This is a genomic window from Hydrogenivirga okinawensis, assembly GCF_055385515.1.
This window is the reverse complement of the sequence record NZ_AP042386.1, coordinates 1,089,712-1,309,245: the sequence shown is the minus strand read 5'-3', so window position 1 is coordinate 1,309,245 and position 219,534 is coordinate 1,089,712. Positions and strand designations below refer to the sequence as shown.

The window sequence follows — 219,534 nt, the reverse complement described above, 5'->3', positions numbered from 1 at the left end:
AGCATCTTTAAAAGTTCATGCTTGCTAACATTCTTATTTTCAATTGATTTGGAAATCTTGCTCAGCGCGTTTTCAATTTCGTCGGAATAAACTACAGGCTTAGGGTTGATTTTATTTTCGTAAACCTCAACTATAACAGGGATTATGTCCTTTACACCTACGCCTGTCCTGCCTATTGTTTTTATAGCCTTAACGTTTAACAGTTCCTCTATCCTTTTCTCATCCACCTCTATGCCAAGTCTGTTAGCCTCATCTATCATGTTAAGGGCGATGACCATGGGCACTCCGAATTCAAGTAGCTCTGTAGTTAGCAGAAATCCTCGCTCTATGTTGGGTGTGTCTATTATGTTAAGGATAACATCGGGTTTTTCTTCCTTTATGAAGTTGACAGCTATCCTTTCATCCTCTGAGACCGGTTCGAGGGTGTATATGCCAGGGAGATCAACGAAGTGAATTTCGTAATCACCGAACTTAACGTAAGCTTCCTTCTTCTCTACCGTAACTCCGGGCCAGTTCCCAACCTTCAAGGACGTTCCGGCTATCTGGTTCAAAATAGTTGTTTTCCCGACGTTGGGGTTTCCTGCTATGGCGACCTTTATAACCTTTTTCATACCCTTACCTCAGAAGGAGTGTTTTACACCGCAGAGCAAACCGTAATCAGCAAAGGAGGGATCTCTGTTAAAACTCTTGTGTATGCCAAGGCTCAGATCGGTGCTTTTAAGATGGTAAACTAAACCTAAAATTAAATGGGTGTCGAGTTTATCAACGTCTCTGTCTTCGGGACTTAAGACGGCAAGCTCGGCACCGTATGTGATCATATGTTTATAGTCCGCAAACATGGCCATAGTCAGCCCATAAGAGTCCCTCAAACTCTCTATGTGGGAAGCTTTAACGTAGAGCAGATTTACATTGTAAGTTATCTCACCCCTTTCATACTCACATATCAGATTGAGGTTTACCGTCGTCTTTCCGTAGCCTATACTTTCCTTCCCTGTATCGAAGTTTACCTGAAGTTTGTAGCCTAATTTTAAATCCCTTTGATAGGGAATGTGCTTGAGGAAAAAACCCATATCCCCCACACCATCGATACTCTCACCATCCCATATCTTTGAGTAGGGAACGAAAAGGGCAAGATCCAGGTTCTTACGCAGGCCCGTCGCTATCTGGAATACGTAATCCTGCTGATAAGAGCCATCGTAATAACGGAAGTAGGCGAGGTCGTTTTCCACTTCAAAACCAAACCTTTCCCCTATCGTTCCTGCATCTTCTCCGGTGAAGGGATAGAAGGAGAAGGAGGCACTACTGCAAAGCAAGAGGACAAGTATTTTGAGACGGGATCTCATTTACAGGACGCTCTCAGGCGACCTCTATGAACTTAGCCAGATCCTTGTCTATTATAAGTCTCGAGTTGTTCAGACGAATCAGGTAAACCCTGCCGTTTTTGAGAAGTAGCTTTGCTTTTTTCCCTTCCTTGAGTCCCATGGCGTATAGCTTTCTAACTATGGGATTCTCCCTGTCTTTTACAGCTTTAACGGTGAACTCCTGACCCAAGGGAACAGTCTCCATATCCATTCCTTCGACCTCCTTCGATTGATATTAAGATACAATCTCAAAATCTGCTTGTCAAGAAGGAACGAGCCTGTCACCTTCGAAGTCTTTAGGGTTATAATACATTCCATGCGGAGTAAACTTTCCGTGCTCCTTTTGCTTGTGTTCCTGTTTTCTGCTTTCTCCCTGAAAGAGTTCGTTCCAAGCACTCTATGCATTCACATGAAGGAGGGTGTAGTTCATCTTGAAAAGGATTATCCTCAATCCCCGGATGATAAAGAGGAAATTCATATAAAGCTCCTCTCAGAAGTAAAGATCTTTAAGATATCTATAGAAGACAAGAGCTTTGCGGTTAACAAGCCGGCCTATGTAGATTTGAACCCCTTGGCATTCAGAAAGATAAACTTCACTCGTGAGAAAGTAAAATCCTTCGATAGTCCTGTAAAGACCGTCCGACTGCTTATCTGATTACATCGTTCATTTCTAAGACCGATTAAATTCGGAGGTGAGAGTATGTTTATTCCTTTACTCCTTCTGATTGCAAGTCTGAGTTTTGGGATAGGGATTGAGGAGGCGATAAATACAGCTCTGGAGAAGAATCCCCAAATCAAGGCTCTTGAGGAGGAGGTCAGGGTCTTCGAGGGAATGGAAAGAGCTGCCACTGCATTCCCCAACCCGGAGGCAAGATTGGAAAGCGGTTTCCTGACCAACGACAAAGATGGAAAGCCCAAAGGCAGGGCGCTCTACCTCTTGGAGTTCAACCAGCCCATACCACTGTGGGGCGTGAGGGGTAAAGCGAGGAACGTGGTTCGGAAGGAGAAGGAAGCCTTTGAGCACCTTGTGGAAGCCCGAAAGAGAGAGATACTTGCTCAGGTCTATAGGAGCTTTTACAACTCCCTCTTTTTGAAAGAGCTCTCGGAGATATGGAAGGAAAATTACAAAACTGCCAAAGATGTGGAGGAGTTCGTCAAAAAAGCCTATGAGTTGGGAGAGGTAACTGAGCTCGAACTCCTGAGAGCGAAGAGGGAGAGGAGCATAGCGGAGGTTCAGTTCAGGGTGGCACGTTCCAAGTATGAGGCGAGCCTTAAGGAACTCTCCCGTCTAATAGGGGAAGAGGTCGGAAAGGTTGAGGGTAAGCTTACCGCCGAGGCAGTTATGAGAGAGGTAGATATAGAGAGCTTACCCGCCGTCGTCTCTATAAAGAAGAAGATAGAGGCTGTTGAGAGACAGATAGAGCTGGAAAAAACCTTGGCAAAGCCGAGGCTCGCCGCAGGATTTGTGGTAGAGGACTCGGAAGGGGAATATTACGGATTCAGAGGTTCTCTCACCTTTGAGCTTCCTGTTTTCTACCGCAGGCAGGGTGAAATACTCCAGAATGTCGCACTTAAGAGAGCGCTGAAGAGACAGCTTGAGGCCGAGCTCCTGCGGGTTAAGAACAGGCTTGAGTCGGTAAAGATAAGGCTCGGAGTCCTACAGAAGGAACTTGAAGAACTTGAAGGGGAGGTCATCCCCCGCGCACGGGAGGAGCTTTCCCTCGCAATAAGGAGCTACAGGTTGAGGGTCATAACTCTCCTTGAGCTTTCGGACGTCAGGAGGAGGTATTACGAGCTTCTCATAAACCGGGCTGAGCTTCTCTCAGCCATGCACGAGACTTACGCAGAGTTCATAGAGATAGGAGGTTGGAAGAGATGAGGAAAACTATCTTTATAGGACTTGCCCTCTCAATAATAGCCTTTGCGGGAGAGGAACACAAACATGAAGGAGAGGAACACGGGAAAGAGGAAATTCACCTGACCGACTCCCAGATAAGGGATCTGGGAATAAAGCTCTACGAGGTGAAGAAGGAGCCTGCGGGAAAGGCTATAAAGATACCCGCCGAGGTGGAGGAGAACCCTCTCCTAAACTACGCGGTTTACAGCCCCGTTGAGGGACTGGTCAGGAAGCTCTACGTGAAGGAAGGGGACTACGTAAAGAAGGGCGCACCGATCGCGGAAATATACTCCCCGGAGCTTGCCAACCTGATAGGTGAAGTTCAGATGGCAAAGGTGAGGATGGAGAGCGCCAAGAAGGTCTTTGAGAGGGACAGAGAACTTTACAACCAGAAGGTCATCCAGTACACGCGCTTTTACAACTCCATGGTGGAGTACGAAAGGGCTAAGGGAGAGTATGAAGCGCTCCTGTCCAAACTCCGGAGCTATGGGGAGATAAAGGGCTACAACCTGCTCTTGAGGTCTCCCGGAAGCGGATACGTGGTTGACCAGAGGGTAGCCCTCGGAGACAGCGTCGGCCTGGACAGCCTACTCTTCAAAATTCACTCCCACGAGGTCGTCTGGGTTTACGGATGGGCGGATGAGAAATCGGCAAGGGAGATAAAAGAAGGTATGAGGGCTTCCATCCTCACCGCCGAAGGCGGTCTTCCGTGCTCAATAGACTACATAGGTCATGAGGTTGACAGAAAGACGAGGAGAGTCAAAGTCAGATGCATCGCCAAGAACAGAGATCACCTGCTTAAACCCGGCATGTTCGTTAACCTTCTCGTCAGAACTAAGGGCAAGCCCGCGATACTCGTTCCCAAGAGCGCGGTTCAGGAGATAGAGGGCAAAAAGGTGGTCTTCGTTAGGATAGACGATGGATTTGAGCCGAGGGACATAACGGTTCTGAGAGAGCTTGACGGATACTACGTGGTTCTTGAGGGACTCAAAGAAGGTGAGAAGGTGGCGGTGAGCGGAACGGTCTTTTTAAAGACGAAGCTCGTCGGAGTGGAGGAAGGCGGACATGCCCACTGAGGTTACGAAACCTCTCCCCTACGCTTCCTTTCGTAGGGGTAAACGAGAGCGTATAGTATCCGTAGGGATAACGTCCCGACGAGAGCCATCAGTATCAGGGTTTTATCCACGGCTTATCTATGGGAGGTCTTTGCTTCCTTCTTATCAAGGAGATAGACTACGCCACCGAGAATTACGTAAGACAGAAAAAGAACGACTCCACCCGCAAGAACTATCCATACAAGGAAATCCCAGTTCTCCTTACTCTCTATACGTATATAGCATAGCTCCCACAATTACGAAGACCACTCTAAGAAAAAACAACTGCGTAAGGGTATCCCGCGGAATTGAGGAAGATATATTGAGGATTAACGAACCTACCATAACACCTACTCCGAAATTCTTGAAAGTTTCTCCGAAGAAACGGTTCAATTTTTTGAAGTTCTTCACACCAACCATTTTATCGGAGGTAAGAGATGTTTAGGACGATACTCAGATTCAGATTGCTTGTCCTTATAGCCCTCGTGGGCACCGTAATATACGGAGTTTATAGTTTCAAGAAGCTACCCATAGACGCCTTCCCTGATCCTACACCTGTTCAAGTAAACATATACACGGAGGCTCCGGGTCTCTCCGCGGAGGAGGTGGAAACTCTAATAACTATCCCCGTTGAATCGGTGATGAACGGACTGAAGGACGTCGTTCTGGTGAGGAGCGTGTCTCTGCCTGCCCTCTCTTACGTCTCCGTTTACTTTAAGGAGGGAACGGACATCTACTTCGCCAGAAGGCTCGTTATGGAGAAGCTCCCGGACGCGAGGGAGAGAGTCCCCGAAGGCTTCAACCCGGTCATGGGACCCAACGCGACTGGTTTAGGCAACGCTCTCCTCTACGTCCTGCACGACACGAGTGGTAAGTACACCAATCAGGAGCTAAAGTCCATCTTCCAGCAGTGGGTTGCCCGTCCCCTCATAATGAGCGTAGGAGGTGTTGAGGAGATAGTCCAGTTCGGTCCCGAGCTCGCCTACGTGATAGTTCCTGACCCAGATAAGTTCATAGCCTACGGGATAACGATGGAAGACCTCTTAGAGGCTCTCGAAAGAAACAACCTCCTCGTGGGCGGAGGCTTCTACCAGTCCGCGGAGGGAGACCTCGTTGTGAGGGGTCTCGGAAGGGTTTACTCGGAGGAGGATCTCCTCAGAATTCCCATAAAGGTGGATGAGGAGAAGGGGGTAAGCGTCTATCTGAGGGACGTGGCGAGAGTCGTAAAAGGTGAGGTTCCCAACAGGAGGGGAGCCTTCACGATGAACGGGAGGGAGGTTCAGGGAAACATAGTCGTAAAGAGGATATACGAGAACACCAAGGAGGTGGTGGATAAGGTAAAGGCGAAGCTAAGGGAGATACAGGAGATACTCCCGGAGGGAGTGAAGATAGAGCACCTCTACGATCAGGCGTATCTTACCGAGAAGGCGGTCTCCACAATCCAGAAGGCACTCTTCAGCGGTATGCTCCTCGTTGCTTTCGTTACCGCTTTCCTGATGGGCAACTTCAGGGCGTCGCTCATCGTCATATCCTCCCTTCCCTTAACTCTCCTTGTCGCCTTCATAGTGATGAAGGAAACGGGCATGAGCGGAAACCTGATGACCTTAGGAGGTCTCGCGATAGGTATAGGCATGTTCGTGGACTCCTCGGTCGTCATAGTTGAGAACATCTACAGACACCTGACGGAGAAGAGGGACGGATTGAAGTTCTCGGTGGTCTTGGACTCGGTCAAGGAGGTCTGGAGACCCGTCCTCTTTGCAGTTCTCATAATAGTTATAGTCTTCTCTCCCATTTTCGTTTTTGAGTCTGTTGAGGGTAAGTACTTCAAGCCTTTGGCTCTGACGCTCATAATCGCTCTCCTCGGCTCTCTACTGATAGCCTTCACCTTCATACCGGTTTTGAGCTACTACTTCCTCACACCGGGCAAGGAGACCTACAGCAGGTTGATGAACTTGATACACAGGGTTTACGACAGAGTTCTTGAGCTAACCTTCAAGGCGCGCGTCCCCCTCTTCGTGGGCGTGTTCATCTCCTTCATTCTGAGCCTCTTTCTCCTGACGAGGGTAGGGACGGAGTTCGCACCGGAGCTTGAGGAGGGAGCGGTGATAGTTAAGGCTTTCCTTGACCCCAACGTGTCTTTGGAGGAAGGAAAGAAGGTAGCTATGGCTATGGAGAAGGAGGCACTTAAGTTCCCCGAGGTTATAAGAACCTACTCCACCATCGGAAGGGCGGAGAAAGGCGAGGCGGCGGACGTGAACTACATAGAGACGTGGATAATCCTGAAGCCTCAGGACCAGTGGGAGAGCTTCAAGACGAGGGAGGAGTTCAACCAGATACTCAGGGAGAGGTTAGAGTGGGTTCCCGCCTCCTTGGGATTCACACAGCCGATAAAGATGAGGATAGATGAGCTCCTGTCGGGAGTGAGGGCGGATATAGCCATAAAGATATTCGGTCAGGATCCTGAGCTCCTGAACGAGCTTGCGGACAGGGTAAAGGAGATAGCGGAGAGCGTTCCCGGTGCGGTGGATGTCCAAAAGGAGATACAGGCGGGAAGGCTCCAGCTAAGGGTCTATCCCAAATGGGAGACCCTTGAGAGATTCGGAATTACCGCCGAAGAGGTTCTCAACGTTATCAAGTACGCCCTCGGCGGTGCGGAGATGGGTGTCCTTCAACAGGATACGCTCCTCTTCCCGATAGTCATGACCCTGCCAGAGGACTTCAGAGGAGACATAAGCAAGCTCAAGAGCATCCCCCTCTTTGAGAGGGACGGGAAACTCCTCACCTTCGGAGACGTGGCGGACATAAGGATAGAGCCAGGACTCTTCGTTATAAGGAGGGAGAACAACATAAGGTTCTCCCTTGTAATGCTTAACGTAGAGGGAAGGGACATAGGAGGTTTCGTTGAGGAACTCCGGAGTAAGATAGAGCAGGAGTTGGATCTTCCTACGGGATACTTCATAACCTACGGAGGTCAGTTTGAGAACCAGCAGAGGGCTATGAAGAGGCTCTCGGTTGCCGTTCCCGTTTCTATCTTCCTCATATTCGTAATGCTCTACCTCAACTTCAACTCCATAAGGGACGCCCTGGTAGTCATGCTTAACGTCCCCTTTGCGGTGATCGGCGGTATAGTCGCTCTATATATATCTGGCTTCAACCTGTCCGTCCCGTCGGCTATAGGCTTCATAGCCATATTCGGCATAGCGACGCTCAACGGAGTGGTGCTCGTAACCTACATACGCCAGCTACTTGAAAACGGACTTGACATAAGAGAAGCGGTCAGGAAAGCAGCTATCCTCAGAATAAGACCCATACTCATAACCGCTATAACCACCTTCATGGGACTTATCCCTCTGCTCGTAATAAGGGACATAGGCTCTGAGGTTCAGAAGCCCCTCGCCACGGTTGTGGTGGGTGGAATATTCACTTCGACCCTTCTTACCCTCGTAATCCTCCCCGCGGTTTACGAGAGCGTTTACAGGAGGTTTCCCCGTGGCTAACTCAGTCCTTCCTGCTCGGCTCACCAAGGGCTTTGTAAAGAAGCTGGCGAAGCTCACGGATGTCCTGTTCTATCCTGTCAAGCCTCCGGTTGACGTTATCAAATCTGTTGTTCACGTCATCGAATCTTCTTTCGAGCGTGTCTATCCGTTTATTTATCAGGAACATGAATATTCCCATAAAACCGGCGACACCGAAGATGATAGTTATCACCTGTCCCCTCTAATATAGCACCCTGGAGGTGAAAGGCTGTGGAGGAGAAGAAGGAGAAACACGAGCTTGAGGAAGAGGAGGAGTTCGGAGAGCTCATAAAGTTTACCTTCGCTGGGTTCGCGGGCGGGCTCGGCTTGGGCTGGCTCTTTGACAGGCTCGGCTTTCAACAGAATCCCGTAGGCGAGTGGCTCGTCAGAACTCTCGCGGGTGAGGGAGAGAGCATCTTGGAAGGGATCTTTGCTATAAAGAAAAAGCTTTCAGGAGCCACCCACTCCCTCGCTCAGGCTTACGGCTGGGGGAAACTCATAGGCATGACCGTCCCCTGGTGGATAGACTTCGGGAGCAGGTTACTGGGAGTCAACGTTTATGGATGGGAGGGCTTTTACATACCCTACTTCTACGCCATGAGCGACCAGATAGGAGCGAATGTCTCTGGATTTATCTACATGTACAGACACGAAGGGAGTTTTAAAAGGGCTTCCTTAAAGTACGTCAAAAACCCCGTGATGCTGACAAGCCTCCTTGTCATTCTCATAGTTCCTCTTGGATTGCTCACCGCGAGGCTCTTGGGCTTTTCTCCAACGACGAACCTCTTCGTAGCTTTGGAGACGATAGCCGCCAACCTCTGCTGGCTCCCTCCGCTGGTGGGTATGATCTTGGAAAAGAGGAGAGATCACTCCAAGAGGTAGCCGAAGGTTCTCACGAGCTCGGGTCTCTTCCTCCAGTCGGGCTTCACCTTCACCCAGAGCTCTAAGTAAACCTTCCTGTTGGTTATGAGTTCAAGCTCTTCTCTTGCAAGCTTCCCTATCTGCTTTAGCCTCTGTCCCTTCTTCCCGATAATTATTGGCTTGAGGTTCTCCCTGTCCACGATTATCTCACCCCTTATCACGAGGACGTTGGGATCTGCATCTCCGGGCTTTATCTCCGTGATCACGACCGCCACCGCTGTGGGAACCTCCTCCCTCGTAAGGAGCATAACCTTTTCCCTAACTATCTCCGCGGCTAAGAGTCTGAGAGGAAGGTCGGTTATCATGTCTTCGGGGAAGAGGGGCTCTCCTTCGGGGAGATATTTGAGTATCGTCTTCTCAAGCTCTTCAAGGTTCGCTCCTTTTAGAGCGCTGATTGGAACTATCTCCTTAAACTCTGGATGCTTCTTGTGGAGCTCATCTATAAGAGGCAGGACGTTCTTCGCGGGTCCTATTTTATCTATCTTGTTTATCACGAGGACAACGGGCTTCTCTTCAGCGAGTGGTTTTACGTAGTTCTGAAAGACCTCCTCGTCCCGCTTTCTCCATCCCTCCTCAGCATCGATCATGAAGAGGATAACGTCCGCGTCCTCGAGGCTCTGCTTAGCCATCTGGAGCATCGCCTTACCAAGGGCATCGGATCCCTTCGGCTGGTATATTCCGGGAGTGTCCAAGAAAACGATCTGGGCAATTTCGGGAATGTTTTTGACGCCAAGAACCCTTATTCTCGTCGTCCCAGGCTTTGGTGTTACTATCGAGACCTTCCTGCCTAACAGGTTGTTCAAAAGAGTGGACTTTCCCACGTTTGGCTTTCCCACTATCGCAACGTAACCAACTTTCATTTACCTTTAGCCTCCTTTATAAACCTCTCAATCTTCATTTTATCCTTAACACCCGGCTCTAACTCTACTCCCGAGGAGACGTCCACACCGAAGGGTCTCACCTTCAGTACAGCCTCCCTTACATTCTCGGGTTTCAAGCCTCCCGAGAGTATGACTTTAAAGCCCTTTTCAACGATCTCCTCAGCTATGTTCCAGTTGAAACTCTTTCCTGTTCCACCGTAGGCTTTCTCCGAATAGGTGTCTAAGAGTATGGCATGGGCTCTTTTCCAGATAACCTTTATCTCAGGCGCTCTGTCTCTAACTCTGAAAGCCTTTATGACTCTGTCAAAGCCTATTTCCTCGGCAAGTTCGGGATCCTCCTCCCCGTGGAGCTGAATAAGGTCAAAGCCCTCCTCAAGGGCTTCAAGAGCTTCCTCCTCGGAGGGATTTACCATTACTGCCACCTTCTTAACACCCTTCAGGTTTTCGAGAATATTCCTCCTCTTCTCTTTCGGAACAAACCTCGGGCTCCTTGGATAGAGTATCAGTCCCACGTAGTCCGCTCCTCTCTCGGTGGCAAAGAGGGCGTCCTCTAAGGTCGTTATCCCGCAGATCTTCACCTTAACCATCGGGAGTAATCTAACACCTATTGAGTGCTCGCTCAAGCATCCTTACCATCCCCTCGTAGTGGGTCCCTTTCCAGAAGAGGGCATCACACTTAGGACATAGGGTAAAGTCGTAGGCGGTATCGTAGGCTTTGGGTGGAACTCTCTCCCTCACCTCTTCCTTCTTGACAGGTATAAGCTCGGTACCGCAGTAGGCGCACTTGTCTAAGGCGAGCTCCGGCTTGAGACTAAAATGCTTTACAACCATGCATAGCTGAAGTTCCCAGTCATGTCTGGGGACTACGAGGTACCTAATGTCCGCCTTCTTGAGCGTTTCTTCCCACCTCGTGGAGGTTGTTATGAAGATTCTGTCCTGATTCTTAGCTATTTCTTCCTTCTTTATCGGACCTTCTATAACCTTCACATCGTGCCCTAAGAATCTTAGCCATTTGGCGAGCTTGGAAAGGTTGCTCTCCAAAAGAAATTTCATTTATCTTTATTAAAATAATGCTGAGGGATCACGGGAAGACTGCTCTGATATACGGTGGGAGGGAAATAAGTTACTCCGAGTTAATAGAGAACATAGGTTCTTTTGGAAGTTTGATAGGAATTCTTCCAGAGGAAAGAGTTCTCATCGTTTCAGAGAACAGGCCCGAGTGGATATATTCCCTTTACGCGACGTGGAGGAGAGGAGGAATAGCGGTCCCCGTGGACTTTATGTCGGGTCCTGAGGATATAGCTTACGTTATTAGAGACTCGGAGCCTAAGATCGCCCTTTGCTCGGATCAGACGGAGGGAAACTTAAGGAAGGCCATCGAGGTCGTTGGAAAAGATATTGAGGTTCTGAATTTTGACAGGATAACGCTACCGAAGCCTCAGGACAAGGTAGTGCACCGGGAACCAGAAGATATAGCTCTTCTCCTCTACACCTCGGGAACTACAGGTGAACCTAAGGGGGTCATGCTCACTTTCAGGAATCTTCTTTCAAACATAGAGGGTGTGGCGGAAGCAGGGATAGCCGCAAAGGAGGATTCCACCCTCGCCATACTACCATTCCACCACTCCTATCCGCTTATGGTAACCGTGTTGCTCCCCTTACATATCGGAGCAACGATCGTATTCCTGGATAAGTTAACTCCCGAAGACATACTCCAAAAGCTCCAGACCTACCGGATAACAATACTCGTTGGCGTTCCCAGACTGTACAACCTCTTCCACAAGAGGATAAAGGAGAGGATAGAGAAGAACCTCATCGCAAAGCTCCTCTTTAAACTTATGGAGAACATAGAGGTTCAGGGCATCAGGAGGAGGGTTTTCTCTAAGGTTCACGAGACCTTTGGAGGAAACATCAAGTACATGGTAAGCGGAGGAGCGAAGCTCGATCCTGAGATCGCCCGAGATCTCGTTACCCTTGGATTCACGGTGCTCGAGGGTTACGGTCTTACCGAAACCTCCCCGATAGTCACCTTCAACCCTCCCGACAGGATAAAGTTAGGATCGGTCGGTCTTCCCATAAAGAACGTTCAGGTGAGGATATCGGATGAGGGAGAGGTTCTCGTTAGAGGTCCCAACGTGATGAAGGGATACTGGAACAAGCCTAAGGAGACCTCAGAGGTTATAAGACAGGGATGGTTCTACACGGGAGACCTCGGATATGTGGACGAGGATGGATACCTTTACATAACGGGAAGAAAAAAAGAGATCATAGTTTTGGGAACGGGGAAGAACGTAAATCCCGAAGAGATAGAGAGCCTCATTCTCAAGGAGAGCGATCTCGTAAAGGAGGTAGGTATCTTAGAGGTAAACGGCAAGCTCCACGCCCTCATATATCCTGACTTTCAGAAGGCTAAGGAGCTCGGAATAGTGAATCTATACGAAACTCTCAAGTGGAACGTGATCGATAAGGTGAACAGAAAACTCCCTGAGTGGAAGAGGATAGCCGGCTTCAAGATAGTGGAGGTGGAGCTTCCCAAGACGAGGTTGGGAAAACTCAGGAGGTTCCTCCTCCCGGACCTCTACAGTAGAGCAGAGAGCGTGAAAAAGGAGAAGGAAGACCTTTCCATCTTTGAGAGCGAGGAGGGGAGGCTCATAAGGGACTACCTGAGAAAGGAGACAGGTAAAGAGGTTCTACCCTCCTCCCACATAGAACTTGATTTAGGTCTCGACTCCCTCGGAAAGGTAGAGCTCCTAAGTTTTGTAGAAAACTCCTTCGGAGTTAGCCTTTCGGAGGAGGATCTTTCCAAAAATCCGACGGTTAGGGAACTGATAGAGCTCGTGAAGGAGAGGAAGGAGAGAGTTGAGATAAAGGGTGTGAGCTGGAAGGAGATCTTGGAGAAGGCTCCCGACTTCAACCTTCCTGACTATCCTCTTGTATTTCGTCTCGGGAGGCTGATCCTTAAGGCGCTCTTCAAGATCTACAACAGAGTAGAGATGGAGGGGATAGAGAACCTCCCTCCCAAGCCCTTCATCCTTGCTCCCAACCACGCGAGCTACTTAGACGCCTTCGTCCTTGCGAGCGTCCTTCCCGAGGAGGTGGGAAAGGATACCTACTTCTTAGGAGAGGAGATTTACTTCAGGAATCCGATAACCTCCCTTTTCGGAAAGCTCGCCCACGTGATAACGGTGAATGTGAACAGGAAGCTAAAGGAATCCCTTCAGAAGGTGGCAACGGTTCTGAAGAAGGGAAAGGTGGTAGTTATATTTCCCGAAGGTGCGAGAACGAGGACAGGAGAGTTGATGGAGTTCAAGAAGGGAGTTGCTATACTCGGGAGGGAGTTAGAAGTTCCTATAGTTCCAGTCGCCCTGATAGGGGCATACGAGGCTATGTCCATATACGACAGGTTCCCTAAGCCTATAAAGATAAAGGTGAAATTAGGAAAGCCTATATATCCGAACGGGAAGAGCTACGAGGAGCTGACCGAAGAACTGAAAAGGAGTGTCGGGGAACTTCTGATGTCTGAAAAGAAGTTGTAATTGATAATGAGACTAATTATATTATTCTGCGATGAGTGTCAATCTCAACGAAATAAAGAGGGAGTTTACCAAGTTTTTGAAACGGAAGAACATGAAGATAACCCAGAGCAGACTGAATCTAATAGATCTGATAGCTAATTACGGGAAGCACTTTGAAGTTGAGGAGCTCGTAAACTGGATAGCGACTCGAGCGGACAGGAGCGTCTCCCGTTCTACCATATACAGAACCATAAAGCTCCTTCAGGAGTTCGGCGTGATAAAGGAGGTCATAAAACAGAACAACAGGACGATCTACGAGTTCGTCGCAGGGAAGGCTCACCACGACCATCTTGTATGCACAGAATGCGGGAAGATAATAGAGTTCGTGAACGAGGACATAGAGAAGCTCCAGGACGAGGTATGCGAGGAGTACGACTTCCAACCTGAGTACCACAGGCTCGAGATCTTCGGTCTATGCTCCGAGTGCAGGAAAAGTAAAGTAACATAATCCTATGATCTACAGAAGACGCGTCCAGTTCTACGAAACAGACGCTCAAGGTGTAGTCCACCACTCCAACTACTTCCGATACTTCGAGGAGGCGAGGGGAGAACTCCTCAGGAGCTTGGAACTTCCCTACAGTGAGATAAGGAAGGAGGGCTACGAGGTGGTCCTCTTGGAAGCCTGCTGTAACTTCAAGAAACCTCTATACTACGACGACCTGGTCGAGGTAGAGATAAGCTTAGAAAACATGGACAGGTTTACCTTCTCCTTCTCCTACGAGGTGAGGGTAGAGGGAGAGGTTAAAGCCCAGGGGAGCACCAAGCATTGCATGGTGAGAGAGGGTAAGATAGTCTCCCTGCCCGAAGACATCAGGAGGAGGCTGAGGGAGGCGGTGGGGGTATGAGGTTTATACTCCTGCTCCTCATAGTTCTGGAGGTGGTTGTTATGAAGGTAGCTATCGCTCAGGAGCTTTACATAAGGGATCTTCCCAACGGAGCCAAGCTGATAATTAAGCCGAGGGAGGACACCGAGGCGGTAGCCCTCCACGTCTGGTTCAGAGTCGGGTCCCTTTACGAGAAGTACGACGAAAAGGGAATGGCACACTTCTTGGAGCACATGCTCTTCAACGGTTCGGAAAAGTACCCTTACGGGGAGATAGACAGGATAGTTGAGAGTCTTGGAGGTAATATAAACGCGGGGACTTCCAAGGACTTTACCTACTACCACATAGAGATAGCCAAGCCCTACTGGAGGGAAGCCCTTGAGGTTCTCTACCAGCTCACCCTTAAGGCTACCCTCGAGGAGGAGATGATAGAGAAGGAAAAACCTATCGTTATAGAGGAGCTTCGCAGAGGCAAGGACAATCCTTCTACGGTCCTGTGGGAGACCTTTGAAAAAACCGCCTACAAGGTCTCTCCCTACCGCTTTCCTGTCATAGGCTTCGAGGAGACCATAAGGAAGTTCACGAGAGAAATGCTCCTCAACTTTTACAGGAGTTTCTACCAGCCGAGGAACATGGCGATCGTTGTCGTAGGCAACGTAGACCCCAAGGAGGTGGAGGAAGAGGTTCTAAGGACCTTTGGTAGGGAGGAGGGTCGTCCCGTCCCGAAAGTTCAGATACCAAGAGAGCCGGAGCTTGAAGTGGTCAGGTTCGAAAAGATCAAGGATCCAAGGATTGAAAAAGCATACTGGATAATAGGATGGAGGGTGCCCGCCATAGGTAAGACCGATTACTACGGCATGGTGGTCTTCGATGAGATCTTGGGGAGCGGTAGAACCTCAATACTTTACAGGGAACTGAAGGAGAAAGGTCTCGTCTACTCCTTCTTTACGGGGGATCTTGGAAGACCGAGGGACAACCTTTACATAGTTAGCGCGACCTTCGATCCCGATAGATATGAGGAGGTTAAAGGGAAGGTTCTTGAACTCATGAGAAAGACTTACGAGGGTCTCACCGACGAGCAGGTGGAGCTCGCAAAGGCGAGGATAGTAAACTCGAGAATATTCGAGGAGGAAAAGGTCGAGGGAGACGCCTACGACATAGGCTACTCCTACACCGTCGTCAAGGATCTCGACTTTTACAGGTTCTTCGAGAAGAACGTGGGGAGGGTGAGGAAGGTCGAGGTGATGAGGTTTTACGAGAGGTACATAGAGGGCAAGCCTTACGTAGAGGTTCTCATGGTTCCCGAAAGAGGAGGTGAGCGATGAGGCTTATCGTTCTATCCCTGTGTTCCTCCCTTCTTCTGAGCGGATGTACCTTAATGGTGGGAGCTGCCGCAGGAGGAGCCGCAGGGTACTACGTGGGAAAGGAAGGTTACAAGGTAAAGGTAGAGAAGGAAAAGGAGTAAAATATAAAGCTATGATGAAGGTAATCGTCCTTTCCCTTCTTGCGGCTGTATTCCTTACCTCCTGTGCAGAGGCGGTTCTCGTGGGAGCCGGTGTCGTGGCCGGGGGAGCGGCCGGATATTACGTCGGCAAGGAGGGCTACAAAGTAAAAATAGAGAAAGAAGAGTAGTAATGATAGGTTTCCTCTTAGTAGTTCTTTCCTTTATCTTCAGCTTCGGAGGAGTTCAGGTGAAGGAGATAGATCTTTCCAACGGGGTTAAGGTTCTCTATAAGGAGACGAAGGGGAAAGGAATAGTTTCGGGTGTGATCTTCTTCAGAGGCGGACAGAACGGGGAGAATATACCTGGGGAAACCCACCTCCTCTTCACCCTTCTTCTAAAGGGTAGCAAGGGATACCCTACCTCTTATGAAATATCCTTCCCCTTCGAGAGGTACGGAGGGTACATATATTCTTCATCGAGCGACGACTTCTCCGAGATAGGCTTCACTACTAAGGTGGAAGGATTTAAAGAGGCTTTGAATGTTCTCTCGGACGTTATAGAGAGTCCACTTCTCAGAAAGGAGGATCTTGAGAGGGAGAGGAAGAACACATTAATTGCTATAAAGTCTAAGAGGGAGAGGGGAATGGAGTTCGCCATGGAGAACCTTAGAAAGCTTACCTACAGAGGTACGCCTTACGAGACCTCACCCTTGGGAACGGAGGAGAGCGTTGGAAAGATTAGAAAGGAAGATCTGATAAGGAGGCTTGAGGAGTTGAGGAGGGGTGAGAATATCGTGATAAGCGTCGTGGGAGACATGCCCGCGGAAGAGGCGATTCCTTTGATCGAGGAAGCCTTTTCGTCTTTGCCTAAAGGAAAGCTGAATGTAAAGGAGATGGAAAACAAGATAGAGAAGGAGGAGATTCTTCGAGTGAAGAGGGAGGGGACACAGGCGACGATCCTGTGTGCCTTTAACGCCCCTTCGAGAAAGTCAAAGGACTACTTCACCTTTAAGGTTCTCTCGAGTGCCCTCGGTGAGGGTATGACCTCGAAGCTGTTCAAAGAGTTAAGAGAAAAGAAGGGTTACGCCTACGCCACCTACGCCTTCTATCCCACGAGGCTATCCTCTCCGAGGTTGTTCGCCTACATAGGAACCTCTCCAGAAAAGAGGGAAGACGCCCTCAAGGATCTAATAAAGGTTGTAAAAAACCCGAAACTGAAGGAGGAGGACGTGGAGATCGCCCGGAGGAAGATAGTGGGGGACTTTTTCTTAGACCATCAGACGAGGCTCAGACAGGCTTGGTACTTAGGCTTCTACGAGGTGATGGGACTCGGCTGGAGGATGGACGAGGAGTTCCCCAAGAGGATAGAGGGTGTTACCTTAGAGGACCTTGAGGAGGCGATAGCGAAATACATAGACAAATACCACTGTGTTGTGGTCGAACCCTGATTAGAATATTTCCATGGAGGCGATAATCGGTGTCCTTACGGTATCGGACAGAGCGAGCAGGGGTGAGTATGAGGACATAAGCGGCAAGGCTATCATCGATTACCTTAAGGAGGTTGTAAAGACCCCCTACGAGGTCGAGTACAGGATAGTACCCGATGAAAAGGAGTTGATAGAGAAAACACTCATAGAGATGGTAGATGAGATAGGGTGCAGTCTAATACTAACAACTGGAGGAACTGGACCGGCTCCGAGGGACGTAACTCCGGAAGCCACCGAAGCCGTTTGCGAGAAGATGCTCCCCGGTTTCGGAGAGCTGATGAGGCAGGTCTCCCTCAAACAGGTTCCCACCGCCATACTCTCAAGGCAGACCGCCGGAATAAGGAGGCACTGTCTGATCGTGAACCTCCCCGGAAAGCCTCAGTCCATAAGGGTATGCCTTGACGCTGTCTTCCCAGCAATTCCCTACTGCATAGACCTCATAGGCGGAGCCTTCATAGACACTTACGATGATAGGATAAAAGCCTTCAGACCCGGAAGGTGATAGAATTTAATTAAGGAGGTGGAGGTCATGCCTGTATTTGTGATGCTAACAACTTTAACTGACGAAGGAGCTAAGACACTCAAGCAGAAGCCCGGAAGGATAAAGGAAGTGGATCAGGAGGTCATGAACAAGTTCGGTGTTAAGATCCTCGCCCAGTACGCCGTCATGGGTCCCTACGACTTCGTGAACATAATCGAGGCTCCCGACAACGACACCGTCGTCAAGATGGCGATAGAGCTGAACTCCAGAGGAACGATAAGGACTCTCACCATGCCCGCAATAGATATAGACACCCTTATAAAGGACTTGGAGGAACTTCCCAAATAGGTTCGGCGGGCTATCTTATCCCTTATGATCGAGAGGAGGAAGACCCGTCAGATAAGTGTGGGCTGGGTTAAGATCGGCGGAGACGCCCCCGTCGTCGTCCAGTCCATGACCTCAACCAAGACCCATGACGTTGAAGCCACCTTAGATCAGATAAATAAACTTTACAACGCTGGTTGCGAGATAGTTCGGGTTGCCGTCCCCCACAAGGAGGATGTAGAAGCCTTAGAGGACATAGTTAGAAACAGCCCAGTTCCAGTAATCGCCGACATTCACTTCGCCCCCTCCTACGCCTTCCTCTCGATGGAGAAGGGGGTTCACTGCATAAGAATAAATCCGGGGAACATAGGTAAGGAGGAGATCGTAAGGGAGATAGTGGAGGAGGCTAAGGTCAAGGGTATAGCGATCAGGATAGGTGTGAACTCGGGCTCTTTGGAGAAGGATCTCCTTGAGAAGTACGGCTACCCATGTGCGGAGGCTCTTGCGGAGAGCGCCTTAAGGTGGTCGGAGAAGTTCGAGAGGTGGGGCTTGACCAACTACAAGGTGTCCATAAAGGGATCGGACGTTCTTGAGAACGTGAAGGCTAACGTGATCTTCGCTGAGAGAACGGACGTTCCCCTCCACATAGGCATAACCGAAGCGGGGATGGGAACCAAGGGGATAATTAAGTCTTCGGTTGGAATAGGGATACTGCTCCACATGGGAATAGGAGACACCGTGAGGGTATCTTTAACCGACGACCCTGTCGTGGAGGTGGAGACCGCCTACGAGATACTTAGATCTCTGGGGCTGAGGAGAAGGGGAGTGGAGATCGTAGCCTGTCCTACCTGTGGCAGAATAGAGGTGGATCTACCCAGGGTGGTTAGGGAGGTAGAAGAGAAGCTCAAGGGGGTGAAAAAACCTCTAAAAGTTGCGATAATGGGATGTGTGGTAAACGCCATAGGTGAGGCGAGGGAGGCGGATGTGGGTCTCGCCTGCGGGAGAGGTTTCGCCTGGGTATTTAAGAACGGGAAGCCTCTAAGGAAGGTGAACGAGAAGGAGATGGCGGAGGAACTCCTCCGTGAGATAGAGAGCATGGACGGTGAGGTGAACTATGGCTGAAGAGGAGAAGAAGGAAGAGGAGCTCTCACAGGAGGAACTCGCTAAGCAGTGGGAAGAGGCTTTAGCCCAACAACAGCAGCAGTCTTCTGAAGGAGAAGAAGAGAAGAAGGAGGAAGAGAAGAAAGAAGAAACCTTCGTAGCGGAAAAGAAGGTAACCCAGGAGGACATAGCCAAGCTTCTCGAACGCTTGATGGACATACCCCTGAACCTCGAAGTGGTCGTAGGTTCGACCCGTATCCAGATAAGGGAGCTCATAAACCTCGGTCCGGGTTCTGTTCTGGAGCTCGACAGGGAGACCACCGAACCGGTCGATATAAAGGTGAACGGAAAGCTCGTGGCTAAGGGGGAGTTGGTGGTAGTTGGCGAAAGGTTCGGAGTGAGGATAACAGAGATATACAGCGAGGAGAGGAAGAGTGTCTTCAAGGACACACTACAGGAGAGTCTTAAGAAGTAGTTATAATCTTTAGTTTATGAAGGAAAGGGTAGAAAGATCAGTAAGGGATGCGGTAAATAAGCTCTTTGACATAGAACCTCCCCAGTTCAAGGTTGAGAAGCCGAGGGACGAGAAGCTCGGAGATCTTGCGACCAACGTATCCTTTCTACTTGCGAGGGATCTGAAAAAGAACCCCAACGAGATAGCCTCCTCCCTTTCCGAGGAGCTCTCCAAAGAAAAGATCTTTGAAGAGGTAAGCGCGGTGAGGGGATTCGTAAACTTCAGATTCTCGAGAGATTTCCTGATAGAAGAGTTCAACAGACTCCTCGAATTGGGTGAGGAGTACTTCAGAGAGAATCTGGGGAAGGGCATTAGGGTTCAGCTCGAGTTCGTAAGCGCAAACCCAACGGGACCCCTCCACCTTGGACACGGCAGGGGTGCGGTCGTAGGGGATACCTTGGCGAGGCTCTTTGAGTTCTACGGTTTTAACGTTACGAGGGAGTATTACATAAACGATGCGGGGAGACAGGTCTATCTCCTTGGTATCTCTGTCTATCACAGGTACTTGGAACTCTTCGGTAAGGAAGATCTTGAGATCAAAGAAGTGTTCGAAAGGGAGGGCTACAAAGGGGACTACGTAATCGAGATAGCCAAGGCTCTCAAGGAGGCGATTGGGGACCTTCTGCTCAAGGGAGAGGTCGAGGAGGTTAAAAGAATCCTCCTCTCCAAAACCTTTGATTTTGAGCTCAAGTACACAAAGGGGGAGTCCAAAGATGTGGTGGAACTGTGTTCCAACTTCGGTCTGGACATGATGATGGACGAAATAAGGAGAGACCTCTCGGACATGGGGATAGAGTTCGACGTGTGGTTCAGCGAGAGGGATCTTTACAAGAGGGGTCTCGTGGAAAAACTGATAAAGGAACTTGAAAAGAAGGGTTACGTTTACGAAGCGGAAGGAGCTTTGTGGCTAAAGACCTCAGAGTTTGGGGACGACAAGGACAGGGTTCTGAGGAAGTCAGACGGGTCTTACACCTACTTTGCCTCCGATATAGCCTACCACTGGGACAAGTTTAAAAGAGGCTTCGAGAAGGTGATAGATCTCTGGGGAGCGGACCATCACGGCTACATACCGAGGGTAAAAGCTTCCCTCAAGATGCTCGGCATACCCGAGGACTGGCTTGAGGTCTATCTGATCCAGATGGTAAAGCTCTTCAGGGGAGGTAAGGAGGTCAAGATGTCCAAGAGGGCGGGGGACTTCGTTCCTCTGAGAGAACTGATGGACGATGTAGGTTCGGATGCAGTCAGGTTCGTCTTCCTGACCAAGAGGAGCGACACACCCCTCGACTTCGACGTGGACAGGGTCAAGGAGAGGAGTTCCGAAAACCCGGTTTTCTATGTCCAATACGCCCACGCGAGGATATCGGGGGTATTCAGGGAAGTAAGGGAGAGGTTCGGGATAGATCCTGAGAAGCAGGATCTGAGAGAGTTCTTAAAAGAGCTAAAGGAGGACGCCGAACTTAAGTTAATGAAAAAGGTTCTCATGATGAAGGACGAACTCGCAGAGGTGACCCTCAGCAGGGATCCCCATCTGATAACCTACAACCTCATAGAACTCGCGGGCGTATTCCACAACTACTACAACCACTACAGGATAATAGGGAGCGATAAGAAGATCATGCTTGGAAGACTTGCACTTCTAAAAGGTATAGGGGAAACAATCAGACTTAGTTTAAAATTGATAGGTGTGTCAGCACCTGAGAGGATGTAAGGGGGAGAAAGATGAAAGAGAAAATTCAGAAGCACAGACTCGTCCTGCTCTTAGGTATACTCGTTGCTCTCATATTCTTCTATTTGGGTGTTAATACGTGGATGGAGAACCAGGGGAGCGGCAAAACTCCTCCACCGGTTGTCAGGGTTAAACCTCCCGTTCAGATAAAACCCCCCTCACCACCTGTGAAGCCTGAGACCCCTAAACCGGAGACTGCACAGGATACAGGGGACTCTGAAAAGGTGGAGAGGGCTAAGCCAGTTAGGGTCGTGAAAGAGCCCACACCCAAACCAGAAATAAAAAAGGTAGAAAGAAAGGCGGTGGCTAAAACAACCGACTCTCAAAAAGCAACTGAAAAGCCTAAATCCGCTTCCAAGAAAGATAGCAAAGCAAAAGCCGAGAAAACTCAGCTCAAGAAGCGGACTAAGGTTGAGGAAAAACCTAAAAAAGTTGTCAAAAAAACTGCCGGGAAGAGATCTACTAAGGAGTTCATAGTTCAGATAGGAGCTTTCAAGAAGAAGGAGAACGCAGACAGAGCTCTTAATGCTGCAAAGTCGAAAGGCTATGACACCTTTGTTATAGAAGAGGAGGGTCTGTACAAGGTAAGGGTAAGGGTAAAGGCAACTTCGCTGATCTCAGCACTAAAAAGCGTAAGAAGGGATTTTAAAAACTCCTTCGTCGTCCGATGAAAGTGTTTTCCTTACTACTTGCCCTGTTTCTGATGTTTTCCTGCGCACCGAAGCAGGATAAGACTAAAGAACAGGAATGGAGATATCTTTACGACCTTGGAATGTCTTCCTTCTACGCTAAGAATTACTCCGAAGCGATAGCGAACCTCTACAGGGCTACAAAGGTGGCTCCAGAAGAACCGCGTGTGTGGAACGCCCTCGGACTTACCTACATGGAGGTTGAGGAGTACAAGAAGGCAGAGGAGGCCTTTAATAAGGCTCTCGAAGCGGATCCAAACTTTTCGGAAGCTAAGATGAACCTCGGAGTTCTCTATTTCAAAATGAAAGATTACAGGAGAGCTATAGAGTTCCTCAAAAAGGCTATTTCCGACGAAACTTTCGACAAGAAACACTTAGCTTTTTATCACCTTGCCAAGGTCTATAAGGAAATCGGTGACAAGAAATCCTACGTGGAGTATCTAAGAAAGGCGACGGCTTATAACCCTTTGTTTTTGGAAGCTCAGCTCGAACTCGGGAGCGCTTACATGGACGAGAAGAGGTATGACGAAGCGGAAAGGCTGTACGGCTCGCTTATATCTAACAACTTTAAGCTACCGGAGATATTCCTGAGCCTTGCCAAGCTTTACTATGAAACAGGCAGGTTCGATAAAGCTAAGGAGATGGTTAAAGTAGTCTTAGAAGACAAACAGACAAACAACCTTCAAAGAACACAGGCTTACGAGCTTCTGAGCAAAATACTTGTTGAGGAGCAGAGGAAAACCCTTAGAAGAGTCTTTATAAAGAGGGAGAAGCCAAAAGGTAAGTTCGGTATACAGATAGCGGCCTTCTCAACCAAGGAAAGGGCGGAGGACCTGGTGAAGAGGTTAAGGAGTAAGGGCTATAAAAACGTAAGGATAGTGGAGGTCTCCGGCATATACAAGGTGGTTTATGGAAAGTTTCAGACGCGGGAGAAGGCACAGCAGGAGCTCGAAAGGTTGAAGAAGGAAGAGATCTACGGATTCATAGTCGAGATAGAGTGAGTTTTCACCCTCCTCTTATAAGACTTGAGGGTGTTGAGGAGTAGACCTGTAACTGTCATGGGACCCACTCCTCCTGGGACTGGTGTTATTGCACTCGCCTTATCCTTTACCCTCTCAAAATCGACATCACCGACTATCTTACCGTCCACCTTCGATATACCCACGTCTATGACGACCGCACCCTCCCTCACCATATCCTCCTTTATCAGGTGAGGAACTCCGGTGGCGGAGATAAGGATATCCGCCTCACGGGTGAACTTGGTTATGTCTCTCGTGTGTATGTGACATACCGTAACGGTAGCGTTCCTCCAGAGCATGAGGAGGCTGAGGGGTCTACCGACTATGAATCCCGCTCCCACGATAACCATGTCCTTCCCCTGAACCTCGATCCCGTAGTGTTTGAGAAGGAGGTCTATACCTAAAGGCGTACAGGGGATGAAGCCGTCCTCCGCCTGAGCCACGAGCATCCCCATGTTCTTCGGGTGGAAGCCGTCCACATCCTTGTCCGGGCTTATGGATAGGATCACCTCCCTCTGGTCTATCTGCTCCGGAAGGGGGAGCTGGACGAGTATTCCGTCCACCTCTTCTTTAGAGTTGAGCTCCGCTATAACGTCTAAGAGCTCTTCTGTTGTGGTGTTCTTCTTGAGGTGGTAGAAAAAAGACTCTATACCAACCTTCTTGCAGGCGTTTATCTTGTTCTTAACGTATATCTGGCTCGCAGGATCGTCTCCTACGAGAATAACGGCAAGCCCCGGTTTCCTCAAACCCGAAGAGGTAAAGGATTCCACCTCCTTCCTAATATTTTCCCTTATCTTTTCCGAGAGAATCTTTCCGTCGAGGATCAAGGGACGGTTCATCTTCTCTTCCACCTTGTTCCGGCGGGTGTGTCCTCAAGTTCTATTCCGAGCTCCTTTAGCCTGTCTCTTATCATGTCCGCTATCTTGAACTGCTTCTCCTGACGGGCTAAGGTTCTCACCTCCACTAAGAGATCGACGAGCTTGGTGTCGAGAACCTCCCCCGCTTCGAGCTCTCTCTCAACAACTCTCTTCACCTCGCACTCAGGATAGAGATCCTCCAAGAGACCGAAAAACTTCTTCATAAGGTTTAGAAGTGTCTTGGAAGCAAACTCGTATGCTGAGAGCTCCGACTCGCTTATCTCTCCCTTGGCGTAGGTTCTGTTCTTTATCTTTCCGAGCTCTCCGACGAGGGAGTAGACGTGGGATAGAGCTTCCGGGGTGTTGAAGTCGTCGCTCAGGGATTCGAAGATAGCCTCCTCCACCTCCTTGACCTTGTCGTAGAGGGGATGGGATCCTCCTTCGGAAGGAGCTACCTTGAGGTTTTTCAGTATTTCGTAATCCTCAATAGCACCCTTGAGCCTCTCGTAAGCCCTCTGGGTTTCCTCCATCTTCTCCCAAGAGAAGTCTAAGGGACTGCGGTAGTGGGTGAGGAGAACGAGGAGTCTAAGGATGTCCGGGTGGTACTTGGTATATATTTCCTTCAGGGTTACATAGTTCCCGAGGGACTTGGACATTTTCTGACCGCCGACGGTAACGAGACCGTTGTGCATCCAGTACCTTGCGAAGGGCCTTCCCGTTATGGCTTCCGCCTGGGCTATCTCGTTCTCGTGGTGGGGAAAGATGAGATCTAACCCTCCTCCGTGAATGTCTATCGTCTCTCCAAGGTGCTTGAAGATCATAGCAACGCACTCGGTGTGCCATCCAGGTCTTCCCTTTCCCCATGGGGAGTCCCAAGAGGGTTCTCCCGCCTTAGCTGCCTTCCAGAGAGCGAAGTCAAGGGGATCCCTCTTCTTCTCCGAAGGCTCGACTCTCGCCCCAGCCTCCATCTCCTCAGGGCTCCTCTTGGAGAGCTTCCCGTAATCCCTGAAAGATCTTACAGAGAAGTAAACGTCACCCTCCGACTCGTAGGCGTAGCCCTTATCTATCAACCTCTGGATAACTTCTATTATCTCCTGCATGTGCTCCGTAACCCTCGGCTCCACGTCCGCCGGTCTTACACCGATAGCCTCCATGTCCCTGTAGTAGCTCGCTATGTATCTGTTGGCTATCGTCATGAAGTCAGTGCACTCTTCCTTCGCTCTGTTTATTATCTTGTCGTCCACGTCGGTAAAGTTCCTCACGAACTTTACATCGTATCCGAGGTGCTCCAAGAACCTCCTGAAGGTGTCGAAGACTATCAAGCTCCTCCCGTGCCCTACGTGGGAATCGTCGTAAACGGTGACGCCGCAGGTGTATATAAGAACCCTCGGAGGCTGAAGGGGAACGAACTCCTCAACCTTGCCGGTGAGGGTATTGTATATCTTCAAACTCATGGAGTTATTATATGATAATTTACGTATGAGAAAAATGATAAAAGAGGTCTTCCTGGGGGTTAGATTCCTTGTCTCCCTTTACTTTCTCCTGATTTCCTTTTCTCTGGGATCTCCTTCGCGGAGCGTGATCGTAGTTTTAACCGCTGTTTACTTCTCCCTTAGTCTCCTTTCCTACCTGAAGTTTGAAAAAATCAGGATTATCAATAAACTTATGGACGTGATGCTCGTCCCTCCGATGATATACCTATCCGGTGAGCCGAAGAGCATATTTGCTCTCCTACCCCTCGTAGTTCTGCACACGAACAGGAGTATGCTCTCCACTGTGCTGCTCGTTCTATCCGGAGTATTCCTCACCACCTACCTCCTTCCTAAGGAACCGCTTGGGCTATTCTCTACACTGATCCTGCTTGTGGCTGCTCCCATCTCGGCCATGATCCCCGATATCCTTGGCATAGTGAAAAAGGAGAGAGACCAGATAAAGAACCTAAGGAGTTCTTACAGAAAGCTACTTCAGGACCTTGCCAAGTGGGAGAAGGACAGGAGGGAGTTGGAGAATATGAAGTTCCTGATAGATACCTCCACCCGGAGTCAGGACGTTAGGGACTTCCTCAGCCGTGTTAAGGAGAGGTTCAGGGTAAAGAGAATTCATTTGGTTCCCAAAGATGAGGTGGAGAGCTACTCTCCCCTGATGGACAGGGAGAAGGGATTACTCTCAGTGCCGGTAAAGCTTGAAGAGGGGAACGCGGTGATTATATTTGAACTGGAAAGCCCCTTCCAACTCAACGACGATCTGGTAGTCTCCTCCTTAGAAAAAGCTGGGAGGATGGTGAGCCTCTTCGTCGCCGGGTTTGAGGATGGATCATCCCTCGGAAGGGCTATAAGCGTGGGTTGAGAGAAGAGATGAAAGCGGTAGAGGAGAAGATAAAGGCGGACAAGGAGCTCGATCTTACCGGACTATCCTGCCCCGTTCCCATAGTTATGACCTCGGAAACCGTAAAGAAGATGAGGGAAGGAGAAGTCCTTAAGGTTATCTCGACCGATCCGGGCTTCGAGAGGGACATCTGGAACTGGAGCAGGCAGACGAAGAACGAGCTTATAAAGATCGAGAAGGATAATGGAAAGACTATTGCTTACATTAGGAAAACTTACGAGGGAAAAGAACCCTCCCTCTGGTACTGGATAAAGTTCCACTCCCTCGGCGTGAAGCTTCACCTGAGACTCTGGCTACTTAAACTAAATCCTTTTATTAAAAAACCCGATCACTTCATAACCTTTGTCGCTATTTCAGAGGGAACCAGGGCGGAAAAGTTCCTGAGAGGTAAATACAGTTCTGTTCTTATCCCAGTTCCCGACGAGATAGATCCGAGGTGCGGGGTTGTCCTCGCGGTCAGGGGGGAGGAGAGGGCTAAGGAGCTCTACGAGCTTCTCAGGAAGGAAGGTTTCGGAGTAGAGGCTATATACAGAAAGAGGCACGGTAAGTACGAGAGGATCTATCCTTAGATCTCTTCCGCTTTCACCTTCTTCTGCTCTCCGGTCCTCATGTCTTTTACAGAAACCACGCCCTCCTTCATCTCATCCTCTCCGATTATCACCGCGTAATCTGCCTTCATCTTGTCCGCAAGTTCAAGCTGCTTCCTCAGCCCTCCCTTCCTGTAGGAGAGCTCAACTACCTTGCCCTTTTTCCTCAGTATATCCCCTACCTTAAGGGCGTAGGCATGAACATCTCCAAAGGGGATGACGAAGTAGAGCTCGTAATCTCTTTCTGGCTCTTCCACAAGTAACATGAGCCTCTCTATCCCCGCGGCAAAGCCCAGAGCTGGTGTGGGAGGACCTCCAAACTCCTCCACAAGGTAGTCGTACCTTCCTCCTGCTATTACTGCAGCACCGAGCCTATCGGAAACGGCTTCAAAGACGGTACGGGTGTAGTAGTCAAGGCCCCTAACGAGATTGTAGTTCTCCCTGTACCTCACCCCGAGCTCATCCAGATAGCTTTTCAATATAGTGTAGTGTTCCCTGCACTCATCGCAGAGGTAATCTATCATCTTGGGAGCCTCTTTCACAGCCTCCTGACAGGTCTCCACCTTGCAGTCGAGAACCCTCAGAGGGTTCCTGTCCTTCCTGTCTATGCAGACGTCGCAGAGGTGTCCGGAAACACTGTGAAGATACTCAACCAGAGCTTCTCTGTAAGCCGGTCTGCACACCCTGCAGCCGAGAGAGTTTATCTCTATAACCGCTTCTATGTTGAGCCCTTCGAGGATGTCCTGAACGAGCTTTAGGAGCTCCGCGTCGGCGTGAGGCTCCGCCACACCGAAGACCTCCACCCCTATCTGGTGGAACTGCCTGTACCTTCCCGCTTGAGGTCTCTCATACCTGAACATGGGACCTTCGTAAAAGAGCTTGTGATAGGGTCTCAGAGCGTATAGCTTGTTCTCTATGTAAGCCCTTACCACTCCGGCGGTCCCTTCAGGCCTGAGAGCCAAGATCCTCCCCTTCCTGTCGGGAAAGACGAACATCTCCTTCTGAACTATATCGGTCGCCTCCCCTATACTTCTCTCAAAGACCTTGGCAAACTCTACGACAGGCGTTATTATCTCCTCGTAGTTGTATCTCTTTAAGAGATCCCTTATAAAACCCGTTATCCTCCTGAACTTTCTGAGATCAGAGCCGAGTATATCGTGGAATCCTCTCGGAGCTTTGAATTCCTCTGCCATGAACCCTTAAAGACCTCTTTCAGCTATGTAGAGGACGAGATCCCTGAGTCTACAGGAATACCCCCACTCGTTGTCGTACCATGCTGCGACGTGGACGAGGTTGTCTATAACCTGAGTTAGGGGAGCGTCGAATATAGCGGAGTGGGGATTTCCCACTATATCCGAGGAAACTATAGGATCCTCGCAGTACTGAAGTATCTCCTTAAGGTACGCCTTACCGGAGTTTACGTACCTCTGAGCTGCTTCCTTAAACCTCTCGTTCACCTCTTCCACCGATGCGGGGGGTTTCTCAACTACCACGGTGAGATCTATAAGAGACCCGTCTGGAACGGGAACCCTCCTCGCGGCTCCGTCGAGCTTACCTTTGAGTTCAGGTATTACCTCTCCTATAGCCTTTGCGGCGCCCGTGGTCGTGGGAACGATGTTTACGGCGGCGGCCCTCGCCCTTCTAAGGTCCTTGTGGGGTAGGTCTAACAGCCTCTGATCGTTGGTATAGGCGTGAACCGTTACCATGTATCCCCTCTGAATGCCGAAGGCTTCCTGAAGAACCTTCACCGTCGGAGCGAGGCAGTTGGTCGTGCAGGAGGCGTTGGATATTATCGAGTGCTCGGAGGGGTCGTATCTGTCTTCGTTCACCCCGAGAACCACGGTTATGTCGGGACCCTTTGCAGGAGCTGATATTATTACCTTCTTGGCACCGCCTTTGAGGTGCAGAGCTGCCTTGTCCCTTTCCCTGAACACTCCCGTGGACTCTATCACAACGTCCACACCGAGGTCTCCCCAGAGGATCTGGGAGGGGTCTTTCTGAGCAAAGACCTTTATCTCTTTCCCATCGACTACGAGAGCGTCCTCCTTTGCCTCGACGCTTCCTTCAAATATTCCGTGAACCGAGTCGTACTTGAGAAGGTGAGCCAAATGGGAACTATCGGTCAGATCGTTGATAGCAACTATCTCTATCTCCTCGTATCCTCTGCAAGCCCTGAAGAAGCTTCTTCCTATTCTTCCGAACCCGTTAATTCCAACGCGTATACCCATGATTCTTTAATTATATTTAGTTTTTATTCTCACGGGCGCTCCACTTTAGGAACTCCTCTATGAAATCGTCTATCTCCCCATCCATAACGGCTTCAACGTTACCGGTCTCGTAGCCGGTCCTGAGATCCTTTATCATCCTGTAAGGGTGGAAGACGTAAGATCTTATCTGATGTCCCCAGCCGATGTCCGTCTTTTCCCCCTCATACTGCTTCTTCTTCTCCATCAGCTTCTGCTGTTCGAGCTGGTAGAGCTTAGCCTTCAAGAGTTCTAAAGCCTTCCTCTTGTTCTGGAACTGGGACCTCTCCTGCTGGCATGAGACCACTATCCCCGTTGGAATGTGGGTGATCCTGACTGCCGTGTCCGTCTTGTTCACGTACTGACCTCCTGCTCCCGAAGCTCTGAAGGTCTCCACCTTGAGATCCTCGTCCCTGATCTCTATATTTATGTCTTCGTCGATCTGGGGCATGACGGAAACAGCTGCGAAGGAGGTATGCCTCCTCGCGTTGGAGTCAAAAGGTGAGATCCTAACGAGTCTGTGGACTCCCTGCTCACCCTTCAGATAACCGTAAGCGTAAGGTCCTTTTATGAGCATAGTCACGCTCTTTATACCGGCAACGTCGTCTGGTGTTATGTCCACCACCTCCACCTCGTATCCCTTCCTCTCAGCCCACCTCCTGTACATTCTGAAGAGCATCTCAGCCCAGTCGCAAGCTTCCGTTCCACCGGCTCCAGCCTGTATGGTCAAGTAGGCGTTTTTGGAGTCCATCTCACCGGAGAGGTAGGTCTTCAGCTCTAAGCTTCTTAGCTTATTCTCGAGCTCTTCCATCTCGTCGGAGATGATAGCCCACGTCTCCGTATCTTCCTCCGGAGCAGAAGAGAGGTCCTCAACGTCTCTGAGAGACTTCTCTATATCCTCTATTCCTTCTACGGTTTCCTCGAGCCACTTTCTCCTCTGGATGATCTTCTTAGCCTTCTCCTGATCCTCCCAGAAGTCCTGAGAGGACATAGTCTCATCTATCTTCTCCAGCTCCTTTTTTAGATCCTCTACCTTTATTATCTTTTTTACGTCCTCGAACCTCTCCTTAAGCTCCTCTATCCTTCCCTTAAGCTCTACCATGCTATTAAATTTATTTCACTTGAGAAGTATTTTCAATTAATCGATAACCCTGTAACCCCACTCCTCGATAACCCTCTTTATCTCCTCAGCTGGTATATCTTTCTCAGACTGAACTCTGACCAGACCCTTGTCTAAGTAAACCTCGACGTGGGATACGCCTTCAACGGAGGATACCGCATTCTTGACTGTTCTCACGCAATGCTCACAGGTCATTCCCTGAACTTTAAACTCTAATTCCTTCATAGATAATATTTTAGCTCAGGCTTCCCCTATGTCTTCCCTCTCTATCTCTATGTCTTCCGTTATGATGGGTTCGAAGCCGTAAGAGGGCATGAAGGTTCCCGACTCCCTCTCTACCTCCTCGGCACACTTCGCGCAGTAACGTGTCCAGGGGATCGCACAGAGCCTTTGGAAGGCTATCTCTTCCCCGCAGTTCTCGCATATACCGTAGGATCCGTTCTCTATCTTTTTAAGGGCATAGTCTATCTCTTTAAGCGTGTTTATCTCTATCTGGGATAGGTTGTCGAGGAGTTCCTCCGTGTAAGTCATCTGACCTATGTCCTCCCAGTCTCTGGGCTCCTTAGACTCCTCTTCGAGTCTCTGCTGAGTTTCCTCCTTCGCGAGGTACCTCTCGAGTATTTTCGTTTTCTCCTCGAGCAGTCTCTTTTTGCACTCCTCTAACTGCTGCTTTTCCATAGCCTCCTCCTTATTCTAATGTTGAAAGTATAATATTATAGTTATCCAGCAACGCTTGTCATGATAAAAAAGTTACTGATAGGTGTATTTATTCTCACAGGGATATCCTTTCTTCTGCTTGCAGTTATTATCTTTGCTCTGTACAGATCCCTGCCGGACGTTAAGCTCCTTGAGAAATGGACTCCACCCCAGGCATCGGTAGTTTACGATTACAGAGATAGGTATTACGGTGACATAGGAGTTCAAAGGAGATACTACGTTAAGATCGATGAGATACCCGAAAAGGTCATATATGCCTTCGTTGCGGCGGAGGACAGGAACTTCTTCAAGCACCCAGGTGTAGATATGGGGGCGATACTGAGGGCTGTGATAGCCAACGTAAAGGCAGGGAGGATAGTTCAGGGGGGAAGCACGATAACCCAGCAGCTTGCCAAGAACCTTTTCCTCACGAGGGAAAGGACCTTAAGGAGAAAGATAAAGGAGGCTCTTCTGGCTATAAAGATTGAGAGAACCTTCGACAAGAGAAAGATCCTCGAGCTCTATCTAAACCAGATATACCTTGGCAACGGAGCTTACGGTGTGGAGGCAGCTTCGAGGGTTTACTTCGGAAAGCATGTTCAGGATCTTACCCTTGAGGAGGCTGCCCTTCTTGCGGGACTTCCCAAGGCTCCGTCCAGGTTTAACCCCTTCATCCACCCCGATCTTGCAAAGACAAGAAGAGACTACGTTCTGAGGAGGATGTTAGAGGACGGGTACATAACCCAGGAGGAGTACGAGACTGCGGCAAGCAAGCCCGTAGTCGTCAGCAGGGACAGCAAGTATCTCACCTCAGATTACGTCCTTGACATGGTAAAGGAGTACCTCGCTGAGAAGTACGGTGACTTAGCCCTGCAGGGCGGACTGAAGATATATACAACTATAGACAGGGATCTCCAGGCTCTTGCTGTTCGCTCCCTCAAGAAAGGACTGAAGAGGCTGGCAAGACTTAACGGCATTCCCTTCCTCCCAGAGAGTGAAAGGGACATGAGGAGCCACTACAACGTTCAGAAAACGAAGCTCGAGGACGGGAAGGTGTACGTAGCGAAGATAGTCGATACTGAAGGGGGCAGGGCGAAGGTAGAGATAGGTTCTCACAGCTTCACGATCGATCTTAAGGGAATGAACACGGAGGGCAGGGAGTACATCTTTGTAAGGGTATTTAACGGGGTAAATGGTTGGAGAGCAGAGCTCGTCCCCGATCTCCAGGGAGCTTTAGTGAGCTTGGACGTTCATACAGGAGCCCTAAGAGCAATCGTGGGTGGTTTCTCATACAGCTACAGCCCCTTTAACAGAGCTGTCAAAGCCAAGAGACAGCCCGGTTCAGCTATAAAGCCTGTAATCTACTTAGCAGCCCTCCTAAAGGGTGAGACTCAGATATCGTCGATAGATGCAAGACCAAAAACCTTCTACGATCCCACCACGGGTCAGGAGTGGACACCCAAGAATTACGAGGATAAGGAGTACACAATTGTAACGCTCAGAGAAGCCCTCGCAAAGAGCATAAACACGGCTACTGTGAACCTCTTGGACAAACTCGGCTTCGAAGTAGTCCTCAGCGTAGGAGACAAGGTGGGGCTCAGGGATCTGAAACCCTACTACTCCCTTGCCCTTGGGACGGTTGAGGTAACGCCTCTTGAACTCACTTCCGCCTACCAGGTCTTTGCAGATCTCGGGACGAGGTGCAGACCCTATCTAATACGTAAGGTGATTGATCAGGATGGGAATATCCTTGAGGAAAACGCCCCGGAATGTGAAGAGGTTCTGCCTCCCCAGGAGACAAGGGTTCTGGTGGATATGCTCAGGGCGGTCATATTGGAGGGAACGGGAAGGGCTGCAAGAAATCTGCCCAGGATAGTTGCAGGCAAGACAGGAACAACCGACGAGTATATGGACGCATGGTTTGTAGGTTTCTCACCTTACATAGTCGCAGGTGTATGGGTAGGATACGATTTGAAAATCTCCCTCGGGGATAGGATGTCCGGAGCACGTGCGGCTTTACCTATATGGAAAGATTTCATGGCTGTGGCTGCGGCTAAGTACCCTAACGACGACTTCCCCCTCCCCGAAGGGACAATAGTGGTCCCTATAAATCCAAAGGATTACGTGATAGCCGACGAAACCTGTCCTGGCGTAAACATGGTTTTCGTTGAGGGAACTCAACCCAGGCTGACTTGTTCGGATCTGAGGAGCATAATTACCCCTTAGGAACTTTCGCAAGGAGTATGGGGATATCGAGGTTGTGTATCACGAAGGAGGTTACACTGCCCAAGAAGAGCTCCCTAAACCTTCCCTTCCCGTAGGCTCCGAGGAAGAGCATATCTGTATCGTTCTCCCTCACGAAGGAGACTATCCTCTCCTCAGGAAGACCAGGAAGCTCGTGGTAGCTGAACTCCTCGCCGAGTATCTCCCTGACTTCTTCCCTTATATCCTCTTCCTCCTCCGAGACGTGAAGAACGTCCACTTTGTATCCGAGGAGGGATTTCATAGAACTGCATATCTTAAGAGCCAGCTTCGCGTTTTCGCTCCCGTCATAGGCGACGAGGACCCTCTTGATCTCCCTTTCCTCTTCGGGCATAAGGATGACTGGACAGTTAGCATGTCTCGCTACCTTCTCAGAGTTCGAACCTATCAGAACTCCCTTTAAAGGCTTCCTTCCCACCTTTCCGACCACTATCAGATCTTCGGGATCTGCCTGGGAGGCTATCTCCCTGTAGGGTACTCCGGAGGTCTGAACTACAGAGACCTTTGCTCCGTACTCCCTTCCCAAAGCTGAGAACTCGGTGAGTATTACGTCTCCTTGCTTTTCCAGAAACTCCTTTACCTTTCCGCTTATACCCTCGTAGTAGGTAAAGCCGAGAACTCCAGCGAGGTCCGCTAAGAAGCTTTCGTCTATCAACCTCTCATCCACGACGTATATGCCTACAACGGGAGTGTCGTAGAAATTCCCGAGTCTGAAGGCTAACTTGGAAGCGGTTATAGAAGCCGGGGATCCGTCGACCCCTACGATTATCCTCTTAAACATCTAAGTTCTTCACCTCTTTTGCGTAGGTCTCTATGAACTCCCTTCTCGGCTCGACCTGCTCTCCCATCAGTATGGTGAATATCCTGTCCGCTTCCACTGCATCCTCCACCTTTACCTTCACGAGCCTCCTCGTCTTAGGATCCATAGTCGTTTCCCAGAGCTGCTCCGGATTCATCTCACCGAGACCCTTGTACCTCTGAACTTCCATACCCTGCTTAACGAGATCCATCAGGGTATCGTAGACCTCGCTGAGGGAGGAGACTTTCCTCTGTTTGGATTCGAATCCCACGATCACAGGCAGATGAAGATGTACACCCTCGAGAACCTGCTTGTAGGAAAGGGAAGAGAGGAAGTCCGCATCTATTATCGTTCTTGTCCCGAGCCTGTCGTCGTTTATAACTATATCGTAAGCACCCTCGAGCTCGTCGTATCTCACGTCCACCCTGTAATCGGGTAGCTCCTTGGACATAATCTCTACAACCTCCTTCACCCTCGCGGCGCTCCTGAGGTCATCTTCCCCTATCCTGTGGCTGAGGAGGAAGTTCACCACCTCCTCCCCTTTGTTCTTAACCAAGGCTTTATAGCTCTCCTCAAATTCCTTCAAGCTCCTTATCAGTTTCAGGAGCTCCTCCCCCCTGTACTCCGTGCCGACCGCATCCTTGACGTAACCGCCTTCCCTGAGAAGTTCGTAGAGGATGTTCTCAAGCTCCCTGTCGTCCTTAACGTAAACCTCCTTTCTACCCTTCTTCACCTTGTAGAGGGGAGGCAGGGCTATATAGACGTATCCCTTTTCTATTAGCTGGGGCATGAACCTGTAGAAGAAGGTTAGGAGCAGTGTCCTTATGTGGGAACCGTCTATGTCGGCGTCGGTCATCAGGATTATCCTGTGGTACCTGAGCTTGGAAAGGTCAAGCTCCTCCCCTATTCCACAACCTAAGGCGCTCACTATCGCCTTTACCTCCTCGTTGGCAAGAACCTTATCAACCCTCGCCTTTTCCACGTTTATGATCTTTCCCCTCAGAGGAAGGATGGCCTGAAACCTTCTGTCCCTTGCCTGCTTGGCGGATCCTCCCGCCGAATCTCCCTCAACTATGAAGATCTCGCACTTCTCCGGATCCCTCTCGGAGCAGTCGGCTAACTTTCCCGGCAGGATCCCGTCCTCTAAGGGGGACTTCCTCCTGACGAGCTCCTTAGCCTTCTTAGCCGCCTCCCTCGCTAAGGCGGCTTCCACCGCCTTTTCAACTATGAGCTTGAGAATGTCCCTGTTTTTGTCAAAGTAATCCGTAAGGTATTCATAGACCATAGAGTCAACTATATTCTTGACGTTCTGGTTGCCGAGTTTCGTCTTAGTCTGACCTTCAAACTGGGGTTCGGGAACCTTGCAGGAGATAACCGCGACGAGACCCTCCCTAATATCCTCTCCTGTAAACATAGCCTTGAGCTCCTTAGAAAGCTTCAGGTTCTCGGCAAGTCTGGTAACCGCCTTCGTGAGACCGCTCCTGAAACCCGTTACGTGAGTGCCGCCTTCTATGGTCTTTACGTTGTTCACAAAGCTGTCAATGAGCTCTTTGTAGTCTTTTACGTACCTGAAGGCTATGTCCACTATGACGCCGTCCTTCTCCCCCTGAATGCGAATTATCTCCTTAAAGAGGGGATCCCTACCCTGAGATAGGAACTCCACGAGCTCCTCTATTCCCCTGTCGAACTTGTAGACGAGCTCCTTTCCGGTTCTTTCATCCTTGAGATAAAACCTTACCTCTGGATTCAGATAGGCGAGCTCCCTTACCCTCTTCTCAACTATATCGAACTTAATCTTTGTGGTCTCAAATATCTCAGGATCGGGCTTGAAGGTTACCCTCGTCCCCCCCTTGGTGGTAGTTCCCACGACCTTCAGGTCGTAAACCGGTTCCCCCCTCCTGTACTCCTGCCTGTATATCTTTCCGTCCCTGTAAACCTCCACGACGAGCCACTCGGAGAGGGCGTTGACAACCGAAGCACCCACACCGTGGAGACCACCTGAATAGGCGTAAGCCTTTTTCTCGAACTTCCCTCCCGCTCCGAGCATAGTAAAGACCATCTCCACGGCGGGCTTACCCGTTTCCGGATGTATATCTACGGGAATTCCCCTTCCGTCGTCCTCTATGGTTACGGAGCCGTCGTCGTGGATTATTACGGATATGTTGCGGGCGTAACCCGCCATAGCCTCGTCAACTGCGTTGTCGAGGATCTCCCAGATGAGATGGTGCAGACCCCTCTCCCCTATATCTCCTATGTACATTGCTGGTCTCAGACGGACGTGTTCAAGACCGGTAACCGCTTTTATATCCTCGGCGCTGTATTGATTCTCTCTCATAGGTATATTATAGCCTGTAGTAAATATACCTGCCACAGTTCGGACATTTCTCAATAGAATTCTCTCTGATTAGTTTTGAAAAGAGGACATCCGGTATTTTCATTCCGCATCCTGTGCAGACGTCATCCTCAACGGGCACTATTATCTTATAATCAAACCTCTCCTTAGCCTCTTCGTAGTACCTGAGAAGGACTTCATTCACTCCTTTTTTAACTTTTCCCCTCTCTTCTTCAAGATTTTTGAGTCTATCTCTCGCCCTATTTTCCTCTATTTCTAAATCCTCCAGTTCCTCCTCAATCTCTTTAATTCTCCTTTCCATTTTGGGAATTCTTTCTTTAACCTCCTTTTCTACCTCTATTATCTTCTCGTTCAGTTCGTCGAGCTCGTAGGACTTCTTGAGTATGTTGTCCTCGTGCTTCGATTTCTCCTTAAGGAGCGCTTTGTACTCCACGTCCTTCCTCACCATCTCCATCTTCTTCTCCGTTTTTTCGAGAAGCTCCTCCTCACGTTCTATCTCCTCTCTAAGCTCCTCCCTTCTTCTCTTAAGTTCCTCGAAGTTAGATCTCATATTCTCGATTTCTTTCCTCAGAGATTGAAGTTCCTTTCTGAGCTCCTCTCTCTCTTCCTCTATCTTCCTGAGCCTCCTATCTATTCTGCTGATTTCCTGATCTATATCCTGCAGTTTCAGGAGTGGTTTGAAGTCCTCTTTTTTCATAATGACTATTTTAAGTCCGAGTACTCCACGAGTTTTATCTCAAAGGAGTTTCCTCCCTCCGTCTTTCTGTAGAGGTATATAGGCATGGAGGCTTTGGAACTTGCACAGAGAGCGAAGACCCTCTCTTCCTTCTTTAATACTTCCAACATCCTACCCTTAAGGTTTCCGTAAGCGCATCTCCTCACTATCCTGACCTTCTCCTTGTCCACCTTAAACTTCCCCAGGGTCCAGTCTATACTCTTCCTGATCAGGAGTTTCACAAGTCCTCTTGACAGGATAGTTCTCCCTAAGGGGATGAGCCAGTGATGATCGAAGTACATTCTCATCAAGACGAAACCCGAAAGTTCCTCGGCATTCTTTACTTCCGTCTTCACCACACCACTCCACTCCCTGTAGCCTCCGATCAACGTAACCTGGAAACTACCTCCTTTCCTCTCTATCACGATTTCGAACCCTCCCGAACCTTTCTTTCCCTTGAATACTTCACTGTAATCATAGATATATCTCTCGTAGGGCTTGAACTTGTAAGGGGTCCATACGAAGTCAGAAGCAGGAGAAATAACAGGATAGAAAGCTAAGGTTCCTACTATGAAAGCTTTCATCTGGTGGGCGCGGGAGGACTCGAACCCCCAACCGGGCGGTTATGAGCCGCCCGCTCTGCCAATTGAGCTACGCGCCCTGCAAGTCTAATATTATAGTTCCCCTATTGATCCCGGTCAAGCAGGGACAGAGGTGGCTTCGAAGATCTCGCGATAGAGTTCAGAATCGATCTTCCTAACCCGGTGTCTTTCCTTTGGAACCTCGTCCACCTCCACGAAGTAGAGACAGTTGGTAACGCATTTGGAAACGCAGGAGGGAAGAAGCCCTTTGTCAACCCTCTTGCAGCAGTAATCGCACTTCTCCACCTTCATGGTAGCGGGATTGAAAGTTATAGCACCGTAAGGGCAAGCTATGATACAGGCCTTGCACCCTATGCAGAGCAGTTCCTCAACGTAAACTATTCCGTCCTTCTCCCTTTTCCTCATCGCCGATGTCGGACAGGCTAAGGCACAGGGAGCAGGATCGCAGTGGAAGCAGTTCATGGGTAGAAAGAAGGCGTCGGGTTTATCGGAGATTCCCTCCATCCTGAATACCTTCATAGGTCTTATACCCATCTTCTCAAGGCCCTTCTCCTGAACGCAGGCGACTTCACAGGAAAGGCAACCTATGCACCTGTCGAGGTCTATGAGCATTATCGGCCTTTTCATCTCCCTATCAACCTGTCGATCAGTATGAGGATGAGTATAAGGATGGCGGGAGATATGTCTATACCCCCCATGTGGGGAAGAACCTGCCTTATAGGTCTTAGCATAGGTTCCACTATTCTGTCCAGTATATCGTAAAACCTGCTCTCCCTTATGGATGGTATCCAGGAGCCGAGCGCGTGGATAAATACCAGAATTATAAGGAGCTGTATAAAAAGGTGAAGGATCTTTACAAGCATTACTCGACCCACTCTAAGAGGGCGAGCTCAGCTCCATCGCCCCTTCTTCTACCGGGAAGCTTTATGATCCTCGTATAACCTCCGTTTCTTCCTTCGAATCTCGGAGCTATATCCTCAAAGAGCTTCTTTACAGCGTGCCTGTCCGGGAGAAGCTCTAAAGCTCTTCTCCTTGCAGCGAGATCTCCTCTCTTTCCAAGAGTTACGAGCCTCTCCACAAAGCTCCTCACCGCCTTAGCTCTCTCTACAGTGGTCTCTATGCTCTCTTCCAAGATTAAAGCCCTTGCCAAACTTCTGTAAAGGGCGAGCCTCTGTTCTTTGGTTCTGTCGAACTTTTTCTTCTTTACCTTATGTCTCATGGCTCATCACCTCTTACTCTCTATGTTTATACCGAGCTGAAGTCCCATCTGCTTAAGAGCTTCCTTTATCTCCGAGAGAGCCTTCCTGCCTATGTTCTTGGTGCTCTTGAGCTCCTCCTCTGTCATCTGGACAAGGTCTCCTATGGTGGTTATACCGAGCCTCTTGAGGGAGTTAAGAGCTCTCTGGGATATGTCGAGCTCCTCTATGGAGAGGGTTAGCTTTTCCGCGAGCTCATCGACGGGTATAGGCTCTTCCAGTGTAGGAACCTCGTAGGATATGTGCTCGAGCAGGGCGAGGTGCCTCTTGAGTATATCAACCGCCTCCTTGACTACATCCTCCGGGGTTCTTGTCCCGTCGGTAACTATCTCCACCGAGAGCTTTTCGTAATCTGTCTTCTCCCCGACCCTGGTGGGTTCTATTTTGTAGGTTACAAGTCTCACAGGCGAGAAGTCGGCGTCCAATAGTATCCAACCGGTCTCTCCGATAGCCTCCATCTCTTCGGCAAGGACGTAACCCTTACCCCTTTCTATCTTTATCTCGGCGTTCAGCTCCACATCGTCTCTCGTAAGGGTAGCTATAACCTTATCCGGGTTCGCTATCTCCACGTTGGGAGGGAGGCTTATATCGGAAGCTCTTACCTCACCTTCTCCCTTCTTCTTGAGATATAGAACTTCAACGTCCGAGTCCTTAAGGTTGAACCTGATGCCCTTTATGTTGGCTATTATCTCTACCACGTCTTCAGCTACACCCTCTATAGAGGAGAATTCGTGGTATACTCCGTAAATCTTTACGGCAGTTGCAGCAGTTCCCGATATGGAGGACAGAAGTACCCTTCTCAGGGCGTTTCCAAGGGTAGTGCCAAAGCCCCTCTCTAAGGGCTCTACAACGAAAACACCCCTCTCCTTACCCTTTTCCTCCCAGTAGATCTTGTTGGGATAAACAAACTCATTCAGCATAGGACAACCTCCAGATTAAACCTTAGAGTAGAACTCAATTATGTACTGAACGTTCACAGGTATCTCCAAGTACTCCGCAACGTTCTCAGGCAACTTAAGAACCTTACCCCTGAAGTTGTCTTTGTCGAGCTCAAGCCACTCCGGGACGCTTCTGGGATCTATGTTCTCCAAGTTCTCCTTGAGGAAGGGGATGTCCCTCGAGGAGGGCTTTACCTCTATGATGTCTCCCGGCTCCACCTCGTAGTGGGGTATGTCCACCTTCCTTCCGTTCACGAGTATGTGTCCGTGGGCTACAAGCTGACGTGCCTGTCTCCTCGTGGTTGCAAAGCCGAGCCTGTAAACGACGTTGTCGAGCCTTCTCTCTAAGAGCTGTAGAAGGACGTCTCCCGTGTTCTCCTTGGACTTGGCAGCGAGGTCGAAATACCTTCTGAACTGCTTCTCCCTGAGACCTCCGTAAAGGTACTTGAGCTTCTGTTTCTCCATGAGACGTAATCCGTACTCACTGAGCTTCCTTCTCCTTCCCTTTATCCTCCCGTGCTGTCCCGGGGGGAAGTTCCTTCTCTGGAGTATCCTCGGAGCGGATTTCTTACCGGAGACCACTACCCCGAACCTTCTATCGAGCTTTACCCAAGGACCTATGTACCTTCCCATCAGACTCTCCTCCTCGCCGGCGGTCTACAGCCGTTGTGGGGTATGGGTGTCACGTCTCTTATAGCCGTGACCTTTATGCCGGAGGCGAAAACCGCCCTCAGAGCGGACTCCCTTCCAGCGCCGGGACCCTTGACCCAGATTTCAGCCTCCTGGAGACCGAACTCGTTCACCGCCCTCCTCATAGCCTTCTGGGCTGCCAGCTGAGCGGCGTAGGGTGTGCTTTTTCTCGTTCCCTTGAATCCAACGGTTCCACCGCTCTCCCAAACTATCGTGTTACCCTGAGGGTCTGTAACGTTTATTATCGTGTTGTTGAAGGTAGTATGGATGTGGACGATACCCTTGGTAACCGTCCTCTTCTGCTTCTTCTTCTTAGCCATAGACCTCCTCCTTACTTACCCTTCTTCTTAGTTCCACCCACTGTTCTCCTCTTTCCCTTTCTCGTTCTCGCGTTGGTTCTCGTCTGCTGACCCCTTACGGGCAGTCCCCTCGCATGCCTCTGCCCTCTGTAACATCCCATGTCCATAAGCCTCTTTATGTTCAGCTGAACCTCTCTACGCAGATCTCCTTCAACCTTGTAGTTCTCGTCTATAAACTTCCTGAGGGTATTGAGCTCCTCGGGGGTCAGCTCTCCTACCCTCTTCCTGCAGTCTATTCCCGTGGACTCGCATATCTCCTTCACTCTCGACTTGCCTATACCGTAGATGTAGGTGAGAGCTATCTCCAGCCTCTTGTGATCCGGAAGATCTACTCCAGCTATTCTCGCCATATCAAACCTCCGTCATCCCTGCTTCTGCCTGTGCTTTGGATTCTCGCATATAACGTAAACCCTTCCCTTTCTCCTGATTATCTTGCACTTGGCACACCTCTTCTTAACAGAAGCCCTTACCTTCATAACCACCTCCGGAGAAACCTAAATTATAACACATTAAAGCCTGTAAATGATCCTTCCTCTCGTAAGGTCGTAAGGAGAGAGCTCTACCCTAACCCTGTCTCCCGGTAGGATACGGATGAAGTTTATTCTCATCTTGCCCGATATGTGGGCTAAGATCTCGTGCCCGCTCTCGAGCTTAACCCTGAACATACCGTTGGGGAGGGCTTCCACCACCTCGCCCTCCATAATTATTCCCTTCTCCTTTTCGTGCTGCTGTTTCTTCTTTTTACCCATCTTTTATCTCCGTTAGAACTAATGGTCCTTCCTTAGTTATGGCTACGGTGTGCTCGAAGTGAGCTGAGGGGCTTCCGTCCTTAGTCTTCACAGTCCAGCCGTCTCCGTCATAGACCGTTTCTTCGGTCCCGAGGGAGAACATAGGTTCTATGGCTATTACCATACCCTGTCTCAGCTTTATATCCTTCTTCCCGAGATCTTTCCTGTTGTTGGGAACGAAGGGTTCCTCGTGAACCTTCTTCCCTATCCCGTGTCCACCGTACTTGAGAACGGGATACACTCCGAACTCCTCGGCGGTGGAGTGGATAGCCTCCACTATGTCGCTGAGCCAGTTACCGGGAACAGCTTTCTGAACCGCTCTGTCCAAGGCTAACTTCGTAGCCTCCATAAGCCTCCTTTCTTCCTCACCCACATCGCCTACGGCAACGGTGATCGCCGAGTCTCCGGCGTAACCATCTATTATAGCACCGAAATCTACACTCACTAAATCCCCCTCCTTTATGATCCTATCCTTCTTGGGCAGTCCGTGAACTACCTCGTCGTTTATCGATATGCAGGTGGCGGCTGGATACCTGACGTTGCTGAAGGGAGGCTTGTAATTTAAAAAGGCAGGCTTCGCGCCCCTCTTCTTCGCCTCCTCCCTCGCCAGCATCTCTATGTCCCAGGCGGTTATACCCGGCTTGATGTTCTCCGCCACCGCCTGAAGAACCTCGGCAACCACCTGACAGGCTCTCCTTATCTTCTCTATCTCCTTCCTCGAGTAGAGCTCAATTCCTCTCTTCATTGACTACCCTCAAAAGCTCTCTATAAACGTCCTCGATGTCCTTGGAAGCGTCCAGTCTTATTAATATACCCTTGCGCTCGTAGTATTCAATGAGGGGAGCGGTCTGTTTCCTGTATACCTCGAGCCTGTTCCTGACCACCTCCTCCTTATCATCTTCCCTCTGTATGAGCTTACTCCCGCACACGTCGCAGATCTCGTCGTTCTTGGGAGGGTTGTACTTTACGTGATACACCGCCCCGCAGCTCGGACACACCCTCCTCCCCGAGAGCCTCTCCACCACAACGTCGTCGGGGACATCGAAGAGGATTACCCTGTCAACCTTCATGCCTTTCTTTTCAAGCATCCTGTCTAAGGCTTCCGCCTGGGCTATGGTTCTTGGAAAGCCGTCGAATATGACACCCCCTCCAGGAGGCATAACCTCCTCGATCAGGGCTACTATCAGATCGTCGGGGACGAGCTCTCCCCTGTCCATGTACTCCTTGGCTTTCTTGCCCAAGGGAGTTCCTCTCTTCACCGCATCCCTGAGGATATCTCCCGTGGATATGTGCTTTAGCCCGAGCTCCTGAGCGAGCCTTTTGGCCTGAGTTCCCTTTCCCGCACCTGGAGGTCCCAAGAAAACGAGGTTCATGACTACCTCCTCTTCCTAACGTATCCCTTGTACTTCTTCGTGAGCAGGTTAGCCTCGATCTGTTTAAGAGTATCGAGGGCAACACCGACAACTATGAGAGCCGTAGTTCCTCCGAAGTAGAAGGGAACGTTCAGCTGAATGCTTATAAAGAGCGGGATCACCGCCACCACCGATAAGAAAATGGCACCCACGAAGACGAGCCTGTTTATAACCGTCTCTAAGAACTTCTGGGTCTCCAAACCGGGTCTGACCCCGGGAACAAAGGCGCCTCCTTTCCTCAGGTTGTCCGCCACCTCAACGGGATTTATTATCACGGCGGTGTAGAAGTAAGTAAAGAAGACTATGAGCATTATGTAGAGGAAGTTGTAGAAGATCGAGGTGGGGTTGAAGGCATCATGTATAGCCTGAGCTATCGGGTGCTGGATGAAGGCGAGAACGCTCGAAGGTATTATAAGAAGCGACTGAGCAAAGATTATCGGAATGACCCCTGCGGGGTTTATCTTTATGGGAAGATAGGTTGAGCCTCCTCTGTACTCCTGCCTTCCGACCACCCTTCTGGGATACTGGACAGGTATCCTCCTCTCAGCCTCCTGTATGTAAACGATACCGACTATTATCAGGAGGACCATCACCACCGCGCCAGCGACGGCGAAAGGGGTGAGGTCTCCAGTCTTCAATCTCTCCACAAGGCTTATGACTGAGTTGGGGAATCCGGCAACTATACCGGCGAATATCAGGAGAGACATACCGTTACCTATCCCCTTCTCCGTTATCCTCTCCCCCATCCAGACGAGGAACATGGTCCCTGCAACGAGAGTAAGAACGGTAATGAAAATGAAGATCAGTCCAGCGTCAGGAACAACTGGAAAGCCCTTTGGGGAGGTCTGGTTCTGGAGCCAGAAGGCTATGCCTATCGATTGGACGAAGGCGACGAAGAGGGTGAGATACTTGGTGTACTCGTTTATCTTGTATCTACCGTAGTCCCCTTCCTCCTTAGCGAGTCTCTGGAGTTCGGGTATAGCAACTGTGAGGAGCTGCATCATTATGGAGGCGGAGATGTAGGGCATGACCCCGAGGGCGAAAACGGTCATCCTGCTGAGGTTTCCGCCGGAGAATATGTCGTAGAGGCTGAATATAGTCCCCTGAAAGGCTTTAAAGAAGTCTTCAAGAGCCTGAACGTCTATCCCCGGTATGGGGATATGGCTCCCAAGCCTGTAGATAGCAAACATCAGGAGTGTGTAGAGGAACCTTTTCCTGAGGTCCTCGAAGGCAAATATATTTTTGAGATAGTCGATCACTTCCCAATTACCTCGCAGGATCCTCCCGCTTTCTCTATCTTCTCCTTGGCGCTCTTGGAGAAGGCGTGGGCTTTCACGGTGAGCTTCTTGGATATCTCACCGTCTCCAAGGATCTTCACGAGGTCGTTCTTGGAACATAGTCCTTTCTGAGCCAAGAGTTCGGGCGTAACCTCTGCACCCTCTTCGAAGAGCCTGTCTAAGGTTCCAACGTTCACCGGAGTGTATTCCCTCCTGTTGGGATTGACGAATCCCCGCTTGGGGAGACGCATGTGCAGAGGTGTCTGACCACCTTCGAAGTAGGGGGGCATGGTCCTGTCACCAGATCTCGACTTCTGCCCTTTGTGTCCTTTTCCGGCGGTCTTTCCTTTACCCGCCGCTATACCCCTTCCTACCCTGGTCCTTTCCTTAGTGGCTCCCGGATGGGGCTGGAGTTCATGTAGCTTCATCTTCAACTTCCTCCACCTTTATGAGATAACTGACCTTCCTGATGTTTCCCCTTACCATGGGGTTATCTTCCAAGATCCTCGACTGCCCGGGTTTCCTCAACCCGAGGCTCTTCACAGCTTGAACGTGGGACTCTCTCTTCCCAGCGAGACCTCTAACCAGGGTAACCTTCAACATCTTAGCCATGGACGCCCCTCCAGGGATAGTAGAGCTTTACCCTAAGCTTAGGATTAGCGTAGATGTTGAACCTTTTCTGAATCTCTTCGAGAGGAAGTCCCCTCTCTTCAGCGATCTGCTCGGGGGTCTTGAGCTGGAGGAAAGCGTCGAAAACAGCTCTGACGACGTTATCCGGGTTCGTGCTTCCGATTATCCTGGTGAGAACGTCCGTGTATCCGGCGAGTTCGAATATCGGTTTAGCGGCACCACCGGCGACGACACCCGTTCCCCTCCTCGCGGGCATCACGATTATCTTGGTGGGTCCGAAGTGTCCGACCACGTCGTGGGGAACGGTTCCTTCTATTATGGGAACTCTGATGATCTTCTTCTTAGCCTGCTCTATCGCCTTGGCTATGGCGAGGGGGACCTCCTTAGCCTTCCCGTGCCCGAAGCCTACGAAACCTCTCTTGTCTCCCACTACGACGAGCGCTGAGAAGGAGAACCTTCTACCTCCCTTCGTGACCCTCGCAGTTCTGTTGGCGTAGATCAGCCTCTCCTCCAGTTGAAGTTCCTCGATCATGTCCGCCACGCCGTACCTCTTCCTTCTCTCCTCTATCATCGCGTCGATGTCCTTTCCACCCATCAAACTCCTCCTTTAGAACTCAAGGCCGAGCTCCCTGCACTTGTCCGCAAAAGCCTTTATCTTCCCGTGGTAAAGGAAGCCGCCCCTGTCGAAGACGACCTTCTTTATACCTTTCTCTAAAGCCCTCTTCACGAGGATCTCAGCCACCTTCTGAACCGCCTCTATGGACTTCCCGCCCCTCTTCCCGGCGAGCTTCTCATATTCGGGATCGAGGGTGGAAGCGTAAACCAGGGTGTGTCCCTTTGTATCGTCTATTATCTGAGCGTAGAAGTGGTGGAGACTCCTGTAAACCGCGAGCCTCGGTCTCTCCGGCGTCCCGAAGACCTTCTTCCTTATTCTCTTGTGTCTCCTTATCCTCTTCTCTCTCCTGCTCAGCTTAGCCATCTACGAACCTCCTCACTTCTTACCCGCAGCCTTTCCGGGTTTGAGTTTGAGAACCTCTCCCTTGTAGCGAATACCTTTGCCCTTGTAGGGATCGGGCTTCCTAAGAGCCCTGATCTCCGCCGCCACCTGACCGACCCTCTGCTTGTCTATACCATGGATATGGATCTCGTTACCCTTGACCTCTATCTTCACGTCGGGAGGTATGGGGTATATGTCCGGATGGGACTTTCCGAGGTTCAGCTCCAGGTTGTTCCCCTTAACCGCCGCCCTGTATCCGAGTCCGTGGACCTCGAGGACTTCGGTAAAGCCCTCGGTCACACCCTTGACCATGTTCCTTATAAGAGCCGCAGTGGTTCCGTGGATCGCTTTATGAAAGGCTCTATCTGTGGGTCTCTCGACCCTTATTTCCTTCTCGTTCACCACCACTTTCATGTCAGGATGGAAGTTAATAGAGAGCTTCCCCTTGGGACCTTCAACCGTTATCTCGTTTCCCTTAACGCTTACCTTTACCCCGTCAGGAATAGGTATGGGGTTCTTTCCTATCCTTGACATCTAACTCCTCCTACCATACTAAGGCGATAACCTCTCCACCTTTCTTCATACTCCTTGCCTCGTGATCCGTAACTATCCCAGCGTCGGTGGAGACCAAGGCTATCCCGAGACCCCTCTTCACGTAGGGAACCTTCTTCACGGGAGCGTAGACCCTCTTACCGGGTGTAGATACTTTGACTATGTTGGTTATGGCGCTCCTCTCCTTCTTAGGATCGAGGTACTTAAGGTGTATCCTCAGCGTGTACTGGGTCCCCTTCCTGTGCTCCTCATCCTCAAGCCTCTCCCAGTCCTTTATGAAGCCTTCCCTTTTGAGCACTTCCAAGATCCTCTCCTTCATTTTGGAAGAGGGCACGTCCACGTAGTCCTTCTTCCTCATTATCGCGTTCTTGATCGCCGAAAACATATCCGCTATCGGATCCATACCTGACCTCCGCTTACCAGCTTGATTTTCTTACACCGGGGAGTTCACCCCTGAGGGCTCTCTCCCTGAAACAGAGCCTGCACATGTTGAAGTATCTCAGAAATCCCCTCGGTCTTCCGCATATTGGGCACCTGTTCTTCTTCCTTACCCTCCACTTGGGGTAGTACTTCAGATCCTTTGCCACCTTACCCTTTCTCGGCATACCTACCTCCTTAAACCGCTCTTATGGGAAGTCCAAGTAGGGAGAGAAGCCAGAGGGCTTCCTCGTCTGTCTCTGCGGTGGTATGGATACTTATGTCCATACCCCTTATCCTGTCCACCTTGTCGTAGTCTATCTCCGGATAAACTATCTGCTCCGCTATACCGAAGGAGTAGTTACCCCTTCCATCGAAGGACCTGGGATTCAGTCCTTTAAAGTCCTTCACCCTCGGGAGGGCTATAGATATCGTTTTGTCCAAGAAGTCCCACATCCTCTCCTTTCTGAGAGTTACCTTAAGACCTACGGGCATTCCCCTTCTCAGCTTGAAGCCCGCTTCGGACTTCTTAGCTCTTCTGATTGCGGGCTGCTGTCCCGTTATGAGCCTGAGATCCTCGGCAGCCCTCTCCAAATGTTTTATATCCTGAACCGCTTCCCCTACACCCATGTTAACCACTATCTTCACCAGTCTGGGGACTTCCATGGGGTTCTTGTACTCGAACCTCTGCATGAGTCGGGGAACGACCTCATCCTTATACTTCTGATAAAGTCTCGGAACATACTTAGTCGCTACCGCCATAACATCAACCTCTCAACTGTTTTTCCCTGACAAGGTCTATGTTCTCTCCGCACTTCTTGCAAAACCTGTACTTTCTAAGAACTCCTTTCTCTTCCACTACCCTGAAACCTACCCTCGTAGGCTTCTTGCAGTTAGGACATACGAGCATTACGTTGCTTATGTGGATGGGAGCTTCCACCTCAACGATACCCCCTTCCCTGACGTTCGGAATCTCCTTAAGGTGCTTCTTTACGAGATTAACCCCTTCCACGACAACTCTGTTCTTCTCAGTTATCACCCTTATGACCTTTCCTGTCTTACCTTTGTTGGCGGACTTTCCTCTTACCACTATTACCGTATCACCCTTCTTTATCTTTGCAGCCATCAAACCACCTCCGGTGCAAGGGAAGCTATCTTCGTGAAACCTCTGTTCCTAACCTCTCTCGCTATAGGTCCCAGAACCCTCGTTCCGAGAGGCTCCCCGTACTGGTTCAGGAGAACGCAGGCGTTGTCATCAAACTTTATGTAACTCCCGTCGGGACGTCTCACTTCCTTAGCGGTTCTCACCACAACCGCCCTGTAGATCTTCCCTTTCTTGGCATTTCCGTCAGGGAGGGCGTCCTTTACCGTTACAGTTATAACGTCCCCGAGGGTGGCGTACTTCCTCGGAGCGTAAGGTATACCTATAACCTGCACTCTCTTCGCCCCCGAGTTGTCGGCAACGTTCATATAACTCTGCCTCTGGATCATAGCTTCACACTCCCGTCCGTTCTCAAAAGAGCAAAAAGGTATTATAACAATTTTTCACAGACCACGCAAACCGAAGGATAGTTGGGGGAGTCCTCATATTAGATGAGGAGGGATCAAGAATAGACATACCATAAAAGACCTTCCGAAGCGATTATAGGAACTGATAACACCGATCAAAATTCTTACAACTGCGGACGTTATCATTTATTCTGATAACCCCCTGCAATACCATTAGATCCAGCCAGCATGGCAAGAGAGGAAGACCAAGAGTTTACGAAGATCACCTGATAGTAGCAGCACTTCTGATAAAGATCTTAGAAAACCTCTCCCTCAGAGATTTAGAAGAAAGACTAAAAGACCTCTTCCCGAAAGTACCTGACTTTACCACACTCCATTACAGGTTCAAAAGGATTGAACAAGATTATTTCAAAAAGCTAATACACAAGACTGCAGAGGAGATAATGGAAAAACTCCAAGCAAAGGAGTTTCACTGCCTCATAGCAGATGGAACAGGATTTGGATACGCAGAAGCCTACCAGATAGTTTGGAAAAAGGGCAAAGAACTAAGAGAAGTAAGATCGCATGTAAAAGCGGAAGTCTTAGTAGGAGTTGTGAGAGGTAAAGCAGCGGTAGTTGATGTAAATATAGGCAGACCTTATGCGGATGAGAATGCTTTACTCAGACCCATGCTCAAAGAACTCAAGTTCAGAGCGAGGTGTTTTCTTGGGGATGCCTATTATGGAAAGTTTGTAGAGATTCTTAAGAAGATAAAGGATGTGAAGATGGAGGCTATAGTTCCTGTGAGGGATACTACGCATACGAGAGTTAGGAATGCTTATAGGCTATGGGCAAAGGGGAACTATGAAGTAAGGAGGAAGGTCTATAGGGAGAACAGGTTCAGGGTTGAGCAGGTGATAGGGATAGTTAAGAACAGGTTTGGGGATAGGGATAGGCTCTGGGATTTTCATGTAGCGAGTCTGCATGTTCTTGGTAGGTTTGTTCTTTACAACCTGATTCTTCTTCTGAAGCTCCTTTTATTGTGCTTTAACCTTTTGAGGGGTATATGAACTTCCTATCGCTTGATTTTTCAAACTATGAGGGTTTTTTCAACAGGCTCAAAACCCCTTGACACTCAAAATTGGAAAGACTAAATTTTAAGCGATATTAGATGGAGGGTAAAGGTATGGCTATTTTACCTTTTCTTCTTAATCCACTCTTCTTTTTTTTTCCTTTAGTTGTGGGTCGTGTGCTTAGTAGCTTAGAACTGCCGATAATCACTGGTCCGGTGCCGCCAATACCACCAGAAAAGATAAAGATAAAAGACCTTATGGAACTTATGGGAGCTTTGGTGCAAGTAGAAGAAAAAAAAGAAGAAGAGGAAACAAAAAGGGAGGCTATTAGAGCATCTCTAATTAAAGAGCTTCATTTAATTCAGGCTCATGAAAAGATCTTTAGAATGAGATCCGAGGAAAGAAAGCAAATCCTTGCAGTTTTGAGAGAGGCTCTTCAACTGTCTATTAAAACAAAAGATGCCGAACTTCGTGAGTTTGTTCAAAATTTAATAATGGAATTTATAAGGTCTCCTATTTTAACCCCTGAAGATATAGAGGTTTTAATAGGATTTAAGAAAATTTAAAAGGAGGTATTAAAATGTTATTTCAAGCTTCGATTAAAGAATTATTACAATCAAGTGAATTCAGTAGAAGTTTGAATGCTAATCTTGCTTATATTCATAAAATACTTGATTTTCGTATGCAGAAGAGGAAGATGATAGAAATCTTAGGGTGGGAAAAAGATGTAGTTAGCGAAATGGAGGCAAATTATATAAAATTTTTGGCATTAAATAAAACATTGAAGGATTTCGGTCTAGATATAAAGATAATCCCTAACAGGCTTATAGATGAATTTTGGCATATGCACATTTTGGATACACAAAAGTATATAGAAGATTGTTATAAAATCTTTGGAAAATATTTTCATCATTACCCTTATTATGGTATGGTTGATAAAAATGATGAGATTAACTGGTTAGAGAATGCAAGGCTATGTCAATATATATGGGAAACTTTATTTGGTGAAAAATTATATAGTAACTTAGATGAAAATAGTGATAGTTATATGCTAGATAAGGAATTTTACAAGAAACTATCCAAACTTTATAAGAACGATAAAGAAGCGTGGGTTATGAAATGTAGCAGATGCAGAACATGTAGACCTGTGAACTGTCCTTGACAATTTAGGGAGTTATATGGCAAAGTGGAATTACGATACACGAAAAATTTTTAATAACTGTGTAATAGAAGAGGTTTTAATGGATTGTCATTATCTAAACATCTATCCTCAAACTATTTTAGATATTGGATGCGGTGATGGATTTCTTTTGTTTAAAATTAAAGAAAAATATCCAGATGCCCAAGTTTTTTGCATAGAAAGGAACTTTATGAAGAGAGATGGAATAACATATATTGATTACAAAGATATATCTAAGTTAAACCTGGACATAGTATTCTTAATAGATGTAATATATCTAATTCCTCGTAATGAATTATTCAATATATTCCAAGTTATAAAAAGATCATTGAAGAGGGATGGTATAATATATATCCTGTTAGGTATATATAAAGAAAGTAAAGGTATAAAAGTTCTGAATCCTTTTATTAAAGAGCTTGAAGTAACAATATATAATCATTCTATCAAGGATATTTTATATATATTTAATGACCTTGGTTTTGATATACATATTAAAAAATTAGATTTTTCTAAAACATTCGGAATAAAAATACCTGTATTATTGATAGATGATATAGAAGATTTTATAGATTACCTCTATAACGAGAAATTAATCATAAAACTAACTGTTCCATAGTTGCTATAATTCTCTTCCCATGGAAGACACGAGGAAGAAGAAGCTTGAAGAGCTCAGAAAAAGAGGGATAAACCCTTACCCTTACAGGTTTGAGGTAACCGACTTCATAGGCAACGTCAGGGCTAAGTATGAGAAGGAAGTTCCAGAAGGTCTCAAGGCAAAGGTAAGGGGTAAAGCGAAAAGGGTCTCAAGAACGGAAGAGGGCTACATGGTCAGGCTCTCGGACGAAGAGAATGTGGAGATCCTCGTTTACACTCAGGAGGAGGGACTGAAGCCCGGAGAGGAGTACATCTTTGAGGGTATTCTCTCGAGGATTGAAGGAAAGCTGAGCCTGATCGAGGCGAAGCTCTCGGAAGGTGAAACGGAAAGCATAAGGGAGATAAAGGGCAGGTTCGACAGCGATCCGAATAGAGAAAAGGTTTCCCTTGGAGGGAGGCTCGTTTCCCTCAGAACCATGGGAAAGGCTATCTTCGGTCACATACAGGATCTCACGGGGAAGATACAGATATACCTGAAGAAGGACATAGTAGGAGAGGAGAAGTTCTCCTTCTTCAACGAGTTTATAGATCTCGGGGACATAGTCGGTGTTAGTGGGGAACTCTTCAGGACGAACACAGGAGAATTGACCGTAGAGGTTCATAACTTCGAGCTCTTGGCTAAGTGCCTCCATCCCCTTCCCGAGAAGTGGCACGGACTTAGAGACGTGGAGGTAAGGTACAGGCAGAGGTATCTGGATCTGATAGCAAATCCGGAATCAAGGAGAATCTTCCTCTTAAGAAGCAGGCTTGTAAGTGAGATGAGGAGATTCTTCGACGAGAGGGGTTTTATTGAGGTAGAGACTCCCATCCTCCAGACGGTAGCGAGCGGTGCCAACGCCAAACCCTTCATCACCTACCACAATTACCTTGAGATGAACCTTTACCTCAGGATAGCTCCAGAACTCTACCTTAAGAGGCTTATCGTGGGTGGTTTCCCGAGGGTTTATGAGATAGGAAAGAACTTCAGGAACGAAGGGGTGGATAGGACCCACAACCCCGAATTCACGATGGTCGAATTCTACGCCGCTTACTGGGACTACAACGATCTTATGGACTTCACCGAAGAGCTTTTCACCCATCTGCTCAAAAACACCGTCGGGACTCTGAAGCTTGAATACGAGGGAAAAATCTTGGATTTCACCCCACCTTACAGAAGGGTCAGATACTTTGATCTCCTTAAGGAAAAGACGGGGGAGGACAAGGACTTCTTCCTGAGAGATTTGGAGGGTTTGAGGAGCATGGCTAAGGAGCTCGAGATACCCAACTACGAGAAGCTCACCCACGCAAAGCTCTTGGACAAGGTCTTCGAGAGGGTGGCGGAGGAAGATCTAATTCAGCCCACTTTCGTAATAGATTTCCCCAAGCTCCTATCCCCTCTTGCCAAGACCCACAGGGAGGATCCCGACCTCGTGGAGAGGTTCGAGCTCATAGTTGGAACCTACGAGGTGGCGAACGCCTACACCGAGCTCAACGATCCGGAGGATCAGAGGGAGAGGTTTATAGAACAGATAAAGGAGAAGGAGATGGGGGACGAGGAGGCTATGGATATGGACGAGGACTTCGTGAGGGCTTTAGAGTACGGTATGCCCCCAACGGCGGGTGAGGGGATAGGTATAGACAGGCTCGTCATGATCCTCGTGAACACCGACACCATTAGAGACGTCATCCTCTTCCCTCACATGAGACCACAGCACATAGAATAAACGGAGCTGTGAGGGATGACGCTCAGGAGAAAGCTCTTCCTATTCGTGACTTTCTCTTTTTCCTTTGCCGTGGCTGTGGGGGTTCTTCACCAGATAAGCCTTTACAGGAAGATGGCAAAGGAAGAAAAAGAGAGATTCTGCGAAAACAGCTTCGCGAGGTATACCGAGCTCGTCGATCACTACAAGAAGGTGGCTAACTCTATATCTTCTTACGTGGCAAAGGACCCTGAAGTGAAAAGGTTGCTTATACGGGACGACAGGGAAGCCCTATACAGAAGACTCAAACCCCTCTACGACGAGGTGAGCCGGGAGGATCTTGTAAGGGAGATGGTTATCTTCAAACTTCCGGCCATAACATATCTGAACATCAGAAATCCAGAAGCTCCGAGGAGTAACGTTGAGGACGTGAGATTAGATGTGGTAAGGGTTGGGAAAACCTGCACCTCGACCCAGGCGATCCTTATCTGTGCGAACTACGTCGGTATAAGGGCTACCAATCCGATAGCGTAGGGTAGAAAGGTTCTCGGCGTGGTCTCCGTTGGAATAGATATGTCGGACTTCATAAAGAGATACAAAGAGATAACGGGAATAGAATGCGGTATTGCTATAAAGGACGAGGTTCTGAAGAGATCTCTTCTTGAAAGAAGCTACAGAGCTTACCTGAGAGACAAGGTTCGGAGCGGAAATCTGATAATAGACCAGACGGGCAGGTTAAACCCGGTTCTCGTAGGGGAGTCCTCTCTGTCTTTGCCCCTTACAGAAATGGAAGATATCCTTCTGTGTAGCTCACCTATCAGGGATATATCTGGACGGGTGATAGGATACTTCTTTACTTACAAAAACGTGCACGATATGATGGCAAGCATAGCTCTTGAGAGCCTGAAGGGTATGGTTCTCGTATACATACCTTCCTTCTTCTTGCTCTTCGCTGTATGGATCTGGGTAACCGGAAGCCTGAGCCGCCGTATAGAGAACCTCCTCAGGATAACCAACCTGATAAGGAGGAAAAAGTTCGAAGGGCTCGACGAGGAGGAGATAAAGGATCCGAGGGACGAGATAGATCTCGTCAGGAACGCGATAGTGGAAACCGGCATAGAACTTAAGAAGTTCATAGAGGTCCTTTCCAAGGAGGTGGAGGTCTTCTCGGGGAAGGCTTACACGGACGCCCTGACGGGTGTGTTCAACAGGAGAGCTTTGGAGGAGTTCGGTGCGAGGCTTATAGAGAGGACGCTCAGCATAGGAAAGCCAGTGTCCCTCCTCATGATAGATATAGACAACTTCAAGGAGGTAAACGACACCTACGGTCATAAGATAGGCGATGAGGTTCTTAAACAGGTGGCAGAGACCATGAGGGGGACCCTAAGGGATTCGGATCTCGTCTTTAGGTATGGAGGAGAGGAGTTCCTCGTCGTACTTCCCGGAGCTAACTTAGAAGGCGCCTTAAAGGCTGCCGAGAACGTTAGAAAGAGGATAGAAGTAAAGAATTTCAGAGTGGGAGATTTGGAGCTAAGCCTGACAGTGAGCATAGGCGTAGCACAGGTGAGAGAGGATGTGGACGAAGCTATACAAAAGGCGGACAGAGCCATGTACATAGCTAAGAAAACAGGGAAGAACAGGGTAGCTACAGAGGAGTAATCTCCGTCAGGTTTTTGAATCCCTGACCTCCTATATTTCCCGCAGGAGGCGATGGAATGAAGTTTATTCTTGTGACTCAGGAAGTATGTCCGAGATGCGATAGAGCTAAAAAGCTTCTGAGGGAGCTTCAGAATGAGCTGAACTTCGAATGGGAAGAGGTGGATGTGTATGAGATGCTTGATACCTTTACCTATTTAGGCATAGCCACTACCCCCGTTCTCCTCGTGGACAGGGAGGACGGAGAGTTCGAAGAGGAGGATGTAGTCTTCATGGGCGAGCTTCCAAGAAAGTGGAGGCTCAAGGAGATATTGGAGAGCTATCTTTTAAGAGATGGTTCAAAGGAGGCTCTCCGAGAGAGCTAAGCTGCTCGGAATTTCCCTGAGTGAGGAGGAAGAGAAGAAGGTCCTGAGGGATATTAAAAGATGGATCGAACCTAAGTTGAAGGTTGGTTTAGTTTGGACGGAGGACGGGAGCCCAACGCTGATCCATCCATGCGGTGAGCCCTACCACAGCATTACAGCAGGTGCTATCACGGAGTGCAGGGATAAGTTCCTCAAACCTTCTAAGCTCTTAGAGTTGGCTCGAAGGAAAGACTACGTTCGAATTCTCGACGTGGGCTTTGGTCTCGGATATAACGTTGCTGTAGCGGTTTACGAGCTTAGGAAGATCAATCCGCTGGTGGAGATAGAGATAGTTTCCTTGGAAAAAAGTATTCCCGAAGAGGTGCCTCCTCTCCCGGAACCTTATAGGGATGCCCATAGAGATGTGCTTAACATGCTTCCCGGGGATGAGAGGGAAGGTATAAGGCTGAGAGTTCTTTTCGGAGATGCGAGGGAGAAGGTCAGGGAAATAAGAGATTTTCTTGCGGATGCGGTTTTTCACGATCCCTTCTCCCCTTACAGAAATCCGGAGCTTTGGACCCTCGAATTTCTCAGGGAGTTAATGAGCAGGACTGAGAAGGACGGCAGGTGGGTCTCTTACTCTTCGGCGTTGCCCGTCAGGAAAGCTCTCCTGAGTCTTGGTTTCAGGGTGGGAAGTACGGAACCTGTAGGCAGGAAGAGAGGGGGAACGGTTGCAACCTTAAGCGGCTGGGTGGAACCTCTCTCAGAGATCGAGCGTATAAAACTGGAGAGTTCCCCTTTCAGCGTTCCTTTTAGGGATCCGGATCTCAGGAGCGACCCTCTGGACATTCTCATAGACTACAGGCTCAATGTTCTCCTGCGGGAGAGGGAGTTCTCCTCAGCACGAAGAATAGAGCCAAGGAAGACAGTATCATGAGGATAGCCACCACCTGATTCCACGTAAGTCCTAAGCCTTCTATAGGAGGGGTTACACCCCGATAAAATTCAAGGGCGAACCTCTCCGCGCCATAGAGGAGCATATACAGAGAGAAGACCTCCCCATCGAACCTCTTTCTTCTGAAGAGGAACAGAAGTATAAGGAAGATGATGAAGTTCCCCGCAGCTTCCATTATCTGGGTGGGGTAGAGGGGTATACCGTGGGGTGCGACGGCTCCCTTTGGAAAGACAACGTAGAAGAAAGGAAAATCCTTCATGAAATGAATACCCACGCTCACGTCCTCGGCGTTGGGAACCGGTCTTCCATAACAGCATCCGGCAGCGGTGCAACCTAATCTACCTATGGAGTGAGCTAAGGCGAGTGTAGGAGCGGCTATGTCCGCCACCTTCCAGAGGGGAAGAGAATTCTTTTTGACAGCAAAAAGGGCTCCAAGCACACCACCTATGAGACCGCCAAAAAAGGAAACTCCCCCCTTCCAAAGAGCAAACACGTCCAATATGCTCTTTATTTCCTCGGGGTGTTCCAGAATGAAGGCTATCCTCGAACCGATTATTCCAAAGATCGCAGCCCATATAAAAACAGACTCCGCCTTATCTTCAGGTATTCCCTCTCTCTTAGAGAGTTTGAGGGCAAGGAAGTAGGCGAGTATAAGTCCGAGAGCTACGAGGACTCCGTAGGTGGATACCCTTACGCCAAAGATCTCTACCAGATCGGGAAACATTAAAGCTCTACCTCCTCAACTATGAGTTTAGCACTACTGGAATCCGTGATGAACTCTATCTCCTTAAAGAAGCCCTCTTTATCCATGGGTCCGAAGACTATTCTAAGAACCTTTCCGTTCTTTACGTTTCTTATAGATATCTCCTTGGGCCTACCTTCGGAGAAGATTACGAGCTTATCGTAAACCCCAAGCCTCTCCCTAAAGAGAAGAAGCCCGTCCTTACAGAGGTGGTACTCTCTTCCACTCAAAAGTTTTCCGAAAATTATGTCCTCGGGAAGGGAGGGAAGTAGGTAGCATTTATCCCGTGTGCAGAACCTGTTCCTATCTATAGAAAGGTCCTTTGTTCTCGCAACCTTGATTGTGTAAAAGCCGTCGAACTTAGCGAACATCATAGGAAACTTAAGAGGTCCGTACTTGATAGCTCCAAATATTCTGAAGTTCTTGGGAGGCTGTTTGGAGGAAAACTCAGAAAGAACCCTCTCGGCCTCACATCTCTTTTCAGCTTTTGGAGCACAGGAAATCAGAACTATCAGAACTAAGAGAAAAAACCTCATCGATCCCTTCTGATCCTGACCGCGAGGGCGTGAGCCTCTAAGCCTTCAGCCTTAGCTATAGCTTCAGCGAGGTCGCAGATCCTGTTAAAGCCTTCCTTTGAAACGTAGAGGACCGAGCTTCTCTTCACGAAGTCGTAAACTCCCAGTGGAGAGAAGAACCTTGCCGTCCCTCCTGTCGGGAGCGTGTGGTTGGGACCAAGAACATAGTCCCCCAAGGGTTCCGTAGTGTAGCTTCCCATGAATATAGCCCCAGCGTGCTTTATGTAAGGCAGAAGAGCCATAGGTTCTGAGGTCATTATCTCCAGGTGCTCGGGAGCTATGAAGTTAGCCACTTCGCAGGCGTGGTAAAGATCCTCGGTTATAAAGATAGTTCCGAATCTCTCAAGGGACTTGGAGGCTATATCTCTTCTATCCAATGAACCCAACATAGCTCCCACGGCATTTTTAACCTCACCGGCGAGCTTCTCTGACGGAGTAAGAAGAATCGAAGCGGCAAGCTCGTCGTGTTCCGCCTGAGAGAGAAGGTCTGCTGCTATCCACCTCGGATCGGCGCTATCGTCGGCTATTACGAGTATCTCCGAAGGACCGGCGATCATATCTATGTCCACGACACCGAAGAGTAGTTTCTTGGCGAGGGCAACGTATATGTTCCCCGGACCTACGATCTTGTCCACCTTGGGAACCGTGTCTGTTCCGTAGGCAAGCGCGGCAACCGCCTGGGCACCACCTATCTGGAAAACTCTGCTTACCCCGGCTATATAGGCGGCGGCGAGGGTGTATTTGTTCGGCTTCGGAGAAACCATGATTATCTCTTCGACGCCGGCGACAACGGCGGGAACGGTGTTCATCAGGACCGTGGAGGGATACGCCGCCTTACCTCCAGGCACGTAAATACCCACCTTCTCCAAGGGTAAAACCTTCTGACCTAAGACTATTCCCTCCTCCTCCTTGAAGAAGGAGCTTTCCAGTTGCTTCTCGTGGAAGACCCTTATCCTCTCCTCCGCTATCTCGAGAGCTTCCCTTACTTCCTCCTCAAGCTCTTCGTAAGCATTTTCAAGCTCTTCGTAGGGTACCTCAAGGGTGTCCGGAGTCAGAGAAAGCCCGTCGAACTTCTCCGTGTACTCCAATAGGGCTTCGTCCCCCCTCTCTCTTACGTTCTGTATGATCTCCTTAACCGTTCCCTCGTACTCTTCGGTGAGGACCTCACCCCTTCCGGCGAGATATCTCAGCCTGTCGTCGAAGCGCCACGAATCCCTCCTTAGATCAACGACCTTCATAATCTATGAATTCTATCAGAGGAGCCTGTAATGCAGTTGTCTTTTATATACAGCTCCCACAAGACCGAGGGCTATGAAGTTGGACAGGAGGTTGCTTGTCCCGTAGCTCAGGAAGGGCAGGGGGATCCCCTTAGGAGGGAGTATGTTCACGGCCATCATGATGTTCACTAAAGCGGAGACGGATATCATTAGCATTACTCCAACGACTATTAGTCTTCCGAATACATCGGCTGTCTCTAAAGCTATGCGGGAGAGCCTGTAAATGAGAATTCCGTACAGAACGAAGATAAACACTATCCCCGGAAAACCTAACTCCTCCCCTATCGTGGCTAAGACGTAATCCGTATCCGCCTGGGTGAGGGGTCCGAGCTTCTGAAATCCCTTTCCGTATCCCTGACCCAAGAGACCCCCGTTCATAAAGGCTAAGAGGGACTGGATAACCTGATAACCAGACCCGAAGGAGTCCTCTATGGGGTTCTTCCAGGCAAGTATCCTTTTGTGAACGTAGTCTCCACCGAAGAGGAGCATGAAGGCAGCCACTGAGGCGAAAATACCCCCCACGGGTATATATACCCTCGGGGAGGTGTTGCCTATCCAAAGCATTATCCAAGCCACAAAGAGCATAAAGATGGCCATCCCCTTATCTGGTTGGAGAAAGAGGAGAACGGAATGGGCGAGAACGACAAATATAGCCCATCCGAAGAACCTCAATCTGTTTATCAATCCCTTTCGTGCAACGTAGTAGGCTATAAAGACGGTTATAACGACCTTTGAGATCTCGGAGGGCTGGAGGCTCGTTCCTATCAGCCACCTCTCCACCGACTTGCCGAGAACTATCTTCTTCAGGAGCACGATTAGGAGCAGGGACAGGGAGAGAAGCACAAGGGAATAGACCACCTTCTGATTGTTGAGCTTCTTGTAATTGAGAAAGTAAGAGATGGCGGACATCAGGAAGAGACCGAAGATAGAGGATAGGAAAAATACGACGGGTCTCCTGAAATCGGAGATGGTCAGACCTTCGAGTATCTTGGGAGAGACCTTGACCGACAGGATAGTGAGGAAACCCATTAAGAGTAAGAGTATCAGGGTGAACAGGATAACCGGATCGGGATAAAACCTTCTTAACCTTTCAAGGACACCCACGTTCTATCTCTGCTATAAGTTCCACCCTCTTGGCGTGCCTTCCACCCTCGAAGGGTGTCTCTAACCACACCTCCACTATAGATAGGGCGAGTTCCTCACCGAGAACCCTGTCCCCTAAACAGAGAACGTTGGCGTCGTTGTGGAGCCTGCTCATCCTCGCCATGTACTCGTTAAGACATAGAGCCGCCCTAACACCTCTGAACTTGTTGGCGGTTATGGACATACCTATCCCCGTTCCGCAAACCAGTATCCCCCTCTCGGCCTCACCCTTCTGAACGGCGATGGAAACCTCCTTAGCGAAGAGGGGATAGTGTGTTGAGTCCTTGCTCGTTGTCCCGAAGTCTATGACCTCGTGACCTTTCTCTATTAGGAACTCTTTAATCCTCTCCTTTAGGGGAAATCCTGCGTGATCTGAACCAATAGCCACTATCATGGTATATAATTATTATTCTATTCTATAAAGGAAAAAACTTAAGGGAGGTTTTAAAATGAAGCTGAGGTTAGGACTTTTCCTCGTAGGAGTTTTTTATCTTCTTCTGGGTTGTGCTCCAACAGCACAACAGGCAAAGACTACAACCGAAGGCGAGTACGCCAAGGAGATGAGGGTGAGGGAACCCGAACTTCCCAAATGCGATAGACCTCTTGGAACCATTGTTGCCAGGAGCTTTAAGTGTAAAGCTGCTCAGTGTATTGGGAATAGAATAGTCTTTGGACCTAACTATACGGTTCAGCTCTCTCCAAGGGTTCTTGGGGAAGGACTTTCCGACATGCTCGTTACTGCTCTTGTTAATACTGGCTGCTTTAAGGTTCTGGAAAGGGAAACTCTTGCAGAGATAAAGGAAGAACTTGAACTTATGGGTGTGAAGCCCAAGCAAACTCTGAAGGGCGCTGACTTCCTCTTGACGGGTGCAATTACAGCTTTGGAAATGAATGCTTCCGGAGTAGGAGGAGGAGGAGTTGTAGTCCCACTACCCTTCTTAGGAGGTGTTGGTGTAAAAGCTGGTAAGCAGAAAGCTCACATAGCTTTAGACCTCAGGCTGGTGAGAGTTAGGGACGCGGAGATACTACTTGCGAAAGCTGTAGAAGGAAAGTCTGAAAGGTGGAAGTTTGGTATAGGAGGTGGGGGTATATTTGGAACTACGATAGCTGGAGGATGGTTTGAGGTCTTCAAAAACACACCTATGGAGGAGGCTGTAAGAGATCTCATCTACCATACGGTCAAGCTTATAGTGGAGAGAGTTAAGAGCTACGGACCTGCTATTTCTCCTGGAAGCTCCGTTCCAGTAACAGCTTCACCTGCTGCCGCATCCGCTGCTTCTCCTAAGCCTATAACAGCTTCACCTGTTACCACTCCTCCTGCTGCTTCTCCCAAACCTGAAAGATCTGTTGCCGCGGGAGGTATAAGAAGAGCTAAACAGGTTTTCAGACACGGAGACGTGGTTCTCTGGTCCGAAGACTTCTCCACCTGCAGGGTCATACCTAAGGGTATAAAGATAGTGAGGGGAACGGCTGAGTGTATAGAGTTCGGGGGTAAAAAGTGGGTAGCTACCTTAAAGGGTGATCTCGTGTTTGAGAAGAGCGTTCCTAAGTTCAACCCATCGAAGGATTGGGCTATCGAGTTTACAGCTTACCTCAAGGGTGGTAAGGGCTCCTACGCAGAAGGTTTAAGTCTCTTCCTCGGCAGGGAAGGGTCGCCCTTCCCAGTTGAGCTTAATATAGGAGGGAGGTTCAAAGTTTTTGGTAAAGAGCTTCCTGCTGTAAGGGACGCTAACGGAAATCCGGTGACCATAGGACTGATGAAGGAGGGAGACGCTGTATCCGTTTTTGTTAACGGTGAGAGATGGGGAACTGTGCCCGTTGATCCTATAGCCTTGGGTCGACAGAAAAGGAAGGTGGTCTTTCGTCTCTTCGCGGACGATATAGAAACCGGAGACTACGCTTTTGTGACTGACATAAAACTGTCAGTATTCTCTAAATGAGTTTTTACGAAAGGATCTCTCTGAGTATCTGATTGACGAGCCTAGGGTTAGCCTTGCCCTTGGTCTCCCTCATCACCTGGCCGACGAAGAAGCCGATGAGCTTCTCCTCTCCCGCCTTGAACCTCTCCACCTCTTTCGGGAACCTGCTCACCACCTCCTCCACTATCCTCCTTATCTCCGACTCGTCGGTTATCTGCTTCAGTCCCTTCTCCTCCACTATCTTTGAGGCGCTCTTCCCGGTCTCCACCATCTCCTTTATCACTTCCTTGCCTATCTTCGTTGAAATTACGTTCTCCTTTATGAGCTTAACCAACTCCGCCAAGCTCTCCGGAGGAACGGGGGACTCCTCTATCTGCACCTGCTTTTCGTTCAGAAGTCCCAAGAGGTCGTTCAGGAGCCAGTTGGCTATCATCTTGGGTTCGTTGTAAACCTTGACCGCCTCTTCGAAGTAGTCCCCAAGCTCCTTATGCTGGACGAAGATCTTAGCCTCGTACTCACTGATCCCGTACTGGGAAAGCAATCTCTCCAACCTCTGGTGAGGGAGTTCCGGCATGGATCTTTTTATCTCCTCTATCCACTCTTCTTTGAGAACGAGGGGAAGGAGATCGGGATCGGGGAAGTACCTGTAATCCTCCGCCTCCTCCTTCGTTCTCATGGTGTAGGTCTTCCCCGTGGCGGGGTCAAAGGTTCTCGTCTCCTGGACGATCTCTCCCCCTTCGGAGACAACCTTTATCTGCCTCTCTATTTCGTACTCAAGAGCCTTCTGAACGAACCTGAAGGAGTTCACGTTCTTTATCTCCGTCCTCGTTCCGAGCTTATCCGATCCCTTGGGTCTTATGGAGACGTTTATGTCGCACCTCAGTTGCCCTTTCTCCATGTCCGCCTTGGAGACTCCCGTATACCTCATGATGTTCCTCAAGGTCTCCAAGAAGATCCTCGCCTCCTCCGGACTCCTGATGTCGGGTTCGGTAACGATCTCCATCAGGGGAGTTCCCGCTCTGTTTAGGTCTACGTAGGACTTATTCCCTTCGTGTATGTTCTTCCCCGCGTCCTCCTCTATGTGGAGTCTCCTTATCCTGACCTTCCTCTTCTCTCCGTCGGGGAGCTCTATCTCGAGCCAGCCGTTGGTGGCTAAGGGCTTTTCGTACTGGGATATCTGATAACCTTTTGGGAGGTCGGGATAGAAGTAGTTCTTACGGGCGAAGATGGACTCCAAGTGTACCTCGCAGTTGAGAGCTAAGGAAGCTCTTACCGCATACTCGACGGCTTTCCTGTTTATAACCGGCAGGGATCCCGGCATACCGAGGCATACGGGACAGACGTTGGTGTTGGGCTCTGCCCCGAACTCCACTGGACAGGAGCAGAACATCTTGGTCTCTGTGTCCATTTGGACGTGGATCTCGAGACCTATGACCGCTTCGTATTCCATCGTCTATATTATAAGTTGTGATAAGGATACTTTCCCCCTCCAAGGTAAACCTCGGCCTCTGGATCCTGGGGAAAAGACCGGACGGATACCACGAGATCTTCACGATCTATCACGCCATTGACTTCTGCGATGAGATCTACATAAGGGAAGGTATATTCGACGTCCAGACCAACGTAGGTATACTGAAGGAGGAGAACTTGGTTTATAAAGCCCTCTTGGAGTATTCGAGGAAGACGGGGAGGGTGCCTGAGTTCTCCATCTTTATCCAGAAAAATGTCCCTCCCGGCACAGGTTTAGGAGGGGGGAGCGCCAACGTGGCGGTCGTTTTGAGGAAGATAAACGAGCTGATGGGGAACCTCTTGGATGAGGAGGAACTCAGGGAGATAGCGGGAACAGTCTCCTCCGATGCCCCCTTCTTCTTCAAGGGAGGAACGGCTATTGGGAGAGGAAGGGGAGAGATAATCGAGGAGATAGAACCTCTGAATCTGACGGTAACCCTCCTAATCCCTTCCCTTTCCTCTTCCACAGGGCGGGTTTACTCGGCGGTGAGGGATTATCACCTCTCAGAAGTGGAGGAGGAGAAGGTTATCGAAGCCATCAGGGAAGGGAAGTTCGAGCTATTGGAGAATACCCTCGGCGACATAGCCTGCGAACTCTATCCGGAAATAGGTGAGGTCGTAAGGTTCATGAGAGATCTTGGCTTTAAACCCCTTGTCAGCGGGAGCGGTTCTGCTGTATTCTATATAGGTGAACCTACCCCCGAGCTGGAGAGAGGAGCTCGGCTCAGGGGGTGGAAGGTTATAAGGGCTAAAAGCTGGCTTGGGGTGTAGCTCAACTGGCAGAGCACCGGACTTTGGATCCGGGGGTTCCTGGTTCGAGTCCAGGCACCCCAGCCATTTTAAAACCATGAACAGACCGCTGAAGCTGCTCACGGGAACTGCGAACAGGGCTCTCGCGGAGGAGGTTTCCCAATACCTAAACGTTCCGATAGCCGATATGCTCGTGACCAAGTTCAGCGACGGAGAGGTCAGAGTTCAGATAAACGAGTCTATAAGGGGAGCTGACGTTTACGTCTTCCAATCCCTTTCCTACCCCGCTAACCAGCACATTATGGAACTTCTCCTTATCATAGACGCTCTCAAAAGATCTTCCGCGGGCAGGATAACCGCTGTAATTCCTTACTTCGCTTACGCCCGTCAGGACAGGCAGGACAAACCGAGAACCCCGGTCAGCGCGAGATTGCTCGCCGATCTCATAACCGTTGCCGGTGCCAACAGGGTAGTTACCATAGATCTGCACTCCCCTCAGATACAGGGCTTCTTCGACATACCGGTGGACCATCTCTCCGCTCTCCCAGTCCTATACGACTACCTTAAGAAGAACCTCATACTTGAGAATCCGATAGTGGTTTCTCCCGACGCAGGAGGTGTAGAGAGGGCACGTCAGCTTGCCAACAGGCTCGGGTGCGGTATAGCGATTATATACAAGAGGAGACCCGAACCTAACAAAGCCGAGGTCTTGGACGTTGTAGGAAATATAGAGGGTAAGGAGGCAATAATCATCGATGATCTGATAGACACCGCTGGAACGATGGTGGCCGCGGCGAACATGCTCATAAACAAGGGGGCTAAAAGAGTTATAGCCTGTGCCACACACGGTGTTCTCTCGGGTCCTGCGGTGGAAAGGCTTACGAACTCGCCAATAGAGCAGGTGATAATAACCAACACGATACCATCGGACGATAAGATGTTTAACAAGTTAAAGGTAGTTTCCGTGGCGCCTCTCCTTGCAGAAGCCATAAGGAGGATTCACGAAGAAGAGTCCGTAAGCTCCCTATTCATCTGAATTACAGGAATCCATCATCTCTGCCGGTTATAGTGATATAATTTTGAGTTCGTCAAACCTTTAGGAGGAAACTTCCATGAAGAGGGTAAAGGTTAAGCTTTCCGAAAGGGTTCCCGGTAAGAAGAGTGAGACCAAGAGGATGAGAAGGGAAGGTTTCATACCCGTTGAGATTTACGGAAAGGATGTGAACAACGTCCACGCCTGGATGAGCGCGAAGGACTTCCTCTCCCTGCCCCACGGGGAGACTTTCCTTATAGAGGCTGAGGTGAACGGGGAAAAGAGGGTTTGCATACTCAAAGACATCCAGTTTGGATGGCTCGGGGACAACCCGATACACGTTGATCTCTATGACCTTGCCCATGTTACCGAGATAGAGGTGGAGGTGCCGATCGAGTTCGTTGGAACACCCGCCGGTGTTGAGCTGGGAGGAACCTTCGAGGTTCTCATGCACTCCCTATCCATAAAGGCTCGTCCTGCAAACCTACCCGATAAGATCACCGTCGATGTTAGTGGTCTTGGACTGGGAGAGGTTCTCCACGTCAGGGACATAGAGGTGCCCGAGGGCTGTATAGTTCTTGACAACCCGGAGGAGACGGTTGCAGTGGTTGCCGAACCTGAGGTTGAGGAGGTAGAGGAGACAACTGAGGAAGAGGGAGGAGAAGAGACCGCTGAATGATAAGGCTTGTAGTGGGTCTTGGAAACCCGGGGAAGGAGTACGAGAGGACGAGGCACAACGTCGGCTTTATGGTCATAGATGAGCTGGTCAGGAGACTCAAGCTTAAGAACTACTCTGAGGAAGCTCTCTCCCACGTTTACAGGGCAAGGATAGGTGGAAGGGGGGTTATACTCGCCAAACCTCAAACCTACATGAATAACTCGGGCCTTGCGGTGATAAACCTTTTGGAGGAGAACAGGGTAGAGCCCGAGGAGATGCTCGTGGTTTACGACGACATTGATCTTCCCCTCGGAATGACGAGGCTGAGACTGGAGGGTAGCTCGGGGGGACACAGGGGTGTAGAGTCCATAATCAAGAACATAAAGACCGAGAAGTTCCCGAGACTGAAGGTAGGCATAGGAAGACCCAAAAGGAAGGAGGATGTGGTAAGTTACGTACTTTCCCCCTTCTCCAAAGAAGAGGAGGAGATGATCAGGGCGGTCATAAAGAAGGCTGCCGACTGCGTTCTGAGAGCTATTGAGCTGTCGCCTCAGGATGCCATGGAGTTCTGCAACAGGAGGGACGTAATCATATAACTTCTATCTCCTTAACTCCCTCCAGCTTCATTATCTCTCTAAGTTTCCTGTCGAGATCCTCTTCCTCGTAGGGAACTTCCACTACTACCTCCAGTCTACCCCTCGTTCTGACCATCTTCGATACGCTCCCCTCTTCTAAGATCGATCTTACCCTGTCGAGCAATTCTCCTTCCTCAGATAGGCTAAGCTTTACCGCCTTTACCCCCTTCTTCGATATGAACTCCCGCTCCACCTTACTCATCAAGCTGAGAACGAGAAGAAGAACGACGGTAGAGAACAGGGAAAGAACGTACATCCCTGCGCCAACGGCGAGACCTATTCCTGCGGTAGTCCATAGACTCGCCGCGGTTGTGAGCCCTTTGACCGAAACACCCATTCTGAGTATAGCTCCCGCTCCCAAGAAACCTATACCGCTCACCACCTGAGAGGCTATCCTCGAGGGATCAACGTTAACACCGGTTCCGTAAACGGAGGGGACGTAAACGGAAACTATGCTCAGAAGTGCCGAACCCACGGCTAAGACCGAGTGGGTTCTGAAACCCGCGGGCTGTTTCCTCCTCTCCCTCTCGAGACCTATGGCCGATCCGAAGAGCATGGCGAGAACTATCCTCAGTATTCCCTCCCAGAGTGGGAAAGGGTAGTTCTCTACCAGAAGGTCTAACCTCTCCAGCATCTCTCCGAGTAATAAGTTAGATCTAAGAGTCTTTCTAAGGTTTCCCTCAGCTCCCTCCTGTGAACTACCATATCTATCATTCCTTTTTCCAAGAGGAACTCTGATCTCTGGAAACCTTCGGGAAGCTTCTGCTTTATCGTCTGCTCTATAACCCTCGGTCCTGCGAAGCCTATGAGGGCTCCAGGCTCGGCGATAATCACGTCCCCAAGGAAAGCGAAGCTCGCCGCCACACCCCCCGTTGTAGGGTTTGCAAGAACGGTTATGTAAGGAATTCCCCTCTCTTTCAGGAGCCCTACTGCGAGGGAGGTCTTAGCCATCTGCATGAGAGAGAGAATACCCTCCTGCATCCTCGCCCCACCCGAACAGGTGACCGCAATCAACGGTATCCTTTCTTCAGAAGCGATCTGGCAAGCTCTTGCGAACCTCTCTCCAACTACAGAACCCATGCTACCTCCGATAAAGTTAAAGTCCATGGAGGTAACTATCACAGACCTTCCACCCATAAATCCCTTCACGACCACGATCGCCTCTGTCAGCCCTGTCTGTTCCTGAGCCTTCTTCAACCTATCTCTGTAAGACCTCGTGTCCTTGAAGTTAAGTGGATCGGTAGGAAGGACGTTTTCGAACAGCTTTTGAGCGCCCTCCTCATCGAGGAGTTGCTCTACCCTTTCTATTGCTGAAAGAGGGAAGTGGTAGTTGCACTTGGGACAGACCTTGAAGTTCCTCTTCAGGTCCGGGACGTATAGGAGAGTCTTGCATTCTGGACACTTCGTCCATAGGTTCTCTTCTTCCCTCTTCTTCTTAAAGAGCTTCTCGAATATGCCCATGATCCCGAAGTAGAAGAAGTATAAACTAAAATAGAATGCTTCAGATAAGGGTAAAGCCCGGAATAGAGGACAGAATAAGGGGTTTCTTTCCCTGGGTGTACAGAGCGGAGATAGCCTCCTACTCGAGAAAGCCAAAAAAGGGTGAACTCGTCGTAGTCAGGGACTTCGGTGGAAAGTTTCTCGGTTACGGCTACATAAATCCTGATGCCACGATAGCCGTCAGAATACTTTCCTTCGACAAAGAAGAACCTATAACTCCCGAGCTAATAAGGGGAAGGATAGAGCAGGCTTACAACTACAGGAAGAAGCTTTATATAAACAGTAATGCCTTCAGACTTATCCACTCCGAGGGTGACCTCCTCCCCGGTCTAATAGTGGACGTTTACGGCGAGTACGTCGCCTTAGAGTTCACCACATACGGAATGAACCAGTTCAGGGAGACGGTCATAGAGGCTCTGATAGACATACTCAAGCCAAAGGGTATCTACGAAAAGGCTAATCAGACCGCAATTAAGGTCGAGGGTATAGAGGTGGTTGAGGGAACGGTTTACGGAGAGGTTCCGGAGGAGATAGTCATCTGGGAACACGATCTTAAGTACTACATAAACATACCCCAGGGGCAGAAAACGGGCTTTTTCCTCGATCAGAGGAACTCAAGGAAGTTTGTCAGGAGCCTCGTGGAGCCGGGGGACAGGTGTTTAGACGTCTTCTCCCACACGGGGGGATTTGCTCTGAACATGAAGAAGATGGGAGCCGGGGAAGTGATAGCGGTAGACATATCGGAGCTCGCCTTAGAGGTAGGCAAGAGGAACGAGAGGTTGAACGGACTTTATGGTATAAAGTGGGTCTCTGCCAACGCCTTTGACTACCTCAGGGAACTCGACAGGAGAGGGGAGAAGTTCGACGTGGTGATAATAGATCCTCCCTCCTTTGCGAAGAACAGGCACGCCGTTCCTAACGCCCTGAGGGGATACAAAGAACTCTGTTTGAGAGGTCTGAAGCTAACCAAGTCTGAAGGATACCTCGCTATCTTCTCCTGCTCCTTTCACATAACAGAGCAACACCTTTTAGAAGTCCTCACGGAGGCTTCTTACGATGTAAGGAGGCAGGTTAGGGTTGTAGCCAAGACCTTTCAGGACAAAGATCATCCCTGGATTCTCCAGATGCCCAACACGCTGTACCTTAAGGGTGTGTGGGTTGAGGTAATATAAACTTATAAGTCCCATAAGGAGAGCTTATGAAGCTTTAAGCAAAAATGCTATCAGGACTGGGAGATAAAGACTATCCTTTTACTTAAAGTGTGCCCAAGGAGGCATGGATCATGGAGATAGGAGGTAGCTTTTACGAAAAGAAGTATTACAGCACCTGCTATATGTGCGCCTGCAGGTGTGGGATAGAGGTATATGTGAGGAACAACAAGGTCACTTACATAAAGGGAAACGACGATCATCCTTTGAATAAAGGAGTTCTGTGCGCCAAGGGCTCCTCGGGGATAATGAAGGAGTACTCCCCCGCAAGGCTCAGGAAACCCCTTCTAAGAACAGGTCCCAGAGGTTCGGGTCAGTTCAAGGAGATAGAGTGGGACGAGGCTATAGAGATAGCCGCCAAGTGGATAGACGAGGCGAGGAGGAAGAACCCTGCCAAGGTGGCCTTCTTCACCGGAAGGGACCAGATGCAGGCTATAAACGGATGGTTCGCCCAGCAGATAGGGACCATAAACTGGGCTGCCCACGGGGGCTTCTGTTCGGTGAACGTCGCCGCAGCGGGACTGCTCTCTACAGGATACTCCTTCTGGGAGTTTGGGGATCCGGACTTCGAGAACACCAAGTACTTCATGATGATAGGTGTGGCGGAAGACCACGCCTCTAACCCCTTCAAGTTGGGAATTCAGGAGATGAAGAGGAGGGGAGGTAAGCTCGTCTTCGTAAATCCCGTGAGGTGGTCTTACGGTGCCATAGCGGACGAGTGGGTTCCCGTAAAACCCGGAACGGACGGTGCCTTCGTCTTAGGTCTCTGTCATGTCCTCTTCAAGTACAATCTGATCGACTGGACATTCCTTAAAGAGCAGACCAACGCTCCCTGGCTCGTAATACAGGCTCCCGGAACTCCCAAGGACGGGCTCTTTTACAGGAACGAGGAAGGAAAGCCTATGGTCTATGACAAGAAGACGAGGACGCTTCAGCCTGCCGACAGGATAGTTCCCGACGACCTCGATCCCGCCTTCGTAGGTGAGTTTGAGACGCCCGAAGGGTTCAAGGTAAGACCCGCCTTCGATATCTTCGCCGAGAGGCTCATTAGGGATTACAGCCCCGAGAAGGTAGAGAAGATAACCGGCATCCCCGCCAAGGACATAGAGAGGATAGCCAAGGAGATGGGAGTGATAGCCCTCTACGATCCCCTTGAACTTCCCGTCGAGTGGACGGACGTTTGGGGAAGGAAGCACAAGACCATGAAGGGAAGACCCGTCTCCTTCCACATTATGAGGGGCATAGCCTCCCACTCCAACGGCTTCCAGACAGCGAGGGCTGTTTTCGTCCTCAAGATGCTTTTGGGGTGCGTGGACGTACCCGGCGGACACTTGGCAAAGCCCCCCTATCCCAAGCACATAGAGGATCTTCCTAAGCCTGTGAAGATAAGGTCTCTCGATGATCTTAAGTACGGAGAGCCCCTCAAGGGTCCCCACTTGGGACTCCCTCAGAATCCCGACGATCTGCTCGTGGACAAGGACGGAAATCCCTTAAGGATAGACAAGGCTTACAGCTGGGAGTTCCCCATAGCAGCTCACGGATGCATACAGAACGTGATCCCCGCAGCTTACCAGAGGGATCCTTACGACATAGAGGTCCTCATCATATACATGGCTAACATGGCATGGAACTCCTCCCAGAACATACCTTACATAATCGAAGCCCTCACGGCAAAGGATCCGGCTGGCAACTATATAATCCCGAAGATAATCACGATAGACGCCTTCTACAGCGAGCAGGTGGCTTACTCCGATCTCGTCCTTCCGGATGCCACCTACTTGGAGCAGTGGTTTGCCCTCTCCCTTCTCGACAGACCCCCCTCGGTGGCGAGCGGTCCGGTGGACGCACTCAGACAGCCGATAGTTGATCCGAAGAGGGAGGGATTGGACGTCAAGCCTTGGGGAGACGTTATGGTGGAGCTGGGAACCAGGCTCAAGCTTCCCGGTTTCGTGAACGAGGACGGAACTCCCAAGTACAAGGACTTTAAGGACTTTCTCATAAACTGGCAGCCGAGACCAGGAGTAGGAGCGTTAGCTGGGTGGAGAGGTAAAAACGGAGACAAGCACTTCGTAGGAGAGCCTAATCCTAAGCAACTTGAAATGTACACCAAGAACAAGGGCTTCTTCTACTACAGACTGCCGGAGCACATGAGGTATTACAGGCACATCAACAAGGACTACTTGGAGTGGGCTAAGAGCGTGGGATTTGTGAAGAAGACCGATCCCATAATAATGAACTTCTACGTGGAGTCCCTCCAAACCTTCAGGCTCGCCGGTCAGGGACTCTGGGAAGGTGAGAACCAACCGCCCAACGATCCGGTCATTAGGGAGAGGTTGGTCAAGTACTTCGATCCCCTGCCCTTCTGGTATCCTCCCTTCGAGGAGGAGGTGAGCGGTGACGAGTACCCCCTCTACGCCTTCACCGCAAGGCCCCAGTGGATGTACCACTCTTGGGACTCCCAGAACGCATGGCTCAGACAGATATCCACGAGAAACTTCCTTTACATGAACCCCAAGACAGCGGAGAGGTTAGGAATAAAACACCTTGACTGGGTATGGGTTGAGTCGAGGGTAGGTAAGGTCAAGTGTCAGGTATTTTTAACGGAAGCCACGGAACCTAACTCCGTGTGGACTTGGAACGCTATAGGGAAGATGCAGGGGACCTGGGGACTCAAGCCTGAAGCTGAGGAAGGACATCAGGGGTTCCTCCTCAACCACGTCATCCCCCACTCCATAAAGATAGGAGGAAGGGAGATCTTCTACGGAGATCCCATTACAGGGCACCTTGCATGGTTCGATACCAAGGTCAAAGTGTACAGGGCTGAGGATCAAACACCTGAAACCTACCCTGAGTTTAGGGTCGAACCGCTCCCATACATAAAGGATAGGTGGACGGAGGTTCTGAGGTACAAGCCATGAGCCTGAAGGCCGCTGAGAAGAAAACTGTAAAGGATTACGAGGCTCTCCCTGAAGGAAGCCCCTACCGGCTCATAGAGGGGGAGTTTGTGATAAGTCCAGCACCTGCACCTGATCATCAGAGGAGTTCTAGAAGGCTATTCAGCAAACTTTATGAGCGTGTAGAGAAGTTAAAGAAGGGAGAAGTCTTCTACGTTCCCGTAGATGTTTACCTTGACGAAGAGAACGCCTATCAGCCGGATATAGTCGTTATTCTTAAAGGCGGAAGGGCGAAGGTAACCGAAAGAGGTGTGGAGGGACCTCCCGATATTGTTATCGAGATACTTTCTCCCTCCACCGCCTACTACGATCTTACAGAGAAGAAGGAGGTTTACGAGAGAGTAGGCGTCAGGGAGTACTGGATAGTGGATCCAAAGAGAAGGGCGATAGAGGTTTATAAGAACACGGAGAATGGTTTTGAACTTTATTCAAAGGCAAAAGGTACAGGTAAGGTTAAGTCTTCGGTTGTCCCTGAGTTTGAAATTGCCCTTAAGGAAGTTTTCGAGGAGGTGCTGTGATGGCACAGTTTGCTTTAGTTATAGATCTTAACACCTGCGTTGGGTGTCATGCCTGTGCCACCAACTGTAAGGAGTGGAACACTCAGGCGGCTTTCGGTCCCCTTTCGGACTTCGATCCCTACGGGGCTCACCCAGAAGGAGTTTGGTACAACAGGATAATGACCTACGAGACGGGTGAGTTTCCCAACACGCAGGTCTTCCACTTACCCAAATCCTGTCTCCACTGTCAGGATGCGCCCTGCGTTCCCGTCTGTCCTACGGGGGCTTCCTACAAGAGGGAACAGGACGGAATAGTCCTGGTGAACTACGACGACTGCATAGGTTGTAAGCTCTGCTCCTGGAGCTGTCCTTACGGATGCAGGGAGTTCGACGAGGCGGACAAGGTTATGAAGAAGTGCACCCTCTGCATAGACAGGGTATACGACGAGACCTTACCTCCCGAACACAGGAAGCCCGCCTGTGTTCTCACCTGCCCTGCGAGGGCGAGGTTCTTCGGAGACATAGAGGATCCCAACAGCGAGGTTTATAAGGTGATAGAGGAGAGGAACGGTTTCGTCCTATTCCCGGACATGGGGACGAACCCCTCCAACCACTACCTGCCGAGGACGGAGACTAAGGTAAACCTTGAGGAGTTCGAAAAGCACATACTGAGACCGGACAATCCCCTCTTCCTAGAGGTTATGAAGAGACACCACGTTTCCAATAAAGCCGTTCAAGAAAAAGAGGTGGAGGTAGGATAATGCACCCACCGATGTCGTTGATATTCTTCTTCCTGACAGCCGGAACGTCTATAGGTCTGTTCATATTCATGTACGCTATTGAGTTCCTCCAGCTCTTCGGAAAGGGTCAGGGGCTGCCAAAGGAGGTGATCCTCAAGCTCGGTATCTTAGAACTGGTGCTCATCGGAGCGGGAGCGATAGGTGCGTCTTTTCATTTGGGACACAAGCTCAGGGCTTGGAAGGCTATAAAGAGGTTCAGAACCTCATGGCTTTCAAGGGAGGCGGTCTTTAGCGGAGCCTACGGATTTACATTGCTGATCTACCTGGTTTTAAACTACTTCGATGTGAACCCCTTCTTTGAACACTTCTTCGGGATAACCACCCTCGTACTCGGTGTTCTGAGCGGGTTCTCAACGGCGATGATCTACGCCTCCAACCGGTTCGTCCTTGAGTGGAACACCTCCATAACGGTCATCTACTACCTCCTGATGTATCTGATGCTCGGATCCACGCTCATGGCTTACTTCTCCTACATCTATAAACTTCCCTACCTTGGAACCTTCATATTCCTTAGCTTTCTGTTCCTCGTTCTCGCCCTCGACTTCAGGATAGCCTTCAACGTTAGGCAGTTCTATTTGAAGCGTCCTACGATGAACGAGGCTCTCAACCTACCCCACAACAGACCCATAAGGGTTATAGACACGGGTTCAACAACGGACAACTTCTGCACCACAGAGTTCTATTACAGGAAAGGCAAAGAGTTGCTCTCTACCGTTATACCCCTTGCCTACCTGCTCACCTTCGTAGTTCCCCTCTTCCTCGTCCTTTATGCTTGGATAACGGGAACCCATAACCACTGGATATTCGGACTGACCTACCTCTTCGTTCTCTTCGGAAGCGCCTTGGAGAGGTGGAGCTTCTTCGTGGAGGGCAACCACGTCCAGAACCTCTTCTACGGGCTCTATCCCGAAGAGGGCTACAGGCTCAGGAAGGGCTTTATGGAGAGGAAGGAGACGAGGATATCCCTTTACGGATAGAAGGCTTTTACCTTCAGGAGGAGCTCCCTCCACTCCCTTTCGGGATCCGAATCCCAGACTATACCGCATCCGGAAAAGTAACTAATTTCTGAACCACCGCCGAAGGCGGTCCTTATGAGGACACTTAAGGTAAAGTCTCCGTTTCTTTTGACAAATCCCGCGGCTCCGCAGTAGTATCCCCTTGAATGGGGTTCGAGCTCGTTGATTATCTCAACCGCCCTCCTCTTGGGAGCTCCCGTTACCGAAGCGGGCGGGAAGGACTCCCTTACTATCCTTGGAAAGTTCTCCGAGGTCCTTCCCTCGACGGTGGAATGCATCTGACAGAGGGTGCTGTACCTTTCCACTTTGAAAAGCTCGGGGACTCTCACACTCCCTGCCTCTGCAACCCTTCCGATGTCGTTCCTCATCATGTCCGTTATCATCAGGTTCTCCGCCCTCTCCTTCTCGCTCGAAAGGATCTCCTCCGCTCTCTTCCCCGTTCCCTTTATGGGTTTGCTTCTGAGGATCTCACCTCTCTTTTCCAGAAATAGCTCCATGGATCCCGAAAGTATGGTGAGGTTTTCCATATTGAGAAAGAAGGCGTAGGGAACGGGTTGCCTTTTGAAAAACTCTAAAAACAGATCGAGAGGATCCCCCTTGAGATTAAAGTCTATCCTCGAAGAGAGGTTTATCTGATAGACGTCTCCTTTCTCTATGTAAGCCTTTATCTTTTCCACCCTATCTTTGAATTCCCTCTCAGAGAGGGACATCCCCACCGGTTCTAAGCAGTAAGGCTTCAAGTTTCTCTTAAACCTTTCGGGCTCTGATAACCTTAGGGCTATGATCTTCGGAAGCTGACTCTCCTTTATTCTCAGCTCAAGGAATTCCTCGCCGAGCTCGTAGGATAGGACAACAAAACCCTCAAAGTTCTTAAGATCCTCGATCCTTTCAGGATAAAAGACCTCCCTCACGTCGAAGTCGTAAAGACCCTCTCTTCCGAACCAGCCTCCCGATACGATCAGCCTCACGGAGATATAATCTTAGCCTCAGGGAGGTGGATGAAATGAGAGTGTTCAACACAGAGGGTATAAAAGATCTGTCCAAACTTATAGAGGAGAAGATGGAGGATGTTAAGGAGATCGAGGTTGTGAAGCTCAACGAGAGTGAAGACATGAGCCAGTTCCTTGTATTCGTCAGAACCGCCGAGCTCCCTCACTACCATGCACAGCATGATCTTACCTTTGTAGTGATCAGAGGAAGAGGAGAGCTTTACCTCGACGGAAGAAGGGAAGAGCTACGGGAAGGCGACACCGCTTTCATCCCGAGGAAGAAGGTTCACTTCTATACGAACACCTCTGTGGTCTCGGTTCTCTTGGCTACCTTCAGCCCTAAGTACGATGGAAGGGATAGCGTGAAGGTAGATCTTTGAATTTCTTTATAATTATTAGCCTGACAGCTATCAATACCTTAAGGAGGTGTCCGAATGGCTTTCGAACTCGCTCAGAGGCTGAAGGTTCTTCCACCGTACCTGTTCGCCGAACTCGACAGGAGGAAGCAGGAAAAGATAGATCAGGGAGTGGATGTTATAGACCTCGGAGTGGGAGATCCGGACCTTCCCACACCCGATCCCATAGTTGAGGCTCTCTGCCAATCTGCAAAGAAGCCGGAGAATCATAAGTATCCATCTTACGTTGGCATGAGAGCTTACAGGGAAGCGGTCGCCCAGTGGTACAAGAGGAGGTTCGACATAGATCTCGATCCTGACAGAGAGGTCATAGCCCTGATAGGTTCTAAGGAGGGTGTTGCCCACTTTCCCTTGGCTTTTATAGATAGGGGGGATGTGGTTCTTTGCCCCGATCCAGCCTACCCGGTCTACAAAATAGGAACCATATTCGCCGGTGGTGAGCCTTACATGATGCCTCTTAAGGAGGAAAACGACTTCCTGCCGGATATCGGTTCTATTCCTCAGGAGGTGGTGGAGCGAGCGAAGATAATCTGGATAAACTATCCCAACAACCCCACCTCTGCAGACGCAACGGAGGACTTCTACAGGGATCTTATTAAGTGGGCTAAGAAGCACAACGTAATAGTAGCCTCCGACAACGCTTACTCGGAGATATACACCGGGGATCGGAAACCCATATCCATACTCCAGATAGAGGGTGCGAGGGACGTAGCTATCGAGTTTCACTCCCTTTCCAAGACCTACAACATGACTGGATGGAGAATAGGTATGGCGGTCGGGAACGAAGAGCTCGTCAAAGCTCTCGGTAAGGTGAAGACGAACGTGGATTCGGGTCAGTTCAACGCAGTTCAGGAGGCGGCTATAGTCGCTCTGAATCTTCCGGAGGAGGAGCTGGATAAGCTGAGGGCTATATACAGGGATAGAAGAAAGGTCATGACGGAGGCTCTAAGGAAGCTTGGGCTAAAACCTTTGGAGTCGGACGTCACCTTTTATATATGGACGAGGGTTCCAGAAGGATACACCTCTGCCAAGTTTGTGGGAAGGCTCATAGACGAAGCGGGTATAGTCTGCACTCCCGGAAACGGTTTCGGGGATGCGGGAGAAGGATACTTCAGGATATCCCTCACCGTTCCCACGGAAAGGTTGCTCGAGGCGGCTAAGAGGATAGAAAATTTAAAGTTATGAAGGCAGGAGAGGTCAGCCTTACCGATATCAGCATAAGCGTTCCCACAGTACCCTACGATCTGAGCCTGAAGGAGCTCAAGGGCATATTTGAGGAGCTTCATATTTACAAGTACCTCACGGTCCTTAAAGAGAATCTTCCGATAGGCATAGTATATCGAAGCGAGGTGGAAAGGCTCTCAAATGAAAGGCTAATAGCAGGGGACGTTGCCAGGACCTGTCCGAGGGTGAGAGATACTCTCGTAACGCAGGAAAGCCTCTTTGGACTCCTCGACCTTCTCCCCTTAGAAAAGGAGCCGGCTATCCTTGTGGATAAGAGAGGAAAGTACCTGGGTGTGGTGACCTACGATACAGTACTCCACTACATAACCCAGCACAGGGAGTATGTGCTTCCCATAGTTCAGAGACTCCACACGGGCATAGGGAAGGAGGAGTTCCTCTGTGTCTTCGGTCTCAAGAACGTGGACAGGTTCAGGAAGTTCTTTGGTTCGGAGAAGGTGGACAGCCTATACCGAATACTGTCGGAGGACGTCAAGGACTTCTTTGAAGGGGAGATGTCAGGCGTACCGGAAAAGGGAGAGGTCTGGGTTATAGCTCCCAAGGCACCGAGCAAAGAAGAGATAAAGGAACTTTTTAAGGAGTTTCACAGGGAGTACACACTTCTTTTTGGAGAGTTCCAGTACGTTAACGTATACGGCTTCTGTATAGATATGGGAAAGGTGGAGTCTCAGGAGAGGCTGTACAACCTCAAAGAAGAACTGAGGGAGAGAACTAAAAAAATAGAGGGCTCGGTCTTCATAATCCACAAGCTCCAGCCAACCCTCGTCCTTTACGATCCCTCGAAGCAGAAGCTCATAACGAACATTAAGAAGAAGATACTCAAGGACTTCAAGGAGATAGTTGAGACCGTCCGCTCTTCTCCGAAGGATATGTGGGAGCACATACTCTACGACATGTTCGATAGATACCCTTACTTCGAGCTCTTCTACATAATAGGGGAGAAGGGACTCCAGATAACCAACAACATCGTGAACCCGAAGGTGGATTACTTCGTAGCGCAGGGCAAGAAGGGTAGCGATAGGTCGGAGAAACCTTATTTTAAAAAGGCTATTGAGGAGGGTTCCTTTATATCCGACGTATACCTCTCTAAGGCGACCGACGACTTCTGTATAACCGTTTCAGAGAAGTTTATCCACGAGGGCAAGACCTACGTTTTGGCAGGGGACATAAACTTCAAGCAGATCCACAGGCTCGTGAAAAGCTACCGGGAAACGACGGTATGAGAAAAGCAAAACTGGTAGGTAGTCTGAGGTACAGAAATCTGAGATATACAAGGAACCATCCGCTAAGGATACCGAGAGTTTCTCTTCTATTAGAGTTCTTGGAAGCCATGAACTTGGTAGAGGAAAACGAAAAGGTAGAGGGCAGGGATGCGACGTTAGAGGAACTGCTCCTCTTCCACGACAAAGAATATATAGAGACTTTGATAGAGGCGGATAGATGTCAGTGTGTTCCGAAGGGAGCGAGGGAGAGGTTCAACATAGGGAGCTATGAAAACCCTGTATCTCCCGCCATGTACAGAGGTTCCTCCCTCGCCACGGGTTCCTCCGTTCAGGCGGTAGAGCTGTTCTTAGAAGGTTTTGTGCCTTTTAACCCTGCGGGAGGTATGCACCACGCCTTCAAGAGCAGGGCACACGGCTTTTGCTTCATCAACGATCCTGTGATAGCGATAGAGTCTCTTCTGAGAAGAGGGTTTAAGAAAGTTCTGTATATAGACCTCGACGCTCACCACTGCGACGGGGTTCAGGAGGCTTACTACCGGGACGACAGGGTTTACGTTGTATCCCTTCACCAGTCCCCCGATTACGCTTTCCCTTTTAAGAATGGTTTTTTAGAGGAGAGAGGGGAAGGAAAGGGGAAGGGTTTTAACCTGAACCTACCTTTACCGAAAGGGGTGAGCGACAACGAGTATCTCTACGTTCTCGAAAGGATCATCAGATACGTGGGAGACGTATTTAATCCCGAGGTCCACATCCTTCAGTTAGGGACGGACCCGCTTTTAGAGGATCCGCTCTCAAAGTTCGGGCTGTCCAACAGAGGATTCTTGGAAGCCTTCAAACTTGTGAGGGAAGCCTTCGGAGAAGGGATATACTTAGGCGGAGGCGGTTACCACCCTATAGCCTTAGCCAGAGCCTGGACGATCTTATGGTGTGAGATGTCGGGGAGGGAAGTGCCGGAGAAGATAAACGAGAGAGGAAAGGAGATCTTGAAGTCCGTCGAATGGGAAGAGTTCGATGAGGAGGAGAGGGATTACCTTTATGAAAACCTCCTTGATTCTTGGAGAGGCGGGGAGATCAGGGAGGAGATAAAGGACCTTACCGCCAAGGTGAAGGAGTTAGTCTACGGCTAATCCACAAGGATCTATCTCCCTTATCTCAACCTTCCGGACTTTGAAGTTCAGGAGAGGACTCTCGAGGGGATAGTCCTCTTCTTTTACTGGATAGGGGAATCTCTCTATCTTCACCCTAACGGGGATGACTTCCTTCCTCCTCACCAAGCACTTTGGAGGAAGCCTACCGATCATTATGTCGTTATCCAAGGTGAAGGAGTAAGTGTAACCTGCGAAGTTGAGGCTTCCATCGAGGAACCTTACCGACTCTATGCCCTCACCTCCGAGGGTGTAGGCGCCCTTTACCTCAAAGTCGCCGTTCAGATAGAGGAGGAGTCCGTCCGAATCTCCACTTTTGTAGGTATCTCCCATGAGCACGAGACCGTCTCGCGTTTCTCTGAAAACTCTTCCGTAATCGAAATCTCCTCCGTCGTAGGCATAATACCTACCCTCCTCCGGGAGGATTAAAAGGACATCGCTGTCGTCTCTCTCTTCCGTTCTGCCGACGGCAAGGATATGACCTTTGTAAAGACCGACGTAGCGGAAGTAATCCTTCTTTGGACTTCCGTAGAGGGAGGAGGATAAGAGATCCCCTTGCTCGCTGAGAACGAGGAGGAAGCCGTCCCAGTTTCCCCTGAAGTTACTCCTACCAGCGACGTAGTACTTATCTCCTTTCTGAACCACGCCGTAGGCGTACTCGTCCTTCTCAGTTCCTATTCGCTTAGACCAGAGGACCTTAAGGTCTCTACTCAACCTGATAATGAGGATGTCCCAGTTCCTTTCGAACACGCCTCCCACTAGTGCAAAGCCGTTCTTTACCTCCGTCATATACCAGAGCATCTCATCCGCCTTTCTACCGAGGGTACTTCTCACCCTCACCCCGTTAGGTCCGAACTCGACGAGGGCTATGTCCATGTTTCCCCTGCCGAAAGTTACCAGACCCGCGAGGCATGCTCTCCCGAAGCTAACCACAGTGTAGCTGTAGTCGTCCTTCCGAGATCCTACCGAATAGACCTTACACTTATCCGAACACACACCCACGAGAGCATCGTAATTATTCTCTCCTCTGTCTTCCCTACCTACGAAGCAAACCCCATCTTCAAGACTCCCGATCGCGAAACTCCCCTCGTTCCTCTCTGTGGAAAGAACCTTTACCTGGGCGAAGGATAGACTCAGGAGGAGCAGCAGGAGAACCATCGGTTTAATGTTAATATAGATGGCGATGGATATACTCTGGGCACCGTGGAGGAGCCACTACGTAGAAAATGTCGATAATATAGAGGGTTGTTTCCTCTGCCACGCCGTAAGCCAGCCACCAGAGAGATGGAAGGAGGTTCTGGTTCTCCACAAGGGAGAGAGGAGCTTCATAATTCTCAACAAATATCCCTACAACTCTGGACATCTGATGATAGTTCCGATAGAACACGTGGGAGATTACGAACAGCTCGACGAGGAAACGGTCTTGGAGATGGATCGGTTACTGAGGCTATCCCTGAAGGCTCTTAAGAAGGTCTTTAAACCCCACGGTTTTAACGTAGGCTATAACCTTGGAAGACCGGCAGGTGCCGGTTTGGAAAGCCATATCCACATGCACGTCGTCCCCCGCTGGAGCGGAGATACTAACTTTATGCCGGTAATAGCCAATACGAAGGTGATCTCCCAGGATCTCTTCTCCACCTACGACAGGCTGAAGGAAGCGGTAGAAAACCTCTTAGCAGAAGAATAAATATGAACCTTCTTGAAGTCAAGGGTCTTAACCTCTGGTACGGGAACAACAGGGTTCTTTACGATATCTCTTTTGATGTGAAGAAGGGAGAGGTACTCTGCATAGTCGGAGAGTCAGGCTCAGGAAAGTCCTCGATACTCTATTCCATAGCCGGGCTTCTTCCAGAAAACGCAAAGGTTGAGGGCGAGGTTAAGTTCGACGGAATAGACCTGCTAAAAGTTTCGGAAAGTGAGAGGAGAAAAATGAGAGGGAAAGATATAGGTATGATTTTTCAGGAGCCTTCCGCTTACCTCGATCCCCTCTTTACCGTTGGCTCTCAGATAGAGGAAACCTACAAAAGTCACTTTCCCGGGGCTACGGACAGTAGATCTAAAGCGATAGAGGCTTTGAGAAAGGCGGGGATCCCCAAGCCGGAGGAAAAGTTTAACATGTATCCCCACCAGCTTTCGGGAGGGCTCAAGCAGAGGGTCTGTATAGCGATATCTATAGTCTGTGAGCCCAAACTCCTGCTCGCTGACGAGCCGACCACCGCCTTAGACGTTTCAGTTCAGAAGAGGATCCTTAATCTCTTCAGGAGGTTAAGATCGGAGGGAAAGTCCATAATCCTTGTTACCCATGACTTCGGCGTTGTTGCTGAGGTAGGAGACAGGGTCGTGGTTCTGAAGGAAGGCAGGGTTATAGAGGAGGGGGACGTCTACAGAATTTTTGATAGCCCTAAGGAAAGTTATACGAAGATGCTTCTGGAAGCTATTTAAGAGAAAAACTTCTTAAAGCCTTCAATTATCTTGTCTGCGTTAACCTCGTAGGTTCCCCGAGCTATTTCTTCTTTAATTTTCTTTACCTTTTGGGATATGTCCTCGTAATCGGCTTCGAGAGCCTTCCTCGCCACGTCTGATATCTCAACCACATCGCCCGAACCCGTTACTCTCTGAACTTCCGAAGTTTCCTTCTTCTTAACCTTCTTCTCCGTCTCGAGCGCCTGTCCTATAAGCCTGTTCAGGTTTACCTTGTCTATCATCTCACCTAATAGTATCGGATCCTTTTAAGAAATTTTCAATACTCTTATACGCCTTCGGGATAGCCTCTATAAGATCTCTCGCCCTGAGGCATTCCCTGTGTAGTTTCTCCTCCGCTATCTCACCCGCAAGCCCGTGGAGGAAGACGCCTGTCTTGAGAGCTTCCTTTATATCCATACCCCTGCCGATTAGGGAGATTAAAACACCAGACAGGACGTCGCCTACACCTCCCTTTGCCATGGCAGGAGTTCCTCTCATGGAGACAAACGCCTCCCCCTCGGGAGTTGTAATCACGGTTCTCGCTGCCTTCAGAACTACATAACACCTGTTTTTCAGAGAGAACTCCTGAGCCACATCGATCTGGTTCTCTATGATCTCCAAGGAACTTAATCCTGTAAGCCTTGCGAACTCCCCCACATGGGGAGTGAGAACCACTGGAATTTCTCTATCCTTAAGGATATCGAGGTTTCCGAGATCGGCGAGATTGTTAATCCCATCGGCATCAAGGAGAATAGGCTTTCCCCATCCGGTTATCAGATCCCTCACTATGTCCTGTCCTTCCTCGTACCTGTCCATCCCCATACCCATGGCTAAGGCGGAGAACCTCTCCTGCTCCTCGAGGATCTTTTCAACGCAGAAGTAAGATAGCCTCTCCTTACCCGGGAGTGGAAAGCTCATCTCCTCCACAAGGTTCACTTCGAGAATAGGATCGAGTTCCTCCGGAACGCCGACGGTAACCAGACCGCTCCCCGTCCTCGTGGCAGCCATAGCGGACATCATCACTGCCCCCGTCTTTCCCCTGCTCCCACCCACTATCAGGACGTGTCCCTCCCTGTTCTTGTAGGTGTCCCTCTCCCTTTGGGGTATCAGGAGATCTTCCACCTCTATCGTGGATCTCTTTATACCCTTAGCTAAGTCCTCTGGGATAGATATATCTACAACGAGGACCTCACCGCAGAGTTTGGCAGCGGGAAAGAGGACATGGCACACTTTGGGGAACTGAAAGGTAACCGTGACGGAGGCTCTCACGGAGGGTTTGAACACCCTTCCAGTGTTGGCGGAGAGTCCGGAGGGAATATCGATGGAAAGGATAGGGACGCCGCTCTCGTTCATCCTCTTTATGAGCTCTCCCACCTCGCCCCTGATCGGAGGCTCGAATCCGGTTCCGAAGAGGGCATCAACTATCAGGTCGTAATCCTTTAAGTTCGGCTCCTTAGTGAGGGGTTCGAGATTGAGGTTTTTAAGGATATTGAGCTGCAGCAGGGCGTCTCCCTTAGGTTCTCCCAGAGCAAGATAGCAATCGACCTTCCTGCCCTTTAGATAGAGCATCCTCGCCAGGGCGAGCCCGTCGCCTCCATTGTTTCCCTTTCCAGCAACTACGAGGATTCTCTTAGCCTCTGAAAAGTGCTTCTCTACAGCCTTCAGGAGTCCTCTCGCCGCGTTCTCCATGAGAACCACTGAGGGAATACCTATCTCCTCTATCGTCCTCCTGTCGAGAGCGGACATCTCCTTAGCTTTCAGTATCTTCATGGGGATATAATAATCCTATGAGAAGAGATTTTATAGATCTCTGGAACCTCGATCCCGAAGAAGCCTGGTACATAGTGAAGAGGACCGGGAAGGTAAAGTCGGGAGAGGAGGAGATCGAGAGGGCTCTGAAGGGAAAGAACGTAGCCCTTCTCTTCACAAAACCTTCAACGAGGACGAGGGTATCTTTTGAGGTCGCTATAAATCAGCTCGGAGGTAACTCCTTCTTTCTTCAAGAGAGCCAGCTCCAGCTCTCGAGGGGGGAGGACGTGAGAGACACGGCAAGGACCCTATCGAGATACCTCGATGGAATAATCGTGAGGACTTACTCCCACACGTGGCTCGAAGAGTTCGGAAAGTGGTCGGATATCCCCGTGATAAACGCTCTAACCGACAAATCCCATCCGTGTCAATTACTTAGTGACGTCTTTACCCTCTACGAGAAATTCGGAGAGGGAATTAAGGAGATAAAGATAGCCTACGTGGGAGACGGGAACAACGTATGTAATACGTGGCTCGTTGCAGCGGGTCTCTTTGGTCTGAATCTGTTCGTTGCGACTCCCGAAGACTACGGTCCAGACAGCTACTACCTTCAGGCGGGTCTCGACCTTTCCAACTTCACCGGTGGAAATATATACCTAACCACCAACCCGGTGGAGGCGGTTCGCGATGCGGACGTGATTTACACCGACGTGTGGTTCAGCATGGGGGACGATAAGAGTGAGGAGAAGGTAGAAGCTCTGAAACCCTTTCAGGTGAACGAGGAACTCCTCTCCCACGCCAAGGAGAGTGCTCTCGTTATGCACTGCCTCCCGGCCAAAAAAGGTGAGGAAATAACGGAGGAGGTTTTCGAGAGGTTTGCCGATTTCATCTTTACCCAAGCTGAGAACAGACTTCACACTCAGAAAGTTCTCTTAGAATTCCTGTTTACTCAACAGTAACGGTCTTAGCAAGATTTCTCGGCTGATCCACGTCGAGTCCGAGCTTGCTCGCTATGTGGTATGCAAGGAGCTGTAAGGGAACGGCAGTAACGAAGGGGGAGAAGTCCTCTTCAACCGGAGGTACGCTGATAAGATTATGAGACAGCTTCTCGAGCTTCTGATCTCCCCGGAAGCCCACAGCTATAACTATACCTTTCCTCGTCCTGATCTCTTCTATATTCGAAAGCGTTTTTTCGTAAACCCTGTCCTGAGGGGCGACGACCACTACGGGCATGTTTTCATCTATCAGGGCTATGGGTCCATGCTTCATCTCCCCGGCAGGATATCCCTCCGCGTGGATGTAGGAGATCTCCTTGAGCTTAAGGGCACCCTCGAGTGCTATAGGGTAGCTGAGATACCTTCCCAAGTAAAGGAAGTCCTTCTTCTTCATGTACTTTTCGGCGAGCTTCTCCACTTCCTCAGATTCTTCAAGGGTCCTCTCTATGTTAGCTGGAACTTTGAGGAGCTCCCTTATCAGCCTGTCCCTTTCGGGATGGGACTGGGAGGCGAGGTAGTAAAGAGCCGCAAGCTGAGCGGTGAAGGTTTTCGTCGCCGCCACCCCTATCTCAGGTCCCGCGTGGGTGTGCAGTGAGTAATCCGACTCTCTATCTATGGAACTTCCTATTACATTAACAATAGCGAGGGTTTTGGCTCCCTTTTCCTTGGCAAAGTTCACCGCGAACTTCGTGTCTATCGTCTCGCCCGACTGGGATACTCCTATGATCAGATCCTCCTCGGAAACTGGATAGTCAGCGTACCTGAACTCGGAGGCGTAGACGACCTCCGTAGGAACTCCAGAGTACTTCTCTATCCAGAACTTGCCTACAAGACCCGCATGGTAGGAGGTTCCGCAGGCTATTATGAGTATTCTCCTGAAATCTTTTAAAGAGAAGGGAATCTCCTCCTCGGAGATCAGCCCCCTTACAGTGTCCCCGACCGCCTTGGGCTGTTCGTAGATCTCCTTGAGCATGAAGTGCTTAAAGCCCGCTTTCTCTGCCGAGATGATGTCCCACTGAACGAGCATGATCTCTTTGGTAACGGGATTGCCGTTGAAGTCGTAGATGTTCACCCCCTCAGGGGTAAGGTCCGCAATCTCTCCATCGTTCAGGGTGATAACCCGGCGGGTGTAGGGGAGTATGGCAGGTATGTCTGAAGCTAAGAAGTTCTCTCCCTCACCTATGCCGACCACAAGGGGGCTTCCCTGTTTCACCCCGACTATGCGGTTGGGTTCATGAACCGTTATCACCGCAAAGGCGAAAGCTCCCCTCAGCTTACCGACTACCTTTAGAACTGCTTCAAGGAGGTCTCCCTCGTAGTTCCTCGATATCAGGTGAGCTATAACCTCGGTATCAGTGTTGGACCTGAACTTAACCCCCTGAGCCTCGAGGTCCCTCCTCAGCTCCAAGTAGTTCTCTATTATGCCGTTGTGGACTACGGCGAACCTTTCCTTCTCGTCGGTATGGGGGTGGGCGTTCTCCTCGGAGGGCTCCCCGTGGGTAGCCCACCTTGTATGACCTATCCCCGTCTTTCCCTTGTAGGGCTTCCCCCAAAGGCTCCTCACGAGCTCCCTTATCTTCCCCACCTTCTTCTCGACTACGAGCTTCCCGTCCTCCACTATTGCCACGCCGGCGGAATCATATCCTCTGTACTCGAGTCTCTCCAACCCTCCCAGTATCAGGGGGAGTGCCGCCTCCTTACCCGTATAACCCACTATTCCACACATGGCTCTATTCTAACCTCCCTACCGGCATAATGTATAGGGGCTCCTCATCCGTTCTTGCACCGACTATATCCTTTAGATCCTCGTCGTAGAAGGCTCCGATGACAACTGTTCCGAGATCCAGAGCTGTCGCCTGAAGGTAAAGGTTTTGACTTGCGTGTCCGACCTCGTTTAAGACGTACCTTATACCTCTTCTGCCGTACTTCACCGTTGTTCTCTCAAATACGGCGAAAAATAGGACTATGAGAGGCGCCAAGAGTATCTGCTCCTGAGAGAGACCAGCCCTGTAGATGTCTTTGGAGTAGTCACCCAGCCTGACTGCCAAGAGGGCGTGCCTGTGAGGATCGTATCTGTAAACTCCCACTTCGAGATCCAGCACCCTCGTAGCGTGTATGTAAACTTCCAAGGGATAGAGAGCTCCAGCGGAAGGAGCTGTCCTGAAGCCGTAAGGGTGAGTTACTCCCTGAGCAGACCAGAGGAGCTGGGAGACCTCTTCTAAGGTTAGGGGTTGAGGGGAGTACTCCCTCACCGATCTCCTCCTGAGCAGCGCTTCCTCTACGCTCATCTCCCCCTTCGTCCTCGGTTTGGGAAGGGATAGGATCATAGCTTAAAGTTAAAATAATTAGCATGCTTTGGCAAAGATCACTCAAGGATCTCTCAGAGCTCGTAGCTAAGGGAGAGGTGAAGCCCTCCGAGATCGTGGAAGCTTTCGCAGAGAGGTTCTCAGAAACTGAGGATAAGGTGAGGGCTTATATAACACCCCTCTTCGAGAAGGCTATCGATGATGCTAAGGAGAAGGAAAAGGGAAAACCAGAAGGAAAGCTCTTCGGGCTCCCGATAGCGGTAAAAGACAACATACTCATCAAGGGAGAGAGATGTACCTGCGCTTCCAAGATATTGGAGAACTTCATAGCTCCCTACGATGCGACGGTGATAGAAAGGTTAAGGAAAGAGGGGGCGATTTTTGTTGGTAAGACAAACATGGACGAGTTCGCCATGGGGTCCTCCACCGAGTACTCCGCCTTTTTCCCCACGAGAAACCCCTGGGACACGGAGAGGGTCCCCGGAGGGTCCTCCGGAGGTTCGGCGGCGACGGTCTCGGTTCTATCCGCCCCTGTTTCCCTTGGATCGGATACAGGAGGATCCATACGTCAGCCAGCAAGCTTCTGCGGAGTGATAGGGATAAAGCCTACCTACGGTAGGGTCTCGAGGTACGGACTTGTAGCTTTCGCCTCTTCCCTCGATCAGATAGGTGTCTTCGGGAGGAGAACGGAAGACGTCGCCTTAGTTTTGGAGGTCATAAGCGGACACGATCCGAAGGACTCGACCTCTGCCAGTAAGCCCGTTCCCAACTACTCCGAAGAGATCAAAAAGGATGTAAGAGGTCTCAAGGTCGGACTTCCCAAGGAGTTCTTCGAGTTCGGGATCCAGAAAGAGATAAGGGACACCTTCGATAAGTTCATAAGATCTCTCGAAGGACTCGGCTGTGAGGTAGTGGAGGTCTCTCTCCCTCACGTGAAGTACGCTATCCCTGCTTACTACATAGTAGCTCCCTCAGAAGCCTCCTCAAACCTTGCCCGTTACGACGGGGTGAAGTATGGATATAGGGCAAAGGATTACGGCGACCTTTATGAGATGTACGCCAAGACGAGGGACGAGGGTTTCGGAGCTGAGGTAAAGAGGAGGATAATGTTAGGAACCTTTGCCCTCTCGGCAGGATACTACGACGCTTACTATCTTAAGGCTCAGAGAGTCAGGAGGCTTATATACGATGACTTCATGGGAGCCTTCGAGAAGGTAGACTTTATAGCAAGTCCCACGACGCCGACCCTCCCCTTCAAACTGGGTGAGAGGCTTGAGAATCCCATAGAGATGTATCTTTCGGACATACTCACTGTTCCGGTGAACCTTGCCGGTCTTCCGGGAATATCGATACCGATAGGTTGGGTGAACGGTCTCCCCGTCGGAGGACAGCTCATAGGAAGACCCTGGGACGAGGCGACGATCCTGAGAGTTTCCTACGCTTGGGAGCAGATCTTCCCCCACTACGAAAAAGTGCCTCAGTTATGAGGATACTCTCCTTAGACACCTCCTTCTCCTTCTTCAACTTCTCGGTAGTGGAGGAGGGGAGAGTAGAACTGATTCACTACCTCGATACGGATAAAAAGACTCTCCAGAACTTGCCGAAGGTTCTTGACGAGCAGTGTATAAGACCCGAGGAGTTCGATGCCTTCGCTGTATCGGTCGGTGTAGGATACCTCACCTCGCTCAGGATCGGGGTAACCTTCATGAAGACCTTGGCTTACACCCTGAAAAAGCCTATAGTCTCCTTCGAGAACCTATATTTGCTCGGAAGGTTCACCCCTGCACCCCTGCCCAAAGTTCCCTACCTGAAGGTGAGCACGAATGTCTTTTACAGAGTTTTCGAGAAAACCAAGGTTTCCGAAGTCAATCTGTACAGAGAAGAGAAGATAAAAGGGTTCGGGATCAGTCTGTCCGTATTCGAAGAACTCTGCATAACCGGAGAAAGGTTCTTACATCCCTTCTTTCCCTTTTCCGCCTACGGTGGGATATACGCTTACGAGCTTTTAAAGGAAAAGCCCGAAGGGGAGAACGTCTTTAATATAGAACCCCTCTACCTGAAGCCCCCGGTTTAAGTTATCTCCTCTTCCTCTTCTTTCAGTTCCTCTATCTCCTTAGGGGGAGCTGGTTCTGGTATGGGAGGTTTGAGGAAGAGCAGAGTGAAGCAGAAGAGGTCTAGTCCCAGGATAAGAGCCCAAGAGAGGAACATGAAGAGGAAGGCATCCCCGTCCATGAGATCAATTGTATCTTATGACCCTAACCTTTTCCAGAGTTATAAGGCCGCCTTCGATGAGCTCGGATATCTCCGGAAGAACCTCCTCTATCTTCTTCTCACAGTCCACTATCTCTATAACTATGGGCAGGTCGGAGGAGAGCTTTAGAATCTTCTGCTCGTGGATGACCGAGGATTTCCCGTATCCTAATATCCCTCTGAAGACCGTAACCCCCGCAACACCTCTATCTCTGCAGAGTTCCGTTATGAACTTGTATAGGGGCTTCCCCTCGTGTCTGTCGTTCTCACCTATGAAGATCCTGACTAAAACAGCCTCCTCGCACCTCATACAGCCCTCCCGAGGTTGTAGCCTATCAAAGTCATGAGTATCCCTACTATGTTCGTCGTCCCTACGTAGAGGAGGAACTTCGTCAACTCACCGTTGAAGAGTAGGTTGAAGCTCTCGTAGGAGAAGGTGGAAAAGGTGGTAAGACCTCCGAGGAATCCGGTGATTATCATAGCCCTTGCCTCGGGCGATAAGATCAATCTTTCCACAAGGTAGGAGTAAGAGAGACCTATCAAGAAAGCTCCGATCACGTTTACTAAGAGGGTTCCCAAAGGAAAGTCTATCCCCACCTGCGTCTGGACGAACTTTGAAATCAAGAACCTTAACAGGGATCCTGTGGCTCCTCCGATAGCTACCGCGACGAGTACTTCCATACCTCAGCCCTCTCCATAGTTATCAGACCTCTACGGAGATACTCCCCGATCTCCTCGATCACCTCTTTCGCTTTACTTTCCTCTTCAACGAACTCTATAACAACCGGAAGGTCGTAAGACAAGCTCTCTATTCCTTCGTAGTGGAACTCCCCGGTGGTTCCGTAACCCAAGATAGCTTTAAGTGCTGTGGCTCCTCCAATTCCCCTTTCCCTGAGAAGTTCCACAATGAACTTGTAAAGAGGTTTCTCTTCGATCTCTTCACTCTCCCTAAGAAATATCCTCACGAGAACCGCCACCGAAGTATTTTAAAATGAAGTCCATGAAGGAAAAGATAGTTCTCGAGGTGAACGGAAAGAAAGTGAGACTCAAGGACTTCCCCATGAGAGCCCTGAGGGGTACGGTGCTCGGTTTTATAAAAAGTCTGAACCTTGAAGAGGATCCGAAGGAGATAAGGATATACATAAACTTAGATGAAAAGGATAGCGGAGAGTCTTGAGTTTGAGGTTCATGAGGATCAAAGGCTCGATACCTTTCTGAGCAGAGCCTACCCTGATCTCTCGAGGAGCTACATAAAAAAGCTGGTAGAACAGGGCTTCGTCTACGTAAACGGGGAGGAGGTAAGGAAGCCTTCAAAGAAGGTTAAAAGGGGAGACAGGGTGATCCTGAACGTTCCGGAGCCAGAGCCTTTGGAGGTAAAGCCCGAGAACATACCGATAGACATAATCTACGAGGACGAGGACATAGCGGTGGTTTTCAAGCCCTGCGGGCTTGTCGTCCATCCTTCGCCGGGTTACACCTCGGGAACGCTCGTGAACGCCCTCCTCTACCATTTAAGGAACCTCTCCTCCATCGGTGGGTTCGAGAGACCGGGGATAGTCCACAGGCTCGACAGGGAGACAATGGGAATAATGGTGGTCGCCAAGAACGATACGGCCCACAGGAAACTTTCCGAAGAGTTCGCTGAAAGAAGGACGGAGAAGCTCTATAGGGCCATCGTAAAGGGAGTTCCCCAGCAGGATCATGGAGTGATAGAGCTCCCTATAGGCAGGCATCCGGTTCAGAGGAAAAAGTTTTCCGTTTTCTCCCCTTCCTCTAAGCCTGCCAAGACGGAGTTCTGGGTTTTAGAAAGGTTTCGGAAGCTGGATATATCCCTCCTCAAAGTAAAGATCCATACCGGGAGGACGCACCAGATAAGGGTTCACCTCTCCTCCCTCGGCTTTCCTGTTTTAGGAGACAGAACCTACGGATTTAAGAGGAGTTCCGTCCCCGAGGAGATAAACGATCTTATGGGGGAGTGCAATATGCTCCTCGCTTATAGACTTGGCTTTCACCACCCGGGAACAGGAGAGTGGAGGGTCTTCGAGATAGAGAATCCAGAGCCCTTCAAGAGCGTTCTTGAAAAGATAAGGAAGTTAGAGAATCACTGAGGGAACCTCAGGCAGAGGACCTGTTTTATTCCTACTTCCAAACCTGATGAGGAGCCTATACCATGCTAAAAGCTTAGTCTAAACCCCTGCCATAACCTCCTGTCTTAGCTCCTGAGCCATCTCGACCATGTTCTTGAGGGCGGGCTCTACCTCCTCCCACCTCCTCGTCTTGAGTCCGCAGTCGGGGTTTACCCAGAGGAGTTCCTTGGGCAGAACCTTCATAGCCCTCTCCATCACTAACTTCATCTCCTCCTTCGTAGGGATCGCGGGAGAGTGGATGTCATAGACTCCTATGCCTATCTGTCTGTCCCAACCCTTGAACCTCTCAAAGGCTTCTATTATTTCCCCTTTGCTCCTTGATGCCTCTATAGATATGACGTCGAAGTCCATCTGGTAGATGTATTCAATTATCTCGTTGAACTCCGAGTAGCACATGTGGGTGTGTATCTGGGTCTCCGGCTTTGCCCTCGAGCAGAGCCTGAAGGCTTTGACCGCCCAGTCGAAGTAGTCCGCCCAGTCTCTCCTCTTGAGGGGGACTCCCTCTCGGAAGGCAGGTTCGTCTATCTGAATTATCTTTATCCCTGCGCTCTCAAGGTCTCTCACCTCATCTAAGAGGGCTAAGGCTATCTGGTAGGCTATCTCCCTCTTGGGAACGTCCTCTCGGTAGTAGCTCCAGTTGAGGATAGTAACGGGTCCCGTGAGCATCCCTTTGACGGGCTTTTGAGTTAAAGACTGGGCGTAGGTTATCTCCTCAAGGGTCATAGGTTTGGGTCTTGATACGTCTCCGTAGATTATGGGGGGTCTGTAAACCCGTGAGCCGTAGGAGAGAACCCATCCGTGCTTGGTGGTTGCCACACCGTCGAGCTTGAAGGCGAAGAACTCTACCATGTCCGTTCTCTCAAACTCTCCGTGGACGAGGACGTCCAGACCCACCTCCTCCTGGAAGGCTATCACGTGCTCTATCTGCTTTCTTATGAAGTCCTTGTACTCCTGCTCGCTTATCTTTCCGGTCCTGTAGGCGGTTCTCATCTTGCGAACTTCGGGAGTCTGAGGGAAAGAGCCTATGGTGGTGGTAGGGAAGAGGGGGAGGTTGAGCCTTTCCCTCTGTATCTTGTCCCTCTCCTTGTAAGGTAGCTCTCTCCTGAAGTCCTCCTCCTTAAGGGCGGTTATCCTTCTCCTGACCTCCGCATTCTCTCCGAAGCTGACTTCGTGGAGTTCCTTGCTCTCCTTCACCTTCTTAAGAGCCTCTTCATTACCGCCGAAGGCGGTCTTTAAAATCTTAAGTTCTTGGAGCTTCTCCTTCGCGAAGGCGAGTCTCTCTTTGAGACCTTCGGGCAGTTCCTCCTCGGGCTCTACGGTAACAGGAAGATGGTAGAGGGGGCACGAGTTGGAGACCGAGAGGTTTTCGGTGAGCTTGGAAAGTTCCTCAAGGAGACGGAGCTTCTCGCTGAGGTTCGCCCTCCATGGCTGTCTTCCGTTTATGACTCCCGCTATTAGCTCCTTATCCTTCGGAAAGCCGAACTTCTTTATGTTTTCGTAGTTTTCGGAGTTGGAGACGAGGTCAAAGTGTAGCGCCCGAACGGGAAGGGAGACATACCTCTCGTAGTCCGAGACGCTGTCGTAGTAGGTAAAGAGGGCTATATCGATTCCGACCTTTGAGAGTTCGGAGTAAACGCTATGCACCACGTCCCACTGCCAGTCTTCGGTGTCTAAGACCAAAGCGGGCTCCTCTATGTGAACCCTCTGACAACCTGCCTTCTTCAGGGACTCCAATACATTCTTGTAAACGGGGGTAAGTTTCTGGGCGAGCCTCTCGAACTGATTTTTGTCCTCTATCTTCTCTATCTCGTAAATGGGAAGTTCCCCTTCCTTCCTCCTGAGGGCTTTGGACATCCTGAGGAAGGTGAAAGGTCCTATTATCTGGGGTGCTGTCTCGTAACCCTTTTGCCTGTAGAAGGTGTAGTCGTTGAGGGGCTTGTTTATGAACAATTTAAACTCTTCCCTCTCAATTTCGGGGACGAGGTAGTGGTAGTTGGTGTTGAACCACTTGGTCATCTCGAGGGCGTTCTTCCCACGAGCCATCTCGAAGTATGTCTCCATTCCCTTGAACTCTCCGAACCTCTGGGGGACGGCTCCCACCATCAGAGCGGTATCTAACATGAAGTCGTAGTAGGAGAGCTCGTTGGAAGGTATTACGTCTACGTTCTCTTTATAGAGCTCCGCCCTCCAGAGGGCTAAGTCCCTCATTCCCGCGTGGAGCTCCTCCTCGCTTATACTCCCCTTCCAAAAGTCTTCAAGGAGCTTCTTAAACTCCCTCTTCTCTCCGAGCTTTGGGAAACCAAAGGCGATGGCTTTCATCTCTGACCTCCGAGCAGTTCGTGGGAACTCTTAATTATAAGTCAAAAGTGAATTATAATCTTCCCCATGGGTTACAGGGTTGCCATAGTGGGTGCGACGGGTGAGGTAGGAAGAACATTTCTGAAGATTTTAGAGAAGAGAAACTTTCCCGTTGACGATCTAATCCTCTTTGCCTCCGAAAGATCCGAGGGAACCAAACTCACCTTCAGAGGCAAGGAGTACGAAGTTAGGGCTCTCAGCAAGCAGAGGAGCTTTAAAGGGATAGACATAGCCCTCTTCTCCGCCGGTGGGAGCATAAGTAAGGAGTACGCTCCCAAGTTCGCCGCCGACGGAGCGGTCGTTGTAGATAACTCCTCTGCCTGGAGGATGGATCCGGAGGTTCCCCTCATCGTCCCGGAGGTCAACCCTGAAGACATTCACATGTTCAAAAACAAAAGGATAATAGCCAACCCCAACTGCTCAACAATACAGATGGTCGTGGCTCTGAAGCCCATCTACGACTACGCAGGAATAACAAAGGTGGTAGTAGCTACCTATCAGTCGGTCTCCGGTGCGGGAGCCAAGGCTATAAGGGAGCTCGAAGAGCAGACGAGGGCGTGGTGCGAAGGAAGACCCATGCCCGAAGCCAAATACATAGCCAAACAGATAGCCTTCAACGTTGTTCCCCACATAGACGTATTCTTGGAAAACGACTACACGAGGGAAGAGATGAAGATGCTCAACGAAACGAGGAAGATAATGCACGATGAGAACATAAGGGTCTCCGCCACCGCGGTCAGAGTTCCCGTCTTCTACTCCCACTCAGAGGCTATCCACTTGGAGACGAAGAAGGCTATACCTCCGGAAACCGCGAGGGATATTCTCTCCAAAGCTCCCGGAGTCGTGGTCGTGGACGATCCCAAAAACAACGAGTATCCCCTCGCTGTAGACGCGGCTGGAAGGGACGAAGTTTTCGTAGGAAGGATCAGGGAGGATATAGTGTTCACCCCCGGGTTGGCGATGTGGGTGGTGGCGGACAACATAAGGAAGGGTGCGGCGACCAATACGGTTCAGATAGCCGAACTCCTCGTAAAGGAAGGGCTTGTGTAAGCTATAATTTATTCATGCTATCCCGAAGGGTATCCCAGCTCAAGCCCTCCGCGACCCTGACCATAACCGCAAAGGCTAAGGAGCTCAGGGCAAAGGGTGTAGACGTAATAGGTTTCGGCGCGGGAGAACCGGACTTCGATACCCCTGAGTTTATAAAGGAAGCTTGTATAAAAGCTCTTAAGGAGGGAAGAACCAAGTACGCCCCTTCTGCGGGTATTCCCGAACTCAGGGAAGCCCTTGCCAAGAAGCTGTTTGAAGAGAACAGAATAGAGTACAAACCTTCGGAGATAGTGGTTTCTACAGGGGCTAAGATGATTCTCTTCCTGATATTCATGACGATCTTGAACGAGGGCGATGAAGTACTCCTTCCGTCCCCCTACTGGGTGACCTACCCCGAACAGATAAGACTCTTGGGCGGAGTTCCCGTAGAAGTTCCCACTTCTCAGGATAACGGATTTATCCCCACTGTAGAACTGCTTGAAGAGTACATAACCCCCAGAACCAAGGCGGTTGTTATAAACTCACCTAACAATCCCACGGGAGCCGTTTACCCCAAGGAGGAGCTTAAGAGATTAGCCGAGTTCTGTGTGGAGAGGAACATATACCTTATCTCCGACGAGTGTTACGAAACCTTCGTTTACGATGAGGAGTTCGTTAGCCCCGCTTCCCTCTCACCGGAGGTAAGAGAGCTTACCTTTACGGTAAACGCCTTCTCCAAAACCTACTCAATGACGGGATGGAGGGTCGGATACGTAGCCTGCCCGGAAAAGTACTCAAAGGTTATAGCTAACCTGAACAGCCAGACCGTCTCCAACGTTACCACCTTCGCCCAGTACGGTGCCCTCGAGGCACTGAAGAATCCGGAAGCAAAGAAGTTCCCGGAGAAGATGCGGGCGGAGTTCCTGAAGAGGAGAAACAGAGCTTACGAGCTATTGAAGGACATACCTGAGGTGAGCGTCTTCAAACCAAAGGGCTCCTTTTACATATTCCCAGACTTCTCCTATTACGCTAAAAAGCTCGGGAGTGATATAAAGCTCGCCGAATACCTCCTCGAGGAGGTGAAGGTCGCCTGCGTCCCCGGCTCGCCCTTCGGGACGGAGGGTTACCTTCGACTCTCCTACGCCACCAGTATGGAGAACATAGAGGAGGGTATAGGAAGGATAAAGGAGGCGGTGCTCAAGCTGTGACTTATATTTTTATTTGACAGTCGTCGGAGGAACGAGCGATGAGAGCGTTAACGCTTTTTCTAACTCTAATAGTCGCTTTAATAGTTTCCTGTGAAGGTCAGAAGAGGGCGGAGCTTCCTGCTCCTTCGGAGGAAAAGGCTGAAAAGAAGGTCCTAATTCCCCAGAAGGACTATGCCCTGCTTATAGTGGAGAGTAAGAGCTGTATTTACTGCAAACAGCTTGATAAAGACTTGAAAACGGAGAAAGCTCTTCAAGAGGCCCTGAAGGATATAGACCTTTACAAGATACTCTACGAAAGCTACACTCCGGTAAAGGCAAACTTCGGAGGGAAGATAATAGAAACCTCTGAAAACGAACTGGCTAAGACTCTAAATGCTCTTTCCTTCCCTAACCTTATCTTCTACGATAAAGAGGGGAACATCATCCTCCAGATACCGGGCTACCTTTATCCGAATCAGCTCGTCTGCATAATAGACTATGTAAAAACGGGAGCTTATAAAACCGAAGATGTAAACGATTACGTTAAAAAGAATAACTGTGCATGAAAGCTGTTATATTTGATCTCGACGGAACACTCATAGACTCGGCGGAGGATATAGCCCTATCTCTGAAGCTCACCCTTGAAGAGATAGGTATGCTGGAGAAGATGCCGCCCGATGTGAGTAAACTTATAGGTGGTGGTGTAAAAGCTCTCCTGGAGAAGGTTCTTGGAGAAGACTTCAGAGAAGAACACGTTGCTGTTTTTAGAAAACACTATAAGAGCAATCCGGTAGTTCACACAAGACCATACGAAGGTGTCCCCGAGGTTCTTGAAGGACTTAGGAGCCAAAACATAAAGCTTGCGGTGGTTACCAATAAGCTTGAGGAGCTTTCCGTCGAGATCTTAAAACGACTCGACCTGCTCGAGTACTTTGACGTCGTTGTTGGAGGCGATACCTTCGAGGAGAAGAAGCCTTCTCCTATTCCCATTGCGAGAACTATAGACTTCCTTGGTGTAAAGCCAAGCGAAGTTCTTACGGTGGGAGATACTGAGGCGGACATACTGGCGGGCAGGGGTGCTGGGACAAGGACAGCTTTTGCACTCTGGGGTTATGTTCAGATAAATTCAGTCGAACCAGACCTATACCTGAAAACTCCCTCAGATCTACTCAGTTTAACATTCCGAGTATCTGATGCCTGATGACGTGGGCAGGCTTGTAGTCAGGTTCTATCTCGAGGGCTAAGTTCGCCTCCTCGAGAGCATCGTAGAGCCTCCCAATGGCCATGTAGGCTCTGGCCAAGTTCATGTGGGGAAAATGTCTCGCATCGTAATTTTTCGCTGTTAACGCCTGCTTTAGCCAGGGTATAGCCTCTTCATATCTTCCGAGTTCTATCAGGTAAGCTCCTATATCGTTATAAGGGTTGCCGAAGTCAGGATCTATCTCTATCGCCTTCTTACAGTAGTCTATTGCCTTTTCAAGATCTCCCTTCATGCTGTAAGCCCATCCGAGGAAGGTGTAGGCCTTTGCAGTGGGTTGCATCTCGATGGACTGCTTGTAAAGCGCTATCGCCTTATCTATATCGCCCATCATGTGGTAGTTGTAGGCTTCTTCGAAGAGTCTTTCCGCTTCCCTCTCGATGTACTCCATCTTTCTCCTCCGTGTGTAATTAATATATCCCTGCTTAAATAACTTGACAAGAACATACTAAAAGGGTTGTGTGCGCACCTCGGGTGTATAATTAAGCCAGCGATGTATCTGGAGTTTGAAAAGAAGCTGATTGAACTTAAAGAGAAGATAGACAACCTGAGGGCTCTTTACCGTGCTGGGAATAGGGAGGTGGAAGAGGAACTTAGGAAACTTCAAAGAGAGTTCAGGAAGAGGGCAAAGAATGTTTATACAGACCTATCCCCATGGGACAGGGTGAGGATAGCGAGGCATCCCAAGAGACCTCACACCTCGGACTACATAAAGCTGCTGATAAAGGACTTTGTGGAGCTTCACGGAGACAGGAGGTTTGGGGACGATAAGGCTATAATCGCCGGGTTCGGTTACTTCAGGGGAGAGCCCGTTGCGGTGATAGGACATGAGAAGGGAAGAGGAACGCAAGAGAAAATAGAAAGGAACTTTGGAATGCCCCATCCGGAGGGCTACAGGAAGGCGATAAGGATAATGAAGCTTGCCGAGAGGTACAGGATGCCTGTTATAACTTTCATAGATACACCCGGGGCTTACCCGGGTATCGGTGCAGAGGAAAGAGGTCAGTCGGAAGCTATAGCGGAGAGTATGTTCACCATGGGATATCTAAAAGTTCCAACGATTGCGGTAGTTATCGGAGAGGGTGGAAGCGGTGGCGCCCTTGCCCTCGGTGTTGCCGATAGGGTCTGTATTATGGAGAACGCTTACTACTCGGTTATATCGCCGGAGGGTTGTGCGGCGATCCTGTGGAAGGAGCAGGACAGAGTGAAGGACGCTGCCAAGGCTCTCAAGCTCACAGCAAGAGATCTTTACAACCTTAAAATCGTCGATTGTATAATCCCGGAACCTTACGGTGCCGCCCACTGGGATGCGAAAGCCTCGGCAAAAATCCTCGCCTACTTCCTGAGGAGATGTTTAAAGGAGCTTTGCAGGAAGGATTTGGATAGTCTCCTCAGAGAGAGGTTCGAAAAGTTTTCTGGGATGGGAGTTTACGAGGAGTCCTGATCTTTCTTACACTTCGGACAGAGCCCGTAAATATTCACCGAGTACCCAGAGGTTTCAAAGCCTTCGAGCTCCTCGGGGATGTCTATGTTCTTGTCGATGTAGATGTCCCTTATAGCTCCGCACTTTACACATATAAGGTGGTGATGCTCATCCATGTTGGCGTCGTACCTTGCGGAGCTCCCCCAGTAGCAGACCTTCTTAGCAAGACCCATCTGCTCGAGGGTCTCAACCGTTCTGTATACGGTGGCAAGGGAGACGAAGGGATACCTCTTCTTTACCTCTTCGTAAATCTCTTCAACGGTGGGATGGTTGTGGGATTTGAGAAGTATCTCGTAAACCGCCACCCTCTGAGGAGTTATCTTAAGTCCTGCCTGCCTGCACCTCTCTACAAAACTCTCGAGCATATCCTCTTTAAGCTCCATGGCTATAAATATAGCAAAGGTAGATTATTTTTCAATAATATTTTTCACGTAGGAGGATTAAGTATATAGTCGTAATCCTCCCGTTTTCTTATGAGAGTGTACTCACCCTTTTCAACGAGAACCTCTGCAGGTCTTGGTCTCACGTTGTAGTGGGAAGCCATGGAGAAGCCGTAGGCTCCTGCGGAGAGCACCGCTATGTAGTCTCCCCTCTCAAGCCACTCGATCCTCCGATCCTTGGCAAGGAAGTCTCCAGTTTCGCATATGGGACCGACTATATCCGCTATAATGTGTTCCCTTCCCCTGCTCTTTACAGGAACTACGTGGTGATAGGCGCCGTAGATAGCGGGACGGACGAGGTCGTTCATGCCAGCGTCCACGATTATGAAGTGCTTTATCTCCTTGTCCTTCAGGAATTGAACCTGAGATATTAAAAGACCGGCGTTGCCGGTGATCGATCTTCCCGGTTCAAGAATGAGTTGAGCCTCCATCCCATCCAGCAAGGGAAGAACAACCTCCGCAAGCTCCTTCGGTGTAGGCTCCCTATCCTCCGGCTTGTACTTTACCCCCAATCCACCGCCTATATCCACATATCTGATATCGAAGCCCTCATCGAGGAGTTCCCTATAAAGCCCGACTACCTTTTCCACAGCCTCTCTGTAAGGGGACACGTCCAAGAGCTGAGATCCTATATGACAGTGGATTCCTACCACCTCAAGGTTTTCCAACTCCCTCGCCAGCCTGTACTCCTCCTTTGCAGTTTCGAAGTCCACCCCAAATTTGCTCTTCTTCATCCCCGTTGATATGTAGGGATGGGTCTTGGGGTCCACATCCGGGTTTACCCTTATGGCTACCCTTGCCTTCTTCCCGAGCTTCCCAGCTATCTCATTAAGAACATAGAGCTCGTCTCTCGATTCAACGTTGAACATGAGAATTTCCTTATCGACCGCAAATTCGAGCTCCGGGACGGTCTTACCCACACCTGCATAGACTATCTTCGAAGGATCTATCCCTCCCTTAAGGGCAGCTACAAGCTCACCTCCAGAGACTATATCCGCTCCCGCACCTTCCTCCCCTGCAATCCTTATAACCTCGGGATTGAAGTTGGCTTTAACTGCATAGCAAATAAGAGCATCCGGGAAGGCTTCCCTGTATGCCCGTACTCTCTCCCTTATGTAGGATGCACTGTAAACATAAAGAGGTGTACCGTACTCCTCGGCGAGACCTTTCAGAGAAACGCCTTCTAAAAAGAGTTCCCCTTCCTTTAAGTCCAGAAAGGGATTGTAATCCTTCAGCAGCTTTTCCATATCAACCTCCAGAAATTGGGAGAGAATATTTTAATACCTGAAAGAAGCATCCGTGTAAACCCTTTCCTGTGCTACATTCTGGAAGGCTTATCTTGACATGGTCCTTCTGGAGCTCCTTTTATCGTGTCTTAACCTTTTGAGAACTATCCGGTCTTCCGGTTGCTTGATATTCCAAGTTGTGGCGATTTTTTCAACAGGCTCAAAACCCCCTTGACAGGGGGTACCCCCTTGGGTTATATTAATAGACCGCACTGACAAGCGAGTCCTGAGAGGCTCGCCGGCTCCTTGGCAACTGAATAGGGGGAAGGAATCCTCAAGAACTGGGGTCCAGATCCAGAATGTAGTTTTTTATTGCTTGTGCCCGATTTCCTTGAAGAGTTTGATCCTGGCTCAGCGCGAACGCTGGCGGCGCGCCTAACACATGCAAGTCGTGCGCAGGCTCACCCCTTCGGGGGTGGGTGCTGAGCGGCAAACGGGTGAGTAACACGTGGGTAACCTACCCCCAGGAGGGGGATAACCCCGGGAAACCGGGGCTAATACCCCATAATGCCGGGTGCCACTAAGGTATCCCGGCCAAAGGGGGCCTCTGCTCTGCATGCTCCCGCCTGGGGATGGGCCCGCGGCCCATCAGGTAGTTGGTGGGGTAACGGCCCACCAAGCCTATGACGGGTAGCCGGCCTGAGAGGGTGGCCGGCCACAGCGGGACTGAGACACGGCCCGCACCCCTACGGGGGGCAGCAGTGGGGAATCGTGGGCAATGGGCGCAAGCCTGACCCCGCGACGCCGCGTGCGGGAAGAAGCCCTTCGGGGTGTAAACCGCTGTCGGGGGGGACGAAGGGACCGTGGGTTAATAGCTCACGGTCTTGACGGTACCCCCAGAGGAAGGGACGGCTAACTACGTGCCAGCAGCCGCGGTAATACGTAGGTCCCGAGCGTTGCGCGGAGTCACTGGGCGTAAAGCGTCCGCAGCCGGTCGGGTAAGCGGGATGTCAAAGCCCGCCGCTCAACGGCGGAACGGCATCCTGAACTGCCCGACTTGAGGCACGCCCGGGCAGGCGGAATTCCCGGGGTAGCGGTGAAATGCGTAGATCTCGGGAGGAACACCGAAGGGGAAGCCAGCCTGCTGGGGCTGTCCTGACGGTCAGGGACGAAAGCCAGGGGAGCGAACCGGATTAGATACCCGGGTAGTCCTGGCCGTAAACCATGGGCGCTAGGGCTTGTCCCTTCGGGGGCAGGCTCGCAGCTAACGCGTTAAGCGCCCCGCCTGGGGAGTACGGGCGCAAGCCTGAAACTCAAAGGAATTGGCGGGGGCCCGCACAACCGGTGGAGCGTCTGGTTCAATTCGATGCTAACCGAAGAACCTTACCCGGGCTTGACATGCCGGGGTAACCTCTGCGAAAGCGGAGGGTTTTCGTTCCTCTGGAACGAACCCCGGCACAGGTGGTGCATGGCCGTCGTCAGCTCGTGTCGTGAGATGTTGGGTTAAGTCCCGCAACGAGCGCAACCCCTGCCCCTAGTTGCTACCCCGTTTGGGGAGCACTCTAGGGGGACTGCCGGCGATAAGCCGGAGGAAGGTGGGGATGACGTCAGGTCAGTATGCCCTTTATGCCCGGGGCCACACAGGCGCTACAGTGGCCGGGACAATGGGATGCGACCCAGCGATGGGGAGCTAATCCCTAAACCCGGTCATGGTGCGGATTGGAGGCTGAAACTCGCCTCCATGAAGCCGGAATCGGTAGTAACGGGGTATCAGCGATGTCCCCGTGAATACGTTCTCGGGCCTTGCACACACCGCCCGTCACGCCACGGAAGTCGGTCCTGTCGGAAGTCCCCGAGCTAACCGGCTCTTCGGAGCCGGAGGCAGGGGCCGATGACAGGGCTGGCAACTGGGGCGAAGTCGTAACAAGGTAGCCGTAGGGGAACCTGCGGCTGGATCACCTCCTTTATAACGGAGAATTTTCTCAAAACTGTCTAGTCCGTATTTGAAGAGGATTCCTTCCCCCTATTGAGTTGTTTGCAAGGCAGGGCCTCTAGCTCAGCCGGTTAGAGCGTGCCCCTGATAAGGGCAAGGTCCCAGGTTCGAGTCCTGGGAGGCCCATATTGGGGGCACAGGGGATGTAGCTCAGCTGGGAGAGCGCCTGCTTTGCAAGCAGGAGGTCGCGGGTTCAAGTCCCGCCATCTCCATTGGCTCCTTGGCAACTGAATAGGTCTTCCTCTCCGATAAGGTAGGTATGCAAGTTAGTAAGGGCTCGGGGTGGATGCCTCGGCAGCCGGAGGCGACGAAGGGCGTGCTAAGCTGCGATAAGCCGGGTGGAGGCGCAAAGAGCCTTTGAGGCCCGGATGCCCGAATGGGGAAACCCGGCAGGCGCCAAGCCTGTCATCCCGCTTCGGCGGGAGGCCACACGGGACGAAGCAAAACCTTTTAGTAGTCCCAGGAAAGGAAATCAACCGAGACGCCCTTAGTAGCGGCGAGCGAACGGGGCAGAGCCCAAACCCTGTGGGTGCCATGGCGGCGGCCTTAGCCCACAGGGGGTAGCGGGACGCGTCCGGAGGAGTCCGCCGGCTCCTCGGGGAGTTACAAAACTCCCACCTAGCCGAAGTCCCCTGGAATGGGGCGCCGTAGAGGGTGACAGCCCCGTAGGCTAAAGGTGTGGAGTCTCCCTGGGGCGCGATCCCAAGTACCGCGGCCCACGTGAAAGGTTGCGGGAATCAGGGGGGACCACCCTCCAAGGCTAAGTACTACCGGCTGACCGATAGCGCATAGTACCGTGAGGGAAAGGTGAAAAGAACCCCGGAAGGGGAGTGAAATAGAACCTGAAACCCCGAGTCCACAAGCCAGTGGAAGGGTCCTCGTGGCCCGACTGCGTGCCTTTTGCAGAATGAGCCAGGGAGTTGTCCTCAGGGGCGAGGCTAAGCCGTCAGGCGAAGCCGTAGCGAAAGCGAGTCCGAATAGGGCGTTTAAGTCCCTGGGGGCAGACGCGAAGCGGGGCGATCTACCCTTGCCCTGGGTGAAGGACGGGTAAAACCGTCTGGAGGCCCTAAGGGGTCGGTGCTGCAAAACCGTCCCGTGAGGTGAGGGTAGCGGTGAAAAGCCAATCGCGCCCCGTGATAGCTCGTTCTCCCCGAAATGCATCGACGTGCAGCGTCGCCCGTTCCTTCCCGGGGGTAGAGCCACTGGTTGGGCTAGGGCCCCGAGAGGGGTACCGAACCCTGCCAAACTCCGAATACCGGGAAAGGTAGGGCGGCAGTGAGTCCCCGGGGGATAAGCTCCGGTGGACAAGAGGGAAACAGCCCAGACCGCCGGCTAAGGTCCCAAAATCCGGGCTAAGTGGTAAAGGAAGTCCTCCTCCTAAGACAGCCGGGAGGTTGGCTTAGAGGCAGCCATCCTTTAAACAGTGCGTAACAGCTGACCGGTCGAGGAGGAGGGCGCCGAAAATTTAGCGGGGCTCAAGCCCGGTACCGAAGCCGCGGGTCAGCATCTCCTCCGGGAGGTGCTGGCGGTAGGGGAGCGTTCCCTGCGGGTTGAAGTCTCACCGTGAGGTGGGATGGACTGCAGGGAAGTGAGAATCCTGGCATGAGTAGGAGCGAAGGCAGGTGAGAAACCTGCCCGCCGGAAGCCCAAGGTTTCGGTGGCAATGGAAATCAGCCATCGGTTAGCCGGGACCCTAAGGCGAGGCCGATGAGGCGTAGCCGATGGGAAGCGGGTCAACATTCCCGCGCCAGCGGTGTGGAGCCAGAGTCGTGACGCAGGAGGCTAGGCCGGGCCCGCTATGGAATGCGGGTGTAAGGTAGTAGGGGGGAGGCGTAGGCAAATCCGCGCCTCCATAACCCCGAGAGCCGATGCGGTAACTCGGCCGACGCCACACTGCCAAGAAACAACGGCGCTGGCTTTGAAGCACCGCTGCCCGTACCGGAAACCGACACAGGTGGGCTGGGTTAGGAGCCCAAGGCGTCGGGGGAACTCTCCTCAAGGAACTCGGCAAATTGGCCCCGTACCTTCGGAAGAAGGGGTGCCCATGGGGGTGTAGTCCCTTGCGGACGAAGCTCCTGTGGGTCGCAGTGACCGGGCGGTGCCGACTGTTTACCAAAAACACAGGACTACGCAAACCCGAAAGGGGATGTATGTGGTCTGAAGCCTGGCCAGTGCCCGAAGGTTAAAGCCCCCGGTGATGAGCTGGGGGTCGAAGCCCGGGTAAACGCCGGCCGTAACTATGACGGTCCTAAGGTAGCGAAATTCCTTGCCGGGTAAGTTCCGGCCTGCATGAACGGCCCAACGAGTGCCGCACTGTCTCGAGGAGAGTCCCGCCGAAATTGTAATGCCGGTCAAGATGCCGGCTACCCGCGGCTGGACGGAAAGACCCCGTGAAGCTTCACTGCAGCCTGACATTGAATCCTAGCCTGTCCTGCGCAGGATAGGTGGGAGGCTGGGAAGCCCCCGCTCCGGCGGGGGTGGAGCCGCCGGTGAGATACCACCCTGGGCAGGCTGGGGTTCTAACCCAGCCAGGTGAACCCCTGGCGGGGACCGTGTCAGGTGGGCAGTTTAGCTGGGGCGGCTGCCTCCTAAAAGGTAGCGGAGGCGCCCAAAGGTACCCTCAGGCGGGTCGGAAATCCGCCGTAGAGTGCAAGGGCAGAAGGGTGCCTGACTGTGAGGCCGACAGGCCGAGCAGGGGCGAAAGCCGGGCCTAGTGACCCACCGGCTCCACGTGGGAGGGCCGGTGATCAGCGGATAAAAGCTACTCCGGGGATAACAGGCTAATCTCCCCCGAGAGCCCACATCGACGGGGAGGTTTGGTACCTCGATGTCGGCTCCCCCCATCCTGGGGCTGAAGCAGGTCCCAAGGGTTGGGCTGTTCGCCCATTAAAGGGGGACGCGAGCTGGGTTCAGAACGTCGCGAGACAGTTCGGTCCCTATCCGCCGCGGGCGCAGGAGCCTTGAGGGGGTCCGTCCCTAGTACGAGAGGACCGGGACGGGGCAGGCTCTGGTGTACCGGTTGTTCCTCCAGGAGCAGCGCCGGGTAGCCACCCTGCTACGGGATAAGCGCTGAAAGCATCTAAGCGCGAAGCCCACCCCAAGATAAGGGCTCCCTGAAGGGCCCCGGAAGACTACCGGGTTGATAGGCCGCAGGTGGAAGCTCAGCAATGGGTGAAGCCGAGCGGTACTAATCGCCCGTTCGACTTGCATACCTACCTGAGGAGAGGGAGACCTATTAAGTTGCCGATTCCCCGGTGCCCATAGCGGCGGGGAAACACCCGGTTCCATTCCGAACCCGGCAGTTAAGCCCGCCAGCGCCGATGATACTGTGCCGGACCGCGGCACGGGAAAGTAGGTCGGTGCCGGGGGTTTTTATTCAAATTCAATTCAAAATACACTACAGAACTTCCGATAAAGAAAACAATCCCCTTAGGTGAGTTTGTCGTGCTTATCCAGAGACCTTTAGCTCTTATCCGGTCGAATCTCTTTCTAAGGGCAGCCTTCTACATAACTCTGATTTTCTTTATATCTTCCATTGTCTTGCTTGCAGTAGTTGTCCCTCTTGTTGAAGAGAGTATCCAAAAGCTTGAAGAGAGAAACGCTCAAGACATTCTTGGGAAGGTTGTAGCTCTTACGAGAAACTTTCAGAGAGACATAGAGGATTACCGTCAGGATATATTAGAGAAACATAAGGCTGAGCTTAAGAACCTTACGCAGACAGTCTGGAGCATAGTAAAGGCAAAGTATGAGCAGTCTAAACCTGAGAATATAGGGGAAGTTCTAAAGGAAAGGGGTGAGGAGTTTAAAAAACGCCTCTGGGAATTCTACAGCACCAACAAAGACAAGATGAGCGAAGAAGAGTTGAAACAGGCGGTCATCCACTTTGTCCAGATATACAGATACGACAATGGAGCAGGGTACTTCTGGATAAACGACTTCACTCCTAAGATGGTTATGCACCCTATACTTCCTGAGTTTAACGGCAAATATCTGGGTGACTATCACGACCCAGATGGAGTTTACCTCTTCAACGAAATGGTCAAGGTCTGTAAGGAGAAAGGGGCGGGAATAGTCAAATACAAATGGCTCAACCCTCTGAGCGGAAAGGTAGAGGATAAGATAAGCTACGTTTTCAGCTTTGAACCCTTCGGATGGATAATAGGAACCGGTGAGTACTACACAAGGCTAAGGGAGAGGCTCCAGAAAGAGGTTATAGAGCTCGTAAGCAAGCTCAGATACGGCGACAACAACTACTTCTTTATCGTCAACTACGACAACATTATAGTTGCCCACCCGTACTTGACGGGCAAAGACTTCTCCAACGTCAGGGACGTAAAGGGGAACCTCATAATCCCGCCCATGATAAAGGTAGCCCGTGAAAAGGGAGAGGGCTTCGTTCAATACTGGTGGAAGAAGAACAAAGATGACCCCACGCCTTATCCAAAGCTCACCTACGTCAAAGACTTTCCGGCGTGGAGAATGGTGGTTGGAACGGGAGTTTACCTTGATGACGTTCAGAGAGAGGTGGAGAAGAAGAAAAAGGAGCTTATGAAACAACTGAGGAAGATAGTCATGGAAACCAAACTTGGGGAGACTGGATACCTCTACATATTTGATGGAAAGGCTAACATGCTCATACATCCCAATGACAACATAGAAGGAACCAACTTTAGACACCTAAGGAACCCAACCACCGGGAACTCGATATTTGAGGACTTAGTTAACGCCTACAGGTCAGGAGAAAAGAAGCTCGTTTACAAGTGGGACAAGCCCTCGGACAAAGGGAACTACGTTTACGATAAGATAGCCTGGATAGAGTATATCCCGGAGCTGGACTGGTACATAGCTTCCTCTGTTTACTTGGACGACTTCAGGGCTACCGCCGGGAAGGTCAGGAACGTCCTCCTTGGAACCACGGCTGGAAGTTTTGGACTCACACTTATTCTGAGCGTCTTCTTCTTGAGAAACCTCCTCTCTCCTGTGGTTAGGCTCTCAGAACTTTCTAGAGAGGTGGCAAAAGGAAACTACAGCGTCAGGGCTGATATAGAGAGGAGTGATGAGATAGGCGTTCTGGCAGAGTCCTTCAACCACATGGTGGAGACCACCAGAGACCTCATCGAGAACCTTGACAGAAAGGTGAAGGAGAGAACGAAAGAGCTGGAAGAGGCCAAGCAGAAGGCGGAAGAAGCGACACGCATGAAGTCCATCTTCTTAGCCAACATGTCCCACGAGATAAGAACTCCCATGAACGGGATAATCGGAATGATAAAGCTCCTCCAAAGGACAGAGCTTGACGAGAGGCAGAAAAATTACCTCAGAAAGATAGAGATGAGCGCCCGCACGCTCTTAGGGATAATAAACGACATTCTTGACATAAGCAAGATAGAGGCTGGAAAGCTCACCCTCGAGAGGAGGGAGTTTGACCTCTTTGAGGTGGTCGAGAACGTCTTTAACCTCATGGAAGTAAGGGCACAGGAGAAGGGGATAGACCTCGTGGTGGACTACAGACCGGAGGTTGGCAGAAGGTTCTACGGAGACGGCCTCAGGATATCCCAGATACTTACGAACCTACTTGGAAACGCCGTCAAGTTCACCGAGAAGGGGGAGGTAGGGCTTAGAATAAGCAAGGTAAGGGAAGGTAGGTATCTCTTTGAGGTTTGGGACACAGGAATAGGTATGACGAAAGAGCAGGTAGAAAAGATATTCCAGCCCTTTACCCAGGCGGACACCAGTACAACGAGGAAGTTCGGAGGAACGGGCTTGGGGCTCTCCATTACGAAGCACCTTGTTGAGATGATGAACGGGAAGATCTGGGTTGAGAGCGAGCCTGGCAAGGGGAGCAGGTTCTTCTTTGAAATAGACCTTGAGGAGGCTTCCGAAAATGAAAAGCTCTACCGCTTTGATGGCAGGAGGGTTCTTATCGTTGATGATAACGAAAACTGGCGGGAGATTCTGGGTAATGTACTTGAGTCCTTCGGTATGGAAGTGGATTACGCTGAGAACGGGGAGGAGGCTGTAGAGAAAGTATGTAACTCCACCGATGAGTACGACCTCATACTTATGGACTGGAAGATGCCGGGAATAGACGGGATAGAAGCTACAAAGGCTATAAGGGATTGCTGTAACTACTCTCCCAGAATGGTGATAATGGTGAGCGCCTTCAGGGATGAGGATGTGGTAATTAGGGCTAAGGATACCGGTATAAGCGTTTTCTTGGAGAAACCAGTTGATCCAAAAATCCTGAACGAGATAATTTACAAGATATTCGTTGACCTGCCGGTGGAGTTCACCCCTGAGCTTTCCGAAAACGGAGAGGACGAGTTCAGCACCTTCGCCGGGGCAAGGATACTTCTCGTTGAAGACAACAAGATAAATCAGGAAATAATACTCGGGCTCTTGGAGGGAAGCGGGATTGAGATAGACACCGCCGAGAATGGGAGGGAGGCTATAGAAAAAGTCAGAAGTAAAGACTACGATCTAATACTTATGGATGTTCAGATGCCTGTTATGGACGGGCTGACCGCCACCAAGATTCTCAGAGAAGAGGGTGTGAGGACACCGATAGTTGCCCTGACCGCCCACGCCCTTAAGGAAGAGGTAGAGAAGAGCCTTCAGGCTGGTATGAACGAACACCTCACGAAACCAATAGATGTTAGGGAGCTTTACAGAACCTTTAAGAAGTATCTAAGGACGGGAAGATCTCAGAACACAGTTCCTGAATCGCCCAAGCCTAAAGCGGAAACCATCCTCCCGCCGATGAAGCACATAGACACTGCTAAAGGTCTGGAAAGAGTAATGGGCAACGAGGAGCTCTACAGGAAGATTCTCAGGAGGTTCTACGAGGATTACAGGAATTTAAAGTTAGAGGAGCTTGAGGATGAAGAACTCAAGAGGGTAGCCCACACCATAAAGGGGCTTGCTGCTAACATAGGAGCTTACGAGCTCAGCGAGATAGCTAAGGAAATAGAGAAGACCTTAAATAAAAGCCTGTTCAAAAGGTTCTACGAAGAACTTGATAAAGTTACCGCGGATATAGAGAAGGTTGTAGAGGTTGAAAAAGAGAATTCTAAAGGTAAGAGAGTCTTGTCTGAAGAAGAGTTGAATCAGCTCCTCACCAAGTTAAAGGAAGCCCTGAGAAGGAGAAGGGCTAAGGAGTGTAAGAATCTCGTAGAAGAGCTGTCCGATGTGGAATTACCCGATGGTTTTGGGGAAAAGATGAAGAGGGTAAGGGAGCTGGTGGATAGATACAAGTTCAAAGAGGCGCTGGAGGTGCTGGGTGATGAGTGAGGTTGAAGGGAGAAATATCCTCATTGTGGATGACGAAGAGGGGAATATAGACATACTCCTTGAACTCCTCTCGGACAAGTACGAGGTTTACGCCGCCACGGATGGAGAGACCGCCCTCGAGATAGTAAAGGAAGAGCCTATAGACCTTGTGCTTTTAGATGTAATGATGCCGGGAATGAGTGGATACGAAGTGTGCGAGAAGCTAAAGGCAGACCCTGAGACAAAGGATATACCCGTTATATTCATAACAGCACTCACAGATGAGGAGAGTATAGAGAAGGGTTTTGACGTGGGTGGTAGCGACTACATAACCAAGCCCTTCAAACCCAGAGAGGTTCTCGCAAGAGTCAAGACGCAGCTCCAGCTGAGAGCTTACTACGAAGAGCTTCAGAGACTTGCAACAACAGATCCGCTCACAGGGCTTTACAACAGGAGATACTTCGCGCAAGTTGCCCGGCACCTATTTGAGAGTGCAAAGAGGTATTCAAAGCCCCTCTCGGTCATGCTCTTGGATATAGACAGGTTCAAGAGCATAAACGACACCTACGGACATGACACGGGAGACCTCGCCTTGAAGGTTCTTGCTGATATCTTAAAGAATTCCATTAGGGAAAGTGACATAGCTTGTAGGTTTGGGGGTGAGGAGTTCATAATCTTACTTCCCGAGACTACAGCGGAAGATGCGGAGAAGTTAGCGGATAGGATAAGAAGTAAAGTTGAGAACTCGAGCGTACCGTTATCCGATGGCAAAGAACTAAGATATACAGTCAGTATAGGCGTTGCTCAGGTGGATCTTTCGGTCGATGAAAATATAGAACCTGCGATTAAAAGGGCGGACGAGGCTCTATACAGAGCGAAGGAAGAGGGTAGAAACAGAGTTGTTCTATCACGTTGAAGGTTTGAGTATATCTGTTTCCATATAGTCCCTCAACACTTCGGGAACTTCTACGCTCCCATCTTCCCTCTGGTAATTTTCGAGCATAGCTGCAAGAGTTCTTCCGACCGCAAGACCGGAGCCATTTAGGGTATGGACGAACCTGTTTTTGCCTGTTTTCGAATCCTTAAATCTCGTGTTCATCCTTCTCGCTTGAAAGTCTTCACAGTTGGAGCATGAGGAGATCTCCCTGTATTTCCCCTGTGAGGGGAACCATACCTCTATATCGTAAGTTTTGGCTGCCGAGAAACCTAAGTCTCCGGTACAGAGCTCGACTACCCTGTAGGGAAGACCTAAAAGCTTTAAAACCTCCTCGGCGTCTGCGGTAAGTTTCTCCAGTTCATCGTAAGATGTATCCGGGTGGACGATCTTTACAAGCTCCACCTTGTTGAACTGGTGCTGTCTTATGATCCCTCTTATATCCTTTCCGTGGGAGCCCGCTTCCCTTCTGTAGCATGGGGTGTACGCTGTCAGGTATATGGGCAGATCTTCCTCTCTAAGTATCTCTCCCCTGTACAGGTTAGTAAGTGGAACTTCAGCGGTCGGTATCAGGTAAAGTCCGTCTCTTTCGCATTTATACAGATCCTCCTCAAACTTCGGGAGCTGACCGGTTCCTTCGAGAATCTCAGGTCTAACGAGGTGTGGAGGAAGCACCTCTTCGTATCCTTTTTCCCTGTGCAGGTCGAGCATAAAGTTTATCAAGGCTCTCTCCAGCCTTGCCCCGAAGCCCCTTACCACGGTAAAACGACTTCCGGAGAGTCTCGCCCCCCTTTCAAAATCCAGTATTCCCAGTCTCTCACCTATCTCCCAGTGAGGCTTAGGTTCAAAGGAAAACTCCTTAGGTTCTCCCCATCTCCTTACCTCAACGTTGTCCTCTTCGTCCTCTCCTACGGGAACGCTCTCGTGGGGTAGGTTGGGCATCCACAGCATAACTTTCCTAAGCTTTGAATTTACTTCTGAAAGCCTTTCTTCAAGCCTTTCGATGTCTTCCTTGAGCCTTTTTACCTCTTCCTCGAGTGCTCTCGTATCCCTTCCTTCCCTTCTGAGCGTACCTATCTCCCTGCTTTTCTTGTTCCTCTCCGCCCGCAGACTCTCGAGCTCTGTGAGTATTTTTCTCCTCTCCGAATCAAGTTCGAGGACCTCGTCCACGAGGAATGCAAGTTCTCTATCCCTTGTCGCGAGCCTTTTCTTAACGACCTCCGGCTTTTTCCTTATAAGCTCTATGTCTAACATAGGAGATTATTTTATTCCACCAAGGTTATTTCTTTTCCCTTCTGAATCGCTATAGATCCCTTTCTATTCTCCTTGACGTAGTACATCACCTTATCCGCCCTCGCTATCATGCTTTCTGTGTCCTTATCTTCTTCGGAGATCTCTACCACACCTATGGTGGCGGACAGCTTAGAAACGAACGGTATACTCGTTATGCATTCGTGTATCCTCTTAGCAACAACCACGGCGTCCTCACCTCTCGTTTTGGGAAGAACTATAAGGAACTCGTCTCCTCCGTACCTGACCGCAACATCGGCTTTTCTGAGGTAGAGTTTTATACACTGCCCTACCTTTTTAAGAGCTTCGTCCCCTGTAAGGTGTCCGAACTCATCGTTTATCTGTTTTAGATTGTCGAGATCTAAGAAAAGCATGGAAAAGACCTCTCCGTACCTCTTCCAGAGGTAAAAGAGCTTTTCTAAAAGACCACTGAGGAAGCTCCTGCTGTAGAGTCCCGTGAGTGTGTCGAAGACACCTGAGCGTATTATAGATAGGTTGGTTATGTTTATGACCGATTCCCAATAGATTCCTCCCACAGGGAGTTTGCCGTAGGTCCTTAGGTAGACCTCAAAGTCTAAGGTCACGGTATCGACGTTCTCCTCACCGGAAACTATAGGGCAACTTATGTTGTATTCTGGGCAGGGTTTTTCCAAGTTATAGAGTATCTGGAAACACTTCTTCCCCACCACATCCCCGAGCATCATCTTGCCGGTATCATTGAGCGATGTAATCACGTAATTTCTGTTGATCAGTACTACAGGAAGGAACTTCTCTAAATCCTCAATGCCCATAAATAAAAATTCGGAACGGGAAAATTATAAGTTTAAAAAGGAACAAATGCAAATCCGGAGTTCTGGAGTTCGATGAGGGTTATCCAGCTGTTGGGAACCGTATCTATGAAGTCCGGTACTCCGCTTATCTTACCCCTATCCATCGCTATCTTGCAGGCTTTCACCTCGACGTTGTAAAGCTCCTTGAGGGTCTTCAACTGGCTCTGTATAAATTCTATCTTCTTAGCCTTTTTCGGAGGGAACTTCCTTAGGTTTTTCTCCACTACAGGAATGCAGTGGGAGTGTATCGTTATAACGAACCTATAGTCTTTCCCTTCCCTTAACAGACTCTCGGCGGTTTTCTTTATCAAGGATAGTCTGAGGCTGATCCAGTTCAGATCTCCCACGGCGCAGTCGAAGACGGCTTTAAGTTCCTTTGCCTGAGCGAAGGAAAGTAAGATTAAGGTAAAGAAAATGGCTATCGGCTTCATCGTTCACCTCCCTCAAGATCTACAAGTCTGCAAGAGCTCTTCCTGAATGTGTTGCACAGTTCATCGCCGGGCTCTGCCCCTACGGAACATTCCATGTCTTCCAGTATCTTCCATTCTTCCTCGGGATACATATCTTTTGGAAGGTTCTTAACGTAATATACGCACCCCTTACAGATATCTCTATCCATCAGTACTGCATGAACACGGCTGCCGGCTCAGCCTTCTCTTTAAGAAACCAAGAGGCTCCAACTATACCGTCAGCTTCAGGTATAAGGTCTTTCTCTTCCACGCCGAATATCTGAGCCGCGAGACTACAGGCGTAAAGATGAACCTTACCGGTTTCCTTGAGCTTCTTAAATATCTCGTGAAGGTCGGCTGGAAGTCCTGCGGCAGCAACACGCTCCTCTATCATCTCCACAGGTGTTCCCGCATGATCGGCTGACGGCTTTACCGCTTCAACGCCCTGTTTTGAGAGAAGCCTTACAGCCCAGTTTACGAAAAGTATGTTCACCTCATCGTAGTCCGCTACACCGAGATAGGCGAAGGCTAAGGGTGTTAAAACGAGGTCGTAAGCGTCCTGCCTTACAACCATAGCCATACTCTTCATGATCCACCTCCTCTTCTAAATTTATACCGAACGATCGGTATGTAAAGTGGGAATAATTTTTTCTCATGGGGAAAGGGATCTCCATACACACTCCCCAAGGGAATCCACGTAGGATAGCAGAGAGTCTTTAACGGCACCATCCCACTTGAGCTGCATCAGGCGAACCGGAGCCGCGGTAATGCATACGGCGCAGAGCTCAGGATCCATAGATCTTATATTCCCCTTCTCTATTTCCATCTTGCAGAAATCTTTGAGCATTTCCATAGGCTCTGCTGAACAAACGGGAACGTCCAGGATCTCCCTGTGCTTGACGTAGAGGGCGTACTCCATAGTGTACCTGTCCTCCTCTGCGAGCATGAGAAGCTCTCTAACTATGCCGATAATTCTCTCCCTTGTGTTTTTACCTTCGGTAAGCGCTTTTCCCAGCCTTTCCTTTATTTTCTCAACGGTTTCTCTGTAGATCTCTCCCGCTATCTCCTCTTTACTCTCGAAGTGATGGTAAAGGGCTCCCGTGCTTACCCCAGCCTCCCGCGCTATGTCCCTCATACTAGTGTTGAAGTAACCTCTTTCTACGAAGAGCCTCTTAGCAGTTTCGAGTATAAACCTTCTGGTTCTCTCCCCTATCTCTTTCCTTCTCACTTTTCTATTCCAAGCTCTCTGAGAAGATCCTTAGAGAAGCCTTCTATGATCTTGTTTTTGGACGGAATTATGTTGTAGGGCACGCCGTTTACTCCAATCTTTTCCACAACCTTGAGGTGCTCTTCCACAATAGAACACTCTTCCACATCCGGGACCCTGCCGTCGAGCTTACCCATCATCACATCGTCGAGCGCCTTCAGCTTGTCCTTCGAACAGGCGATGTAATATGCCTTTTTGAAGTTTCTTTCGCCCCAGGTCTTGAAGGGAAAGAGAAAGACGTAAATCTTGAGCTCGTCAAGGTGGTTCCTGAGCTCCTTCCACTCCGCTCTGCAGTGAGGGCAGTCTGGATTTATCACCGTTATTAGCTCCTTGTCTCCCTTACCGACCACGATAGCTTTCTCGAGGGGAATGGACTTTATCTGTTCCCTTATGAGTTCCTCGTAAAGACTGCCTCCAAAGATCAGCCCGAAAAGCAAACTTAGGAGAAGGAAGGCTCTCTGCATATCTCTTCTATTCTACCCTTAACCTCCTCTATTATCCAGTCGGGCGTAGAGGCTCCTGCGGTTATACCCACCCTCTTAACTCCCTCGAACCATGCGGGATCCAGCTCGTCCGCCGTCTCTATATGATAGGAGTTGGGGTTTAGACTCTTAGCGATAGCATGGAGCCTCCTCGTGTTCCCGCTGTTCTTGCCGCCTATAATTATCATCACGTCCACTTTTGGAGCGAGGCTGTATACGTCCTCCTGCCTCACCGAGGTAGCGTTGCATATAGTGTTTATAACTTTCAGCTCCTTAACCCACAGAGCGAGTTCTCCCACAACCTCTTTGAAGAACTTCTCGCTCTGAGTTGTTTGGGAAACCACACCGACCCTCTCATGCCTGTATGCTTTCTCAAGATCCTTTAAACTCTCTACAACGATTCCCTTCCCGTCGCACGCCCTGAGATACCCGAGGGTCCCCCTTACCTCCGGATGGTTCTTTTCTCCTACAATAACTATGAAATAGCCTTCCTTCGCGAGAGTACACACAGCTTCGTGGACTGCTTTCACGTAGGGACAGGTGGCATCTATAACCTTTAGACCCCTTTCCCTCAGCTTCTCCTCTTCCTCCGGGGGTATTCCGTGAGATCTTATGATTATGGCATCCCCTTCCTGTAGCTCCTCTCCGTTCAGGGGCTTTACACCCTTGAGTTGGAGCCTCCGAACCTCCTGAGGATTATGGATTATAGGACCCAAGGTGAAGACCCTCTTCCCTTCATTTGTCAGTGAGGAACTCTCCTCGGCGAGTTTCACCGCCCTCTTTACACCGAAGCAAAAGCCTGCGTTGGGAGCTACTATTATCTCGACCATGGGATAAAAATTATATCCCTTTCAGAATTCCTCAAGGTTGGGGTTTACCGGGAGTGTTCCGTACCTCGCCCCCTCCACTACTACCTTTCTCCCCGATACTCTTACCCTCCCCTCCGCAAACCACTGAACCGTCTGGGGTAGTATCCTGTGCTCGTAGGCGAGTATTCTTTCCGACAGACTTTCCTCCGTGTCTTCAGGAAGGACGGGAACGACCGCCTGAACTATAACCGGACCTCCGTCCACACTCTCATCCACTATGTGAACCGTGCAGCCTGAAAGCTTAACACCGAACTCAACAGCCCTCCTCTGGGCGTGTAATCCCTGAAAAGCAGGTATGAGAGAGGGGTGTATGTTTATCACCCTGCCGGGAAAATGCTGGAGAAATGCCCCTGAAAGTATCCTCATGAAACCTGCGAGGACTACGAGCTCAACCTCTCTCTCTTTAAGAATCCCTGCTATCCTCTCCTCGAACTCTTCCTTGGATCCAAAATCCTTACGTCTTACCACCTCGTAGGGAACTCCATGCCTCTTACACCTTTCCAAAGCGTAGGCTTCAGGATTATCCGATACGACCAACTCTATACTTCCCTCAATCTTCCCGCTCTCTATACCGTCTATGATGGCCTGAAGGTTTGACCCCCTCCCAGAGACCAGAACGCCTATCTTAAGCATATCCACCACCTCCCGGCGTTTCTACTCTGATCCTTTCCCCCTTCTTGAGCCTTGTAGAAAACTTCCCAGGCATCTCTCTGATGCTTCCCTCCGATACAACTAAGTTCCTGCCTACCTCCCCGGGACCTCCTCCAAAGAGACCGTAAGGTGGAACTCTCCTCCTTTCGGAGATGACCGTTACCTCGGCGTCGGTTAACACCTCTATCTCCCTGACTATACCGTCCCCTCCCTTCTTTAAACCCTTACCTCCAGATCCTCTTCTTACCGAATAACTCCTAACGAGCAGCGGATAGGAATGTTCGAGCGCTTCCACAGGTGTGTTCATTGTGTTTGTCATATGGGAATGGACCGCACTCTCACCATATCCACCAGCCCATGCCCCCATACCCCCACCTATAGTCTCGTAATAGGTAAAGTTTTCTCCTGTCCGTGGATCCCTTCCTCCTATGGTCAAGTTGTTCATGGTGCCCTGGCTCGCGGCGGGTATGGTCTCCGGCAAAGCCTTAGATAGAGCCCCGAGGAGAACATCCACTATCCTCTGAGAAGTTTCCACGTTGCCTCCGGAGACGGGTGAAGGAAACTCAGCATCCACAATTGTTCCCCTCTCCGTTATAACCTTTATAGGTCTGAAACATCCATCGTTGGTGGGGGCATCTTGAGGCAGGAGACATCTAAAAACATAATAGGTCGCTGCAAGGGTTATAGACCTGACAGCGTTTAGGGGTCCTTCCGTCTGAGGATCGGATTCCGAGAAATCCACGGTTACGCTGTCATTTTCAACCTCCACCTTGACCCTTACGGCTATATCCTTGTTCCCAAAGCCGTCGTCCTCTAAGAGATCTTCGAACTTATAGACTCCGTTCGGAATCTTATCTATCGTGCTTCTCATCAACCTCTCCGAGTAGTTGAGCAGAGCTTCACACTTTTCCCTAACCTCCTTAGATCCAAACTCCCTTATCAACTCTATTATCCTCTCCATGCCTATCCTGTTCGCCATCATTTGAGCTTTAAGGTCTCCCTCCCTCTCTGTAGGAGTCCTCACGTTGGAAAGGATCAGGGAAAGTATATCCCGATCGATCTTCCCCTTACGGACTAACTTGACCGGAGGTATTATTAAACCCTCCTGAAATAGAGAGCGAGCGATGGGCATAGATCCTGCCGAGGAACCACCTATGTCCGCATGGTGTGCCCTCGAAGCGACAAAGAAAGAGGGCTTTCCTTTGTAAAACACGGGAGCTACGAGGGTAAGGTCGGGAAGGTGAGTGCCTCCCCGGTATGGATCGTTCAGCAGGACCATGTCCCCTTCATCCATAGGAACGTCCTCTATAGCTCTCCTTACGGAGAGAGCCATGGAACCAAGGTGAACAGGAATATGCTCCGCCTGAGCAACAAGCTCTCCCTTCTCGTTAAAGATCGCACAGGAGAGATCTTTTCTCTCCTTTATGTTGGGAGAGAAGGCGGTCCTCTGAAGTACTATACCCATCTCCTCGGCGACTGAGGTGAGCTTGTTTTTGAAGACCTCTAAAAGTAGATCGGACATTATCAGGAAACAATTATAGTTAAAGGGAGTTCTTAAATGCCGATTATCTAAATTTGTAGGTATGAACAGGGACGATCACCTCAGACGGGAGCTCAAAAAAAAGCTCAGGATAGCATCTTTGATTGTGGACAACATGAAAGAGGGGGTGCTCATATTCGATAGTATGGGTGTAATAAGATCGGTTAATCGATCCTTCTTGAATATAACCGGGCTTGATCCAGAGCAGCTTTACGGTAGAGATGTTGTTTCTCTCGATCTCAAATGGGAGGGCTTTCCTACCTTTTGGGAAGTGATGGACTTGGTTAAAGAGGAAGGTGTGTGGGAAGGAGAGGTCTGGGGTGTTCACAGGAGCGGTTCTATATTTACGAGTGAGGTAACGCTTCTAAAAGCCGACCAGGATACCTACTTGGCTATTTTCTTAAATACCACCGATAGGAGGAGCTTGGAAGCGAGCTTGAGATCTCTCTCCTACTACGACCCTCTTACTGGACTGCCCAACAGGGCACTCCTTTACGATCATCTATCCTATGCGGTGTTAAAGGCAAAGAGGAAAAATAAGAAGGTTGCTGTTATATTCATGGATATAGACAACTTCAAGCTCATCAACGATACTCTCGGACACGAGGTCGGGGACAAGCTACTAAAAGCCTTTTCCCAGAGAGTGATCTCTCGCTTCCCTTTGAATACTATGGTTTCGAGATTTGGAAGCGATGAGTTTGTGGTGGTAGTGGAAGATATGGATGAAGTGAGACGTGTTGAAGAGCTTGTCTCGGAATTTCTAAACAGCGTAACCGCACCCTTCTTTGTCGAAGGACAGAAGATCTACGTAACGGTCACCGCCGGTATAAGCGTTTATCCTATAGATGGAGGCGATCCCCAAACACTCTTGAGAAACGCCGATATTGCCATGCACCACGCCAAGGAATACGGGAAGAGCTCCTATCAGTTCTTTACGACCGATCTAAACATAAAGGTGAGCGAAAGGTTTTCTTTGGAAGCGGAGCTAAGAGAAGCCTTGCTTAACGAGGAGTTTGTTCTTTATTATCAGCCCCAGTTCGACTTGAACACTAACGAGATATTGGGAGTAGAAGCCCTTCTGCGTTGGCAGCATCCCGACAAGGGACTTATACTCCCCGGCAAATTCATTCATGTTGCCGAGGAGATGGACATAATAGTTGCCCTCGGTGATTGGGTTTTAAAAAGGGCCTGCTCCGACGGGGTGAGATTTCTCAGCGAGGGTTTTCCGCTGAAGGTTGCGGTAAACATATCGGCGAATCAGCTTTCTTACAAGAGGTTTATCGCCACTTTAAGGGATATACTTGACGAAACGGGTTTCGACCCAAACCTCTTAGAGGTGGAGATAACCGAAAGCGCCCTTATGAAAAACAAGAATGAAGCTGCTAAGGTTCTTGCAGAACTCAAGAGCATGGGCATAACCGTAGCCATAGACGATTTTGGAACGAGTTACTCCTCCCTGAACTATCTAAAGTATTTCCCGGTCGATAAGCTCAAGATAGATAGATCCTTTATAGGCGACATAATATCCGATCCAAACGATGTTGCCATAGCCACTACGATAATAGCTATAGCCCATAACCTGGGCTTAAGAGCTACGGCCGAAGGCGTTGAAAACGAGGAACAACTTCTCTTTCTTAAACTTTGGCAGTGTGATGAGGCGCAAGGATTCTATTTCTCCCCTCCTGTAACGTTGGAGAGTCTTCTCGAGATGTTGAGGAACAAAAACTTCAAGGTCAAAGATGTATGATCGTGTCAGCCATAACGGAACTACCCTTCACTATTTCTAACAACTTTGGAGGATCGATTCTCAATCTTAGGGAAACATCTCTTATTAACGGTAAGTTCTCCGGTTTGCCTGCCGAGAGGATCTCTCCTTCCTTTTCTTCTACGAGGGAAGCTAAATTGAGAAGTTGGGCGAGAACGCTCTTTGGATCTGTGAACGCAGAGATCACGCTATTATCTACGTTTACTTCTTTAAGAAAGGCAACCACGTCTACGTCGAGAATGGCGTTGAGAAGGGAGAACAGCCCCACCATGTAAGCTTCGCTTGAGAGCTCCGGTTTCACCAGCTTGGCGAACTCTTCCATCAACTTCGCCCTTACAAGGGCTCTTCTCCAAAGAATAGGATTTTCAACACTCGCATAGTCATTCATCGATAGAACGATGATAAAGTTCTTCAGGTTCTTGAGTCCAAAGTAAACTGCAGCCTGTTCTATACTACCGATTTTTTTTCTCAAAGCGAAGAAGGCGGAGTTTATAAACCTCAAGAGCTTTGCACTCATACCTATATCCGTTTCTATCACCCGGGCAAATTCTGAGGGACTTTGGGCTGTGCTCATGAGGACCAGAAGCCTGAGCAGAGTGCTCTTCAGAAAAGGAGCCAGTTTGAAGCGATCGAGGGTTATCGATGGTTCAACTACTTCACCCTGATAGTAATCCGCCTGTCCCGAAAACTTACTGTAAAGCTTTTCTGTATCTATTCCGCTGACTAAAACCTTTTTCCCGAGCCCTTTGATCTTGTTAATGTCTTTTGGATTGCTCTCAGGTGCTGTAAACTCCACCATATCAGCGAGCTCAAGCATGTCGGTATGCTCTTTGAGTAAATCATGATGCACCACTACGCTTGCCCCTTTCGATCTCAAATTTCCTATGCTGGAGTGGGCTTTCGTATAGACCGCCTTACCCATACCCACGCTGGGTGGATACACTTTATATCCTACTAACTTTGGCTCTAACAGCTCGAACGCGCCCACAAGCAAGCTGTCTAAGGGGAGCTTAACAAAAGCCTTTCCATCTGTAGCGATCTTCTTAAGACCGTATTCTGCCAAGGTCCTAACCGTAACGATGGCTATTTTATTGTTTAAAACTTCTTGATACACAGGCTGATCGTTGTAATAGGTTAAAAAGAACTCGTATCCTATCCTCACCCCTCGATCATCGAGTATCGCCTGCTTCTTTGCCTCAATCTCCATACCTGAACTTATCGGCTATGTATAAATTAAATTTACACCTACCGCAAGCACCTGAGCGCATTCAAATAAATTTGATTTAAATTGGAGACAGAGAAACAGTTAGGGATTTACATATTCGAGTTTGTATGTTCTTGGGAGGTTTGTTCTTTACAACCTGATACTTCTTCTGGAGCTCCTTTTATTGTGCCTTAACCTTTTGAGAGCCATACGGTCTTCCGGCTGCTTGATTCTCAAAGTTGAGGTGATTTTTTCAACAGGCTCCCGGCAGCTTGACGTAGGAGATAGCTTAAATTAAAATTATCCTTTGTGGCTGCTGGCGTAGCTCAGTCGGCAGAGCGCGGGATTTGTAATCCCGTGGTCGCGGGTTCAAGTCCCGCCGCCAGCTATAGGCTGGTAGGAGGGGTGGCCGAGCGGCCAAAGGCAGGGGACTGTAAATCCCCCGGGCTTCGCCCTGCGCAGGTTCGAATCCTGCCCCCTCCACCAGTAGCGGGCGTAGCTCAGTTGGTAGAGCAGCGGCCTTCCAAGCCGCAGGTCGCGGGTTCGAGTCCCGTCGCCCGCTCTTGAGCCCAGGTAGCTCAGTCGGTAGAGCGCACCCTTGGTAAGGGTGAGGTCGCCGGTTCAAGTCCGGTCCTGGGCTTTTGCTTGATTATTTTCCAAATGAGAGTTATTATATTCTGTTAGCTCTAAATCCATAACGGAGGTACGGGAAACTATGGCGAAGGAGAAGTTTGAGAGGACAAAGGAGCACGTTAACGTAGGGACGATAGGGCACGTAGACCACGGTAAGTCCACCCTCACCTCTGCCATCACCTGTGTCTTAGCAGCAGGACTGGTAGAGGGAGGGAAGGCAGAGTGCTACAAGTACGAAGAAATTGACAAAGCACCTGAAGAGAAAGAGAGAGGAATAACCATAAACATAACTCACGTTGAGTACGAGACAGCGAAGAGACACTACGCCCACGTTGACTGTCCGGGGCATGCGGACTACATCAAGAACATGATCACCGGGGCAGCACAGATGGATGGCGCTATCCTTGTAGTTTCGGCAGCGGACGGGCCCATGCCCCAGACGAGGGAGCACGTTCTCCTTGCGAGACAGGTCAACGTTCCCTACATAGTCGTGTACATGAACAAGTGCGACATGGTGGACGACGAGGAACTCTTAGAGCTTGTAGAACTCGAAGTAAGAGAACTTCTTACCAAGTATGAGTTTCCCGGAGACGAAGTGCCGGTGATAAGGGGATCAGCTCTTGGAGCACTACAGGAGCTTGAACAGAACTCTCCCGGGAAGTGGATAGAGTCAATAAAGGAACTACTCAACGCCATGGATGAGTACATACCCACACCCAAGAGGGAGATAGACAAGCCGTTCCTCATGCCCATAGAGGATGTGTTTACGATATCAGGAAGGGGAACGGTTGTAACAGGTAGGGTAGAGAGAGGAGTACTCAAGCCTGGGGAGGAAGTGGAGATAGTGGGGCTAAGAGAGGAGCCGTTGAAGACGGTAGCTACGTCCATAGAGATGTTCAGGAAGATTCTTGACGAGGCTTTACCTGGGGACAACGTAGGAGTATTGCTCAGGGGAGTAGGTAAGGACGATGTAGAGAGGGGGCAGGTGTTGGCGAAGCCTGGGACGGTGACGCCACACAAGAGGTTTAGAGCGCAAGTGTACATACTGTCGAAGGAAGAAGGAGGGAGGCACACACCGTTTTTTGTGAATTACAGGCCGCAGTTTTACTTCAGGACGGCGGATGTGACGGGTACAGTGGTGAAGTTGCCTGAGGGAGTGGAGATGGTGATGCCTGGGGACAATGTGGAGTTGGAGGTGGAGTTGATAGCGCCGGTGGCGATGGAAGAGGGGCTCAGGTTTGCGATAAGGGAAGGAGGGAGGACGGTAGGAGCAGGAGTAGTTACTAAAATCCTTGACTGAGGAGTCTGAAAGATGGCTGCGACGAGAGAGATAATCACCCTTGCGTGCACCGAGTGTAAGAGAAGGAACTATACCACGACCAAGAACAAGCAAAAGCATCCGGAAAGGCTTGAACTTAGGAAGTACTGCAAGTGGTGCAGGAAGCACACCATACACAGGGAGGTAAAGTGAAGGGGCAGTAGCTCAACTGGCAGAGCGCGGGACTCCAAATCCCGCGGTTGGGGGTTCGAGTCCTCCCTGCCCCGTATGGGAAAAGGTCATGAGCAGGCTCAAGGAATTCCTGAAAGGTGTAAGGGCGGAGCTGAGAAGGGTTACCTGGCCCGACAGAAAGCTGGTCACGAAGGCTACTATAAGTGTTATAATTTTTTCTTTAGTCATAGGTGTTTACCTTTGGGTGCTTGACCTTGCCTTTACGAAGGTGCTTTCTCTAATATTCGCTCTCAGAGGTGTGTAATGGAAGATAAACAGTGGTACGCTCTTCAGGTTGAGGCGGGAAAGGAGGTTGCCGCCAAGGAGAACTTTATAAAGGTTCTCGAACTCGAGGGTCTAAAGGACCTCGTGGATGAGGTGGTTGTTCCCGCCGAGGAGAGGGTCGTGATAAGGGCTCAGGGAAAGGAGAAATACAGGCTCTCTCTCAGGGGGAACAACAGAGACATAAGCGTCTTGGGAAAGAAGGGCGTCACCACCTTCAGGATCGAGGACGGAACGGTCAGGGTCGTAGAGAGCGTTGAGGGTGACGATTGCCTTCAGGCGCCCCCCATCTCCAAGCCCGGTCAGAAGCTCGTGTGCAGGGACAACAGAACCGAGGCGAAGATAATTCTTGACAACAAGATGTTCCCCGGATACATACTCATAAAAGCCCACATGAACGATAAGCTCCTCAGAGCGATAGAAAAGACACCCCACATATACAGGCCTGTTCTCGTGGGAGGTAAGGTCGTCCCCCTAAAAGAGGAAGAGGTAAACAGGATACTTGAACAGGTTCAGAAGGGTGTCAGAACGAGGAAGGTGGAGTTCGAGAAGGGCGATCAGGTGAGGGTAATAGAGGGACCCTTCATGAACTTCACTGGAACGGTCGAAGAGGTTCACCCCGAGAGGGAGAAATTGACCGTTCTAATAAGCATTTTTGGAAGGCTTACGCCCGTGGAACTTGACTTCAACCAGGTAGAGAAGATTTAGGAGGACACGGATGGCTAAGAAGGTGGTAGGAACTATAGAGCTCATGCTTCCTGCTCAGCAGGCTTCACCCGCACCACCGGTAGGACCTGCCCTCGGTCAGCACGGTGTGAACATAATGGAGTTTGTAAAGCAGTTCAACGCCGCCAGCAAGGACTTCGAACCGGGCACGATCGTTCCCGTGGTCATAACCGTCTATCAGGACAGGAGCTTCACCTTCATAATGAAGACCCCTCCCGTTTCCTACCTTCTCAAGAAGGCGGCGGGTGTGGAGAAGGGGGCATCCGATCCCAAGAGACAGAAGGTCGGAAAGATAACGGTAAAGCAGCTCGAGGAGATAGCGAAAACTAAGCTCAAGGATATGAACACCGACGATCTTCAGGCAGCTATGAGGACGGTCGCCGGAACGGCGAAAAGCATGGGCATTGAAATAGAAGGTTGGAAGGAGTGATGCCATGGCGAAGAGAGGAAAGAAGTACTTGAAGGCTTTGGAGTTTGTGGACAGGAACAGAACCTACACCGTTGAGGAGGCGGTTGACATTATCAAGAAGATCGCTGAGGTCGCTCAGAGGGGCTTCGATGAGACGGTTGAACTCGCCATGAGGCTGAATGTAGATCCGAAGTACGCCGATCAGATGGTGAGGGGTTCGGTGGTTCTCCCCCACGGTCTTGGAAAACCTATAAAGGTTCTCGTTCTGGCAGAAGGTGAGGATGCTAAGAAGGCTGAGGAGGCAGGGGCTGACTACGTTGGAGGAGAGGATCTGATTAACAAGATCCTAAAGGAGGAGTGGATAGACTACGACGTGGTGATCGCCACCCCGGAGATAATGCCAAAGGTGGCGAAGCTCGGAAGGATACTCGGACCGAGAGGTCTTATGCCCAATCCTAAAACTGGAACGGTTACGAAGAACATAGAGCAGGCGATAAGGGACGCCAAGAAGGGTAGGGTGGAGTTCAAAGTGGACAAAGCCGGTAACGTCCACATGCCGGTAGGTAAGGTATCCTTTGACAAAGAGAAGCTCATAGAGAACATATACACGGCGATAGATGCCGTCGTTAGGGCTAAGCCTCCGGGAGCTAAGGGTCAATACATAAGGTCCATAACCCTATCGACCACTATGGGACCGGGGATTAAAATAGATATCCCCGAAACAATGAAGAGACTGCAGGAGCTTGCAGCCTAAAGGAGAGGTGTCATGGCAGAGGTAAGGAAGAGCCTTCTTAGAAAGCAGGAGCTGGTAGCTTCTTACAAGGAGAGGTTTGAGAGATCTAACGGCTTTGTAGTTTTCTTTAACTTTCAGGGGATAGACGCTCTTCCCCTTTCGGAGCTGAGAGCAAAGATAAGATCCTTAGGTGGTGAGATAGTGGTCGGAAGGAATACGCTCCTTTACAGAGCCTTTGGAGATACGGCTCTTGTGGATCACAGGGAGATATTTGTAGGTCCTACGGCAAGCCTTTTCGCCTACGAGGATCCCGTGGCTGTCACCAAAGCTCTCGTGGAGTTCCTGAAGGAGACTTTCGATAAGGAGTACAAGGATAGACTCAAGGGAGGACTCATAAGCGGTAAGTATATGACTCCCGATGATGTAGTGGCTCTTGCTGAGCTCCCGAGCAGGGAGGAGCTGGTCGCTAAGCTCCTGGGAGTCTTGATGGCTCCTGTAACCCAGCTCGCTATGACTCTCAAAGCAGTGCCTCAGAAGCTTGTTCTTGTTTTGAAAGCTATCGAAGAGCAAAAATCTTAAGGAGGTTTTGTGATGGCTACACTTACCATCGACGAGATCGTTGAGGCTATCAAGAACATGAGCGTTCTTGAGGTAGCCGAGCTGGTAAAGAGACTCGAGGAGGAGTTCGGAGTATCTGCCGCCGCTATGGTGGCGGCCGCACCCGCTGCTGGAGCCGGAGCTGCTGCTGGAGCACCCGCAGCCGAAGAGAAGACTGAGTTCGACGTTATACTCAAGTCTCCCGGCGGAAACAAAATACAGGTTATCAAGGTAGTTAGGGAGATAACGGGGCTCGGTCTCAAAGAGGCTAAGGAGCTCGTGGATAACGCTCCCAAGCCTATAAAGGAAGGTGTGTCCAAAGAGGAGGCTGAACAGATAAAGGCGAAGCTCGAAGAGGCGGGAGCAGAGGTAGAGCTCAAGTAATAGTGAACTGCGCTCAGGTTTCTGAGTTTACAGAGCGGGCACTCTCGAGAGGGGTGCCCTATTCTGCCTTTTTGACCTTCTGTGTTATAATTAATAATTTGCCACTAAATCTTTGAGGGGTGGAAAGTATGAGAAACGTTGCTCTTCCAAGAAAGTTTTTCGGGAGGAGAGAGGAGATCCTCGAGCCTCCCTACCTTTTAAGTGTACCAAAGAACTCCTTCGAGAGCTTCATTCAGCTCAAGAAGGCACCCCACGAAAGAGAGAACATAGGTTTAGAGTATATCTTCAGAACTTCCTTTCCCTTCGTAGATCCTGACGAGAACATATACCTTGAATATCTTGGCTACGAAATAGGGGATTGGGAGTGCAACGCCTGCGGATACAAGCCTGAATCGGACTTCCTCGCGGGATGGGGGATGGACTGTCCCAACTGCGGCGGTAAGCTTGTCTATAAGGAGAAGTATACGCCCGACGAGTGCAGGATAAAGGGGCTCACCTACTCCGCTCCCCTTAGGGTTATGTTCAAACTCAGGGTGAAGACTAAGAACGGGGAGAGGGAGACACCCCCGAGGAAGGTTTACTTCGGCGAGATACCCTTAATGACCGATTGGGGTTCCTTCATAATAAACGGAAGCGAGAGAGTCATAGTAAACCAGCTTATAAGGTCCACCGGTGTCTTTTTCGAGGAGAAGGAAGAGAAGCAGAAGGATGCCACCATTATTAGGATACTTTACAGAGCGAGCATAATACCCGACAAAGGTTCGAGGATAGAGTTCGAGCTCTCAGGAACCACGGACACCTTCCACGCGAGGGTGGACAGGAAGAAGGTGAGCGGTATCGCTATCCTGAGAGCCTGGGGCTTCGAGACGGCTTACGAGATACTGAGGAACTTCTACGAGGGTGTGAGAAGGCTCGTTGTCAGGGACGGAGTCCTCTTCGACTCTGAAACGGGAGAAGAGTTCAGACCCGAGGACCTCGAACACCACTATATCTTTGCGATTCTCAGATACAGGGCGAAGCTTGAGGACTCTGAAAGGGAAAAGGAGTTTATAGAGGAAAGGTATATAGAGGAGTGGGAAGGCTTAGAGTTGCTCCTCAAAGATGAGAGGATAAAGGTCGAGTCGGTGACTATACTACCTAACGAGAACGCGGTGAAGAGTCCCTACGCCAAGATAGTGGTCGAGACACTGATGAACGAAACGACTCCCAAGGAACCTGATAAGATGAGCCCCGTTAAAGTTCCCTCTCAGTTCAGCCTTAGGGACTACGGATACATGGAGATATACAAGAAGCTCAGGCTCGTAGAGACCATGACTATGGAGATAGAGAACCTCATCGAAAGGGCTCGCTCCTACTTCGAAACCTTCTTCAACCACATTACAAGGTACGATCTCTCCAAGGTAGGAAGGGTAAAGATAAACGCCAAGGTTCACAAACTGCCTAAGGTTCTCAAGCCTGCCGACGTGGATCTCCTCGACAAGTATCCTCCCCTCGCTTTAGCCGAAAAGGTAGACGGTTACGAAGAGGGAACCAAGCTCACCAAAGAGATCCTCAAGGAGATCTTCAAGAAGAGGAAGGTCAAGGAGGTTAAGGTAAAGGACTACACCGAGGAAGAGGCGAGGTTCATCCTACCGATAGACCTCATAAACATTCTCAAGTACCTGATAGACCTGAGGTTTAGAAGGGAGAGGAAGGACGACATAGCCCACCTCGGTAACAGAAGGGTCAGATCTGTGGGAGAGCTTCTTGAGAACCAGGTAAGAACTGGAATAGCCAAGATGGAGAAGGTCTTCAGGGACAGGATAGCGGTCGTGAACCCTGAGGACCCGAGCATAAGACCCCAGGATCTAATAAATCCCAGATACGTCACTAACTCGATCGTTGAGTTCCTTAAGGGAGGACAGCTTTCTCAGTACCTCGACAACGCCAACCCCCTCTCCGCTCTGACCCACAAGAGGAGGCTCTCAGCCCTCGGACCCGGAGGACTGACGAGGGAGAGCGCCAAGTTCGAGATAAGGGACGTCCACCCCTCCCACTACGGAAGGATATGTCCCATAGAGACTCCCGAAGGTCAGAACATAGGTCTAGTCACCTCCATGACCGTCTACGCTCAGGTGAACGAGTACGGCTTCCTCATAACCCCCTACAGGAAAGTGGAGAACGGTGTGGTTACCGACAAGATAGAGTACTTGGCAGCCTACGAGGAAGAGGATTACGTCATAGCCCAGAGCACGCCCACCGACGAGAAAGGAAGGATCCTGGCGGACAGGGTCCTCGCGAGACACAAGAACGACATAAGGATAGTCAAGCCCGAGCAGGTGAACTACATAGATGTATCCCCGAGGCAGGTGATATCCGTATCCTCCTCTCTTATTCCGTTCCTTGAGCACGACGACGCCAACAGGGCTCTGATGGGATCCAACATGCAAAGACAGGCGGTTCCCCTCATCTTCACCCAGGCTCCCCTTATAGGAACGGGTATGGAGAAGAAGGTTGCCAGAGACTCCCACTCGGTCGTCGTAGCCAAGAGGGGCGGTGTGGTTGAGGAGGTTAGCAGTGCCAGAATAGTTGTGAGAGTGAATCCAGAGGAGATAGACCCCTCCGATCCCCTTGACTTCGGTATAGACATCTATGACTTGAAGAAGTTCCAGAGGACGAACCAGAACACCTGTGTGAACCAGAGACCTCTCGTTAAAAAGGGTCAGAAGATAGAGAAGGGAGAGGTGATAGCGGACGGACAGTCCACCTACAGGGGCGAGCTCGCCCTCGGTAAGGATGTCCTCGTCGCCTTCATGCCCTGGAGGGGATACAACTTCGAGGACGCTATAGTTATCTCCGAAAGGCTCGTCAAGGACGACGTCTTTACCTCCATACACATAGAGGAGCTCGAGGTCGAGGCGAGGGAGACCAAACTCGGTGAGGAGGAGATAACGAGACAGATTCCCGGCGTTCCTGAGAAAGCTCTCGCCCACTTAGACGAGCTGGGGATTGTGAAGATAGGAACCTACGTAAAGCCCGGTGATATACTCGTCGGTAAAGTAACCCCCAAGGGAGAATCCCAGCTAACTCCCGAGGAGAAACTCCTTCAAGCCATATTCGGTGAGAAGTCAAAGGACGTGAAGGATTCCTCCCTCAGGTGTCCTCCCGGTGTCGAGGGTGTTGTTATAGACGTTCAGATCTTTACGAGGAGAACGGGAGAGCGCAGGAACATGCTCATAGACACAGTCGAAAGGGAGGAGATGGAGGAGCTGAAGGAAGAACTCGAGAAGAGGAAGAACCTGATAATAGAAGGGAGGAACAGGGTTATAGAGGGCCTTGTCCTCGGAAGGAAGCTCGAGAAGGACGTTACCCTGAGGAAGAAGGAGTATAAGAAGGGGACGGTCATAGACGAGAAACTCCTCAAGACCCTAATAAACTTCATAATCTCTAAGCCCGATAACTTCTTCAAGGACAAGAAGCTCATAGAACAGATAACCGACGTGGTCAAGAAGTCCAAGGATCAGATACAGATGCTCTCCAAGATCTACGAGGAGAAGAAGAAATCTCTCTACAGGAGAGGGGATCTGCCTCCCGGAGTTATCACCCTTGTCAAGGTTTACATAGCCCAGAAGAGGAAGATCAAAGTGGGTGACAAGATGGCGGGAAGGCACGGGAATAAAGGTGTTATCTCTGTGGTCCTTCCCGTTGAGGACATGCCCTTCCTCCCCGACGGAACTCCAGTGGATATAGTACTCAACCCTCTCGGTGTTCCTTCAAGGATGAACGTCGGTCAGATCCTTGAAACCCACTTAGGATGGGCTGCGAGAGGCTTAGGAAAGAAGATAGGGGAGATGCTTGAAAAGGGTGTGGATAGGAAGAGGCTGACGGAATGGATGAAGGAGACCTACGCCATCGGAGATCCTACGGGAGAGAACGCTAAGTTCATAGAGGAGTTCCTCAATTCCCTTTCCGATGAGGAGTTTTACAACCTGATGAAGGAGTACGCCCAGAATGGAATTCCTATGGCTACTCCGGCCTTCGAAGGTGCTGAAGAGGAGGCTATAAAGGAGCTTCTCAGGCGTGCGGGACTTCCCGAGAACGGAAAGACCATCCTCTACGACGGAAGGACGGGAGAGCCCTTCGACTTCGAGGTAACGGTGGGTTACATGCACATGCTCAAGCTCATCCACATGGTTGACGACAAGGTTCACGCAAGATCCACCGGTCCCTACTCACTCGTTACCCAGCAACCTCTCGGAGGAAGGGCTCAGTTCGGTGGACAGAGGCTCGGAGAGATGGAGGTCTGGGCTCTCGAGGCTCACGGAGCAGCTTACACCCTTCAGGAGATGCTCACCGTTAAGTCCGATGATATAGAGGGGAGGAGTAAGGTATACGAGGCTATCGTGAAAGGTAAGTACACCTACTCACCGGGCATACCCGAGTCCTTCAGGGTTCTTGTGAGGGAACTCAAGGCTCTCGGGCTTGACGTGAGGTGTGTTAACGGTGAGAACCTTAGCTGTGATCAGGTTGAGATGAAGGAGGAGGAAGAAAGATGAATCAGAGGAGAAGAGGTCTCTTTCCCTTTGAGAAGATCAAGTTGATGTTAGCCTCTCCGGAGGAGATAAGGAGCTGGTCTACCGGAGAGGTCAAGAGACCTGAAACTCTGAACTACAGAACCCTGAAACCTGAAAAGGACGGACTCTTCTGTGCGAAGATCTTCGGTCCCATAAAGGATTACGAGTGTCTCTGTGGAAAGTACAGGGGCAAGAGGTATGAGGGAACAGTATGCGATAGATGTGGGGTTGAGGTGACTCTCTCCTACGAGAGGAGAAAGAGGTTCGGTCATATAGAGCTTGCCGCTCCTGTAGCCCACATATGGTTTCTCAAGTCAACCCCCTCGAAGATAGGAACATTGCTGAACATGACCTCGAGGGATGTGGAGAGAATTGTTTACTTCGAGTCCTACCTCGTCATAGAGTATCCCAACGAGGAAGAGGAGGAAGCCTTCGCCCAGGCTGAAGATACCATACCCCTGAACGACGGGACGACTACCAAGTGGGTGAAGCTCCATGTAGTTACCGAATCTGAGTTCGAGGAGGAGTACTCCTTCACCATAGACGAGAAGTACGAGTACGGCATGGGGGCGGAGATAATAAAGACCGTCCTCTCCCAGCTCGACCTTCAGGAATACTCCAAGAAGCTGAAAGAGCTCATAAAGCCCTACAGCATAGGCTTCGAGGATCTCGGAAAGAAGCTTGAAACCCAATACAAGACACTCTACGAGAAGATAATCAGGACGATGGCGGAAGATTTCAGATCCTTCGGAGTTAACTTCCCCAACCTTGAGGAGCTCGGACTCTCCCTCGAGCAGGCTATCCACGGGATCTTAAACGAGGAGCTCTATCTGAACGTTGAAACGGGAGAGATCTCTAAAGAGGACAAGGGAGACGAGTACCTCACGGGCAAGGAAGCTATCAGAACTTACTACGAGAACGTCAGAGAGAAAAAGGCTATACCCGTCTTCGAGAGAGTAAAGGAGGACATAAGAACAACGGTTCTGAGGGAGATCTCCGAGCAGAAGGTAAGGAAGTATTTGAGGATCCTCAAGCTCGTCGAAGGCTTTATAAAGAGCGGTAACAGACCGGAGTGGATGATCTTGGAGGTCATACCCGTCCTACCGCCCGATCTCAGACCCCTCGTAGCCCTCGACGGGGGGAGGTTCGCCACCTCCGATCTCAACGACCTCTACAGGAGACTCATAAACAGGAACAACAGGCTCAAGAGACTTATAGAGCTCGACGCTCCCGAGATCATAATCAGGAACGAGAAGAGGATGCTTCAGGAGGCGGTGGACGCCCTGATAGACAACGGAAAGAGGGGAAGGGTAGTAACCCAGAACGGAAGACCTCTCAAGTCCTTGGCGGACTATCTCAAGGGTAAACAGGGAAGGTTCAGGCAGAACCTGCTCGGAAAGAGGGTGGACTACTCGGGTCGTTCCGTCATAGTGGTTGGACCCGAATTAGAGATGCACCAGTGCGGTCTTCCTAAGATAATGGCTCTCGAACTCTTCAAGCCTTTCGTTTACAGGAGACTCGAGGAGAAGGGTTACGCCACCTCTATAAGGAACGCCAAGAAGTTAGTTGAGCAGAGGGCTCCTGAGGTCTGGGAGTGTCTCGAGGAGGTGGTTAAGCAGCACCCTGTCCTCCTCAACAGGGCTCCTACCCTCCACAGACCTTCCATACAGGCTTTCGAGCCAGTCCTCGTTGAGGGCAAAGCTATAAAGCTCCACCCCCTCGTGTGTCCGCCCTTCAACGCAGACTTCGACGGGGACCAGATGGCGGTTCACGTCCCCCTCGGAATAGAGGCACAGTTGGAGTCTTACATTCTCATGCTCTCCACCCAGAACATCCTCTCTCCCGCCCACGGAAAGCCTCTCACGATGCCCTCTCAGGACATGATCCTCGGAACCTTCTATATGACTCAGGATCCCATACCCGGAAGGAAGGGAGAGGGTAAGGTCTTCTCCTCGAGAGAGGAGGTTCTCAAGGCTCTCGAGCTCGGAAAGGTGGACATCCACGCCGCCGTAAAGGTGAAGTTAGACGGAAAACTTATAGAAACCACTCCCGGAAGGGTTCTATTCAACTCCATAATGCCCGAGGGAGTTCCCTTTGTCAACTACACCCTCGACAAGAAGAAGCTCTCCAAGCTCATAACCGACCTCTACATACAGGTTGGAAACGAGGAGACGGTCAAGTTCTTAGACAGGGTGAAGGAGCTCGGCTTCCTCAGGGCTACCCTTGCAGGTATATCCATAGGTGTTGAGGATCTGCAGGTTCCAAAGGTTAAGAAGAAGATAATCGAGGATGCTCTCAAAACCACCGACGAGATATGGAACCAGTACGTGAACAACATAATCACCAACAAGGAGAGGTATAACAAGATCATCGACATATGGTCGGAGGCTACCAATCAGGTCTCCAAGGCGATGTTCGACGAGATAGAGAAGTCCGAGAGGATAGAGAACGGGAAGAAGTTCCCCGGCGTCTTCAACCCCATATTCATGATGGCTAACTCCGGAGCGAGAGGTAACAGGGATCAGATAAGACAGCTCGCCGGTATGAGGGGACTGATGGCGAAGCACTCAGGGGAGTTCATAGAGACGCCCATCATCTCCAACTTCAGGGAAGGACTCTCGGTTTTAGAGTACTTCATCTCCACCTACGGAGCGAGAAAAGGTCTTGCGGACACCGCTCTCAAGACCGCCTTCGCGGGATACCTTACGAGGAGGCTCGTGGACGTAGCTCAGGACATAACGATCACCGAGCACGACTGCGGAACGCTTAAGGGAATAGAGATAGAACCCATAGTCGAGGGTGGTGAGGAGAAGGTGCCTCTCAAGGACAGGATATTCGGAAGGGTTCTCGCCGAGGACGTCATAGATCCCTACACCGGAGACATCATAGCCAAGAGGAACGAGGTCATAGACGAGAAGCTCGCCGAGAAGATAGCAAGATCCGGTGTGGAGAAGGTTAAGGTAAGGTCTCCCCTATCCTGCGAAGCTAAGAGGGGCGTCTGTGCGATGTGCTACGGATGGGACCTCTCCCAGAGGAAGATCGTCTCCGTGGGTGAGGCGGTAGGTATCATCGCTGCCCAGTCCATAGGAGAACCCGGAACACAGCTCACGATGAGAACCTTCCACATCGGCGGTGCGGCAACAGCCCAGAAGGTTCAGAACGTCCTCATCACCGAGACCTCTGGAAAGGTCAAGTTTTACAACCTCAAGCTCATAAAGAACAGAAAGGGAGAGCTCATAAACATATCGAGAGAGGGTGCCATCGGAATAGTAGACGAGGAAGGAAGGGTCACCGAGAGGCACGCCGTTCCCTACGGAGCCAAGATCCTCGTCGAGGAGGGACAGGAGGTCAAGGAGGGAACATCCCTCGCTGAGTGGGATCCTTTCAACACTTACATCATAGCGGAGGAAGAGGGTAAGGTGGAGCTAAGGGACATAATCCTTGACGTCACCGTCAGAGAGGAGAGGGACGCCCTCACAGGTAAGACCGCAACGATCATATCCTTCATGAGGCCTAAGGACGCTATGCTCCACACACCGAGGGTCGTTGTCGTTACAAAGGACGGAAGGGAGCTGACCTACGACCTCCCCGTAAACGCTATCCTCAACATACCCTCCGAGAAGATGGAGCTCGAGTGGAACGTATGCCCCACCTGTTCCGAGGCAGAAGAAACACAGGTTCAGCACAGATACTACGTAGTCAAAGACCTCGAGGTCAAGCCGGGAGACATCCTCGCGAGGATACCCAAGGAGATGGCTAAGGTCAGGGACATCGTCGGAGGTCTACCGAGGGTCGAAGAGCTCTTCGAGGCTCGCAAGCCCAAGAATCCGGCGATAATCTCCGAGATAGACGGCTACGTTAAGATTTACGAGGACGCGGACGAAGTCATCATCTTTAACCCCAACACCGGTGAGACGAGGAAGTACGCTGTAAAGAAGGATGAGCTTATACTGGTGAGACACGGCCAGTTCATAAAGAAGGGACAGAACATAACCGAGTCCGTGATCTCTGAGATAGACGGACAGGTCAGGATGAAGGGTAGTAAAGGGTTCAAGGTGATCGTCTACAACAGGGAGACGGGACTCGAGAAGGAGTACCTCGTTCCCAAGGGTAAACACCTCCTTGTCAAGGACGGAGACGAGGTTAAAGCAGGAGAACCCCTCACCGACGGAACGCCCATACCCGAGGAGATGCTCAAGGTAAAAGGTATAGAGGAGCTTCAGAAGTTTCTCCTCAAAGAGGTCCAGATGGTCTACAAGCTTCAGGGAGTTGATATAAACGACAAGCACTTCGAGATAATCATCAGACAGATGCTCAGGAAGAGGAGGATAGTGGATCCCGGAGACAGCAGGTTCTTAGTGAACGAGGAGGTGGACAAGGAGGAGCTTGAGGAGGAGATCCAGAGGATCAAGGAGGAGGGTGGAAAGCTACCTAAGGCTGAACCGGTTCTCGTTGGTATAACGAAGGCTTCCCTTTCTACCAGAAGCTGGATATCTGCCGCCTCCTTCCAGGAGACCACCAAGGTTCTCACCGAAGCCGCCTGTGAAGGCAAGGTGGACGATCTTTACGGACTCAAGGAGAACGTAATAGTCGGAAACCTCATACCTGCAGGAACGGGAGTGGACGAGTACTCTAAGGTGGACGTGGTTGAGGAAGGCAAGAAACTGCTCTTCGGTGAAGAGGAATTGAAGGAAGAAGGAGAATGAGATATAATAGTTGATTGCGTGTTTTTAGGAGGATAGCCGATGCCGACGATAAACCAGCTTATCAAGCACGGAAGGGAGAAGAAGAAGAAGAAATCGAAGGCTCCCGCCTTAGAGGGATGCCCGCAGAAGAGGGGAGTCTGCGTTAGGGTTTACACCGTAACCCCCAAGAAGCCCAACTCCGCTCTCAGGAAAGTCACGAGGGTCAGGCTCTCCAACGGGATAGAGGTTACCGCCTACATCCCCGGCGAGGGACACAACCTTCAGGAGCACTCCATAGTTCTCGTCAGGGGTGGAAGGGTTAAGGACCTTCCCGGTGTTAGATACAAGGTGATAAGAGGTGCATTGGACGCCGCCGGAGTTCAGGGAAGGAGACAGTCCCGCTCCAAGTACGGAGCCAAGAGACCCAAGGAAGAGAAGGGAGGTTAAGGTATGCCGAGGAAAGGACCCGTTACCCCAAGAGAGATACCCCCAGATCCTAAGTACGGAGACGTCCTCGTTCAGAAGCTCATAAACAAGGTTATGAAGGACGGGAAGAAGAGCATTGCGGAGTGGATAGTCTATACAGCCTTAGAAGAAGCTGCTAAGGAAAGGAAGATGACCCCCGTGGAGCTCCTCCACAAGGTCGTTGAGAACGTCAAGCCCCAGTGGGAGGTCAGACCCAGAAGGGTAGGAGGAGCTACCTATCAGGTTCCCATAGAGGTTCCCGAAAGGAGACAGATAAGCCTCGCCATAAGGTGGATAGTCGAGGCTGCGAGGAACAGACCGAGACACCGGGGATCCTACACGATGATAGAGAGGCTCAAGGCTGAACTCTTGGATGCCCTCGATGGTAAAGGCGGGGCGGTAAAGAAGAAGGAGGATACCCACAAGATGGCTCAGGCGAACATGGTTTTCTCCCACTTCAGGTGGTAAGGAGGTAAAGAGATGGCGAGAACAGTACCTATAGAGAAGCTAAGGAACATAGGGATAGTTGCCCACATAGACGCCGGCAAGACCACAACTACCGAGAGGATACTCTACTACACGGGAAGAACTTACAAAATAGGGGAAGTTCACGAAGGCGCGGCTACGATGGACTGGATGGAGCAGGAGAAGGAGAGGGGGATAACCATAACCGCCGCTACCACCGCCTGCTTCTGGGAGAGGTTCGGAGATAAGTACCAGATAAACATAATAGATACTCCCGGACACGTGGACTTCTCCGTCGAAGTCGTCAGATCCATGAAGGTTCTCGACGGGATAGTTTTCATATTCTCTGCTGTCGAGGGTGTTCAGCCCCAGTCGGAGGCTAACTGGAGGTGGGCTGACAGGTTCAACGTTCCAAGGATAGCCTTTATAAACAAGCTCGACAGGCTGGGAGCGGACTTCTACAGGGTTTTCAACGAGATAGAGGAGAAGCTTAGCATAAAACCGGTTGCTATTCAGATACCCGTAGGTGCTGAGGATCAGTTCGAGGGCGTTATAGACCTCATGGAGATGAAGGCTATCATATGGCTCGAGGAGACCCTCGGTGCCAAGTACGAGGTGAGGGACATACCCGCCGAGTACGTGGACAAGGCTCAGGAGTGGCGGGAGAAGATGATAGAGACAATCGTAGAAACAGACGACGAACTTATGGAGAAGTACTTGGAGGGACAAGAGATTTCGGTAGAAGAATTGAGAAAAGCCCTCAGGAAGGCTACCATAGAGAGACAGCTCGTTCCAGTTCTTTGCGGTTCCGCCTTCAAGAACAAGGGTGTTCAGCCCCTCCTTGATGCAGTGATAGACTACCTGCCCTCTCCGATAGATCTGCCTCCTATAAAGGGAACCAATCCTAACACGGGAGAGGTTGAAGAAAGGAAACCGTTGGACGACGAGCCTTTCTGCGCTTACGCCTTCAAGGTTATGTCCGATCCCTACGCCGGACAGCTTACCTACATAAGGGTCTTCTCCGGAAACCTTAAGGCGGGATCCTACGTTCTTAACGTTACTAAGGGTGAGAAGCAGAGGGTCGGAAGGCTTCTGCTGATGCACGCCAATCACAGGGAAGAGATACAGGAGGTGTCTGCGGGAGAGATATGTGCTGTTGTGGGTCTCGACGCCGCCACGGGAGACACCCTCGCCGACGAGAAGCATCCCATAATCCTCGAAAAGTTGGAGTTCCCCGATCCCGTTATATCAATGGCTATTGAGCCGAAGACGAAGAAGGATCAGGAGAAGCTCTCTCAGGTCCTTAACAAGTTCATGAAGGAGGACCCCACCTTCAGGGCTACCACCGACCCAGAGACTGGACAGACCCTCATCCACGGTATGGGAGAGCTCCACTTGGAGATAATGGTCGATCGAATGAAGAGGGAGTACAACATAGAGGTGAACGTCGGACAGCCACAGGTCGCTTACAAGGAGACCATAAGGAAGAAGGCTGTTGGAGAGGGTAAGTTCATAAGGCAGACGGGAGGTAGAGGTCAGTACGGTCATGCGATTATAGAAGTAGAGCCCTTGGAGAGAGGGCAGGGCTTCGTTTTCGAGAACGCCATAGTCGGCGGTGTGATACCCAAGGAGTTCATACCTGCCGTTGAGAAGGGAATAAAGGAGGCTATGGAAGGAGGTATCTTAGCCGGATATCCTGTGGTGGACGTAAAGGTTAAGCTCTTCGACGGTTCCTACCACGAGGTGGACTCCTCCGAGATAGCCTTCCAGATAGCAGGATCCATGGCTTTCAAGGAGGCTGCCAAGAAGGCTGATCCCGTTCTCTTGGAGCCGATAATGGAGGTCGAGGTGGAGACCCCCGAGGATTACGTCGGAGACGTTATAGGAGACCTTAACTCAAGGCGCGGAAAGATAATGGGAATGGAGAACAAGGGGGTCATAACGGTAGTCAGGGCGCACGTTCCCTTGGCGGAGATGTTCGGTTACGCCACAACGCTCAGGAGCTTGACACAGGGAAGGGGAACCTTTATAATGAAGTTTTCCCATTACGAGGAGGTTCCTCAGCACATCGCTGAAAAGATTATAGGTCAGCGGATGGCAGGAAAGAGTGCCTGATAGGAGGTTGGTATAGATGGCGAAGGAGAAGTTTGAGAGGACAAAGGAGCACGTTAACGTAGGAACGATAGGACACGTAGACCACGGTAAGTCCACCCTCACCTCTGCCATCACCTGTGTTTTAGCAGCAGGACTGGTAGAGGGAGGAAAGGCAGAGTGCTACAAGTACGAAGAAATTGACAAAGCACCTGAAGAGAAAGAGAGAGGGATAACCATAAACATAACTCACGTTGAGTACGAGACAGCAAAGAGACACTACGCCCACGTTGACTGTCCGGGGCATGCGGACTACATCAAGAACATGATCACCGGGGCAGCACAGATGGATGGCGCTATCCTTGTAGTTTCGGCAGCGGACGGGCCCATGCCCCAGACGAGGGAGCACGTTCTCCTTGCGAGACAGGTCAACGTTCCCTACATAGTCGTGTACATGAACAAGTGCGACATGGTGGACGACGAGGAACTCTTAGAGCTTGTAGAACTCGAAGTAAGAGAACTTCTTACCAAGTATGAGTTTCCCGGAGACGAAGTGCCGGTGATAAGGGGATCAGCTCTTGGAGCACTACAGGAGCTTGAACAGAACTCTCCCGGGAAGTGGATAGAGTCAATAAAGGAACTACTCAACGCCATGGATGAGTACATACCCACACCCAAGAGGGAGATAGACAAGCCGTTCCTCATGCCCATAGAGGATGTGTTTACGATATCAGGAAGGGGAACGGTTGTAACAGGTAGGGTAGAGAGAGGAGTACTCAAGCCTGGGGAGGAAGTGGAGATAGTGGGGCTAAGAGAGGAGCCGTTGAAGACGGTAGCTACGTCCATAGAGATGTTCAGGAAGATTCTTGATGAGGCTTTACCTGGGGACAACGTAGGAGTATTGCTCAGGGGAGTAGGAAAGGACGATGTAGAGAGGGGGCAGGTGTTGGCGAAGCCTGGGACGGTGACGCCACACAAGAGGTTTAGAGCGCAAGTGTACATACTGTCGAAGGAAGAAGGAGGGAGGCACACACCGTTTTTTGTGAATTACAGGCCGCAGTTTTACTTCAGGACGGCGGATGTGACGGGTACAGTGGTGAAGTTGCCTGAGGGAGTGGAGATGGTGATGCCTGGGGACAATGTGGAGTTGGAGGTGGAGTTGATAGCGCCGGTGGCGATGGAAGAGGGGCTCAGGTTTGCGATAAGGGAAGGAGGGAGGACGGTAGGAGCAGGAGTAGTTACTAAAATCCTTGACTGAGGAGTCTGAAAGATGGATCAGGATAGAATACGGATAAGGCTTAGGGCTTACGACCACAAGTTGCTCGACGAATCGGTGAAGAAGATAATAGAGACCGTCAAGAGAACGGGAGGAGTCGTTAAGGGACCCATACCTATGCCTACAAGAATAAGAAAGTGGTGTGTCCTCAGGTCTCCCCACAAGTTCGAGCAGTCGAGGGAGCACTTCGAAATAAGAGAGCACGCCCGCATTCTTGATATAACGAGGGTAACGCCCCAGACGATAGAAGCCCTCATGGAGATCAACCTTCCCGCCGGTGTGGACGTAGAGGTGAAGATGAGAGGTTGATGAGATGGGAATAGGAGTTATAGGAAGAAAGGTAGGAATGACGAGGGTCTTCGCTGCGGACGGAACTGCGATACCCGTCACCGTGATTCAGGTTCCCGAAAACTACGTGGTTCAGGTGAAGACTCCTGAGAAGGACGGCTACTCCGCCGTTCAGGTAGGGGCAGTAGAGGCGAAGGAGAAGCACCTTACGAAACCCCTGATAGGACACTTCAGTAAGAGAAACGTAAAGCTCCTCAGATACCTAAAAGAGTTCAAGGTAGAGAACCCTCAGGACTATCAGGAGGGTCAGGAATTAAAAATCGAAGAAGTCTTCAAACCAGGTGATCTGGTTGACGTTGTCGGTATATCCAAGGGAAGGGGTTTTGCCGGGACTATGAAGAGATGGGACTTCTCTGGATTTCCCAAGTCCCACGGACACAGGTATCACAGGGCTGTAGGAGCGATAGGTAACAGAACCGATCCTGGAAGGGTCTGGAAGGGTAAGAAGATGGCGGGACACTACGGAGCTGAGAGGATAAGAGTTCAGTCTCTCGTGGTAGTGGATGTTATCCCCGAGGAAAGGCTTCTCCTTGTGAGGGGATCCGTACCCGGACCCAACAAGGGGATACTCTTTATTGAGCAGTCGAGGATAGCCGGTAGGAAGAAACAACAGCTCAAAGCTGAGAGGCTTAAGCCCCTCATAGAGAGCGTTAAGCAGGTGGGAGCCCAGTTATGAAGATAGGAAGAATTGAGGTAAGGGACGACGTCTTTAACGTCAAGGTAAAGAAGCACGTTCTCTGGGAAGTGGTAAAGTGGCAACTCGCCTCCCGCAGGCAGGGGACTCACTCCACAAAGACGAGGGGTGAGGTAGCTTACAGCGGGAGGAAGATACTTCCCCAGAAGGGAACGGGACACGCGAGGCACGGCGACAGGGGAGCCAACATACTTGTAGGTGGTGGTGTAGCCCACGGACCAAAGCCGAGGGACTACTGGTATCCTCTCCCTAAGAAGGTCAGGAAACTCGCCCTCAAGATGGCTCTCTCCGACAAGGCTCAGAACAAGGCTATCAAGATAGTGGATAAGATCGATATAGGCGACGTTCCCAAGACCAAGAGGGCTATAGAGTTCCTCAAGAAGCAGAAGGCTGAAGAGGACAAGGTTCTTATAGTCCTTCCCGAAAAGGACGAGGTGATTTACAAGTCCTTCAGGAACTTACCCAACGTCAGGGTTCTCACCACGGAAGGGCTCAACGTTTACGACATACTCTGGAGTGACAAGCTCTTCATAATCAAGGACGCCTTAGAGGGAATCTACAAGAGGGTTGAGACATGAGTCAGAGGAGACCTTACGAGATAATTATCAGACCGGTGATAACGGAGAAGAGCAACAGACTCATGGAGGACTATAACAAGTACACCTTTGAGGTAGCCCTTGACGCTTCTAAGTCCGAGATAAAGAACGCTATCGAAGAGCTCTTCGGAGTCAAGGTTAAGAAGGTGAACACCATGATAGTGAAGCCGAAGAAGAAGAGGGTTATAGGAAGGTTCAGGCAGTACGGCACTACAAAGAAGTGGAAGAAGGCTATAGTTACCCTCGAGCCCGGAGAGAGCATAGACCTTCTTAACTTTGCAACTTAAGGAGTGGAAAGATGGGTGTTAGGAAGCTAAAGCCCGTTACGAACGGAACGAGGCATGCGGTTCTCTACGACTTTTCCGAGATAACTAAGAAGGAGCCTGAGAAGTCTCTCGTAATCTGGTGGCACAGGGCTAAGGGAAGGTCCCGTCAGCAGGGAAAGATAACCTCCCGCCACAGGGGAGGAGGACATAAGAAGCTCTACAGGATAATAGACTTCAAGAGGAACAAGAGCCTCGTCCCCGCAAAGGTCGCGGCTATAGAGTACGATCCCTTCAGGAGTGCAAGGATAGCCCTGCTCCACTATGCGGACGGTGAGAAGAGGTACATCCTCTGGCCCGAAGGTCTTAAGGTGGGTGACACGGTTATGTCCATCAGCTACGAGGACGCATCAGCGGGGAAACCTCTTCCTGAGATAAAGCCCGGAAACGCCATGCCTCTGAAGTTCATACCCGTAGGAACGATAATCCACAACATAGAGCTGACCCCCGGAAAGGGTGGGCAGTTGGTGAGATCTGCCGGAACGGAAGCCCAGGTTCTCGGAAGGACTGGCAATTACGTTCAAATAAGGCTCCCTTCGGGAGAGATGAGGCTCGTCCACGAGAGGTGCATGGCTACGATAGGTAAGGTGGGTCTCGCCGAACACGAGCTCATAAAGCTCGGCAAGGCAGGAAGGGCAAGGTGGCTTGGCTGGAGACCTCACGTGAGGGGAACTGCGATGAACCCCGTCGATCACCCCCACGGCGGTGGTGAAGGAAGGACGAGAGGTAAGCACCCCGAATCCCCCTGGGGATGGAAGACGAAGGGATACAAGACGAGAAGAGGAAAGAAGTACTCCGACAGGTTCATAATTACACGTAGAGATGGGAGGCCGCTCTGATGGGTTTTAAGGGATCTTGGAACAAGAGGAACAGGCTCATAGAGGATCTCGATACCTTTTACAAACTCTACAAGAGGATTCACAGACTCCACAAGAAGGTCAGGGAGGCCCAGAAGAAGGGAGATTCTGAGCTCATAGAGAGGAGGATAAGGAAGTACGAGGAGACCTACGAGCAGTTCAGGAACCTCGTCAACAAGAAGGCTTGGGTCCATCCCAAACTCTGGAGGAAGATAAAGCAGATGAACGAGACGGGTGAGAGGAAGGTGGTGAAGACCTACTCGAGATCATCCACAATAATCCCTGAGTTTGTCGGACACACTATAGCTGTTCACAACGGAAAGACCTTTGTCCCCGTGTACATAACCCAGGAGATGGTGGGGCACAAGTTAGGAGAGTTTGCCCCCACAAGGACCTTCAGGGGACATCCGGAGAAGACCGCTAAGGTGGTAAAGAAGAAGTGAGGTGCATGGTATGGGTCAACTGAAGATTAAGGACAAGTCCCAGAGAGAGGGTTACAGAGAAGGCGAAGCCATAGCGATCCTCAGATACGCCCACGTCTCACCCCTCAAGGCGAGGTTGGTTCTTAGCCAGATACACGGCAAGGACGTGGGAGAGGCTCTGTACCTCCTTAAAGTTCTTCCTAAGAGGGCGGCGAGGATAGTGGAGAACGTCCTAAAGAGCGCGATAGCCAACGCTGAGCAGAAGGGACTGGACTTAGACAGGCTCTATATCAAGAAGGCGGTTGCCGACAGGGGACCGATGTTCAGGAAGTGGATACCGAGAGCCCACGGGAGGGCTACTATGGTGAGAAAGAGACTATCCCACATAACTATAGTTCTCGCAGAAAGGCAAGAGGAAGAGGAGGAGTAATACATGGGACAGAAGACGCATCCTATAGGCTTCAGGCTCGGAGTTACCAAGAGCTGGGACTCAAAATGGTACGCGCCTAAGAGTGAATACGCCAAAACCCTACATGAGGATCTGAAGATAAAGGAATACATAAAGAACAGGTACAAGGTGGCAGGCATATCCCGTATTGAGATAGAGAGGATAGTGGACAAGCTCAAGATAAGGATACACGCCGCAAGGCCGGCGATAATCATAGGTAGGAAGGGTCAGGAGGTGGAACTTCTCAAGAAGACCATAGAAAAGATGGTTCCGGGCAAAGAGGTAACGATAAACGTTGCCGAGGTGAGGAACCCCGAGCTCGACGCTCAGCTCGTTGCCGAGGATATAGCTCTTCAAATAGAGAGGAGGGTCTCCCACAGGAGGGCGATGAAGAGGGCTATCGACAACGCTCTCAAGGCGGGAGCCAAGGGTGTAAAAGTTCAGGTGAAGGGAAGGATAGGCGGGGCGGAGCTCGCAAGGAAGGAGTGGTTCCTCGTGGGAAGGATGCCCCTACAGACGCTCAGGGCTGACATAGATTACGGCTTTGCCACCGCTTACACCAAGTACGGGATACTCAGTGTAAAGGTTTGGATATACAAGGGAGATATACTCAAAGGGGGCAAGGAGGAGGTACTCAAAAAGATAGAGGAGGACCTCGCTAAAGCTTCTCAGGAGGTAGGATGAGATGTTTCTCCAGCCTAAGAAGACCAAGTTCAGAAAGCAGAGAAGGGGAACTTTAAAGGGTAAGTCCTTTAGAGGAAACAAGGTTGCTTTTGGAGAGTACGGGATTCAAGCTCTCGATAGGGCTTGGATAACCCAGAGGCAGATAGAGGCGGTTAGGGTTGCCCTTGTGAGGGCGCTCAGGAAGGGTGCGAAGGTTTGGATAAGAATATTCCCCGACAAACCTTACACCAAGAAGCCCAACGAGGTCAGGATGGGCGGAGGAAAGGGAGATCCAGAGGGTTTCGTAGCCGTTGTCAAGCCAGGTAGGATCATGTTCGAGTTCGCCGGAGTTCCCGAGGACGTTGCCCATGAGGCTTGGAGGCTTGCCTCGGCAAAGCTTCCCATCAAGACGAGGCTCGTAAAGGCAGGAGGATTTACCCTATGAAGGCGGCGGAGCTCAGAAAGATGAAGATAGAGGAACTCAGGAAGAAGGTGGACGAGATGAAGATGGAACTCCTCAGGCTCAGATTCCAGCAGAAGATATCCGGGCTCGATAACCCTATGGCTATAAGGAACCTCAGAAGGGACATAGCGAGGGTCCTCACCGTTATAAGGGAGAAGGAACTGAGAGGTGAAGGGTGATGGCTGAGAAGAAGTGGCATGAGAAGAGAAAACACCTTGTGGGGGTAGTTGTCTCAGACAAGATGGATAAGACCGTTGTAGTTAGGGTTGACAGGAGAGTTCCCCATCCTCTATACGGGAAGCACATAATAAAGTCCAAGAAGTATCACGCCCACGACGAGAAGAACGAGTGTAGGGTCGGGGACATTGTCGAGATAAGGGAGACCAGACCTCTCTCAAAGACGAAGAGGTGGGTCGTTGTCAGGATAATCCAGAGGGCGAGGAGTGCCGAGGAGGTAGCTTCCCAGTCCTGATATTCCCTTTCCTTTTCCAAAGCTTATCTTTATCTTATGTTCAGATATGTACTCTACGTTGCCGCCGTTTTCCTGATAGCTGATCACGTTTACACCCACTGGGGTCCGGAGATAGTAAACTGGATTGCGAGTAAGTTTATGGGTAGAGAAGTGACTATAGTTGAGGAACCTCCTTACAGGGAGAGCATAATAGATAGGGTGATCCGTAGTGTAAGGGAAAAGCTGTAAGGGCTGGAGGTTTGGCATGAAGGAGGAGTTCAGGTTCAACACCATCGAAGAAGCTATCGAGGATATAAGAAGGGGGAAGATGGTTATCGTGGTGGATGATCCTGACAGGGAGAACGAGGGTGATCTCGTCATGGCCGCCGAGAAAGTTACTCCGGAGGCTATAAACTTTATGGCAAAGTACGGAAGGGGTCTGATCTGTCTCTCCCTCACTCCCGAAAGATGCGAGGAGCTTGACCTCTACCCCATGGCACACAGGAACACCGATCCTAAGGGCACCTACTTCTGCGTTTCTATAGATGCACACCCTAAACACGGAACTACCACGGGTATATCAGCCTACGACAGGGCGATAACCATAAAACTCGCCATAAGTCCTGAGGCAAAGCCTGCCGACTTCATAAGGCCCGGACATGTTTTTCCCCTGAAGGCAAGGCCGGGGGGAGTTTTGGAAAGGGCAGGACACACCGAAGCCTCCGTTGACCTCGCCAAGCTTGCAGGGTTATACCCCGCAGGTGTCATCTGTGAGATCATGAAGGAAGACGGAACTATGGCGAGACTCCCTGATCTGATGGAGTTTGCCAAGGAGCATAACCTCAAGATAGTAACGATAGCAGATCTGATCAGATATAGACTCAAAAAGGAAAGGCTGGTTGAGAGGGTGGCGAGCGCCCACCTTCCGACCCCATGGGGAACTTTCAAGATACACGCTTACAGGCATAAGCTCACTGGCGAAGAACAGGTGGCTCTGACGATGGGAGAGTGGAGGGAAGATGAACCAGTCTTAGTCAGAGTTCATTCGGAGTGCCTCACGGGAGACGTCTTCAGATCTATGAGGTGCGACTGCAGACCTCAGTTGGAGAAGGCTTTAGAGATGATAGCCAAGGAAGGTAAAGGAGTCCTCGTTTACATCTTAGGACACGAGGGAAGAGGTATAGGAATAGCGAACAAGATAAAGGCTTACGAGCTTCAGGAGAAGGGCTACGATACCGTTGAGGCAAACGAGAAGCTTGGATACCCTGCAGATCTTAGAGATTACGGTGTTGGTGTTCAAATACTCTTAGACCTCGGCGTGAGGAAGATGAGACTGATGACCAACAACCCGAGAAAGATAGTGGCCTTGGAAGGCTTCGGTCTCGAAATAGTGGAGAGGGTTCCCATAAAGATAGATCCGAACCCCTACAACAGGGTCTACCTGACCACTAAGAAGGACAAGCTCGGTCACATATTTTAGGAGGAGAAGAGATGGCCGATTTCAGAAAAGCCGGTTTGGATAGAGGAGATATAAGGGCTGAGCTTAAGAACTTCCTTATATCTGCAAAGATCAAAAGGGAAGAGTATATAAATATCATAGATGAGTTGGAACCTGAAGAGCTGGAGTACGATCTTCAAGAGTACAGAACTACCTTTGAGAGGGAGGTCAAACCTCTTTACGAAACGGCCATGTCTATAGGGGTAGGTAGCCTGATTGAACTTGCACAGGAGGTAAAAAACGTATACGACGAGATAATATCGATGATAGAAGAGAAGTTGTCCGATGCGAAGAGATGACGGCGGTAGCCGTTCTATCCTTGAAGAATTCGAAGGCTTTTTCGATGTACTTGCGGTAAGGGACGAGGCTCAGATAGAGAGGGAGTTCAGAAGAGGACTCCTCGTTCTCAAGTTCTCACCCCTGATAGAAAGGGCTTTCCTGAACTTCTACCTTAAAAGATCCATAGGTCAGATGAGGTTCGCAGCTATCTGCGGTATTTTGCTTTACTCCGCCTTCGGGATACTCGATGCGGTTATCTTCCCCGAAGAGAAGGGTAAGATGTGGCTCATCAGGTACGGCTTAGTAGTGCCTTCGGGCATAATTTTTCTCTTCCTTACCTACAAGTTGAAGAAAGATACGGCAGTCGAGTACCTCCATGCGCTGCTGGTAGTTTTGGCAGGTCTGGGGATGCTTGCGATGATTTTCTTTGCCCCGCACGAAAAAGCTTACGTTTATCTGCCGGGGCTCATGCTCGTAGTTTTCTACACATACAGCTTTTCAGCTCTCAGGTTTTACTACGCCTCTCTAAGCGCTCTGATAATAACGTTCCTTTACCCGGTTATAGATATAATGTTCATAGGGACTGAGAAAGATTTCTTTATCTCTAACCTGTTTTTCTTAGGAACTTCTAATCTCCTTGGTATGCCGGTAGCTTATCTCTTAGAAAGGCACGTTAGGAAGGATTTTCTACTCACCATGCTCTTGGCATTCGAAAAGAGGAAGACGGAGAGGCTTAACGTGAGACTTAGAGATATGTCGTACATAGACGGTTTGACAGGAGTGCCAAATAGGAGAAGATTCGAGGAGTTTCTGGAGAGGGAATGGAAAAGAGCTAAGAGAACCGGTAGGCCTATATCCTTACTTATGATAGACATCGATTTCTTCAAAGATTACAACGACCTACTTGGACACCTTCAGGGAGACGAATGCCTTAAAAAAGTCGCCCAGCTACTTGCCGATCACATTAGGGAGGACACCGATCTCGTCGCGAGATATGGAGGAGAAGAGTTCGCCGTGGTACTCCCTGAGACGGATCTTAAACAGGCGGTCAGGGTAGCGGAGAGGATCAGGAAGGATATACAAGGAGAGTGTATACCCCACCCTGCTTCGAAAGCTTCCCAGTGTGTAACGGTAAGCATAGGTGTTGCCTCCTTTGTCCCAAGAGGAGATTTGAGGAAGGAGGTTCTTATAAGGATGGCAGACAAGGCTCTCTACAAAGCTAAGGAAAAAGGAAGAAACAGGGTGGAGGTCTTTTCAGTTACCGAAGATTTCTCAGTAAGTTAGCAACCACGCTGTGACCGTAGGATTTAGCAAGATCAAAAGGGGTAAGTCCCGAGTCGTCCTTAGCCTTTGGGTCGGCACCGGCTTTGAGAAGCATTTTGACCACATCGAGCTGTCCGTTCGCTGCAGCAACGTGAAGGGGTGTCAACCCCACTCCGTTCCGTGCGTTCACATCGGCTCCTCTGTCTATCAGGATCTTCACTATCTCTGTATGCCCGTTTCGTGCGGCAAGGTGTAAAGGTGTCCAGCCGTTTAAGTTCTTTGCATTTACCTCAGCGCCCCTATCGATCAAAAACTTTACGATCTCCGTGCGCCCGTTGTTCGCCGCGAGGTGAAGGGGGGTGGCTTTGAACCTGTCCCGGACGTTTACGTCCAACCCCTTTTCTACTAAGAGTTTTACGAGTTTCATCCTCCCGAACTCGGCTGCCGCGTGCAGGAGGGTGGCTCCGAACTCGTCCCTCGCCTCCAAGTTTCGGAGTACGATTTCGGGATCCTTTACCTTCCCTAACCTGATGGCATCGAAGGGATCTCCCCCGGAAAAGGCTATGGATATAAAGGACAGGATGATGGGAAGTAACATGTTTAAAAGTTAGCTCGCCCGCGTGCCCTCTTCAATGTCCCTGTCAGGAACCAGTAGAGACATCTTCTCTCCGTTTGAAAGGGCGAGTATCATCCCCTGAGACTCTATACCGAATATCTTTCTCGGCTTGAGGTTCGCCACTATAAGTATCTTCTTGCCCACGAGCTCCTCCGGACTATAAAACTGGGCTATCCCGGCGACCACTGTCCTTTCCTCTTCCCCGAGGGAGAGCTTTAGCTTTATCAGCTTCTCGGAACCTTCTACCCTCTCAGCCTCTAACACTTTACCCAGCCTGAGATCTACCTTGAGGAAGTCCTCTATTCCTATATAGTTCTTCTCCTCCATGGAAAACATTATCCTACAGAGAGGTTAAAATTTGTCATAGAAAATGAGATATATAGGGATCTTCCTTGCTCTCTTCTCCCTTTGCTTTCCCAAGGTCTTCATAGAATCGAACTATCCCTTGAGGAACAACAACTTCCAAAAAGTGGCTTCTGAGGAGAACCTCTTTCTAATTCTGTGGGCTCTACAGAGCATAAAGGACGTCAGGGATATAAAGATAATGACTGTAGGAGGGGACACGGTTATATATGTGGAAAGGTATCCAATCTTGAAGGAAGTAGAGGTTGAGGGGAACTGGTTCGTTGACGATACGGAGATAAAGAACCTCCTCCTTATCCATGAGGGAGAGCCCCTTGTGGATTTCGATCCCGACGAAGCCAGAAGAACTCTGGAGTTCTACTACCGCAGGAGGGGTTTTCTCGACGCTAAGGCTGATATAAAGTTGTCAGTTGACGATAGGGGCTTTGCCGAAGTTCGGGTGAAGGTCAGAGAGGGGGATGTTTACTTCCTCGGAGGCGGGATATTCAAGGGGGCTAAGAGCTATCCTACCTGGAGACTAATCCACGAGGCGGGGTTGATGCTCGGTGAAGTTTACAGTGAGGAGAAGGCTAAGAGGGGGAGGTGGAAGCTGGAGGACTTTTACAGGAGCAGAGGTTTTTTAGAGGTCGGAGTTTACTTTGAGGGGACCAAGAAACTAAAGGCAAAAAAGCCCTTCGCATACGTTCTCTTTCCGGGCATCGAAGGGACCGAGAGAAACTTCGGTAAGGGTGTAACCTCTTTGCTTAGGGGGGTTTCTAACTTTCTCGATCATCCGATGGCTACTATAAAAGCGCTTTTCGGGAGAGGTTCGTTAGCCGTACCGGTTTACACCGTAAGCGAGGGAAGAAGGTTTCGAATAGAGTTCGAGGGGAACGAGAGCTTTTCAGAGGAGGAACTTTTAAAACTCATAGATCTGTCCGCACCTGGCGTTGACATATTCCTTCTCGAAAACAGCAGGGAAAGCATAGAAGAGTTTTACAGAAGCAAGGGCTTTTTCGACGTTAAGGTGAAATATTCCTACAGGGAAGGAAGGATAACCTTTCACGTGGAGGAGGGGCAGAGGTACAGGTTGAAGGTTCTCGGCTTTAAGGATTTTCATCCTTCCGAATACTACGATAGGGAGGAGATAGAGAAGGAGAGGGAGAGGATACTCGAGGAGGAGAGGTCAAGGGGATACCTTACGGCACAGCTTAGGCTCTGGGAGAATGTGGACAGGGAGAGGAAGACGGTCTACGTTGTAGCTGAACTTGAAAGGGGGAAGAGGCCGATCCTAAAGGATGTGGTTTACAAAGGTGAAGATAGGGAATTTATCGATCTCTTCTGGAAGTACAGAGCCTCTCTACCTACCATCCTGAAGGGGGATCTCTTGGAGGATCTGAACAGGAGCATAAAGAAGCTTTTAAGAAATAGGGGATATCTCGACGGAGACTTTGCTGTAGACATAAAGATTGCGGAGGATAAAGAAAACCTCTACCTAACCTATGTTTACAGGATAGAGAAGGGGGAGAGATACAGATACGGGAGGCTTTTGATCTACGGGAACGAAAGGACGAGAGCCCGTGAGATAGACTACACACTCGTTAAGGAGAGATACTACTCCGAGGACGCTGAGGAGGAGAGCCTCTGGAATATGGTTCAGAGTGAGAACTACACTGGAGTGAAAATAGAACACTTTATAGATCGTGACAGGAAGGAGGTTCACCGGCTCGTCGAGGTCAGGGAGGATAAGAGAGGTGTTCTGGAACTTGCCGCCGGTTACAACACTGAGGAGAAAATAAAAGTGGAAGGTGGGGTTAAGCTTAAGAACCTATTTGGGGTGGGAATAATACTTGAGGGCAGAGCTTCCAAAAGCCAGAAGTACGAAACTTACAGAGTGGGTCTATCTGATAGATACCTCTTCTCACGAAAGTACTTTGCCGATATAGCTGTCTTTAGGAGCCTTGAGTTCCACAACAGCTTCGATCTTCAGAGTGAGGGTTTCTCCTTCTCCTTCGGCTACAGGCCTAAGCGGTGGTACTCTGTGAGTCCCTTTATATCGAAGACGAGAAACAAGGTTAGCGGCACCGGTGCCGGGACCTACGATCTTTTGAAATACGGGATCTTCCTGCTAAGGGAGACGAGAGACGACCTCGTAAATCCGAGAAGTCTCAGCCATAACAGCCTAAGGATATCTAAGGTGGAAGGTGAAAGGAGTTACTACAGGATAGAGGTGAACAACTTCTTTTTACGAGAGCTTACTCATCGCTTCAGTTTCGATGTAAAGCTATCGGGCGGATGGGTAGGCAAAGAAGCTCCTATCTTCGACAGGTTCTTCCTCGGGGGACTTAGGGACATGAGAGGTTACGATTTCGAATCCATAGGCTATCCTTACGGAGGCAGGATGTACGTCTTCGGCAGATTTGAACTGCTCTTCTCCGTTAGGGAACCGTTCTGGCTCGGGATCTACACGGATGCGGGGAACGTAGGGAACAGCTTTTCAAAGACGGTTGGCGAGCTGAAGTACGATATCGGAGTGGCTGCTGGGATAAGGACGCCGGCCGGCTTCGTAAGGCTTGACCTTGCGAAACCGATGAGCGATATAGATAGGCCGACCTCCAAGTTCAGGATCTATCTATCGGTTGGGTTTGTTTACTGATAAGCTCCTGGAGGAAGTTAAGGAGTTCCTCTCTAATGTCCTCCCTCTTCAGGGCAAACTCGAAGACCGTCTTCAGATAGTCCAGCGGATTCCCCGTATCGTAGACCTTACCTTCTATCTTGTATGCGTATATCGCCTCCTCCTCAAGGAGGAGTTTCATAGCGTCGGTGAGCTGGATTTCTCCTCCCTTTCCCGGTTTCGTCCTGCGGAGCTTTTCAAATATGGCCGGTGTAAAGATGTACCTGCCGACTATAGCGAGCTTAGAGGGTGTCTCTTCCGGTGAGGGTTTCTCCACAAGATCCTCTACTATGTAAACTCCGTCCTCTATATCCTTTACCTTGGCAATACCGTACTTTTTGGTTTCCGCGGGATCTACTTCAAAGAGAGCGATTACACTCTTGCCAAACCTTTTGTATATATCTATCATCTCCTTAAGTATCCTCTCGCCGTTTTCGAGGATGATGTCTCCGAGAGCCACGATAAAGGGCTCACCTCCTACGGCCGGCTCTGCGGTTAAGACTGCGTGTCCCAATCCAAGCTGTTCCTTCTGTCTCACGTATATAGGATTTATCATGTGGCTCACTTCCCTTATGTTCTTGAGTATCTTTTCCTTCCCCGCCTCTTCGAGGTGCTTCTCGAGATCCGTATTTATATCGAAATGGTGCTCTATGGGTCTTTTATGTCTTCCTGTGACGAATATAGCGTTATCTATACCGGCTCCCAAGAGCTCCTCCACTATGAACTGTATTACCGGCTTATCTATGATGGGAAACATTTCCTTCGGCATTGCTTTGGTGGCGGGCAGAAACCTCGTTCCCCATCCCGCCACTGGAAGAACCGCCTTTCTTATTTCCATGTTCACCTCCCCTTCACGAGTTCTATCATCTCCCTCACCGCTCTTTCTAAGCCGAATATAACCGCGTTCGCAATTATAGAGTGTCCTATATTCAGTTCCTCGATTATATCCTTCAGAGTAAGTATCTCCTTAACGTTCTGGTAGGTAAGCCCGTGTCCTGCGTAAACCCTAAGCCCGAGATCCTTGGCAAGCCTACCGGCTTCAGCGATTCTTTCTATCTCTCTCTTCGCTTCTTCGAACCTGTGTTCGTTCCACAGATTGGCGAAGGTACCCGTATGGAGCTCTACGGCGTCAGCCCCTACCTCTCTGCTTGATTCCACCTGTCCTATCTCCGGATCTATGAACAGGGAGACTTCTATGCCCTCCTCTCTCAAGGGCTTTATGAACTCGTGGAGGTAGGCTTTCATCGAGAGTACATCGAGCCCTCCCTCGGTAGTTATCTCCTCCCTCCTCTCCGGAACTAAGGTAACCCTGTCGGGTCTTACCTTCAGGGCTATATTCCTCATATCGTCCACAGGAGCCATCTCTAAGTTCACCGGAACGATCACGAGCTCTTTTATTAACTCAAGGTCCCTGTCCTGAATGTGTCTTCTGTCTTCCCTAAGATGCAGTGTTATCTGATCTGCGCCAGCTTGCTGAGCTATCAAAGCTGCAAAAACAGGGTTCGGTTCAAAGGTTCGGCGAGCCTGTCTTACGGTTGCAACGTGGTCTATATTAACTCCGAGGCGCATAGGGTTATTTTAAATCACTCCTTAGGCTTGCTCAGGCTTATGTATATCTCAACCCTGTTGTTCCTCTCTATGAGTATGGGCTGCTTCCACGTGTACAGAGGCTTCATGTCCCCGAATCCAGCTGCCGCCATTCTCCTGGGATCTATGCCTTCCCTCTGAAGGAATCTGACCACCTCCGTAGCCCTTCTCAGGGAGAGTTCCCACCTGTCACGAACGTAGGGATCTCTAACCTCTGTTATCGGACTTACGTGTCCTTCGACTCTTATATATGTGTCTGGCGGAAGTCTCTTGAGAACGTCCGCTATTTCCTTTAGAGTTTCCTGTGCCTTCGGCGTTAGGTTATAACTTCCGTTCTCAAAGAAGATCTTATCGAAAAGCCTGAGCTTGACGAAGTCTGAAGTGGTGACTATCTGAAAAGCCCAGGGAGGGAGGATCTTCTGGATTCTCCTTTTTATCTTTAGGGCGACCTCCTTGGGAGGAGGATTGATCGGCTGGAGGATAGAAGTCTTCTTCAGGTAGAACTTCCTTTCGGGCTGGAAGTAGGATATGAACTTCTCGAGCTGTGCTACGTCGAGGCTACTCATAGCGTATATAAGTATGAAGAAGGTGAGGAGCAGGGACATCAGGTCGCTGAAAGAAGTGAGCCAAGCGGGAGGCTTCTTACACTCCTCCTTCTTCTTGAAAGCCATACCTCACCTCACGGGTTCAGCTTTATACAAAACTCTATCCTCCTGTTCTTTTCTCTTCCCTCGGGGGTGTCGTTAGGGGCTATCGGATGGTATTCCCCGTATCCCACTGCCGAAAGGAGATCTTTCGGATATCCGCAGGACAGGAAGAGCTTTAACACACTTAAGGCTCTCGCCGATGATAGCTCCCAGTTGGAGGGGAACCTCGGTGTGGAGATGGGAAGGTCATCGGTGTAGCCCTCGAAAGTTATGGGAAGGGAGAAGGGCTTCAGGCGGGTGCACATGTTGAGAAAAAGTTCCTTGGCTTCCGGATACGGCTCTTCTGAGCCTAAGGGGAATAGCTTTGAGGTGCTAACCCTCAGCTTCATACACGTACCGGTGACGAGGTAGTCAGCGCTTATGCCCATGCTCTGGAGGGATTCCTTTATCTTGGTTATCTCTTCTTTGAGCTTTGCAAACTTCTTAACTCTATAGTGCATATTCTCCATCTGAATGGGTATTCTCGAACCCTTCATCGCCCCCTGCTCTGCAAATATCACCTGTCTTCCTCCGAGGGCTTCCACGAGACCTTTAAGAACTTGATAGAACTTCTCGAGGGAGATTATGCTCATGGAGTACAGGAGTATGAAAAAGGTTAAAAGCAGGGACATTAGATCTCCGAAAGAGGTAAGCCACGCAGGAGCCTTTTTGCACTCCTCCTTCTTAGCATTTCTCATTAAACTTCCTCAGTAGTTTCAACACCGAGCATAATAGAAAGCTCCTGCCTGAGAATGTTGGGGTTTACACCCTTCTGTATACCCTCTATAGCCATAAGGTATATGTTCTTGTAGAGAATCTCGGTGTCCTTTATCTTTTTGAGCTTGGTCGAGATAGGTATGGCGAAGGCGTTCGCAAGTATAGCACCGTATAATGTAGTAATCAACGCAACAGCCATACCGGGCCCGAGGGCGGAGGGATCGTTGAGGTTCCTGAGCATTTGAATCAAACCTATCAGAGTTCCTATCATTCCGAAGGCGGGGAAAAGGTCTCCCAGCTTCTCCCAGACCGCAACGTTCGTCCCCAACTTATCGTCCAGCTGAGCTATGGCACCCTCAGCGCTTATCCTTATCTCTTCAAGCTCCAACCCGTCCACCAGCATACGGATCATGTCCCCCAGAAGCGGATCCCTCTCGTAGTAAAGCTCTATATCCGACTCGAGGGCGAGTATCCCTTCCCGCCTAACCTTCGTGGCTATCTCGGACAAGAACTCTACCGTTTCGATAGGATCGGGCGGTTTCCACAGAAAGGCGTCCTTTATAGAGAGGACACCCCTTATAAAGTCCTTCAGGGCAAATCCACCCAGGGCGGCCGCCATCCCGCCGCCGACAACTATGAAAAGAGAGGGTATGTTTATAAAGGCTGCTGGACTGCCACCTATAACGATGGCAATCATTATCATCGCAAAAGCGCCAATAATTCCTATGAGTGCTCCCGGATCCATCTTACGGATTAATCTATCGGAAGATAGCCTATAATTTAAAGCGGATGGCAGAAAAGGATAAGGGTCTATCCGAGAAAGAGGTTGTAGAACTTCTTAAAAAAGCAAAGAAACCCCTCCCCTTCCTTTCCATAGCAAAAGCCCTGGGTGTGGACAAAAAGAACAGAAAGGAGCTGAAGAGGATACTCAAGAAGCTTAAGAGGGAAGGAAAGATAAAGGTGGTTAGGGGAAAGTTCCTTTACGAGGAGGAAGAGGTGGTCGTAGGGAGGGTTATACCGTACCCCGCTGGCTTCGGCTTTCTCGAGGTCGAAGGAAGGGAAAAGGATATATACATCCCCCACTTCGAGATGCAGAAGGTCCTCGCTGGTGATCTCGTTAAGGCAAAGGTCGTTGAGTTTAAAGGCAAAAAGGAAGTTAGAATAGAGCGGGTTCTTAAGAGAGCTCAGCAGGAGGTTGTGGGTAAAGTTAGGAAGGAGGGTAAGAGCTGCATACTCGAACCTCTCGACAAGAACACACATCTTCAGTTCCTCCTTACCCAAAAGGTTTGTTCAGAGATAAAGGAGGGAACGGTTGTCGTTGCCAAGATCACCCACTATCCGAGTCCAAAATCCCCACCACGGGCGAAGGTTAAGGAGATACTAGGGCACCCAGAAGAAAAATTCTTGGCGATAGAGCTATTGATAAGGAAGTACAACCTTCCCACCGACTATCCTCCCGAGGTTATAGAGGAGGTGGAGGAGATACCGACCGATATACCAGAGGAAGAGATAAAGAGGAGGAGGGATCTTAGGGATCAGGTCTGCTTCACCATAGATCCCGAAAAGGCGAGGGACTTCGACGATGCGGTTGCGATAGAGAGAACCCCAGAGGGTAACTACAGGCTGTTCGTTCACATAGCGGACGTCTCCTATTACGTTAAGCCGGGAATGGCTCTTGATGATGAGGCTTACAAAAGAGGTGTAACCTTTTACCTTCCGGACAGGGCACTCCACATGCTCCCCGAGAAACTCTCCGCTAACCTGTGCAGTCTAAGACCCAACGAGGATAAGCTCGCCTTTACCTGTGAGATGGTCTTTGATAAGAGAGGGGAGCTCCTCTTCTACGACATCTACGAAAGTGTGATCAGAAGCAAAGCTCGTCTCACCTACAACGAGGCTCTCTCTATAATAGTCGGTGATCCCGCCTTGGAGGAAAAGTTCCCCCACGTGGTGGAGCCTCTGAGAATGATGGAGGATCTTTACAGAATCTTGAGCAGGAGGAGGTGGGAGAAGGGGAGCATAGACTTCGATCTGCCCGAAGCGGAGGTGATAGTGGACGAGTTCGGAGAACCTACTGCGGTTATCCCTTACGAGAGACACATAGCCCACAGAATAATCGAACAGTTCATGATATCCGCCAACGAGACAGTCGCCCTCCACCTCGAGAACGTGGGCTACCCCTGTCTCTACAGGGTTCACGAACCTCCCGACGAGGAGAGGGTTGAAAACCTCTTGGAGATACTCAACGGACTCGGCTACTCGGTAAAGAAGCCCAAGGAGTTCACTCCTAAGTTTTTTCAGAAGATAATAGAGGACTTCGAGGGGAAGCCCGAAGAACAGCTGGTCAGGTTTTTAACCCTCAGAGCTATGAGCAGAGCTAAGTACAGTCCCCACAACCTCGGACACTTCGGTCTCGCCTCAGAACATTACGCCCACTTCACATCTCCCATAAGGAGGTATCCCGACGTTATAGTTCATAGGCTGCTTAAGATGTCTCTCAGAGGAGAGGAGTTCGACTACGATGCGCTCATTGACTACCTGGAGGAGGCTGGGGAACATCTGTCAGCTCAGGAGAGACTCGCCGACGAGGTGGAGTGGGAGGCTATAGACATCCTCAAAGCCCGCTACATGAGGTCGCGGCTCGGTGAGGTCTTCGAGGGAATAATAACGGGAGTGGTTCAGTTTGGCTTCTTCGTTGAGATAAAGGAGACTCTCGTTGAAGGTCTTGTGAGGATAAACACCCTGACAGATGACGATTACGTTTTCGACGAGCCCGCCCACAGGTTCGTTGGCATAAGAACAGGTAAAGTTTACAGACTTGGGGATACTGTGAAGGTAAAGGTTCTCGCCGTTGACGAGGAAAGGGGGAAGATAGAGCTCATGCTTGCAGAGGAGGAGAATGAACTCTGAAATCTTCAGCATAGAGGTAAACGCTCTTTTCCTCTTTCTGTGGAGTCTATTCGTCGGAGTGGTGTTCTCAACCTTGGGTGCTGCCGGCGGTATCCTTGCCGGCGTAGGTCATATATCCCTCTTCGGAATTCCTTACGCCAACAGCGTGAAGCTAATGAACCAGATCCTTATACTGACATCCACCCTTATATCCGTTCCCGCTTACATCAGACAGAGGAGGGTAATTCTGATCTTGGGACTTCTCTTAGGTGTGGGGAGCGTTTTAGGGGCACTTCTCGGATCGACACTCTCTTACAAACTCCTTCCCGATCTGAAGAGTTATAAACCCCTGTTCGGCATCTTTACCCTCATCGTTTCGTTAAAGATTTTCCGTGACGTCTTTCACGGAAAGAAGAAGGAGAGTATGAAGGCTCTGGAGGAGGACATAAGGACGGCGGGAGGTTCGGACCTGAGGGTCTCCTCTATCTCTGTGAGGAGGATCGAGCTCGAATTTCTGGGAAGGAGCTATTCCTTCAACCCCCTGACTCCTATCCTTGCAGGTTTTGGTGTTGCTGTCCTTTCCTCAGCCCTTGGTGTGGGAGGCGGTTTCCTCCTCGTTCCCTTCATGGTCTCGGTGATGGGACTTCCCATGTTCCTCGTCCCCGGCACCAGTGCACTATCCATTTTGATAACGATGGTAGTCAGTGCGGGAAACTACCTGAAGCTCGGTGCTCCCGTAGATGTAAAGTTCCTCGGGGTGGAGATCTTGGGCATCGTTATCGGCTCCTTCGCTGGACCCCATCTCTCCAAGTTCCTAAGGGAGAGGAAGCTCCGCCTATTTCTTGCTCTACTGCTCTTTTACATAGGCTTGGGCTACACCTTCGGTGAACTGATAGAGAAGTTCACAGGCGTAAGGATCATATAGGCTTAAAACCTTTAAGGAGAAAATCCTTCAGTATCTTTCCGTGATCGAAGACCACTCTCTCCCAAGGTATTTCTTCAAGTCTAAAAATCTTCACCTCCTTAGCGTCGCTTCCCGCCTTCGGCTCGCCCTCGGCGTCCCCCACAAAAACCACAGATGCTACGTGAAATCTCGGATCTCTATTCGGATCGGAGTAAACACCGACGAGACCCCTTAGTCTCACCTCGAGCCCTATCTCCTCCTTCATCTCCCTGACCGCCGCCTCCTCTACCGACTCACCGATTTCCACGAAACCTCCGGGAAGTGCCAGACCGACAGGCGGATTCTTTCTTTCTATTAGAACTATCCCCTTCAGATCACCTTTATTCCACAGATGAACTATAACGTCGGTTGCGAGAAGGGGTGTAGAGGGTTTCATAAAAAGGATTATAAAAAGAAAGGAAAGAAAGGGAAGGGAGGGGGTACGCGCCGTTATCTTTTACGGATATCCCGGACCAGATTTTACCTTAACGGGCGGATACTCCCTCGTGTTGTCCCCCGGCTTCAGAGGGAAACCTCTGTACATGTATATCGCGTACGCTTCGAGAGCCTTCATCTCCTCGCTGTCCTCCGGCAGTTCCTTACCCTCAAGGGGCCTCTTTATACACCAGTTTATCATCTCCCTCAGGGTAGCTACCTTTCCAACGTTATCCTGAAATTTGGGGAAGGTGTGGGGGTTAGTGTTCGCCGCATCGGGGTGGCAGTTGGCACAGGTGAGTCCGTTCTTGCCGAGCTTTGGGCTGTGCCAGAGCTCGTCTCCCTTCTTAACTAAGGCTATGAGCTCCTCGTTCATAAGCTCAAGATCCTCCTGAGTAAAGGGCTTTCTCGCCTCGGCAATGTTCATAAAGAAGCTGACTGATAGTCCTAAAAGAACTCCTGCTCCTAAAATTGCTCCTCCCTTAAATACCCTCATCTTAAACACCTCCTATTACAGCGGCACTCCGTCCTTTATATCCTCGGGAATTAGGTCAGCCCAAGTTTCGTACTTCATAAGTCCGAGGAAGGTCTCGTCTATGTATGTGCTTGCAAAGCCCACACCGTCGTATATATCACCTGGGTCCACCCTCAGCATCCTTATCTTGGGATAGGGGAGCTCAACGGGCGGGTAGGGCCATGGCCATGCCGTTGCGAGGTTTCCGATGTGAACCATGTTCCCCGTTCTGTTGTAGACGACCTGATGGACGTGTCCATGGATCGCTATCACCTTCTCAAACTTAGAGAGTATTTTCCTGATCTGGGGGGCGTCTTCCGTCTGGAAGTTCCATCTGGGATAGTAATCCCAAAGGGGCGAGTGAGTGAAGATAACTATCGGGGTATCGGGAGAGAGCTTCTTTACATCCCTCTCGAGCCACTCTAACTGCTCCTCCCTCACACCCCAGAGACCGCATATATGGCATTCGAGCTCCGCTATGGCAAGCATCCTCTCCCAAGGGGTCATGTTCCTTGCGGTCCAGTAGTCCCTAACCAGAATCGAGTTCATGCCTATAAAGTGGACACCCTTATGATCGAAGGACCAGTAAGGTTCTCCGAACATTTCTTTCCAGGTCTTGCCCATATCGAGGTACCAGTCGTGCTCTCCGGGAATTATGTAGTATGGAATTCCCGCTTTTTTCAACCTGTCGAGGAACCTTTTCCCTTTCTCGAGTTCCTTCACCTTTCCAAACTGGGCGAGGTCTCCTATAAAGAGGACGAAGTCGGGCTTGGGCTTCATGTTGAGGATGTCCTTTATGGCTCTCTCGAAGGTCTTGTCAAACCTGTGGTTGGGCATCTCGTATAGGTGAGCGTCCCCGACAACGACGAACCTGAAGGGTGTCACCTTGTTTCTCTTGGAGGTTTTTGCTTCAGCTACGTTCACAACGCCAAGAAGGGGAGACACCGCTCCGGCGGTAAAGGCGGCCATACCCGCCTTCGCCGAAACCTTTAGGAAATTCCTCCTGCTTATCCTCATATCAGCCACCTCCCTTTGCAGTAGTTTCTCCCTCATAGGGCTGGAGCTCCGGCTCCTCCACGTAAGGAACGTTGTTGCAGGTTAAAGCCTCGAGGAAGGCTTTTAGAGCTTCCTTTTCCTCCTCCGTCAGGTTCAGGGGCTTTAACCTCGGATCCTTGTTGGGGACGTCCCCTCCGCCCCTGTTGTAGAACTCTATTACCTCGTCGAGGGTTCTAAAGACTCCGTTGTGCATATAGGGAGGTGTTAGAGCCACGTTCCTCAGTGTGGGCGTTTTGAAAGCGCCCTTGTCCTTTTCCTTTTTGGTTATGAAGAACCTTCCCAGGTCTCGGTCGAACCTGTCAGGATCTTTAAAGCCGTTCTGTCTCACCACGAAATTCCGGGTAGCCTTCACAAGGGCATCGTCTTCAACCTTGTGCTTCGGAACTCCCGTAACGTGGAACTTGTTATCGGTGAAGTTGGGACCGTTGTGGCACTGAACACATCCAGCCTTACCTATGAACAACTTCATGCCCTTTATCTGAAGCTCGTCCATGGCGTTTTTATCCCCTCTCATGTATAGATCGAAGGGGGAGTCGTTACATACTATCGTCCTCTCGAAAGCCGCTATTGCCTTGGCTACGTTCTCTATAGTTATAGGGTCCTCTTCTTCTGGGAAAGCTTTCGCAAAGAGCTCTCTATATTTCGGAATAGCCTTAAGTCTTTCTTCAAGGAGGTCGTAGTTCATGTTCATCTCGAAGGGAGAGGCTATGGGCTTCTGAGCTTGTTCCTCTAAGGTCTTGACCCTTCCGTCCCAGAACATCAGAGTGTTGAAGGCTACGTTGAGGACGGTCGGGGAGTGGCGAAAGTGCTTGTTTTCGGGGTAAGCGGGGGACATTATTCGCTTTTTTGCCCATCCGTGGTTGGGGTCGTGGCAGGTGGCGCAGGAGACGCTTCCGTCCCCCGAGAGCCTGGGATCAAAGTAGAGGAGCTTACCGAGCTCTACCTTCACCGGAGTGGTGGGGTTGTCTTTTGGTTCCGGCGGTCGGTCGGGCAGGGGAGCTATGGAGGGCTTCTTCGCCGAGTCGGCGGTTCCTATTCCTATAAGGATTAGGGTTAGACCCGATACTAAGAGTTTACCCTTTCTCATATCCTTCCCTCCTTATCTGAGCTCGAACTTTACCTTCGCTGTTCTACCTTCCTCTACCTTTACGCTGAGTGTCTTCTCTCCAAAGCCTTCGTGCCAGAGCCTGAGCTTGTATTTCCCCGCCGGGATACCCTCGATCCTGAAATTACCTTCCCCGTCGGTCACAGCGTAGTAGGGGCTGTTTACCACGACCGCCCAGGCTTTCATCCATCCGTGGATGTTGCAGGTTATCTCCACAACACCCGGTTTCTTAAGGACTACCCTGTCCACCATACCCTTCCTGTGCTGGGAGAGCTGGAATATGGTCTCGAAGTCTTGAACTCCGTTAGCCTCGTGCTTCACCGGATCGTTGTTTACCACCTCGAGAGCGGAGCCCGCTCCCATTGCCAGAACTCTCGGATGGAACTCGCACCTCTCCTGAACTATTCTCTTGGTCTCTTTGTTAGGCTTTCCAACACCTTCCAGAAATACCACAGCGTTCTTAACCCCTCCGGACTTTGAGACTATATAGACCTCGTCTATCTTGTATCCCCTTCCGCACACCTCCTTATCCTTGGTTATTAACTTCCTCCGGTTTTTGAGATTCCTATTTCCAACGTAGACGACCTTTCCCTCTATCGCTCCGCTACCACCGCCGCTTGCAAAGGCGGTTCCCTCCGGGAAGAACTTTACGTACCTGAACCTGTAATGACTTTCCTTCTCTCCTGTGGATGCTAAACAGGTTTTTTCTATCGCTAAGTTACGGGAAAAGGCGTTGTCGATCGCCCTCTCACCGGAATAGGAAGTCTGGAGCGACAGACCGACTATCAGAGGCGCCGAAAGTAGTGTTTTTTTGAGCTTCATCCTGTCCCTCCTGAGATCTTTTGTCGAATAATTATTTAGGCAACTGATAATAATTTGCAATAACATCTATTTATAGGAATCATAAATATACTTTATAAATTCCTACTTGATATTTATTATCAATAAACTGCGACCTCACCTTCTGATAAAATAACAGAGCCATGCGTGTGCCCCTCTCCTGGCTCTCCGAGTTCTTACCGATAGACGGCTTTTCCGCAGAGGAGATAGCGGAGAGGCTCTCACTTCAGAGCGTAGAGGCGGAGGTCTCTACCTTCGGGATAGATCTCGACGGGGTGGTCTTCGGAAAGATCCTCGAGGTAAGGAAACATCCTGAGGATGAGAAACTCCTCGTCGTTAGAGTTCTCGTTGGGGAAGGCACCTCTTTAAGCGTGGTAACTGCAGACAAAACCGTCAGGGAAGGAGTTGGTGTCTTCGTCGCCCTTCCTAACGCCAAAGTTGGGGAAAGGTGTATAACCAAGAGGGAGTTCGGTGGGGTCGTTTCCGAAGGTATGTTACTCTCCGCTCAGGAGCTTGGTTTGGAAGAGGCGAGCGAGGGGGTTCTTCAGATCGAGGAAGATATAAAGCCCGGAACGGATGCAAGGTTTGCTTTAGGTTTCGGAGAGAAGATAATAGAGATCGACATAACCCCTAACAGGGGTGACGTTCTGAGCGTGAGGGGTCTTGCAAGGGATTTGGGAGCCATACTCAACCTCAAGAGGAAGGAGCCTGAACTTAGAAGGTGGAAGGACTTCGGTGAATTGGAGATCTCCATAGAGGATCTTGACTGCCACAGGTACAGGGGAGTGGTGATGAGGAACGTGGAGGTTAAACCCTCTCCCCTGCGGATAAGGAAGAGACTCTGGCAGTGTGGTATGAGAAGCATAAACAACGTAGTGGACGTTACGAACTACATCCTCCTTCAGGAAGGACAACCCCTTCATGCTTTCGATCTCGAGAAGCTATCGGGTGGTGTAGTGGTTAGGAGTGCGAGGAAGGGAGAGAGGATAAAAACCTTGGACGGTGTGGAGAGGGAACTCGACGAGGAGAATCTCGTTATAGCGGACGAAGAGAAACCTGTTGCGGTTGCCGGAGTTATAGGAGGTGAGGAAAGTTCTGTGAGTTCGGAGACCAGGAACATCCTATTGGAATCCGCCTACTTCGATCCCAAGAGAGTCAGGAGATCTTCAAAGAAGCTTGGAGTTCAGACGGAGAGCAGTTACAGATTCGAGAGGAACGTAGATATTGAGAACGTCGATAGGGCTCAGGACCTCGCGGTGGACCTGATCCTGAGGTTGGCCGGAGGTGAGGTAGAGGCGGTTAAGGATGTTTATAAGAAGAAGTACGTTCCTAAGAAGATCTTCCTTCCCCTCGGAAAGTTCATGCGCTACGCCGGGGAGCCTTACGACAAAGAGGAGGCGAGCAGAATACTGAGCGCTCTGGAGATACCCCACGAAATAAAGAGGTGCGGTATAGAGGTCTTCATACCCTCCCACAGGAGCTTCGACATAGGTAGGGACGTGGACATAATCGAGGAAATAATGAGGGTGAAGGGATACGACAGCTTCCCTTCGGAGGTCCTCTCCTTACCTTCAGTCGGAAATCTATGGAAAGATAGGCTCCTTGAGGTAAGGAAGTATCTAAGAGACAGAGGTCTGAGCGAGGTTATAAACATATCCTACGAAGACAGAGACCTCTACGATCTCTTGGGTCTCGAAGAGCCGAAGGTGGAGATCCTCAACCCCCTCGTTCCTACTCAGAAATACATGAGAAGTTCTTTGATACCTTCGCTTCTGAGAACCGCTGTCTTCAACGATAACCACTACAACTACGATATAGGCATATTCGAGGTGGGAAGGGTGTTCTTCGAAGAGGGGGAGGAGGAGAGGCTCGGCATTCTAGTAAAGGGAAAGGTCAGGGACTTCCCCTACGAGGAGTGGAATCCCTACAGACTGTCGGAGATCCTTCAGGGTCTCTTTTCCCTTTTAGGCAGGGATGTGGATATGGAACCATCGGAGATTCCCTTCCTCCATCCCCACGTTCAGTCGAGTTTTCTCTTAGAGGGAGAGAAGATCGGTTTCATAGGGAAACTCCATCCCGAGCTAATTTCAAAGCTTGATCTAAAAAGAGAAGCCTACATCTGCGAGCTTAAACTCGCTCCTCTGCTCGAAGACAGGATGCCCCATTACGAGCCCGTGTCCAAGTTTCCCTCTGTTATCAGGGATTTAGCCCTTTTAGTGGACAAAAACCTCCCGGTGAGTAAATTATTAAATGAGATTAAATCTCAGCTTGCTGAGAAGGTGGAAGAGGTTATGGTATTTGACCTTTACGCAGGTGAAAAGGTAGGGGAAGGCAAGAAGAGCGTTGGTGTAAGGGTTGTATTCAGAAGCGGGAGAGGTAGCCTCTCGAGCGAGGAGGTTAACTCTCTCGTTGAAGAGCTGGTCAGGAGGTTGAGAGAGAGGCTTGGTGCCGAGATACGATAAAACCTCCTGCCCTGTTCGTGGCCCGGAGATAATCATTGGGGCCTACAAGTGGGCTTGAAGGGAACCCGGCTTCGGGGATGCCGCCGAGGCTCTCCGAGAGGGTACCCACCTTAGAGGTCGGAGGCCCACAGATGTCTCCCGAGGTCACGGCAGGGTGGGATATTACACCCTTGCCTTCCCCTCCTGGAAACAGGAGGTGGAAGAGAGTTGGTAATAAGCAAGGAAGAGGTAAGAGAGAGATACCTCAGGAGAAGGTTAAACCTTGAAAGGAGTGTAAGGGAAGAGGCGGACGAAAGGATAAGGAAGAATCTCGCTACGCTTCCTGAGTTCAAAGACGCCAAAATAATACTGCTTTACTGTGCCACCAAGGGTGAGCCTGATCTCACGCCTGTCTTCGACTCTATCCTAAAAGATGGAAAGACACTCGTCCTTCCAAGGGTAAAGGGAGACAATTTAGAACTCTTAGAAGTGGAGGATCCGAAGTGTTTAATCAACGGTACTTTTAACATACCAGAACCTCCTAAGGGAAGGAGGATTAATCCTGAGGAACTCGACCTCGCAGTTGTGCCGGGGATAATCTTCGACAGGGAGGGATACAGGATAGGCTTTGGAAAGGGGTATTACGATAGGCTCCTGAAAAGAGTGGGCGCTCCGAAGGTAGGGGTTGCTTACTCCTTTCAGGTACTTAGCAAAATCCCGCGGGATGAATGGGACGTTCCCGTGGATATGGTCGTAACTGAAAAAGAGGTGATAAGGAGGTTGTGAGATGGAACCGATGGTGCTCATAGGTATAGCGGTAGGAGTTCTGGTAGGAAGTCTCGTGGTTTTCTTTCTCTTGAGAGGAAAGAAGGAGGCTCCTCAAACCGTTCAGGCTCCCCGGATCGATATTGAGAAAGAAGTAAGGAGAGCCGAAGAGGAAGCTCTAAAGCTAATAAGGGAAGCTCAGGAGAGAGCGGAGTCTCTGCTAAAAGAGGCGGACGAGAAAGCTCAGAGGATAATCGCTCAAGCTAAGGAGGAGGCCCAGAGGATAAGGGAAGAGGCTGAGGAGAAGAAGAGGGAGATAAAGGAGCTCGAAGAGACGTTGCACTCTAAAGAAAGACAGTTAGAGAGGAAGTGGGAAACGGTGGAGAGAAGGGAGGAGGAGATATACAAAAGGGAGAGGGAGATAAGGGAGTTCGAGAGGCAGGTGGAAGCCCGTAGGAAGGAGCTCTTAGAGCTCGAGGAGAAGCTCCACAAAGAGCAGGAGGAGATAAGAAAGCTGAAAGAGCAGGAGCTTTTAGAACTCCAGAGGATAGCCTCCCTTACCCTTGAGGAGGCGAGGGAGGAGCTCATGAGAAGGGTCGAGGAGGAGAGCAAGCTCGAGGCTATAAAGCTGATGAAGAGGATAGAGGAGGAGGCTAAGGAGAAAGCTGACAGGGAGGCAAAGAGGATAGTGACCACAGCCGTTCAGAGGATCTCTCCCCAGATAGCCATAAACTATACCACCACTGCGGTGGAACTTCCCAGCAACGAGTTCAAGGGAAGGATCATAGGAAGGGAAGGAAGGAACATAAGGACCTTTGAGCTCCTCACGGGAGTGGATCTCATAATAGACGATACGCCCGACGTCGTGACCATATCTTCCTTCGATCCTCTGAGAAGGGAGATAGCTAAGGAAGCCCTCGAGAGGCTCATAGAGGACGGGAGGATACATCCTGCGAGGATAGAGGAGATAGTGGACGAGGTAAAGAGGGAGATGGACGAGAAGATCAGGAAGATGGGTGAGGAGACTGCCTTCGAGCTCGGACTGCACGACATAAACCCCGGACTTTACTACTACATAGGCAAGCTTTACTTTAGAACGAGCTACTCCCAGAACGTCCTTCTACACTCCAAGGAGGTCGCCTACCTCGCCGGACTTATGGCTGAGGAGTTAGGTCTCGATGCCAAGCTCGCCAGAAGGGCTGGACTCCTCCACGACATAGGTAAAGCGGTCTCCCACGAGCTCGGAGGATCGCACACGGACATAGGTGTGGAGCTCTGCAAGAAGTTCGGAGAGCCCGATGCGGTCATAAACGCCATAAGAGCTCACCATGAGGAGGAGCCGGTGAGATACCCTGAGGTGGCTCTCGTCTGCGCTGCCGATGCTCTTTCCGCAGCGAGACCTGGGGCAAGAAGGGAGACCCTGGAGGCGTACCTGAAGAGACTTGAGAAGCTTGAGGAGATAGTCAAATCCTTTAAGGGAGTCGCCAACGCCTACGCTGTTCAGGCGGGAAGGGAGGTAAGAGTTATAGTGGATCCTGAGGAGATAAGCGACGAGGAAGCCTTCATGCTCTCCAAAGAGATAGCCAAAAAGATAGAGGAAGAGATGGAGTATCCCGGACAGATAAAGGTGGTCGTTATCAGAGAGCTAAGGCACGTCGAGTATGCTAAATAATTATTAATAGCGGGTGTGGCGGAACTGGCAGACGCGCCGGACTCAGGATCCGGTGCCCGCGAGGGCGTGCGGGTTCGACTCCCGCCACCCGCACCATAAAAGAGAATGAGGTTCCTGATAATAGGCGATATCGTCGGAAGACCGGGGAGAAGGTCCGTATCGAAGTTCATCCCTATCTTCAGAGAGAAGGAAAGCATAGATGTAGTTATAGCCAACGTCGAGAACGCCGCCGGGGGGTTCGGTCTAACCCGTAAGGTCTACGATGAGCTCAAATCCTACGGAATAAACGTCTTCACCTCTGGAAATCATATATGGGACAAGAAGGAGGTTTACGAGTTTATAGACAGGGCTCCAGACCTCCTCAGACCTGCCAACTATCCCGATGGCGTTCCGGGAAAGGGTTGGGGCATATTTGAGGTTAGGGGAAAGAAGTTCGCAGTTGTAAACCTCATGGGTAGGATATTCCTTGATCCCAACTTGGACAACCCTTTCAGGGTTTTCGACAGAATATACGAGGAGATTTCCAAGGAAACCGAGGTCATTATCGTTGATTTTCACGCCGAGACTACCTCGGAGAAGTGGGCTTTCGGTATATACGCCGACGGGAGGGCTTCTGTGGTTTACGGCACCCACACCCACGTTCCTACGGCAGATGAAATAATCCTCAAGAAGGGAACAGCTTACGTTAGCGATGTGGGAATGACCGGAGCTCTCTACTCCGTTATAGGTATGCATTTCAAGGAACCTATAGAGAGATTCCTCTACGCTCTTCCGAGGAGGTTCAAGGTAGAGGAGAAGGAAGACGTTGTGTTCAACGCGATAGTTGTGGATGTGGATGAGGAGAGCGGAAGGGCGAGGGAGATAAAGAGGGTCAGGGAGATAGAGAAGTGCTCCTGATACTTCTCCTCCTTTTTAGTTTTGTCTTCGGACAAGTTCCTCCGGAGTATATCCTGCTTAAAAAGTTCAAAGATACTAAGGATGTTGGCGTTGCTTTGTTCCTATTGGACAACTACTCCGACGCTGTCTTTTCGGACGAGCTGAGAGTAGAGCTTGCCGAGGTCCTTCTATCTAAGGGTGAGAGAGGCATGGCGAAGCACATTCTGCAAAGGGTAAATCTCAAAAATGTCAGGGATGAGTACGGGAAGAGGGTTCTAAGGCTATGGAAAATCCTCGAGCTCGATCTTAAGCCTTTTATCCTTCGCTTTCCAGAACACGCTACCGACATGATAGGAGATGCTGGACTGACGGCTGGGGAGAAGGAGGACGTGTTAAAGCGTTTGCTTTCCAAGAGAAAATACAAGGATGTGCTGAGGTTATCTTCCGATTTCTGCCTCTACAAGGGAATAGCATTGCTTAGAATGAAAAGACTTGAAGATAGTCTTAAAACTTTCCTCGGCTGCGATGACGAGAGAACCGAGCCTTACCTATTGTCAACTTACCTCTCCCTTGGCAAAATTGCCGAAGCAGAGGCGTTTGCTAAGCTAAAGGACAGTGGGGAGCTCTATTACAGCTTGGGCTGGTATTTCTTGAGTAGGGCTATATACAACAAGGCAAGAAAGTATTTCATCTACACGGGAGGTTTTAAAGGCACCTTCTACGTCGCCCTCGTGGACTACATTGCCGGCAGATACGCTTTAGCCTTCGAGGAATTTTCGGAAGCTGAAAGCTTTGCCAGAGGCAGTCTGGAGAGGACGAGGGTGTGGTTCTGGAAGTATAAGGTCCTTCTAAAGCTCGGTTATAAAGATCTCGCTTTTTTCTATCTGAAGCGAACCGCTGATCTCGATGGTTTCTACGCCACGGTCGCTAAAAAAATTCTCGGAAAAAGGGCTTATAACCCTGCCAGCTTTGGATCACCAAGACAGAACAGAGCGACCTTAGCGAGAAGATTGAAGGTAATAAAGGACCTTGGCTTTCTTTACTATATGAGGCTCGAAGCTTTCAGGAGGACGAACGAGATAGTTCCTGAAGATATCTTCGAGATATTAAAGTTCGATCCCTTCACCGCTATAAAGCTCTCGGTAAGGGTTTATGGCGTAGGCTCGGATATATACAGAGCGGTGGCCTTTCCGACACCTCACAGGGAGGTGGTAGCCAGAGTATCGAGGAGGTTCAGAATAGATCCGCCCCTGATCTACGCCGTTATGCGTCAGGAAAGCCTCTTCGATCCCGTTGCTGTATCGAGATCCAACGCTAAGGGACTCATGCAGCTCCTCGACAGGACCGCTCGCTGGAAGGCTGAGAGAATAGGGCTGGAGATTAAGGATATCTTCGACGTGGAGACGAATATAACCCTCGGGGTAGCTTATCTAAGATACCTCCTCGACCTCTGGAACGGAGATCTGGTGAGAGCGATAGCTTCCTACAACGCCGGACAGGGAGCTGTGAGCAGGTGGACAAACTACGAGGACGACTTCGTCTTCATAGAGAGTATCCCCTATAGGGAAACAAGGAATTACGTCAAGAGGGTTCTATGGTTCTACTACGTTTACAGCGACAAACTCTCAGAATAGATCCTCAGATCTCTCCAGGTCTTCCACCGGTCTCCTCCCAGCGAACCCGTCGTTAAGCTCGTGCCAATATCTTATCGTGTCCTCATCCTCCCTCCAGCAGAGCCAGATGTACCTGCCGTCGTGGTAAGATAGGAAGTCCACGAGTATGGGATCTACGCCCTTTATTACACCCCCGAGCTCCTCTATTCTCAGAAATCCCTGTCTTATAAGACTCTCTATCTCCTTCGCCTTTGTATGGTAATACATCTTCTCGAGGTCGTCCTGCTCGTCTTCAAGGCGGGCGTATATCTCGAACAGCTCGTTCTTCTTAATGTTTATGTCTTCCACTATCGGCTTTATCTTTATAAGCAAATTTCTCGCCTCTTCCAGGGTAAAGACCTTCATGCTCTTTAATATGTCATCCAACTTACTTATGTCAATCGGAAAAGGTTCATATCCCCCTTGCCTTCCAGTTAACTGGAAGGTTTATATTCATGGACATGAAAGGCTTCAGAAGAAAGGTCGTAAGCTTCTTGGCGCTGTTCACTTCGACGGGAACGCTCCTGTGCTGTGCTCTGCCTGCACTGATCGCCGCGGTTGCCGGAGGTTCCGCAGTCGTGTCGCTTATAACCGCCTTCCCGTGGCTCGTTCCCCTTTCCCGTTACAAGCTGTGGATATTCCTCCTGGCGGGTGCTCTCCTGATACTGAACGCTTACCTAATGTACAGACCGAGGAGTAGATTAGCTTGCAGTATAGCCGGGGAAGGCTGTGAGACGGCGAGCTCCTTCTCGAGGTTTATGTTCTGGACCTCCCTGATCATATACTCTGTAGGTTTCTTCTTCGCCTACCTCGCCGTTCCATTCCTGAGGTGGTTAAAGGTATGAGAAGGTTAATTCCCCTGCTGGTGCTTCCCTACATCTCCTACGCCCACGAGCCTATATTCGGTTTGGGACCGGGGACGATATTCAAGGGAGGTGTGGGTATAGAGTTCGAGTACGAAAAGGTTAAGGAGGAGGGTTTGGCGACCGAAGTTCTCTACGGCGTAACCGAGGACCTTTCCTTTACCGCGAGGTCTGTGAACGGCAACAGGGATATGAGGGAGGCCGGTTTTAGGCTGAAGTATAGAGTGTGGAAGCGGTACGACGTCGGTCAAATCGATGCCCTTTCCCTAATAGGCGGGACGATCTTCGATATGGAGGAAGACAGGCTGTATCCTTTGGGAGGGCTGGCTATCGGCAGGGAGTCTCGAAGGTGGTACTTCTTCGCGGATATGAGAGCTTCAAGGAAGTTCTTTATTGACGGAGCAGTTGGCATAAGACCTTGGCTAATGGAATATCTCAAACCTGACCTCGTCCTTCTCTCCGAGCTGAACTACGAACAGAAGGGGAGTGTTCGGGTCCTATTTACCTCTCCCGCTTTTTTCTTCACCTACAGAAACATCGCGCTGAAGGGAGGGATGCAGATACCTACATACAGGAGCGACGAAGCCAAGAGAAGGGATGTAAAAGAGAGAGCTTCCTTATCCTTTGAGGTTCACTTTTAGGAGGTTAGGATTATGCTGAGAGCGCTTCTGGTGTTGTTCCTTCTCATAAACCTCTCCCTTGGTAAGGATATACTCTTGAAGGTGGACGGTCTGGCGTGCGCCTTCTGCGCTTGGGGTCTTGAGAAGAAGCTAAAAAAACTTGAAGGGGTTGAAAGGGTGAATATCAGTCTAAATAAAGGGACAGTGCTTATCCAGTTCAAGGAGGGAGTGGAGGTCGAGGAGGAGGTTCTGAAGAGGATAGTAAAGGAGTCCGGATTTAAACTAAGGGAGATAAAGTATTTGGAGTAAGGAGGTGATGCTATGGGTGTAGCCTTGATGCTCATATTCCTTGTCAGCCTGTCCTTCGGAGTTCCGAAGCTCGTTCCACCCGAGTGGCTCAGGGAGAGACTGGGAGATGAGAACCTCGTTATATTGGAGTTCTCCGATTCTCAGAGCTACCTTGTGGAAGGACACATACCCGGAGCGAGGTTGACGGAGAAGGAGGACTGGAGAATTATGGACGAGAAAACCGGTGCTCTGGTAAAGAAGCCTCTAAGGGAGTACGAGAAACTCTTTAGGAAGTGGGGGATAAACAACGACTCGGAGGTAATCCTCTACTACAAGGGAAACAAGATAAACGAGATACTCGGGGCGGTTTACGCCTACTGGATATTCCATCTGCTCGGGCATGAAAAGGTGGGCATCCTCGATGGGGGTTGGGTCTCGTGGGTATCGAGAAATTACCCCGTAAGCTACGAAGAGTCTGAGGTAAAGCCCGGCAATTTTAAAGTGAACTACAATCCTTACAAGGAGATAGGCTGGAAGTACCTTCTTGAGAACATAGGGAAGAAGCCCATAATAGACGGGAGACCGGCCGGCCACTACTTCGGAATATCCAAGTTTCCAGCAGCGAAGAGATACGGACACGTTCCCTGCTCGGTTCCCTTCCCATGGGAGTGGTGGGTTCATAAAGACGACAAGACGGGCAAGTACTTTATAGAGTATCCTGACTACACAAGTGACTTTTTGAAGAACCTCGGCATAGGGAAGAACGACGAAGTTCTGCTATTCTGCTTCGGAGGGACAGGCGCAGCTTTCGTTTACATGGTTATGGATATAGCGGGATACACCGGAGGAAGGGTTTACGACGCCTCCAAAAGGGAGTGGGAGTACTTAGACCTTCCCCTTAACAGGTTCGTGTGGGAGACCTTCAGGGACTGTAGACCTCCTAAACGTTGATCTTAAAGATCTTCTTAACCGGATCGAGCCTTAGCGCTTCTCCCAGAAAGATGAACTCTCGCTCCAGCTTTCCAAAGTCGAGCTCGGGATAACTCTTCTGGAGCTCTGAAAGCTTGAGCCTCCATCTTCCGAAGAATCTTTCCTTTATCCTGTCCACGAAGGGGGCTATCTCCTGCTTCCAGATAAAGGAAAGTGGATTTTCCCAGTCTTTTCTGCATATCTCCCTATCCGGAAACAACGTCAGACGGCAGAGGAGAGGTCTCACCTCGTAGACGGCGCAGGACAGATCCGAAAGGTTCAGGAAAGGACAGGGGACCTCGTTCATGTGCAGACCACCTATTAAACCGAGCTTCTCCACGTCGAGATTACTTTCCGAAGCGGGGGATCTGAGATCGTAGCCTACACTGCTTGCCTCTTCCCTGTATCTCTTTCCGTAGTCCCTTAGCCTTGAGGCTATCTCCTTCCTCACCTTTAGAGGGAGTTTGTTCAGAAAGTTAACTAAGGCTAAAGCCTCTATCCTCGGCACCCAGAGGGTAACTCCATAACAGCAGTAGGCACATCCCTTACCACAGTCTATCCTGAGATCGGATACGCTCTCCCTAATAAGAGCTTCCGCTAAAGAAAACCTCCTTTCGGCGTACTCTACCTCCCGGGAGCCTTTTAAGAACCCCATCCGAAGAGAGTTTACCTCCACTATTCAGCAGGGGACATGAAAAAATAACTTAAGGGGCGGAAATTCTCTTCTCATAAGGGCAAACCACGTCAGGTTAGAGGGAAACATCCCCCTTCAAGACTCCGATCCTTCCTTTTTCATCTTGCCTCCGCACCCTCCAGGACCTGCACAGCTCATCTCCTTATTCTTCTTCTTGGTCTTCTCCTTTTCCTCCTTCTTCATTCCGGCGCAGGTTGCCTCCTTGTTCTTCTCCGTCTGGGTTCCACCCTTCATCCCGGCACACTTACCCTCTCCGGCTATTGCCTGGGACGCATCTCCAGCCCCGAGCCCTAAGATAACAGCCGAACCTAAAAGGCTCATAAGTTTTTGCTTCTTGTCCATGGCTCACCTCCTTACAGTATGAGTTTAGGATCTTTTGTTTCCCTTTCTGTAATTTACATCACTTTACCTGCCTGAAGAACTGGTAAGTTATACCTATGGACGGGCCGAATCTTCCCCAAGGCTTTGGTCTCGGTCTCAGGTACTCCTTCGCGGAGGAGGTTCTTGAGAGAGAGGAGGCCCCCTCCTGGTTCGAGATAGCCCCCGAGAACTGGATGGGGAGGGGAGGCTTTTTTAGGAAAACTTTATCCAGCATAAGGGAGCGTTTTCCCATCGTCTGTCACGGACTCTCCCTCTCTATAGGCTCCCCCGATGAACTCAATCTCCAGTTTCTAAGGAAGTTAAGGGAGTTCCTCGAGGAGTTCGAGATAGAGGCTTACTCTGAACATCTTAGCTTCTCCTCCTTGGGAGGCTTTTATCTCCACGACCTCTTCCCCCTCCCCTTCACCGAAGAGATGGTGAAGCACGTTTCCCGCAAGGTGAAGGAGGTGAGCGAGATCTTGGAAAGACCTCTGATACTCGAAAACATCTCCTACTACTACACGCCTTTGAAGGACATGGAGGAGTGGGAGTTTATAAACTCAGTTCTCGAGGAGAGCGGAGCCTACCTTCTGCTCGATGTGAACAACGTCTACGTGAACTCGGTGAACCACGGCTACAATCCCTACAATTTTATCGGAAGACTTAAGCTCGACAGGATAGCCTACGTCCACATCGCGGGGCACGAGAGGTTCGAGAGGATACTGATAGACACCCACGGTACAGAAGTTATGGAGGGGGTCGTTAGATTGCTGGGATTCACTATCCGGAGAACTGGAAGTGTCCCTGTACTTTTAGAGAGGGACAACAACATACCGCCTTACGAGGAACTCCTGAGGGAACTCAAAACCTTGGAGGGTTCTCTCTATGAAGTCGGAGCTTGAGGCTATGAAAAAGCTATTCAACGTTGCGTGGGGCAGGGTGGGAACTGATAACGATAGACTTGCCGTATACTCGGAGCTCGTTTACAACAGGTTCGAAGACTTCGTAAGGACCTCTTTCCCCCTGTTTACCTCCTTTGTTGAGGATGATCTCGGAGGGATCCTAAAGGAGTTCGTGCGGAGAGAACACCGCTCCCCTTTCCTGATAGACGTCGGAGGAGAGTTCTTGGACTTCTTCGTATCTCTCAAACATCCCGTGAAGGAGAGATATCCCTTCCTTGAGGAACTCCTCCTTTTAGAGTGGCTCGAGATAGAGGTCTTCAACGCACCTGACGATAGAGCCTCTGAAGGCTTCTTCTGGGAAGAGAGTTACAGGCTGTCTTCAACGGCGAGATTGCTCGAGCTCAAGTATCCGGTTCACAGGAGTGAGAGCCTGTCAGCGGAAGAGATCGGTAAGGCTGAAGGAAGGTACTACCTCCTCTTTTATAGAGGGAAGGATGACGAGGTCAGAAACGTAGAGCTAACGGAATTTGTCTTTTCCTTTCTGACGGACGTCGCGAAGGGAGAGCCTCCCTTAGAGGTCCTCAAGAACAAGGATCTGGGGGAAGAGGCCGAGGAAGTAAGGTCTTATCTCGACAGGTTCATGAAGGAACTCGTGGAGCTGAAAGTTATCGTTAAAAGGTAGGGAGCGGGAGCCGAGATAGATAATTATGAAGATCGAAGGACAGTATGTATCCCTCACCGCAAAGGCGGCCTCTTTGGAACTGAACATCAGCAGAGAGGCGGTGCGCTTTCTCAAGGAGGAAAGATCAGGAAGCTCCTTCAGCGTGATCCCGCTCAGGTTAGGATCCACATCCGTTGAGATGGAAGAGGTAAGAGATCCCGAGGAGGAGATAGTTAAGAGGTTGCTCGAGCTTATAACGGGCAGGGAAGTAAGATCTCTATCCCTCAAGGAGATCACGGATACAAAGTTACCGCAGGTTGAGGAGCCGAAGTTCGGTGCTCAGTACAGCAGGGAGGAGATTTCTGCGAAGGTAAACGAACTCAGATTTTACGCCTACGGGGAGGTGAGGACTGGTGATGGGAGGAGGATAGAGTTTCAGGTCGAACTCAACCTCTTTAACCTTGGACTGCGGGTAGAGAAGGAGATCGCTCGTTTCGGGAGCCTCGCTTTCGTCGATCCTCTGATTATAAACCTCGACGGTTCGCCGGATCTGCTCTCTTCTTCGGAGTTCGAGTTCGATCTCGAGGGTGACGGTAACAAAGAGAGGATACCTTACCTCGCCAAGGGGAAGGGCTTCATCTTCTTCGATCGAAACGGTAACGGAAGTGTAGACGGAGGTGAGATCGTGGGTGTCAGAACTGGAGACGCCTTCGCCGAGCTGAGAGATCTCGATGAGGACGGCAACGAGTGGATAGATGAAGGGGACGGTGCCTTTGAGAAGCTTAAGGTTTGGATAAAGAACGCGCAGGAGGATAGGGTCCTGACCTTGTCTCAGGTCGGTGTGGGAGCTCTATACACGGGCGATGTGGAGGAGTTCTTCAACCTCGGGAACAGAGCTATCGTAAGGAACTTGGGGATCTTTCTCACTGAGAGGGGCACCGCAGGGGTTCTCACGAAGCTCGACTTTGTGGTCTGAACTTAGTCGTACCTCTGATCACTCCTGACCTTAATAACCGTGTGAACGTTTCCCCTCGGGTTGAAGTCTCCTATAACCTCTAAGAAACGAGGTTTTAAGGTTTCGTAAAGGGCGGTGTATATCTCGTTGGTCGCCTGCTCGTGGGAGATGTACCTGTTCCTGAACTTGTTGAGCCATAGCTTGAGGGATTTGAGCTCGACTATGTACCTGTCGGGTATGTATCGTATCTTTATGGTCGCGTAATCGGGGTATCCAGACCTCGGGCAGAGACAGGAAAATTCGGGGAAGGTTATCTCGATCATGTAGTCCCTTTCGGGGGTCGGATTCTCCCACGGCTCTAACTCCGCCTGCTCTATAGCTATCTCTCCGTACTTCTTTTCCCTTACCTCTTCCATGTGATTAAATATAGTTCAAAAAAGGGAGGCTCGGATGAGGTTGGGAATAGTTGTTTACAGTAATGACCCGGAGACAGTATGGAACGCCTTCAGGTTCGGTGTCTTCTCCTTGGCTCAGGGGGACGAGGTTAAGCTCTTCCTTCTCGGGAAAGGTGTTGAGAGCCTTGGGATAGATAACGAAGAGTTCAACGTTCAGGAGCAGATGAAACTTTTCAAGGAGAACGGAGGGGAGGTTGTTGCCTGCGGAGTGTGCTTGGAGGTGAGGAACTCTAAGGAGAAAGCCACCTGCCCCGTAGGTTCCATGAACGATCTATACGAGCTCGTAAGCTGGGCGGATAAGGTAATCAGCTTTTAACTCTTGCCTTCCAGCTAACTGGAAGGTTTATATTCTCATCTATGGTCCTGGTTGAGCTCTTAGAGTCAAACTTCTGTCCCAAATGTGCGGTGGTTAAGGATAGGGTTATAAAGGTAGCGAGAGAGTTCGGTGCTGAGGTAAAGATGCTCGATCCTATAGAGGACGCAGACAGAATAACGAAGCTCGGTATTTTAACTTCCCCGGCGGTGGTGATAAACGGAAAGGTGAAGTTCGCCGGTGTTATACCTACGGAGGAAAAGATCAGAAGAGCCATAGAGGAGGAGCTAACTTGAATCCCGTATACATAGTTCCGCTACTCGGAGCCCTGTCCTTCTTTACTCCCTGTATGTGGAACATAAATCTACTGTTCAGAGCCTACGTGAAAAAGGGAAGTATCGCAGAGATACCTCTTCTCTTTCTATCACGCTTCCTTCTCTTCAATCTTATCGCTTTCCTCTTCTATGTTCTCTCGAATAGGTTTACCCCATCCGTAGAGACGCTCCTGATCGTTCAGGGCGTAGTCGCGAGTATATTCATTCTCGGCTTTCCTCTCATGAGAAGGTTCGGGGTAGCGCCCTTTGATCTCTCTCCTCAGTTCTTCTTTCCAGAGAGAAGGTTCCCTCCCGGTGTAGGTCTGGGTATCAGCCTTCCCTACTGCAGCTTCCCCTTCATAGCCCTCCTCGCCTTTTACTCCCTTTATTTCAAGAGTCCCTTTCTGATATTCAATCTGTACGCCCTCTTCGTCACCCTCCCCACACTGATCCTCATACTTCTGCCGGAGAGAGCTCTTAAAGTTCTCACCTCCCTAATACCGGCGGTTTCAGCCCTTACAGGCTTCTCGCTTTTACTCGCGATGGGTCTCTTTATTGACTTTAAAGGACTCAGTCTCTTCGTGTCCTCTCTTCTTCAGGAAAAACCTCCCTTCCTTTTTCTTATGTTAATACTCTTCGTTTTGGGTTTCTTTACAAGCCTCGGTCCCTCGACCCTTCCTTTCCTGCCGGTCGTCTTCGGAATACTTGTAACAAAGCACAAATCTAAAAGGGATATAACCCTGAGCGTGGTCGGTTTCTCCGTTGCCTTCCTCTTCACCCATGCCCTTGTCGGGGGCGTTGCCTCTGCCGGCGCTGTTGTTCTCTCGGAGATATTCAGAGCCGATATATTCAATCTTCTACTCGCTATTTTACTCCTCTTGGTCGCCCTAAATCTTCTCAACGTTCTTCCCTTCTCCCTTCAGGTAGCTAAGCTAAATCCAGTCAAGGGTGCGGGTTCAAGCAGCTTCCTTCTTGGAGTGGCCTACACTTTCTCCCTCTGTCCATCCTGCACCTCTCTGCTCCTCGGAGCTGTTGTACTGAGCGCCTCAACGGGGAGCTTAATCGACTCGGTTTTCCTCATGGGCGTGTACGCCATCGGCAGAGCGTTTCCCGTCTTCCTTTCAGGTATGGTCGTAAGCTACCTATCAGGCTTTCTTAAAGCCTACTACGTTCACGTAAATAAATTAGTCGGGATAGTCTTCCTGATACTCTCGGGTTACTTCCTCAAAAACTTCCTGGAGGTGGTACTGTGAAGAGAAGGGATTTTCTCCTCGGAACTGTGGGGTTCCTTACCATGCTCGTTCCTGTCGGAGCATCTCAGGATGAGGTGATCAAACTTCTCTTCCCTGTTACCTTCAGGGACAGAGGGAGGTGGAAAAAGGTCTTTTTGAGAATAAGGGGAGCTATAAACCTCTGGGGAGCGGGTGTGGATATAGAGGTGGTGGCTTACGACGAGGGGATAGTCTTCCTCGACAGGTTCGAAAACGGGGAGTTCGAGGAGAGGATAGAGAACCTCATGCTTTACGGTGTTAAGTTCAGGGCCTGCCGGGTTGCCATGAACATGTTCGAAGTCTCGGAGGAGGCTCTCTTCGAGGGTGTGGAGGTCGTCAGATCTGGCTTCGAGCACCACGTCTTGAAAGTCATAGAGGGGTACATACCTATATACCTATGAGGATAGGTGAACTCGCCGAGAGGCTTGGACTGAACCCTAAGACCTTAAGATACTGGGAGGAGATCGGTCTCCTTCCACCACCCCAGAGAAATGAATCAGGTTATAGGGTTTACACGGAGGAACACCTTAAACTCTGTAAGTTCATACTCAAAGCCAAGGCGGTCGGTTTCAAGCTCGAAGAGATAAAGGAAATTATCTCTCTGAAGTTCTCGGGAAGGATACCCTGCGCGTGCGTTGAGGAGAAAATAAGGGAAAAAATCCGTGAGATAGAAAGCTTGATCGATGAGCTCAACTCTCAAAAGAAACTTCTCGAGGATATTTTAAAGGAGAGGCGGGAGATCCCCGCCTCTGTGTGTCCAATTATCGAGTCTATAGGGTGAACTTCATAGTCCTTTCGTTCCACGTTGCGAATATAAGCCACGCTAAAGCGAAGATAAGGAATATGACGAGAGCCCAGCCGAGTCCAGCAGCGTCGGGGAGGAAGAGCCTTATTCCCGTTGCGTTCGTCGCTCCGAGCTTCTCGTAGATGCTGGAGAAGGTACTCAATATAGCGGGCTCTATCTTCCTGTAGACGAAGGCAAAGATGGACCCCCCCAAGGCGTAAAAGAGTATGGCGGTCATGTTCTTGAGAGATCCCTCTCCTGCTCTCCACATACTTCCCACTGAGCATCCACCCGCGAGGGTCATACCTATGCCAAATATGAACCCCCCTATCAGGGAGCCGATCGGGAAGGAGGGAGCCACCATCATAGCCTTTATGGAGGGAGGTGCGGTCATCTCTATGGAGAGTATATCCTTAACATCGGGGATCTCTAAAACGTTGGTAAGGGGGGAAAACTTGACCACAGCACCGAAAACGGCGGCAATTATCAGAGCGAGAGCGGCAGCCCTCGTCATATTGCCCTCACCGGTCATAAAGGGTTCTCTGAAGGCTCTCACAAAGCAGAACCTCGTCCGGTGGTTGACTATTCCCAGTATCACACCGAAGAAGAGGAGTGAACCGGCAGCTACTTTTACCGATCCGAGGCCGAGAGCGGGCGCGTAGGTGGAAACTGGTTTGTCGAGAGTCGCTATCAGAAGAATAGTTATTACGAGGAGTATAACGCCGAGGGTGACCTTCAGGTTCATGGGAAGGTCTATAGCTCGACCTGCTGAGCCCCATCCCCTCATCAGAAGCCACATATATATTCTGAGTCCAACGTAGGCACCGAGACCGAGACCGATCATCATCGTTATTCCGGAGGCGGAGAGAGCTCCGAAACCAACGAGGAAAGCCCCTATGGTGCATCCGAAGGCTAAGAAGGCTCCTATTCCCATCAGGGTCCCACCGAAGGCTCCTAAGATAAACTCCTTAAAGCTCGGTATATTTATCCTGAAGTCTCCGCCGAGGAGGGCGGAGATGAGAGCTCCGAGGATAAAAGCCCAGTTTATCAGGGCGGTGAACTGCCATATTGGACTCTGCACCTCTGCGTCGGGATAGAGAATGGGCTTGAGGATGTTGTCTCCCCATATTATTATCCCGTTAGTGACAGCCCAAGGGGATCCCCAGACGAACATAAGTACGACGATAAAGCCCATCGCTATTCCGCCCACCCATGCGGGCCACTGACTTTGGAACACAGAGATGTATATTTCCCTAATGGTCTCCAGAAGCTCGCTACGTCTCTCTGCCTTCTCGGTTACCCCTTCCATCTTCTCTCCTCCTTCAGAGTTACCCGATTATATTAGTTCACTCCCTCTTATCGAAGCAAAAGAAACTCTTATAACCCTATAAATCTTTTGGATCGGGACATATATTTGTCCCTTGAGCTAAGAAAATATTAGCCATAAAGGCTCAGATTTTTGCCCAAAACCTCTTGACACCGGTTCAGGAAGTTAATATAATTTTTACCGAAATAAAAACGGAAGGAGGTAGGAAGATGGCAAAGCTGAAGCCCCTTTACGATAAGATCGTGGTGAGGAGGTTCGAAGAGCAAGAGCAGAAGACCCCTTCGGGGATAATCATTCCCGATACTGCCAAGGAAAAGCCCCAGATGGGTGAGGTGATAGCTGTTGGAGAGGGGAAACTCCTCAACAACGGAGAACTCAAGCCCCTTAAGGTGAAAGAGGGAGACGTTGTTCTCTTCAACAAGTATGCAGGAACTGAGGTCGAGCTTGACGGCGAGAAGTACCTGATAATGTCCGAGGACGAGGTCTTAGCCATAGTTGAGGACGCAAAAGTTACCGCTTAATAAAACCTAAGGAGGAGGTGTGAAAGATGGCAGCAAAGGGAATTATCTATAGCGAAGAGGCGAGAGCTAAGCTCAAGGCAGGTGTCGACAAGCTCGCTAACGCCGTTAAGGTTACCCTCGGTCCCAGAGGTAGGGAGGTCATCTTAGGTAAGAACTGGGGGACACCTGTCGTTACTAAGGACGGTGTAACCGTCGCCAAGGAGATTGAACTCAAGGACAACTACGAGAACATAGGTGCCCAGCTCGTCAAGGAGGTCGCCTCCAAGACGGCGGACGTGGCAGGTGACGGAACGACCACCGCTACCATACTTGCTCAGTCTATATTCCACGAGGGACTCAAGGCGATAGCCTCTGGCGCCAACCCCATGGACATCAAGAGGGGAATAGACAAGGCTGTTAAGAGGGTAGTTGAGGAGGTCAAGAACCTCTCGGTGGACGTCAAGGGAAGAACCGAGATCGAGCAGGTAGCTACCATATCCGCCAACAACGATCCTGAGATAGGTAAGATCATCGCGGACGCCATGGAGGCCGTCGGAAAGGACGGGGTCATCACCGTTGAGGAGTCCAAGTCCGCTGAGACCACCCTCGAGACCGTTCAGGGGATGCAGTTCGACAGAGGATACCTATCTCCCTACTTCATAACCGATCCCGATAAGATGCAGTGCGTCCTCGAAGAGCCTTACATACTCATCTACGAGAAGAAGATCTCTAACGTTAAGGATCTGCTCCCCGTCCTCGAGCAGGTGGTAAGGGCAGGGAAGCCCCTACTCGTGATAGCTGAGGATGTTGAAGGTGAGGCTCTCGCAACCCTCGTCGTGAACCACATCAAGGGTGTTCTCAGGGCATGTGCGGTTAAGGCTCCAGGATTCGGTCAGAGGAGAAAGGACTACCTCCAGGACATCGCCATACTCACCGGCGGAACAGCGATAATGGAGGATCTCGGAATCAAGCTCGAGTCCGTAACCCTCGACATGCTCGGCAGAGCGGATAAGGTAGTGGTGGACAAGGAGACCACCACCATAGTCGGTGGAAAGGGTAAGGAGGAGGACATAAAGGCGAGGATCGAGCAGATCAAGAAGCAGATTCAGGAGACTACCTCCGACTACGACAGGGAGAAGCTCCAGGAGAGACTTGCCAAACTCTCCGGAGGTGTAGCGGTCATAAGGGTAGGAGCCGCCACCGAGGCTGAACTCAAGGAGAAGAAGGCGAGGGTTGAGGACGCCGTCCACGCGACCAAGGCTGCGGTAGAGGAAGGAATAGTCCCCGGAGGTGGAGTTGCGCTCGTGAGAGCATCCGAGGTACTTGAGAACTTCGAGGTGGACAACGAGGATCAGAAGCTCGGAGTAGAGATAGTCAAGAAGGCTTGCAGAACACCTCTCAGGCAGATAGCCTACAACGCAGGATTCGAGGGATTCGTCGTCCTTGAGAAGGTGATCGAGCTCGGCAAGGAGAAGGGTAAGAACTGGGGATTTGACGCCGCAAGCGGTGAATACGTCGACATGATGGAGAAGGGAATCATAGACCCGACCAAGGTTGTCAGAACCGCCATAGAGAACGCAGCATCGGTAGCTGGAACGATGCTGACCGCCGAAGCCCTGATAGCGGATCTTCCCGAAGACAAGAAGCAGAAGGACATGACACCTACCGACATGCCCGAGCTCGACTGATCCCATTTACGGGAAAAATCTACTCAAGGGGGCGGTTCGCCCCCTTTTTTTATTGCTTATAGAAATATTAAAAATTTCTTATAACACGGAAAACAAAAGCCGTTTTATAATTTTCAAAACCGATGAAAACCGAGAATTTACCGATACACGTAGGCTTTCCTTTCCCCAACTGGTTCAAGGACTATTCCAAAGACGCTTTTATAAGGGACCTCATAGCAGGTATTACGGTGGCTGCGGTTTACGTCCCCCAGGCGATGGCTTACGCCCTTCTCGCCGGAATGCCGCCGATAACGGGTCTCTATACGGCCTTCATAGCCACGATAGTGGCCGCTCTCTTCGGAAGCTCGAGGTTTCTCGGAACGGGTCCCGTTGCAATGACCTGTCTTCTCTCCGCGTCGGTACTTTACGGACTCCACCTTCAGCCCCAGACGGACGAATGGGTAGCCTACATGGGTCTCTTGGCTCTCATGGTGGGTATCGTGAGAATATTGGTAGGGTTCTTTAAACTCGGCTTCGTGGTGGATCTAATTTCCAACAGCGTCGTCATTGGATTTACCGCCGCAGGTGCTATGGTTATAGCTCTCTCTCAGTTCAAGCACCTTTTTGGCTTCCCGGTTGTGAATACGACCCATATATTTACCGTTATATCCGACATAGTTCAGAAACTCCATCTGACAAATCCCTATACCTTCGTCATAGGTGTGGGGGCCTACCTGATAATCTGGGGTGCGAGGAAGATAAGCCCTTACCTGCCGGGAGCTTTAATAGCCGTTGCGATAACCTCGATCATCACCTACCTTCTTAAACTCGAAGAGAAAGGCGTTGCGATAGTCGGTAAGGTTCCTCAGGGTCTTCCCGATCCTACCGTTCCACCGATAGATTTTCAGGCGATGAGCCAGATGTGGGGAGGTGCTCTGGTTGTTGCCTTCTTCGGTTTGATAGAGGCGGTTGCTATTGCTAAGACCTTGGCTATAAGAACCGGGGACAGATGGGATCCCAATCAGGAACTCATCGGTCAGGGGCTTGCTAACGTGGCAGTTTCGTTCTTTAAAGGTTTTCCCGCGGGAGGTTCCTTCTCGAGATCTTCCCTTAACTTTGCCCTTGGAGCTAAGTCTCCCTTGGCGAGCATAATAACGGGATCCCTTGTGGGCGTTACGCTCTTTCTCCTTGCACCGGCGTTTTATTATCTCCCTAAGGCTACCCTCGCTGCTGTAGTTCTCTCTGCAGTAATAAATCTCATAAGGCCTCAAGATATCCTAAGGCTTTACAGAATAAACAAGATAGACGGAATGGTGGCGGGGCTGACCTTTGTATCCGTCTTCTTTATGGATCTCTGGGTCGCCATAACCTTGGGTGTGATCTTATCCCTCGGTAGCTTTGTTTACAGAACGATGTATCCGAGGATAGTTATCCTTTCAAGGGATCCAGAGTCGAAGACCTTCGTGAACGCCGAGAAGAGAGGGCTCCCTGAGTGCCCTCAGATACTCTACATAAGACCGAACATGTCCATCTACTTCGGTAACGCCCAGTACGTCTACGATTACATCCTTGATAAGGCGAAGGAGAGGCTACGGAAAGGACCTCTTAAGTTCGTCCTAATAGATATGGAGGCGGTGAACTACACCGATGCCACGGGCTCGGAGACGATCATAAGACTGATAAAGGCTTTGAGAAACATAGGTGTGGAGGCATCCTTCGCCAACATAGGTTGTGACGTTTATCCACTCTTAGAGAACGCTGGCTTTGACAAGGTGGTCAAGCACGAGCTCGTCTTCGATTCAAAAGGGCAGTCCATAATCGAGCTCTTCAAAAGGATAGATCACGACTACTGCAGGGACGGCTGTCCCTACGTGATCTTCCAGGAGTGCCTGACTGTTAAGGAGAAGAAGTTAGAGGAGAAGAAAACCGCCTGACTCAACAGGTTTTACACCAGCTTTCGAGGGAGACTTGAAGCGCATTTTAAGATAAAATCCTCCTTTAGTGGTAAAGAAGCTCTTCCCGTTTACTCTGTGGTTGAAAGGCTACAGTAGAGAGACATGTATACGTGACCTCGTTGCTGGATTGACCTCCGCCGTCATTTTGGTCCCCCAGTCCATGGCCTACGCCATGCTGGCCGGTCTGCCCCCCGTCGTGGGGCTCTACGCCTCAGCCTTCGCTCCTGCGATAGCAGCCCTCTGGGGAAGCTCTCCCCAGCTCCAGACCGGACCGGTCGCCATAGTGAGTCTCCTAGTGTTTACTTCCCTCATGCCCTTAGCGGAGCCGGAGTCCCCTCAGTTTGTGCAGCTTGCAGCACTGTTGGCCTTTCTCGTGGGTATATTCCAGCTCGCTTTAGGGATATTCAGGTTCGGATTTATTATGAACTTCGTTTCCCACGCCGTCGTGGTGGGTTTCTCAAACGCGGCGGCTATCATAATAGCCTCAACACAGGTTCCTCACCTTTTAGGTATAGAGATAGAAAAGCATGAGTTTGTCTTCAAGAATTTCCTTGAGATAATAAACAGCCTGGAGGGTCTACATTTCCAAACCACAGTTGTAGGTATTCTGGCAACCCTCTTCATTCTCCTTTCCAAAAGGATACATCCCCTCTTTCCTGGTGCTTTAGTCGTGGTGGTGGTATCTACCCTCGCGTCCTACTACATGAACCTCGAGGATGCCGGTGTGAAGGTGGTGGGGAACATACCTTCGGGTCTGCCGAGTCCGGCACCTCCTAACCTGGACCTCGATCTCGTAGACGAGCTCTTTGGACAGGCGATAGTCATAGCGGTTATAGGCTTTATGGAAGCCTACGCCATAGCGAAGACGATGGCAGCCCAGACGAAACACAAGCTTGACGTTGATCAGGAGCTCATAGGACAGGGGCTCTCCAATCTGATAAACTCCTTTTTCAGGGGCTATCCTGTAAGCGGTTCCTTTTCAAGGAGTGCTGTAAACTTCCTCGCAGGGGCGAAGACCGGGCTCTCGGGCGTCTTCACCAGCCTATTCGTGATCTTTACCCTGTTCTTCCTTGCTCCCTTACTTTACAACCTTCCTAAGGCGGTCTTAGCCTCGGTGGTTATAGTCGCCGTTCTAGGTCTGGTAAAGCCAAGAGCTTTTTTGGAACTTTACAGGACGAACCCTCAGGACGGTGTGGTCGCCGGCGTCACCTTCGTGTCCGCCTTTATAATGAAACCCGACTACGCCATATTCATAGGTATACTTATCTCGCTCATCCTCTTCCTCTGGAGGAGTACCCATCCCAGGGTGGTGGTTCTGACACGGGACTCGAAGACCAGGACCTTTGTAAACGCGAGCCTCTTTGGACTTCCGAGTTGTCCCCAAATTATATTCGTTAGACCTGACGCTTCCCTTTACTTTGCCAACGTTGAGCACATAATGGAGGAGATAGATTATCTGTTAAAGAGGCACAGGGATTCCATCAGGTTCCTCGTAATAGACGCCGAAGCTATCAATTATATAGATGCAACCGCCATAGATGTCTTGAAGGAGTATGTAGAAGAGGAAGAGAGGAAGGGTGTAAAGCTCTACTTTGTTAACCTGAAGACTCCCGTAAGGCTGGTTCTGGAGAGGGCAGGACTTTTCAGGCTTGTGGGCGAGGACAGGGTATTTCCATCGAAGGGTGCTGCCGTTTCAAAACTCTTTGGTATGATCGATCACGACTACTGCCGGATTGAGTGCCCCTACGCAGTCTTTGATGAGTGCTACGACGTCAAGGAGTTCATCAGGCTGAAACCTGCCGACAGGGAACTTGTGAGGAAGCTCTACCTTATACTCAGCTCGAGGGAGGACATAAAAGTCTTTATAGGTAACGGCGACAGAACCCTGCTTATAGTTTACAACAGGCACACCTTTGAGTTTGACTCCGAGGACTTCCTGATGGACGACAAGGGTAGGCTCTACATAACACCCACCAAGGTCGTAACGGTAGATGGGAGATTCCTCACCTTCGGTCAGCTATGCAGGAGGCTCGGTTTAAACCTCCTTAACGGGAATCCTGTGCTCGGTAGCTCTTACGAGGAGGCCTCCGAAAACCTGGTCAGGTTGATAAAGTCCGCTTACGAAGAGGACTGAAGCCTCTCCCTGAACCATTCGACGGTTTCCCTCAGCCCCTCCCTGACGGGAGTCCTTGGCTCCCAGCTCATAATCTCCTTCGCCTTGGTTATATCAGGTTTCCTTCTGTCCGGATCGTCGACCGGCCGATCCTTGAAGACTATGGGAGAGGAACTCCCCGTTATCTCTACTATCAGCTTTGCAAGTTCGAGGATCGTGTACTCTTCCGGATTTCCGAGATTAAATACCTCCCCCGATAGGTTCTCGTAGGTGGCAAGTCTATAAATACCTTCAACGAGATCGTCTATGTAGCAGAAGCTCCTCGTCTGGGATCCGTCCCCGTAAACCGTTATAGGTTTTCCAGTGAGAGCCTGGGTTATGAAGTTGGGAACGACTCTGCCGTCGTTCATCCTCATTCTCGGTCCGTAGGTGTTGAATATCCTCGCTATCCTGACGTCTAATCCGTGTTCCCTGTGGTAAGCCATCGTGAGGGCTTCGGAGAACCTCTTAGCCTCGTCGTAAACGCTTCTGGGTCCTATCGGGTTAACGTTTCCCCAGTAGGTCTCCGGTTGAGGATGGACTGTAGGGTTTCCGTACACTTCGGAGGTGGAGGCGAAGACGTAACGAGCAGACTTTAACTTTGCAAGACCGAGGGTGTGTAACGTTCCGAGGGAGTCTACCTTCATCGTGTGTATGGGATGGTTCAGGTAGTCCACAGGGGAGGCAGGACAGGCGAAGTGGAGGATAAGGTCGAGTTCTCCTTCAACGTATATATAGTTAGTAACGTCGTACTTTATAAAGGTGAACTCTGGATTTTTAAATAGGTGGGCTATGTTATCAGGGCTTCCCGTGAGGAAGTTATCCATTCCGATAACTTCGTGCCCTTCCTTGAGGAACCTCTCGCAAAGATGGGATCCGATAAAGCCGGCAGCTCCCGTTATAAGAACTCGCATTGAGAGAATATTTTAAAGGCAAAGCAACAGGCTACGTGTATATACATCCTTCGGAGGAACTTCTCACGAACTCTTCCAGCTTCTCGGGGTTCATACCACTCAGGGACACATCTGCATCGGGGTGTCCGTAGAGGTTGCAGAGGGTTACTATCTTCGTATCGGTGTGTTTCTTCAGGAGTCTTATCACGAAGTCCGTCCTGTAGCAGTGGACGCCGATCATGAGAGTAAGGTCGTGCTTTCCATGAAGTATGGATATGTGAGGGTTTGGGGGGTCCACCTCCCGTGCGGGGTCAAAGTTCTTATTCTTGGGTCTGTAGTCGGGTAGGACGTGGACGTTCAGCTTAGGAAAGAGCTCCTTTAGCTTCCTGACCAGATCCGCCTTTCTTCTACTTTCCTCACTCCAGTTCCAGAGAACAAGGGGACCTACTATTATCGTGGGTCTCTCTGCTTCCCTCAGGAGCTTTACAGCCTCTTCTAAAGCCTCATCGTAGCTTACCTTCTCCCCGTTTATGAAACCTACGCTCTTGTCCTTTTCCTTGACTATAGGAAGCCGTGTCCTGTCCTCCTCAGGACCTGAGACCGCCTTGGGTATCTTGTAGTACTCAGGGATGAACTCCCTTAGAGCCTCGGCAGGCTTGGGTCTTTCCTTTTTCTGCTTTCCGTTGTGTTCCTCCACCTTCTCCTTTATGGATAGGATCCTCTCCGAATCCTCTACGAAGAGGTCGAGTTCCACCTGAAACTCTCCGTGGTAAGCCTTCTCCTCCTCCTCGACTCCGAGGTCGTAGCAGGTCGTTCCCACTATGTCTATCAGAACTCCGTTAGCTCCCCAGTCTTTCGCCTTCCTGAAGATCTCGTATCTCTTCTCGTAAAACTCGTAACAGCAATGTCCTATGTAGGTGTATCCGTTCTCCGCACACCACTGGAGGGTATCCCTGAGCATCTCGAAGCTCGTTATGGTTATGGGTATCATCCCCCTCTCGTAGGCCATCCGGTATAAATCTCCTACGGTGCACCCTCCGCACTCACCGCAATCGTCGGTGTGTCTGTAGTCGCACCAGGCGGGTTTGGCGCAGTAAGGGAGGAGCATCACCTTAGCCTTCTTGATGTTCTCCTTCAGCGGTCCTCCGATGGATCCGATTATCTTATTCAGCTCTTTTTTTTTAATCCCTAAATCCTCCGCCTCGAGCTTTCTCAGAGGGAACATAACCGCTTCCACGAAGTCATCGACCTTGAGGTTTACACTCTCGAAATCCCTGCTCTCGAAGAACTCCTTAATCCTTCTCTCCACGTCCTGAAGGGGGGTGTGCTTTAAATAGGCTTCCAAATCGTATATGAGCTTTTTGGGATTTATAAATAAATCCCCGTTTATGACCACCTGCTCTAAGATCTTTCTCTCGGTGTCTACCTTTGCAGAAACTCTGAAGGTCCCTCCGGGGCACCTATATATCCCGAAGAGCAGCTCCGAGCTCTCGGGGGCGCGTTTGATCTGGTATATCCACTCCTCGCTCCTGAAGTAGTTCCTCTTCTCCTCAAGGAGACGCTCCTCCTCCTCCGTAAGCTCTCCCCACTGGGCATCTATACCAAATTCCTCTTTAAAGGCTTCTATGAAGGCGCTGAATATCTCCTCCTTATCGGGTATCCTTCCAAGCTCCCTCTTGAGCCACGTTACCCTGTCCTCCGCAGCCTTTATACCTTTGGAGGTGAGCTTCTCTACCGGTATCTGGAGGGACTTGAGCATCCTCTCCACGTTGAAGTCCACGAGAACCGTTCCCTGATAGAGGAAGGCGTTCCCCTCAAAGACACCTCCCGTTCCAGAGATCTTCTTCCCTTCCACCTCTATGTCGTTCCTCGGTCTGAATTCGGCGTTGACTCCGAGCTTCTGGAGAGCCTTCGCTGCGGCTCTGCATATCCTCGCGGTTATCTCCTCGTAGCTCGCTCCTCCAAAATCCTCCCTGCTCGCTATGATCTCCCACCCTATCTGACTCTCATCAAAGTAGATCGCTCCACCTCCCGTTATCCTCCTCCCCACCTCTATGCCTTCCCTCGTTGTATACTCTTCCCTTACCTCCTGCTCAACAGCCTGATGGTAGCCTATTAAAACGCACTCGGGCTTGAACTGAAGGAACCTTATGGTGTTGGGAATCTTTCCCTCCGCTCTGAGCTCAAGCATTATCTGATCAAGGGCAATATTTTCGCTCTGAGGTCTCTGACCTGTATATACAACTCTCCACATCTTTCCTTCCTCCGTAAGGGCAATTATACAAGCATATATTTAATAAGCATGGTGATCAAGGTCATCCTGATTGGAACAATAGGTGTCCTTCTCTCCTGCTCTACTCTCGTTGATAAGAGGAAGGCAGATTCCTGCACCGTGGTGGATGATCCTGCTGGAAAACACGGAACGCTCAGAGTAGGTTGTCCCGAACTCAGCTTCACCATACTCTACGACAACACTCCCGACGGCAGGGATCCTTTGATACTTGAAATCACAGGTGTCGAGGCGAAGAGGATCTCTGGGAAGAGAACATATCCTTACAGGAAGGAGACGGGCGACTACGAGCTTCTCTCCGGATGGGCTTACGAAGAGGAGTGGAGGGTTGGAGACTTTAAACTGAAGGCTTTAGAGTACTTCGTGAACGGAGGAACCGGATGTTACGAAGAGGAGGAAGTAGCTAAGATAGATCTTTACCTCAGAGAAGAGAGGATAACGCTCCTCGATTTCTACGAGGAAGAGACCGACTGCGGAGGAAATTGAGGATGGTAAGGAAGGCTAAGCTATCGGACGCTAAGACTATATACGAGCTCGTGAGCGACTACGCTAAGGAGGGAATAGTACTCCCCCGGAGTCTGAACTCTATCTACGAGCATATAAGGGACTTCTGGGTTTACGAGGAGGAAGGGGAGGTGCTCGGTTGCTGCGCCCTTCAGATCGTTTGGGAGGATCTGGCTGAGATAAGGAGCCTTGCGGTCAGAAGGGACAGGAAGGGTGAAGGCATAGGAAGAGAGCTCGTGAGGGCTTGTATCGAGGAGGCGCATCAGCTCGGCGTAAGGAGGGTTTTCTCCCTAACCTACGCGAGGGACTTCTTCGAGAGGTTTGGCTTCCGCGTTATAGACAAGAGCACGCTTCCCCACAAGGTATGGACCGACTGCGTGAACTGTATAAAGTTTCCCGACTGCGACGAGATAGCGGTTATATTAGAGCTACATGAAAGCTCCCCTTCTATCGCTCGTGAACGTTCACAAGTCAATAGATGGTGAGGATATACTCAAGGGAATCAGCTTAGAGGTACTGAGGGGAGAGTTCCTGAGCATCGTCGGAGCTTCTGGTTCCGGCAAGAGCTCCCTTCTCTACATCATGGGACTCCTCGACAGACCCACCTCCGGAGAGGTGATCTTCGAAGGTGAGAGGATCGATTTTTCAAAGGAGGAGAGGATCTCGCGGATAAGGAATAGAAAGCTCGGCTTCGTATTCCAGTTCCACTACCTTCTTCCCGAGTTCACAGCCTTAGAGAACGTCATGGTTCCCATGCTCAAGGCTGGCGTACTCAAGAAGGAGGCAAGGGAGAGAGCGAGGGAACTTCTCTCGAAGGTAGGACTCTCCGGGAAGGAAGGAAGGAAGCCCTACCAGCTCTCGGGAGGGGAGCAACAGAGGGTTGCTATAGCGAGAGCCTTGGCAAACGATCCTATACTCCTCCTCGCCGACGAGCCTACCGGAAACTTAGACTCGAAGAACACTGAGATTGTGATGGAGATATTCGAGAAACTTAACGAGGAGGGAAGTACCATAGTAATGGTAACTCACGAGCGCTACCTTGCCGAGAGGACCGAAAGAATAGTTCACCTTAAGGACGGGAGAGTTGTCGATGAAGAGCTTTAGGGACTTTATGGAAGAGAAGGTAAAGGAGTACTACCTATCACGGGAGGAGAAGTTCTCCTCTTACGGGGACTTCTTCACGTCGCCCGAGCTCGACAGAGCCTTCGGAGAAGCGGTGGCCGAGTTTCTCCATCCCTATCTGAAAGAGCTCGAAAATCCTTCTGTACTCGAACTCGGAGGCGGGAGAGGACTGCTGGCGAGGGATATACTTAGCTACTACCGGAGGGAGGATGGAGATCTCTTCGACCGTCTGACTTACTTCATCTACGAGTTTAGCCCCTCTCTCATCGAGATACAGAGAGAGGTTCTAAGGGACTTCGAGAGGATCGAGTGGGTAGAGGATCTGCCAAGGATAGAAGGTATTGTTCTCTCCAATGAGTTTTTTGACACCCTCCCCGTTCACGTGGTAAGGGAGGGAAAGGAGCTTTACGTGAGTGAGGGTGGAGAGGAGGTTTGGCTTGATCTCAGGGACGAGAGGGTGATCTCCTTCCTCAAGAGGATGGGTTACGAGAATCTCAGCCAGAGGGTAGAGATATGCATCGACTGCATAGATATGCTCAGGAGGGTTGCTCACGCTCTCGAAAGAGGCTACCATCTCGTTATAGACTACGGATACACTTCAGAAGACCTTCCCAAGTTTCCCGAAGGGACGGTAGTGGGATATAAAAAGCACAAGCTCAGGGACGATATATACTCGGGAGAGAGGATGGATGTAACAGCTCACGTGAACTTCTCCGCCCTGATGGAGTATGGAAGGGACTACGGACTGGAGACCGTTCTTTTCGATTCTCAGAGAAACTTCTTGGCGAGCATACCCGGTTTCCTCTCCCAGTTGGAGAGCCTTGGCTTCGAAGAGAGTCCGGAAGCTGTCGAGAGGCTGTCGAGACTAAAGACGATGCTCATCAGCATGGGGGATAGGTTTAAAGTGCTTTTCCAACGCAAAGAGCTAAAATAATTATGATGATAGAGAGAGCGAAGGGCGTTATAAGAGAGGTAACCTTAGAGCTCGTCTACGAGGTGGTTGATGAGAGAACCAAGGAGATATTGGAAAAAATAGAAAAAGTAGAAAGGAAACAGGAAGAGGACTTCCGGTATCTAAACCAAAGGATAGACAACCTCAATGAGAAGATAAACAACCAGGTCGGACAGGAAGTAAGTCAGGTGAACGCTCGTATAGACACGGTAATACATCTGATATTCTTAGAAAGCAAACTTGATGGGGGTAAAGAGAGATGGAAGACATAGTGGTGGGCGGATACCTCGTAAAAGGTGACAGATACTACACCAAGGATCACGAGTGGGCTTACATAAGAAACGGTAAAGCTCAGGTAGGCATAACCGACTACGCCCAGAAGATGTTGGGCGACATAGTTTACGTCGACCTTCCTGAGAAAGAGCAAGATGTTGAGGCGGGAGAGACCCTTGCCAACATAGAATCTGTAAAGAACGTGGCTCCCGTTTACAGTCCCATAACGGGAACGGTGATAGAAGTTAACGAGGATCTGGTAGACGATCCGGGGCTTGTAAACGAGGATCCCTACGATGCAGGCTGGATAGCTGTTGTGGAGATGAAGGATCCCGCCGAGGTCGAGGATTTGATGCCTCCGGAGGACTACGCTGAACTGCTCAGGGAGATAATAAAGGAGGAGCAGGGAGAGGAAGCTACCGAGGAGATCCCCGTCGAGGGTCTCGAGGAGTCTTTGGAGGGTCTGCCCGAAGAGGAGCTCGGTTACGAAGAGGAAAGGTAGATGTACATCCCCCACTCCGACGAGGAGACGAGGGAGATACTATCCCTATTAGGTCTAAAGAACCTTGAGGACCTCTTCTCCCACATAGATCCTGCCCTCCTTAACCCTCCAAAGAACCTCCCTGAAACCAAGTCTGAGGAGGAACTCAGGAGATACTTCCGTAAACTCGCTTCTTTCAATAGACCCCCGATAAGCTTTGTGGGAGCGGGCTGCTACGACAGGATAATACCTTCAGCTATCTGGTATCTTGCGGAGAGAGGAGAGTTCCTCACAGCTTACACGCCCTATCAGGCGGAAGCTTCCCAGGGAACCCTTCAGGCTATCTTCGAGTATCAGACCCTTATCGCAGAGCTAACGGGGATGGAAGTTGCCAACGCCTCCATGTACGACGGAGCCTCAGCCCTTGCAGAAGCGGTTCTGATGGCTCGTGCCATAAAGGGGAAGGGGTATAGGGTCGTCCTATCCTCGACTGTAAACCCCTTCTACCGTGAGGTGGTCAGGACCTACCTTAAAGGTTATAGGGACGAGATAGTAGAAGTTCCCTATACGCAAGAGGGGACGACAGATATAGAAGTTCTCGAAAAGTTCTTAAAGGACGGCTCGGCTCACGCCCTCGCTGTGCAGTATCCTAACTTCTTTGGGTATATAGAACCTTTGAAAGAGATAGGTGAGCTCGCCCAGAGATACGAGATTCCCTTCATCGTTGCAGCCGACCCCGTAGCCCTTTCAATACTCAAACCTCCGGGGGAGTTCGGAGCGGACATAGTGGTAGGTGAGGGTCAGCAGTTGGGAGTTCCTATGAACTTCGGAGGACCTTACGTCGGTTTCTTTGCCGCCCGAGAGAGGTACGTCAGGAAGATGCCCGGAAGGCTTGTGGGAATGGCGGAGGACGTAGAGGGAAGAAGAGCATTCGCCCTGGTTCTTCAAACCCGTGAACAGCACATAAGGAGGGAGAGAGCAACCTCCAACATATGCACAAACCAGAACCTCCTCGCCCTCGTAAACCTAATATACATTTCCCTTTTGGGAAAGGAGGGACTGCGGGAGGTAGCTACCCAGAGCCTTTCTAAGGCTATCTACCTGAAGAAGAGGCTCCTCAAGGTAGGTTTTGAAGAGGTCTTCGCAGGAAAACACCTCTGGGAGTTCCCGCTCAGGAAGGAAAAAGCTAAGAAGATGTGGAAGACTCTCCTCGGGAGGGGATATCTCCTTGGAGTCCCCATAGAGGACTTTTATCCGGAAATGGAGGACGCTCTCCTCATAGCCGTTACGGAGAAGAGGACTAAGGAGGAGATGGACGAACTTATAGAATCTCTTTCAGAATGTCGATAGCCTCATCCACATGTTCCCTCTCTATTATAAGAGGCGGCAGAAACCTGAGAACGTTCCCAGCTGTGCAGTTTATCACGAGTCCCCTTTCAAGAGTCTTGATTACCACCTCTCTGCAATCCTTCCCGTAGTCTATACCGAGCATAAGTCCCCTTCCCTTGACCTTTCCCACCTTGAGTTCTTCCAGTTTTTTCCTGAAATATTCTCCTACCTCCTTTATCCGTGGCAAAAGAGCCTTCACCTCATCAACGACCACACTTGCAGCCCTGCATGATAGAGCGTTCCCCCCAAAGGTAGAGCCGTGGGATCCGGGAGCGAGAGACTTGGCCACCTCCTCCCTTGCGAGCACGGCTCCTATTGGCACTCCTCCACCGAGACCTTTAGCCAGAGTTATCACATCCGGCTCTATCCCGTAGTTCTGGTATCCGTAGAACTTCCCCGTCCTCCCTATCCCTGTCTGAACCTCATCAATCACCAACAGTAACCCCTCCTCCCTACAGAGTCTCTGAACCTCCTTCAGAAACTCAAGGTCGCACTCGTTCACCCCTCCTTCTCCCTGAATAACTTCGAGCATAACGGCGGCGGTCTCCTTTCTGAGAAGTTTTTTAACCGAGTCTATATTGTTAAGCACGGCGTAGTCAAAGCCTTCAAGGATAGGTTCAAAACCTTTGTGAAACTTCTCCTGAGCGGTAGCCGATAGACTCCCGTAGGTCCTCCCATGAAAGCCGTTCCTGAAGGTGATAATTCTGAACCTCTCCTCTCCTCTGTCTCTAAAGAACTTCCTGACGAGCTTTATCGCAGCCTCGTTGGCTTCCGTTCCCGAGTTGCAGAAGAAGACCTTAGCGTCAGTCCAGAACTCCTTGACGAGTTTTTCGGCAAGCTCCTCCTGCCAGGGGTTTTCAAAGAGGTTCGAGACGTGGATGAGCTCCTTAGCCTGAGAGCAGATAACTTCGATCAATTTGGGATGGGAGTGTCCGAGAGAACATACCGCTATCCCAGAGACGAAATCCAAATACCTTTTTCCTTTCTCGTCGTAAAGGTATACGCCTTCTCCCCTCACGAAGCTAACGGGAAACCTCGAATAGTTTTCCATTACGAACATGGAGAATATCTTAATCCATCGGAAGGAGCTTCCTTACCTCTCTGATCCTTTCTAAGCCACCTTCAGCCACGAGGAGTATATCTCCCTTTTCGGAAAAGGCTAAGATCTCTCCCCAAGGGGAGTAGATAGCACTCTGTCCGGCGTACTTCGTTCCCGCGTGCTCTCCCCACGTATCCGAAACAATCACGTAGCTCTGTAGCTCTATCGCTCTTGCCCGGGATAGGACTCTGAGGTGCTCCCTCCTTGCGTACCCCCATTGAGCTGGGACGAGGAGAATGTCTATCCCCTTCCTCCTTAAATCAAGGACCATATCGGTGAACCTCAGCTCGAAGCATACGAGAAAGCCTATCCTTCCTGCTCTTGTCTCGAAGACAGGATTTTCCTTTCCGGGGACGAAGTATTTGTCCTCGTCGAAGGGCGGGAAGAGCTTTATCTTACCTCTCTTCCCCAAGATCTCACCGTCCTGTATGAGGAAGGCTCTGTTCTCGATACCCTCCTCTGTCCTTTCGGGAACAGTCCCTCCTACGATGAGCTTCTTTTTACCAGAGATCTTCTTTAGTTCCTCTAAGACTCTCTTCGACATGTCCGCAAACTCTTCGAGCCTATCGTAATCGAACCCGCAGAAGAACATCTCGGGGAGGAGCACGAGTGTGTTTTCCTCGAGAGCTTCTAAACGCGAAAAAACCTTTTCTGTGTTCTCTTCTATCCTGTCGCTCAGGGATATCTGAAGGCTCGCGAGCTTGAAGGACATCCCTTAATTCTAATCTAAGAAGCGTCCTTGCCTGTAATCCTTCAGAGCCCTCTCGATCTCCTCCTGGGTGTTCATAACGAAGGGTCCGTACCTGACTACAGGTTCTCCCAAAGGCTTAGCGCTCCCGATGAGGAAGACCGAGTTCTCTAAGGCTTTCACCTCGGCACCTCCCCTAAAGACCGCTACGTTCGTTGGCCTTACTTCCACTTCCTTCAGGGAAAGCTTCCCCTCCGAAAGAGCTATAAAGGTGTTGTTGTCCGATGGGAGTTCCACCGCATACTCTTCCTCTTTTCCCAGTTCGACGTGGAGGTAGGTAAGGGGATAAAAGCCCTTTTCCCTGTAAGGCTCTCCCACAAGGTCAAGGACCCTCACACCTTCAGCTATGATAACCTCCTCTGCTCGGAAGTTGAAGTAAAAGGGTTCTGAGAGTTTCTTTTCCTTGGGATTGTTCAGCCACAGCTGGAATCCCCACAGAAGACCTTCCTTCATCAGAGGCATCTCTGAATGTATGACACCTTTCCCTGCATTCATCCATTGGAGCCATCCGTCCTCGAGTATTCCCTCCGCGCCGGTACTATCTTTATGCCTGAACTTGCCTTTTATCATGTAGGTAAGCGTCTGAAAGCCCCTGTGGGGATGTTCAGGAAATCCCGCGGTGTAATCCGCTGGGTCGGAACTCTTGAACTCATCGAGAAGGAGGAAGGGATCAAGTTCTCTAAGATACGTCGTCCCTATGTATCTCTTCAATCTGACACCGGCACCGTCGGTTAACTCTACCGCTGGATAGATTTGCACGTCCATACTATATTGATAATTCCACAAAGAGCGAAGTGGAGTATAAGTATAAAGAGAGCTTGCAATCCTGTGATTTAGGTCATAGTTTTAAAGGGGAGGTTAGTGAATGCAAACCCTCTACGAAATATTTAGGAAAAGGGGCTACTCCCGGAGGGAGTTCTTAAAGTTCGCAAGCATCGCTACGGCTATTCTTGGACTTCCCCCGTCCATGTTTCCCAAGATAGTTCACGCCCTTGAGACAAAACCCAAACCCGTGGTCATATGGTTAGAGTTTCAGGACTGTGCCGGTTGCTCTGAGTCCTTCATCCGTTCAACCAATATTATGCCTACCGAGGTTCTACTTGACTTCATATCCCTTGAGTATCACGAGACGCTCATGGCTCCCGCGGGCGAGTATGCGGAGGAGTCCAAGAGGGAAGCTATGGAGAGGTATAAGGGGAAGTATATCCTTGTGGTTGAGGGTTCTGTCACACCTAACGGCGTTTACTGCACCGTGGGAGGTGAGTCTAACTACGAGCTTCTCAGGAAGGCCGCCGAGAACGCCGCTGCAGTTGTAGCTGTCGGTAGCTGTGCCAGCTGGGGAGGTATTCCCAAGGCGGAGCCGAACCCCACGGGTGCCGTCCCTGTTTATGAGGCTCTCAGAGGAAAGCAGGTGGTCAATATTCCCGGATGTCCTCCAATAGGGGATGTGATAGTAGCAACCATAGTTCACTTTTTGGCTCTCGGAAGGCTCCCTCCATTAGACAGCCTCGGGAGACCAAAGACCTTTTACGGTCAGACCGTACACGACCGGTGCTACAGGAGAGCTTTCTACAACGCAGGGAAGTTCGCGGAGAACTTTGACGACGAAAAGGCGAGGAACGGATACTGCCTCTACAAGGTCGGTTGTAAGGGTCCCATAACGAGGAACGCCTGCCCTACTATAAGGTGGAACGGAGGGCTCAGCTTCCCCATTCAATCGGGTCATCCCTGCTTCGGTTGCTCAGAGCCGGACTTCTGGGACAGGGGTTTCATATACAGACCGCTCTCGGTAGTTGAGACGGGCTTCGGAGTTGAAAAGATAGCTACAGGCGTGGCGGTCGGAGCCGCTGCGGGAGCCGGAATAGCCTGGATAAACAGGAAGCTAAGGGGTGGGAAGTGATGTTAAAACCTAAGGCTCTCGGGCTCGCCGCCGGTCTCCTCTGGGGAGGTGGTTGCTTTTTTGCAGGTTTAACCGCCATATTCGGTTGGGGAGACAGGTTCGTTGAGGTGATGGGCGACATCTACTTAGGATACTCTCCGGGGATAATCGGAGCGCTGATAGGCGGTATCTGGGGCTTTATAGACGCTTTCATTGGAGGTTTTCTCCTGGCATTGCTTTACAACTTCTTTGCGAGGGAATGAGATGATAGACGTTAAATTCTACGACTTAGTCAGGGGACCCCTTTTGGAGTTCGCCCTTTACTTCTTCTTCGCCGGGATAGCCTACAGATTCTTTAGAGTTTTGCTCCTCGGACTTCCCAAGGACTACGCCAAGCCGAAAGGAAATCCTCTCGCTAAGGCTGTTGAAAAGATAGCCCTCAAGCCAACTCAAGGCTGGAGGTTCTTCATTGAGGTCTTCGCCCACAGGGGGATTCAGTATGTGGGAGGTTTCCTTTTTCACGTCGGTTTCTTAGGTTTGACCTTCTTCGTTCCCCAGCACGCTTTCCTCTGGAGGGAGATAGTGGGCTTTGAACCTCCCTACATGCCCCAGCTCGTCGCCGATATACTCGCTTACTCCGCTCTCCTTTCTCTCTTCGCTCTCACCGTTCACCGGGTGTTCAACCCCGTTCTCAAGTTACTCACGGGGAAGGACGAGTACTTCGCCAACATCCTGATTGGTATAGTCCTATTCACGGGTCTCTTCGCCTCCCGTTGGTCAGGAGGAGGACTCTACGTCTGGATGCTGAACCTTCACATGCTCTCGGCTGTCATTTTGATAGTCTACATACCCTTCAGCAGGCTATCCCACTTCGTTTACTACTTCCTCTCGGTCTTCTTTTACGGCTGGAACGTGGGAAAGAGGGGAGTAAATTTTTGATGGAGGTTGAACCATGATAGCCAACGAAGCACATCTTCATCTAATTTTGAACCACTTCCCTATACTCGGTGTTCTCTTTGCCATTCCTTTACTAGCTTATGGAGTATGGAAAAAGGACACCTCTGTGGAAAGAGCAGGTTTACTTTTCTTAATTTTCGTTGGTTTTATTTCTATCTTTGTTTACTTAAGTGGAGAGGCTGCAGAAGATATTGTGGAAAATATGCAGGGTGTATCGGAAATCTACTTAGAAAAGCATGAGGAAATAGCTTCTTTAGCCACTCTTTCTGCTCTAATTACAGGATTCCTTGCTCTTTTAACTTTCTTAGCTTCCCTAAAAGGTATAGCTTTGACAAGGATGCTTTCTATAGCAACACTTTTATTTACTCTCGTAACCTCTGGGATCATGGGACTTACTGGCAACTATGGGGGCAAGATAAGGCACAGTGAGATAAGAGGCGACATCCCTTCGGAACCACACCTTGAGCAAGAAAATAAAGGGGAGTATGAGGATTAGGAGGTCTTAAAATGACGCTCCGCGTGGAACATAAAGAGCAGATAGGGGAAAAGGAGATAGAGACCTTCTACGGGGTCTGTAGGAGCTTTGTCAACACCGAGGTAGCCTCTTACCTGGAAGCCTGCGTCAGGTGCGGTCTCTGTGCGGAGGCTTGCCTCTTCTACATGGGAGAGAACATCTCTGGAAAGATAGACCCTACCCTTACCCCAGCCTACAAGGCGGATCTTCTCAGGGAGATATACAAGGAGAACTACACCATACTCGGAAGACTTAAGAAGGCTCTTGGTCTCGGTGTGAAGATAACCCCCGAGGAGCTGAGTGAACAGGTCAGGCTCGCCTTCTACACCTGCACGATGTGCGACAGGTGCACCAAGGTCTGTCCCATGGGGATAGATACGCCAAGGCTCGTTTCCATAGTTAGAAGCGCTCTGACATCCGCAGGACTCGTCCCCGAGGATTTAGCTGAAGCCACCAACACCGCCGTAGAGAAGGGGAGCCCCCTCGGAGTGGATGTTCCTACCTTCCTCAGTAGGATAGACTTCATCTCCGACGAGTGGGAGGTTGAGATTCCAGTTGATAAAAAGGCGGACTACCTCTACATACCCTCCTCCATAGAGCTTATGAAGTATCCTTCTTCAGTAGCTTCAACCGCAAAGGTTCTGAACCACCTCGGTGTCAGCTGGACGGTCTCCACAAAAGCCCACGAGGCCACCAACTTCGGACTCTTTACCCAGAGCAAGGAGGTAACGAGGGAACTTCTCAGGAGGATTCTGGAAGGAGCCAAGGAGCTCGGTATAAAAACGATAATCGCCCCCGAATGCGGACACGCCTACCAGTCCATGAGGTTCGTAGCTCCCAACGTCTTCCTGGAGGAGTGGAACTTTGAGGTTCTGAATGTCGTTGAGTTCTTAGACAGAATGGTTAAGGAAGGAAAGCTAAATCTCAGTAAAAAAGTTATTGACCGGATAACACTCCACGACTCGTGTCAGATAGGAAGAAGAGGGGGTGTCCTTAAGGAACCGAGGAACATACTCAGGCTTATAGCTCAAGAGTTTAAAGACTCGGTGGAGTTTCCCGAGAAGAACATCTGCTGCGGAGGTGGTGGGGGAGTTGTGGTGGAGCACGAGGCGGACTACCACAGGCAGAAGGCTTTTCTCGCCAAGGCTGAGCTCTTTGATAAGGTTGGAGTGAAGAACGTTGCCTGCTACTGTGCCAACTGCATGCTCGCCTTGAGCAAGAGTTCCCAAGAGCTAAACAGGGACTACAGGTTTATGAGCCTTATTGACCTCGTGGCTGAGTCCCTACGGGAGGAAGGAGAATGAGAAGGGTGGTCGTTGACCCCATAACGCGGATTGAGGGACATCTGAGAATAGAGGCTGAGGTCAAAGACGGAGTCATTCAGAAGGCTTACAGCTCAGGCACGATGGTGAGGGGGATAGAGATAATCCTGAGAGGCAGGGACCCGAGGGAGGCTTGGGCTTTCGCCCAGAGGATATGCGGAGTTTGCACGACCGTTCACGCCTTCGCCTCCATAAGGGCTGTTGAAGACGCCCTGGATATAAAAATTCCAGAGAACGCTTCCCTGATAAGGAAGCTGATGATAGGAACCCTATTCGTTCACGACCACGTCGTCCACTTCTACCATCTCCACGCCTTGGATTGGGTGAACCCGGTGTTAGCCCTCAAAGCGGATCCAGAGAAGACCTCCGAGCTTGCGAGGAAATACTCAAACTACGAGAAGTCAACCCCTGGATACTTCAGGGACGTCCAGAGGAAGGTTCTTGAGCAGGTTGAGAGAAAGCAGCTTGGGATATTCAGCAAAGGCTACTGGAACCATCCCGAATACAAGCTCCCTCCGGAGCTGAACCTCATGCTCCTTGCCCACTACCTCGACGCCCTCAACTGGCAGACGAGAATAGTTCAGGTTCACACCATCTTCGGAGGTAAGAACCCCCATCCCAACTTCGCCGTGGGAGGTATGCCCTCCCCCATAAATCCCGCGAGCGATACAGCTATAAACATGGACAGACTCGGCAGGGTGAAGACTCTCATTGAGGAGATAAACCACTTTGTAGAGAAGGTTTACCTGCCCGACCTGATAGTCCTTGGGCAGTTCTATAGGGACTGGTTCTTTAAGGGTGAAGGACTCGGAAACTTCCTCGTCTTAGGAGAGCCGGAACGGGACTCCCACAGGGAAGGGAGCTGGTTTATCCCCCCAACTTTTATAAGGAGTCGGAACCTTGAGGAGATTGAGGATGTTGACTATCAGGAGATAAAAGAATATATAACCCACAGCTGGTACAGATACTCCGTGGGGGACGATCAACCCCTTCATCCCTTTGAGGGAGAGACAGAGCTCAATTACACAGGACCCCAGCCTCCCTACGAATACCTTAACGTTGATGAGAAATACTCATGGTTGAAAGCTCCGAGGTATAAGGACCTTCCCGTTGAAGTGGGACCCCTTGCAAGAGTTCTTGCCATGTATGCGAGAAACCTCCACGGTGTCAAGGATGAGGTAAACGTTGTGCTAAAAGGTCTTGACCTCCCCAGAGAAGCTCTCTTCTCAACCCTCGGAAGAACCTTAGCGAGGGGGATAGAGACCAAGGTCTATGCAAACACCATGAGAGACTGGTTTAGCAAGCTACTGGAGAATGTCAGGAATGGAAATTACGACGTTTTCAACGGGGAAAAGTGGGAACCTTCCACCTGGAAAAGGGATACGAAGGGACTCGGACTTATGGAAGCTCCGAGGGGCTCCCTCTCCCACTGGGTTCACATCAAGGACGGCAAGATAGCCAACTATCAGGCTGTTGTTCCTACCACCTGGAACGCCTCACCGAGGGACGCTAAGGGGCAGCCCTCAGCCTACGAGGCATCCCTCGCAGGACATAAACTCTACAACCCGAGGGAGCCCTTAGAGATTCTCAGAACGATTCACTCCTTTGACCCCTGCCTCGCCTGTGCCGTCCATCTCTACGGAGAGGAGGAACTGGAAATCAAGGTGTTGTGAAGCCGAGCCTCCTGTGAATGGCGAGATAGGGCGGTGTTCTGAAGTGGGGAAGCCTGTAAACGAAGTAGTAACGGGCTATATGGTAGCTTGTGTCAAATCCGTAGAAGTTCAGCTTCATCCTCTCGAGCTCCTCCCTCCTGCACTTCTCTATCAGCCTCTGCCACTTGGAACTCGTTCTCTCCTTTACCTTTTCCCTTATGAACTTTTCAAATTCGGGGGAATGGACAAACTCCTCAATCCTTCTCTTTAGTTCATCCCTGAACTCCGAAGGAGTCTTTCCGAAGACCCCGTCTATCAGACCTATCTTCTGAGCCTGCTCCGAGCTTATAGGCATACGCCTCTCCATAACTTCCCTTCCCTTCTCCCGGCCGACTCTCTTAGGCAGTGTGTAGGTCCAGAACTCAGAGCCGTAAAGGTTTCCGATATTCTTGTAATGGGGATTTAAAACGACCCCTTCTCTTGCGAAGACAATGTCGCAGGTGAGGGCTAAGAAAACACCACCGGCTCCTGCGTTCCCCTGTATGCCGGCAACGGTGAGCTTGTCAGGGGTTTTGAGTATTTCCTCGCAGAGGTCGTCCATGGCGTTTATGTTCCTCCAGGACTCGTCGGGCGGGCTCTCAGCGTTCTCTATGGTGTTTAAGTTCATCCCGTTTGAGAAGAAGTCCTCCTGACCCAAGAGAACGATAGCCTTGACAGGTCTTCTCTTCGCATACCTCACGACATCTCTGAGCCTCTCGCACTGTTCGGTGGACATAGCCCCGTTGTAGAAGTTAAAGTAGATATATCCTATGCCCTCCTCTTCCTCGTAAAGGATTTCCCTGTACGTTCTGAGCTCAACTTTTTCCCAAGGTTTTATGGGAACTTCTGGAACCCTTTCGGCTATTTTGGGAAAAATCCTCAAAACCGGCAGTTTTATAGATTTCTTTCCTCTTCTTCTTGCATGAGTTATCCACACCGCTCCGTCGGTCGTTCCGACACATACAGCTTCGTCCCTGTGGGCTATGACCTCACCCGGTCTCCCTCTCAACTCATCTTCTGGAAAAGCGTTGTAAAGGAGAACCTCCTCTCCGAACACTCTCTCGTCCAGAACTCCCGGTTGGCTGTCGCTCGCATAGACCTTTCTAAGAACATCCTCGGTCGTGTCCCTTTCCCAGTTTATCCTCCGGACGCTCTGCTCCATCTTAGGGTTCCACTTACCCTCATTCTGGGGCTCGGGTTTGAAGTCTCCTTTTTCAAACTTCCCCATAGCCTCTAAGACACACTCAACCGCCCTTTCCGTTACCTCGTTCCTGTAGAGGCTTGACTTCCTTGCAAACCTCATGGGAAACTCCCTCCAGGCCCATACGTCTCCGGCATCGTATTCCTCGGTAGCCTCTATCAGGGCAACTCCCCATCTCCTTTCATTCCGAAGAATCGCCCAGTCTAAAGCGGAAGGTCCCCTGTCTCCGGGAGGTCCGGGATGAATTACGAGTGTTCTGTATCTCCTCCAAACCTCAGAAGGTATCTTCCTCCTCAGGAAGGGAGCTATTATTAGGTCGGGTCTGTAGAGCTCAGCTGCCTCTATCATGAGTTCCGGATGGACGTCCAACTCAACGGATACCTCGTGTCCCCTCTCAGTCAGCTCACAGTAGAGCCTCTGGGAGAGGGAGTTGAAGCGGTAGCAGTAGAAGAGCACCCTCATGGTGAATACCCGTTCATTATTATAATAGCTCCATGAAGGCTATCGTCATCCATGGAGGCGCGGGGAGGTGGGAGGACAATGATCTGAAGGAAGCTCTCGAGGTTATGAGCGAGTCTCTTAAGAGAGGAATGGAGGTTCTCAGGAAAGGAGGGAACGCTCTTGACGCCGTTGAAACGGCGATAAGGATAATGGAGGACAGTCCTCTTTTCAACGCCGGGACAGGTAGCGCCCTTACCCTCGACGGAAGGGTGGAGATGGACGCCTGTGTGGTTGTCGATGAGCCAAAAAAGATAGGAGCGGTAATAGGCGTAGATGAGGTTAAGAACCCTATATCCCTCGCGAGACTTGTAGCCGAGAGAACCGACCACTGCGTAATGCACGGGGAAGGTGCAAAGAGGCTTGCAAGAGCTTTTGGCTTAGAGTTCTCTCCGATTATCACCGAAAGAGCGAAGGAAAGACTTGAGAGGGTGAAGAAAAAGCTCCTCGAAGAAGAGCTTGAGGAAAAGGAGCTTTTTAAAAGAACGGTTGAGCTGATGAGAAAACACCCGGAACTCTTTATGGGAACGGTCGGAGCTGTGGCAACTGATGGGAAGAACGTCTGCGCCGGAACGTCTACCGGAGGATCCCACTTAAAGCTCTACGGGAGAGTCGGGGATACACCGATACCCGGAGCGGGAACGTGGGCTGAGAAGGGCGTGGGAGCTTCGGCAACCGGAATAGGAGAGGGAATAATAAAAATTCTGCTCACCAAGACGCTCGTAGATTACGTTCTCAGGGAGGGAGTATCAATCGGTGAAGCCTGTAAACTGGCAGTTCAGAGAACGGAGTATCCTGCGGGAGTGATCGCCTTGGATTTAGGGGGATCCTATTGCTGTTATCACAACACCGAGAGGATGCCCTTTGGCTACGCTAACGAAAGAGGTGAGTTTATACTAAGATCCTCATGCAGAGAGTTCTAATAGATCCGAGCGCCCCAAAGTCAGAGAACGCAAAGAAGATAGTAAAGCTCGCCTTTCCTGTAATCGTTGTGAACCTCCTCTACACCGTAGAGAGCATGTTCTCCCTCGTTCTCGTCTCCGGGATTTCGGCCTCGGCGGTAGCCGCTGTAGGATTTAGCTTATCCCTCCTGTGGTTCATCTACTCCCTTATGGCTCTCTCTTATACGGGAACGAGTGTCCTCGTAGCCCAGAGGGTGGGCGCCGGGGAAGATCCCTCTCCCGTTTTATCCTCGGGACTTCTCATCTCCTTCCTGATAGCCCTACCTCTTACCCTCTACGGTAAAGACCTGGTTCTCTTTTTAATGTACCTCCTCGGAGCTTCCGATAGGGTCGTATCCCTCTCCTCCGAGTATCTGACTCCGATCTTCTGGTTCATAACTGTGGGTTTTATGACAAACACCTTTTACGGAGCCTTCAACGGAGCGGGGGATACGAAGACTCCCATGAAGGTGGCGGTTCTCATGAACGTGGTGAACATATCAGCCGCCTACTGTCTGATATATGGAAAGTTTGGGCTTCCGAGGCTCGGTGTTCAGGGAGCTGGATGGGGTATAGTTTTATCGGAGCTCTTAGCCTTCTTGATATACATCTACCTCGCAAGGATTAAAAGAAAGCCTTTCCCTTTAGTTCTGAGGATCGACAGAGGGATATTCCTGAGGATGATTAGGATAGGAACTCCGACCGCAATTGAGAGGGCGGTCACCAGCCTGTCCTTCAACGTTTTCGTCGGCTTCCTGGCTCACTTCGGGGACAAGGTTCTCGCTGCCCATCAGATAGGTCTCAGAGTCGAGAGCATATCCTTCATGGTGGGTTTCGGATTCATGGTGGCGAGTACCGTGATAGCGGGGCAGAACTACGGGGCGGGAAATCTCAAGGGCCTCATCTACGGGGTTAAATTCACCGCCAACCTGACTGCCATGCTTATGGGATTCCTCGGACTCCTACTTATCCTCTTTCCGAAGTACCTTTCCCTTCCTTTCAGCAGGGATCCAGAGGTTATAAGGTGGTCTGTTTACTATCTGATTATAGTGGGGATATCTCAGGTTCCGATGGCTTACGCCGTGATCCTCTCGGGAGCCTTAAAAGGCATGGGAAGAACCACCACACCTATGGTGATAAACATAGCCTCCTTCTGGCTCTTCAGGATAATACCTTCCTACCTGCTCTTGAAGGTTATCCACTCCCCCCTCGTCCCCTGGACCTTCATGACCGTCGAGATGTTTTTAAGAGCTCTCCTCTTCTACTACGGCTTCAGGAGAGAGATCAGACGTCAAACCCTCTCATCCTCTCCTCAACCTGAGAAGCAGTCCGGTTGATGTTCCTTATCTCTCCAACGATCTCCTTGACGCTCTCCGTGTTCTTTTCCGATATGCTCGTTATCTCGGTCATGTTGTCCCTTATTATGTCTATCGCCCTGCTCTGCTCCTCCATGGCGGTTGCTATCGTGTCTATCGCTCTTACTATCTCTTGAGTAACCTCCTCTATCTTCCTGTAGCTCTCGACCACGTCCTCCGAAGCCACCCTTCCCTCCTCGACGGCGTTCATAGCCTTCTCTACGAGAGCCGCTATCTCCCGTGCGGCGTTTCCAGAGATCTCCGCGAGCCTCCTCACCTCGTCCGCCACGACAGCGAAGCCTCTTCCCATCTCTCCAGCCCTCGCCGCCTCTATCGCAGCATTGAGAGCCAGGAGGTTCGTCTGCTCCGCTATGTTTATTATCGTTTCCGTTATGGAACTGATCTCCTGACTCACCTGAACTATGTTCCCCATAGCTCCGTGCATTATGTCCACTTTGCTTTTTCCGTTCTCTATCGCTCTCTCCATATCTATAGAGGTGTTCCTTGCCTTTAACGTCTCCTCCGAGATCTGCCTTATGGCTTCGGAAGTTTCATCCACCGAAGTCATTATGCTCGCTATGCTGCCGCTTAGGTTTTCGTTCTCTCTCTCTATCCTTTCTGCGTTCTCCGTTAGGACCTTTATGCTTCTTGCTATGTTGTTGAAACCATCTTTGACATTTTTTAGAGCTTCCTGAAGATCCCTAAGAGAGGAGTTTATATAGTCTGACAGGTCCTTAAGATCCCCTCTGTAATCTCCCTCAAGTCTTACCTTCAAATTCCCCTTAGCCACCTTCATCATGGTTTCCTTTATGGAGTTTATAGCGTCCCCTACCTCGCCTATCATGTTGCTAAGAGCTTCTATTAGCCTGTCGAGCTCGCTCTTGAACCTCTTGAACTCTATGTTTTGGAACTTCATACTTCTCGTGATCTCCTCAACCTTAGAGCTGACCGTATTTATCTGCCTTATAGCGTCTCTCGAAACTATCCATAGAAGGAAGGATACGAGCAGGATCGCAGGAACAGTTATCCCAACGGTGAGCAGGCTTGCCATCTCCATTTCCTTCCTCATCTGCTCCTGTTTTTCTGCAATGGCTTTGAGTCTCAGCTCTATGAGCCTGTTCAGTGTATCAACAGTATCTTTAAAACCTTCTTTCTCAAGCTCTACCAGCGTCTGCTTAGCCTCCTCCTGGGCATCCATCTCTATGAGCTGTTTCACACTCTCTACATCTCCCTGATAGGTAAAGAAGGACAAAATCCTCGTTAGCTCCTTCTCTTCCTCACTTAGCTCTCTCTTGTTTTTCTCGAGCTTTGCAAGGTAATCCATGTACTTCTTTATGTTTGCCTCTATCTCCTTCCTTGCCTCCTCACTTTTGGGGTCGAATATCAGATTCCTGACCGATATAGCCAGGTTCAGGAGTGTAATCTTCATCTCCTTGTACACCTCTAACTCTTCTATAGCGTCCTCTACCTCATTTATAGATTGGCGCACCCTCTGGTCCGAGATGTAAAGAACGATACCGACCACCACCGCTACCGCTACGAGGATAACGTTTACAAGCTGAAGCTTCCCCTTTATCGTCATCTCCTTTCCTCCTCGATGGAGCTCCTTTGAAAAATAATCGGAAGTTGCCGAAATATTATAGCGATGAAGGAAGACCTGAGAAGAAAAGTACAGGATATAAGGGAAAAGTTACTCGATCCCTTCAAAGCGGAAGGGCTCGAAGAAGAGTTCAAGGAACTCTATGAGCTTATGAAAAGGGCGAAACCTGAAGAGCTGAGAGATGTTATAGAGGACTTCGAGGAGGTTAGAAAGCTCCTGATGAGAAACCTCTCGATAATAGCCGGCGGACTTAAACCCATTCTTGAAAGGAGTCAGGGTGGTCTTTTTTCGAGGAGGGTGTAAATGTTCGGATCCTCCTTCGGCATAATATCCCAAGCCTTAGAGGTTTACAGGAAGTCGCTCGATATACGTAATAGAAACATAATAAACGCCAACAATCCCGATTACGTGGAGGAGAACCCTGTAGTAAACAGCTTTACACCGGCGGGAATAAACTTTGAGGATGTAAGAAGAGACCAGAACATCTATTACGTGAATTTGAGAAATTCCAAGCTCTCCCTTGTTAGGTATCTCGAAGAGAGGAGCGGAGCCCTCTCCAATGTAGAGGGTATTTTTCAGGAGCTGTTTGAAGGAACAGGAATAAGCGATTACACTAACAGATTCTTTCAAGCCTATTTGGACCTGATGAAGGATCCCACGAACGAGGGAGCAAAGAACGAACTTTACAACTCCGCCAAGAGCCTTGCCGACTTTTTCAGGAACAAGACTAAGGATCTCGACAGGCTTGATGAAAGCATAGACTTCAACCTCAGAGATACGGTAACGAGAATAAACGAGCTTACAAGGAAGCTGTACGTCATCAACAGGGATATAACCATACTTTACGCTCAAACTTACGCGAGAGGAAAGGACTACAAGAACCTTTTGGACGAAAGGGATAAGTATCTTAGGGAACTCTCCGAACTCATAAATCTAAACGTTCAGCAGGACGAAATCGGAAGGGTCAAGGTGATGACTTCCAAGGGCTTTGCTCTCGTTGATTTTCAAGACAGTTACTGGCAACTCGAGTACAGCGGAGGAAGACTTTACTGGAAATCCAACAGCGGGAACACCGTTGACATTACTAACGTAGTGGAGTCTGGCAAGGTAAAGGCTCTCTTGGATGCAAGGGCAGATATTCAGAGGTTTAAGGACAAGCTTGAGGGCGTAGCTGACTACCTGATAATGAACGTCAAGATACCGAGAAGGAACGGCGGGGCGTGGTATTTGATGAACAACGTGAGTGATCCCACCCAGCCCCTCAGCACGTACGGGCTGAACGGAGATCTCACATTCTATGACAACTCCACCTCACCCCCCACCGCTCTTGCAACAATTAGTAATTACGGTTCCCTCTCCCTGAACGACCTCGCCAGTGCCATAAACTCCGACCCAGCGCTCACCGGTGCGGGCTTCTCCGCCACCGTGGTGAACAATCCCGATGGGACCTACACCATCAAAATAGAGAATTCGAATACGAACTACTCTGTAAGCGATTCGGGGGGGAACTTCTACGAGTTCAAAATGTCTCCTGTCTTTGAAGGAACGGGATTGTCTGACATAAGACCCTTATCCACCCTCAGGAGCGATCTTAACGACCTCGACTTTTCGCTTACCGATACCTTCAGCGGATTTGCTAACACCTGGTGGGAGGACACCACAGATCTCGCCAACGACCTTGTGAACGATATTTCCAACACGCAGGCTGACGTTAAGGACAAGCTCAGGATAGAGTCCGCCCTTCTCGAATCTTTAGACAGGAAGCTTCAGGAGATGCAGGGTGTATCCATAGATAAGGAGTTCATGGAGATAATGAAGATACAAAGGAATTACGAGGCGGTGGCGAGGATAGTTTCTACCATAGACGAGCTTTTACAGACAACTCTGAACATGTGAGGTGAGCCATGAAGGTACCCGACAACCTGGTCTACTCGATCTTTCAATTTCAGGACGAAAGAATAAAGCGTGAACTCATCCGTAAGACCATAGAGATATCTACCGGTAAGAGAATACACGACTTATCTGACGATCCGCCCGCCACCTTTAACGTCATGAACCTAAAGAAAGACATAGCTCAGCTCTCCCAGTTTTCTAAAAACAGGCTGTTCGCCGACGTGAACCTGACATACATAGATTTCACCTTGGGTAAGATCTCGGACAGGCTGAAGGAACTTTACACCAAGACAGCTCAGGCAAAAAACCAGATACACACACCGGATGCCCTCGCGAGTATGGGTAAGGAGTTTGAGGATGCTCTCTCCTTCCTGCTCAACATGGCTAACGAGAAGGTGGGTGAAAACTACATATTTTCAGGCACGGCTCTCACAACGAAGCCCTTTGACGATAACTTCAATTACCTCGGTTCACAGGAAGTGTTCAGCGTGCAGATGGGTGAGGATAGCTTTGCGGAGGTCTTCCAGCCCGGGGACAGGGTCTTTACCACCAACGTTCTCGAACTTGACGTTAGCTACAGCTCCCCGGATGACACGCTTTCCATAGGAGGTGACGGGTCGGCAGAGCTGGTCATAGACTACAAAGGGAACACTTACTCTATAACCTACGATAACGATACCTCTACCTCAGCTCCCAGCACACTGAACGAGCTCGCCAACGCTATAAACTCCGCATCGGGAGGCGAATTTCAGGCTTTTGTCCATCAAAAGGAGGATGGAACCTATACCCTCAGGCTAGTGCCCAGCGAGGCGGGCCAAGAGATAACCGTATCCTATGCGAACGCTGCAAGTCCCTCTGAAGAGCTCGGAGACTTTAACCAGCTCTCGGTATTTCGGATAGTTAACAGGATAAAGGACAAGCTTAAAGCTGGGCTCTCTCCCGATGATTCGGATCTCGCCTCAGTTCAGAGGAGTTACGAAAAGATCGTCTATGAGAGATCTGAGTCGGGTAGCGTTTTATCGCAGGTGAGAGCGATTCAAGAACCCCAAGAAAACAGGATGGATGTCCTCAAGAAGCAGAAGTCGGACAACGAAGAGGTAAACCTCTCCGAGAGCATAATGGAGTACACGAGATACAGACTTGCCTACGAAGCCCTTATGAAGATAGTTGCAGATACGAGGGACCTCACGATACTCAAGTATATCTGATCACTCTTCCTCGGTGAAGGCACTCAGGATCGTTTCTATTATAGAGATTATCACCGATATGACGTTTGCAGCCAAGGCTCCAAGAGCCAGACCGACCGCCTCGTTATGATCTCCGAGGAAGAAGATGAAGAGTGCGGGGATGAGGTGCAGATCCGCAACGAGACTCGAGGCTAACATCTCCGTGGACAGGACTCTTCCTTCCCCTATCTTGAGTATGGTTGCTGCGAGGTTCGTGGCAACAACGATAACGAGCTCGTAAGGGTTTGGACTGACTATAAAGCTTATGTTTGTTGTGAGAGCCATGAGAATGAAGAAGTCGGTAACAATCTTCTTGTATCTCATTTCACCCCCTCTAAGAGCCTGTGGGCTTCTTCAAGTAGAACCTTCTGAGCCTTCCTTAAGTTCTTGGGATGACCGAAGATTATCAGGGTGTCTTCCTCCTCTATGGTCGTTTCCCCCGTAACAGTAACGTCCAAGTATCCATCGGGTTTCTTTATTGCTATTATCGTGACCTTAAGAACACCCCTCAGATCTATCTCCTTCAGCTTCTTGCCCACGAGTGGGGATCCGGGACCCACTTTGAGCTCAAGTATATCTATGTCCGTTTCCTCGCCGAAGGCGATTCTATCAAAGAGATCAGATATGAAGGCGGAACCCGCATGGAATATGTAGGCGGCGAGTCTCGTAGCCAAGAGCTTGTCAGGAACGAGAGCCCTGTTCGCGCCCAGTTCCTCGAGCTTCTGAGCGGTTCCGTCTGTGGAGGCGAAGGAGTAGATGAAGAACTCCTCCTTAGAGGGTCTCAGGAGCCTTGCGGTGACTATAACCGCTATGTTCTGAGCATCATCTCTAAGGTTTACTACCATACCTTTGGCGTTCTTTATTCCCGCAGATATTAAAACGTTCTTTCGATAAGGCTGTTCGGTTATGAAGTACTTTATGTTGTGTTCGTGCAGGTACTTGAGAGCCTCTGGTCTGTCCTCTATAATCACGAACTCTATCTTTCTCTTCTTAAGAGCGTCGGCGAGCCAGGCAGAGGTTTTATCGTAACCGCAGATTATGAAGTGATCCTTCAGTCCCTCGATCTCCTTCAGCATCTTTATAGCCCTGTAGAGATTGATTATATCTTCCTTAAAGAAGATTCTGACTATTACAGTTATGGAAGTGGTAAAGACTCCTATTCCCATCAGGGCTAAGAAGGAGGTAAAGATCCTACCGTAAAGAGTGTCACTCCCCGGAGAGATCTCCCCGAAGCCTATCGTCCCTATGGTTATTATGGTCATGTAGAAGGAGTTGATGAAGTCTCCTCCGGAGAGGATCATGTAGCCGATAGTTCCCACAGTTATAGCACCGTGAAGCATAAGGAGGGGTAATCTGAGCTCTTTAAGAGCTTCTATGAACTTCCTCTCATATACTTCTATAAGTCGCGGTTCCCTCTTCCGCCTTCTTATCCTCTTTTTCAACTTCGCCTTTATCCTCGGCATTCCCTTAAATGATAAAATAATGCCCATGAAGATAAACGCCCTCGTGATAGATGTGGAGGGGACCACTTCAGAGATCACAGAGAAGCTCAACGAAGCTCTCGATGCCATTTACGAAGAGGGAGGAGAGGTCGTTGATGTCAAGGTTACCCACGCGAGGGAGCACGGGATAGACGGCTTCACGGTTGTTTACACCATAATCTACAAGTCCGAGAGGGAAGTCCCGGAAGAGTGAAAATGACACTTAGTATAAAAACATACCGCCGGAGACTCCCTGATGGAGGAGATACAAAGCGTGCAGAAGTACCTGAAAAGTCTGTTTGAGGAGATCAGGAAGGAGCTCACCGAGAACGAGTTCATCAGAAACCTCGTAGGCTCCGAAGAGAAGCTCAACACCCTCATGGAGCAACAGAAGGAACTCCTCTTCGAGTACATAGAGAACTGGGAAAGCAGTTCCACGGACTTCTCCGGAAGGTTTGAAGAACTCTACACGAGCATAGACGTTCCCTACACCGTAATAGCTTGGAACATAGACAGGATAAAGACCAAGCTCATGGAGAAACTGATAGAGGAAGGGTACTCTCAGGAGTTTCTGATCCGCATGAAGAGACACCTTGAGGATCTGGTAAACCAGATAGCGAAGATCTATCTTCGCAAGGATGTTGGCGTTCTGAGAAACTTTAAAGACTCGGTCTTCTCCGACAAGCTCCTTTACAGGGTTCACCGTGAGTGGTTTTTAAAGATAGCGGAGTGCGCGGAGAAGGATGACTTTTCTGATTTTCCCCTCATGTCCGCTCAGGAGTGCAAATTTTCGGAAGTTCTTGAGTATCCAGAGTCTATATTCGTGTGTTTGGACGCCAACATGTGCACCTACATCCGCAACCTCCACACCCTTATACACGACACCGCCAACAGCTTCTACGCCTTCTACACAAAGGGAGCTTTCTATCAGGCTTACAGGGTCTTTAAGGATCTCACCGAGTTGGTCGCAAAGCTTTTAAAGACCATATCCGAGCTTTACTTCCTCGCTTACTCGGATCCGGAAGGTAACTTCTTCAAGCTTGCCCACGGACTATCCAAGGAAGAGGGGTATAAGTACGTCTCCCTCATAGATGTAATGGGACTCAAGAAGATAAACAGAACCCACGGCGAGGAGTTCGGCGATGAGCTCCTTAAGAAGGTTGCCGATAAGCTTCGGGAAGTAATCGCGGGAGATGAGGGCAATACCTTGGTAATAAGAGGAACAACCGCCAACTTTTACATGTTCAACATGAACTACACAGAGGAGGAGATGAAGGAGTTATCCAACAGGATAGCGGAGGAACTGCACTTTACCTTTGAACGCGAAGGTGTCAAGATCCCAGTGTCCATAATAGTGGCGACCCTTGAACTTGAACCCTTCGTTGAGCTTGTTGAGAGCGAGCTGAGGGATATCCTCTCCTACTTGAAGGAAGAGGCTAAGAAGGTAAGCAAGCATAGAGTGATATCTATCGGTAGGGAAAAACGTCAGGAGATAATGACATGGATAAACGAGAAGTACAGGAACGTTGAGAAGGTAAAGAGCAAGATAGAGGAGGGAGAGGTTGAGCTCGTCTTCCACCCCATAGTGGACGCAGAAGATACGAGCAGAGTTGTAGGAGCGGAGGTCCTCGCAAGGCTGAGGGACGGGGACAAGCTCATCCCCGCCGGACTCTTCATAGACCTGATCTACGAGCTTGAACTTGTTGAAAAGCTTGATGGACGGATATTAGACAAGTTGTCCGAGTATGAAGATAAGCTATCTATCTTGGGAAATCTTTACGTTAACGTCAGCTCAAAATCCCTCGTGTCCGACGCCTACCTTGAACGTCTGTGCTCCTTTATAAGGAGCTTCAAAAGCACGAGCCTGACCATTGAACTCACGGAACAGCAACTCCTTGAGAACACGGAGGCAGTGTTCAGGATTGCCGAAGCGGGGAACGTGGCGGTTGCGGTTGACGACTTCGGAACGGGATACTCCTCCCTTAAACTGGTTGCCGACCTTGCGGAGAGGGAGGTTCTGAAGGTTCTCAAGATAGACGGCTCCCTCATAAGGAACATCCTCAACTCCAAGGCCACCGAGAAGGTGGTTGATATCATCTCCGCCCTGAGCAAGAAGCTCAACGTTAAGACCATAGCGGAGTTCATAGAGAACCAAGAGGAACTGAACGCCGTCCGCTCCTTAGGGGTTGATTACTGCCAAGGTTACTACATAGCCAAGCCCATGACGATCCACGAACTCTTGGCTTGGGTGAAGACCAGCCGTGATAATCATAGTTAAGGTAAAGCCCGGCTCCAAAAGGGAAGGTGTTAAGGAGATCTCGAAGAACAAACTTGAAGTCAGGGTAAGCGCACCTCCCGAAAGAGGGAAAGCTAACGAGCGGGTCATAGAGCTTCTCGCAAAGCATTACGGCGTAAGCAAGAGCAGGGTGAGGATACTCAAAGGCGAGAGGGCGAGGGAGAAAGTGGTTGAGATTTCCCTCTGAGGGTTATAACCACCACGTCAGGAGGTGATAGGAGTCTCATCGGTGGTCCTCCCGTTCCCACTCCCTTACTGACGATGATGTACTTTCCCGGTGAGAGCTCCTTCATGCCCCTGTCTGTCTCGAAGAGGATTCTGAGGACGGTGTAGCCGACGAAAAAGAGAACACCTCCGTGGGTGTGCCCTGCGAGAACCAGATCTATGTAAGGGAGGGCTTCTTTTTTAACTTCTGGTCTGTGTTTTATGAGAACAGTGTATTTCGCGCTATCGATCCTTCTTAATACCTCAAGCTCATCGATGAAGATTTTGTATCCGAGCCTTTCTCCATCCGGATCGTCCACCCCCGCTATGTTCAAAAGACCGCCCACGGTGGCAACCTCACCTCTCAGAACCTTAAAGTCAGCTCTTTCTAAAAACTCGACCGCCTGTTCGAGACCTGCATAAAACTCGTGGTTTCCGAGGACGGCAAATTTTCCCAAAGGTGGGTTCATACGGGCGAGCATGAGAGCCAGCTTCTCGGAGTTCCTCATGTTCCCGTCCACAATGTCTCCCGTAGCCACCACAAGGTCTGGCTTCTCTCTTTCGTAGGTTCTCATCACCATCTCTATCCTGTCCTCCCCCATCACCGGTCCAAGGTGTAGATCCGAGATATGGAGAACCTTTACTTCCTTTCCCGGTGGTAATTTAGGGGTTTCTATCGTAAACCTGTAAACCTGTAGAAAATGAGTTTCGGCATGGCTGTAAGCGCTCAGGAGTATTGATAGAACAAGGGTTATAAAGAAGGCGCTTCTCTGTGAGGGAGAGCCGAACCTCCGGTATATGTCTACCATGATACCGACTAAGAAAAAGTAGATGATAAAGCCCATCCAAAACAAACTGAAGAAAGCTAAGGGCCTTGAAACATCCGTATAACCACTCTTGTCTAAAGTCCTGTAGAGGACTGGTGAGAGAGTGGTTAGGGTAAAGAGCAGAACCGTAAGCACCTTAGTGCCTGCAGACAATTCGAGAACCTGGTTCACCTTTTTGTAAGCGTAGTAGTGCACGAAGGAGTAGAAGAGGAGGAAGAGGGGAACGAAGAAGCGCATCAGGCTTGGAGAATAGCCCCCTTGGAGGCGTTGGTAACGAGCTTTGCATACCTCCTGAGCCAAGAACTCGGTATCTCCTTACGCTTGGGTTTGAAGTTCTCGAGCCTCCTCTTGAGTTCCTCCTCGGATATGAGGAGTTCAAGCCTCCTGTTAGGTATATCTATCAGTATCTCGTCTCCGTCCTGAACCACGCCTATGGGTCCTCCCTCAGCGGCTTCGGGAGATACATGTCCTATGCAGGCTCCCCTCGTTCCTCCTGAAAATCTCCCATCTGTGATTAAAGCCACCTTGTCCCCGAGACCCATACCAACTATCGCCGAGGTGGGCGAGAGCATCTCCCTCATACCCGGTCCGCCCTTGGGTCCCTCATATCTTATGACGACAACGTGTCCGGGCTTCACCTTTCCTCCCAAGATTCCATCTATAGCTTCTTCTTCGGAGTCAAAGCAGATTGCCTTCCCTCTGAACTTCAGCATGTTCTCCACAACGCCGGCGGTCTTCACTACCGAACCCTCTGGGGCGAGGTTTCCGAAGAGTATGGCTATCCCTCCGTCCTCAGAGTAAGGATTATCTATAGGTCTTACCACCTCTCCGTCCGCATCTTTAGCCTCCTGTGCTATCTCTCTTAGCGTCTTGCCGCTTACCGTCGGTCTGTCAAGGTGTAGGAGCCCCTCCCTCTTGGAGAGTTCCCTGATTATGGTCGGGATACCGCCCACCTTGTCTAAGTCCTCAATGTGGTAGTGGGAGGCGGGGGCTATCTTGCATACGGTCGGAGTTCTTTTGGATATCTCGTTTATCTTTCTGAGGTCATACTCTATCCCGGCCTCCCTCGCTATGGCGAGAAGGTGGAGTATGGTGTTGGAAGAGCCTCCCATGGCGATGTCCACGGTGAAGGCGTCGTCTATAGCCTCCTCGGTGAGTATGTCCCTCGCCTTTATGTCCTTCTCCAAGAGTTCCATTATCTTCCTCGCCGCTTCCCTCGCGAGGAGCTCCCTTCTGGGGTCTATAGCCAAGATTGTTCCGTTCCCCGGAAGAGCCAAACCAAGAACCTCGGTTAAGCAGTTCATCGAGTTTGCGGTGAACATTCCCGCACAGCTCCCACAGGTGGGACAGGCGTTCTGTTCTATAACCTGGAGCTCCTTCTCCGTTATCTGACCGCTCCTTAACTGCCCTATTCCCTCAAACACCGAGATCAGATCTATCTTCTTCCCCTCGTGCTCCCCGGCGAGCATAGGTCCACCACTTATGAATATGGTGGGGACGTTGACCCTCATCGCCCCCATAAGCATTCCGGGAACTATCTTGTCGCAGTTGGGTATGCATATGAGGGCATCGAGCTGGTGGGCGTTCACCACCGTCTCTATGGAGTCCGCTATCAACTCCCTTGATGGAAGGGAGTAGTGCATCCCGTAGTGCCCCATCGCTATTCCGTCGTCCACACCTATTACGTTGAACTCTATGGGGACACCCCCAACTTTTCTCACCTCCTCCTTTATGGGTTCCACGAACTCCCTAAGGTGGACGTGTCCCGGGATTATATCTATGTATGAGTTAGCTATGCCTATGAGGGGCTTATCGAAGTCTTCTTCCGAAAGGCCACAGGCTCTCAAAAGCGCCCTGTGGGGAGCTCTCTCCAAACCTTTCTTTATAACGTCGCTCCTGTATCCCATCTCTTACCTCCGTGGATTTAATTTAGCCCCTTTCTTGGATTTCTTCATAAGATACATCCTTTCGTCTGCGAGCTTCAGTATTTCACTCACATTCAAACCCTCTTCGGGAACTTCAACCACTCCGTAGCTTATGGAGATGTTGTACGCTCCCAGATATGTTTCCACGTCCTTCCTCACCTCCTCCAATCTCCTTTGAATGCCATCGCTTGTGCAGTTGTGGACTATTATTAGAAACTCATCGCCGCCTATTCTACCCACAACGTCGCTCTTTCTAAAACGCTTTTTAAGAAGGTGGGCTACGCTCTTGAGAACTATGTCTCCCTCTGAATGCCCGTATAGGTCGTTTACCCTTTTAAAGTTATCTAAATCCATGTAAACAACACAGAAGCTTGTGTTACCCCTCTCCGCAAGGGCGGTCATCTTGTTTAAAACGTCGAAGACAAAAGCCCTATTGTGGAGACCTGTGAGCGTGTCTATGACTGCTTTTTCTTTGAGAGAGTGTATAAGCCTTCCGAGGATCGTGCTGTAAAACATGGATAGTAGGAAAACGGCTCCATACGCTCCCAAGGATTGTCTTATATGCGCCCAGTCATAAGGAGACGGAACTAATCCTGTATGCTTCAAAAGATGTATAGACAGAATACTACCGACAAGGAGGACGTTCCACAGAATAGCTATGCGCGGTGGCTTCATGAAGAAGGATAGCAGTGGAAACGTATATATCCAGTATATCCCAGTGCCCTCGACACCTCCGGTGATTACCAGAAAGGAAAGCACCGTAACTACAAGAGTTAGAATGACGTTAGAGGCAAGGTTGTAGTTCTTCTTACGATGATAGTAGAGGAGATTGAGGGCGGCTAAGGAAATCAAAACCGCTTCAAACAGAGCATATCTGTAATTACCTGCGAAGAGGTGTTGGAGAACACCGAATACAAAGGTAAAGGTTATCCCTACGAGGGAAAAGGTGTGTATAAATCTGCTTCTATAGGGGGCTAACTGGGAGTTTTCCATAGATTATCTCGGTGCCTTCTTTTGGTGGAGGCGGCGGGAATCGAACCCGCGTCCGAGGACGGTGGCCCGATCCGGGGCTCTACAGGCTTAGCCCGTGTTTGCTTCTGCCCTCAGGTCGCCCACGGGCAGGCTTCCCGAGGGGAGCACGGGCTCAGATCTCGGAAGCCCCTCACCGTGCGTCGGAGCTTCCCAGCCTCTGTCGTCTGACGCCTTCAGGTCGGCCAGAGGCACACCTCCCTGAGGCGCGCTGCCTTTTAATTAGGCAGCGAGAGCGACTTCAGCTTCGGGAAGTGTTTCGAGCGGCTGTTAAGGTTGCCACCCTGCCTGCTCCCCGGGGACCACCAGACCCCGTCGAAACCAGTCGCCCCCTTCCAAAGCCAATAACTAAATTTAGTTCAAATCTATGAAGCGGTCAAGGATCTCAGAGCCTCGAAGAGTTCTTTTAAACCTTCATCGGAGTATCTCAGACTTACCGTGAGCCTCAGCCTTGCCTTCCCCTTGGGAACGGTTGGGTACCTTATAGCCTGAAGGAAGATACTCCTCTCTAAG

General features: G+C 50.2%; 237 protein-coding genes, 10 tRNA genes, 3 rRNA genes, 2 other RNA genes and 2 pseudogenes (2 of these 254 cut by a window edge). 148 read left to right on the top strand and 106 right to left on the bottom strand.

What is annotated here, in order from left to right; all coding sequences use genetic code 11:
• The 3 genes in view from feoB to ACZ483_RS07555 are tightly spaced (at most 13 nt apart) and all read right to left on the bottom strand, a layout consistent with a single transcriptional unit that may run on beyond the window.
• On the bottom strand, window positions 1–611 hold the 5' portion of the coding sequence (gene feoB / locus ACZ483_RS07565; RefSeq protein WP_464323568.1) for a ferrous iron transport protein B. The gene continues 1,477 nt to the left of window position 1, outside the view; only the first 611 of its 2,088 coding nucleotides appear in the window; it begins with the start codon at window positions 609–611; the stop codon falls past the left edge of the window.
• Window positions 612–620: 9 nt separating this feature from the next.
• The gene (locus tag ACZ483_RS07560) at window positions 621–1,343 is read right to left on the bottom strand and encodes a hypothetical protein (RefSeq protein WP_464323567.1); all 723 of its coding nucleotides are present in this window, start codon (window positions 1,341–1,343) and stop codon (window positions 621–623) included.
• A gap of 13 nt (window positions 1,344–1,356) precedes the next feature.
• The gene (locus ACZ483_RS07555) at window positions 1,357–1,572 is read right to left on the bottom strand and encodes a FeoA family protein (RefSeq protein WP_464323566.1); all 216 of its coding nucleotides are present in this window, start codon (window positions 1,570–1,572) and stop codon (window positions 1,357–1,359) included.
• A gap of 105 nt (window positions 1,573–1,677) precedes the next feature.
• On the opposite strand from ACZ483_RS07555, the gene ACZ483_RS07550 reads away from it, so the two are divergent.
• Genes ACZ483_RS07550 through ACZ483_RS07540 form a run of 3 tightly spaced genes read left to right on the top strand, consistent with a single transcriptional unit; the run spans window position 1,678 to window position 4,334 of the window.
• The gene (locus tag ACZ483_RS07550; RefSeq protein ID WP_464323565.1) at window positions 1,678–2,016 is read left to right on the top strand and encodes a hypothetical protein; all 339 of its coding nucleotides are present in this window, start codon (window positions 1,678–1,680) and stop codon (window positions 2,014–2,016) included.
• Window positions 2,017–2,061: 45 nt separating this feature from the next.
• The gene (locus tag ACZ483_RS07545) at window positions 2,062–3,240 is read left to right on the top strand and encodes a TolC family protein (RefSeq protein WP_464323564.1); all 1,179 of its coding nucleotides are present in this window, start codon (window positions 2,062–2,064) and stop codon (window positions 3,238–3,240) included.
• On the top strand, window positions 3,237–4,334 hold the full coding sequence (locus tag ACZ483_RS07540) for an efflux RND transporter periplasmic adaptor subunit (protein ID WP_464323563.1): 1,098 nt from the start codon (window positions 3,237–3,239) through the stop codon (window positions 4,332–4,334). Before ACZ483_RS07545 ends, ACZ483_RS07540 begins: the two co-directional genes overlap by 4 nt.
• Window positions 4,335–4,447: 113 nt before the next feature.
• Here the strand turns inward: ACZ483_RS07540 and ACZ483_RS07535 are convergent, their stop codons facing one another.
• Window positions 4,448–4,609 (bottom strand): hypothetical protein, encoded by a 162-nt coding sequence (locus tag ACZ483_RS07535; protein WP_464323562.1) that lies wholly within the window; start codon window positions 4,607–4,609, stop codon window positions 4,448–4,450.
• Between the two features lie 180 nt (window positions 4,610–4,789).
• On the opposite strand from ACZ483_RS07535, the gene ACZ483_RS07530 reads away from it, so the two are divergent.
• Complete coding sequence (locus ACZ483_RS07530) at window positions 4,790–7,849, top strand: efflux RND transporter permease subunit (RefSeq protein WP_464323561.1); 3,060 nt, start codon at window positions 4,790–4,792, stop codon at window positions 7,847–7,849.
• 1 nt (window position 7,850) lies between these two features.
• Here the strand turns inward: ACZ483_RS07530 and ACZ483_RS07525 are convergent, their stop codons facing one another.
• Entirely contained in the window at window positions 7,851–8,060 is a 210-nt protein-coding gene (locus ACZ483_RS07525) for a hypothetical protein (RefSeq protein ID WP_464323560.1), read from the bottom strand.
• Window positions 8,061–8,098: 38 nt separating this feature from the next.
• Between ACZ483_RS07525 and ACZ483_RS07520 the strand changes: the two genes are divergently transcribed.
• Window positions 8,099–8,749 carry a hypothetical protein gene (locus tag ACZ483_RS07520; protein ID WP_464323559.1) on the top strand — a complete coding sequence of 217 codons (651 nt, stop codon included), beginning with the start codon at window positions 8,099–8,101 and terminating at the stop codon, window positions 8,747–8,749.
• On the opposite strand, the gene era is transcribed toward ACZ483_RS07520, so the two are convergent.
• Genes era through ACZ483_RS07505 form a run of 3 tightly spaced genes read right to left on the bottom strand, consistent with a single transcriptional unit; the run spans window position 8,734 to window position 10,722 of the window.
• The gene (era, locus tag ACZ483_RS07515) at window positions 8,734–9,648 is read right to left on the bottom strand and encodes a GTPase Era (protein WP_464323558.1); all 915 of its coding nucleotides are present in this window, start codon (window positions 9,646–9,648) and stop codon (window positions 8,734–8,736) included. The two genes, ACZ483_RS07520 and era, sit on opposite strands and share 16 nt — an antisense overlap.
• Complete coding sequence (locus ACZ483_RS07510; RefSeq protein ID WP_464323557.1) at window positions 9,645–10,256, bottom strand: phosphoribosylanthranilate isomerase; 612 nt, start codon at window positions 10,254–10,256, stop codon at window positions 9,645–9,647. Before ACZ483_RS07510 ends, era begins: the two co-directional genes overlap by 4 nt.
• A gap of 10 nt (window positions 10,257–10,266) precedes the next feature.
• The gene (locus ACZ483_RS07505; protein ID WP_464323556.1) at window positions 10,267–10,722 is read right to left on the bottom strand and encodes a Mut7-C RNAse domain-containing protein; all 456 of its coding nucleotides are present in this window, start codon (window positions 10,720–10,722) and stop codon (window positions 10,267–10,269) included.
• 17 nt (window positions 10,723–10,739) lie between these two features.
• Here ACZ483_RS07505 and ACZ483_RS07500 point away from each other — a divergent pair, with 17 nt between their 5' ends.
• Genes ACZ483_RS07500 through ACZ483_RS07435 form a run of 14 tightly spaced genes read left to right on the top strand, consistent with a single transcriptional unit; the run spans window position 10,740 to window position 22,834 of the window.
• Window positions 10,740–13,205 (top strand): AMP-binding protein, encoded by a 2,466-nt coding sequence (locus tag ACZ483_RS07500; RefSeq protein ID WP_464323555.1) that lies wholly within the window; start codon window positions 10,740–10,742, stop codon window positions 13,203–13,205.
• 31 nt (window positions 13,206–13,236) lie between these two features.
• Window positions 13,237–13,692, top strand: a complete 456-nt coding sequence (locus tag ACZ483_RS07495) for a Fur family transcriptional regulator (RefSeq protein ID WP_464323554.1) — start codon at window positions 13,237–13,239, stop codon at window positions 13,690–13,692.
• A gap of 4 nt (window positions 13,693–13,696) precedes the next feature.
• Entirely contained in the window at window positions 13,697–14,089 is a 393-nt protein-coding gene (locus tag ACZ483_RS07490) for an acyl-CoA thioesterase (RefSeq protein WP_464323553.1), read from the top strand.
• Window positions 14,086–15,393 carry a M16 family metallopeptidase gene (locus tag ACZ483_RS07485; RefSeq protein ID WP_464323552.1) on the top strand — a complete coding sequence of 436 codons (1,308 nt, stop codon included), beginning with the start codon at window positions 14,086–14,088 and terminating at the stop codon, window positions 15,391–15,393. Before ACZ483_RS07490 ends, ACZ483_RS07485 begins: the two co-directional genes overlap by 4 nt.
• Entirely contained in the window at window positions 15,390–15,533 is a 144-nt protein-coding gene (locus ACZ483_RS07480; protein WP_464323551.1) for a hypothetical protein, read from the top strand. The genes ACZ483_RS07485 and ACZ483_RS07480 overlap by 4 nt, the downstream gene beginning before the upstream one ends.
• A gap of 11 nt (window positions 15,534–15,544) precedes the next feature.
• Entirely contained in the window at window positions 15,545–15,700 is a 156-nt protein-coding gene (locus ACZ483_RS07475; protein ID WP_464323550.1) for a hypothetical protein, read from the top strand.
• Window positions 15,701–15,702: 2 nt separating this feature from the next.
• On the top strand, window positions 15,703–16,959 hold the full coding sequence (locus ACZ483_RS07470; RefSeq protein ID WP_464323549.1) for a M16 family metallopeptidase: 1,257 nt from the start codon (window positions 15,703–15,705) through the stop codon (window positions 16,957–16,959).
• 13 nt (window positions 16,960–16,972) lie between these two features.
• Window positions 16,973–17,500: a molybdopterin adenylyltransferase gene (gene mog / locus ACZ483_RS07465; RefSeq protein ID WP_464323548.1), complete on the top strand. Its 528-nt coding sequence runs from the start codon at window positions 16,973–16,975 to the stop codon at window positions 17,498–17,500.
• A 27-nt stretch (window positions 17,501–17,527) separates the two neighbouring features.
• Window positions 17,528–17,827 carry a GYD domain-containing protein gene (locus ACZ483_RS07460; protein ID WP_464323547.1) on the top strand — a complete coding sequence of 100 codons (300 nt, stop codon included), beginning with the start codon at window positions 17,528–17,530 and terminating at the stop codon, window positions 17,825–17,827.
• Between the two features lie 24 nt (window positions 17,828–17,851).
• On the top strand, window positions 17,852–18,925 hold the full coding sequence (gene ispG / locus ACZ483_RS07455; RefSeq protein WP_464323546.1) for a flavodoxin-dependent (E)-4-hydroxy-3-methylbut-2-enyl-diphosphate synthase: 1,074 nt from the start codon (window positions 17,852–17,854) through the stop codon (window positions 18,923–18,925).
• The gene (fliN, locus tag ACZ483_RS07450; RefSeq protein WP_464323545.1) at window positions 18,918–19,379 is read left to right on the top strand and encodes a flagellar motor switch protein FliN; all 462 of its coding nucleotides are present in this window, start codon (window positions 18,918–18,920) and stop codon (window positions 19,377–19,379) included. The genes ispG and fliN overlap by 8 nt, the downstream gene beginning before the upstream one ends.
• A gap of 16 nt (window positions 19,380–19,395) precedes the next feature.
• A complete protein-coding gene (argS, locus tag ACZ483_RS07445; RefSeq protein WP_464323544.1) occupies window positions 19,396–21,126 on the top strand; it encodes an arginine--tRNA ligase in 1,731 nt (576 codons plus the stop codon).
• An 11-nt stretch (window positions 21,127–21,137) separates the two neighbouring features.
• A complete protein-coding gene (locus ACZ483_RS07440) occupies window positions 21,138–21,815 on the top strand; it encodes an SPOR domain-containing protein (protein WP_464323543.1) in 678 nt (225 codons plus the stop codon).
• Window positions 21,812–22,834, top strand: a complete 1,023-nt coding sequence (locus ACZ483_RS07435) for an SPOR domain-containing protein (protein WP_464323542.1) — start codon at window positions 21,812–21,814, stop codon at window positions 22,832–22,834. The genes ACZ483_RS07440 and ACZ483_RS07435 overlap by 4 nt, the downstream gene beginning before the upstream one ends.
• On the opposite strand, the gene folD is transcribed toward ACZ483_RS07435, so the two are convergent.
• Together folD and cysS are read right to left on the bottom strand one after the other, a co-directional pair.
• Window positions 22,807–23,691: a bifunctional methylenetetrahydrofolate dehydrogenase/methenyltetrahydrofolate cyclohydrolase FolD gene (folD, locus tag ACZ483_RS07430; RefSeq protein ID WP_464323541.1), complete on the bottom strand. Its 885-nt coding sequence runs from the start codon at window positions 23,689–23,691 to the stop codon at window positions 22,807–22,809. The two genes, ACZ483_RS07435 and folD, sit on opposite strands and share 28 nt — an antisense overlap.
• The gene (gene cysS / locus ACZ483_RS07425; RefSeq protein ID WP_464323540.1) at window positions 23,688–25,163 is read right to left on the bottom strand and encodes a cysteine--tRNA ligase; all 1,476 of its coding nucleotides are present in this window, start codon (window positions 25,161–25,163) and stop codon (window positions 23,688–23,690) included. Before cysS ends, folD begins: the two co-directional genes overlap by 4 nt.
• 25 nt (window positions 25,164–25,188) lie before the next feature.
• On the opposite strand from cysS, the gene ACZ483_RS07420 reads away from it, so the two are divergent.
• Together ACZ483_RS07420 and ACZ483_RS07415 are read left to right on the top strand one after the other, a co-directional pair.
• Window positions 25,189–26,055, top strand: coding sequence for a hypothetical protein (locus ACZ483_RS07420; protein ID WP_464323539.1), 867 nt, complete (start codon window positions 25,189–25,191; stop codon window positions 26,053–26,055).
• Window positions 26,056–26,063: 8 nt separating this feature from the next.
• Entirely contained in the window at window positions 26,064–26,663 is a 600-nt protein-coding gene (locus tag ACZ483_RS07415; protein ID WP_464323538.1) for a sulfurtransferase TusA family protein, read from the top strand.
• On the opposite strand, the gene hisS is transcribed toward ACZ483_RS07415, so the two are convergent.
• The 5 genes from hisS to ACZ483_RS07390 are packed head-to-tail and all read right to left on the bottom strand — an operon-like array spanning window position 26,660 to window position 30,722.
• Window positions 26,660–27,874 carry a histidine--tRNA ligase gene (gene hisS / locus ACZ483_RS07410; RefSeq protein WP_464323537.1) on the bottom strand — a complete coding sequence of 405 codons (1,215 nt, stop codon included), beginning with the start codon at window positions 27,872–27,874 and terminating at the stop codon, window positions 26,660–26,662. The genes ACZ483_RS07415 and hisS overlap by 4 nt on opposite strands.
• Before the next feature lie 6 nt (window positions 27,875–27,880).
• Window positions 27,881–28,909, bottom strand: a complete 1,029-nt coding sequence (gene gap / locus ACZ483_RS07405; RefSeq protein WP_464323536.1) for a type I glyceraldehyde-3-phosphate dehydrogenase — start codon at window positions 28,907–28,909, stop codon at window positions 27,881–27,883.
• Window positions 28,910–28,925: 16 nt separating this feature from the next.
• Complete coding sequence (gene prfB / locus ACZ483_RS07400; protein WP_464323535.1) at window positions 28,926–30,026, bottom strand: peptide chain release factor 2; 1,101 nt, start codon at window positions 30,024–30,026, stop codon at window positions 28,926–28,928.
• Window positions 30,027–30,062: 36 nt separating this feature from the next.
• Window positions 30,063–30,269, bottom strand: coding sequence for a heavy-metal-associated domain-containing protein (locus ACZ483_RS07395; protein WP_464323534.1), 207 nt, complete (start codon window positions 30,267–30,269; stop codon window positions 30,063–30,065).
• 15 nt (window positions 30,270–30,284) lie between these two features.
• On the bottom strand, window positions 30,285–30,722 hold the full coding sequence (locus ACZ483_RS07390) for a TraR/DksA family transcriptional regulator (RefSeq protein WP_464323533.1): 438 nt from the start codon (window positions 30,720–30,722) through the stop codon (window positions 30,285–30,287).
• A 60-nt stretch (window positions 30,723–30,782) separates the two neighbouring features.
• Between ACZ483_RS07390 and ACZ483_RS07385 the strand changes: the two genes are divergently transcribed.
• The gene (locus tag ACZ483_RS07385) at window positions 30,783–32,966 is read left to right on the top strand and encodes a penicillin-binding protein 1A (protein ID WP_464323532.1); all 2,184 of its coding nucleotides are present in this window, start codon (window positions 30,783–30,785) and stop codon (window positions 32,964–32,966) included.
• Here ACZ483_RS07385 and ACZ483_RS07380 read toward each other — a convergent pair.
• The 27 genes from ACZ483_RS07380 to rplN all read right to left on the bottom strand — a co-directional run bounded on the left by ACZ483_RS07380 (window position 32,956) and on the right by rplN (window position 48,278).
• Window positions 32,956–33,783, bottom strand: a complete 828-nt coding sequence (locus ACZ483_RS07380) for a universal stress protein (protein WP_464323531.1) — start codon at window positions 33,781–33,783, stop codon at window positions 32,956–32,958. The two genes, ACZ483_RS07385 and ACZ483_RS07380, sit on opposite strands and share 11 nt — an antisense overlap.
• A complete protein-coding gene (gyrB, locus tag ACZ483_RS07375; RefSeq protein WP_464323530.1) occupies window positions 33,776–36,136 on the bottom strand; it encodes a DNA topoisomerase (ATP-hydrolyzing) subunit B in 2,361 nt (786 codons plus the stop codon). The genes ACZ483_RS07380 and gyrB overlap by 8 nt, the downstream gene beginning before the upstream one ends.
• 7 nt (window positions 36,137–36,143) lie before the next feature.
• Complete coding sequence (locus ACZ483_RS07370) at window positions 36,144–36,851, bottom strand: zinc ribbon domain-containing protein (protein WP_464323529.1); 708 nt, start codon at window positions 36,849–36,851, stop codon at window positions 36,144–36,146.
• 5 nt (window positions 36,852–36,856) lie between these two features.
• Window positions 36,857–37,453 (bottom strand): hypothetical protein, encoded by a 597-nt coding sequence (locus ACZ483_RS07365; protein ID WP_464323528.1) that lies wholly within the window; start codon window positions 37,451–37,453, stop codon window positions 36,857–36,859.
• Between the two features lies 1 nt (window position 37,454).
• Window positions 37,455–37,530 (bottom strand) — tRNA-Ile (locus ACZ483_RS07360).
• A 37-nt stretch (window positions 37,531–37,567) separates the two neighbouring features.
• Window positions 37,568–38,098, bottom strand: a complete 531-nt coding sequence (locus ACZ483_RS07355; RefSeq protein WP_464323527.1) for a 4Fe-4S dicluster domain-containing protein — start codon at window positions 38,096–38,098, stop codon at window positions 37,568–37,570.
• Complete coding sequence (locus ACZ483_RS07350; RefSeq protein WP_464323526.1) at window positions 38,095–38,334, bottom strand: YggT family protein; 240 nt, start codon at window positions 38,332–38,334, stop codon at window positions 38,095–38,097. The genes ACZ483_RS07355 and ACZ483_RS07350 overlap by 4 nt, the downstream gene beginning before the upstream one ends.
• Window positions 38,334–38,690 carry a 50S ribosomal protein L17 gene (gene rplQ / locus ACZ483_RS07345; RefSeq protein WP_464323525.1) on the bottom strand — a complete coding sequence of 119 codons (357 nt, stop codon included), beginning with the start codon at window positions 38,688–38,690 and terminating at the stop codon, window positions 38,334–38,336. Before rplQ ends, ACZ483_RS07350 begins: the two co-directional genes overlap by 1 nt.
• 6 nt (window positions 38,691–38,696) lie before the next feature.
• Window positions 38,697–39,647: a DNA-directed RNA polymerase subunit alpha gene (locus ACZ483_RS07340; RefSeq protein ID WP_464323524.1), complete on the bottom strand. Its 951-nt coding sequence runs from the start codon at window positions 39,645–39,647 to the stop codon at window positions 38,697–38,699.
• A 15-nt stretch (window positions 39,648–39,662) separates the two neighbouring features.
• The gene (rpsD, locus tag ACZ483_RS07335; protein ID WP_464323523.1) at window positions 39,663–40,298 is read right to left on the bottom strand and encodes a 30S ribosomal protein S4; all 636 of its coding nucleotides are present in this window, start codon (window positions 40,296–40,298) and stop codon (window positions 39,663–39,665) included.
• Complete coding sequence (rpsK, locus tag ACZ483_RS07330; protein ID WP_464323522.1) at window positions 40,298–40,675, bottom strand: 30S ribosomal protein S11; 378 nt, start codon at window positions 40,673–40,675, stop codon at window positions 40,298–40,300. Before rpsK ends, rpsD begins: the two co-directional genes overlap by 1 nt.
• A gap of 11 nt (window positions 40,676–40,686) precedes the next feature.
• The gene (gene rpsM / locus ACZ483_RS07325) at window positions 40,687–41,064 is read right to left on the bottom strand and encodes a 30S ribosomal protein S13 (protein ID WP_464323521.1); all 378 of its coding nucleotides are present in this window, start codon (window positions 41,062–41,064) and stop codon (window positions 40,687–40,689) included.
• Window positions 41,065–41,076: 12 nt separating this feature from the next.
• Entirely contained in the window at window positions 41,077–41,190 is a 114-nt protein-coding gene (gene rpmJ, locus ACZ483_RS07320) for a 50S ribosomal protein L36 (RefSeq protein ID WP_464323520.1), read from the bottom strand.
• A gap of 33 nt (window positions 41,191–41,223) precedes the next feature.
• Window positions 41,224–41,463, bottom strand: coding sequence for a translation initiation factor IF-1 (gene infA / locus ACZ483_RS07315; protein WP_464323519.1), 240 nt, complete (start codon window positions 41,461–41,463; stop codon window positions 41,224–41,226).
• Entirely contained in the window at window positions 41,456–42,247 is a 792-nt protein-coding gene (gene map / locus ACZ483_RS07310; RefSeq protein ID WP_464323518.1) for a type I methionyl aminopeptidase, read from the bottom strand. The genes infA and map overlap by 8 nt, the downstream gene beginning before the upstream one ends.
• A complete protein-coding gene (locus ACZ483_RS07305; protein WP_464323517.1) occupies window positions 42,231–42,875 on the bottom strand; it encodes an adenylate kinase in 645 nt (214 codons plus the stop codon). The genes map and ACZ483_RS07305 overlap by 17 nt, the downstream gene beginning before the upstream one ends.
• A 2-nt stretch (window positions 42,876–42,877) precedes the next feature.
• Window positions 42,878–44,173 (bottom strand): preprotein translocase subunit SecY, encoded by a 1,296-nt coding sequence (gene secY, locus ACZ483_RS07300; RefSeq protein ID WP_464323516.1) that lies wholly within the window; start codon window positions 44,171–44,173, stop codon window positions 42,878–42,880.
• Window positions 44,170–44,619: a 50S ribosomal protein L15 gene (gene rplO / locus ACZ483_RS07295; RefSeq protein WP_464323515.1), complete on the bottom strand. Its 450-nt coding sequence runs from the start codon at window positions 44,617–44,619 to the stop codon at window positions 44,170–44,172. Before rplO ends, secY begins: the two co-directional genes overlap by 4 nt.
• Window positions 44,606–44,794 (bottom strand): 50S ribosomal protein L30, encoded by a 189-nt coding sequence (rpmD, locus tag ACZ483_RS07290; protein ID WP_464325141.1) that lies wholly within the window; start codon window positions 44,792–44,794, stop codon window positions 44,606–44,608. The genes rplO and rpmD overlap by 14 nt, the downstream gene beginning before the upstream one ends.
• Before the next feature lies 1 nt (window position 44,795).
• Window positions 44,796–45,416, bottom strand: coding sequence for a 30S ribosomal protein S5 (gene rpsE / locus ACZ483_RS07285; protein WP_464323514.1), 621 nt, complete (start codon window positions 45,414–45,416; stop codon window positions 44,796–44,798).
• Between the two features lie 12 nt (window positions 45,417–45,428).
• Window positions 45,429–45,800 (bottom strand): 50S ribosomal protein L18, encoded by a 372-nt coding sequence (rplR, locus tag ACZ483_RS07280; protein ID WP_464323513.1) that lies wholly within the window; start codon window positions 45,798–45,800, stop codon window positions 45,429–45,431.
• Between the two features lie 12 nt (window positions 45,801–45,812).
• Entirely contained in the window at window positions 45,813–46,352 is a 540-nt protein-coding gene (gene rplF, locus ACZ483_RS07275; RefSeq protein ID WP_464323512.1) for a 50S ribosomal protein L6, read from the bottom strand.
• 10 nt (window positions 46,353–46,362) lie between these two features.
• Entirely contained in the window at window positions 46,363–46,773 is a 411-nt protein-coding gene (gene rpsH / locus ACZ483_RS07270) for a 30S ribosomal protein S8 (RefSeq protein ID WP_464323511.1), read from the bottom strand.
• 13 nt (window positions 46,774–46,786) lie between these two features.
• The gene (locus ACZ483_RS07265) at window positions 46,787–46,975 is read right to left on the bottom strand and encodes a type Z 30S ribosomal protein S14 (protein ID WP_464323510.1); all 189 of its coding nucleotides are present in this window, start codon (window positions 46,973–46,975) and stop codon (window positions 46,787–46,789) included.
• Between the two features lie 10 nt (window positions 46,976–46,985).
• Window positions 46,986–47,549: a 50S ribosomal protein L5 gene (gene rplE / locus ACZ483_RS07260; protein ID WP_464323509.1), complete on the bottom strand. Its 564-nt coding sequence runs from the start codon at window positions 47,547–47,549 to the stop codon at window positions 46,986–46,988.
• Window positions 47,550–47,553: 4 nt separating this feature from the next.
• On the bottom strand, window positions 47,554–47,913 hold the full coding sequence (rplX, locus tag ACZ483_RS07255) for a 50S ribosomal protein L24 (RefSeq protein WP_464323508.1): 360 nt from the start codon (window positions 47,911–47,913) through the stop codon (window positions 47,554–47,556).
• Window positions 47,913–48,278, bottom strand: a complete 366-nt coding sequence (gene rplN / locus ACZ483_RS07250; RefSeq protein WP_457600483.1) for a 50S ribosomal protein L14 — start codon at window positions 48,276–48,278, stop codon at window positions 47,913–47,915. Before rplN ends, rplX begins: the two co-directional genes overlap by 1 nt.
• Before the next feature lie 221 nt (window positions 48,279–48,499).
• Between rplN and ACZ483_RS07245 the strand changes: the two are divergent.
• The 9 genes and pseudogenes from ACZ483_RS07245 to ACZ483_RS07205 all read left to right on the top strand — a co-directional run.
• Window positions 48,500–49,345: pseudogene (locus ACZ483_RS07245) on the top strand (transposase); the annotation flags it as partial.
• A gap of 101 nt (window positions 49,346–49,446) precedes the next feature.
• On the top strand, window positions 49,447–49,914 hold the full coding sequence (locus ACZ483_RS07240) for a hypothetical protein (protein WP_464323507.1): 468 nt from the start codon (window positions 49,447–49,449) through the stop codon (window positions 49,912–49,914).
• Window positions 49,915–50,030: 116 nt separating this feature from the next.
• The gene (locus tag ACZ483_RS07235; protein ID WP_464323506.1) at window positions 50,031–50,510 is read left to right on the top strand and encodes a glycine-rich domain-containing protein; all 480 of its coding nucleotides are present in this window, start codon (window positions 50,031–50,033) and stop codon (window positions 50,508–50,510) included.
• Between the two features lie 16 nt (window positions 50,511–50,526).
• Window positions 50,527–51,144, top strand: coding sequence for a class I SAM-dependent methyltransferase (locus ACZ483_RS07230; protein WP_464323505.1), 618 nt, complete (start codon window positions 50,527–50,529; stop codon window positions 51,142–51,144).
• Between the two features lie 19 nt (window positions 51,145–51,163).
• Complete coding sequence (lysS, locus tag ACZ483_RS07225) at window positions 51,164–52,885, top strand: lysine--tRNA ligase (protein WP_464323504.1); 1,722 nt, start codon at window positions 51,164–51,166, stop codon at window positions 52,883–52,885.
• 15 nt (window positions 52,886–52,900) lie between these two features.
• Window positions 52,901–53,395, top strand: coding sequence for a hypothetical protein (locus ACZ483_RS07220; protein WP_464323503.1), 495 nt, complete (start codon window positions 52,901–52,903; stop codon window positions 53,393–53,395).
• An 18-nt stretch (window positions 53,396–53,413) separates the two neighbouring features.
• Window positions 53,414–54,520: a GGDEF domain-containing protein gene (locus ACZ483_RS07215; protein WP_464323502.1), complete on the top strand. Its 1,107-nt coding sequence runs from the start codon at window positions 53,414–53,416 to the stop codon at window positions 54,518–54,520.
• Between the two features lie 56 nt (window positions 54,521–54,576).
• Complete coding sequence (locus ACZ483_RS07210) at window positions 54,577–54,882, top strand: glutaredoxin family protein (protein ID WP_464323501.1); 306 nt, start codon at window positions 54,577–54,579, stop codon at window positions 54,880–54,882.
• Window positions 54,851–55,798 (top strand): tRNA (5-methylaminomethyl-2-thiouridine)(34)-methyltransferase MnmD, encoded by a 948-nt coding sequence (locus tag ACZ483_RS07205; RefSeq protein ID WP_464323500.1) that lies wholly within the window; start codon window positions 54,851–54,853, stop codon window positions 55,796–55,798. The genes ACZ483_RS07210 and ACZ483_RS07205 overlap by 32 nt, the downstream gene beginning before the upstream one ends.
• Here ACZ483_RS07205 and lgt read toward each other — a convergent pair.
• From lgt to rpiB, 5 genes are read right to left on the bottom strand one after another with little or no spacing between them, the layout of a single operon-like run.
• Window positions 55,728–56,540: a prolipoprotein diacylglyceryl transferase gene (gene lgt / locus ACZ483_RS07200; protein WP_464323499.1), complete on the bottom strand. Its 813-nt coding sequence runs from the start codon at window positions 56,538–56,540 to the stop codon at window positions 55,728–55,730. The genes ACZ483_RS07205 and lgt overlap by 71 nt on opposite strands.
• On the bottom strand, window positions 56,540–57,094 hold the full coding sequence (locus ACZ483_RS07195; RefSeq protein WP_464323498.1) for a hypothetical protein: 555 nt from the start codon (window positions 57,092–57,094) through the stop codon (window positions 56,540–56,542). Before ACZ483_RS07195 ends, lgt begins: the two co-directional genes overlap by 1 nt.
• Window positions 57,091–58,371, bottom strand: coding sequence for a histidinol dehydrogenase (gene hisD / locus ACZ483_RS07190; protein WP_464323497.1), 1,281 nt, complete (start codon window positions 58,369–58,371; stop codon window positions 57,091–57,093). The genes ACZ483_RS07195 and hisD overlap by 4 nt, the downstream gene beginning before the upstream one ends.
• A 15-nt stretch (window positions 58,372–58,386) precedes the next feature.
• Window positions 58,387–59,514: an FtsW/RodA/SpoVE family cell cycle protein gene (locus tag ACZ483_RS07185; protein ID WP_464323496.1), complete on the bottom strand. Its 1,128-nt coding sequence runs from the start codon at window positions 59,512–59,514 to the stop codon at window positions 58,387–58,389.
• The gene (gene rpiB, locus ACZ483_RS07180; RefSeq protein ID WP_464323495.1) at window positions 59,501–59,947 is read right to left on the bottom strand and encodes a ribose 5-phosphate isomerase B; all 447 of its coding nucleotides are present in this window, start codon (window positions 59,945–59,947) and stop codon (window positions 59,501–59,503) included. Before rpiB ends, ACZ483_RS07185 begins: the two co-directional genes overlap by 14 nt.
• 55 nt (window positions 59,948–60,002) lie before the next feature.
• Between rpiB and ACZ483_RS07175 the strand changes: the two genes are divergently transcribed.
• Window positions 60,003–61,493 (top strand): CsgG/HfaB family protein, encoded by a 1,491-nt coding sequence (locus ACZ483_RS07175; protein WP_464323494.1) that lies wholly within the window; start codon window positions 60,003–60,005, stop codon window positions 61,491–61,493.
• 4 nt (window positions 61,494–61,497) lie between these two features.
• On the opposite strand, the gene gatB is transcribed toward ACZ483_RS07175, so the two are convergent.
• Entirely contained in the window at window positions 61,498–62,922 is a 1,425-nt protein-coding gene (gene gatB, locus ACZ483_RS07170) for an Asp-tRNA(Asn)/Glu-tRNA(Gln) amidotransferase subunit GatB (RefSeq protein ID WP_464323493.1), read from the bottom strand.
• Window positions 62,923–62,939: 17 nt separating this feature from the next.
• On the opposite strand from gatB, the gene ispE reads away from it, so the two are divergent.
• From ispE to pth, 5 genes are all read left to right on the top strand, one after another.
• Complete coding sequence (gene ispE / locus ACZ483_RS07165; protein WP_464323492.1) at window positions 62,940–63,752, top strand: 4-(cytidine 5'-diphospho)-2-C-methyl-D-erythritol kinase; 813 nt, start codon at window positions 62,940–62,942, stop codon at window positions 63,750–63,752.
• A tRNA-Gln gene (locus ACZ483_RS07160) sits at window positions 63,743–63,818 on the top strand. Before ispE ends, ACZ483_RS07160 begins: the two co-directional genes overlap by 10 nt.
• 10 nt (window positions 63,819–63,828) lie before the next feature.
• Window positions 63,829–64,767: a ribose-phosphate diphosphokinase gene (locus ACZ483_RS07155; RefSeq protein WP_464323491.1), complete on the top strand. Its 939-nt coding sequence runs from the start codon at window positions 63,829–63,831 to the stop codon at window positions 64,765–64,767.
• Window positions 64,768–64,843: 76 nt separating this feature from the next.
• Window positions 64,844–65,443, top strand: a complete 600-nt coding sequence (locus ACZ483_RS07150) for a 50S ribosomal protein L25/general stress protein Ctc (protein ID WP_464323490.1) — start codon at window positions 64,844–64,846, stop codon at window positions 65,441–65,443.
• Window positions 65,440–66,018, top strand: coding sequence for an aminoacyl-tRNA hydrolase (gene pth / locus ACZ483_RS07145; protein ID WP_464323489.1), 579 nt, complete (start codon window positions 65,440–65,442; stop codon window positions 66,016–66,018). The genes ACZ483_RS07150 and pth overlap by 4 nt, the downstream gene beginning before the upstream one ends.
• Here pth and ACZ483_RS07140 read toward each other — a convergent pair.
• Together ACZ483_RS07140 and accD are read right to left on the bottom strand one after the other, a co-directional pair.
• Window positions 66,011–66,691, bottom strand: coding sequence for an MgtC/SapB family protein (locus ACZ483_RS07140; RefSeq protein WP_464323488.1), 681 nt, complete (start codon window positions 66,689–66,691; stop codon window positions 66,011–66,013). The two genes, pth and ACZ483_RS07140, sit on opposite strands and share 8 nt — an antisense overlap.
• Window positions 66,676–67,518 carry an acetyl-CoA carboxylase, carboxyltransferase subunit beta gene (accD, locus tag ACZ483_RS07135; protein WP_464323487.1) on the bottom strand — a complete coding sequence of 281 codons (843 nt, stop codon included), beginning with the start codon at window positions 67,516–67,518 and terminating at the stop codon, window positions 66,676–66,678. The genes ACZ483_RS07140 and accD overlap by 16 nt, the downstream gene beginning before the upstream one ends.
• 35 nt (window positions 67,519–67,553) lie before the next feature.
• Here accD and ACZ483_RS07130 point away from each other — a divergent pair, with 35 nt between their 5' ends.
• From ACZ483_RS07130 to sreC, 5 genes are all read left to right on the top strand, one after another.
• Window positions 67,554–68,729, top strand: coding sequence for a class I SAM-dependent rRNA methyltransferase (locus ACZ483_RS07130; RefSeq protein ID WP_464323486.1), 1,176 nt, complete (start codon window positions 67,554–67,556; stop codon window positions 68,727–68,729).
• A 110-nt stretch (window positions 68,730–68,839) separates the two neighbouring features.
• On the top strand, window positions 68,840–71,683 hold the full coding sequence (sreA, locus tag ACZ483_RS07125; RefSeq protein ID WP_464323485.1) for a sulfur reductase subunit SreA: 2,844 nt from the start codon (window positions 68,840–68,842) through the stop codon (window positions 71,681–71,683).
• Complete coding sequence (locus ACZ483_RS07120) at window positions 71,680–72,237, top strand: Uma2 family endonuclease (RefSeq protein ID WP_464323484.1); 558 nt, start codon at window positions 71,680–71,682, stop codon at window positions 72,235–72,237. The genes sreA and ACZ483_RS07120 overlap by 4 nt, the downstream gene beginning before the upstream one ends.
• The gene (sreB, locus tag ACZ483_RS07115; protein WP_464323483.1) at window positions 72,237–72,977 is read left to right on the top strand and encodes a sulfur reductase subunit SreB; all 741 of its coding nucleotides are present in this window, start codon (window positions 72,237–72,239) and stop codon (window positions 72,975–72,977) included. The genes ACZ483_RS07120 and sreB overlap by 1 nt, the downstream gene beginning before the upstream one ends.
• Window positions 72,977–73,993 (top strand): sulfur reductase subunit SreC, encoded by a 1,017-nt coding sequence (gene sreC / locus ACZ483_RS07110; protein WP_464323482.1) that lies wholly within the window; start codon window positions 72,977–72,979, stop codon window positions 73,991–73,993. Before sreB ends, sreC begins: the two co-directional genes overlap by 1 nt.
• Here sreC and ACZ483_RS07105 read toward each other — a convergent pair.
• Window positions 73,984–75,000 (bottom strand): chorismate-binding protein, encoded by a 1,017-nt coding sequence (locus ACZ483_RS07105; protein WP_464323481.1) that lies wholly within the window; start codon window positions 74,998–75,000, stop codon window positions 73,984–73,986. The genes sreC and ACZ483_RS07105 overlap by 10 nt on opposite strands.
• A 35-nt stretch (window positions 75,001–75,035) precedes the next feature.
• On the opposite strand from ACZ483_RS07105, the gene ACZ483_RS07100 reads away from it, so the two are divergent.
• The 4 genes from ACZ483_RS07100 to ACZ483_RS07085 are packed head-to-tail and all read left to right on the top strand — an operon-like array spanning window position 75,036 to window position 79,029.
• Complete coding sequence (locus tag ACZ483_RS07100) at window positions 75,036–75,401, top strand: cupin domain-containing protein (RefSeq protein ID WP_464323480.1); 366 nt, start codon at window positions 75,036–75,038, stop codon at window positions 75,399–75,401.
• 54 nt (window positions 75,402–75,455) lie between these two features.
• Window positions 75,456–76,622: an LL-diaminopimelate aminotransferase gene (locus ACZ483_RS07095; RefSeq protein WP_464323479.1), complete on the top strand. Its 1,167-nt coding sequence runs from the start codon at window positions 75,456–75,458 to the stop codon at window positions 76,620–76,622.
• Window positions 76,619–77,902, top strand: coding sequence for a PDC sensor domain-containing protein (locus ACZ483_RS07090; protein ID WP_464323478.1), 1,284 nt, complete (start codon window positions 76,619–76,621; stop codon window positions 77,900–77,902). Before ACZ483_RS07095 ends, ACZ483_RS07090 begins: the two co-directional genes overlap by 4 nt.
• On the top strand, window positions 77,899–79,029 hold the full coding sequence (locus ACZ483_RS07085; protein WP_464323477.1) for an acetoin utilization protein AcuC: 1,131 nt from the start codon (window positions 77,899–77,901) through the stop codon (window positions 79,027–79,029). The genes ACZ483_RS07090 and ACZ483_RS07085 overlap by 4 nt, the downstream gene beginning before the upstream one ends.
• On the opposite strand, the gene ACZ483_RS07080 is transcribed toward ACZ483_RS07085, so the two are convergent.
• The gene (locus ACZ483_RS07080) at window positions 79,015–80,205 is read right to left on the bottom strand and encodes a hypothetical protein (RefSeq protein WP_464323476.1); all 1,191 of its coding nucleotides are present in this window, start codon (window positions 80,203–80,205) and stop codon (window positions 79,015–79,017) included. The two genes, ACZ483_RS07085 and ACZ483_RS07080, sit on opposite strands and share 15 nt — an antisense overlap.
• 25 nt (window positions 80,206–80,230) lie before the next feature.
• On the opposite strand from ACZ483_RS07080, the gene ACZ483_RS07075 reads away from it, so the two are divergent.
• Complete coding sequence (locus tag ACZ483_RS07075) at window positions 80,231–80,734, top strand: HIT family protein (RefSeq protein ID WP_464325140.1); 504 nt, start codon at window positions 80,231–80,233, stop codon at window positions 80,732–80,734.
• A gap of 2 nt (window positions 80,735–80,736) precedes the next feature.
• The gene (locus ACZ483_RS07070) at window positions 80,737–81,489 is read left to right on the top strand and encodes an ABC transporter ATP-binding protein (protein WP_464323475.1); all 753 of its coding nucleotides are present in this window, start codon (window positions 80,737–80,739) and stop codon (window positions 81,487–81,489) included.
• Here ACZ483_RS07070 and ACZ483_RS07065 read toward each other — a convergent pair.
• Together ACZ483_RS07065 and ACZ483_RS07060 are read right to left on the bottom strand one after the other, a co-directional pair.
• Window positions 81,486–81,752: a flagellar biosynthesis anti-sigma factor FlgM gene (locus ACZ483_RS07065; RefSeq protein WP_464323474.1), complete on the bottom strand. Its 267-nt coding sequence runs from the start codon at window positions 81,750–81,752 to the stop codon at window positions 81,486–81,488. The two genes, ACZ483_RS07070 and ACZ483_RS07065, sit on opposite strands and share 4 nt — an antisense overlap.
• A gap of 1 nt (window position 81,753) precedes the next feature.
• Window positions 81,754–83,280: an NAD(P)H-hydrate dehydratase gene (locus ACZ483_RS07060; RefSeq protein WP_464323473.1), complete on the bottom strand. Its 1,527-nt coding sequence runs from the start codon at window positions 83,278–83,280 to the stop codon at window positions 81,754–81,756.
• A 17-nt stretch (window positions 83,281–83,297) separates the two neighbouring features.
• On the opposite strand from ACZ483_RS07060, the gene argF reads away from it, so the two are divergent.
• Entirely contained in the window at window positions 83,298–84,218 is a 921-nt protein-coding gene (argF, locus tag ACZ483_RS07055; protein ID WP_464323472.1) for an ornithine carbamoyltransferase, read from the top strand.
• Here argF and glmS read toward each other — a convergent pair.
• Together glmS and ACZ483_RS07045 are read right to left on the bottom strand one after the other, a co-directional pair.
• Complete coding sequence (gene glmS, locus ACZ483_RS07050) at window positions 84,205–85,980, bottom strand: glutamine--fructose-6-phosphate transaminase (isomerizing) (protein WP_464323471.1); 1,776 nt, start codon at window positions 85,978–85,980, stop codon at window positions 84,205–84,207. The genes argF and glmS overlap by 14 nt on opposite strands.
• Before the next feature lie 4 nt (window positions 85,981–85,984).
• Window positions 85,985–86,581, bottom strand: a complete 597-nt coding sequence (locus tag ACZ483_RS07045; RefSeq protein WP_464323470.1) for a SagB/ThcOx family dehydrogenase — start codon at window positions 86,579–86,581, stop codon at window positions 85,985–85,987.
• 23 nt (window positions 86,582–86,604) lie between these two features.
• On the opposite strand from ACZ483_RS07045, the gene gatA reads away from it, so the two are divergent.
• On the top strand, window positions 86,605–88,047 hold the full coding sequence (gene gatA, locus ACZ483_RS07040; RefSeq protein ID WP_464323469.1) for an Asp-tRNA(Asn)/Glu-tRNA(Gln) amidotransferase subunit GatA: 1,443 nt from the start codon (window positions 86,605–86,607) through the stop codon (window positions 88,045–88,047).
• Window positions 88,044–88,634: a tRNA threonylcarbamoyladenosine biosynthesis protein TsaB gene (locus ACZ483_RS07035; protein ID WP_464323468.1), complete on the top strand. Its 591-nt coding sequence runs from the start codon at window positions 88,044–88,046 to the stop codon at window positions 88,632–88,634. The genes gatA and ACZ483_RS07035 overlap by 4 nt, the downstream gene beginning before the upstream one ends.
• Here ACZ483_RS07035 and ACZ483_RS07030 read toward each other — a convergent pair.
• From ACZ483_RS07030 to ACZ483_RS07015, 4 genes are read right to left on the bottom strand one after another with little or no spacing between them, the layout of a single operon-like run.
• Window positions 88,631–88,792: a hypothetical protein gene (locus tag ACZ483_RS07030; RefSeq protein WP_464323467.1), complete on the bottom strand. Its 162-nt coding sequence runs from the start codon at window positions 88,790–88,792 to the stop codon at window positions 88,631–88,633. The two genes, ACZ483_RS07035 and ACZ483_RS07030, sit on opposite strands and share 4 nt — an antisense overlap.
• A gap of 4 nt (window positions 88,793–88,796) precedes the next feature.
• Window positions 88,797–89,120 carry a DUF190 domain-containing protein gene (locus ACZ483_RS07025; RefSeq protein WP_464323466.1) on the bottom strand — a complete coding sequence of 108 codons (324 nt, stop codon included), beginning with the start codon at window positions 89,118–89,120 and terminating at the stop codon, window positions 88,797–88,799.
• Window positions 89,117–89,491 carry a fluoride efflux transporter CrcB gene (gene crcB, locus ACZ483_RS07020; RefSeq protein WP_464323465.1) on the bottom strand — a complete coding sequence of 125 codons (375 nt, stop codon included), beginning with the start codon at window positions 89,489–89,491 and terminating at the stop codon, window positions 89,117–89,119. The genes ACZ483_RS07025 and crcB overlap by 4 nt, the downstream gene beginning before the upstream one ends.
• Complete coding sequence (locus ACZ483_RS07015; RefSeq protein ID WP_464323464.1) at window positions 89,470–89,787, bottom strand: DUF190 domain-containing protein; 318 nt, start codon at window positions 89,785–89,787, stop codon at window positions 89,470–89,472. Before ACZ483_RS07015 ends, crcB begins: the two co-directional genes overlap by 22 nt.
• Before the next feature lie 23 nt (window positions 89,788–89,810).
• Between ACZ483_RS07015 and ACZ483_RS07010 the strand changes: the two genes are divergently transcribed.
• Both ACZ483_RS07010 and ACZ483_RS07005 read left to right on the top strand, forming a co-directional pair.
• Window positions 89,811–89,987 carry a hypothetical protein gene (locus tag ACZ483_RS07010; protein WP_464323463.1) on the top strand — a complete coding sequence of 59 codons (177 nt, stop codon included), beginning with the start codon at window positions 89,811–89,813 and terminating at the stop codon, window positions 89,985–89,987.
• Entirely contained in the window at window positions 89,962–90,918 is a 957-nt protein-coding gene (locus ACZ483_RS07005) for an RluA family pseudouridine synthase (RefSeq protein WP_464323462.1), read from the top strand. Before ACZ483_RS07010 ends, ACZ483_RS07005 begins: the two co-directional genes overlap by 26 nt.
• Window positions 90,919–90,996: 78 nt before the next feature.
• Here the strand turns inward: ACZ483_RS07005 and metE are convergent, their stop codons facing one another.
• Entirely contained in the window at window positions 90,997–93,276 is a 2,280-nt protein-coding gene (gene metE, locus ACZ483_RS07000; protein ID WP_464323461.1) for a 5-methyltetrahydropteroyltriglutamate--homocysteine S-methyltransferase, read from the bottom strand.
• A gap of 66 nt (window positions 93,277–93,342) precedes the next feature.
• On the opposite strand from metE, the gene asd reads away from it, so the two are divergent.
• Genes asd through ACZ483_RS06980 form a run of 4 tightly spaced genes read left to right on the top strand, consistent with a single transcriptional unit; the run spans window position 93,343 to window position 96,732 of the window.
• Window positions 93,343–94,365, top strand: a complete 1,023-nt coding sequence (gene asd, locus ACZ483_RS06995; protein WP_464323460.1) for an aspartate-semialdehyde dehydrogenase — start codon at window positions 93,343–93,345, stop codon at window positions 94,363–94,365.
• Between the two features lie 14 nt (window positions 94,366–94,379).
• Window positions 94,380–95,552, top strand: coding sequence for a pyridoxal phosphate-dependent aminotransferase (locus tag ACZ483_RS06990; protein ID WP_464323459.1), 1,173 nt, complete (start codon window positions 94,380–94,382; stop codon window positions 95,550–95,552).
• 38 nt (window positions 95,553–95,590) lie between these two features.
• Entirely contained in the window at window positions 95,591–96,097 is a 507-nt protein-coding gene (locus ACZ483_RS06985) for a thioredoxin family protein (protein WP_464323458.1), read from the top strand.
• On the top strand, window positions 96,094–96,732 hold the full coding sequence (locus ACZ483_RS06980; RefSeq protein ID WP_464323457.1) for an HAD-IA family hydrolase: 639 nt from the start codon (window positions 96,094–96,096) through the stop codon (window positions 96,730–96,732). The genes ACZ483_RS06985 and ACZ483_RS06980 overlap by 4 nt, the downstream gene beginning before the upstream one ends.
• On the opposite strand, the gene ACZ483_RS06975 is transcribed toward ACZ483_RS06980, so the two are convergent.
• Entirely contained in the window at window positions 96,701–97,180 is a 480-nt protein-coding gene (locus ACZ483_RS06975; RefSeq protein WP_464323456.1) for a tetratricopeptide repeat protein, read from the bottom strand. The genes ACZ483_RS06980 and ACZ483_RS06975 overlap by 32 nt on opposite strands.
• 102 nt (window positions 97,181–97,282) lie before the next feature.
• Between ACZ483_RS06975 and ACZ483_RS06970 the strand changes: the two genes are divergently transcribed.
• A complete protein-coding gene (locus tag ACZ483_RS06970; protein ID WP_464323455.1) occupies window positions 97,283–98,233 on the top strand; it encodes an acetyl-CoA carboxylase carboxyltransferase subunit alpha in 951 nt (316 codons plus the stop codon).
• On the opposite strand, the gene ACZ483_RS06965 is transcribed toward ACZ483_RS06970, so the two are convergent.
• On the bottom strand, window positions 98,218–98,655 hold the full coding sequence (locus tag ACZ483_RS06965; RefSeq protein ID WP_464323454.1) for a Fur family transcriptional regulator: 438 nt from the start codon (window positions 98,653–98,655) through the stop codon (window positions 98,218–98,220). The genes ACZ483_RS06970 and ACZ483_RS06965 overlap by 16 nt on opposite strands.
• A 44-nt stretch (window positions 98,656–98,699) precedes the next feature.
• Window positions 98,700–99,950 (bottom strand): diaminopimelate decarboxylase, encoded by a 1,251-nt coding sequence (gene lysA / locus ACZ483_RS06960; RefSeq protein WP_464325139.1) that lies wholly within the window; start codon window positions 99,948–99,950, stop codon window positions 98,700–98,702.
• A gap of 376 nt (window positions 99,951–100,326) precedes the next feature.
• On the opposite strand from lysA, the gene ACZ483_RS06955 reads away from it, so the two are divergent.
• The 7 genes from ACZ483_RS06955 to ACZ483_RS06925 all read left to right on the top strand — a co-directional run bounded on the left by ACZ483_RS06955 (window position 100,327) and on the right by ACZ483_RS06925 (window position 110,113).
• Window positions 100,327–101,904, top strand: a 16S ribosomal RNA gene (locus tag ACZ483_RS06955).
• Between the two features lie 79 nt (window positions 101,905–101,983).
• Window positions 101,984–102,057, top strand: a tRNA-Ile gene (locus tag ACZ483_RS06950).
• Window positions 102,058–102,070: 13 nt separating this feature from the next.
• A tRNA-Ala gene (locus ACZ483_RS06945) sits at window positions 102,071–102,143 on the top strand.
• Window positions 102,144–102,190: 47 nt separating this feature from the next.
• Window positions 102,191–105,143 (top strand): 23S ribosomal RNA (locus ACZ483_RS06940).
• 38 nt (window positions 105,144–105,181) lie between these two features.
• Window positions 105,182–105,299: ribosomal RNA gene (gene rrf, locus ACZ483_RS06935) — 5S ribosomal RNA — on the top strand.
• The 16S, 23S and 5S rRNA genes sit together here with 2 tRNA genes alongside, the layout of an rRNA operon.
• A gap of 76 nt (window positions 105,300–105,375) precedes the next feature.
• Window positions 105,376–109,218: a cache domain-containing protein gene (locus ACZ483_RS06930; protein ID WP_464323453.1), complete on the top strand. Its 3,843-nt coding sequence runs from the start codon at window positions 105,376–105,378 to the stop codon at window positions 109,216–109,218.
• On the top strand, window positions 109,211–110,113 hold the full coding sequence (locus tag ACZ483_RS06925; RefSeq protein ID WP_464323452.1) for a diguanylate cyclase: 903 nt from the start codon (window positions 109,211–109,213) through the stop codon (window positions 110,111–110,113). The genes ACZ483_RS06930 and ACZ483_RS06925 overlap by 8 nt, the downstream gene beginning before the upstream one ends.
• On the opposite strand, the gene serS is transcribed toward ACZ483_RS06925, so the two are convergent.
• From serS to ACZ483_RS06875, 10 genes are all read right to left on the bottom strand, one after another.
• The gene (serS, locus tag ACZ483_RS06920; RefSeq protein WP_464323451.1) at window positions 110,105–111,385 is read right to left on the bottom strand and encodes a serine--tRNA ligase; all 1,281 of its coding nucleotides are present in this window, start codon (window positions 111,383–111,385) and stop codon (window positions 110,105–110,107) included. The two genes, ACZ483_RS06925 and serS, sit on opposite strands and share 9 nt — an antisense overlap.
• Before the next feature lie 11 nt (window positions 111,386–111,396).
• On the bottom strand, window positions 111,397–112,212 hold the full coding sequence (locus tag ACZ483_RS06915) for a GGDEF domain-containing protein (protein WP_464323450.1): 816 nt from the start codon (window positions 112,210–112,212) through the stop codon (window positions 111,397–111,399).
• 32 nt (window positions 112,213–112,244) lie between these two features.
• Window positions 112,245–112,682, bottom strand: a complete 438-nt coding sequence (locus ACZ483_RS06910; RefSeq protein ID WP_464323449.1) for a DsrE family protein — start codon at window positions 112,680–112,682, stop codon at window positions 112,245–112,247.
• Window positions 112,679–112,870, bottom strand: a complete 192-nt coding sequence (locus ACZ483_RS06905; protein ID WP_464323448.1) for a hypothetical protein — start codon at window positions 112,868–112,870, stop codon at window positions 112,679–112,681. Before ACZ483_RS06905 ends, ACZ483_RS06910 begins: the two co-directional genes overlap by 4 nt.
• Entirely contained in the window at window positions 112,870–113,289 is a 420-nt protein-coding gene (locus ACZ483_RS06900) for a DsrE/DsrF/DrsH-like family protein (RefSeq protein ID WP_464323447.1), read from the bottom strand. Before ACZ483_RS06900 ends, ACZ483_RS06905 begins: the two co-directional genes overlap by 1 nt.
• A 63-nt stretch (window positions 113,290–113,352) precedes the next feature.
• Window positions 113,353–113,928: a TetR/AcrR family transcriptional regulator gene (locus ACZ483_RS06895; protein WP_464323446.1), complete on the bottom strand. Its 576-nt coding sequence runs from the start codon at window positions 113,926–113,928 to the stop codon at window positions 113,353–113,355.
• Window positions 113,925–114,431: a thioredoxin fold domain-containing protein gene (locus ACZ483_RS06890; RefSeq protein ID WP_464323445.1), complete on the bottom strand. Its 507-nt coding sequence runs from the start codon at window positions 114,429–114,431 to the stop codon at window positions 113,925–113,927. Before ACZ483_RS06890 ends, ACZ483_RS06895 begins: the two co-directional genes overlap by 4 nt.
• On the bottom strand, window positions 114,407–115,279 hold the full coding sequence (gene ispH / locus ACZ483_RS06885) for a 4-hydroxy-3-methylbut-2-enyl diphosphate reductase (RefSeq protein WP_464323444.1): 873 nt from the start codon (window positions 115,277–115,279) through the stop codon (window positions 114,407–114,409). The genes ACZ483_RS06890 and ispH overlap by 25 nt, the downstream gene beginning before the upstream one ends.
• A gap of 21 nt (window positions 115,280–115,300) precedes the next feature.
• The gene (gene purN / locus ACZ483_RS06880) at window positions 115,301–115,951 is read right to left on the bottom strand and encodes a phosphoribosylglycinamide formyltransferase (RefSeq protein WP_464323443.1); all 651 of its coding nucleotides are present in this window, start codon (window positions 115,949–115,951) and stop codon (window positions 115,301–115,303) included.
• On the bottom strand, window positions 115,944–117,491 hold the full coding sequence (locus tag ACZ483_RS06875; protein ID WP_464323442.1) for a hydantoinase B/oxoprolinase family protein: 1,548 nt from the start codon (window positions 117,489–117,491) through the stop codon (window positions 115,944–115,946). The genes purN and ACZ483_RS06875 overlap by 8 nt, the downstream gene beginning before the upstream one ends.
• Before the next feature lie 61 nt (window positions 117,492–117,552).
• Here ACZ483_RS06875 and ACZ483_RS06870 point away from each other — a divergent pair, with 61 nt between their 5' ends.
• A complete protein-coding gene (locus tag ACZ483_RS06870) occupies window positions 117,553–119,256 on the top strand; it encodes a putative bifunctional diguanylate cyclase/phosphodiesterase (RefSeq protein ID WP_464323441.1) in 1,704 nt (567 codons plus the stop codon).
• On the opposite strand, the gene ACZ483_RS06865 is transcribed toward ACZ483_RS06870, so the two are convergent.
• On the bottom strand, window positions 119,243–120,481 hold the full coding sequence (locus ACZ483_RS06865) for an EAL and HDOD domain-containing protein (protein WP_464323440.1): 1,239 nt from the start codon (window positions 120,479–120,481) through the stop codon (window positions 119,243–119,245). The two genes, ACZ483_RS06870 and ACZ483_RS06865, sit on opposite strands and share 14 nt — an antisense overlap.
• Window positions 120,482–120,564: 83 nt before the next feature.
• On the opposite strand from ACZ483_RS06865, the pseudogene ACZ483_RS06860 reads away from it, so the two are divergent.
• From ACZ483_RS06860 to ACZ483_RS06690, 35 genes and pseudogenes are all read left to right on the top strand, one after another.
• A pseudogene (locus ACZ483_RS06860) lies at window positions 120,565–120,713 on the top strand (IS5-like element ISAae1 family transposase); the annotation flags it as partial.
• Between the two features lie 80 nt (window positions 120,714–120,793).
• Window positions 120,794–120,866, top strand: a tRNA-Thr gene (locus tag ACZ483_RS06855).
• 11 nt (window positions 120,867–120,877) lie between these two features.
• Window positions 120,878–120,964, top strand: a tRNA-Tyr gene (locus ACZ483_RS06850).
• 3 nt (window positions 120,965–120,967) lie between these two features.
• Window positions 120,968–121,040 (top strand) — tRNA-Gly (locus ACZ483_RS06845).
• A 5-nt stretch (window positions 121,041–121,045) separates the two neighbouring features.
• Window positions 121,046–121,118, top strand: a tRNA-Thr gene (locus ACZ483_RS06840).
• A 75-nt stretch (window positions 121,119–121,193) separates the two neighbouring features.
• Entirely contained in the window at window positions 121,194–122,411 is a 1,218-nt protein-coding gene (gene tuf / locus ACZ483_RS06835; RefSeq protein ID WP_464323428.1) for an elongation factor Tu, read from the top strand.
• 12 nt (window positions 122,412–122,423) lie between these two features.
• Window positions 122,424–122,582, top strand: a complete 159-nt coding sequence (gene rpmG, locus ACZ483_RS06830) for a 50S ribosomal protein L33 (protein ID WP_457601236.1) — start codon at window positions 122,424–122,426, stop codon at window positions 122,580–122,582.
• Window position 122,583: 1 nt separating this feature from the next.
• Window positions 122,584–122,656 (top strand) — tRNA-Trp (locus tag ACZ483_RS06825).
• 14 nt (window positions 122,657–122,670) lie between these two features.
• Complete coding sequence (gene secE / locus ACZ483_RS06820; RefSeq protein ID WP_464323439.1) at window positions 122,671–122,865, top strand: preprotein translocase subunit SecE; 195 nt, start codon at window positions 122,671–122,673, stop codon at window positions 122,863–122,865.
• Window positions 122,865–123,590 carry a transcription termination/antitermination protein NusG gene (gene nusG, locus ACZ483_RS06815; RefSeq protein WP_464323438.1) on the top strand — a complete coding sequence of 242 codons (726 nt, stop codon included), beginning with the start codon at window positions 122,865–122,867 and terminating at the stop codon, window positions 123,588–123,590. The genes secE and nusG overlap by 1 nt, the downstream gene beginning before the upstream one ends.
• A 10-nt stretch (window positions 123,591–123,600) precedes the next feature.
• The gene (rplK, locus tag ACZ483_RS06810) at window positions 123,601–124,038 is read left to right on the top strand and encodes a 50S ribosomal protein L11 (protein WP_464323437.1); all 438 of its coding nucleotides are present in this window, start codon (window positions 123,601–123,603) and stop codon (window positions 124,036–124,038) included.
• A 4-nt stretch (window positions 124,039–124,042) separates the two neighbouring features.
• Window positions 124,043–124,771 carry a 50S ribosomal protein L1 gene (rplA, locus tag ACZ483_RS06805; protein WP_464323436.1) on the top strand — a complete coding sequence of 243 codons (729 nt, stop codon included), beginning with the start codon at window positions 124,043–124,045 and terminating at the stop codon, window positions 124,769–124,771.
• 12 nt (window positions 124,772–124,783) lie between these two features.
• The gene (gene rplJ, locus ACZ483_RS06800) at window positions 124,784–125,329 is read left to right on the top strand and encodes a 50S ribosomal protein L10 (RefSeq protein ID WP_464323435.1); all 546 of its coding nucleotides are present in this window, start codon (window positions 124,784–124,786) and stop codon (window positions 125,327–125,329) included.
• A gap of 12 nt (window positions 125,330–125,341) precedes the next feature.
• Window positions 125,342–125,731 (top strand): 50S ribosomal protein L7/L12, encoded by a 390-nt coding sequence (gene rplL, locus ACZ483_RS06795; RefSeq protein WP_464323434.1) that lies wholly within the window; start codon window positions 125,342–125,344, stop codon window positions 125,729–125,731.
• Between the two features lie 128 nt (window positions 125,732–125,859).
• Window positions 125,860–130,266 carry a DNA-directed RNA polymerase subunit beta gene (rpoB, locus tag ACZ483_RS06790; RefSeq protein ID WP_464323433.1) on the top strand — a complete coding sequence of 1,469 codons (4,407 nt, stop codon included), beginning with the start codon at window positions 125,860–125,862 and terminating at the stop codon, window positions 130,264–130,266.
• Window positions 130,263–134,990: a DNA-directed RNA polymerase subunit beta' gene (rpoC, locus tag ACZ483_RS06785; RefSeq protein ID WP_464323432.1), complete on the top strand. Its 4,728-nt coding sequence runs from the start codon at window positions 130,263–130,265 to the stop codon at window positions 134,988–134,990. The genes rpoB and rpoC overlap by 4 nt, the downstream gene beginning before the upstream one ends.
• A 39-nt stretch (window positions 134,991–135,029) precedes the next feature.
• A complete protein-coding gene (gene rpsL / locus ACZ483_RS06780) occupies window positions 135,030–135,416 on the top strand; it encodes a 30S ribosomal protein S12 (RefSeq protein WP_464323431.1) in 387 nt (128 codons plus the stop codon).
• Between the two features lie 3 nt (window positions 135,417–135,419).
• Window positions 135,420–135,902 (top strand): 30S ribosomal protein S7, encoded by a 483-nt coding sequence (gene rpsG, locus ACZ483_RS06775; protein ID WP_464323430.1) that lies wholly within the window; start codon window positions 135,420–135,422, stop codon window positions 135,900–135,902.
• Window positions 135,903–135,914: 12 nt separating this feature from the next.
• The gene (gene fusA / locus ACZ483_RS06770) at window positions 135,915–138,014 is read left to right on the top strand and encodes an elongation factor G (RefSeq protein WP_464323429.1); all 2,100 of its coding nucleotides are present in this window, start codon (window positions 135,915–135,917) and stop codon (window positions 138,012–138,014) included.
• Between the two features lie 16 nt (window positions 138,015–138,030).
• Window positions 138,031–139,248: an elongation factor Tu gene (tuf, locus tag ACZ483_RS06765; RefSeq protein WP_464323428.1), complete on the top strand. Its 1,218-nt coding sequence runs from the start codon at window positions 138,031–138,033 to the stop codon at window positions 139,246–139,248.
• A 12-nt stretch (window positions 139,249–139,260) separates the two neighbouring features.
• On the top strand, window positions 139,261–139,575 hold the full coding sequence (rpsJ, locus tag ACZ483_RS06760) for a 30S ribosomal protein S10 (protein WP_464323427.1): 315 nt from the start codon (window positions 139,261–139,263) through the stop codon (window positions 139,573–139,575).
• Window positions 139,576–139,579: 4 nt separating this feature from the next.
• Window positions 139,580–140,290: a 50S ribosomal protein L3 gene (gene rplC, locus ACZ483_RS06755; RefSeq protein ID WP_464323426.1), complete on the top strand. Its 711-nt coding sequence runs from the start codon at window positions 139,580–139,582 to the stop codon at window positions 140,288–140,290.
• The gene (gene rplD, locus ACZ483_RS06750; protein WP_464323425.1) at window positions 140,287–140,886 is read left to right on the top strand and encodes a 50S ribosomal protein L4; all 600 of its coding nucleotides are present in this window, start codon (window positions 140,287–140,289) and stop codon (window positions 140,884–140,886) included. The genes rplC and rplD overlap by 4 nt, the downstream gene beginning before the upstream one ends.
• A complete protein-coding gene (gene rplW / locus ACZ483_RS06745; protein WP_464323424.1) occupies window positions 140,883–141,191 on the top strand; it encodes a 50S ribosomal protein L23 in 309 nt (102 codons plus the stop codon). The genes rplD and rplW overlap by 4 nt, the downstream gene beginning before the upstream one ends.
• A gap of 11 nt (window positions 141,192–141,202) precedes the next feature.
• Window positions 141,203–142,066, top strand: a complete 864-nt coding sequence (gene rplB / locus ACZ483_RS06740) for a 50S ribosomal protein L2 (RefSeq protein WP_464323423.1) — start codon at window positions 141,203–141,205, stop codon at window positions 142,064–142,066.
• A gap of 146 nt (window positions 142,067–142,212) precedes the next feature.
• Entirely contained in the window at window positions 142,213–142,527 is a 315-nt protein-coding gene (gene rpsS, locus ACZ483_RS06735; RefSeq protein WP_464325138.1) for a 30S ribosomal protein S19, read from the top strand.
• A 10-nt stretch (window positions 142,528–142,537) separates the two neighbouring features.
• The gene (gene rplV / locus ACZ483_RS06730) at window positions 142,538–142,936 is read left to right on the top strand and encodes a 50S ribosomal protein L22 (protein WP_464323422.1); all 399 of its coding nucleotides are present in this window, start codon (window positions 142,538–142,540) and stop codon (window positions 142,934–142,936) included.
• 3 nt (window positions 142,937–142,939) lie between these two features.
• On the top strand, window positions 142,940–143,638 hold the full coding sequence (gene rpsC, locus ACZ483_RS06725; protein ID WP_464323421.1) for a 30S ribosomal protein S3: 699 nt from the start codon (window positions 142,940–142,942) through the stop codon (window positions 143,636–143,638).
• 1 nt (window position 143,639) lies between these two features.
• Window positions 143,640–144,062, top strand: a complete 423-nt coding sequence (gene rplP, locus ACZ483_RS06720; protein ID WP_464323420.1) for a 50S ribosomal protein L16 — start codon at window positions 143,640–143,642, stop codon at window positions 144,060–144,062.
• Window positions 144,059–144,259, top strand: coding sequence for a 50S ribosomal protein L29 (gene rpmC / locus ACZ483_RS06715; RefSeq protein ID WP_464323419.1), 201 nt, complete (start codon window positions 144,059–144,061; stop codon window positions 144,257–144,259). The genes rplP and rpmC overlap by 4 nt, the downstream gene beginning before the upstream one ends.
• Window positions 144,259–144,552 carry a 30S ribosomal protein S17 gene (gene rpsQ, locus ACZ483_RS06710; protein ID WP_464323418.1) on the top strand — a complete coding sequence of 98 codons (294 nt, stop codon included), beginning with the start codon at window positions 144,259–144,261 and terminating at the stop codon, window positions 144,550–144,552. The genes rpmC and rpsQ overlap by 1 nt, the downstream gene beginning before the upstream one ends.
• 36 nt (window positions 144,553–144,588) lie before the next feature.
• Window positions 144,589–144,780, top strand: coding sequence for a hypothetical protein (locus ACZ483_RS06705; protein ID WP_464323417.1), 192 nt, complete (start codon window positions 144,589–144,591; stop codon window positions 144,778–144,780).
• Between the two features lie 16 nt (window positions 144,781–144,796).
• Window positions 144,797–146,011, top strand: coding sequence for a bifunctional 3,4-dihydroxy-2-butanone-4-phosphate synthase/GTP cyclohydrolase II (locus ACZ483_RS06700; protein ID WP_464323416.1), 1,215 nt, complete (start codon window positions 144,797–144,799; stop codon window positions 146,009–146,011).
• Window positions 146,012–146,022: 11 nt separating this feature from the next.
• On the top strand, window positions 146,023–146,328 hold the full coding sequence (locus tag ACZ483_RS06695) for a hypothetical protein (protein ID WP_464323415.1): 306 nt from the start codon (window positions 146,023–146,025) through the stop codon (window positions 146,326–146,328).
• The gene (locus ACZ483_RS06690) at window positions 146,315–147,592 is read left to right on the top strand and encodes a GGDEF domain-containing protein (RefSeq protein WP_464323414.1); all 1,278 of its coding nucleotides are present in this window, start codon (window positions 146,315–146,317) and stop codon (window positions 147,590–147,592) included. Before ACZ483_RS06695 ends, ACZ483_RS06690 begins: the two co-directional genes overlap by 14 nt.
• Here the strand turns inward: ACZ483_RS06690 and ACZ483_RS06685 are convergent.
• Together ACZ483_RS06685 and metG are read right to left on the bottom strand one after the other, a co-directional pair.
• Complete coding sequence (locus tag ACZ483_RS06685) at window positions 147,567–148,169, bottom strand: ankyrin repeat domain-containing protein (protein WP_464323413.1); 603 nt, start codon at window positions 148,167–148,169, stop codon at window positions 147,567–147,569. The two genes, ACZ483_RS06690 and ACZ483_RS06685, sit on opposite strands and share 26 nt — an antisense overlap.
• 9 nt (window positions 148,170–148,178) lie before the next feature.
• Window positions 148,179–148,514: a methionine--tRNA ligase subunit beta gene (gene metG / locus ACZ483_RS06680; protein ID WP_464323412.1), complete on the bottom strand. Its 336-nt coding sequence runs from the start codon at window positions 148,512–148,514 to the stop codon at window positions 148,179–148,181.
• A 43-nt stretch (window positions 148,515–148,557) separates the two neighbouring features.
• Between metG and ACZ483_RS06675 the strand changes: the two genes are divergently transcribed.
• Complete coding sequence (locus tag ACZ483_RS06675; protein WP_464323411.1) at window positions 148,558–151,185, top strand: BamA/OMP85 family outer membrane protein; 2,628 nt, start codon at window positions 148,558–148,560, stop codon at window positions 151,183–151,185.
• On the opposite strand, the gene galU is transcribed toward ACZ483_RS06675, so the two are convergent.
• The 5 genes from galU to ACZ483_RS06650 are packed head-to-tail and all read right to left on the bottom strand — an operon-like array spanning window position 151,151 to window position 154,938.
• The gene (gene galU, locus ACZ483_RS06670) at window positions 151,151–152,041 is read right to left on the bottom strand and encodes a UTP--glucose-1-phosphate uridylyltransferase GalU (protein ID WP_464323410.1); all 891 of its coding nucleotides are present in this window, start codon (window positions 152,039–152,041) and stop codon (window positions 151,151–151,153) included. The two genes, ACZ483_RS06675 and galU, sit on opposite strands and share 35 nt — an antisense overlap.
• A 2-nt stretch (window positions 152,042–152,043) precedes the next feature.
• Window positions 152,044–152,772, bottom strand: coding sequence for a pyridoxine 5'-phosphate synthase (gene pdxJ / locus ACZ483_RS06665; RefSeq protein WP_464323409.1), 729 nt, complete (start codon window positions 152,770–152,772; stop codon window positions 152,044–152,046).
• Window positions 152,773–152,786: 14 nt separating this feature from the next.
• Window positions 152,787–153,461 (bottom strand): OmpA/MotB family protein, encoded by a 675-nt coding sequence (locus ACZ483_RS06660; protein ID WP_464323408.1) that lies wholly within the window; start codon window positions 153,459–153,461, stop codon window positions 152,787–152,789.
• Between the two features lie 8 nt (window positions 153,462–153,469).
• Window positions 153,470–154,174 (bottom strand): OmpA/MotB family protein, encoded by a 705-nt coding sequence (locus ACZ483_RS06655; RefSeq protein WP_464323407.1) that lies wholly within the window; start codon window positions 154,172–154,174, stop codon window positions 153,470–153,472.
• Window positions 154,174–154,938 carry a motility protein A gene (locus ACZ483_RS06650; protein WP_464323406.1) on the bottom strand — a complete coding sequence of 255 codons (765 nt, stop codon included), beginning with the start codon at window positions 154,936–154,938 and terminating at the stop codon, window positions 154,174–154,176. The genes ACZ483_RS06655 and ACZ483_RS06650 overlap by 1 nt, the downstream gene beginning before the upstream one ends.
• A 44-nt stretch (window positions 154,939–154,982) precedes the next feature.
• On the opposite strand from ACZ483_RS06650, the gene rnr reads away from it, so the two are divergent.
• Window positions 154,983–157,103, top strand: a complete 2,121-nt coding sequence (gene rnr / locus ACZ483_RS06645; RefSeq protein ID WP_464323405.1) for a ribonuclease R — start codon at window positions 154,983–154,985, stop codon at window positions 157,101–157,103.
• Complete coding sequence (locus tag ACZ483_RS06640; protein WP_464323404.1) at window positions 157,093–158,007, top strand: sulfite exporter TauE/SafE family protein; 915 nt, start codon at window positions 157,093–157,095, stop codon at window positions 158,005–158,007. The genes rnr and ACZ483_RS06640 overlap by 11 nt, the downstream gene beginning before the upstream one ends.
• Here ACZ483_RS06640 and ACZ483_RS06635 read toward each other — a convergent pair.
• From ACZ483_RS06635 to ACZ483_RS06615, 5 genes are read right to left on the bottom strand one after another with little or no spacing between them, the layout of a single operon-like run.
• Window positions 158,000–158,422 (bottom strand): NUDIX domain-containing protein, encoded by a 423-nt coding sequence (locus ACZ483_RS06635; protein WP_464323403.1) that lies wholly within the window; start codon window positions 158,420–158,422, stop codon window positions 158,000–158,002. The genes ACZ483_RS06640 and ACZ483_RS06635 overlap by 8 nt on opposite strands.
• 60 nt (window positions 158,423–158,482) lie before the next feature.
• A complete protein-coding gene (locus tag ACZ483_RS06630) occupies window positions 158,483–158,956 on the bottom strand; it encodes a c-type cytochrome (RefSeq protein WP_464323402.1) in 474 nt (157 codons plus the stop codon).
• 15 nt (window positions 158,957–158,971) lie between these two features.
• On the bottom strand, window positions 158,972–159,991 hold the full coding sequence (locus ACZ483_RS06625; RefSeq protein WP_464323401.1) for a metallophosphoesterase: 1,020 nt from the start codon (window positions 159,989–159,991) through the stop codon (window positions 158,972–158,974).
• A gap of 1 nt (window position 159,992) precedes the next feature.
• Entirely contained in the window at window positions 159,993–161,117 is a 1,125-nt protein-coding gene (locus ACZ483_RS06620; RefSeq protein ID WP_464323400.1) for a cytochrome-c peroxidase, read from the bottom strand.
• Between the two features lie 12 nt (window positions 161,118–161,129).
• On the bottom strand, window positions 161,130–161,957 hold the full coding sequence (locus ACZ483_RS06615) for a carboxypeptidase regulatory-like domain-containing protein (protein ID WP_464323399.1): 828 nt from the start codon (window positions 161,955–161,957) through the stop codon (window positions 161,130–161,132).
• 161 nt (window positions 161,958–162,118) lie between these two features.
• On the opposite strand from ACZ483_RS06615, the gene pheT reads away from it, so the two are divergent.
• The 7 genes from pheT to ACZ483_RS06580 all read left to right on the top strand — a co-directional run bounded on the left by pheT (window position 162,119) and on the right by ACZ483_RS06580 (window position 169,363).
• Window positions 162,119–164,437 (top strand): phenylalanine--tRNA ligase subunit beta, encoded by a 2,319-nt coding sequence (gene pheT, locus ACZ483_RS06610; RefSeq protein WP_464323398.1) that lies wholly within the window; start codon window positions 162,119–162,121, stop codon window positions 164,435–164,437.
• Window positions 164,438–164,602: non-coding RNA, 6S RNA (ssrS, locus tag ACZ483_RS06605), on the top strand.
• A gap of 42 nt (window positions 164,603–164,644) precedes the next feature.
• Window positions 164,645–165,202, top strand: coding sequence for a 5-formyltetrahydrofolate cyclo-ligase (locus ACZ483_RS06600; protein ID WP_464323397.1), 558 nt, complete (start codon window positions 164,645–164,647; stop codon window positions 165,200–165,202).
• Window position 165,203: 1 nt separating this feature from the next.
• On the top strand, window positions 165,204–166,853 hold the full coding sequence (gene rny, locus ACZ483_RS06595) for a ribonuclease Y (protein WP_464323396.1): 1,650 nt from the start codon (window positions 165,204–165,206) through the stop codon (window positions 166,851–166,853).
• Window positions 166,854–166,862: 9 nt separating this feature from the next.
• Window positions 166,863–166,949 (top strand) — tRNA-Leu (locus ACZ483_RS06590).
• 9 nt (window positions 166,950–166,958) lie between these two features.
• A complete protein-coding gene (locus ACZ483_RS06585) occupies window positions 166,959–167,750 on the top strand; it encodes a TIGR00282 family metallophosphoesterase (protein ID WP_464323395.1) in 792 nt (263 codons plus the stop codon).
• Window positions 167,741–169,363 (top strand): lytic transglycosylase domain-containing protein, encoded by a 1,623-nt coding sequence (locus tag ACZ483_RS06580; RefSeq protein WP_464323394.1) that lies wholly within the window; start codon window positions 167,741–167,743, stop codon window positions 169,361–169,363. The genes ACZ483_RS06585 and ACZ483_RS06580 overlap by 10 nt, the downstream gene beginning before the upstream one ends.
• Here the strand turns inward: ACZ483_RS06580 and ACZ483_RS06575 are convergent.
• Window positions 169,355–169,747: a DUF2203 family protein gene (locus ACZ483_RS06575; protein ID WP_464323393.1), complete on the bottom strand. Its 393-nt coding sequence runs from the start codon at window positions 169,745–169,747 to the stop codon at window positions 169,355–169,357. The two genes, ACZ483_RS06580 and ACZ483_RS06575, sit on opposite strands and share 9 nt — an antisense overlap.
• Before the next feature lie 89 nt (window positions 169,748–169,836).
• Between ACZ483_RS06575 and ACZ483_RS06570 the strand changes: the two genes are divergently transcribed.
• The 4 genes from ACZ483_RS06570 to ACZ483_RS06555 are packed head-to-tail and all read left to right on the top strand — an operon-like array spanning window position 169,837 to window position 172,103.
• A complete protein-coding gene (locus ACZ483_RS06570; protein ID WP_464323392.1) occupies window positions 169,837–170,226 on the top strand; it encodes a hypothetical protein in 390 nt (129 codons plus the stop codon).
• Complete coding sequence (locus ACZ483_RS06565) at window positions 170,223–170,885, top strand: hypothetical protein (protein ID WP_464323391.1); 663 nt, start codon at window positions 170,223–170,225, stop codon at window positions 170,883–170,885. The genes ACZ483_RS06570 and ACZ483_RS06565 overlap by 4 nt, the downstream gene beginning before the upstream one ends.
• Window positions 170,886–170,897: 12 nt before the next feature.
• A complete protein-coding gene (locus tag ACZ483_RS06560) occupies window positions 170,898–171,173 on the top strand; it encodes a heavy-metal-associated domain-containing protein (RefSeq protein WP_464323390.1) in 276 nt (91 codons plus the stop codon).
• 12 nt (window positions 171,174–171,185) lie between these two features.
• Window positions 171,186–172,103 carry a sulfurtransferase gene (locus ACZ483_RS06555; RefSeq protein WP_464323389.1) on the top strand — a complete coding sequence of 306 codons (918 nt, stop codon included), beginning with the start codon at window positions 171,186–171,188 and terminating at the stop codon, window positions 172,101–172,103.
• Here ACZ483_RS06555 and ACZ483_RS06550 read toward each other — a convergent pair.
• Together ACZ483_RS06550 and ACZ483_RS06545 are read right to left on the bottom strand one after the other, a co-directional pair.
• On the bottom strand, window positions 172,093–172,776 hold the full coding sequence (locus ACZ483_RS06550) for a YkgJ family cysteine cluster protein (RefSeq protein WP_464323388.1): 684 nt from the start codon (window positions 172,774–172,776) through the stop codon (window positions 172,093–172,095). The two genes, ACZ483_RS06555 and ACZ483_RS06550, sit on opposite strands and share 11 nt — an antisense overlap.
• Before the next feature lie 114 nt (window positions 172,777–172,890).
• Window positions 172,891–173,157 (bottom strand): hypothetical protein, encoded by a 267-nt coding sequence (locus ACZ483_RS06545; RefSeq protein ID WP_464323387.1) that lies wholly within the window; start codon window positions 173,155–173,157, stop codon window positions 172,891–172,893.
• Window positions 173,158–173,252: 95 nt separating this feature from the next.
• On the opposite strand from ACZ483_RS06545, the gene ACZ483_RS06540 reads away from it, so the two are divergent.
• Genes ACZ483_RS06540 through ACZ483_RS06530 form a run of 3 tightly spaced genes read left to right on the top strand, consistent with a single transcriptional unit; the run spans window position 173,253 to window position 175,714 of the window.
• Window positions 173,253–174,077 (top strand): MbnB/TglH/ChrH family RiPP precursor modification enzyme, encoded by an 825-nt coding sequence (locus ACZ483_RS06540; protein ID WP_464323386.1) that lies wholly within the window; start codon window positions 173,253–173,255, stop codon window positions 174,075–174,077.
• Complete coding sequence (locus ACZ483_RS06535) at window positions 174,061–174,759, top strand: HvfC/BufC family peptide modification chaperone (RefSeq protein ID WP_464323385.1); 699 nt, start codon at window positions 174,061–174,063, stop codon at window positions 174,757–174,759. The genes ACZ483_RS06540 and ACZ483_RS06535 overlap by 17 nt, the downstream gene beginning before the upstream one ends.
• A gap of 25 nt (window positions 174,760–174,784) precedes the next feature.
• Window positions 174,785–175,714 (top strand): hypothetical protein, encoded by a 930-nt coding sequence (locus tag ACZ483_RS06530; protein ID WP_464323384.1) that lies wholly within the window; start codon window positions 174,785–174,787, stop codon window positions 175,712–175,714.
• 2 nt (window positions 175,715–175,716) lie between these two features.
• Here ACZ483_RS06530 and queF read toward each other — a convergent pair whose 3' ends face one another.
• Window positions 175,717–176,109 carry a preQ(1) synthase gene (gene queF / locus ACZ483_RS06525; protein WP_464323383.1) on the bottom strand — a complete coding sequence of 131 codons (393 nt, stop codon included), beginning with the start codon at window positions 176,107–176,109 and terminating at the stop codon, window positions 175,717–175,719.
• Window positions 176,110–176,143: 34 nt separating this feature from the next.
• Between queF and ACZ483_RS06520 the strand changes: the two genes are divergently transcribed.
• From ACZ483_RS06520 to ACZ483_RS06500, 5 genes are read left to right on the top strand one after another with little or no spacing between them, the layout of a single operon-like run.
• Complete coding sequence (locus tag ACZ483_RS06520) at window positions 176,144–176,464, top strand: DsrE family protein (protein ID WP_464323382.1); 321 nt, start codon at window positions 176,144–176,146, stop codon at window positions 176,462–176,464.
• 41 nt (window positions 176,465–176,505) lie between these two features.
• A complete protein-coding gene (locus ACZ483_RS06515; RefSeq protein WP_464323381.1) occupies window positions 176,506–176,757 on the top strand; it encodes a thioredoxin family protein in 252 nt (83 codons plus the stop codon).
• Window positions 176,754–178,028, top strand: a complete 1,275-nt coding sequence (locus tag ACZ483_RS06510; RefSeq protein ID WP_464323380.1) for a cytochrome c biogenesis CcdA family protein — start codon at window positions 176,754–176,756, stop codon at window positions 178,026–178,028. The genes ACZ483_RS06515 and ACZ483_RS06510 overlap by 4 nt, the downstream gene beginning before the upstream one ends.
• On the top strand, window positions 178,025–178,447 hold the full coding sequence (locus ACZ483_RS06505) for a DsrE family protein (RefSeq protein ID WP_464323379.1): 423 nt from the start codon (window positions 178,025–178,027) through the stop codon (window positions 178,445–178,447). Before ACZ483_RS06510 ends, ACZ483_RS06505 begins: the two co-directional genes overlap by 4 nt.
• Window positions 178,444–178,827 carry a heavy metal-responsive transcriptional regulator gene (locus ACZ483_RS06500; RefSeq protein ID WP_464323378.1) on the top strand — a complete coding sequence of 128 codons (384 nt, stop codon included), beginning with the start codon at window positions 178,444–178,446 and terminating at the stop codon, window positions 178,825–178,827. The genes ACZ483_RS06505 and ACZ483_RS06500 overlap by 4 nt, the downstream gene beginning before the upstream one ends.
• Here the strand turns inward: ACZ483_RS06500 and ACZ483_RS06495 are convergent.
• A complete protein-coding gene (locus tag ACZ483_RS06495; RefSeq protein WP_464323377.1) occupies window positions 178,817–180,139 on the bottom strand; it encodes a YeeE/YedE thiosulfate transporter family protein in 1,323 nt (440 codons plus the stop codon). The genes ACZ483_RS06500 and ACZ483_RS06495 overlap by 11 nt on opposite strands.
• A 227-nt stretch (window positions 180,140–180,366) precedes the next feature.
• On the opposite strand from ACZ483_RS06495, the gene groES reads away from it, so the two are divergent.
• From groES to ACZ483_RS06475, 4 genes are all read left to right on the top strand, one after another.
• Window positions 180,367–180,678: a co-chaperone GroES gene (gene groES, locus ACZ483_RS06490; RefSeq protein WP_464323376.1), complete on the top strand. Its 312-nt coding sequence runs from the start codon at window positions 180,367–180,369 to the stop codon at window positions 180,676–180,678.
• Between the two features lie 26 nt (window positions 180,679–180,704).
• The gene (gene groL, locus ACZ483_RS06485) at window positions 180,705–182,345 is read left to right on the top strand and encodes a chaperonin GroEL (RefSeq protein ID WP_464323375.1); all 1,641 of its coding nucleotides are present in this window, start codon (window positions 180,705–180,707) and stop codon (window positions 182,343–182,345) included.
• Between the two features lie 122 nt (window positions 182,346–182,467).
• Complete coding sequence (locus ACZ483_RS06480; protein ID WP_464323374.1) at window positions 182,468–184,258, top strand: SulP family inorganic anion transporter; 1,791 nt, start codon at window positions 182,468–182,470, stop codon at window positions 184,256–184,258.
• Window positions 184,259–184,325: 67 nt separating this feature from the next.
• A complete protein-coding gene (locus ACZ483_RS06475) occupies window positions 184,326–186,413 on the top strand; it encodes a SulP family inorganic anion transporter (RefSeq protein WP_464323373.1) in 2,088 nt (695 codons plus the stop codon).
• Here the strand turns inward: ACZ483_RS06475 and ACZ483_RS06470 are convergent.
• Both ACZ483_RS06470 and ACZ483_RS06465 read right to left on the bottom strand, forming a co-directional pair.
• Window positions 186,398–187,345 carry a UDP-glucuronic acid decarboxylase family protein gene (locus ACZ483_RS06470; protein WP_464323372.1) on the bottom strand — a complete coding sequence of 316 codons (948 nt, stop codon included), beginning with the start codon at window positions 187,343–187,345 and terminating at the stop codon, window positions 186,398–186,400. The two genes, ACZ483_RS06475 and ACZ483_RS06470, sit on opposite strands and share 16 nt — an antisense overlap.
• Window positions 187,346–187,376: 31 nt before the next feature.
• Window positions 187,377–189,578, bottom strand: a complete 2,202-nt coding sequence (locus ACZ483_RS06465; RefSeq protein ID WP_464323371.1) for a carbon monoxide dehydrogenase beta subunit family protein — start codon at window positions 189,576–189,578, stop codon at window positions 187,377–187,379.
• Window positions 189,579–189,626: 48 nt separating this feature from the next.
• Between ACZ483_RS06465 and ACZ483_RS06460 the strand changes: the two genes are divergently transcribed.
• From ACZ483_RS06460 to gcvPA, 7 genes are read left to right on the top strand one after another with little or no spacing between them, the layout of a single operon-like run.
• Window positions 189,627–190,100, top strand: a complete 474-nt coding sequence (locus ACZ483_RS06460; protein WP_464323370.1) for a hypothetical protein — start codon at window positions 189,627–189,629, stop codon at window positions 190,098–190,100.
• 2 nt (window positions 190,101–190,102) lie between these two features.
• A complete protein-coding gene (locus ACZ483_RS06455; RefSeq protein ID WP_464323369.1) occupies window positions 190,103–190,603 on the top strand; it encodes an N-acetyltransferase in 501 nt (166 codons plus the stop codon).
• Entirely contained in the window at window positions 190,551–191,222 is a 672-nt protein-coding gene (locus ACZ483_RS06450; protein ID WP_464323368.1) for an ABC transporter ATP-binding protein, read from the top strand. Before ACZ483_RS06455 ends, ACZ483_RS06450 begins: the two co-directional genes overlap by 53 nt.
• Window positions 191,209–192,174, top strand: coding sequence for an SAM-dependent methyltransferase (locus tag ACZ483_RS06445; RefSeq protein WP_464323367.1), 966 nt, complete (start codon window positions 191,209–191,211; stop codon window positions 192,172–192,174). Before ACZ483_RS06450 ends, ACZ483_RS06445 begins: the two co-directional genes overlap by 14 nt.
• A 2-nt stretch (window positions 192,175–192,176) precedes the next feature.
• Window positions 192,177–192,464, top strand: a complete 288-nt coding sequence (locus tag ACZ483_RS06440; RefSeq protein WP_464323366.1) for a hypothetical protein — start codon at window positions 192,177–192,179, stop codon at window positions 192,462–192,464.
• The gene (gene gcvH / locus ACZ483_RS06435; RefSeq protein ID WP_464323365.1) at window positions 192,452–192,967 is read left to right on the top strand and encodes a glycine cleavage system protein GcvH; all 516 of its coding nucleotides are present in this window, start codon (window positions 192,452–192,454) and stop codon (window positions 192,965–192,967) included. The genes ACZ483_RS06440 and gcvH overlap by 13 nt, the downstream gene beginning before the upstream one ends.
• Window positions 192,968–194,296: an aminomethyl-transferring glycine dehydrogenase subunit GcvPA gene (gcvPA, locus tag ACZ483_RS06430; RefSeq protein ID WP_464323364.1), complete on the top strand. Its 1,329-nt coding sequence runs from the start codon at window positions 192,968–192,970 to the stop codon at window positions 194,294–194,296.
• On the opposite strand, the gene ACZ483_RS06425 is transcribed toward gcvPA, so the two are convergent.
• From ACZ483_RS06425 to ACZ483_RS06415, 3 genes are read right to left on the bottom strand one after another with little or no spacing between them, the layout of a single operon-like run.
• The gene (locus ACZ483_RS06425; RefSeq protein WP_464323363.1) at window positions 194,268–195,395 is read right to left on the bottom strand and encodes an acetylornithine/succinylornithine family transaminase; all 1,128 of its coding nucleotides are present in this window, start codon (window positions 195,393–195,395) and stop codon (window positions 194,268–194,270) included. The two genes, gcvPA and ACZ483_RS06425, sit on opposite strands and share 29 nt — an antisense overlap.
• A 10-nt stretch (window positions 195,396–195,405) precedes the next feature.
• Complete coding sequence (locus ACZ483_RS06420; protein ID WP_464323362.1) at window positions 195,406–196,146, bottom strand: carbon-nitrogen hydrolase family protein; 741 nt, start codon at window positions 196,144–196,146, stop codon at window positions 195,406–195,408.
• Between the two features lie 9 nt (window positions 196,147–196,155).
• The gene (locus tag ACZ483_RS06415) at window positions 196,156–196,947 is read right to left on the bottom strand and encodes a pirin family protein (protein WP_464323361.1); all 792 of its coding nucleotides are present in this window, start codon (window positions 196,945–196,947) and stop codon (window positions 196,156–196,158) included.
• A 100-nt stretch (window positions 196,948–197,047) separates the two neighbouring features.
• On the opposite strand from ACZ483_RS06415, the gene ACZ483_RS06410 reads away from it, so the two are divergent.
• From ACZ483_RS06410 to ACZ483_RS06385, 6 genes are read left to right on the top strand one after another with little or no spacing between them, the layout of a single operon-like run.
• A complete protein-coding gene (locus tag ACZ483_RS06410; protein WP_464323360.1) occupies window positions 197,048–198,082 on the top strand; it encodes a hydrogenase small subunit in 1,035 nt (344 codons plus the stop codon).
• Entirely contained in the window at window positions 198,082–198,324 is a 243-nt protein-coding gene (locus ACZ483_RS06405) for a bacteriophage holin (protein ID WP_464323359.1), read from the top strand. Before ACZ483_RS06410 ends, ACZ483_RS06405 begins: the two co-directional genes overlap by 1 nt.
• Window position 198,325: 1 nt before the next feature.
• The gene (locus tag ACZ483_RS06400) at window positions 198,326–199,000 is read left to right on the top strand and encodes a hypothetical protein (protein WP_464323358.1); all 675 of its coding nucleotides are present in this window, start codon (window positions 198,326–198,328) and stop codon (window positions 198,998–199,000) included.
• A 13-nt stretch (window positions 199,001–199,013) separates the two neighbouring features.
• On the top strand, window positions 199,014–199,514 hold the full coding sequence (locus ACZ483_RS06395) for a DUF2231 domain-containing protein (RefSeq protein WP_464323357.1): 501 nt from the start codon (window positions 199,014–199,016) through the stop codon (window positions 199,512–199,514).
• Window positions 199,515–199,525: 11 nt separating this feature from the next.
• Window positions 199,526–200,836, top strand: a complete 1,311-nt coding sequence (locus tag ACZ483_RS06390; RefSeq protein WP_464323356.1) for a (Fe-S)-binding protein — start codon at window positions 199,526–199,528, stop codon at window positions 200,834–200,836.
• Window positions 200,833–202,527, top strand: a complete 1,695-nt coding sequence (locus ACZ483_RS06385) for a nickel-dependent hydrogenase large subunit (RefSeq protein WP_464323355.1) — start codon at window positions 200,833–200,835, stop codon at window positions 202,525–202,527. Before ACZ483_RS06390 ends, ACZ483_RS06385 begins: the two co-directional genes overlap by 4 nt.
• On the opposite strand, the gene ACZ483_RS06380 is transcribed toward ACZ483_RS06385, so the two are convergent.
• A complete protein-coding gene (locus ACZ483_RS06380; RefSeq protein ID WP_464323354.1) occupies window positions 202,514–204,208 on the bottom strand; it encodes a hydrogenase maturation protein in 1,695 nt (564 codons plus the stop codon). The two genes, ACZ483_RS06385 and ACZ483_RS06380, sit on opposite strands and share 14 nt — an antisense overlap.
• 32 nt (window positions 204,209–204,240) lie before the next feature.
• Here ACZ483_RS06380 and ACZ483_RS06375 point away from each other — a divergent pair, with 32 nt between their 5' ends.
• Window positions 204,241–205,167 (top strand): isoaspartyl peptidase/L-asparaginase family protein, encoded by a 927-nt coding sequence (locus ACZ483_RS06375; protein ID WP_464323353.1) that lies wholly within the window; start codon window positions 204,241–204,243, stop codon window positions 205,165–205,167.
• Complete coding sequence (locus tag ACZ483_RS06370; protein WP_464323352.1) at window positions 205,152–206,522, top strand: MATE family efflux transporter; 1,371 nt, start codon at window positions 205,152–205,154, stop codon at window positions 206,520–206,522. Before ACZ483_RS06375 ends, ACZ483_RS06370 begins: the two co-directional genes overlap by 16 nt.
• Here the strand turns inward: ACZ483_RS06370 and ACZ483_RS06365 are convergent.
• Window positions 206,470–208,122 carry a methyl-accepting chemotaxis protein gene (locus ACZ483_RS06365; RefSeq protein ID WP_464323351.1) on the bottom strand — a complete coding sequence of 551 codons (1,653 nt, stop codon included), beginning with the start codon at window positions 208,120–208,122 and terminating at the stop codon, window positions 206,470–206,472. The genes ACZ483_RS06370 and ACZ483_RS06365 overlap by 53 nt on opposite strands.
• 63 nt (window positions 208,123–208,185) lie before the next feature.
• On the opposite strand from ACZ483_RS06365, the gene ACZ483_RS06360 reads away from it, so the two are divergent.
• From ACZ483_RS06360 to flgL, 3 genes are read left to right on the top strand one after another with little or no spacing between them, the layout of a single operon-like run.
• Window positions 208,186–208,443 carry a hypothetical protein gene (locus ACZ483_RS06360; RefSeq protein ID WP_464323350.1) on the top strand — a complete coding sequence of 86 codons (258 nt, stop codon included), beginning with the start codon at window positions 208,186–208,188 and terminating at the stop codon, window positions 208,441–208,443.
• A complete protein-coding gene (gene flgK, locus ACZ483_RS06355) occupies window positions 208,444–210,036 on the top strand; it encodes a flagellar hook-associated protein FlgK (protein WP_464323349.1) in 1,593 nt (530 codons plus the stop codon).
• Window positions 210,037–210,044: 8 nt separating this feature from the next.
• Complete coding sequence (flgL, locus tag ACZ483_RS06350; protein ID WP_464323348.1) at window positions 210,045–211,241, top strand: flagellar hook-associated protein FlgL; 1,197 nt, start codon at window positions 210,045–210,047, stop codon at window positions 211,239–211,241.
• On the opposite strand, the gene ACZ483_RS06345 is transcribed toward flgL, so the two are convergent.
• Entirely contained in the window at window positions 211,242–211,583 is a 342-nt protein-coding gene (locus tag ACZ483_RS06345; RefSeq protein ID WP_464323347.1) for a DUF6394 family protein, read from the bottom strand.
• The gene (locus ACZ483_RS06340) at window positions 211,580–212,722 is read right to left on the bottom strand and encodes a potassium channel family protein (protein WP_464323346.1); all 1,143 of its coding nucleotides are present in this window, start codon (window positions 212,720–212,722) and stop codon (window positions 211,580–211,582) included. Before ACZ483_RS06340 ends, ACZ483_RS06345 begins: the two co-directional genes overlap by 4 nt.
• Before the next feature lie 19 nt (window positions 212,723–212,741).
• Between ACZ483_RS06340 and ACZ483_RS06335 the strand changes: the two genes are divergently transcribed.
• From ACZ483_RS06335 to ACZ483_RS06325, 3 genes are read left to right on the top strand one after another with little or no spacing between them, the layout of a single operon-like run.
• Window positions 212,742–212,954 carry a hypothetical protein gene (locus ACZ483_RS06335; RefSeq protein WP_464323345.1) on the top strand — a complete coding sequence of 71 codons (213 nt, stop codon included), beginning with the start codon at window positions 212,742–212,744 and terminating at the stop codon, window positions 212,952–212,954.
• A gap of 42 nt (window positions 212,955–212,996) precedes the next feature.
• The gene (locus ACZ483_RS06330; protein ID WP_464323344.1) at window positions 212,997–215,018 is read left to right on the top strand and encodes an EAL domain-containing protein; all 2,022 of its coding nucleotides are present in this window, start codon (window positions 212,997–212,999) and stop codon (window positions 215,016–215,018) included.
• Window positions 215,002–215,223 (top strand): DUF167 domain-containing protein, encoded by a 222-nt coding sequence (locus ACZ483_RS06325; RefSeq protein WP_464323343.1) that lies wholly within the window; start codon window positions 215,002–215,004, stop codon window positions 215,221–215,223. Before ACZ483_RS06330 ends, ACZ483_RS06325 begins: the two co-directional genes overlap by 17 nt.
• Here the strand turns inward: ACZ483_RS06325 and ACZ483_RS06320 are convergent.
• The 5 genes from ACZ483_RS06320 to bioF all read right to left on the bottom strand — a co-directional run.
• Window positions 215,177–216,304, bottom strand: coding sequence for a metallophosphoesterase (locus ACZ483_RS06320; protein ID WP_464323342.1), 1,128 nt, complete (start codon window positions 216,302–216,304; stop codon window positions 215,177–215,179). The two genes, ACZ483_RS06325 and ACZ483_RS06320, sit on opposite strands and share 47 nt — an antisense overlap.
• Complete coding sequence (ilvD, locus tag ACZ483_RS06315; protein ID WP_464323341.1) at window positions 216,304–217,974, bottom strand: dihydroxy-acid dehydratase; 1,671 nt, start codon at window positions 217,972–217,974, stop codon at window positions 216,304–216,306. Before ilvD ends, ACZ483_RS06320 begins: the two co-directional genes overlap by 1 nt.
• A 3-nt stretch (window positions 217,975–217,977) precedes the next feature.
• On the bottom strand, window positions 217,978–218,985 hold the full coding sequence (locus tag ACZ483_RS06310; RefSeq protein WP_464323340.1) for a GGDEF domain-containing protein: 1,008 nt from the start codon (window positions 218,983–218,985) through the stop codon (window positions 217,978–217,980).
• A 22-nt stretch (window positions 218,986–219,007) separates the two neighbouring features.
• Window positions 219,008–219,354, bottom strand: a transfer-messenger RNA (tmRNA) gene (ssrA, locus tag ACZ483_RS06305).
• A gap of 32 nt (window positions 219,355–219,386) precedes the next feature.
• On the bottom strand, window positions 219,387–219,534 hold the final stretch of the coding sequence (bioF, locus tag ACZ483_RS06300) for an 8-amino-7-oxononanoate synthase (RefSeq protein ID WP_464323339.1). 974 nt of this gene lie beyond the right edge of the window; only the last 148 of its 1,122 coding nucleotides appear in the window; its start codon lies off the right edge, out of view; its stop codon occupies window positions 219,387–219,389.

Excerpts from the sequence above, each read along its gene's own strand:
- ACZ483_RS07035 (WP_464323468.1), top strand. The coding sequence starts at position 88,044 with ATGAGGATACTCTCCTTAGACACCTCCTTCTCCTTCTTCAACTTCTCG.
- ACZ483_RS07540 (WP_464323563.1), top strand. The coding sequence starts at position 3,237 with ATGAGGAAAACTATCTTTATAGGACTTGCCCTCTCAATAATAGCCTTT.
- ACZ483_RS06400 (WP_464323358.1), top strand. The coding sequence starts at position 198,326 with ATGATAGACGTTAAATTCTACGACTTAGTCAGGGGACCCCTTTTGGAG.
- ACZ483_RS06650 (WP_464323406.1), bottom strand. The coding sequence starts at position 154,938 with ATGGATCCGGGAGCACTCATAGGAATTATTGGCGCTTTTGCGATGATA.
- mog (WP_464323548.1), top strand. The coding sequence starts at position 16,973 with ATGGAGGCGATAATCGGTGTCCTTACGGTATCGGACAGAGCGAGCAGG.
- ispH (WP_464323444.1), bottom strand. The coding sequence starts at position 115,279 with ATGGTCGAGATAATAGTAGCTCCCAACGCAGGCTTTTGCTTCGGTGTA.
- ACZ483_RS07060 (WP_464323473.1), bottom strand. The coding sequence starts at position 83,280 with ATGAAGATACTGAAAGCTAAGGAGATGTCCGCTCTCGACAGGAGGACG.
- ACZ483_RS07560 (WP_464323567.1), bottom strand. The coding sequence starts at position 1,343 with ATGAGATCCCGTCTCAAAATACTTGTCCTCTTGCTTTGCAGTAGTGCC.
- nusG (WP_464323438.1), top strand. The coding sequence starts at position 122,865 with ATGGAAGATAAACAGTGGTACGCTCTTCAGGTTGAGGCGGGAAAGGAG.
- purN (WP_464323443.1), bottom strand. The coding sequence starts at position 115,951 with ATGCTTAAGATAGGCGTTCTGGTCTCTGGGAGGGGGTCAAACCTTCAG.
- ACZ483_RS07030 (WP_464323467.1), bottom strand. The coding sequence starts at position 88,792 with ATGGACGGGGATGCCTTCCTCTTCATGTTCCTCTCTTGGGCTCTTATC.
- ACZ483_RS07340 (WP_464323524.1), bottom strand. The coding sequence starts at position 39,647 with ATGCTGAATGAGTTTGTTTATCCCAACAAGATCTACTGGGAGGAAAAG.
- ACZ483_RS06980 (WP_464323457.1), top strand. The coding sequence starts at position 96,094 with ATGAAAGCTGTTATATTTGATCTCGACGGAACACTCATAGACTCGGCG.
- ACZ483_RS06560 (WP_464323390.1), top strand. The coding sequence starts at position 170,898 with ATGCTGAGAGCGCTTCTGGTGTTGTTCCTTCTCATAAACCTCTCCCTT.
- ACZ483_RS07460 (WP_464323547.1), top strand. The coding sequence starts at position 17,528 with ATGCCTGTATTTGTGATGCTAACAACTTTAACTGACGAAGGAGCTAAG.
- ACZ483_RS06910 (WP_464323449.1), bottom strand. The coding sequence starts at position 112,682 with ATGAAGCCGATAGCCATTTTCTTTACCTTAATCTTACTTTCCTTCGCT.
- rplQ (WP_464323525.1), bottom strand. The coding sequence starts at position 38,690 with ATGAGACATAAGGTAAAGAAGAAAAAGTTCGACAGAACCAAAGAACAG.
- rpsE (WP_464323514.1), bottom strand. The coding sequence starts at position 45,416 with ATGGGTGGAAAGGACATCGACGCGATGATAGAGGAGAGAAGGAAGAGG.
- ACZ483_RS07440 (WP_464323543.1), top strand. The coding sequence starts at position 21,138 with ATGAAAGAGAAAATTCAGAAGCACAGACTCGTCCTGCTCTTAGGTATA.
- ACZ483_RS07120 (WP_464323484.1), top strand. The coding sequence starts at position 71,680 with ATGAGCCTGAAGGCCGCTGAGAAGAAAACTGTAAAGGATTACGAGGCT.
- rpiB (WP_464323495.1), bottom strand. The coding sequence starts at position 59,947 with ATGATAGTGGCTATTGGTTCAGATCACGCAGGATTTCCCCTAAAGGAG.
- era (WP_464323558.1), bottom strand. The coding sequence starts at position 9,648 with ATGAAAGTTGGTTACGTTGCGATAGTGGGAAAGCCAAACGTGGGAAAG.
- queF (WP_464323383.1), bottom strand. The coding sequence starts at position 176,109 with ATGGAAGAGGTAAGGGAAAAGAAGTACGGAGAGATAGCTATAGAGCAG.
- pheT (WP_464323398.1), top strand. The coding sequence starts at position 162,119 with ATGCGTGTGCCCCTCTCCTGGCTCTCCGAGTTCTTACCGATAGACGGC.
- ACZ483_RS07070 (WP_464323475.1), top strand. The coding sequence starts at position 80,737 with ATGAACCTTCTTGAAGTCAAGGGTCTTAACCTCTGGTACGGGAACAAC.
- rpsJ (WP_464323427.1), top strand. The coding sequence starts at position 139,261 with ATGGATCAGGATAGAATACGGATAAGGCTTAGGGCTTACGACCACAAG.
- rplJ (WP_464323435.1), top strand. The coding sequence starts at position 124,784 with ATGGCAGAGGTAAGGAAGAGCCTTCTTAGAAAGCAGGAGCTGGTAGCT.
- ACZ483_RS07380 (WP_464323531.1), bottom strand. The coding sequence starts at position 33,783 with ATGTTTAAGAGGATAATCGTAGGGGTCGACGGATCCCCGGCTTCTATA.
- argS (WP_464323544.1), top strand. The coding sequence starts at position 19,396 with ATGAAGGAAAGGGTAGAAAGATCAGTAAGGGATGCGGTAAATAAGCTC.
- rpoB (WP_464323433.1), top strand. The coding sequence starts at position 125,860 with ATGAGAAACGTTGCTCTTCCAAGAAAGTTTTTCGGGAGGAGAGAGGAG.
- ACZ483_RS07480 (WP_464323551.1), top strand. The coding sequence starts at position 15,390 with ATGAGGCTTATCGTTCTATCCCTGTGTTCCTCCCTTCTTCTGAGCGGA.
- rpmJ (WP_464323520.1), bottom strand. The coding sequence starts at position 41,190 with ATGAAGGTAAGGGCTTCTGTTAAGAAGAGGTGTGCCAAGTGCAAGATA.
- ACZ483_RS06335 (WP_464323345.1), top strand. The coding sequence starts at position 212,742 with ATGCCCATGAAGATAAACGCCCTCGTGATAGATGTGGAGGGGACCACT.
- ACZ483_RS07155 (WP_464323491.1), top strand. The coding sequence starts at position 63,829 with ATGAACAGACCGCTGAAGCTGCTCACGGGAACTGCGAACAGGGCTCTC.
- flgL (WP_464323348.1), top strand. The coding sequence starts at position 210,045 with ATGAAGGTACCCGACAACCTGGTCTACTCGATCTTTCAATTTCAGGAC.
- infA (WP_464323519.1), bottom strand. The coding sequence starts at position 41,463 with ATGGGTAAAAAGAAGAAACAGCAGCACGAAAAGGAGAAGGGAATAATT.
- ACZ483_RS06585 (WP_464323395.1), top strand. The coding sequence starts at position 166,959 with ATGAGGTTCCTGATAATAGGCGATATCGTCGGAAGACCGGGGAGAAGG.
- ACZ483_RS06545 (WP_464323387.1), bottom strand. The coding sequence starts at position 173,157 with ATGGACAAGAAGCAAAAACTTATGAGCCTTTTAGGTTCGGCTGTTATC.
- rpsC (WP_464323421.1), top strand. The coding sequence starts at position 142,940 with ATGGGACAGAAGACGCATCCTATAGGCTTCAGGCTCGGAGTTACCAAG.
- gcvPA (WP_464323364.1), top strand. The coding sequence starts at position 192,968 with ATGTACATCCCCCACTCCGACGAGGAGACGAGGGAGATACTATCCCTA.
- ACZ483_RS06425 (WP_464323363.1), bottom strand. The coding sequence starts at position 195,395 with ATGTTCGTAATGGAAAACTATTCGAGGTTTCCCGTTAGCTTCGTGAGG.
- ACZ483_RS06655 (WP_464323407.1), bottom strand. The coding sequence starts at position 154,174 with ATGAGAAATGCTAAGAAGGAGGAGTGCAAAAAGGCTCCTGCGTGGCTT.
- ACZ483_RS07175 (WP_464323494.1), top strand. The coding sequence starts at position 60,003 with ATGAAGCTGAGGTTAGGACTTTTCCTCGTAGGAGTTTTTTATCTTCTT.
- folD (WP_464323541.1), bottom strand. The coding sequence starts at position 23,691 with ATGAACCGTCCCTTGATCCTCGACGGAAAGATTCTCTCGGAAAAGATA.
- ACZ483_RS07415 (WP_464323538.1), top strand. The coding sequence starts at position 26,064 with ATGAAAGCGGTAGAGGAGAAGATAAAGGCGGACAAGGAGCTCGATCTT.
- flgK (WP_464323349.1), top strand. The coding sequence starts at position 208,444 with ATGTTCGGATCCTCCTTCGGCATAATATCCCAAGCCTTAGAGGTTTAC.
- ACZ483_RS06540 (WP_464323386.1), top strand. The coding sequence starts at position 173,253 with ATGGACGGGCCGAATCTTCCCCAAGGCTTTGGTCTCGGTCTCAGGTAC.
- ACZ483_RS06575 (WP_464323393.1), bottom strand. The coding sequence starts at position 169,747 with ATGAAGGTCTTTACCCTGGAAGAGGCGAGAAATTTGCTTATAAAGATA.
- ACZ483_RS07150 (WP_464323490.1), top strand. The coding sequence starts at position 64,844 with ATGAAGAGGGTAAAGGTTAAGCTTTCCGAAAGGGTTCCCGGTAAGAAG.
- ACZ483_RS06535 (WP_464323385.1), top strand. The coding sequence starts at position 174,061 with ATGAAGTCGGAGCTTGAGGCTATGAAAAAGCTATTCAACGTTGCGTGG.
- ACZ483_RS07305 (WP_464323517.1), bottom strand. The coding sequence starts at position 42,875 with ATGAACCTCGTTTTCTTGGGACCTCCAGGTGCGGGAAAGGGAACTCAG.
- ACZ483_RS07500 (WP_464323555.1), top strand. The coding sequence starts at position 10,740 with ATGCTGAGGGATCACGGGAAGACTGCTCTGATATACGGTGGGAGGGAA.
- ACZ483_RS06700 (WP_464323416.1), top strand. The coding sequence starts at position 144,797 with ATGAAGGAGGAGTTCAGGTTCAACACCATCGAAGAAGCTATCGAGGAT.
- ACZ483_RS06565 (WP_464323391.1), top strand. The coding sequence starts at position 170,223 with ATGAGAAGGTTAATTCCCCTGCTGGTGCTTCCCTACATCTCCTACGCC.
- sreA (WP_464323485.1), top strand. The coding sequence starts at position 68,840 with ATGGAGATAGGAGGTAGCTTTTACGAAAAGAAGTATTACAGCACCTGC.
- ACZ483_RS06495 (WP_464323377.1), bottom strand. The coding sequence starts at position 180,139 with ATGGAAGGGGTAACCGAGAAGGCAGAGAGACGTAGCGAGCTTCTGGAG.
- metE (WP_464323461.1), bottom strand. The coding sequence starts at position 93,276 with ATGAAAGCCATCGCCTTTGGTTTCCCAAAGCTCGGAGAGAAGAGGGAG.
- rpoC (WP_464323432.1), top strand. The coding sequence starts at position 130,263 with ATGAATCAGAGGAGAAGAGGTCTCTTTCCCTTTGAGAAGATCAAGTTG.
- ACZ483_RS06330 (WP_464323344.1), top strand. The coding sequence starts at position 212,997 with ATGGAGGAGATACAAAGCGTGCAGAAGTACCTGAAAAGTCTGTTTGAG.
- ACZ483_RS06865 (WP_464323440.1), bottom strand. The coding sequence starts at position 120,481 with ATGGAGATTGAGGCAAAGAAGCAGGCGATACTCGATGATCGAGGGGTG.
- argF (WP_464323472.1), top strand. The coding sequence starts at position 83,298 with ATGAGAAGAGATTTTATAGATCTCTGGAACCTCGATCCCGAAGAAGCC.
- ACZ483_RS07265 (WP_464323510.1), bottom strand. The coding sequence starts at position 46,975 with ATGCCGAGAAAGGGTAAGGTGGCAAAGGATCTGAAGTACTACCCCAAG.
- ACZ483_RS07095 (WP_464323479.1), top strand. The coding sequence starts at position 75,456 with ATGGCTTTCGAACTCGCTCAGAGGCTGAAGGTTCTTCCACCGTACCTG.
- rpsQ (WP_464323418.1), top strand. The coding sequence starts at position 144,259 with ATGGCTGAGAAGAAGTGGCATGAGAAGAGAAAACACCTTGTGGGGGTA.
- ACZ483_RS06480 (WP_464323374.1), top strand. The coding sequence starts at position 182,468 with ATGAAAACCGAGAATTTACCGATACACGTAGGCTTTCCTTTCCCCAAC.
- ilvD (WP_464323341.1), bottom strand. The coding sequence starts at position 217,974 with ATGGGATACAGGAGCGACGTTATAAAGAAAGGTTTGGAGAGAGCTCCC.
- ACZ483_RS06965 (WP_464323454.1), bottom strand. The coding sequence starts at position 98,655 with ATGGAGCTTAAAGAGGATATGCTCGAGAGTTTTGTAGAGAGGTGCAGG.
- hisD (WP_464323497.1), bottom strand. The coding sequence starts at position 58,371 with ATGAAGGTCGTTGATCTAAGGAGGGATTCGTGGCGCTTCGACGACAGG.
- ACZ483_RS07355 (WP_464323527.1), bottom strand. The coding sequence starts at position 38,098 with ATGAAAAGGCCGATAATGCTCATAGACCTCGACAGGTGCATAGGTTGC.
- hisS (WP_464323537.1), bottom strand. The coding sequence starts at position 27,874 with ATGGCAGAGGAATTCAAAGCTCCGAGAGGATTCCACGATATACTCGGC.
- ACZ483_RS07395 (WP_464323534.1), bottom strand. The coding sequence starts at position 30,269 with ATGAAGGAATTAGAGTTTAAAGTTCAGGGAATGACCTGTGAGCATTGC.
- tuf (WP_464323428.1), top strand. The coding sequence starts at position 121,194 with ATGGCGAAGGAGAAGTTTGAGAGGACAAAGGAGCACGTTAACGTAGGG.
- rpsG (WP_464323430.1), top strand. The coding sequence starts at position 135,420 with ATGCCGAGGAAAGGACCCGTTACCCCAAGAGAGATACCCCCAGATCCT.
- ACZ483_RS06890 (WP_464323445.1), bottom strand. The coding sequence starts at position 114,431 with ATGCAGAGAGCCTTCCTTCTCCTAAGTTTGCTTTTCGGGCTGATCTTT.
- secE (WP_464323439.1), top strand. The coding sequence starts at position 122,671 with ATGAGCAGGCTCAAGGAATTCCTGAAAGGTGTAAGGGCGGAGCTGAGA.
- ACZ483_RS07470 (WP_464323549.1), top strand. The coding sequence starts at position 15,703 with ATGATAGGTTTCCTCTTAGTAGTTCTTTCCTTTATCTTCAGCTTCGGA.
- ACZ483_RS07545 (WP_464323564.1), top strand. The coding sequence starts at position 2,062 with ATGTTTATTCCTTTACTCCTTCTGATTGCAAGTCTGAGTTTTGGGATA.
- ACZ483_RS06530 (WP_464323384.1), top strand. The coding sequence starts at position 174,785 with ATGAAGATCGAAGGACAGTATGTATCCCTCACCGCAAAGGCGGCCTCT.
- ACZ483_RS07390 (WP_464323533.1), bottom strand. The coding sequence starts at position 30,722 with ATGGAAAAGCAGCAGTTAGAGGAGTGCAAAAAGAGACTGCTCGAGGAG.
- ACZ483_RS06905 (WP_464323448.1), bottom strand. The coding sequence starts at position 112,870 with ATGGATAGAGATATCTGTAAGGGGTGCGTATATTACGTTAAGAACCTT.
- ACZ483_RS06345 (WP_464323347.1), bottom strand. The coding sequence starts at position 211,583 with ATGAGATACAAGAAGATTGTTACCGACTTCTTCATTCTCATGGCTCTC.
- rplV (WP_464323422.1), top strand. The coding sequence starts at position 142,538 with ATGGGTCAACTGAAGATTAAGGACAAGTCCCAGAGAGAGGGTTACAGA.
- ACZ483_RS06875 (WP_464323442.1), bottom strand. The coding sequence starts at position 117,491 with ATGTCCGATCTACTTTTAGAGGTCTTCAAAAACAAGCTCACCTCAGTC.
- sreB (WP_464323483.1), top strand. The coding sequence starts at position 72,237 with ATGGCACAGTTTGCTTTAGTTATAGATCTTAACACCTGCGTTGGGTGT.
- ACZ483_RS07100 (WP_464323480.1), top strand. The coding sequence starts at position 75,036 with ATGAGAGTGTTCAACACAGAGGGTATAAAAGATCTGTCCAAACTTATA.
- ACZ483_RS07435 (WP_464323542.1), top strand. The coding sequence starts at position 21,812 with ATGAAAGTGTTTTCCTTACTACTTGCCCTGTTTCTGATGTTTTCCTGC.
- rpsM (WP_464323521.1), bottom strand. The coding sequence starts at position 41,064 with ATGGCGAGAATAGCTGGAGTAGATCTTCCGGATCACAAGAGGCTGGAG.
- ACZ483_RS07350 (WP_464323526.1), bottom strand. The coding sequence starts at position 38,334 with ATGCTTGTAAAGATCCTTCACCTTTTTATACAGCTCCTTATAATTCTG.
- rpsL (WP_464323431.1), top strand. The coding sequence starts at position 135,030 with ATGCCGACGATAAACCAGCTTATCAAGCACGGAAGGGAGAAGAAGAAG.
- rplA (WP_464323436.1), top strand. The coding sequence starts at position 124,043 with ATGGCGAAGAGAGGAAAGAAGTACTTGAAGGCTTTGGAGTTTGTGGAC.
- ACZ483_RS07485 (WP_464323552.1), top strand. The coding sequence starts at position 14,086 with ATGAGGTTTATACTCCTGCTCCTCATAGTTCTGGAGGTGGTTGTTATG.
- ACZ483_RS06675 (WP_464323411.1), top strand. The coding sequence starts at position 148,558 with ATGAGATATATAGGGATCTTCCTTGCTCTCTTCTCCCTTTGCTTTCCC.
- ACZ483_RS06395 (WP_464323357.1), top strand. The coding sequence starts at position 199,014 with ATGATAGCCAACGAAGCACATCTTCATCTAATTTTGAACCACTTCCCT.
- ACZ483_RS07005 (WP_464323462.1), top strand. The coding sequence starts at position 89,962 with ATGAAAAGGATAGCGGAGAGTCTTGAGTTTGAGGTTCATGAGGATCAA.
- rnr (WP_464323405.1), top strand. The coding sequence starts at position 154,983 with ATGGCAGAAAAGGATAAGGGTCTATCCGAGAAAGAGGTTGTAGAACTT.
- lysS (WP_464323504.1), top strand. The coding sequence starts at position 51,164 with ATGGAAGACACGAGGAAGAAGAAGCTTGAAGAGCTCAGAAAAAGAGGG.
- groES (WP_464323376.1), top strand. The coding sequence starts at position 180,367 with ATGGCAAAGCTGAAGCCCCTTTACGATAAGATCGTGGTGAGGAGGTTC.
- ACZ483_RS06640 (WP_464323404.1), top strand. The coding sequence starts at position 157,093 with ATGAACTCTGAAATCTTCAGCATAGAGGTAAACGCTCTTTTCCTCTTT.
- ACZ483_RS06420 (WP_464323362.1), bottom strand. The coding sequence starts at position 196,146 with ATGTCCTTCAAGCTCGCGAGCCTTCAGATATCCCTGAGCGACAGGATA.
- ACZ483_RS06695 (WP_464323415.1), top strand. The coding sequence starts at position 146,023 with ATGGCCGATTTCAGAAAAGCCGGTTTGGATAGAGGAGATATAAGGGCT.
- ACZ483_RS07210 (WP_464323501.1), top strand. The coding sequence starts at position 54,577 with ATGAAGTTTATTCTTGTGACTCAGGAAGTATGTCCGAGATGCGATAGA.
- ACZ483_RS06520 (WP_464323382.1), top strand. The coding sequence starts at position 176,144 with ATGAGGTTGGGAATAGTTGTTTACAGTAATGACCCGGAGACAGTATGG.
- rplL (WP_464323434.1), top strand. The coding sequence starts at position 125,342 with ATGGCTACACTTACCATCGACGAGATCGTTGAGGCTATCAAGAACATG.
- ACZ483_RS07365 (WP_464323528.1), bottom strand. The coding sequence starts at position 37,453 with ATGAAAGCTTTCATAGTAGGAACCTTAGCTTTCTATCCTGTTATTTCT.
- glmS (WP_464323471.1), bottom strand. The coding sequence starts at position 85,980 with ATGTGTGGAATAGTGGGTTATACGGGTAAGGAGGCGGCACTCCCCCTG.
- gcvH (WP_464323365.1), top strand. The coding sequence starts at position 192,452 with ATGGAAGACATAGTGGTGGGCGGATACCTCGTAAAAGGTGACAGATAC.
- ACZ483_RS07010 (WP_464323463.1), top strand. The coding sequence starts at position 89,811 with ATGAAGGAAAAGATAGTTCTCGAGGTGAACGGAAAGAAAGTGAGACTC.
- ACZ483_RS06450 (WP_464323368.1), top strand. The coding sequence starts at position 190,551 with ATGAAAGCTCCCCTTCTATCGCTCGTGAACGTTCACAAGTCAATAGAT.
- ACZ483_RS07085 (WP_464323477.1), top strand. The coding sequence starts at position 77,899 with ATGAGAAAAGCAAAACTGGTAGGTAGTCTGAGGTACAGAAATCTGAGA.
- rplP (WP_464323420.1), top strand. The coding sequence starts at position 143,640 with ATGTTTCTCCAGCCTAAGAAGACCAAGTTCAGAAAGCAGAGAAGGGGA.
- galU (WP_464323410.1), bottom strand. The coding sequence starts at position 152,041 with ATGGAAATAAGAAAGGCGGTTCTTCCAGTGGCGGGATGGGGAACGAGG.
- ACZ483_RS06570 (WP_464323392.1), top strand. The coding sequence starts at position 169,837 with ATGGACATGAAAGGCTTCAGAAGAAAGGTCGTAAGCTTCTTGGCGCTG.
- ACZ483_RS06385 (WP_464323355.1), top strand. The coding sequence starts at position 200,833 with ATGAGAAGGGTGGTCGTTGACCCCATAACGCGGATTGAGGGACATCTG.
- ACZ483_RS06390 (WP_464323356.1), top strand. The coding sequence starts at position 199,526 with ATGACGCTCCGCGTGGAACATAAAGAGCAGATAGGGGAAAAGGAGATA.
- ACZ483_RS06320 (WP_464323342.1), bottom strand. The coding sequence starts at position 216,304 with ATGCGCTTCTTCGTTCCCCTCTTCCTCCTCTTCTACTCCTTCGTGCAC.
- ACZ483_RS07195 (WP_464323498.1), bottom strand. The coding sequence starts at position 57,094 with ATGAGGTTTTTTCTCTTAGTTCTGATAGTTCTGATTTCCTGTGCTCCA.
- ACZ483_RS06405 (WP_464323359.1), top strand. The coding sequence starts at position 198,082 with ATGTTAAAACCTAAGGCTCTCGGGCTCGCCGCCGGTCTCCTCTGGGGA.
- ACZ483_RS06410 (WP_464323360.1), top strand. The coding sequence starts at position 197,048 with ATGCAAACCCTCTACGAAATATTTAGGAAAAGGGGCTACTCCCGGAGG.
- ACZ483_RS06500 (WP_464323378.1), top strand. The coding sequence starts at position 178,444 with ATGAGGATAGGTGAACTCGCCGAGAGGCTTGGACTGAACCCTAAGACC.
- ACZ483_RS06380 (WP_464323354.1), bottom strand. The coding sequence starts at position 204,208 with ATGAGGGTGCTCTTCTACTGCTACCGCTTCAACTCCCTCTCCCAGAGG.
- ACZ483_RS07235 (WP_464323506.1), top strand. The coding sequence starts at position 50,031 with ATGCAGAAGAGGAAGATGATAGAAATCTTAGGGTGGGAAAAAGATGTA.
- ACZ483_RS07075 (WP_464325140.1), top strand. The coding sequence starts at position 80,231 with ATGGATATACTCTGGGCACCGTGGAGGAGCCACTACGTAGAAAATGTC.
- ACZ483_RS07370 (WP_464323529.1), bottom strand. The coding sequence starts at position 36,851 with ATGAAAAAAGAGGACTTCAAACCACTCCTGAAACTGCAGGATATAGAT.
- pth (WP_464323489.1), top strand. The coding sequence starts at position 65,440 with ATGATAAGGCTTGTAGTGGGTCTTGGAAACCCGGGGAAGGAGTACGAG.
- crcB (WP_464323465.1), bottom strand. The coding sequence starts at position 89,491 with ATGGAAGTACTCGTCGCGGTAGCTATCGGAGGAGCCACAGGATCCCTG.
- ACZ483_RS06445 (WP_464323367.1), top strand. The coding sequence starts at position 191,209 with ATGAAGAGCTTTAGGGACTTTATGGAAGAGAAGGTAAAGGAGTACTAC.
- gap (WP_464323536.1), bottom strand. The coding sequence starts at position 28,909 with ATGGGTATACGCGTTGGAATTAACGGGTTCGGAAGAATAGGAAGAAGC.
- rpmD (WP_464325141.1), bottom strand. The coding sequence starts at position 44,794 with ATGTTGAAGGTTACCCTGGTTAGAGGTCTCGCTGGGAAGAGAGAGTCC.
- ACZ483_RS06555 (WP_464323389.1), top strand. The coding sequence starts at position 171,186 with ATGGGTGTAGCCTTGATGCTCATATTCCTTGTCAGCCTGTCCTTCGGA.
- ACZ483_RS06705 (WP_464323417.1), top strand. The coding sequence starts at position 144,589 with ATGTTCAGATATGTACTCTACGTTGCCGCCGTTTTCCTGATAGCTGAT.
- prfB (WP_464323535.1), bottom strand. The coding sequence starts at position 30,026 with ATGGTAGAGCTTAAGGGAAGGATAGAGGAGCTTAAGGAGAGGTTCGAG.
- ACZ483_RS06310 (WP_464323340.1), bottom strand. The coding sequence starts at position 218,985 with ATGGAAAACTCCCAGTTAGCCCCCTATAGAAGCAGATTTATACACACC.
- ACZ483_RS06620 (WP_464323400.1), bottom strand. The coding sequence starts at position 161,117 with ATGAGAAAGGGTAAACTCTTAGTATCGGGTCTAACCCTAATCCTTATA.
- rpmC (WP_464323419.1), top strand. The coding sequence starts at position 144,059 with ATGAAGGCGGCGGAGCTCAGAAAGATGAAGATAGAGGAACTCAGGAAG.
- ACZ483_RS06690 (WP_464323414.1), top strand. The coding sequence starts at position 146,315 with ATGCGAAGAGATGACGGCGGTAGCCGTTCTATCCTTGAAGAATTCGAA.
- ACZ483_RS06455 (WP_464323369.1), top strand. The coding sequence starts at position 190,103 with ATGGTAAGGAAGGCTAAGCTATCGGACGCTAAGACTATATACGAGCTC.
- ACZ483_RS07205 (WP_464323500.1), top strand. The coding sequence starts at position 54,851 with ATGGTTCAAAGGAGGCTCTCCGAGAGAGCTAAGCTGCTCGGAATTTCC.
- asd (WP_464323460.1), top strand. The coding sequence starts at position 93,343 with ATGGGTTACAGGGTTGCCATAGTGGGTGCGACGGGTGAGGTAGGAAGA.
- map (WP_464323518.1), bottom strand. The coding sequence starts at position 42,247 with ATGAAGAGAGGAATTGAGCTCTACTCGAGGAAGGAGATAGAGAAGATA.
- ACZ483_RS06900 (WP_464323447.1), bottom strand. The coding sequence starts at position 113,289 with ATGAAGAGTATGGCTATGGTTGTAAGGCAGGACGCTTACGACCTCGTT.
- gatB (WP_464323493.1), bottom strand. The coding sequence starts at position 62,922 with ATGGAATACGAAGCGGTCATAGGTCTCGAGATCCACGTCCAAATGGAC.
- groL (WP_464323375.1), top strand. The coding sequence starts at position 180,705 with ATGGCAGCAAAGGGAATTATCTATAGCGAAGAGGCGAGAGCTAAGCTC.
- accD (WP_464323487.1), bottom strand. The coding sequence starts at position 67,518 with ATGGGCATATTCGAGAAGCTCTTTAAGAAGAAGAGGGAAGAAGAGAAC.
- rplW (WP_464323424.1), top strand. The coding sequence starts at position 140,883 with ATGAGTCAGAGGAGACCTTACGAGATAATTATCAGACCGGTGATAACG.
- ACZ483_RS07230 (WP_464323505.1), top strand. The coding sequence starts at position 50,527 with ATGGCAAAGTGGAATTACGATACACGAAAAATTTTTAATAACTGTGTA.
- metG (WP_464323412.1), bottom strand. The coding sequence starts at position 148,514 with ATGGAGGAGAAGAACTATATAGGAATAGAGGACTTCCTCAAGGTAGAT.
- ACZ483_RS06370 (WP_464323352.1), top strand. The coding sequence starts at position 205,152 with ATGCAGAGAGTTCTAATAGATCCGAGCGCCCCAAAGTCAGAGAACGCA.
- ACZ483_RS07130 (WP_464323486.1), top strand. The coding sequence starts at position 67,554 with ATGCTTCAGATAAGGGTAAAGCCCGGAATAGAGGACAGAATAAGGGGT.
- fusA (WP_464323429.1), top strand. The coding sequence starts at position 135,915 with ATGGCGAGAACAGTACCTATAGAGAAGCTAAGGAACATAGGGATAGTT.
- ACZ483_RS06465 (WP_464323371.1), bottom strand. The coding sequence starts at position 189,578 with ATGTGGAGAGTTGTATATACAGGTCAGAGACCTCAGAGCGAAAATATT.
- rplB (WP_464323423.1), top strand. The coding sequence starts at position 141,203 with ATGGGTGTTAGGAAGCTAAAGCCCGTTACGAACGGAACGAGGCATGCG.
- ACZ483_RS06625 (WP_464323401.1), bottom strand. The coding sequence starts at position 159,991 with ATGAGGATAAGCAGGAGGAATTTCCTAAAGGTTTCGGCGAAGGCGGGT.
- ACZ483_RS07065 (WP_464323474.1), bottom strand. The coding sequence starts at position 81,752 with ATGATAGACAAGGTAAACCTGAACAGGCTTATAGGACAGGCGCTCGAG.
- ACZ483_RS06415 (WP_464323361.1), bottom strand. The coding sequence starts at position 196,947 with ATGGACGTGCAAATCTATCCAGCGGTAGAGTTAACCGACGGTGCCGGT.
- ACZ483_RS06375 (WP_464323353.1), top strand. The coding sequence starts at position 204,241 with ATGAAGGCTATCGTCATCCATGGAGGCGCGGGGAGGTGGGAGGACAAT.
- ACZ483_RS06365 (WP_464323351.1), bottom strand. The coding sequence starts at position 208,122 with ATGACGATAAAGGGGAAGCTTCAGCTTGTAAACGTTATCCTCGTAGCG.
- ACZ483_RS07555 (WP_464323566.1), bottom strand. The coding sequence starts at position 1,572 with ATGGATATGGAGACTGTTCCCTTGGGTCAGGAGTTCACCGTTAAAGCT.
- lgt (WP_464323499.1), bottom strand. The coding sequence starts at position 56,540 with ATGTTTCCCGATCTGGTAGAGATCTTTGGCGTAAGGGTATCCACCTAC.
- rplF (WP_464323512.1), bottom strand. The coding sequence starts at position 46,352 with ATGTCAAGGATAGGAAAGAACCCCATACCTATTCCTGACGGGGTAAAG.
- ACZ483_RS06660 (WP_464323408.1), bottom strand. The coding sequence starts at position 153,461 with ATGGCTTTCAAGAAGAAGGAGGAGTGTAAGAAGCCTCCCGCTTGGCTC.
- serS (WP_464323451.1), bottom strand. The coding sequence starts at position 111,385 with ATGTTAGACATAGAGCTTATAAGGAAAAAGCCGGAGGTCGTTAAGAAA.
- ACZ483_RS06925 (WP_464323452.1), top strand. The coding sequence starts at position 109,211 with ATGAGTGAGGTTGAAGGGAGAAATATCCTCATTGTGGATGACGAAGAG.
- ACZ483_RS06550 (WP_464323388.1), bottom strand. The coding sequence starts at position 172,776 with ATGGGGTTCTTAAAAGGCTCCCGGGAGGTAGAGTACGCCGAAAGGAGG.
- cysS (WP_464323540.1), bottom strand. The coding sequence starts at position 25,163 with ATGAGTTTGAAGATATACAATACCCTCACCGGCAAGGTTGAGGAGTTC.
- ACZ483_RS07045 (WP_464323470.1), bottom strand. The coding sequence starts at position 86,581 with ATGATCCTATCCCTTCCCAAACCGAGGACGAAGGGGGAGATGAGCGTA.
- rpmG (WP_457601236.1), top strand. The coding sequence starts at position 122,424 with ATGGCTGCGACGAGAGAGATAATCACCCTTGCGTGCACCGAGTGTAAG.
- pdxJ (WP_464323409.1), bottom strand. The coding sequence starts at position 152,772 with ATGCGCCTCGGAGTTAATATAGACCACGTTGCAACCGTAAGACAGGCT.
- rplR (WP_464323513.1), bottom strand. The coding sequence starts at position 45,800 with ATGGCTAAGCTGAGCAGGAGAGAGAAGAGGATAAGGAGACACAAGAGA.
- ACZ483_RS07090 (WP_464323478.1), top strand. The coding sequence starts at position 76,619 with ATGAAGGCAGGAGAGGTCAGCCTTACCGATATCAGCATAAGCGTTCCC.
- ACZ483_RS06460 (WP_464323370.1), top strand. The coding sequence starts at position 189,627 with ATGGTGATCAAGGTCATCCTGATTGGAACAATAGGTGTCCTTCTCTCC.
- gatA (WP_464323469.1), top strand. The coding sequence starts at position 86,605 with ATGCTTTGGCAAAGATCACTCAAGGATCTCTCAGAGCTCGTAGCTAAG.
- gyrB (WP_464323530.1), bottom strand. The coding sequence starts at position 36,136 with ATGAGAGAGAATCAATACAGCGCCGAGGATATAAAAGCGGTTACCGGT.
- ACZ483_RS07510 (WP_464323557.1), bottom strand. The coding sequence starts at position 10,256 with ATGGTTAAGGTGAAGATCTGCGGGATAACGACCTTAGAGGACGCCCTC.
- ispG (WP_464323546.1), top strand. The coding sequence starts at position 17,852 with ATGATCGAGAGGAGGAAGACCCGTCAGATAAGTGTGGGCTGGGTTAAG.
- ACZ483_RS06340 (WP_464323346.1), bottom strand. The coding sequence starts at position 212,722 with ATGCCGAGGATAAAGGCGAAGTTGAAAAAGAGGATAAGAAGGCGGAAG.
- ACZ483_RS07140 (WP_464323488.1), bottom strand. The coding sequence starts at position 66,691 with ATGCTGGAGAGGTTAGACCTTCTGGTAGAGAACTACCCTTTCCCACTC.
- ACZ483_RS06360 (WP_464323350.1), top strand. The coding sequence starts at position 208,186 with ATGAAGGAAGACCTGAGAAGAAAAGTACAGGATATAAGGGAAAAGTTA.
- ACZ483_RS06440 (WP_464323366.1), top strand. The coding sequence starts at position 192,177 with ATGATGATAGAGAGAGCGAAGGGCGTTATAAGAGAGGTAACCTTAGAG.
- rplK (WP_464323437.1), top strand. The coding sequence starts at position 123,601 with ATGGCTAAGAAGGTGGTAGGAACTATAGAGCTCATGCTTCCTGCTCAG.
- rplC (WP_464323426.1), top strand. The coding sequence starts at position 139,580 with ATGGGAATAGGAGTTATAGGAAGAAAGGTAGGAATGACGAGGGTCTTC.
- ACZ483_RS06615 (WP_464323399.1), bottom strand. The coding sequence starts at position 161,957 with ATGAAGCTCAAAAAAACACTACTTTCGGCGCCTCTGATAGTCGGTCTG.
- ACZ483_RS07495 (WP_464323554.1), top strand. The coding sequence starts at position 13,237 with ATGAGTGTCAATCTCAACGAAATAAAGAGGGAGTTTACCAAGTTTTTG.
- ACZ483_RS06470 (WP_464323372.1), bottom strand. The coding sequence starts at position 187,345 with ATGCGAGTTCTTATAACGGGAGCTGCCGGCTTTATCGGATCCCATCTT.
- rpsD (WP_464323523.1), bottom strand. The coding sequence starts at position 40,298 with ATGGGAAGGTACATAGGTCCTTGGGTAAAGCTCGATAGAAGGTTCGGG.
- ACZ483_RS06915 (WP_464323450.1), bottom strand. The coding sequence starts at position 112,212 with ATGGGCATTGAGGATTTAGAGAAGTTCCTTCCTGTAGTACTGATCAAC.
- rplO (WP_464323515.1), bottom strand. The coding sequence starts at position 44,619 with ATGAAGCTACATGAACTCCAGCCCCATCCGGGAGCCACTAAGGAAAGG.
- ACZ483_RS06970 (WP_464323455.1), top strand. The coding sequence starts at position 97,283 with ATGTATCTGGAGTTTGAAAAGAAGCTGATTGAACTTAAAGAGAAGATA.
- rplE (WP_464323509.1), bottom strand. The coding sequence starts at position 47,549 with ATGGCGGTAGCGACTAAGTATGTTCCGAGACTTTATCAGAAGTATAAG.
- sreC (WP_464323482.1), top strand. The coding sequence starts at position 72,977 with ATGCACCCACCGATGTCGTTGATATTCTTCTTCCTGACAGCCGGAACG.
- rplX (WP_464323508.1), bottom strand. The coding sequence starts at position 47,913 with ATGGCTGCAAAGATAAAGAAGGGTGATACGGTAATAGTGGTAAGAGGA.
- ACZ483_RS06975 (WP_464323456.1), bottom strand. The coding sequence starts at position 97,180 with ATGGAGTACATCGAGAGGGAAGCGGAAAGACTCTTCGAAGAAGCCTAC.
- ACZ483_RS07025 (WP_464323466.1), bottom strand. The coding sequence starts at position 89,120 with ATGAGGTGCGAGGAGGCTGTTTTAGTCAGGATCTTCATAGGTGAGAAC.
- ACZ483_RS06870 (WP_464323441.1), top strand. The coding sequence starts at position 117,553 with ATGAACAGGGACGATCACCTCAGACGGGAGCTCAAAAAAAAGCTCAGG.
- ACZ483_RS06630 (WP_464323402.1), bottom strand. The coding sequence starts at position 158,956 with ATGAGGGTATTTAAGGGAGGAGCAATTTTAGGAGCAGGAGTTCTTTTA.
- tuf (WP_464323428.1), top strand. The coding sequence starts at position 138,031 with ATGGCGAAGGAGAAGTTTGAGAGGACAAAGGAGCACGTTAACGTAGGA.
- ACZ483_RS07490 (WP_464323553.1), top strand. The coding sequence starts at position 13,697 with ATGATCTACAGAAGACGCGTCCAGTTCTACGAAACAGACGCTCAAGGT.
- ACZ483_RS06635 (WP_464323403.1), bottom strand. The coding sequence starts at position 158,422 with ATGAAACCCTCTACACCCCTTCTCGCAACCGACGTTATAGTTCATCTG.
- ACZ483_RS07080 (WP_464323476.1), bottom strand. The coding sequence starts at position 80,205 with ATGGTTCTCCTGCTGCTCCTCCTGAGTCTATCCTTCGCCCAGGTAAAG.
- rny (WP_464323396.1), top strand. The coding sequence starts at position 165,204 with ATGGAACCGATGGTGCTCATAGGTATAGCGGTAGGAGTTCTGGTAGGA.
- rplD (WP_464323425.1), top strand. The coding sequence starts at position 140,287 with ATGAAGATAGGAAGAATTGAGGTAAGGGACGACGTCTTTAACGTCAAG.
- ACZ483_RS07420 (WP_464323539.1), top strand. The coding sequence starts at position 25,189 with ATGAGAAAAATGATAAAAGAGGTCTTCCTGGGGGTTAGATTCCTTGTC.
- ACZ483_RS06685 (WP_464323413.1), bottom strand. The coding sequence starts at position 148,169 with ATGTTACTTCCCATCATCCTGTCCTTTATATCCATAGCCTTTTCCGGG.
- rpsK (WP_464323522.1), bottom strand. The coding sequence starts at position 40,675 with ATGGCTAAGAAGAAGAAGCAGAAGAGGACGGTTACCAAGGGTATCGTC.
- ACZ483_RS07550 (WP_464323565.1), top strand. The coding sequence starts at position 1,678 with ATGCGGAGTAAACTTTCCGTGCTCCTTTTGCTTGTGTTCCTGTTTTCT.
- ACZ483_RS07220 (WP_464323503.1), top strand. The coding sequence starts at position 52,901 with ATGACGCTCAGGAGAAAGCTCTTCCTATTCGTGACTTTCTCTTTTTCC.
- ACZ483_RS07505 (WP_464323556.1), bottom strand. The coding sequence starts at position 10,722 with ATGAAATTTCTTTTGGAGAGCAACCTTTCCAAGCTCGCCAAATGGCTA.
- ACZ483_RS06515 (WP_464323381.1), top strand. The coding sequence starts at position 176,506 with ATGGTCCTGGTTGAGCTCTTAGAGTCAAACTTCTGTCCCAAATGTGCG.
- ACZ483_RS07475 (WP_464323550.1), top strand. The coding sequence starts at position 15,545 with ATGATGAAGGTAATCGTCCTTTCCCTTCTTGCGGCTGTATTCCTTACC.
- ACZ483_RS07530 (WP_464323561.1), top strand. The coding sequence starts at position 4,790 with ATGTTTAGGACGATACTCAGATTCAGATTGCTTGTCCTTATAGCCCTC.
- ACZ483_RS06990 (WP_464323459.1), top strand. The coding sequence starts at position 94,380 with ATGCTATCCCGAAGGGTATCCCAGCTCAAGCCCTCCGCGACCCTGACC.
- fliN (WP_464323545.1), top strand. The coding sequence starts at position 18,918 with ATGGCTGAAGAGGAGAAGAAGGAAGAGGAGCTCTCACAGGAGGAACTC.
- ACZ483_RS06985 (WP_464323458.1), top strand. The coding sequence starts at position 95,591 with ATGAGAGCGTTAACGCTTTTTCTAACTCTAATAGTCGCTTTAATAGTT.
- rplN (WP_457600483.1), bottom strand. The coding sequence starts at position 48,278 with ATGATCCAGAGGCAGAGTTATATGAACGTTGCCGACAACTCGGGGGCG.
- ACZ483_RS07385 (WP_464323532.1), top strand. The coding sequence starts at position 30,783 with ATGATAAAAAAGTTACTGATAGGTGTATTTATTCTCACAGGGATATCC.
- rpsH (WP_464323511.1), bottom strand. The coding sequence starts at position 46,773 with ATGGATCCGATAGCGGATATGTTTTCGGCGATCAAGAACGCGATAATG.
- ACZ483_RS07240 (WP_464323507.1), top strand. The coding sequence starts at position 49,447 with ATGGAGGGTAAAGGTATGGCTATTTTACCTTTTCTTCTTAATCCACTC.